This is a genomic window from Paenibacillus sp. FSL W7-1279 (genome assembly GCF_037969845.1).
Taxonomy (GTDB): Bacteria; Bacillota; Bacilli; order Paenibacillales; family Paenibacillaceae; genus Paenibacillus_AQ.
In genome coordinates, this window is record NZ_CP150215.1 from 1,097,501 (window position 1) to 1,328,186 (window position 230,686).

Genomic DNA, 230,686 nt, shown 5'->3' on the forward strand with positions numbered 1-230,686 from the left:
CGATCTATGGGTGATGGCGTGCCTTTTGTAGAATGAACCGGCGAGTTACGTTCCCATGCAAGGTTAAGGCGAGAAGCCGTAGCCGCAGCGAAAGCGAGTCTGAATAGGGCGACTGAGTATGTGGGCGTAGACCCGAAACCGTGTGATCTACCCCTGTCCAGGGTGAAGGTGCGGTAACACGCACTGGAGGCCCGAACCCACGTATGTTGAAAAATGCGGGGATGAGGTGGGGGTAGCGGAGAAATTCCAATCGAACTCGGAGATAGCTGGTTCTCCCCGAAATAGCTTTAGGGCTAGCCTCGGAACTTTAGAGTCGTGGAGGTAGAGCACTGATTGGGTGCGGGGCCCGCAAGGGTTACCAAGCTCAGTCAAACTCCGAATGCCATAGACTTATATCCGGGAGTCAGACAGTGAGTGCTAAGATCCATTGTCAAAAGGGAAACAGCCCAGACCATCAGCTAAGGTCCCCAAGTGTGTGTTAAGTGGGAAAGGATGTGGAGTTGCACAGACAACCAGGATGTTGGCTTAGAAGCAGCCACCATTTAAAGAGTGCGTAATAGCTCACTGGTCGAGTGACTCTGCGCCGAAAATGTAACGGGGCTAAACACACCACCGAAGCTATGGCTTGATGCGTATGCATCAGGGGTAGGGGAGCGTTGTGTATGCGTTGAAGGTGTACCGTAAGGAGCGCTGGAGAGTACACAAGTGAGAATGCCGGTATGAGTAACGAAAAGATCAGTGAGAATCTGATCCGCCGAAAGCCCAAGGTTTCCTGAGGAAGGCTCGTCCGCTCAGGGTAAGTCGGGACCTAAGGTGAGGCCGAAAGGCGTAATCGAAGGACAACAGGTTGAAATTCCTGTACCACCGTAAACCGTTATGAACGATGGGGTGACGCAGGAGGGTAGTGACGCGGACTGATGGATGTCCGTCCAAGCAGTGAGGCTGATGTGTAGGCAAATCCGCACATCGATAAGGCTGGGCTGTGATGGGGAGTGAAAATTATAGTAGCGAAGGTCATGATCTCACACTGCCAAGAAAAGCCTCTAGTCAGGTGAAGGTGCCCGTACCGCAAACCGACACAGGTAGGCGAGAAGAGAATTCTAAGGCGCGCGGAAGAACTCTCGTTAAGGAACTCGGCAAAATGACCCCGTAACTTCGGGAGAAGGGGTGCCTCGGTAGGGTGAATAGCCCGAGGGGGCCGCAGTGAAAAGGCCCAAGCGACTGTTTAGCAAAAACACAGGTCTGTGCGAAGCCGTAAGGCGAAGTATACGGGCTGACGCCTGCCCGGTGCTGGAAGGTTAAGGGGAGCGGTTAGGAGCAATCCGAAGCTGTGAACCGAAGCCCCAGTAAACGGCGGCCGTAACTATAACGGTCCTAAGGTAGCGAAATTCCTTGTCAGGTAAATTCTGACCCGCACGAATGGCGTAACGACTTGGGCGCTGTCTCAACGAGAGATCCGGTGAAATTTTAATACCTGTGAAGATGCAGGTTACCCGCGACAAGACGGAAAGACCCCATGGAGCTTTACTGCAGCTTGATATTGGATTTGGGTACGATCTGTACAGGATAGGTGGGAGCCTTTGAAGCATGAGCGCCAGCTTGTGTGGAGGCGACGTTGGGATACCACCCTGATCGTATCTAGGTTCTAACCTGGTACCGTGATCCGGTACGGGGACAGTGTCAGGCGGGCAGTTTGACTGGGGCGGTCGCCTCCTAAAGAGTAACGGAGGCGCCCCAAGGTTCCCTCAGAATGGTTGGAAATCATTCGAAGAGTGCAAAGGCATAAGGGAGCTTGACTGCGAGACCTACAAGTCGAGCAGGGACGAAAGTCGGGCTTAGTGATCCGGTGGTACCGCATGGAAGGGCCATCGCTCAACGGATAAAAGCTACCCTGGGGATAACAGGCTTATCTCCCCCAAGAGTCCACATCGACGGGGAGGTTTGGCACCTCGATGTCGGCTCATCGCATCCTGGGGCTGAAGTAGGTCCCAAGGGTTGGGCTGTTCGCCCATTAAAGCGGTACGCGAGCTGGGTTCAGAACGTCGTGAGACAGTTCGGTCCCTATCTGTCGTGGGCGTAGGAAATTTGAGAGGAGCTGTCCTTAGTACGAGAGGACCGGGATGGACGTACCGCTGGTGCACCAGTTGTTCCGCCAGGAGCATGGCTGGGTAGCTACGTACGGACGGGATAAGCGCTGAAAGCATCTAAGCGTGAAGCCCCCCTCAAGATGAGATTTCCCAACTAGTAAGACCCCTTGAAGACGACGAGGTAGATAGGTTGGAGGTGGAAGTGCAGCAATGCATGGAGCTGACCAATACTAATCGGTCGAGGGCTTATCCTAAAAGCTTTCTGAAAGAAAGCTCGCTACGTAAGCATATAAAACACCCCAAAAAGTGAAGCGAAGCTTTGGAGCAACGCCGAATACTTTCCGGGGATCCCGATACCATATCGGGTAATGCTACGGATTCTAATCAACGCAAATTTCGTTTCGTATCTAGTTTTCAGGTGATCAAGCATCTGAACCGTTTGGTGGCGATGGCGGAAGGGTTCCACGCGTTCCCATACCGAACACGACCGTTAAGCCTTCCAGCGCCGATGGTACTTGGACCGAAGGGTCCCGGGAGAGTAGGACGTCGCCAAGCGAACAACCATAAAGGCCGTTATCGAGTCATCGATAGCGGCCTTTTTTGTTATACCCTTACGAGCATCTGAACAGAATCAAGTCGCATCAGCAAGAAGGACGCCCTCATAGGGGGCGTCCTTCTTTTCTTTACCTATAGCTTCCTTATCTAACATGTTTCCTTAGCTTAATATCTTTCCAATATCAGCTGTGTTTTCAAGCCGTCCACAGGAAGCAGCCAACCGTTAGACTCGAGGGTGTCCATAAGCTCTGATCGGAGCTGGGAAGCAACCGAGACATCGGACGTTTTAAAAGAGATTTCGATCAAATTCTCGGTTCCTGTGCCGTCTGCATTACGAATAGGCCAAACTTCGAGGCTCATTTTCTGGCCATTCCATGCTCCTTCATAGCGGTAGAACGTCAGCGGTCCATGGATTCGGGACTGTGAGAGCTCTTGTTCACCCCAATTCGGGGAGGACCATTTTTTGAGCTTTCCTGGCAGTTTGTCCAGCAGTAAAGCCAAGGCATCTTGTTCGGATGGGAGCGTAGTGCCGGTTGTATTCGTGCTTATTTTCTTGGTGTTGGAGAAGCTAAGCGTTTGTTTGCCGTAGCCCCAATCAATCTCGGCCTCGTAATTGTCATCCGAAGCATCAAAGCCTTCCTGGTTTGCCAAGCTAAGTGCGGCGTTAATATCTCCATTCACGATAGGATACCGTTTCTTATAGGTAAGCTCGTAGTTATCTTTATCCTCTTTTTTCCGAAAACGGACGTCCCAGCCTTCGGCGTTCAGCCCCAAATTGTCCGTGTCAAAGTAAGCTACACCGATCGCTTGGGGAACAGAGGCTATTCCGAATGCTTGAATGACTTCGCTCCGCAGGCTTCCACCGGATTCCAGCACGGTTTCGGGTTTGGCAAGGAGCTTCACTTCATACGAAGGCACGGCATTGGCGGCGGCCGAAACCTCCGCTGTCTGGAGTCCGGTTAATCCACTTCCTAGAGCCGCGAAACCTACCATGAAAGACAACGTCAGCTGTTTCCACTTTCTCAATACAATCACTCCCATAAGCTGGATTTAGGTACACAGCTTACTTTAAACGCTGAATAATTGTGAGCTGTTAACGGGGGAGGGCGACTGTATCAAATATGTATAGAATTATTGAATAGTGACATACATTTTTTGTTAATCCATCCACATGGCTTACAGATAATCTCCCCTATATTACAGAACTTGCTCCAATTGTTTGCCCATTTCGCGCAAAACCTCTTGAAAACGCTGAATTTGGACGGAAGGTAGACGGTCCTTATTATGGACGCTGAATATGTGTCGGGATGCCCGATGGCCAGGGATCGGCAAAACGTGCAGTAAGCCTTCTTGCTGCTCCCGCTGTACCGCCATCCGCGACATAAAGGAAATATGGTCCCCCAACAACACTAGTTGCTTGATCGCTTCCAGCGAGTCCAGCTCTACCGGACTCCTCATATGCAAACCATGCTGCGCAAGCCACAGGTCCGTCAGCTGTCTCGTGCTGGATTCGGTTCCATGCAAGGCAAAGGGAGTTCGAATGATCTGCTCGGGCTGCAGCGAATCCGTTTTGGCCAGCGGATGGTCGGGCGAACATATTAGCGTCAGATCATCCCTGCACAAGGACTCGGCTTGGAGACTGGGACCCGTAAAGGGCTCAGAAGAAATAATGCCCAGATCAATCTGGTGCCGGGCCAGCATGTCGCGGATAACCGGTGAAGGCTTGACGGATAAGGAGATCCGTATACCGGGAAACTCACGGGCAAAGGTATTCAATATCGCGGGCAGCAGATAGGTGGCAGGGACATAACTGGCTCCAATGTGCAGCGTTCCCCGATATAAGCTGTCGTATTCGCGGACGACTCGTTCCGACTCCTTGGCAAGCGCGTTTATTTTTACCGCATAATGCAGCAGAGCTTGTCCAGCCTCGGTGAGAAATGTTTTTCCGCTTCGGGACTCGAATAGCCGGACTTGTAGTTCCTCTTCTAGTGACTTCATATGAAAAGTAACCGTGGGCTGCTTAATGCCAAGTATTTCTGCCACGCTGGTCATATGATGATGGCGGTCGATCAGCTCCACAATTTGCAGCTTCATCAGATTCATTCGTATATCTCTCCCTTGATTATTCCTTATTTATGCTCTCTATATAGATTTAATCTATGAGTATCAACAGAATTCAAACAAAAAGTTAATTCCAAGTTTACATTAGTCTAATACAACGCTTAAACGTAGCCCTTACACTGGAAATAGCTTAAGAAGACAGGTTGGGATCGAAAGTGGATATCGAAATCAGGGGCATTCAAAAATCATTTCAGGGCACACCCGCGTTACTTCCTACCGATTTAAACCTGCGTCACGGTCAATTCACCACATTGCTCGGGCCGTCAGGCTGCGGCAAAACGACACTGCTCAGGATGATCGCAGGGCTGGAACAGCCGGACGGAGGAGAAATCTATGCGGAAGACCGGTGTATCTACTCCATGAACAAAAGGATTGACGTGCCGGCGCACAAACGCAACTTCGGGATGGTATTTCAGGATTTTGCCCTCTGGCCGCATATGACGGTATACGAGAATGTTGCCTTCGGATTAAAAGCGGCCAAGCTTAAGGCGGATCTCAGACAAAAAGTAACCGAAGCGCTGGCCATGGTCCGCTTAGAGGGGATGGAGGAACGTTATCCGCATCAGCTGTCCGGTGGACAACAGCAGCGGGTTGCATTTGCCAGAGCAGTAGCCATTCGTCCGGCACTGGTATTGTTCGATGAACCTCTAAGTGCGCTGGATGCGGTGCTTAGGGAGGAAATGCGGATCGAAATGATGTCGCTTGTGAAGGATATGGGGCTGACTGCCCTTTATGTCACACACGATCAGGTGGAAGCCATGTCGATGTCGGATGAAATTGTGGTCATGCGGAAGGGAGAAGTCCTGCAACGTGGAACCCCGGAGATGATATATGAAACACCTAGCCATCCCTTTGTGGCTTCGTTTATCGGCAAGTCCAATTGGCTGACGGTGGATCATTCCATGGTGAGACCGGAGCATGTGACCTGGAGCAGGACAAGCACGGAGGATGTATGCTATCAGGCAACCGTGCTAAGCGTGAGCTATGTAGGCGAGCGATACGAAATTCGCTTGCAGGTGGAGGGCTTGGACAAGTGGACCGCTTACCTGGACAAGAGGGTGTCTGTCGGAGAACGCGTAGATCTGTATGTGTCTCCACATAAGGTCTGTCGGATGGGTGAAGGAACAAGTCCTGATAAGAATACAGACATGCATCAAAATACAGCAAAACGCACGCCTGCTGCTGCAGGCTAAGATGAAGAGGAGTTGGGGAGAAATGAGTCAATTGAAGTTACGGAGAAAAAGCGCGATGCTGTTGCTGGCATCTGTCATGAGCCTAAGTCTGTTTGGATGCGGCAGTGCCCCAAATGGGGATTCCGTTACTATGCCGGCACAGGATACAGGCAAATCATCTGCATCGGAGAGTACGCAAGTCGGAGGCAAGCTCGTTCTATACAGCGCTGGTCCTCAAAAGCTTGCCGACAATATTGTGAGCGGTTTTGAAGCCAAGACCGGCGTGAAGGTAGAGATGTTCCAAGGCACAACGGGCAAAATTTTGGCACGGATGGAAGCGGAAAAATCGAATCCGGTTGCGGATGTTGTCATTCTTGCATCTCTCCCCTCCGCACAGGCGCTGAAGGCGGATGGTCTGACATTGCCTTATCCTGAAGCCTCGAATGCGGACAAGCTGAATAAGGATTGGTCCGACGCCGAAGGAAACTATTTCAGCACTAGCGCATCGGCACTGGGGATTGTATACAACACCAATCTGGTCACTGCGCCGCCTCAAAGCTGGGCTGACTTGGGCTTGCCGGAGTGGAAGGATGCGGTCAATATTCCGGATCCGACGCTGTCGGGATCGGCGCTGGATTTTATCACGGGCTATTTGAGTGTGAAGGGCGACGCAGGCTGGAAACTGTTCGAGGACTATAAAGCCAATGGCACGGCTATGGCAGGAGCGAATCAGGAAGCGCTGGACCCGGTGATCACCGGTGCCAAAAGCTTGGTTGCCGCAGGCGTGGATTATATGGCATATTCGGCCAAAGCCAAAGGCGAGCCGCTTGATATTGTATACCCGGAGGAAGGAACCGTCGTAAGCCCGAGACCGGCTGCGATTTTGAAATCCAGTCCGAACGTGGATAATGCCAAGGCTTTCATCGACTACTTGCTGTCGGACGAAGCACAGAAACTGGTGGCGGACGCCTATCTGATTCCGGGCCGTGAGGATGTGGAGGCTGAAGGCCGGACCAATCTGAAGGATATTCCGGTGTTTAAAGTGGATTGGGCTTGGATGAACGAACATGGGGATGAGACGGCGGCACGTTTTTCCGAAGTATTTAAGTAAGTGTATTAGAGTGAAGCACAGGAAGGCAATGTGAGGTGAACCGAAAAGTGAGACCTGTCATCATGGACAGTCAGCGTTATTTACGAAAAATGGGCGTTATTCTCGCCCTTTTTCTTCTTCTTATAGGCATCGGTGTGCCATTGCTGCTTATTTTCTGGCAAAGTGTATACCCGGATCAACACTTCGAGTGGCTGGCGCCGATACGAACGATAGCCGGTCATGAGCTGTCCGGTATTTTGCTGCAATCCATCTGGCTGGGGGTATGCGTGGTGGCAGGATCGACACTGCTCGCGCTGCCGCTCGCCTGGATGATGGCCAAAACACGGCTAGGACAGCATCGGTGGGTGGACGTGATATTGATGATTCCGTTCATGACCCCGCCGTATATCGGTTCGATGGGCTGGATTCTGTTTATGCAAAAGGGCGGATATTTGCAGCAGTGGCTGCCGGGAACCGCGAGATGGAGTGATTCCTTCTTCAGCTTCGGAGGTATGGTGCTGATCATGAGTCTGCATTTGTTCCCGTTTCTCTATCTGCTGCTGCGGGACGCTCTGATTCGGATCGGCGGTAATCTGGAGGAGGCCGGAGCGGTTCACGGCGCAAGCGCTGGATACCGGTTTAGAAGAATCATACTGCCGCTGCTGTTATCCTCTTACGGCATGGGCGCGATGCTGGTGTTCGTCAAAACCATTGCGGAATTCGGCACCCCGGCAACGTTCGGTCGTCGCATCGGCTATTATGTAATGACCTCAGAAATCCACAAATATATTTCAAGCTGGCCCATCGATTTCGGTAAAGCGACCTCGCTGGCATCGGTTCTGCTGTCGGTTTGTCTGGTGATGTGGTACATGCAGTCTACGATCAGCCGGAGATTTACCTACCGTCTAGTCGGCGGCAAAGGTCAGCGCTCCAAGAGATATTCGCTGCGCGGAAGCAAAGGTGCCATCTGCGCTCTTTACATCGGTTTGCTGCTCGTATTGTCTGTTGGCATTCCTTATTTTTCCGTCATTGCGGCATCTCTGATGAAACTCCGGGGAGCGGGATTGTCCTTAGATAATCTGACGCTTGCTCATTACAAGGAACTGCTGTCCTGGGGATCGGTCAGCCAGAAAGCGCTCGGTAACAGTCTGGGTCTGTCGCTTGCAGCATCTACCGTTGCCGTTCTGCTCGGTACCGGTTTTGCCCTGACGATCGGCAAGTCCCAGGCACGGATGCAGCGGGTCATCGATCTGTTAAGTCTCTTGCCGAATACGGTTCCCGGCATTGTGATGGTGGTCGGTTTGATCCTGCTCTGGAATGCGCCATGGATGCCGGTTACGCTCTACAATACCTATGGGATGGTGGTGCTGACGTACGTCGTGCTGTTCCTCCCCTATACGGTGCAATATGTAAAGGCCAGTTTTACGCAGATTGACGGTACTCTGTTTCAGGCGGGTCAAGTATTTGGAGGTGGTCCGCTGCTTGTACTGCGGCGCATTCTGCTGCCGCTGATTATGCCCGGCATGCTGGCGGGATGGATCATGACCTTCACGATTGCTTCACGTGAGCTGGTCGGATCACTGCTCATTCTGCCGCCATCGATGCAGACATCGGCTACGTATATTTTTGCCCAGTTTGAGCAGGGACAGGTATCTCTCGGGATGGCGATGGCCGTTGTCTCCGTCGGTATGACGGTGCTGCTGTTACTGCTGGTCGAAGCTATGAATTCTAAAAGAAAGTGGAATGCATCATGATGAAACTGACGGTATGGGGCGGTGCAGGCGAGCATGGCCGCTCCGCGTATTTACTAAGCGGCAGGCAGGTCCATTTGCTCCTGGATTGCGGCGTCAAGAAGGAAGGATCAGGGGACTATCCCATGATCCAGCAAGAACATGTGCCGAAGCTGGATGCCGTGTTTCTGTCACATGCCCACGAGGACCACTCGGTGGCGATTCCGCTCCTGTACCGGCTTGGCTATCAAGGGGAGGTATGGACCACCAGGGAGACGGCAGCACAGTTAACGGCCTACTTTGCCTCCTGGAAAGAGTACACGGCAAGGGCAGGCGTAGAGCTTCCTTATATGGAGGAGGATCAGCTGGCGATCCGCTACCGGTATCTGGAGGAAGAGGCTGAGAAGTTGACATGGTTTGAGGCGCTTCCGGGCGTTGAGATCATGTGGGGACGAAGCGGCCATATGGTAGGGGCTGTCTGGTTCTTGTTACAGGCTGAAGGAAAACGGATCTTCTATTCTGGCGACTACACATCGGAATCGCTGCTGCTTGAGGATGACAGCCCAGCGCTGGTAGACAAGTCCTCTTCCATGCTGCTGGATCTGGCTATAGTGGATGCGGCTTACGGGACGGACGCTACTTCACAGGCCGATAAGCTAAAGCAGTTGGAATATAAGATTGAGAGCACACTGCAAACTGGCGGGAAGGTATTGATACCGGTGCCGGCCGCCGGCCGAGGGCAGGAAATGATCCTATGGGCATACAGGAATTGGGGAAATGTGCCGATCATGATCGAAGCGCCGCTGATCGAAGGAATGAAGCGACTGCTTGCTCGTTCGGAGTGGCTTCGCAGCCAGAAATCCGATCAGGGAATGAGGGATCAGCTGGAGTTATTGCTGAACCGGAACGATTGGATCGTACCCGCTAGCGAAGCGGAACGTGTGTCCTTGCTCCATAAGCACGGGGCATCGCTATGGTTCGTAACGGATGGGATGATGCAGTCGAAGCTTGCGCAGTGGTACTACCGCCAGATGTCCGGCGATACCCGGAATCTGGTTCTCCTCACAGGCCATGTTTCCCAGGGGACCTTTGGACATCGCCTCCTTCAACATCCGGCTTCGTACGGTGCCTGCTCTGTCACGAAAATCAGGTATAAGGTACACCAGGGCCTGGCGGATGTGCGTCAGATGATAACCGGCGTTCCGGCACTGCATACCGTTCTCGTCCATGCAGACAAAGGAGAAACGGACCGGTTACGAGCCCGTCTGACAGAGGAAGCACCGAACCCCAATCTTCACATTTATTCCATGTCGGTTGGTGAGGAAGTCTATTTCTAGTCGTGCTTAGAGAACCTTTATTGCTTTCGCGATAAAGGTTTTTTTGTGGAATGGCTGTTATGTGTTTAGATGCAGGTGAAGTTGGTGAAGGCTGTAATGAACATATATAAAAATAAATTAGTACCAAGTACTAGTACTTGGTGATATAATAGTTATAAACTTGGAGGTGTGAACGATGAGCCAATCAAAGTCAAGAATTACGGCAATCGGGACCTATGTTCCTGAACGGATATTAACCAATGCGGATTTAGAGAAGATGGTTGAAACGAGTGATGAGTGGATTGTGCAGCGAACAGGCATGAGGGAGCGCCGGATTGCTGCCCCGGATGAGTACGTGTCGGATCTCGCCATCAAGGCTGTAGAGGATATGGTTGATCGATACGGCGTTACCGTGCGGGATGCTGATATGATTCTTGTGGCCACAAGCACGCCGGAATATTCTTTTCCCAGTACAGCTTCACGGGTCCAATCGAAGCTGGGCATTGCAAGCACAGGTGCCCTGGATCTGAATGCTGCTTGTGCGGGATTTGTATATGCACTCCAGATGGCTGACGGATTAATATCCGGGGGAGCCTACCGTAAGATTCTGGTTATCGGCGCAGAAACCTTATCGAAGATTACGGATTACACCGACCGAACGACATGCGTATTGTTTGGGGACGGCGCCGGTGCCGTATTGTTGGAGAAAGATGAGGATTCGCCAAGTGTCATAGCATCTGTATCGGGAACTTTTGGGGAGGGCGGCATACATCTGTATAAAACAGCGCTCTCTGAGCAAATGGACGGCACGGAATTAAAGAGCGGCTGTCTTGTTCAAAATGGTCGTGAAATTTATAAGTGGGCCATTCGGAACATTCCGGACGGCGTCCGATCTCTTCTGTCCAAAGGAGGCATGACCGCGGAGGAAGTGGATTGGTTTGTCCCGCATAGCGCCAATCTTCGCATGATCGAGGCGATTAACGAGCGTGGGCCATTTACAATGGATCGCACTTTAACCAGCGTCGAGTACCGCGGGAATACGTCGGCAGCCTCCATTCCGCTTGCACTTCAGCTGGCGGTGGATGAAGGACGGCTCAAAGCGGGAGACCATGTCTTACTCTACGGGTTTGGCGGGGGAATGACCTATGCCGGCTCCATCGTCAAATGGACGATATGATTCCCTTAATATCTATAAGACCGCTATCGACATACGATATGCGGTTTTTTTGTGCTGCGATTTTTGGATGACCGAGCCTGAATCGTAATAAATTCAACTCAAATTCGAAAGTTTACCACCTCAAAATTTGGCGCCGCTTTCATTAGACTAAAGAAGAAAAATACGTTTCATGGAAGAGGGGTAGAACGATGAAAAGGTTTAAGTCATGGAGCTTGCTGCTCCTGAGTGTCATCATGGTGTTTACGCTGGCCGCATGTGGAGGCGGGGGCGGTAACGGAAGCAGTACGGCTGAATCTCCGGGGGGAGGAAGCAGCGAAGAGACAGGCAATACGAAAGAAGGAACCGAGTCCACAGAGAAAATCGAGCTCTCCTTCTGGTCGCTGGGAACAACCAACTATGAGGATCTGGCAAAGGAATATACGAAGGAGCATCCGAACATCACGTTCAAATTCCAGAATACGTCGGACCAAACCGCACATCACAACAACCTGACGACAGCATTGTCCGCTGGCTCGGGCGCGCCTGACATTTTCCAATTAGAAATCGCGTTTATGGAGCGTTTTATCAACAACCAGGATAAATTCTACAATCTGTACGATCTTGGCGCTAAAGACTTAGAAGGCAACTACCTGGAGTGGAAATGGAAGCAGGCTACTTCGGTTGACGGCACCTTCCAACTCGGTCTGCCAACAGACATCGGTCCTACGGTCGTATATTACCGTACGGATCTGGCAGAGCAAGCCGGACTGCCGACGGATCCGGACGGGTTTAGCGCAGCGATTGATTCATGGGACAAATTCGCCAGCGTAGCCAAGGACTTCACAAGTAAAACAGGAAAGCCGTTCGCCGACTTGACGGACCTGGTATATAACGGGGTGCGCGACCAGTCCCCGGATCAAATCTACTTCAACAAAGAGGATGGCTCCTTTATCGGAGATACGAACCCGCAAGTGAGAAAAGCTTACGACTTTACGGTAAAAGGAATTCAGGAAGGCTGGATCGGCAACTGGATTCTGTGGTCTCCTGAATGGCAAAAAGCGATCAATGATGGAGACTTTGGCGTCATGCTCGGCCCGGCTTGGATTGCCGGTACGATCCGCAATGCGAAGGATACCGCGGGCAAATGGCAGATTGCCCAGCTTCCTGAAGGAGCAGGCAACTGGGGCGGTTCGTTCCTGACCCTGCCGAAGGAAGGCAAACATTCGAAGGAAGCTTACGAATTCATCTCGTGGGTGCTTAACAAAGAGAATCAGCTGAAATCGTTCAAGGACAGCGGCTTGTTCCCATCCATCCCGGCGGTTTATAGCGAGCCTTCATTCACGGAGGAGAAGGATGAATTCTTCGGCGGTCAAGTCATTTCCGAAGCGTATGCCAAGTCGGCGGAACGCATCAAGCCGGTTTACTACGGACCTCTTCACGACCAGACCGACACGATTATCAAGAACGCACTCAAAAACGTGCTGGAGAAAAAAGCCGACCCGCAAAAAGAATGGGAAAGCGCAATGAAACAAATCAAGACGCTGGTTGATCGCAGCTAGGAAAAGGAGCATTCCTCGCCAGCTCATTCAGCCCGTCATCCGTCCGAATCCGAGTAGGGAGGAAGCTCTCTTTGCTCGGATTCGGATTTATCCTTATCTACCTGGAGGTGCATTCATGGCAGACACAGTTACAGCAGAGTCACCGCAACCGGTGCCCCCGAGGCGGCGCTTGTTGACGGAGACCGTGCGCAGCCGGTTTACGGCTTATACGTTCATATCGCCATTCTTCATCTTGTTCGCAATTTTTGGACTGTATCCGATTCTTTTTACCATCTATTTGTCCTTCTTCAAATGGGATGCACTCGGACCGATGAAGTACGTCGGCTTCAAGAACTACGAGCTGATTACAAGCGACCCGACCTTCTGGATCGCTTTCAGCAACACACTCATTATGGCTTTGATGGGAACCGTGCCGCAGCTGATTGTGGCATTATTTGTTGCGGTTATGCTCAACTCGGCCTTGAACAGATTCAAGAATACGTTCCGTATTCTGTATTTTATGCCGAACATCACCTCCATCGTTGCCGTAACGCTGGTATTCAGTACGATGTTTGGCAACAACGGGATGGTCAACTGGCTCCTGAACACCTTCGGCGCGGAAAGCGTACCGTTCAACTCCGGCTGGTGGGGAGTCAAAATCGCAATATCGTCCATGGTCATGTGGCGGTGGATGGGCTATAACGCCATTATTTTTCTGTCGGGTCTGCAGAGCATTCCGACCGATATTTATGAGGCAGCCAAAATCGACGGTGCCACCCGAGGCCAGCAGCTGCTCTATATCACGCTGCCGCTTCTTCGGCCATTCATTCTGTTCGTTACCTTGGTATCGACGATCGGGGCGCTCCAATTGTTTACGGAGCCTTATGTATTCCTAGGTCAGTCCGGCACGGGCTCTACGCGGCAGGAAGGGGTCACGATGGTCACGTATCTGTATAATGAAGCATTTAAGAACGGATTTTTCGGTACAGCTGCGGCAACGGCGGTACTCTTGTTTATCGCCACCATTCTATTCTCGGTATTAAACATGATGGTGGGCCGCGAAGGTAAAGATACGGGAGGTAAAAAAGCATGAGCACAGTCGCCATAAGCCGGAAAAAACCGGATGAACCCGGTTTTATCACCAAATTCTTCTTCTACCTCTTTATGATCCTTGGCGCACTGGTCTCGATCTTCCCGTTCTACTGGATGTTTGTCGTGGCTACGAATGACAAGGATGCGGCATTTCATATTCCGCCGCTCCTTACGCCCGGAACGGAATTCCTGGATAACTTCTCGCGCGTGCTGGAGCGGACGGATTTTTTCCGGGCGTTGATGAACTCGGTCGTTGTGTCTTCAGCCGTTACGTTGTCCGTTGTGTTCCTCTGTACGCTGGCGGGTTATGCTTTTGCCAAGTATGAATTTCCTTTGAAGAAGACGCTGTTTGTTTTTGTCATTGCCACGATGCTTGTACCTGCCCAGCTGGGCGTGCTTCCACAGTACGTCATCATGGCCAAGCTGCACTGGATCGACAGCTACAAAGCGCTGATCGTACCCGCCATGGTCAATGCCTTCGGCATCTTCTGGATGCGGCAGTACATCGCTTCCGCCGTTCATACCGAGCTGATCGAAGCGGGGCGGATTGATGGCGGCGGACACTTCCGGATTTTCTGGAACATCGCCATTCCTGTCGTAACACCGGCGATGGCTACACTGGGGATTCTGAATTTCATGAATGTGTGGAATGATTTCTTCTGGCCGCTCGTCGTATTGAAAAACAGAGAAAATTACACCATTCAAATTGCGCTGCAGCAATTGTTCACCAATAAGGACGGCCTTGATTTCGGAATGATCATGTCGGCCACCTTCACGGCGACGCTGCCGCTTCTCATTGTGTTTCTATTGTTCAGCCGCTACGTCATCGCGGGACTGACATCAGGCGCCATAAAAAGTTAACAAGCAAGGTGAAGTCGACAAGGAATGCGGCCTGTCATGAAGAATAATAGACATAGTAGAGTGGAGGGAGGAAGGATCCATGAAACTCCGCCGAAAGATATTGCTGGCTATTATTCTTCTGGTCTTCATTCCGGTCATCGCGCTGGGCGGGGTATCCTATTACAGCTTTTCGGAAGCGATGGAGAAGAAGTCGAATGATTTCTACTGGATTTCGCTTCTGGAAACGGATCGCAAACTGAAGTTCGCCTTGAATGAAATCACGACGATTTCGAACTCGGCGATTACCCAGCAATCGGTTCAGCAGATGCTGAAACAGCCGGAATACGCGGTTACCTATGAACGGCGGCAGGAGATCAACAATCTGATCAATCATCCGATGATTGCGTCGTTTGCTTTTTATTCGAATGACCGGTTGATGTATAACACGAATGGCGGAATGGAGCTTCAGGAACTGAGGCAGCAGGCATGGTATGAAGCGGTAGAGAAGGCGGAGGGGCGTCCTGTATGGGTCGGACCCGGCGAGAACGGCTCTGCGGCTGACGGCGCTCCCGTTTTGATTCAATCCAGGGTCATCAAGGACTATTACTCGCTGGAGGATATCGGAACCGTGGTGATCTACGTGAAGCCGGATCTCCTCGATCAGGTGTTCTGGGAGGCGGCAACGCTGAAGCAGGGAGACATTTTGCTGGTCAATCAGCAGGGGCACATCGTGTTTAGCAAGTCAGGCGGGCATATCGGGGAGCGGACGGAGTTCCCGTTTCTCTCGGATAGTTACAAGACGAATGGAAAAGGCTACTATATCGATCAATATGCAGGCGAAAAATCGCTGATCACATATTCACCTTCTCATAATAAAGATTGGTTTCTGGTCGCCATCACGCCAAGTAAACTGATTTCGGCCGAATCGGTCCCGATTCGCAACCTAGCCTTGATCCTGGGGTTGATCTCGCTCGTGTCGGCGTTCCTGTTCGACCGTTTTTTTGTGCGCAGAATGGTGCGCAGCATCATCAGCGCGGTGAACGGGATGAAGCGCGTCAAGCAGGGCATCTTCGTCCCGATCCCGTCGCATAACGTGGCGGAAGACGAGACGGATCTGTTAATCGACGGCTTTAACCGGATGAGCACCCAGATCCAGGAGCTGATTGGACAGGTCGAGACGGAACAAGCACGAAAAAAGGAGGCGGAGCTGCAGGCGCTGGTCGCTCAGATCAATCCGCATTTTATCTACAATTCATTGGAATCGATCAATTCGATGGCCGTGCTTCAGGGTAACAAGGATATCAGCAAGATGGTGGTTTCCCTTGGAAAGCTGCTGCGTATCAGCATCAGCGAGCATCATGAACTCATACCGCTCAGCATGGAGCTGGAGCATGTCCAGCATTACATGCGGATACAGAAATTCAGGTTTGAGGAAAAATTCGATTACGGCATTGAGCTTCCGAATGAACTGAGGCACTACGTTACGCAAAAGCTGATTATTCAGCCGATTGTTGAGAACGCTTTATATCACGGGATCGAGCCGATGGAGGAAAGCGGACTGATCTCCATCCGGGTGTCCGAGGATGGCGAGGATATCGTGATTGACGTGGAGGACAACGGTCCGGGCTTCGATCCGGAAACGCTGATGAAGCTGTGGAATTCGGATCCGGGACAGCTCAAGAAGTATCGCGAGAACGGCGTCGGATTGAAGAATGTCCATGAAAGGCTGCGGATCCGGTTTGGCAGCCGTTACGGCCTGATGATCTGTTCCTCCCCAGGTTACGGCTCCTTGATCCGAATCCGAATACCGAAAATACTGACATGACAGGGGGGCTGCAGGGTGAGATGGTTTTGGAATTGGGGCTGGATCGTCGGATATGCCGCTCTGTTGGCGCTGTCTGTCGTGTGGGTGACGGTACAAAATCAGGGACCGGCCCAGGAGGAACAGCCGGAGAAAATTACGCTGACGTTCCGGCATTTCTGGAACAAGGAGCATGACAGGCCGGTGCTGGCCGTATTCGAGAGCATCGTCCGCACGTATGAGAAAGCGCATCCAAATGTTAAGGTGAACTTCGAGAGCATCGATCAGACGATTCACCGGGAACAAAAGCTGAAGAGCGAGATGGTGACCGGCACGCCGCCGGATATGTTTGTTTTGTTCGGAGGAGCCGAGATCGTGCCTTATGCCAGATCGAACCGGTTGATGGATTTAACGGATTTTTTGCAGGATACCGGATTGAAGGAGCAGTTCAAGGATCTGCACCATTGGACCTTCGAGGACCGGATCTATGGCCTGCCTTTCGAGGGACACGCAGAGCCGATCTATTATAACCGGGCTTTATTCCGGCAGCTGAAGCTGGAGCCTCCGAAGACGCTGGGACAGATGGACGAAGCGATTCGTGTTCTGCGGGAGAACGATATCATCCCTTTTGCGGTCGGCAACGAAGACAGGTGGCCGGCGGGAATTTTTGCCCACTATTTCATGGATCGTTACGCCGGGCCGGAACTGATTGACCGGCTGGTTGAAGGCGATGATCAGGTCAGCTTTGTGCAAGAGTCCTACTTGGAGGCGTTTGAGCACTTGGAGCTGTGGATCAAAGAAGGGGCGTTCAGCCCGAACGCGAACGATCTTTCCACGGAAGAAGCGATTGCCCAGTTCACGGAAGGAAAAGCTGCGATGTATATGAACGGCAGCTGGGATATTACGCTGCTGCAGAATGAGGATTACCCGGATTTTCAGAACGAGATCGGCGTCATTCCCTTTCCGTCGCTTTTTCCTGGCGAAGAACGGTCCTTGGCAGGGGGATATACGATCGGTATCGGGCTGTCATCGGACTTGGATGAAACGAAAAAGCAATCGGCTCTGGAGCTGCTGGGCATGTTCTATACTCCAGAGGTGCAGACTCGGCTGGTGTATGAAGGACTGCGCGTCCCTTCGATGAAGATTGACTATGATTCGAAGAAAACCGGGCCGGTGTTTGCCCAAGTCACGGAATTGATGGAGGAGTCCACGAGCACCTTTCTGCCTTACGACAACACGTTATCACCCGAGGTAAACAGTTCGTTCCTTAAGGTGATCGAGGATATGATTGGAGGACGGATCGATGCTGCCGGCGCATTGGAGCAAATTCAGAAGTCCTCGGTGCGGTATTGGAAGCTTAGGCGGAATACGACAGCAGAGTAAACAGAAGACAGGGGGAACGTCATGGGCGGATCGGAAGGCAAATTCAGAGTTATGCTGGTCGATGATGAGCCGATCATTCTGCGCAGTCTAAGGGCAGCCATCCCCTGGGATGAGCTGGATCTCGAAGTCGTTGGGGAGGCCAAGACAGGGGACAGCGCTCTCAAGCTGGCGCGTGAAGTATCGCCGCATATGATCATCAGTGATATACGGATGCCGGGAATGGATGGCATTACGCTCATGAAGGAGCTGAAGGCGGATCAGGCACGGCGGATCATTATTTTCATTAGCGGGTATGGCGAATTCGAATACGCAAGGGAAGCGCTGCGCGAAGGGGCTTTCGATTACTTGCTCAAGCCGATCGATCACGATGAGCTGACGGAAACGATAGCCAAGGCGGCCAGAACCCTGGAGAAGCAAATTGCGGATGATCAAATGCTGCATTCGATCAAGGTTTTATCTCTGCTGGCCCGGGAGAGGATGCTTACGGAATTTATCGAGGGGAACCGAAGCCCACTGCAGCATATGCAGTGGCTGGAAGACAGCGAGCTGGAGCATGGATACACGATGGCCGTCATTCAGTTGGATCATTACTTGCGGCTTAACGAGTTATGGAGCATGGACGAGAAGCGCTTGTGGCTGTTTGCCGTACGGAACGTCCTGGAGGAATGGTCCTTGCAGCATGGCGGACTGACGGTATTTCCTTTCCGCAGCGGCGAATGGGTGCTGCTGTTTCCAAACCTGACGAGGGAGCGGCAGGAGGAGAACGGCCGGGATTTGGTGCAATTGATCAAGCGGAATACGAAGCTGTCCTGCTCGGTCGGCTTCAGTCCCAGCATGGCCGGGATTGACCGCTTGGGAACGGCTTACGAGACCGCCGTCCGCGCCTTATACCAGCGGTTTTATTCCGGGGAAGAGGGGGTGTTTCTCGGAACGTCCGATTCCATGATGGAAACGGCCAGCGAAGCGAAGTATCCGAAGCATCTCGAGTCGCTCATGGTGGAAAGCATCCGCACGCTTCACAAGGAGCGGCTGCTGGAGCTTTTTGACGAGACCAAGGCTTATATCGAGGAGCATGCCTTCAGCCGGGAGATGACCGAGCGGGTGCTGCTGGAGATGAGTGTCGTGCTGTATCGGCAGTTTGAGCATATGAAGGTGCTGTTTGAGTGGTCGCTGGAGGAATTGCTGCAGGAGCTTCATGCATCCGGCACCCTTCAGCAGCTGATGGACGTCGTGAAAAGCCATTTCAGCAAGTGGATTGCCGAGAGCCGGTCCGGGCAGGCCAAGGACAATGTTCAGGCCGTTATGGGCAAAGCCAAGGAGTACATCGCGGAAAATTACCAGAAGGATCTCAGCATTGAAGAGGTATCGGAGCTGGCGGATTTGAGCATCAGCCATTTCTGTACCCTGTTTAAGGGAACAACGGGATATACGTTTCTGGAGTACTTAACGGAATGCCGGATCGAGAAGGCCAAGAGCATACTGCTGAATGCGGATGTGAAGGTATATCAGGTAGCGCCAATGGTAGGGTATCAGGACCCGCGCTATTTTACGCAGGTGTTCAAAAAAATAACAGGGAAAACGCCCTCCGAGTATCGGGAAGAGGCGATATCCAAGACTTAAAGAGGCGAAGCCCCGTTCGTGGTGTTAACGGGCCAATCATGCGAGGATAGGTTTATAGCATAGCAGGGAATGAATAACAGATCCATTTTTCCGGAGTTGATCAGGGAAAAAGAGTTCTGTTATTTTTATTTTAAATATCTTAATATTAAGACTTGACGATTCCTGAGTTAAATACTAAACTGAGATTAAGCACCAGATGCACAAGATAAGTTGAAGAAGTAAGGGTGAAGCAGCTTTTTGAATAAGGCGTTTATTTATAACAGGACAGGTGCCTTGGATGGTTCACATGGTTTCGTTAATGAAGAATAAATAAAAAAATAGATGGAGGTTGAAGTCATGAAGTTTAAAGGAATTCATCACGTATCCGCGTTAACGGCTGCGGCTTCGCGGAACTTCGAATTTTATACAAAGGTTCTTGGCATGCGCTTGGTTAAGAAGACGGTGAATCAGGACGATGTCTCGGTATACCATCTGTTTTACGGCGACGAAAAAGGAAACCCTGGGACGGAGCTTACCTTCTTCGAAATTCCGATGGCCGGCCGGACCCGTGAGGGAAACAACAGCATCTCGGCAACATCCCTTCGCGTGCCCAGTGACCGCGCTTTGGAATACTGGACCCGGCGGTTGGATGAGCACGGTGTAGAACGCGAGGAGATCAAGGAACGTGCCGGCCGATTGACACTTCTCTTCAGGGATTTCGAGGGCCAGCGCATCATTCTGGTTTCTGATGAACATAATGAGGGCGTTCCTGGGGGCATCCCGTGGGAAAAGGGACCGGTTCCGACGGAATACGCCATTATCGGATTAGGTCCGGTGCAGCTTACCGTGCCTAATCCGGTGCAAACCGTGAAGGTATTGACGGAGCTGATGGGCTTCCGCTACAAAGGTCAGTATGCCTCGCCTGTAGACGGGCAGCCGGATATCCTTGTTTTTGAGACAGGGGAAGGCGGAACGGGAGCGGAAGTGCACGTCGAGGAACGAACGGACCTTCCGCAGGAGCGGCTTGGTCGGGGCGGCGTTCATCACGTTGCATTCCGCGTAGAGGACGAGGAGGAGCTCCGGGCATGGATCGACCGGATTGGCGATGTAGGTTTTTCGAATTCGGGGTTTGTCGATCGCTTCTACTTCCGTTCCTTGTATTTCAGAGAGCCTAACGGTATTTTGTTCGAGGTGGCTACCGACGGCCCGGGCTTTGACACGGATGAGCATATCGATCATCTCGGCGAATCGCTAGCGCTGCCGCCGTTCCTTGAGCCGAAGCGGGAACAGATTGAAGCGCACCTGAAGCCTCTTCATACCAATCAATCATAATGGCGCATATATGCGCAGCAACAAGCACCGGGCAAGCCTCCATTTTGAGGCATCTGCCGGGTGCTTTTTTTATCTATTCATACAGCTGTGAAATGGCTTTTGCGGCCGTGCCGACATGCTCGCGCAGCTCCTGCGGAGCAATCACCTCGATTTCCGCTCCGCAGCTTAGAAGGAATGCGGAAGCCGACTCCAAGGTGTTGAATTCCAAATCGGCCGCTATCCACCCGTCGTTCTGGCTTTCCATGTCGCATCGGATTATTTTTACGTATCGCTCCCGCTCAAAGCGTTTGATCAGAGAGACGGTCATTCGAACCTGTGCCGGATACTTCGGGAGATTCTGCATGAACCGTGTCAGCGACTCCTCCCAATACTCGGCTAGATTAAAATCGGTCGGGCGCTCAAAGGTATCCTCGGACATGACGGCATCCACGATTCTTGATACACGGTAGGTTCGCCGTTCGCCTTCGGATTCCGCGACCACATACCAGGTGCTGCGTTTGGCAACCAGCCCGAGCGGATAAATGTTTCTTTCGACCCGCTCCTCCCCCTTCATATATTGGATTCGGGTGATGCGATCCAGCCACAGCGCCTCCTGAAGCACTGTAAGATACGGATGCGATTCGCGATAGGAGTGCCAGCCTGCGCCATCAATATGGATTTTTTCCCGAATGATTTCGGCGTCCTGCCTAACGGAGCTGGGGGAAGAGGCCAATAATTTCTGATAGGCCGCATCAAATTGCTTGCGGATTCCTAGATCTCCGATCAGCGGGCTGTGACTGGAGACCAGCAGGGAGATGAGCTCATCAGGCGTCATCCCGGTCAGGTTCGTTCGATAGCTCTCTTCCAGCACCCAACCGCCAAGGGAGCCTCTTTCCGCATAGACGGGAATACCAGCCGAGCTTAGACTTTCCATATCGCGTATGATCGTTCGTTCCGATACCTCGAGCTGCTCCGCTAAATAGCGGGTGTTTTTCTTACCCCCGTTCTGTAGCATCAGCATAATGGACAATAGACGATCCGCCCTCAAGTCATGTCACCTCTTTACTATCTGTAGAAGATAATTGTATTGTAGCACGGATATAAGACAAGGGATGTCATATATGACTGATAGGATAAGGATGTTGAGATTATTCAGTATACAGGTTGGAGGTTACGCTATGAATAAGAATGAGTATAAGCCATTACAAGGTAAAGTAGCCGTCGTTGCCGGAGCGACCCGGGGGGCTGGCCGCGCCATTGCGGTGATGCTGGGTGTTGCAGGGGCAACGGTGTATTGCACGGGACGGAGCGTACGTGGTCAGGTGTCGGATATCAAACGGTCTGAGACGATTGATGACACGGCGGATATGGTGACGGCGCGGGGCGGGATCGGCATCGCCGTGCAATGTGACCATACCGATGAGGAGCAAGTAAAGGCATTGTTTGAACGGATTCGCGAGGAGCAGCAAGGACGGCTGGACATCCTCGTTAATGATATATGGGGAGGGGAGAACCTCACGCACTGGAATATCCCGTTCTGGGAGCAGTTTCTGTCCGATGGATTGTTAATGCAGGAGCGGGCGGTTACCACGCACATGATCACAAGTTATTACGGTGTTCCGCTGATGGTGGACAGCGGCGGGGGATTGGTCATTGAAGTTACGGATGGATCTACGTATCGGTATCGCGGGAACTTGTACTACAGCCTGGCAAAAATTTCGGCGATCCACCTGGCTGCTGCCATGGCGGAAGAGTTGCGTCCCTATCAGGTAACTGCGCTGTCCGTTACGCCAGGATTTCTGCGTTCCGAACAAATGCTGGATCACTTTGGCGTGACGGAAGACAATTGGCAGGATGCCGCAGCGCAAGAGCCTCATTTCATCGAGTCGGAGACCCCCTATTTCTTGGGGCAGGGCATTGCTGCGCTCGCAGCCGATCCGAATGTAGCCGACAAGAGCGGCAAGGCGCTCTCCAGCTGGGATTTGTCGGATGAATACGGATTTAGCGACATTGATGGACGCAGGCCGCATTGGGGGAATTATGCGAAGAAGCAAGGCCTTCCTCTTTTATAAAAGAAAGGGCATGTAAAACAGGGTGACCTACCGCCATGATGGCGAATAGGTCACCCTGTTTGGTTGTGGATTTATCCGCTGCGTAATCTGAATCGTGGCAGTTGCCGGTAAATCGCACCATGAAAGTCTTCATCCTATTCAATCAAGTTAGGAACGGCCGCGTCTCATCGAACCCATGATCAGGCTGACGATAAAGACAAGCACCACGGCACCGATCAGAGCAGGCAGGATGAAGAATCCTCCCATTTCCGGTCCCCAAGATCCAAGCAGAAGTCCACCAAGCCAAGCACCGACAAAACCAGCAATGATGTTACCGATGATTCCGCCGGGAATGTCTCTGCCCATAATCAAGCCCGCAATCCAACCAATGATACCACCAACGATTAATGACCAAAGAAAACTCATTGTTTATCACCTCGTATAAGTTATAGTTGTTTGTGCCTTACTATTAACCAAAGACGTGACTTTTAAACCGGATGATGACAAAATCACTTTTTTCCAGCAGACGAAATATCGTGTCATTCTTTGATAAATGCTGGGCTTTTGATTATGCTTGAATTATCGTTAGGTTGAGAATAATAAAGGAGCTGGCATGGGACTCATGGTTGAGAAATGGACTGAAGAATATACGATTCAATCCGTTGATGCGGATTTTAGAGGGGATTGCCGTTGGTCTTCGCTGCTCAGTATTTTGCAAAGAGCGGCTGACCGGCATATTGAGGCGCTCGGGATCAGTCGCGAGGAGATGATCGAGCGGGGAATGGGCTGGATGCTGATAACGCTTGAGCTTGATATGCGGCAGATGCCAAGGGATATGGACACAGTATATGTTGACACCTGGAGCCGCGGGTCCAAAGGAGCGCTGTGGCACCGGGATTATCGGATAAAGAACGACTCTGGAGAAATGCTGGGCGAAGCCCGCTCGGTATGGGCCCTGGTAGATATCCATAAACGGAAAATTTTGCGTCCGTCCATGTTTCCATATGAGGTGCCGATCGGTGAGGAAACGGTTGGAGAACTGCCAAACAAAGCCGTATTACCGGAAGGAGTACAGCTGGATGAGGCTTATACGTACATGGTCCGGTACAGCGGAATCGATACGAATGGTCATTTGAATAATGCCCGTTATGCAGATCTGTGCTTTGACGTGCTGAGTGAGCAGGAGCTTCGGGAAGGGCAAGTGACCGGCTTCAAGATTACATATCATAACGAGGCCAGGCTGAAGGATACGATGCTGATCCGACGTTCGGTAGAAGAGAACAACAGGGTGTACGTACAAGGCACGTCGCCGGACGGAACCAACTTTTTTGAAGCGGCTATCGTTAGGGAATCATAAACCATCAGGCGAATTCTTTCGAAGGGAAAGAGCGGCCTGACGCTTCATGGAGGGTGAACGGATGTACAAAATCATGATTGTTGAGGATGACCCCAAGCTGGCGGGGCTGCTGCAATCGCATATCGAACGGTACGGAAATGATGGAACCATCATCGAGGATTTCGATCATGTGCTGGAGCGATTCCATGAGATAAAGCCGCATATTGTTCTGCTCGACGTGAATCTGCCAAGCTTTGACGGCTATTATTGGTGCCGCCAGATCAGGTCGGTCTCAACCTGTCCGATTATTTTCATATCCGCTCGGAACGGGACACCCGATCAGTTACGGGCGCTGGAGAACGGCGCGGATGATTATATCACCAAGCCGTTTGCTTATGATATCGTCATCGCCAAGATCCACAGCCAGCTTCGACGCGTATACGGTGATTATGCAGCAGCATCCGCCGAGCGTACGGTTGAGAAGGACGGGCTGGTCCTGTATCCCGAACGGATGGAGCTGATCCTTGAGGACCGGACATCCATACTCACCAAAAAAGAAACCATCCTCCTGGAAACGCTGCTAAGCCGGAGCCCGCGGCTGGTCACGCGCGAGACGATTCTGGAGAAGCTGTGGGATGATACGTTCGTTGACGATAATACGCTCAGCGTGAATATTAACCGGGTGCGCAAACGGCTTGCGGAATTAGGGATTGAGAATGCGCTGGAAACGATCCGCGGCTCCGGATACCGACTGCACACGGTTTGGAAGAGGTAAGGGCAGGCTATGAAAAAGCTGTTTTGGCGTGAGCAACTGCCCTTGATACTATTTACGGTCGCCGAGTTGTTTGTGGTGCTGCTCGTATTCTGGTATGACGGTTATGATCATCCGGTGACAGCGGCCTATGCCGTTTTCCTCGGTCTGACCATTCTGGGCGGATACTTGGCATTCCGGTACTTCACGCACCGGGATTTCTATGAGCGGCTGTCACAGCCAATCAGGTCGCTGGAGGAATCGATCAAGCATAATGAATCCGCCCCGCTGCCCACGGCTCTTAGCGAGCTTATGGAAGAGCAATACCGTCAATACCGAACGGTCATGGAAGAGTGGGAGCGCCGGCGGAAAGAGCATATGATCTTCATGAATCAATGGGTACATCAGATGAAAACGCCGCTGTCTGTCATTGAGGTGATCACGCAAGAAGATGATAACGATTCCTTCAAGAGTATATCCGAAGAGTCCGACCGGATTCGGCGCGGGCTTGAGATGGTGCTTTACATGTCCAGGCTTGAAACATTTGAACAGGATTTCAGCGTGGAGCCTGTGAAGCTCTACCAGATTGCAGTCGATGCAGTTCACGAGAACAAGCGCTACTTTATTCACAGCCATGTGTATCCGGAAGTCCGGATCAACCCGGACCTCACCGTCCAGACGGATGCCAAGTGGCTTCGTTTCATCATGCTGCAGCTGCTGTCCAACGCCGTCAAATATTCCGCCGGTACCGGCCTTAAAGTGACGATCCAAGCCCACCGGAGCGAGGATCACCGTCATGTTGTGCTGGAGATCACGGATCGCGGGATAGGCATACCCAAATCCGACATGAAGCGGGTGTTCGACCCGTTCTATACCGGTGAAAACGGACGCAAGCTGAAGGAATCCACCGGCATGGGCTTATATCTCGTCAAGGAGGTCGTTCATAAAATGAACCACCAAATCGAGCTGGAATCCGAGCAGGGGAAAGGAACGACCGTGAGGTTGATTTTTTCGGGGTGAAACTGGCAATAGAGAGTCCTGTTGGCGTCTGACTGGCGCAGGCTAAGATGTCGAGTACGTTGTTGGTTGTTTAAGATCGAGATGACGGTATGGATTAAGCCGAGTAGGGTCAGTCAGACCATATCTAAGTTATTCATAGATTATGAAGCGTACAGTAAATCACCTAAATACTTTATGAGAGCACCTTATCTGGGGTAAAAGATGGTTGTTGAAACATCATGAAGCCCTGAGATAAGGTTCTTTCTTTTGTTTTAAATAATGAGTAGGCATCGTTACACACCAGCGAAAGAGGACGAAACGATTCCGAAGAAGCGAAGCGGTCGCCTTTGCACCCGAATTTTCACCACAGTGTAATCGTTCAGAAAATTTGGGGGCAACAGCGATCGTAGGAACGTTACGTACTCGAAGCGGCCTTAGAATCACAACCGTGACGTACTCTGAGTGGGTCTGCGCATGAATCTTACACCGATGTAAGATTGGTGAAAGAGTGATCGATAGGAGAAGCTCCGCCGGATGCTATACACTAACCTTACAAGATATGAATAACGAAGGTGAGGTTTACAAGATGGAAATACTAAACGTGCGCAATTTGGGCAAAGTCTACAAGGCCGCGGTGTCCCACGAGGCGCTTTCCAATATCAATCTGAGCATCAACGAAGGAGAATTCGTTGGCATCATGGGACCATCCGGGAGCGGTAAAACAACGCTGCTTAACATGATATCCACCATCGACCGCCCCACGTCCGGGGAGATCCACATTGGCGGGGAAGATCCGTTCCGTTTATCCCAGGACAAACTCGCGATGTTTCGCCGCCGTGAGCTCGGGTTTGTCTTTCAATCCTTCAACCTGCTGAATACGCTGACGGTGAAGGAGAACATCCTGCTGCCCTTGGCGCTGGACGGGGTGGATCTGGATGAGATGAATCGCCGGGTAGGGATATTGGCCGAGAAGCTGGGCATTACATCGATCCTGGATAAGCGGACTTACGAAATATCGGGGGGACAGGCGCAGCGGACGGCCGTAGCACGGGCGATGATCCATGTACCGAAGCTGGTCCTTGCCGATGAACCGACGGGGAACCTGGACTCCAAATCGGCGCGCGACGTCATGGAGATTATGGACCGGAGAAACAAAGAGGACAAAGTGACGATGCTGCTGGTCACTCATGACCCGGTTGCCGCAAGCTACTGCAATCGGGTGGTGTTTATCAAGGACGGTCAGTTGTACAACGAAATCACGTATGGTGAGAGCCAATCGGCCTTTTACCAAAAAATCATCAATGTGCTGTCGCTGCTGGGAGGTTCGGGACATGAATTTTCGCCAGTTCGCCATTAACAATGTCCTGCGCAGCAAGCGCACGTATATCGCCCATTTCCTGAGCAGCGCCTTCTCGGTCATGATTTTCTTTACCTACGGGCTGCTGTCGTTTCACCCGCAGCTGAAGGATGGTCTGGTCTCCTCGAGCGATACCATGTCCATGTTGGGCACGATGGGCATGACGGTATCCCAGTACATTGTGTTTGTCTTTTCGTTCTTTTTCCTGCTCTATTCCGTGGGGGCTTTTATCAAAGTCCGGAAGAAGGAATTCGGCATTCTGCTGATCCTTGGCATGTCCCGCAAGCAATTGAACCGGATGCTGTTCATCGAAAATATACTGATTGGCGTTGCGGCGATCATAGCCGGGATCGGGACGGGCGTTCTGTTCTCGAAACTGATTCTGTTAATCAGCGCGAAGCTGCTGGCCGTGGATAATGGACTTCCGTTTTATTTTCCGCTCAAAGCGCTTCTTATCACAGCAGCGGCTTATGCCGCCTTGTTCCTGCTGATTGCACTGTGTTCTTCGTTCATGCTGAGGAAGGGCACGCTGCTTGCGCTCGTGAAAGCGGAGGAAAGTCCCAAACCGCAGCCCAAAGCCTCTCCTTGGCTGGCCGTGCTGGCTGTCCTGTTGATTGGTGCCGGATACGGTATGGTTATGGCTTTTGCGATTCTCCAAATCTTTAATTTTATTCTGCTGTTTGGAGGCGTTGTTCTCGTTATCTTCGGCACGTATTTTCTCTTCACCCAGTTCAGCGTATATTTTATGCGGTATTTGCAGAAGAAGGAGCGATTTTTCTTCCGTCGAACCAATCTGCTGACAATCTCGGAGCTCCTGTACAGAATCAAGGACAATGCGGTGATGTTTTTCCTCGTTTCGGTTATCTCGGCATCTGCCTTTACCGGCATCGGGACCACGCTTGCAATCGGGGATCCCGGCCTATCAGCTATGGAAAATCCTTATGCCTATACGTACACCATGTATGAGGAGAACGCTGATAAAGGGAATCGTCATCTTGATATGATCAGGGAGGAGCTCAAGAAAGGCGGATTTCAGTACAAGGAGGCGGAGGTTACTCCGATTTTCTCAGATAACGGGGTGCAGCTGGTTAAGCTTAGCCAATATAACCGTCTCATTCAGTCACTGGGTTACCCGGCAGAAACATTGGGCGATCTGGAAGGAATCTTGACTCCGGGAACAGTCTCGGAGAAGAACAGCTACCGAATCAACGGTCCTTTAAATCATCAGTTCGAGGTATTAAACGGCAAGAAATCGGAAATCGTCAAGGTGCTCAAAGCCGAAACGTTTATCGCCGTACCGGCAACCTATGGCGAGACGCTGGTCGTATCCGACCGCTTGTACGACGATGCGTTCAAGGCACAGCAGGATCAGGATGAGGAGTACGGTTATGCGGCATACCATACGTTTTACGTACAGGATTGGAAGAATACTGGGGATGTATCCAGAGCGATTCTGGATCGTCTCAACGAGAATGAGGACTACAGTTATTATGTAAAATCATTGTATATGGATTGGAAAAGTGCTCAGCAGCAGAACGGCATTCTGCTTATGGTAAGCGGCCTGGTCGGCATCGTGTTCTTCACCTTCGCGGCAAGCTTTGTTTATTTCCGGCTGTACGCGGATCTTGCCCGGGACGAACAGCAGTATCGCATGATTGCGAAGGTCGGACTCAGCAAAAAAGAGCTTGGCACTATCATTACCAAGCAGCTTGTCATTATGTTCTTTTTACCAATGCTGATCGCACTCATTCATAGCGGCGTTGCCTTCGTAGCCCTGCAGCAACTGGTAGACTTCTCGATTGTTGGGCACAGTTTGAAGATCTTTATCTTCTTCCTGAGCATCCAGGTCATATATTTCTTTATTACTCGCTGGCGTTATCTGGACCGTCTCAACAAAATCATTCAGTAAAAATCGCCATTTCTTCGTTGAAAATTGCCAAAACGGGTATGTTATTACAAGAAGCATTTACAACGAGAAGTGGGGGCGATTCCATAATGAATGATCACAGCATGTTAAAGACGGGTGCAGTCGAGACGGAAGAGATTACGCCGGATATTCTATCCTTGCGTACGGTTATGGTGAACGTCCAGATGATCGGTACGCCGGGGACGGGCGACTGGGTACTGATTGATACGGGACTCGGAAATTTTGAAGGGTCCATTGTAGAAGAAGCTGAGAAAAGATTCGGAAAGCCGCCGGTTTGCATTGTGCTCACCCATGGCCATTTCGACCATGTCGGGAATGTGAAGGAATTGGCGGATCGCTGGAGTGTACCTGTCTACGCTCATCGGGATGAACTCCCATTCCTTACGGGAAAAGAAGACTATCCACCAGGTGATCCAAGCGTGGGCGGCGGATTGATGGCCCGCGTTGCCCCGATGTATCCGAACAAAGCCATCGATCTGGGCTCCAGGATACAACCGCTGCCGGAGGACGGCAGCGTGCCGGGTCTTTCTGAATTTAAATGGCTGCCGACACCGGGCCATAGCCCCGGCCATATCTCCCTGTTCCGCGAACGGGATCGAGTCCTCGTTGCGGGAGACGCGGTGATTACGGTGAAGCAAGAGTCGGCGCTAGCCGTCATCGGGCAGGAGAAGGAGCTGCATGGTCCGCCGATGTATTTTACCCCGGATTGGGATCTTGCGCGGGAGTCGGTTCGCCGCCTGTCAAGCTTGAATCCCGGAGTTCTGATCACGGGACACGGAGTTTCGATGCGGGGTGAGGAGCTTAACGCTTCACTCGAACGGCTAGCTCGGGATTTTGATCGTTTGGCCGTTCCCGAGCAAGGTCGATATGTGGATAAGGAACCGAATTGAATGAGAACGGATTAATCATCTGTTTCATGACATGAACGATTTATAGGCTGAACGAGACACCGTAAGGGCGATGACCTTGCGGTGTTTTTTCATAGGCTGAATATTCAATATGGAAATGATTAACGGAATTGTGCGAAAATGAAGGTGATGGCAACACCGGATTTTAAAAAAAGATGAACTGGCGTGAACCTGATCGCGCTCTCAGGCATCTAACTTATGTAAGGCCAAGGAAGTGTTGCAGAGGAGGTCTCCCAATGTGAACAAGAAATCCAATATAGAACGCGATGTCCAGCTTGCCAAGCATGGGGATCGGGAAGCCTTTAGCAGGCTGGTCCACGCTTGTGAGCGTAATTTGTATGGCTTGGCCCGCTTGTATTTGAGGCGGGAAGAGGATTGCGCGGATGCCGTACAGGAAGCGATTTATAAATCCTTCGCAGCGATGTCGACCTTAAAGCAGCCTGCTTATTTTAGAACATGGCTGTCCCGCATTCTTATTCATGAATGCCTGCAACTGCTGCGCTCCCAGCAGCGGCTGCGGACGGTTGAACTTGCCAATGGGGGTGCCGATGCACTGCCGTATGAAGCGATCGAACTCAACGAAGCCGTGACCCATCTGGAAGATGATTTACGCAGAGTTATTCAGCTTCACTATTATCGGGATATACCGATCAACCATATCGCCAAGATGGTAGGTATACCGGAAGGAACGGTGAAATCCCGGCTGTACCGGGCGCGTGCCATATTGGCGGAAAGATTGGATCCTTCCACGGAAAGGAACGTGAGCCATGACCCGATAGTATGTAAGGAGCCGAGTCTGAAGAACTTTGCTCCTATACTCATGATGATCCGGACGGTTAGGCTTATCGGCGATTACGATATCATTCACAGATCATGGGGTGTAACGGCTTGATGGAAACGAAACAGAATGTCAGATTGATGGACAAACCCGACCTTGGAGCATGTTCCGAGCTGATGCTCAAGGTCTTTAGCGGCGAACCCTGGTTCGATCAGTGGGACTCCGTGCAGCATGTACAGCAATACCTCGGAGAATTTATGGACAATCCGGTATTCCTGGGATTTGTTATAGAACAGGATGGTAAGATACTGGGAGCTTGTTTTGGTCATACGAAGAGCTGGTATAGCGGTAAGGAATACTATATCCAGGAGTATTATATCGATACCGATCTGCAGGGCGGCGGACTAGGTTCGGCATTAATGCATGGCATAAAGGAGTATTTGAAATCGATTAACATTCATTGCATGGTGCTGCTTACGGAAAAGGATCTTCCGGCGGAAGATTTTTATCGGAAACACGGTTTTGAAGTGAAGAAGGATATCATTTTTATGGCCAACAGATTTTAGTCGGCGGGATTTATATTGAAAATAGGGGAGCTGTCTTGATGTCGGTGCGTGTTCTTAACTAACCAAATTGTATAGGACTCTCTGCTTGTCTTATGGCAAAAACCCACTTTACGTGAGGTTTATTTGTCATGGCGCGAAGGCTCTGAGTCCACCTGGTTAAGAACACAACAGCCATCCCTTATATATTGACTGTACAGCCGTGCCCTGGGCACGGCTTCCCGCTGGGGGACAGAAGGTGGACGATGGTTCATGGACTTCTGTCCTTTTTTTATTACTGCACGTATGGGGTTACGTGTGTTCTTTTCCAGGGGCAATAACCACCCCATATTCAGGAAAAGAGCGTGATTCACATGATGAATTATATAGAAGAAGTGAAAACCAAGGTTCGTTTGCAGGAAGGCGTTCAGGTGATTGAACAGCTGCTGGTAGCGAGTTATATGCGGCCCGGTATTTCAACCAAAGAGCTGGCACGACATACGTATCTACCCGTTCCAATCACTGCCGCAATCAAGAAGGAGCTCATCAAGGCAGGTGCTCTCATTCAAGAGCGGGGAGTTCGCTGCACCTCTGCCGGGAAGGTGTATGTTGAACATGAACTGGGATACGGCGGGATCGATCAGGATCTGTATCAGAAGCTTATGGCCGAGGAACACGATTGGCAGCCGGAGCTTTCTGATGTACTAGCGAGGCTCACGGAGATCCTGGAGCAGCGCCCCCAAGTCGATGTTCAGATCGACCAATCCCAATGCACGGTGGAGACGAGTCTTCGGAGAGCGGTTCTGTGTCTGAGGGAGCACAGCCTGATCGGCAAGAACATCCTGTGCGTTGGCGATGACGACCTTGTGAGCATTTCGCTGGGTCTGCTGCTTAAACGGCTGTTCCCGAACGCAAAGGACCAGAGAGCCGCCATTACCGTAATGGATATCGATGAGCGATTCCTGCGGTTTATCCAGCGTGCAGCTGCAAAAGAAGGCTTTTCGGTTACATGCAGACATATCGATCTCAGGCAGCCGTTGCCTGAGGGCTGGAACGGGCAATATGATTGCTTTTTTACGGATCCGCCGTACACGCTTCAAGGGCTGACCCTGTTCTTATCCAGAGGGATTAGCGCGTTGAAACACGAGAAGGGATGCCCCATCTTTCTCTCCTTCGCCCACAAATCTCCCGATTTCACATGGTCCATGCAGCGTGAATTCGTCCGTATGGGTTTGTCGGTAAAGCAGGTGCTGCTTCATTTCAATCAATATATCGGAGCGCAGATGATCGGCAATAGCGGTCAGATGATCGTGCTAACAACGACGGAATTTACGGAGCCGCATATTACGGATTCTTTCGAGGAGGAGCTCTACACAGGCGAGGTTAGGCGAACGGTCCGAACCTACAGATGCATTCAATGTCAGGGCGAGCTGCAGGTGGGCGTGCAGGGTGATTATTCCACGATCGAGGATTTGAAGAAGCAGGGCTGTCCCGTATGTGCCAATCTTACGTTCACATGGCTGGCTAAGAAAACGATCTGACTTATCTTTGTGGAAACAATCGAGGGGAGGTTATAATAGGAGGACAGAGGAAGGGGAGGGCTATGAAAGTATTAGTATTGGCTGAGAAGCCGTCCGTTGCCAAGGAAATTGCGAGAGTAATGGGCAGCCGCGAGAAGCAGAAGAATTATTTTGAAGGACCGAAATATATTGTGACCTGGGCGCTTGGACATTTGGTAGGACTTGCCGAACCCGAGGACTATGATAAGAAGTACCAGACCTGGGTGCTGGAGGATTTGCCGATCCTCCCGGATAACACGAGGCTTAAGGTGCTGAAGGAAACAAGCCACCAGTTCAAGACGGTTCAGCATCTGATGAAGCGCCCGGATGTCGGCGAGATGATTATTGCCACGGATGCGGCCCGTGAAGGGGAGCTGCTTGCACGCTGGATCCTCAAAATGGCGAAGTGGAACAAGCCGTTCAAGCGGCTGTGGATTTCTTCCCAGACGGATAAGGCGATCAAGGAAGGTTTTGCATCACTCAAGCCGGGGCAGCAGTTCGACCGGCTGTATGAGTCCGCACGCTGCCGGGCGGAAGCGGATTGGATGGTTGGACTGAATGTGACGCGTGCGCTGACGACCAAATTTAATGCACAGTTGTCGGCAGGCCGGGTTCAGACGCCAACGCTCGGGATGATCATGGACCGGGAGAAGGAAATCGTGAATTTCCGCTCTCAGGAATATGAGACGCTGCAGGCGGATCTTGGGAATTTTGAGGTTTCGTGGCGTCCGGCCGGCGGAGACGGTCGTCTATTCGAGAAGGATAAGGCGGCCAAACTGAAGCAGAAGCTGGAGGGCAGCACCGGTAAAATCGTCAGCGTGAAAAAGAGCGAGAAAACCGAGCCGCATCCGCTGGCCTATGATTTGACCGAATTACAGCGGGATGCCAACCGCCGATTCGGGTTCTCTGCCAAGCAGACCTCGAACGTGCTGCAGCGCCTGTATGAGCAGCATAAGCTGGTCACCTATCCGCGTACGGACAGCCGTTACCTGACATCGGATATGGTCGGAACGTTGAAGGAGAGACTGTCGAGCATCGCGATCGGGCCCTATGCCTCCATTGCACGTCCGCTGCTGCGTAAAAATTTATCGCCGGGCAAACGGGTCGTGGATGACAGCAAGGTTACGGATCACCATGCCATCATTCCAACCGAACAGACCGTGCTGCTGAATCAGCTGTCAGTGGATGAACGCAAGCTGTACGATCTTATCGTACGCCGGTTCATCAGCTTGTTCTATCCTCCTGCCCGCTACGATAACGTATCGGTTACCGTTCAGATTGAGGGAGAACAGCTCTACGCAAAAGGGACTACGATCAAGGACAGCGGCTGGCGCGAGGTATACGGCGGCGATTATGACGATGACGCTGAAGACGAGCAGGACGATGTTCAGGGCCAGTCTTCAGGCAAGCTCCTGCCGGAGCTGCGAGAAGGAGAGTCGGTGAAGGTGGTCCGCTGCGTACTGAAACCGGGACGCACCCAGCCGCCGAAGCGTTATAACGAAGCGGCGCTGCTCTCCCAGATGGAGAAGCACGGCCTGGGAACCCCAGCGACTCGGGCTGATATCATCGAGAAGCTGGTTAGCTCGGATACGATCGAACGGCAGGGGCAAACCCTCCATCCGACAGGCAAAGGCAAGCAGCTGATCGAGCTTGTCGCTCCAGAGCTGAGAACACCGGAGCTCACGGCACGCTGGGAGGCCGAGCTCGAACGGATCGCGAAGGGGCAAGGCAAGCCGGAACCGTTCTTGCGTGGAATTCGGGACATGACCAAGAAGCTGGTCACGGATGTAAAGGGAAGCGAAGCGGAGTACAAACCGCATAATGTCTCGAACAGCCACTGTCCGGATTGTGGGACAAGACTGCTGGAGAAGAAGACTAAGCGCGGCAAGCTGCTTGTCTGCCCGAGTGACGATTGCGGATACAAGCGTTCAGGCGAGAAGCGTCTGTCCAATCGCCGATGTCCGCAGTGCCACAAGAAGATGGAGATGAAAGAAGGCAAGGCGGGGCTGTTCGTGCAGTGCCTGGGCTGCGGCATTACGGAAACGCTGAAGAAGGATGTCAAGCATGTGAACAAACGCGAGGAGCGGAAGCTCGTTCAGCAATATAGTAAGCAGGAGTCGATCGGTTCGAACCTGGGCGACCTGTTGAAGGCGGCTCTTGAGCAGAAGGGGAAGGAATAATCTGCATAAGGCTTCTCCCAATTGCTTGAAAAGCGATTTTCTTGCCATCGCTAGCATAACCTCGGGTAGAATGGCTCATTCTACGGACAGGGGGTGATTTGCATGCCGAATCATAAAGCAAGAAAAAGCGAAAACCAGCAGAACAAATCAAGCATTCTTGAGGAGAGCAAGACCCTCAAACCGAAAAAGGCTGCAGACTATGTTCCGAGCCTGAATGAAATATCCAAGAATGAATCATAAGTTTTGAGTAGTGGTTGAGCATGGCCTGGTTGTCATTATGCCGGACACGGGTTCGTTGGAATTATGACGTCGGCCGTGTCCTAATAATGGCATTCATAGATGGGCATGATCCAAGATTATTTAGCCGGCATTGTCTTCATTAGCCTGCAGTTTTATAATAGCCATAGAATGTATAGCAAATGGCTGATTGGGGAAGATCGATCAGTTGGAATGGGGGTGCGTGAACCAACGTGAGACCTGCACTGATCGTTTGGTTTATTTTTATCAATGCGGTAGCCTACCTGGTCATGTCGGAGGATAAACGGCGTGCCCGAATGGGACGGGATCGGGTTCCGGAGAGAACGCTGTTTCTGCTGGCTGCCATAGGCGGGGCCTTGGGTGTATGGATTGCCATGTACCGCAAGCGTCATAAAACGAGGCATTTATCATTTAAAATGGGCGTGCCGCTGTTGTTAGTCGTGAATGTCGCGCTCTACACGTACTTCTGGGGATAATCTGTTTAATCTGAACTACATAGGAATATCTCAGCGAGTGAGCAAGCTCGTTTCATAACGGTATGAAGTTGTTTAATAATAAGTAGTAGGTCTTTTAACTGTAGTAGGTCTCTTAACTATAGAAAGAGGTGGCCTGTATGCTTTTTACTAAAATTCTTCTAGCTTACGACGGCTCCAAAGCAGCGAATAAAGCGCTCGGACGTGCGGTTGAACTTGCCAAGGTAACACCGGGAGCTACGCTGGATGTCATTCATGCTTACGATTTTCCGCGATTCTTCGTTGGGGAAGGGCTTGCTCCAATTCCAGCTTCACTTAATAAAGATGTCTACGATCTTGCTGTGCAGACGACAGAGGAAATCCGCGAGCGGATTGAGAAGTCAGGCGTCACCGGCCAAGTGGAGATGATTCAGGGTCCTCCGGCTGAAGTCATTCTGGAGTATGCGAATCAGAACGGCAGTGACCTGATTGTCATCGGCAGCCGCGGTCTTGGCGGTATCCGCGAGTTCGTCCTGGGCAGTGTCAGCCATAATGTAGTGCAGCATGCAAAGATTCCGGTACTGGTAGTAAAATAATGTTGTTGGGACGCTTAGGCGTCCCTTTTTTATAGAGATTGGTTCTTCCGATTTTGCATCCGCAGGTGCGGCTTCATATTTATCGTACACGATTTGGGCGTATCTTTCGAAGCGTCCGTTAAGAGGATAGGTGCTTTTTGTCAGAGGAGGTTCATATGGAAATTATTCTGCTCATGGTCTTGGTTGTTCTGGTCGGCCTTATGGTCTCCAGTCGAATGACGGCAATGGAGAAACGAATGAGGCAGCAGCAGAACACGTTAAATCAAATGGCTAAACAATTAGGAATACCTGAACCGCCGGTTCATGAGGAAGTCAAACAGTTACTGGCGGATGGGCAGGACATTAAAGCGATTAAAATCGTAAGGGAAGAGTTAGGGTTGTCTTTGGTAGAAGCCAAGCAATATGTAGATGCCATCAAACATGGGGAGCGGTAGAACCGGTTGGTTGCGGGAAGAAATGCGGTTTCCCGATTACAAATGAGGTGCTGCATTCTCCAGGGTAAACTCCCAGCGCCCGCCCCGGAACTCCACCCTGTGCAGCCCGGTGTTCGCCGCCGGGAAGAACGGATTCTTATTGCTCCATGCCATATCCTTGATTAGATGATAAATGATGTTAATCACTCCCCCGTGAGTGACCACCAATACGTTCTCGTGATCATTTGTTTCAAGCTGATCCTGGCATAATCTCGTGAAGGTTTCCTTAATCCGCTGGAAATTTTCTTGCGGACTTTCACCGCCCGGGTATCTTTCGTCCATCCGTAAGCTGGAAAAATACAATCCAGGGAACTTCTCTTCCGCTAAAGAGTTAGGTATTCCAGCGAGCAGACCGTTATTCATCTCCCTCCAATCCTCGGAACCATGAAACGGAAGGCCAAGCTTATCGGCCAATATGGAGGCAGTCTGATAGGCTCTCGTTAAATCGCTGCACACGATCCGGTGGATATTAAAATCATGCTTGTGTTCGTTTAAGTATTGCCCCAGCTTCTCCGCTTGCCTGATCCCTTCGTCTATGAGCCCGCGCTGGCTCCACCCACCGCGGTACCCTTCTTCATCTTGACCATGCCTTACCAGATAGATAGCCATTGGTTCCTCCTTAGTAATAGATTCTGCTTAGTAATATTCAAATATAGATATCGGATTAAAGTTCTGTCGTATTTCATACTCATGTCGGATGATAAGATTTCGACACTCGACCCCATCTTCCTTGTAAGTAGCTACAATTAAAGAGCAGAATACGGTCTTATTTTATTCTGCGATAATACTTTTCCCTTACCCTCTATGCAGCAGCAAAAAAGGTTCTCGCTCCAGCGGAGCGGACGAATCGTGGATGGAGAAGCGAAGCGTTCGCCTTTAAACACGGGAAACATCCATTATAGTTCAATCCAGTTTCCCGTGTTTAACAGCCGATCGGAATCACGATGCGTCAGCGCAGCGCTGCCATCACTGCCCACACCTTTTTTATGTGCGGCCGTTGCCTGTGCCTTCAATAAAGCCCACAATCTCCAAGAAGTTTTTGCTGCAGCATTGCTCACTCCCTAGATACGAACATTATTTTTTATGTAAATCCGATTGTTCGTGTTTAGGTTGACATTTGGTGTCAGAAATTGATAAACTGAGGATGTTGAGGTTCAAAATAACTTATAAAGCGTGATTGATGAAATTTAATATTTCTCGTATAAAGCCGGGGATATGGCCCGGAAGTCTCTACCCGGAAACCGTAAATTTTCGGACTACGAGGGAATACAAACGGTGCGGCTACGACGGGGCTTGGTTTCATGTTTGCCTCTTTGGCGGCGGATGCGCAAGACTCTTCTGCTTGACGCAGGCAGCAGCGTTCGTAATCCTTGTATGTCCGAGACCTGCACAGATTTTGTGTTTACGGGATCGGACTTTTTTTTCAGCAGCAGCCATTATATTGTCGAATTTCGAAGAAAGCGGGGGTAACTCATGACAGCACAAGTAGGAGTCATTATGGGAAGCCAATCAGATTGGGATACGATGTCCCATGCATGCCAGGTGCTAGACGAGCTTGAAATTCCTTATGAGAAAAAAGTCGTATCCGCTCACCGGACGCCGGACTTGATGTTCCGGTATGCCGAGGAAGCGGAGGGCCGGGGGCTTCGCGTCATTATCGCCGGAGCCGGCGGGGCCGCTCACCTGCCAGGAATGGTCGCTTCGAAGACGGTATTGCCGGTTATCGGCGTTCCGGTTAAATCGAAAGCGCTGAAGGGGCTGGATTCATTGTTGTCGATCGTGCAGATGCCGGGCGGCATTCCGGTAGCAACCGTAGCGATCGGTAAAGCGGGAGCAACCAACGCCGGATTGCTCGCAGCCCAGATTTTAGGCACTTCGGATGCAGGGATTCGGGAAAAAGTGCAAGCGCGCCGGGACCGTATCCGTGACGAAGTGCTGGAAAGCAGCGATAACCTATGATGGAGAACGGAGCACAGCAGACGAAGGTCTCTAGCAAAAAGCTACTGCCAGGTTCCGTCATTGGTGTACTTGGCGGGGGACAACTCGGACGGATGATTGCGCTGGACGGGATCCGGATGGGATATTCGTTCGTCACCCTTGATCCGACGCCGAACTCCCCGCTTGGCCAGATGGCTGAGCAGGTGACGGCCCGGTATGATGACGTCGAGGCTGCCCGGCAGCTTGCCGTCAAAGCGGACGTCATTACGTACGAATTCGAAAATGTCGATGCGGGCGTGGCCCAGCTTCTGGAGGAGCAGTCTTATGTTCCCCAAGGAAGCAAGCTGCTGTACACCACGCAGCACCGCTTGCGCGAGAAGGCCGCAATTGAAGCGGCCGGCGTACCGGTTGCGCCGTATCGTGAAATAACAAGCTTGGAAGATTTACGGTCCGCCGCCTCTGAACTTGGACTTCCGTGCGTGCTAAAGACCGTCATGGGAGGTTATGATGGTAAAGGGCAAGCGGTTCTCCGCAGCGAAGATGAGCTGGAATCAGCCTATAAAGAGCTGGCTGCCAGCGGGACGGAGCTGGTGTTGGAGAAGTTCGTGAAGTTCGCGTGCGAGATCTCCGTGATTGCGGCGCGTACGCCCAGCGGCATCGTGAAGAGCTTTCCCCCGGCAGAGAACGTGCACGTCAACAATATTTTGCACTTGTCGATTGTGCCTGCGCGCGTGCCGAGCGAAGTAAAGCGCAAAGCATGTCAGCTCGCGGAACGCGTGGTTGAAGGTTTGGGAGCTGTCGGTCTGCTGGCTGTAGAGATGTTTGTGACCGAGGATGGGGAGCTGTACGTGAATGAGCTTGCACCTCGTCCGCATAACTCGGGTCACTACACGATGGAGGCATGCTCAACCTCTCAATTCGAGCAGCATGTAAGAGCGATCTGCGATCTGCCGCTCGGGGACACAACGCTGCTGAGCCCGGTCGTCATGGTGAACCTCTTGGGACAGCATCTGGAGGAAGCGGTACGACGTTTTGGAGAGCACGACGCGCTTGCAGAGTCTCTCGGCGTTGTGCCTAAGCTTCATCTATACGGCAAGAGCGAATCGAAGCTTAACCGCAAGATGGGACATATAAACCTCTTGTGCGGGGATGTCGATGACGCGCTCGAATGGGTAGAGAAAACTAATATTTGGAGGCAGGATTAAACGATGATTGAACGTTACAGCAGACCGGAAATGCGGGCGATTTGGACCGAGGAGAACAAATTCAGAGCATGGCTGGAAGTGGAATTGTGCGCATGCGAGGCATGGGCGGATCTCGGCGTCATTCCGATGGAAGATACCGTTAAGCTTCGCCAGAATGCAACCTTTAATATGGATCGGATTTATGAAATCGAACAGGAAACCCGCCATGATGTCATCGCCTTTACACGCGCGGTTTCGGAAAGCCTTGGCGAGGAGCGCAAATGGGTTCACTACGGTTTGACTTCGACGGATGTGGTGGATACCGCGATGGGATATCTGCTCAAGCAAGCCAACGATATTTTGGAGCAGGACATCCTGCGCTTTATCGGTATTTTGAAAGAGAAGGCACTGGCTTACAAGCATACCCCGATGATGGGCAGAACGCATGGGGTGCATGCAGAACCGACAACCTTCGGTTTGAAAATGGCGCTGTGGCATGAAGAAATGATCCGTAACCTGGAGCGCTTCCGCCATGCGGCCGACGGCGTGCAGTACGGCAAAATTTCCGGAGCCGTTGGAACGTATGCCAACATCGATCCTTCGGTTGAAGAATTCGTCTGCCGCAAGCTTGGCACGAAGCCGGCGCCGATCTCGACCCAGACGCTGCAGCGTGACCGTCATGCGGAATACATGGCAACACTTGCGCTCATCGCGACTTCGCTCGAGAAGTTCGCTACCGAAGTCCGCGCACTCCAGAAGAGTGAGGTTCGCGAGGTCGAAGAGGCATTCGCCAAAGGACAAAAAGGGTCCTCCGCGATGCCGCATAAACGGAATCCGATCGGTTCGGAGAACATCTCGGGTCTTGCGCGCGTCATTCGCGGCCACATGGTTTCGGCTTACGAGAACGTGTCGCTCTGGCATGAGCGGGATATTTCCCACTCCTCGGTAGAACGTATCATCCTGCCGGACGCTACGATGCTGCTGAACTACATGCTGAACCGCTTCGGCAACATCGTGAAGAACCTGACCGTCTTCCCGGAGAACATGAAGCGCAACATGGCTCGCACGTTCGGCGTTCCTTTCTCGGGCCGGATCATGACGAAGCTGATCGACAAGGGCTTCAGCCGCGAGCAAGCGTACGATACCGTTCAGCCTCGGGCCATGCAGGCATGGGAAGAGCAGCGTCAATTCCGCGAGATCGTGGAATCCACGCCTGAGATCACCGAGGTGCTCAGCGCTGAGGAGATCGAAGATGCATTTAATCCAAGCTGGCACCTGAAGCATGTGGATACGATTTTTGCCAAGCTGGGATTGGAATAGTTAAGAAATTTGTATTAATCGCCTGAAGGCTCTGTGAAGTTGAGAATCACTACAACGGAGAAGGCGGGCAACAGGGATCGGAAAAACAATCCGCATTCGTAGTGATGAATAAGCTGAAGACTTTTAACATGATACTGAGCATTCTATTTTTCATCCGATAGAAATACAGGGAGCGACAGGTCTCAAGCCGAGCCATACGTCGTCCCAAGGGGAGGAACACATGACATTACCGGCATTATCGACCGCCACGCATCTGGTCAACGTACCGCTGCTGTACAAGGGCAAGGTTCGTGAACTATACGACCTGGGCGAGCATGTACTCATTGTAGTAACCGACCGCATTTCCGCTTTTGACTATGTGCTGGAGCCGCCTGTACCAGCCAAAGGAACCGTTCTGAACAAGCTGAGCGCCTTCTGGTTTGAACAAACGGAACAGCTTATCAGCAATCATGTCGTGCATACGGACGTGAACCTCCTGGGCGATGCCGTCAAGGACAAGGAGCTGCTGGATGGACGAATCATGGTGTGCCGCAAGGCCGAGCGCATCGATATCGAATGCGTGGTTCGCGGATACATTACCGGTGGGGGCTGGAGGCAGTATCAGTCCTCGGGCGAGGTCAACGGCATTAAGCTGCCGGAGGGTCTGCGCAAGAATGAGGCTTTTCCCGAGCCGATCTTCACGCCGGCGGCGAAGAACGATGTCGGTCATGACGAGGACATCCCGCTATCGCGCATGAAGGAGCTTGTCGGCGAGGAGCTGGCGCTGCAGCTGCAGAACAAAAGCCTGATGCTGTACAAGTTCGCCCGCGATTATTGCAGCAAGCACGGCATTATTTTGGCCGATTGCAAGTTTGAGTTCGGTTTAATCGATGGAGAGATCATTCTGATCGATGAGATTTTCACGCCGGATTCCTCCCGTTTCTGGGATGAGAAGAATTACGCGCTAGACATTGAGATTGACAGTATGGATAAGGAGCCCGTCCGCACGTATCTCGCTTCGTCCGATTGGGATAAGAACAGTGAGCCGGATCCCCTGCCACAGGCCGTGGTAGAGGAGACGACGCGCCGCTATACCGATATTTACAGTCGAATCACGGGTGCAAGCCTGTAAAGCTTTTATAAACCATTTCATTCATATATACCGAGGAGGAACAGGATACAATGTTGAAAGCAAAGGTTTACGTCACGATTAAGCAGAGCGTATTGGACCCTCAAGGGGTAGCGGTGCAAGGTGCACTTCATTCGATAGGGTACAAGGAAGTGGAAAGCCTGCGGATCGGTAAATATATGGAACTTGAGCTGGGTACGGACAACCGTGAGGAAGCCGAGCTACGAGTGAAAGAAATGTGCGAGAAGCTTTTGGCCAATACGGTGGTTGAGAACTACCGTTATGAATTGGAGGGCTAAACCAATGAGATTTGCAGTGCTGGTCTTTCCTGGTTCCAATTGTGATATTGACTGTTATAAGGCGGTAGAAGAGACGATTGGTCAGCCGGTGGATTATGTGTGGCATACGGCTACGGACCTTTCTCCATATGATTGCATTTTGGTACCCGGCGGATTCTCTTATGGAGATTATCTCCGATGTGGTGCGATTTCCCGATTCGCCCCGGTTATGAGCGAAGTGGCGAAGGCGGCGGAAGAGGGCAAGTATATTCTTGGCATCTGCAACGGATTTCAGATTTTGACGGAAGCCGGACTCCTTCCCGGAGCTCTGCGCCGCAACGATTCGATGAAATTCCGCTGTCATGACACGGTGCTCAAAGTGAACAATAATACAACGCCGTTTACGCGCGATTACGCGGAGGGGCAAGAGATTGTCATTCCGATCGCGCATGGCGAGGGCAACTATTACTGTGATGAAGAAACACTTCAAAAGCTCCGGGACAACCGGCAAATCGTATTTACGTATCAAAACAATCCGAACGGCTCGATCGAGGATATCGCAGGCATCTGCAATGAACGGGGCAACGTAATCGGCATGATGCCGCATCCGGAGCGCGCGGTCAGCAGCCTGCTCGGCTCGGATGACGGTAAAGCAATGTTTACATCCATATTACAGGCATGGAGGGATACTCATGGCGCAGCAAACGTCCGTTAAGGAACCGACAGCAGAACAGATCGCAGAGCATCAGATTTACAAGCAAATGGGAGTTTCGGACAGCGAGTATGAGCTGATCTGTTCCTTCATGGGACGCAAGCCGAATTACACAGAAATCGGCGTATTCAGTGTCATGTGGTCCGAGCATTGCGCCTACAAAAATTCCAAGCCGCTGCTTCGTCGTTTCCCGACAAGCGGCCCGCGCGTCCTAATGGGACCGGGCGAGGGCGCCGGGATCGTTGATATCGGCGACAACCAAGCGGTTGTATTCAAAATCGAAAGCCATAACCATCCGTCCGCTGTAGAGCCTTATCAAGGCGCAGCCACGGGCGTTGGCGGCATTATCCGCGATATTTTCTCCATGGGGGCAAGACCGGTAGCGATTCTTAACTCGCTTCGTTTCGGCAAGCTGGAGAGCGATCGCGTTAAATATTTGTTTGAGCACGTGGTATCCGGCATTGCCGGTTACGGCAACTGCATCGGGATCCCGACGGTAGGCGGCGAGGTTGTATTCGACGAAAGTTATGAAGGCAATCCGCTGGTCAATGCGATGTGCGTCGGCGTTATCGACCATGATAAGATTCAGCGCGGCGTTGCAAAAGGGGTAGGCAATCCGGTCTTTTATGTCGGGCCTCCAACTGGCCGCGATGGCATCCACGGCGCAACCTTCGCTTCCGTTGAGCTGACGGAGGAATCCGAAGCGAACCGCACGGCCGTTCAGGTCGGCGATCCGTTCATGGAGAAACTCGTGATGGAGTCCTGCCTCGAGCTGATTGATTCCGGCATCGTGCTGGGCATTCAGGATATGGGCGCGGCTGGATTGACTTGCTCCAGTGCGGAAATGGCAAGTAAAGCAGGCAACGGTCTTGAGCTGTACCTGGACCAAGTGCCTCAGCGCGAAGAAGGCATGACGCCTTATGAAATGATGCTGTCGGAGTCCCAGGAACGGATGCTGTTCGTGGTTGAGCCGAAGCATGAGGAGCAAGCCCGAGAAATCTTCGAACGCTGGGGCGTTATCTGCGCCAAAGTCGGCAAAGTGACGGACGATGGCCGCCTGAAGCTGATCCACCACGGTGAGGTGGTAGGCGACATGCCGGTTAAAGCGCTCGTAGACGAATGCCCGATCTATAACAAACCATCCCAAGAACCGGCTTACTACCAAGAGCAGGCTGCGGTGGATACGCTTCGTTATGAAGAAGTGAAGGATTTGGGCGGTGCCCTCAAGAAGGTGCTCGGTTCGCCAAGCCTTGCAAGCAAAGCATGGGTATACAACCAATACGATTATATGGTTCGTACCAGCACGGCCGTTCGTCCGGGTTCGGATGCTGCTGTCGTAACGGTGCCGGGAACGCGCAAAGCCCTGGCGATGACAACGGACTGTAACGGACGTTACGTCTACCTCGACCCTGAGCTTGGCGGCAGAATCGCGGTCAGCGAAGCAGCGCGCAATATCGTGTGCTCCGGCGCCGAGCCGCTGGCGATTACGGATAACCTGAACTTCGGAAGCCCGGAGAAGCCGGAAATTTTCTGGCAGATGGAAAAAGCCGTGGACGGTATGGCGGAAGCTTGTCGTGTGCTTGAAACGCCGGTCATCGGCGGAAATGTGAGTCTCTACAACGAGAATGCCAAAGGTGCGATTTATCCGACGCCGGTTGTTGGCATGGTCGGCCTGATCCATGATACGGATCATATTACGACACAAGGCTTCAAGGGGGAAGGCGATGCCATCTACGTTCTGGGTGATACCCGTGCGGAACTGGGCGGCAGCGAGTTCCAAGCGATCATGCATGGAGTATCGGAAGGCAGACCGCCGGAACTGAACCTGGATACCGAGAAGAAATTGCTCGGCGGCGTACTGAAGGCCATCCAATCCGGTCTGGTACAATCCGCGCATGATGTGTCGGAGGGGGGACTTGCAGCCGCGCTGGCGGAGAGCTGCATCAGCGGCAACGTTGGGGCGAGCGTGCAATGGTCAACCGATCTGCGTAACGACGTAGCGCTCTTTAGCGAGAGCCAATCCCGGATCGTGCTGTCGGTGTCTCCTGATCATAAGAACGCGCTGGAGAAGCTCCTGCAAGAAGCGGACGTTCCATTTACCGCGCTTGGCGTAGTCGGCGGGAATAAGCTTAGCATTAACATTAACGGTGCTTCTGCGCTGGAAGAATCCGTGGAGGCTTTGAAATCCGTCTGGGAGGATGCCATTCCATGTCTCATGAACTGATACCCGAAGGACTGTGGACAGGGGATTACTACAATGAGGGAACAGGTCAGAGCGATATTTTTGATACATTAAAAGAAGAGTGCGGCGTATTCGGGGTGTTTGGACATCCCGATGCCGCCTCCCTTTCCTATTACGGGCTTCACGCCCTCCAGCACCGCGGCGAAGAAAGCGCAGGAATCTGCGTAGCCGACGGCGAGAATTTCAATTATCACCGCGGGATGGGACTTGTAAAAGAAGTGTTTGATAAAGACAAGCTGGAATCGCTGCAGGGCAGCATGTCGATCGGGCATGTCCGTTACTCGACCAGCGGGGACAGCAGACTGACGAATGCGCAGCCGCTCGTCTTTAAATATCGCGAGGGCAATCTGGCGATTGCTACGAACGGCAACATCGTCAACGAGCCGAAGCTTCGGCGCGAGCTGGAGATGGAGGGCTCCATATTCCAGACGACCAGCGATACGGAAGTCATTGCGCATCTGATCGCGCGTTCGCCGAAGGATTTTGTCGAGGCTGCCAAGGATGCCTTGCAGCGCTTGGTGGGCGGGTTCGCCTTTCTGCTCATGACCAATGACAAGCTGCTCGTCGCCTCGGACCCGAACGGACTCCGTCCGCTCACGATGGGTCGTCTGGGCGATGCGTATATCTTCACTTCGGAGACCTGCGCGCTTGAAGTCATCGGGGCGGAAGCGATCCGCGATGTTGCTCCCGGAGAGCTGCTGATTCTCGATCGGAACGGGCTTCGGGAAGAACGGTATACGGAAGCGGGACGCAAAGCGTTGTGCGCGATGGAATATATTTATTTCTCCCGTCCGGACAGCGATCTGAACGGCTCCAATCTGCATTCGGCCCGTAAACGGATGGGCAGCAAGATGGCCCTGGAATCGTTCGTGGATGCCGATGTGGTTACAGGCGTACCGGATTCCAGCATCTCGGCCGCTATCGGTTATGCCGAGCAAACGGGCATTCCTTACGAGCTGGGATTGATCAAGAATAAATATACGGGCCGGACGTTCATTCAGCCGAGCCAGGAGCTGCGCGAACAGGGCGTGAAGATGAAGCTGAGCGCGGTACGGCGCGTGGTCGAAGGCAAACGGGTGGTCATGATCGATGACTCCATCGTACGGGGAACCACGTCCCGCCGGATCGTTAATTTGCTTCGTGAAGCGGGCGCGACCGAAGTGCATGTGCGGATTACGTCGCCGCCATTCAAGAACCCTTGCTTCTACGGCATCGATACGCCGGACCGCAGAGAGCTGATCGCTTCCGAGAAAAGCGTCGAGGAAATCTGCCGGGAGATCAACGCGGATTCCTTATCGTTCCTGAGCCCGGAGGGACTTATATCCGCCATTGGCGGTTATGATGAGCACAGCCCTAAAGGCGGCTTGTGCATGGCATGCTTTGATAATGATTACCCGACGCAGATTGATTTTAACGGGGAAGAGAAGATGGGCTGCAGCTGCTGATTCTGCAGTGGACAGCCATTTTTTCTCGGATACACCCATTAAATGCGTGTTCAAAAAGGTCGGTTTTCAGCACCGAGAAGGTTGGTTTGAACAACCTCTTTAAGCTGGTTATTGATTAAGCCCATAAATGATGTGTGAACAGATACTTTCGTCATAACGAAAAAGGAGTGTTGAGCGCGTGTCGGATACTTACAAACAAGCAGGCGTGGATATCGCTGCAGGCAATGAAGCGGTAGAGCGTATGAAAAAGCATGTCAAAACGACTTTCAGACCGGAAGTCATGACCGACCTCGGGGGTTTTGGCGCACTGTTCAAGCTGAATAAAGACCAATATGAAGAGCCGGTACTCGTCTCAGGCACGGATGGCGTCGGCACAAAGCTGAAGCTCGCATTCGCGATGGACCAACATGATACCATCGGCATTGATGCGGTAGCGATGTGCGTGAACGATATTGTGGTGCAAGGCGCAGAACCGCTCTTTTTTCTCGACTATTTAGCTTGTGATAAGGTCATTCCGTCCAAAATCGAATCCATTGTCAAAGGGATCGCCGACGGATGCAACCAAGCGGGATGTTCCCTGATCGGCGGGGAAACGGCAGAGATGCCGGGCATGTACAGTGAAGGCGAGTATGACATCGCGGGCTTCACCGTAGGCATTGTCGACAAAAGCAAAATGATCAACGGGTCGAATATCGCGGCAGGCGACGCGGTGATTGGTCTAGCATCCAGCGGTGTGCACAGTAACGGCTTCTCGCTTGTTCGCAAGCTGCTTCTGGAGGACGCAGGCTACTCTCTGCAGCAAGAGCTTCCGGAACTGGGCGGACGTCTTGGCGACGTACTGCTCGCTCCGACCAAGATTTATGTGAAGCCGCTGCTCGGACTGTTGAAAGAGATCGAAGTAAAGGGTATGGCGCATATCACGGGCGGCGGATTCATCGAGAATATTCCGCGTATGCTGCCGGATGGCGTCAATGTCGACATCGAATACGGCTCTTGGCCGATTCTGCCGATCTTTAAGCTAATGCAGGAAAAAGGCAGCATTTCGAACAAGGATATGTTTACGACATTTAATATGGGAATCGGCATGGTGCTTGTCGTCAAAGAACAGGATGCAGACGGAGTGCTTCAATACCTCCGCTCCGCAGGCGAAGAGGCTTATGTGATCGGCCGGGTCACCGAAGGCGAGCGCATCGTAACCTTTACGGGAGCTGAGGTGTAATGAGGCCGTTTCGGATTGCGGTTTTCGCTTCCGGCAGGGGCAGTAACTTTCAGGCTTTGGTAGATACGCAGCACAGGGGGGCCCTGGGCGGCGTGATCAGCATCCTGGTATGCGATAAGCCACAGGCTCCCGTCGTGGAGCTGGCTCAAGCGGCGAATGTGGATGTATTCGCCTTTCAGCCGAAGGATTATGCCTCGAAGGAAGATTACGAACGTGAAATTGCGGTAGAGCTTCAGCAGCGCGGTGTCGAATTGATTGTTCTTGCAGGATATATGCGGTTATTGAGTCCGTCCTTTGTCGAGTTCTATAGCGGCCGGATCATCAACATTCATCCATCGCTGCTGCCTGCTTTTCCAGGAAAAGACGCGATTGGCCAAGCGCTGGACTATGGTGTGAAGATGACTGGTGTCACGGTTCATTTTGTGGATGGCGGCATGGATACCGGACCTGTTATTGCTCAAAAAGCCGTAGAGATCAAGGAAGGCGAAACGGCAGAAGTGCTGGCAGAACGCATTCATGCCGTGGAGCAGAAGTTATACTCTGAAGTCGTTTCCTGGTTCGCCCAGGGGCGAATTTCGCTGAACGGGCGGAATGTGACGATTACCGAATAGGCTTTTGTAATAAAAGCGGACAAGGTCTTTCGGTGAATCGACATGTTCGATATTTCTCGGGAAATAATTTGCAATTATGGATCTTCGACAGCATCTACGGAATCAAGACAGGCTTACTTAGTTAATTTTATTCATAATAGGGGGTATGAACGTGGGTATCAAAAGAGCTTTGGTCAGCGTTTCGGATAAAACCGGCATCGTGGAGTTTTGCCGCGAGTTGTCTTCATTGGGTGTAGAGATCATTTCGACAGGGGGAACGAAGAACCTCCTCGCCAAGGAAGGAGTTCCTGTCATCGGCATCTCCGATGTGACCGGATTCCCTGAGATTCTGGACGGACGCGTCAAAACCCTTCATCCAGCCGTGCACAGCGGTCTGCTTGCCATTCGCGACAGCGAGGAGCATCAGCGTCAGATGCAGGAGCTGGGCCTCGATTACATCGATCTGGTCGTGGTGAACCTGTACCCATTCCAGGAAACGATCGCGAAGCCGGGTGTCGAGTATGAGGATGCAATCGAAAATATCGACATTGGCGGGCCGACGATGCTGCGTTCGGCTGCGAAAAACCATGCTTTTGTGAGCGTGGTTGTCGATGCGGCGGATTATGGCAGCGTGATCGAGGAAATCCGTGACGGCGGCGACACGACGCTGGAAACCCGCAAACGTCTTGCAGCCAAGGTTTTCCGTCATACGGCGGCCTACGATACGTTGATTTCTGACTATTTGTCGAATGTAACGGGCGATCCGCTTCCTGAGCGCTTTAGCGTCACCTACGAGAAAATTCAGGACCTTCGTTACGGCGAGAATCCGCATCAAAAAGCGGCATTTTACCGTAAACCGCTGGCACCAGCGGGTACTTTGACGACCGCGGAGCAGCTGCACGGCAAAGAGCTCTCCTATAACAATATCAATGACGCGAACGCAGCCCTGCAGATCGTGAAGGAATTCGACGAGCCAACCGTGGTGGCCGTGAAGCATATGAACCCTTGCGGCGTGGGCATCGGGACAAATGTGCTGGAAGCTTACCAAAAAGCTTACAACGCTGATCCGACATCCATCTTCGGCGGCATCGTGGCGGCGAACCGGACAATTGACGCTCCGACGGCGGATCTGCTGAAGGATATTTTCCTTGAAATTATCCTGGCACCGGATTTCACACCGGAGGCGCTGGAGATTATCACGAAAAAGAAAAATATCCGTCTACTGAAGATGGGCGAGTTCGGTTCGGCCAAGGAGCGCCAAAGCACACTTGCGGTGACAACCATCGAAGGCGGCATGATCGTACAGGAAAGCGATGTGCATTCCCTGGACGCCGCTGATCTGAAAGTTGCGACGGACCGGAAACCAACGGAAGAAGAGCTGAAGCAGCTGCTCTTCGGCTGGAAAGTGGTCAAGCACGTGAAATCTAATGCGATCGTATTGGCTGCAGACAACATGACCGTTGGCGTTGGCGCAGGCCAAATGAACCGTGTCGGCTCGGCGCGTATTGCGGTGGAACAGGCAGGAGAGAAAGCCAAGGGAGCCGTACTCGCTTCCGATGCGTTCTTCCCGATGGGAGATACCGTTGAGCTTGCAGCGAAAGCCGGCATTACCGCCATCATTCAGCCGGGCGGCTCCATTAAGGATGAGGAATCCATCAAGGCAGCCAACGAATACGGGATCGCCATGGTCTTTACTGGCGTGCGGCATTTTAAACACTAATTCATGAGCATAAAAAGGGGCTTCGCTGCAACCATGAGGCTGCAGCTGAAGATCACCTTTCAATCAGCAACATATAGAGGCGACGCCGCTCTTTCGAGCGCGCCGCCTTTAAGTTTAAGGGGACCAGAAGGTGAAGATGATCTCACGCTTCGCCCTGTAAATCATTCATGTTATGAAATGTTGACGGTAAAGTTGAAATGAATCGGGAGGGGTAAACCATGGATATTTTGGTTATCGGAGGCGGCGGAAGAGAGCATGCCATCGTATGGGCACTGGCAAAGAGCCCGAAAGCGGATAAGATTTACTGCGCACCCGGCAACGCCGGTATCGGACAGCTGGCCGAGTGCGTGCCGATCGCGGTATCGGAGTTTGAGAAGCTGGCGGCATTCGCCGTAGAGAAGCAGGTGGGACTCATTGTTGTCGGTCCGGATGATCCGCTGGCTGACGGCATCGTAGATGCATTCGACGCTACAGGCATCCCGGTATTCGGTCCGCGCAAAAATGCAGCCGAAATTGAGGGCAGCAAAACTTTTATGAAGGACTTGCTCCATAAATACGGCATTCCGACGGCAGCCTACGCGAAGTTCGACGATTACGAGAAGGCGCTAGCTTACTTGCGCCAGCAAGGCGCACCGATCGTCGTGAAAGCGGACGGGCTCGCAGCCGGCAAGGGTGTTACCGTTGCGCGGACGATCGAGGAAGCCGAGCAGGCGCTCAGCGACATTATGCAATCGAAGGTGTTTGGCGATGCGGGAAGCCGGGTGGTCATCGAGGAGTTCCTGGAAGGCCAGGAAATGTCGATCCTCGCCTTTGTGGATGGTGAAACCGTGAAGCCGATGTCGGCGGCACAGGATCATAAACCGGCTTATGATGGAGATTTGGGACCGAATACAGGTGGGATGGGAACGTATTCTCCATTGCCTCATATTCAGTCATCTGTCATTGAAGAGGCCATTGAGACGATTATCAAGCCCACAGCGAAAGCGATGGTAGCGGAAGGTCGTCCGTTCCGGGGCGTTCTGTTCGCCGGATTGATGATTACGCCGGACGGAAAACCGAAGACCATTGAGTTCAACGCCAGATTTGGCGATCCGGAAACGCAGGTCGTATTGCCGCGCTTGAAGACGGATCTGCTTGAGGTATTCCTTGCTGCCGTTAACGGAAACCTGGCTGATTTAGAACTGGAGTGGAGTGACGAGGCAGCGGTATGCGTCATCCTGGCTTCCGGCGGGTATCCTGCATCGTATCCGAAAGGGATAGCGATCAGTGGGCTGGATAACGAGCAGGACGGAACGATTGTATTTCATGCGGGCACCTCTCGCGATGCTGACGGAACGTGGAGAACGAATGGAGGACGCGTTCTCGGCGTTGTTGGATTAGGGGCAGATATCGCATCCGCACGGGCGAAAGCGTATGAGCGTGCAGAAGCGATTTTGTTTGAAGGCAAGCAGAACCGGACGGATATTGCGCTGAAGGCGCTTGTGTAGAGTCATTTTTTTGACTGATAAAATATAATTGAAACAAAAGGAGTCTTCTTGAAGAAGACTCCTTTTGTTTGTACTCATAAATGGATTCACGGGCCTAACGTCTATTCAGACCTCTTTGGTCAGTTGATTATTTTGCATAAACTTAACTCTAACATAAATGTGTCTGTCTGAAATGGGACCATAGGCGCTGTCCGTAATAGGAGCAGATAGCCGTACGCTGCACGATGATGCCTTGTATTAATTTATGCTTTGTTCAGTTTCTGTTTACCTAATGTTAACTTTGCATAGATAGGATGAATAAGAAAGGATAGAGTTGATCCATTCCCAGCACCTTTCAACAGATATTCTGAGTCTTTGGGAGTTGACTCTGTTATATAATAAAAGCAACTGTTTGTTGAAATATGAAAAGATGGAGAAAAATGCTATGGATAACATTTCGGTTTTGCTTGTAGATGATGAACAAGGCTTATGCGATATGTTTACTACCGTGTTGAAGAAGGAAGGCTTTCGGCATATTCGAAGTGTGGGCACAGGGCAGGAAGCGGTGCGAACATTAACGGAGTTTAATCCGGACGTCATCATACTGGATGTCATGCTTCCGGATGAGGACGGCTTCGAGGTGTGCCGAAAAATTCGCAAAATGACCGAAACGCCGATCCTTTTTCTTACCGCCCGGGATGCTGACTTGGACAAGCTGATGGGGTTTGGCATTGGCGGGGACGATTATATTACGAAACCATTTAATCCGTTGGAGGTTGTTGCCCGCACCAAAGCTCGTCTGAAATATAAAACACAGCGGGAACAAGAGGCTCAGCCGCGATTAACTCAATTGGATTTTGGTTATTTTAGGCTGGATCTTGCAGCCGGGGAACTGATCGTAAATGGCAAGCAAGTGGAGTGCCCGGCACGTGAATGGGAGCTGCTTGTATTTCTGTGCCGACATCCTAACCGTATTTTTAGTACGCGTCAATTATACGAATCGGTCTGGAAGGAGCCCTACCTTGGAGATGAGAAGACGGTTGTAATCCATATTTTCAGACTGCGAAAAAGGGTGGAGCCTGATTCCAGAAACCCAAGGTTTATTGTTAACGTTCGTGGACTTGGCTACAAAATGCTGGCCCCAAGAAAGGAAAAAGAATGAATCCAATGGTCACAATGGCTTTTCGCTTTATCAAGATAACCATTATTTTGATGATGATGTTTGTCCTGAGTTTTATTTTATGCACGGTGATATTTATATATCTTCAGGATTGGATGAGTCCCCGGGGCACGATATCCATGAAGACTTTTTTAGCTGTTACGGGCATCGTGTTAATGGCTATTTTTTTCATGGCTTTCGGTTGGTGCGTGGGCAAACCGCTTACTTATTTAATACGCTGGATCAACCAATTATCCGAAAGAAATTACAGCCAGCCGCAGGAACATTTCCATCAGCCAAGCGAAGGCTCATTACCTCATAACAACTATCGTTATCCGTATATCTTATATAAAGAATTATTTGATCGAATGACGCAATTATCGAATCAACTCCTGCAAAGTGAGACCGAGCGATTAAATATGGAAGTCAAGAAGCAGGAATGGATTGCGTCGATCAGCCATGATCTCAAGACGCCTTTGTCGTACATCGAAGGCTATGCTCATATGCTCTCGGCCGCCGATTATGATTGGACCGATGAGGAGAAACAGAATTTTAGCAGGCAGATCAGCGGCAAGACCATGGAAATGAAGCAGCTAATTCATGATTTAAACCAAACAGGCCGGTGGTCAGTCGAACAGTTCCCGATGAATAGAAAATCTGATGATATAGTGAATTTTCTGCGCGATATGATGATAGATATCGCAAACCACCCGTTAGCTGAGAATGCTTCATTTATGTTTACTACCGAAAAGGATGTTTGTTTGATGGATTTTGACAGAAATCTGTTAGGACGAGCCTTTCAAAATGTATTAATGAATGCGGTTATCCATAATCCGTCCGGCACCCAGGTTAAATGCAATATCTCTATTAAAGAAAACAAATGTTTTATTGTGATCGAGGATGATGGAAACGGGATCGAGGATACGGTATTAAGACAGGGTTTAGATCAATCGGGTAAAGGAATAGCTATAGCCAATGCCTTTGTTGAAGCTCATTCTGGCCGGATGAGCATTCTATTGGCGGATAGTAAGGGTACCCGGGTTGAATTTGTATTGCCGATCAGCCCCTAAATTATCCTGTCGTTCATTAGATGTTTACCTCCTGTTTATTTCCCATTGCTAAACTTTAAATGTTAGTTAAGCCAAGCAGGAGGAATAAGAGATGAAGGAATATGCTATCGATACACATCAACTGACCCGCAAATTCGGGCAGCGGGAAACAGTAAAGCAGATTAATTTGCAGGTTCCCAAGCGGGAGGTCTATGGATTTTTGGGGCCAAATGGAGCTGGTAAGACAACAACGATTCGGATGCTCCTTGGACTCATCCGCTCGTCATCCGGGGAGATTCGTATACTTGGCAAAGATCTGAAAAAGAACCGAATGGATATTCTGAAAGATGTGGGTTCTCTCGTGGAATCTCCTTCATACTATGCTCATCTTTCAGGATACAATAATTTGAAAATCATGGCGCTAATCCATGGTATACAGGAATCCAGGATCCAGGAGGTTCTTGAATGGGTGAGACTAAATCATGCAGCTCATCAGTCGGTCAGGAGCTATTCACTTGGCATGAAACAGCGGCTCGGGATAGCAATGGCGCTCATTACGAATCCAAAGTTATTGATTCTGGATGAGCCGACGAACGGACTTGATCCATCGGGAATTCAGGAAATTCGAGAGCTGATTACTAGACTTCCTCGTGATTTTGATATAACGGTTTTGCTCTCAAGCCATCTATTGAGTGAAATAGAGCAGGTTGCAACCTGGGTGGGAATTATTAACCAAGGGGAAATGATTTTTCAAGGACCGCTTCAGGAATTAACCGACCGAAGCAAGCCTTATGTATGGATTGAGATGGATCGGCCAGTGGAAGCAGCCGCTGCTCTGAACGATCATGGATGGGATGCAGAACCTGAAATAACAACAGACCAGATCAGAACTTCCATGATCACCAGGCCTCAATCGGCGGAAATGATTCGCTTTCTAGTAAATCGGCAATATGATGTATACCGAGTAACGGAGAAGAAGAAGACCCTTGAGGAAATCTTTCTGGAATTGACCGGTCAGGAGAACAGCTTATGATACTGGAACTGATGCGTGCAGAGGGATTAAAGCTGAAGCGATTATGCCGGTGGATGCCTCTCATTCAAGGCATCATTTTAATCAGCATGACGGCTCTTGAGTGGTATCTCTATTTTCGTCAAGGTCCTGGGGGGATCTACGCTGGCTTCGCCGTAATGTATATGTTTTTATCTTTCATTTTTTTATTGGGAATTACGCTCCTAGCCAGTATTATGGCTGGTACCGAGCACGAAACCAAGGCATGGAAACAGCTTCTCGCGATGCCAGTTCCTAAAGGCTCTGTATTCCTGGCCAAATTGGCGTGGATATTTATTTTGCAGTTATGTGCTGTAATCATTACTATTACTGGCATGTGCATAATCTGGGTTCTATACTCGGATGAACCGATCCCATGGGGAATTATGATATTGCAGCCTCTATTCGCATGTTTGGCTACACTGCCGATGATGGCCATTCAGCTTTGGTTGTCTACTGTATTTTTCAACCAGGCATTACCGCTGGCTATAGGGATATTTGGATCTATCTCCAGCCTGTTTTTAGCTCGAAGCCATTCTTTTGTGATTCAGGTCCTTCCCTGGTCGTATCCGTCATTATCCAGTCCGCTTATCCCTGGTCATATGCAGTGGATTGGCATCTCGCTTGGGATAGGGGGAATGCTGTCAGTTCTGGGAGCTCTCCTGTTTGCCAGGCGAGAATTTGAATAGGGGGTTGCCGGATCATGAGAATACTGTTACGTGCTGAAGGAATGAAACTTCAATGGAGAATTATATTTTTACTTATTGTTTTGGATACGCTGATCAACTCAGCGATGGGGGCGATGCAGCTTCAGAGTTTAAGGGACTTTTTTCCGCCTAGCTGGTCTACGCTTTATATACACAGCGTCAATCTTCATTCTATGTTTTTCTATCCTCTGTATAGCGGGATTGTAGCATCTTTATTGTGTTTATATGAGCATAAAGATGGGGGCTGGAAGATCACGATGAGTTTGCCGGTCCCCCGGTATAAGGTCTTTTACTCGAAATATATTTGGTTGGTCGGGATTCTGGCGTTGGTGCAGATCGTATTTTTGCTCGGTTATCTTGGGACAGGTTATCTTGTCAAGGCTCCTGACAGGATTCCGTGGGAGACATTACTGTATTCAGTCATTGGGGGATGGATAGGAGTTTTACCACTTGCAGCTTTACAACTTATGGTTTCGATAAGAGTGCGTAATTTCGGAGCCTCGCTGGCCATGTCCGTAGGTTATGTGGTACCGAATATCGTTCTAACAGGTTTTCATTCTGCTATTGGGGCCTGGCTTCCGATTACCATTCCCTACTATGTTATGATGCCACAGGCAGCGCTTTACGCGCCGAGAGTAGAATCTTATAGTTTGTGGTCAATTGTGTTATTTACAGGACTGGTGTATTTGTTGATAGGGCAGAGATTTGTCGAAAAAAGAGATTGGTTGTAGCCCATTCGCTAAACAATAGGTGATAAATAGGTTAACTTTACCCTGGTGTACGAACACCAGGGTTATACCATGAGAGATTGGTTACTGAGTTCCCCTCCTGTCTCATTTCTGACAAAGTTAAGGAACGGATTAGGCTAATTTCTGAAAAGGAAATGTCCATCCTATGGAGCTTCAATGGTACGTCTATCGGTGGGAGAAGAAGTATAAGCTGTTGTGCAAACGTTTGTTCAACAAGCAACCATTTATGTTGGACTCTTGTCTCAAATAACGTGCGAAATGACTGAATTGCACTGCATATGCACAACTATTTTTATGATAACTTACGAAATACAGCGAATAGTGAAGGTAACAAGAGATTATATGCTTAAAACGGGTAAAAATGATCTGTGCAAACGTTTTTACATTCGATAATAAATGTTGTATGATGTTTTCAGTGAATGAAGCGCTTTCTCAACGGGATTTTTCCTGAGTATCTCGCCAGATGCTACATAGAAAAAGAGACGCTGAAAATTTCTGAAATCGTTTGCGCAGATTTCCAACATTTTCTGATCATTTATTGAGAGGGGTAATCATGGAATGAAGATGAAGAAACTACTTACGCTAGCTGCAACCTTCACGTTGGCGTTCTCCATTACAGCGTGCGGAGGAAATTCACCTACTCCTGCTGCTGAGGCACCTGCTGAGAATCCACCAGCCCAGGAGACGCCGGCCGAAAATACAGAAGCACCGGAACTTAAGCCGGAGGAAGGTGCTAAATTGATCGTATGGGAAAGTAGAGACGAAAGAGCCTACACCGATGCGGTTGCTAAAGAATTTACCGAGAAATACGGCGTTGAAGTAACCATCGAAGAATTGTCCCCAACCGACCAAGTTACCAAGCTTCAACAAGACGGGCCATCCGGATTGGGCGCTGACGTAGTATTGTTCCCTCATGATAACCTGGGTAAGGCCGTAGCTACCAACCTGGTTCTGCCAAATGATTACTTCGAAGAAAAAACGAAGAGCAGCAACTCGGAAGCCGCTATCCAAGGCGTAAGCTATGACGGCGTTCTGTACGGATACCCGCGCGCTGCTGAAACATACCTGATGTATTACAACAAGGACCTGGTAAAAGAAGTTCCAACAACGATGGAAGAAGTTATTGAGTTCAGCAAAACCTTCACAGACAAATCCAAAAACAAATATGGAATCATGTTCGAAACAGGCAACCTGTACTTCGCATATCCATTCCTTGCTTCCAATGGCGGCTACATCTTCGGTAACGGCGGCGCAGATGTCAACGATATCGGCCTCAACAACGAAGGCGCAGTCAAGAGTATGGAAGTGTATGCAAGCCTGAAAGAAATTCTTCCGGTTAAATCCGGCGACATTACGCCTGATATCAAACGCGGATTGTTCACGGCCGGCGACCTGGCTATGGACATTAACGGACCATGGGAGCTCGGCGGATACAAAGAAGCGCTTGGCGACAAGCTTGGCGTTGCTCCAATCCCAACCATCGGCGGTCAGCCTGCTGTATCGTTCTCCGGTATCAAAGCTTGGTACGTAAGCTCGTTCACGAAATATCCGCAAGCCGCTCGTTTGTTTGCTGACTTTGCGACAAGCAAGGAAGCTCAATTGAAACTGAGCGCACTGGTTGGATCGGTTCCAACTAACAACGAAGCTCAACAAGATGATCAAATCAAGAATGACGAGTATGTATCGGCATTCACAGAGCAGTTCAAATCTTCCCAACCGATGCCATCCGTTCCTGAAATGGCTAACGTATGGTCTCCTGTAGGCGCTGCACTGGCTGAGATCTGGGATAACAACAAAGACGTGAAAGAAACGCTTGATAAAGCTGTAAGTCAAGTGAAAGATCTCAACAGTGGTGGAGCTGGCGAGTAATTACGTTCTTATATAATGCGAGATAGATGAAGAAGTTCACCCGCCGAACAACCGGCGGGTGATTCCTCGATTATATGGAGAGGAGAATGGAGGGAGCATGCGTCAACATCGTACGACAGCAGCCGTATTATCAGCCATCTGTATGGGTCTGGGTCAGCTTTACAATCGGCAATGGATCAAAGGCGTTCTTTTACTTATCGTAGGTATATTCAGTCTGTATTACTTCATCAACAACCTGGGTGATGCCATCTGGGGAATGACAACTTTGGGGGAACAGGGAAGCCATTTAGAGAAAGTCAACGGATTAACCCAAATGGTAGCAGGTGACCATTCCATCAATCTACTGATTGAAGGGCTTATCACCATGATTATGTTTGCGCTTTTTCTTATTGGGTATTATGCCAATATCAAAAACGCATATAACGCTGGAAAACTAAGGGAACAGGGTGGAAAACCCAACAACTTCAGACAGACCCTTTACTATATTTTTGAATGGAAATTCGCGCAATCTTTCCTGACGCTGCCGGCCATCGGTATTTTGTTTTTTACGGTCATGCCGATTATCTTCATGGTCATGCTGGCGTTTACGAACTATTCCGCTCCAAACAATCTGCCGCCGGCAAATTTGGTTGACTGGGTCGGTTTCAAAACCTTCACCAATCTCGTTGCATTGAAATCATGGAGCCATACTTTTTTCGGCGTCCTGACTTGGACGATCATCTGGGCAGTGCTGGCAACGGTAACGACGTATTTTGGCGGTGTGCTCGTTGCACTCCTTATTCAACAAAAAGGAATTCGTTTCAAAGGCGTATGGCGTGTCATTCTGATCATTCCATATGCGATTCCGCAGCTGATTTCCTTGCTCGTCATGCGTAATATGTTTAACGGACAATTCGGACCGATCAACCAGTATTTAAGATATTTCGGTTTGGAAGGCCTGCCATGGCTGACCGATCCGGTCTGGGCCAAAGTGACCGTTATTATCGTTAATATGTGGGTAGGTATCCCGGTATCCATGCTTCTCGTTATGAGTGTCCTGACTACGATTCCGAAGGATCTTTATGAAGCGGCCGATGTGGACGGGGCGACTGGATTCCAGAAATTCAAGATCATCACCCTGCCGATGATTTTGTTCTCGACGGCACCGGTGCTGATTACGCAATTTGCCGGTAACATTAACAACTTTAACTTGATTTTCCTCCTGACAAACGGTAATCCGGTTGTGGGTGATTATCAGTACGCGGGTGCGACGGACCTGCTGGTAACCTGGCTCTATAAACTGACGCTGGATCAGCAGCGGTACAGCATGGCATCGGCCATCGGTATTATCATCTTCATGATTATTGCGACCTTCTCGATTTACAATTATCGCAGAACCAGATCCTTTAAAGAGGAGGATATGATCCAATAATGGGAATTAAAATGAGAAATGCGATTCGCCTGACGGCAAGTTACATCACGCTTGTCATCATTGCGATCGGTTGTATTTACCCGGCGCTCTGGATTGTTCTGGCCTCTTTCCGTCCCGGAAAGTCGTTGTACAGCAAGTCCTTGATTCCAGAATCTTTTACGCTCAGTCATTATAAAGAATTGTTTACGTCCCAGAGCTTTCTGTTTGGCACATGGTACATGAACACGTTGAAAATTGCGATATTCTCCATGATTATCGGGACCATTCTTGTCCTGCTCACAAGTTATGCGGTCTCCCGATTCCGGTTTAAAGGTCGGCAAAATGCGCTATCGGTCATTCTCGTGCTGGGGATGTTCCCGGGCTTCATGAGTATGATCGCGCTGTATATCCTGCTGAACTCCCTGGATCTGCTGAACACGCATGCGGCGATGATTATCGTGTATGCGGCAGGGGCGCCGCTAGGCGGAACCCTGATCATGAAAGGCTTCCTGGATACGATACCGCGAAGTCTGGATGAAGCGGCGAAGATCGACGGAGCTACCAACTTCCAGATATTCCGCAAAATCATTCTGCCGTTGTCGAAGCCAATGATCACGTATATGGGCTTGACGCTGTTCGTTGGCCCATGGGTAGACTTTATCTTTGCGAGACTCGTGCTCCGGACAAAAGAAAACTGGACGCTCGCCGTCGGCCTATGGGATCTCGTCAACTCCACCCAGGACAGTAACTTTACGTTGTTCGCGGCGGCATCCGTGCTGATCGCACTGCCGATCACCTTGCTGTTTGTCTTCCTGCAGCGTTTGCTGGTCGATGGCATGACGGCTGGTGCAAGCAAAGGGTAAGGTACGGATAGCTAATCGTATGAATTCATCATAAGACAGATAGATAGAGAGAACAGCGAAGAGACACAGCCGGTAACCGCTAGCTGTGTCTTTTTGCATTCAAACATGCGATGCAGGGGGACATATACATATGAACATGATGAGACGTTTTCAATTCAAAGCGGTTGGGATGAAGCTGTTTGTTATCTTTTTTACCACGATCGTGCTGTTATCTTCGGCGCTCGGGTTATTATCGTATTCCATCTCCAAAGACACGGTGATGGATCAGGTGTCGGAAGCGACTTCGGGGCAGATGATGCAGGCGGCGGACAAGCTGGATTTTCTGCTGGCGCAATATGAAGCCGCTTCCCGCCAATGGGCGCTGGATACGGTTCTTCGCGAGGACCTCGTTACGGTAAGTACGGCGGGTATCGGCATTCGGGACAAAACGCAGGCCGAGAACCGAATCCGGGAGAAATTGAACGGGATGGCTTCTTCGGATAAACGTCTGCAGGGCATGCGCCTGGTTGCGCCCAATCTTCAAGCTCAAAGCTCCTATAACTCAACGGGCTTAACGGGAATGTCTTCCGCAGATGGCGTGAAGGCGAAAATGGACCGGATTATACAGGCCGATGGCGAACCGGTATGGTTTCCGACCGAGGTTCAAGGCTTTATGGAGAACGAGAAAACCGCTACCTTGTCAATGGGGAGATTGCTGAAAAATCTGAAGAATCCGGATGCGCAGTATATCCTGCTGATCGATATCAAGGAAGAGGCGGTCGGAGGTGTGCTGGCCAATTTAAAAATAGGGAACAACGGCCGGATGCGAATCGTTGCCGAGGATAACCGGATCGTACACGACATGGACTCGGCTCAGCTGACGCAGCCGTCCGCGATCACGGTTCCTCAAGATGCCGAAGAAGGAGGGATTTATTACACCGCCGACGAGCAGATGGTGGTGTATACCCCGCTGAAGACGGCTCCTTGGCATATGGTCGGCTTTGCTCCCGTAAGCGATTTTGTGCAAGCCACGGACAAGCTATTGGTTGTAACGCTCGGGGTTATTGTGGCCGCGGTTCTGGTTGCGATACTGCTAGGTTATTATATGATGCGTTCCATCGGCCGCCCCCTGAATCAGATGTGCCGTCTGATGGAAGAGGGAGAGCAGGGAAATCTGAGGGTTCGGACCGAGTTCCGGCGTGCGGATGAAATTGGCCGTCTCGGCCACAGCTTTAACCGGATGATGGGGCAAATTTCGGCTTTGGTCGATCAGACGAATGCTTCCGCGAAGCAAGTGCTGGCCACGGCGGAGGAACTGGCGGGAGTATCGAAGGGAACCTCGTTGACGGCTGGTGAAATTGCATCGGCCATGGAGCAGATTGCACAGGGAAGCACAAGCTTGGCGATGGAGGCCGAACGGGAGAATCAGCTGGCTGAGAACATCGGCGTTCAGATGAGTAAGGTATCGGATTCGAATCAAGTGATGGAGGCCGCGGCTGATCGCGTGCTTCAGGTGACGGGAGAGGGCGCACGGCATATGGACAATCTGGTGGAGAAATCCACGCGGATTAATCAGGTGAACCGGGCCATTGTCCAGAATGCGGAGAAGCTGAAGGAGAACACCGCGTCGATTCACAAAATATTGGAGCTGATGTCGGAGATCACGCATCAAACCAACGTGCTGTCCATTAACGCGACGATTGAAGCGGCACGTGCCGGGGCGGCAGGCAGCGGCTTCATGGTCGTAGCCAATGAAGTGCGCAGCTTGGCGGATCGTTCCAAGGAATCGATCCAGACCGTAGGCGCGATGATCAAGGATATCCGCTCTGAAGTACAAGGCTCCGTTGATGCATTGACGTCGGCATCACCGCTCTTTGACGAGCAGCTGCATTCGGTTCAGGAAGCCCAGGGCGTATTCGATCATGTACGCTACGAGATGGATGCCCTTTTGGCCGAGATCCGCGAATCGACCCGGTCGGTAGAGGTACTGATCGGTTCCCAGCTTACCCTGACCGACTCGATCTCGGAGGCCAGCTCGATCGTTCAAGAGACCAGCGCCGCCACGGAGGAGGTCGCTTCGATGTCATCCGAGCAGTTCAAGGTGAGCGAGAAGCTGGTTGCCCTGTCTTCACGCTTGGAGGAGCTGTCGGAGGGCTTGCGCAAATCTTTGGTGATGTTTAGGACGTAAATGGTTTTCGATTGCTGCGTGAAAATGATGTGGCTTATGCAGCACTCCGCATGCTCCGTTGAAGTGAGACGCTGCGAGTACGTATCGTTCCTCCAATCGCTGTTGCCCTCAATTTTCTTGGAATTATAATTCTGCGGTAGAAAATCGGGGGCAAAGGCGACCACTATCGTTTTTCCGGAATCGATTCGTCCTCTTCGCTGCTGCGTGCTAAACACCAAACCATTTACGCTAGTAGGGGGAAGAAAAAAGCCGATGAAGGGAAACCAACTTCATCGGCTTTTTGTTGGAGGCGTGTTACTCGGGAGTGCTGGGATTTAGCGAGGGAGCGTGAGTTTCCTCGTGCGTTTGTTGAGTTATTGCTGCTGGAACTATTAACCTGCATGAATAAAAACCAGCTCCGGGAACTGTCCCGGAGCTGGTTTTGTTTAGGTGCTGCTCTTCGGTAAAGACTTATGGTCGGCGGCTATACCCATTCACGGTGGTTGTGCTGTTAGCCGGAGCAACAGAGGAAGGGTAAGTTTTTATGGGCCTTACGGCTGCCAGTTCACGTTAATGGTGGCTGTGCCGCTCGTTGGAGCCGTGAAGGTATGGTTTGAGCCGCCCTCCCACGTTACCGTCGAGCCTTGTTTTTTCAGGAATTTGAATTCGATGGTTTTACCGGCCGGTACGCTGACGTCATAGTACCAGGTTGGGTATTGGTAGATGACCTGGTTGTACAACGGTCCGATGGCTTTGGCAGGATCCCAATTGCCGAGCTCGCTTACGCTGCCAGCCAGGTACACGTTTTGTCCGAGCGCAGTGGTGGCATTGTTCACCACAAACCGGACGCTGACTTGATCCCCGGTCAGCACTTCGAAGTTGTCGTGTACATTGCTTGAAGTGCCAGCGCTATTGGCGACTTTGATGTTATATACGCCACCGGCTACCGCAGGGATCTTCACTTTGATCTGCGTGTCCTCCCATGCCGTAATGTTAGTGCCTGTTACGGCCGTTGAGCCGAAGTATACCGTGCCTTTGGTTGCGCCGAAGCCGCGGCCGTCAATGGTGATGGTTGCGCCTGGTTTGGCCATCATCGGTCCTACGTGCCCGATCGTTGGCGAAGTCACGGCTGTGGTATATTGCCATACGGCCGTACCGCCCGCAGCGAGCGTAAAGTTGGAAGCTGCTCCGCCTGTGCCAACAGTCAAGCTGTTGCCGTTCAGAAGTCCGCCCAGCACGTCGGCATAGCTGCCGGCAGGCAATGAAGTCGCCAATCCCGTAATGGAGGCCGGCGTATTCACGTTGCGGTTTACAGCGATAAGCGCCACGTTGCTGCCGAATTTGCGTTCATAGATCAGCACATCATTGTTGATCCAGCGCTCCTGCGTCGTTCCATAGGCGATGGCCGGATTGGATTTGCGTAGTGGCGCCAGCTTTTTAATTACTTGGTAAGCGGTCGTCGTCGTGGAGAAAGAAGGAATTCGTGCCCGGTTGTCAGGGTCGTTGCCGCCGGACATGTATTGCTCGGTTCCGTAATAGATGGCCGGCACGCCGCGGGAAGTGAGCGTGAAGGCCAGCGCTTGCTCCAGCTTACGGCGGTTCGCGCTGTTATTGTGGAAGCGTTCCATGTCATGGTTATCGATGAACGTGACCTGATCCTCCACCTGCGCGTAATCGGTTGCCGAGCCCTCCAACATGGACTTCAGACCATACATATTGTCGGTGTTATCCCTGAATACCTGGCGTACCTTCTGCGCGAAACGGAAGTCCAGCAGGCTCATGCCGGATTCGTTGGCGAACTTATGGTTCTCGGCACTTACTTCGTTCACGCCGAGGAACCATTCGCCGAAGGTGAAGACCGGCTTGTAGTTGTTGACGGTAGCCATGAAACTCTTCTGCCAGCCAAATGGCATATGCTTCACCGCGTCCATTCGAATGCCGTCAATGCCCAGATCGAGCCACATTTTGATGGCGTCCTTCAGGTAGGTATCCACGGTGCTGTTATTGTGATTCAGGTCGGCAAGGTCGTACAGGTTTTTGTAAATCCCGTTCTCTGTTGTTGAGAAATCGGTGCCTCCGTTATGATGAAACAAATTCTGTGTATCGCCCGTGTATCCGCCGAGCAGGGTGCCGTTGTTGTACAGCTTGCCGTTCTCCGCGAATGAAGGCTGGTCCGAGGAAGCGGGAGAGGTGTGGTTCGGTGCGAAGTCGATGATGACTTTGATGTTCTTGGCATGAGCGGCTGCGATGAGATTCTGGAAATCGGCGATCGTGCCGTAAGCCGGGTTCGTTTTCTTGAAATCTCTGGCCCAATAGCCGTGATAAGCGGTATTGTTCACGCCGGAATAGTTGATGACGCTGTAGATGTTCTCAACAGGCTGGGAGATCCAAATGGCGGTAACGCCCATGCCGGTCAGGTAGCCGTCGTTGATTTTGTTAATGATCCCTTGCCAGTCACCGCCGCAGTATAGCCTCAGATTGGTACAGGTACCGTCAAAGGCAGGTCCGGTTGGGTTGTTGGCCGCATTGCCGTCGGAGAAACGGTCCGTAAAGATTTGATAAATGACATCCGTGCTGAAATTTTGTTTATTGGATACCGAAGTATCCGGGGCCGCATGAGCAGGGCCGAGAAGGCTCAAGGCCAGGGACAAGCTAAGGGCAAGAGAAGTTGTCAGTTTGTAAAACTTTTTCATCGTAATTCCTCCTATGTAGCTGATATAGAGAAGGCTGGTTTTACTAGCTTATCGGCTGCTTGAGTTTCACCTCCCATACTAAATCGGGCAACAAAAAACCCCGGAATCTCCTGTAGAGAAACCGGGGTTGTTCCATACCGGGTGTGCGGTGACGGAATGCATGGCCCTTAAATTATGCGAGTGTTTGATTTCAACATTATTGTAAATGGAAGCGTATTCAAGTGTCAATATATTATATCCAAATAAAAGGAAAATTTAAGTGGGATGCGATGAAATTAAATTTTATAATACTTAATTTATATTGAAACAAAATTTTACAGACCATATAATAGGTTTAGGAAACGTTTACATTTTCAAAGGTACTGTGGAGTTAAATGATGTGTCTGTTATTTAGTATTCCAAACTTAAGGACTTGCAGCAAAGGAGGGAAGATGGGATGGCGAGCAGCGCGGAAGCCGGTGCAGAGCAGCTGGGCTTGGGAATCAAGGGAGTGAAGGCGGCGTGCACCGCCATTGAACGCGAAATAGACGCGGGTACGACGCCGGGTGCCGTGTTGGGTGTCATGCATGAAGGCAAGCAGTGGTTTTATAGTGCCGGTTATGCCAACCCCAGACCAAAGCAGGGTCAGCCTGTGCCGGTCAGCAAGGATACGTTATACGATTGTGCGTCCTTAACGAAGGTGGTGGTTACACTCCCGTTGATTCTGCAATTGATCGATGAGGGAGTCTTGACCTTAAGCACAAAAGTGAGTAACATTCTGCCTCCATTCGGAACGGCCACTAAAGAAGAGCTTACGGTAGGACAGCTGCTCACGCATACCTCCGGGCTCCAGGCGGACATGAACCTGCATTCGCAGGGCTGGGGTAGGGAGCAGATGTGGGATGCCGTTCTTTCCGCACCGCTCGTGACCAAGCCGGATACCGAAGTGATTTACAGTGATCTGGGATATTTGGCGCTTGGCTGTATGATTGAGAAGGTCCTGGGAATGTCTTTAGAGCAGGCAGTAAAGGAACGGGTGTTGGATCCGCTCGGCATGCGTCATGCGACGCTGACTCCTGCGCCGGAACAGGCCGGCCGCTATGCAGCAACGGAGTATGAGGATACCATCCAGGATCATCTTTGCGGAATTGTGCATGACGAGAAGGCACGGGCCTTGGGTGGTGTATGCGGTCATGCTGGCCTGTTTGCGACCGCAGGCGATCTGCTGCAATACGCCCGAATGTGGCTGGCACAAGGGGCGATCCCGGCAACGGTGAGGCCAGAGACAGGAGGCGGCGAATTCCGCGTCTTATCTAGGGCGGCGGCGATTACGGCTACTCGTACCCATACGGGGCATATTCATGGCTCCAACCGTGGCCTGGGGTGGGTACTGAAAGGGGATAAAATGGACGCTTCGGGTGATTGGATGGGTCCGGGCTGTTACGGACATACCGGATTTACCGGAACCAGCATGTGGATTGATCCCGAGCTGGATCTCGCGGTCGTACTGCTGACAAACCGCGTATACGGGGGACGGAGCAGCAGCGTGGCCCAGCTGCGGGCCCAAGTCCACAACGCATTGACGGGAGCCGTGGCATGGTGAGATGGGAATGAGTCGTCGTTCGATTCGGCATCGTTTCGCGGCAATGGAAGCGAATCCAAGAAAATCTGAAGCATTACGACAATAAGGAGGGAATATGCAATGATGAGTTTGGCCTACAGGGCTTACCGGCCTGGAGACGAAGACGCTATCACTACCCTGTGGAATGCCTGTCTACCGGGAGATCCCATGACTCGGCTTCGCTTTCGGAACTTGGTGCTGCTTGATCCGAACTTTGATCGGCAAGGACTGCGGATTGCGGAGCAGGAGGGCCGCTTGGTAGGCGTACTGTATGCGGTACGCCGGAGGCTGCCGATGATCGGAACCGAACTGGAGCCGGATCGCGGGTGGATCACCTTCTTCTATACCGATCCATCGGTTCGGAGACAGGGGGTGGCATCGCGGCTGCTGCAGGACGGCGAAGACTATCTTCGCGATCATGGACGCAGCAAAGTCTTTTTCTCCTCGTATGCCCCGAATTATATCGTTCCTGGAATCGATGGCGAGCGCTATCCGGAGGGCTTGGCGTGGCTTGCGGCAAGCGGCTTTACCCGCAATTATACGGCGGTTGCGATGGATCGCTCCCTGGTCGATTTTCGTATGCCGCCGGAGGTTGCGGAATTAAAGCGGCAGCGTGAGCAAGAAGGCTTCACCTTCATGCTGGCTCAGGACAGCGATTTGGTGGAGCTGATCGATTTTGCGACGGACGTTTTTAACCCGGATTGGGGCCGGGCGATTCGCGAGGGATTGCTGCAGCGATTAACAACGGATCAGATCCTGATCGCGCGCGATCAAGGAAAGCTGGTGGGATTCTGCCTGCATAACGGATATGAAGGCGTGGCTGAACGATTTGGTCCGTTTGGCGTGGACCCGTCGATGCAAGGGAAGGGGTTGGGGAAAATTCTGTTATATGATTGCCTCGCCCTCATGCGGGCGCAGGGGCTGCATGGAGCCTGGTTCCTCTGGACGGGCGAACAAAGCCCGGCAGGGCATCTGTACCGCAAGGCCGGATTTAATGTGACGCGCCGGTTCGATATTATGAGCAAAACGCTTCAATAGATTCTACTATTTTCCATACAAAGGGGAGATCCGATTTGACGGAAGCAAAGCAGCATCATATTTTGGCGATTGGCGGACATGCGGGCGATATGGATCTTACGGCGGGCGCCGTGATCGCCAAATACACACAAGCTGGCCACAAAGCAACGTTTCTTCACTTAACGCCAGGGGAGAAGGGACACCCTCGTCTGACGCCGGAGGATTACGCGAAGCAGAAGATTGACGAAGCTCACCAATTTGCCGATATCGTTGGCGCGGATGTCCGTTTCCTTGCTTACAAGGATGCCGAGCTGCCGCTCGATGAGGAAGTGAAATATCAGGTAGCGGACGTCATACGGGAAGTGAAGCCCGATATCATCATCACGCATTGGAAGGAGAGCATCCACAAGGACCACTCCAATACCCATTACATTGTGGAGGACGCCCGCTTCTATGCAGGGCTTAAGACGATTGAACGAGAGCTTCCGGCCCATTATGCCCAGCATTTATACTATGCGGACAATTGGGAGGACCCGTACGATTTTCACCCTGAGGTGTTTATCGATATTCCGGACGACGCCTATGAAACTTGGGTGAGAGCCATGAACGTGTATGCTTATGCGCGTGGGGAGACGTATGGCTTCCCGTTTATCGAATATTACAAAGCGCTCACGATTGTGAGGGGGGCTCCGGTGAACTTCAAGCGGGCACAAGCCTTTGCCGTGCCGAGAGGCGCGTTGACTAAACGATTACAGTTTTTCTAATTATATGCTTTTACATCCAGACAACTGGAATAATACCTAATGAAATCACAAAAAAATTGTGAGAAATGCCAAAACATCCACTGACATTATACCTATCTTTTGATATAATGAGTGATGTTACGGGGGAACACGTACGGAATCATATAGAGAATACAAACAGGAGAGGAAGTCTTCCATATGGAGGCTTCCTCTCTTTTCATTTGTCAAAGGCTGAGAATAATGCCGACAAAGCATCTCCGAGTGCAACTCTGACCGGGATGCGGAAGGAATGCTGTTGCATTTTTATAATTCCGTGGTATTATGTATTTAAAGAATCTTAAATTTAAGATATTAGTAAGAGATTCCAGCGCAGTCTCTAGAGGGATTGCAGCCTAGTTTATAATGTGATTTTTAGGGTAGCCTATGGTCCTATTGGGCTATTCAAGGGAAATCTAACATTCGTTGATACGGAATCTAACCATATAACCAATCGAAAGGAGACAATACACATGGAACATACGCATATTTACCGCCAAGGAACTTCTCCGGAGGCACCAACCTTACTATTGCTGCACGGTACCGGAGGGAATGAGGAGGATTTGCTGCCGCTGGCCGAGATGATCTCGCCCGCATCGAATGTGCTCGGCGTCCGCGGAAATGTTCTGGAGAACGGCATGCCAAGATTTTTCCGTCGTCTCGCTGAAGGCGTATTCGACGTAGAAGATCTCGTGAAACGCACGCAGGACCTGAATGAATTCCTGAATTGGGCAGCCGCCGAATACAGTTTTGACCGCAGCCGTATCGTAGCGTTTGGTTATTCGAACGGCGCCAACATTGCCGCAAGCCTGCTGTTCCACGAGGGAGATGCGCTGCAAGGGGCTATCCTCCACCATCCGATGGTTCCGCTGCGGGATAAGGCCTTACCGGATTTGACTGGCATTCCCGTCTTCATCGCGGCCGGTCGTCACGATCCGATGTGCACCCCGCAGGAGAGCGAGGACCTGAATGAAATGCTAAGTGCAGCAGGGGCGGACGTGAAGCTGCATTGGGAGAACGGGGGGCATCAGCTGAGCCGTGCAGAGGTTGGGATGGCCGCTGCCTGGTTTAAGGAGAAGTTCCTCTAATACCAAGGATGCCATGATATACAAGCACCATGCATTCCTTACCTAATAAGTAAAAATGAAAGCGAATATGATCAAAAAACCGTCAAAACGCTGGCGGTATTTTTTTTATACTTAACCCATCGAATAAGAATCGAGGGGGGTCCGACATGGCACAGACAATGGAGACGATGAAGAAGCATGGCACCCAGCCTGCGCGGGGACACAGATCCCGGGGATCCTTGCAGCGGGGTGAGAACCTATGGGGGATCGCATTCGTAAGCCCGATGCTGATCGGCGTCATCATATTGGTGCTGTTTCCGATATTGGCTACGCTCGTGCTGGGTTTTGCCGATTGGAATTTCGTGCAAGGCTGGGATGGCATCCAGTGGGTCGGGTTTCAGAACTTCCGCCAGCTGCTGGAGGATGACATGTTTATCAAGTCGGTGCGCAACAACATCTTGTTTCTCTTGACGGTTCCGGTCTACATGATAATCTCGATGGTGCTGGCCATCCTGATCGACCGGTTTGTCTATATGAAGGGCTATTTTAAAGTGGCCTACTTCATGCCCTACATATCCAACATCGTGGCGGTGGCCGTCGTATGGCAGGTGCTCTTCCAGCCGTCCTACGGGCCGATCAACGAAATCCTCCGGACGCTCGGGATATCCGATCCGCCCAAGTGGATCGCAGATCCGAATTTCGCGCTGATTTCCATCATGCTGATATCGATCTGGATTTCCATCGGCTTCAATCTGATTATCTATATCGCCGGGCTGCAGTCCATTCCGAAGGATCTGTACGAGGCGGCGGATATCGATGGAGCGAACGGGTGGACCAAGTTCAGACGCATTACGCTGCCCCTGCTGTCGCCAACGTCATTTTTCCTGCTGGTGACGGGCGTCATCTCCACGTTTAAGGTCTTTGATATTATTGCTGTTATGACCCAAGGCGGACCGATCGGATCGACAACCATGATGGTCTGGTATTTATACGATACGGCATTCGTCAACCTGAAGGTTGGTTACGCATCGTCCATTGCCGCGGTTCTGTTCGGTTTTGTCATGCTGATTACGCTGGGTCAGTGGGCTGCTCAGAAGAAGTGGGTCAACTACTAGGAAGGAGGGCGCTATATGGGGACAAGAGTCGGCGTCGACTGGCGCAAGCTCATCGTTACGATCGCGATGTTCGCGGTGAGCATTCTGTTTCTCCTTCCTTTTATATGGATGCTGGTTACATCCTTTAAGGTGGAGAAAGACGTATTCGTATATCCGATCCAGTGGATTCCGCGGGAGTGGAACGCCATCGAGAATTATAAGGAGGTATGGTTCGGCGATTATCCTTTCTATCTCTATTACTGGAACTCGATCAAGGTCAGCATACTGACCACAATCATCTCGGCCATGGTATCCGCCCTGGCGGCCTACGGCTTCTCCAAAATCCGGTTTGCCGCCGGCAATTGGCTGTTCATCATCGTGCTGGTGACCTACATGATTCCCGGCCAGGCCATCCTGATCCCGCAGTTTATTCTGTACCGCAACATCGGGCTGTTCGATAACCATTTCGGCCTCATTATGCTGGGAAGCTTCAGCGTGCTCGGAACGTTTATGCTCAGGCAATTCTTCATGGGCGTGCATCAGGAATTCATCGAATCCGCCAAAATCGACGGCGCGAACCATCCGCGAATCTTCTGGTCGATTGCACTGCCGCTGGTGAAGCCCGCTGTTGCCACGTATGCGATCCTGCGTTTCATCTGGACGTGGAACGATTATCAGAATCCGCTCATCTTCCTGCGGACGGACCGGCTGTTCACGATTCCGCTGGCGATGCAGAAATTCACGTCCTTGAGCGGAGAATTCTATTCCCTGATTATGGCTGCTGCCGTGTCGGCGATCTTCCCGCTGCTGATCGTTTTTATCATCGGCCAGAAGAGTGTCATCGAGGGCATCGCGCTGGGCGGGGTCAAGGGTTAAGAGCCCGGGAATGAATGGGGTAAAAATAGTTCCAACATCAGTAAAGATTGTTTTATGGTTAAGATGTAAGCGCTCTATATAATGGGGATAGTTACAGCTAGAATCGTCACGACCTTACATACCGATATTGATATCAATGGGGAGGGTTATAGACAATGATGAACAAGAAATGGTGGTCAGGCGTTCTTACGGCTGCAATGGTGATCGGCCTGCTGTCCGGCTGCGGCGGAGCGAAGGAGAATGCGGCGCAAGAGGGTTCCGAACAAGGCGGGGGCAAGACCAATCTGAGGCTGTACACCTATGGCACGGAGGAAGCTTACAATTGGAAGAAAACGATCCAGGCCTATGAAGAGGCAACGCCGGGCGTGACCATTGAGCTGGTCCAGCTCAGCGAGAAGGGGGATACGCAGGAGGCGTTCAAGAAGCTCGACCTGGAGGCGGCATCTTCGGCCCAGATGGACATTCTGATGTTCAGCGATCCGGCGGGTTACGCGCAGAGGGTGGCGCTCGGCATGGCCGAGCCGCTGGATGACTTCATTGCGAAGGACGGCTACAGCGTGGAAACGGATTATAAAGTAGATACACGCCTCGACGGCAAAGTCTACGCGCTGCCCGGCAAGTTCAACCCGTGGTATGTGCTGCTGAACAAGGATCATCTGGAGGAAGCGGGACTGCCGGTTCCGACGGACTGGACCTGGGACGAATATGCGGATTATGCCAAAAAATTGACCCAAGGCGAAGGAGCGTCAAAGCGCTACGGAACATACTTCCATGGTCCGCAAGGGGGAGGATGGCTGGAGTTTCTGAAGCTGATGATGGCGAATCAGCCCCAAGATACCGATTATTTGAAGGCCGACGGCTCTTCCAATCTGGATAACCCGACCTTCAGGAAGACGCTGGAGCTGCGCGTGCGGATGGAGAAGGAGGACCAATCCTCGGTGCCGTACACGGATATGATCTCCCAGAAGCTGAATTACCGGACGCAATTCTTCAATCAATCCGCGAGCATGATCACGATTGGCAGCTGGATGAACACGGAGATCGGCGGAACGGATAAAGTGCCGCTGGACTTCAATGTCGCCGTTGCCCCATTCCCGAAAAACGAGAAAGGCGATCCAACGGGGCTTACGCCGGTAACCACGGATTACGTGGCGGTGGCGGCCAAGACCAAGCATAAGGAAGAAGCTTATAAATTCGTCCGCTGGTACACAACGGAAGGGCAAATCGTGCAGGGCAAGAACATTCCGGCCTGGCAGCAGGTGAAAACCGAACAGGTGGAAGAGATCATCGACACCATTCTGTCGGCCACGAAGAGTCCAGAGAAGGTAGACAAGAAATCGCTTGTGGACACCTTGGTCGCTTCGAAGGCCTCTGCCATCGTGCCTCCGGCACCTTATCAGGCGGAAGTGTACGAGGCGGTGAACGAGGAGTATGAGAAGCTGATCCTGGGCAATCAGGATATCGACCAGACCGTTGCGAATTCGCAGGAGCGAGTGAACAAAATTATAGAATCCAACAAAAAATGATCTGGTATAATAGACAAAAAAATCGGGACGGAATTCTTCGTCCCTTTTTTTGAATTCGCGTACATCATTCCCGTCACGCCATACCCGAGGTGGATCCTATGCCCGCACGACTCAAGAGCCTGATCCCGAGCTCCATCAGGCATAAGCTGATATTAGCTGCCATCACCTGCATCGTCGTTCCCGCCATCGTCAGCTTGATTTTGTATAATTCGTTAACGAAGGAAGCCTTGAGGCAGCAGGCGGTATCCAACGCAAGCGATGCCCTCCAGCTGGTCCGCGGATCGGTGACGAATCTGCTTTTAAGCAAAATCAATATCGCCAACTATATACAGATGAATTCCGGGTTGAATTCTTACTTCAAGCAGGTGGTCTCCGGCAACGAAGACCCGGATCCTTACCGCAGATTTATGGACTCCAACCGGGTTTTGGAGCATCTTTTCAGCTTGACGGTCGTCGGAGAGAAAAGTTATGTGACCGTCATCCTAGAGAACGGCTCCTATTACATGAATTATTCCGTAAGCGATTACAATCCGCTCGATTACAGGCAGCGCCCTTGGTTCAGCCGGATTTCGGAGCTGCAAGGCTTGGAGTCTCTATGGACGGAGCCGGAGGCCACGATGTTCCTCCCCGACCAAATCGATCATCCGACGCAGCTATCGGTGGTGCGCACGCTCAGGCTGCCGGATTCCGAGATATACGGCTACGTGATCGTAACGTTCATGGAGGATCAGATCAGCGGGATCTTCAACTCCCTTTCGGAAGGCAACGATATGGTGCTGCTGGATGCCAAGGGAACGATCGTTTCCGGCAGTTATCAGAACCAGATCGGAACGACCTTTGCTTATCTTGATGAGTTGGATCAAGATAAGCCGTATTCGATCGTACCGATGAAGGGGGAGAAACAGCTGATGGTACACCAGGACATTCCGTTTGCCGGATGGCGCCTGGTGCTGATGCAGCCGTACAAGGATGCGATCGTCAATATCAACTCGATTTTTAACCGGGTGTTCTGGTTTCAGATGTGTTTCTTTCTGATCTTTCTGCTGCTGCTCATTGCCCTTGTCCGCGCGTTTACGAAGCCGTTGGTCAAGCTTGGCAAAGTGGCAACCGCCGTGCAGCGCGGAAATCTGGAAGTAAGGTCGAATGTTCATGGCAATGATGAGGTTGGTCGGCTCGGTCATTTATTCGACGACATGCTGGACCGGTTCAAAGCCATGATTTCGGAAATATCCGAGAACCAGGCGAGAAAACGAAAAGCGGAGCTCCGAATGCTACAAGCCCAGATCCATCCCCACTTTCTGTTCAATGTCCTGAATTCGATCCGGATGAAGGTCATGAAACGGGGCGATCCCGAAAGCGCCAAGATGATCGGCTCCCTGTCCGTGCTGCTCCGCATGACGATCAGCCGCGAGGAGGACGAGATTGCGCTTCACGAAGAAATCGACCTGATCTCGCATTATGTGGCCCTGATGAACCTCCGGCAGAAGGAGGAGGTCAGGCTGGAGCTGGATATCGCGCCGGAGGCTTTCCTCTTTAAGGTGCCGCGCTTTTTCCTGCAGCCGATCGTGGAGAATGCATTAATCCATGGGCTCAACCAGCAGGCAGGGATGATCCGGATTGCAGCCGTCATGAAGGGCAGGCACCTCGTGCTGGCGGTGAAGGACGACGGCATCGGCATGGATGAAGCCATCAGGGAGTCGATTGCCCGCAGAATCCAAGGCGGCTCCGCCGGTTCCTCGACGCAGGAAGAGGCAAGCGGAGGCAGCTTCTCCCATATCGGTCTTCAAAATGTGATGGAACGGATGAGTATGGTGTTCGGCGAGGCTTTTCAATGTCACGTTTACAGCGAGCCTGGCCAGGGAACGGTGATCGAGATGTTTATACCGGAAAGAGGGAATGCGGATGTATAACGTGATGCTGGTGGACGATGATTATCCCGTCATCGAGCTGTTGTCGGAGGCCATATCGTGGAATGAGCTGGGTTTGAATCTGATGGGAAGTTATGAGAACGGCATGAGTGCCTGGGAGGATGCGAAGTCTTCGCCTCCGGACATCCTGATTACGGATATCGGCATGCCCAAAATGAACGGGCTCGAGCTGTCCGCACGCATCAAAGAAGTGAAAGCCGATGTGCGGATCGCCATTCTGTCCTGCCATAACGAATTCCAATATGCCCAGCAGGCTATGCGCCTGAACGTGCAGGATTATCTGCTGAAGGATACGCTCGACCCCGAGGAGCTGGCACAGCTGCTGAGGCGCTTCAAGCAGGCAATGGACGAGGAAGCACAGAAGGGCTGGGAACGGTCGCGGATGATCCATCTGGTGGACGAATCCAAGGAGCTGCGGAAGGAGCAGAGCCTCAAAAATTTCATACACCAGCCCCTGCTGTCACCCGAAAAATGGCGGCATGAGCTGTCGGAGTACGGGATATTGAAGCCGGGTTCCCACTGCCTTCCCGTCGTCGGGCACCTGGAGGATGTCCGGGATATCAAGCACCGCTTCGCCTCCAACCAGACGCTGCATTTTGCCCTGGGCAACGTGCTGCGGGAGGTGCTGGAGCAGCTGAATCCGAGTGCGGTCCATGTCATATACGATGCAAAGTCTTCGCTGCTCCTGTTCTCGTATCGCCCCGGCTTGGGCAGCAACATTTACGATGATGCCGCCGCCTGCCTGAAGGAGGTGCAGCGGATGCTCGAGCGCGTGCTGCGAATCCGCATGTCGTTCCTGATCGGCCGGGGGTGCGCTGATCCAGAAAGTTTAAAGGCAGGGCTCAATGAACTGTTGGCCAGCCGGCAGCAACGATTCTATCTGGAGCCGCAGGAGATAACGAAACTGAACGGAACGCTTGAACAGAACAGTCTGCATGGGGATCCCGATCTCTTCGTTTATTATGACCGGGCCAGCTCGGAGCTGCGGGAATCGCTGCTCGGCAAAGGCTCCGGCGCGGTGCGCGATACGGTCGATCGGTGGATCGCATGGATTCAAGGCAAGCGGTACGCACCGGAATCGGTCAAGGACTGGGTGTTGAAGCTTCTGCTGGATCTGAAGCTGAGGCTTCATCTTCTGCATTCGTTGTCACCCGCTTATACGGCCGATGCGCTGCACAAAGAGATCATGGACATGGATTCCTTGAACGAGCTGAAATCCTGGCTTCACGATTATTTGGAATCCACCATGCAGGCCATGGATCGGGGATTCGGGGGCAGCAGAAGATCGGAAGTGGCGGAGGCCTGCAAATACGTGTCCCTTCGGCTTGATCAGAGGATCACGCTGGATGAAGTTGCGGGCTGTCTGCACCTGAATCCGAGCTATTTCAGCCGCATGTTCAAGAAAGAAACGGGGGTCACCTTCATCGAATACGTCACCCGGATGAAGATGGAGCGAGCCAAGGAGCTGCTGCGGCAGACGGACCGCACGGTCGGGGAAATCTGCGAAAGTCTGGCTTACGACAATGTGAGTTATTTCAGCAAGACATTCAAGGCTTATGCGGGGGTGACCCCTGTAGAGTTCCGGAACGGTTGAACGGGAGATGAAACGGGCGTCTGAACGGGCGCCGAAATGGGGAGGAGGCCTTAGTCCGATGAACAGAATGCAGGAGCTGACAACGATTGTGAACGGGATGGCTCCCGCCGATCGGCGGATGTATTACCAAGGCAGGGACCAGAGATCCTTCTGGGAAGGCATTCAGCGAAGCGGGGATTACGAGCAGGACATATCCGAGATTCGCGAGGAAGGGGAACGGCTGCTGTCTGTCCCGAATCCGCCGCTGACCTATGACTTATTCACCCGGTTTGCCCGGCATGGAACGAGGCTGGACTATGAGAAGGTTTATTTCGAGCGAAGGCTCCGCTTGAATACGTATGCCCTGTTGACCCTTCTCGAGCCTGATAAGGAAGCGTACCGGACGGCTCTCCAGGAGATGGTCTGGTCCATCTGCGATGAGTATACCTGGTGTCTACCGGCGCATCTGAACGCGGAATCGCCGGGCGGCATCAAAGGGACGATTGATCTGTTCAGCGCCGAGACCGGGTTTACCCTCAGCGAAATCCGCATGCTGCTGCGGGACCATCTGCCTTCGCTGCTGATCTCAAGAATCGAGGAGGAGGTTGAAGCGCGGTTGTTCACCCCTTTCCTAAGCCATGAGCACGGCTGGGAGACCGCGACGCATAATTGGTCAGCCGTCTGTGCCGGTTCCATCGGCTCTGCCGCGCTGCTGCTTATGGAAAGCGGGGAATCTCTTGCAAAGATTCTGCTGAAGACGGAGCGGTGCATGGACTATTATCTGCAGGGCTTTGGCCCCGATGGAGCTTGTCTGGAAGGGCTGGGATACTGGAATTACGGGTTCGGGTATTTCGTGTATTATGCCGATTTGCTGCGCAAGCGCACCCGAGGCGAGCTGGACTGGTTCCGTGCCGAGAAGGTAGGCCGCATCGCCTTGTTTCAGCAAAAGGGCTTTTTGGCAGGCAAGGCCGTCGTCAACTTCTCCGATTCGCAACCGGAAAGCAAGGTGCACATCGGCTTGTCTCATTATCTGACCGGATTGTACGGAGACTTCGAGTCTCCGCCGCAGTCTCTCCGGTCGGCTTACCGCGACGACCATTGCAGCCGCTGGGCTCCGGCCTTGCGCAACCTGATCTGGCGGAACCCCTTGCTGGCGGGAAGCGATTGGGGAGAGGCGAGTTATTATTTGCCTGATGCCCAGTGGCTGATCTCCCGCAGCTCCCATGGAGACGAAGTGTACGCGTTTGCCGCCAAGGGCGGCAGCAACGGCGAGCCGCACAACCATAATGATCTCGGGCATTTTATCCTTTACGGCGCCGGGGAAGTATGGTGCTCGGACCTCGGCTGCGGCGAGTACACGGCGGAGTATTTCGGCGAAGGACGGTATGGCTATGATTGCAACGGCTCCCAAGGACACTCCGTGCCGATCATCGACGGCCATTACCAGCAAGAGGGCCCGGATAGCGCCGCGGTTGTAAGGGAAGCCGTGACGGGCGAAGCCGTGGATCGGCTTGCGCTTGAGCTGGCCTCGGCCTACCGGGTTCCGGCGCTTCAGTCATTCACGAGGACGCTGGAGTGGAACAAGAAGGGGGATCGGCCAGGGCTGACGCTGAGCGACCGGTTTACGTTCGATTCACCCCCGGAGAGTCTGGTGGAGCGGATCGTCACCAGGAAACAGCCCGAGCTGGTGCTGATGGATGGCCGGCAGGTTGTTAGGTTGCGGGCACCGGGTACTTATGAGCAAGCAGAGGCAGGAGGATCAGAAGTTGTTCAGGCCTTAGATGACAGGCCAGGCCTGCTGATCCAATATGACAGCAAGCTGGTGGAGCCTGAGCTGACAAGCCATGTCTTCCGTGACCACTTCGGCAAGGAATCATCTTGGTATGCCGTTGATTTTAAAGTGAAGACCCCCGGTTTGCATGCGAATATCGACTTTAGGTTTCAATTCATATGAACAGGAGTGGAGAGGAATGAAAACGGAGATCGCTTTGGATTGGTTGACGGAGGCCTGGGAGAAGTCGCTTGCGAAGACGCGTCGAAACGTAACGCGGATTGGGGCGGGGTTTCCGCATGCCAGCCAGAATGGAGTCTACCAGCTGGAGCCGCCGCATTGGTGGACGGCCGGCTTTTGGCCTGGGATGCTGTGGCTTCTGTACAATGACAGCGGCCGGGCGGAGTTTAGAACGACCGCCGAGCAGTGCGAGCTCATTTTGGATGACGTGCTGAACCAATATGTACGACTGGATCACGATCTCGGTTTCATGTGGACGTTAACGAGTATGGCTTCCTACAAGCTGACCGGCAGCGAAGAGTCCAAGGTACGCGCGCTCAAGGCGGCTAACTACCTGGCTGCACGATTAAACCTGAAGGGCCAATATATTCGAGCCTGGAATCCATGGTCGGAAGGGGAGGATAACGCCGGGCTTGCCATCATCGATTGCGCCATGAATACGCCCTTGTTGTTTTTGGCCTCCGAGCTCAGCGGCGATCCCCGCTACCGGCATATTGCCGAAGCCCATATGGACACGGTGGTCCGGGACTTCGTCCGGCCGGACGGTTCCGTATATCATATCGTTCGATACGATCCGGCTACCGGTGAACGTGTGGAAGGGATCGGCGGGCAGGGCTTTGCGCCCGAATCCGCCTGGTCTAGGGGGACGGCGTGGGCGATCTACGGCTTAACGCTTGCCTACCATCATACGGGCAAGTCGATATACCTCGATACCGCCAAAACGGTGGCGCATTTCTTCCTGGCGAACCTTCCGGAAGACCATGTGCCATACTGGGACTTCCGCGCGCCGGATGAAGCCCGCATCTACCGGGATTCGTCCGCCGGAGCCTGCGCCGCCAGCGGGCTGCTGCTTCTGGCCGACCAGGTGGATCAGGGACAGGCAGCCGTATACCGGGAATCCGCGGTCCGGATTTTGGAATCGCTGTACCGGAATTACGGTACATGGGACAACGATGGGGAGGAAGGCTTGATTCTTCATGGGACCAGTCATTATCCGGAAGGACGGAATATCGACGTGCCCTTAATTTATGGCGACTTTTTCTTTGTGGAAGGCGTGGCGCGGCTGAGAGGGAAGGGGCCGTTTTACTGGGAATGACGTAAAAAAAGTACATGCGTGTAAGAGGATAAGAGATGTAGAAGTACAGGTAATGAATAACAGAAGCATTCCGGAAATGGAGTGAGAATGGAAGATGAGCATACAGGCAACGGGGAATCCCGATGGCGGCTTGACCCATCCGGTTGCCCGGAATCCGCTGCGAACAAGAGACGATGTGCAGGAAGCACTAACCCAACTGCTCGAGCCTCTGAATAAAAGGTACAGCGAGGGGCGAGCACGATTAATCCTTGAACGATCGGGAGCCGACGCCTATGCCGATATTGCGGAGATGGAGGGTTTCTCGCGAGTCCTGTGGGGACTCGTACCCGCCGTTGCCGGCGGATCCCATGGGGATCTGTGGGAGCTGTCTCTCCAAGGGATACGTTCAGGGACGGATCCGACGCATGCGGAGTATTGGGGAAAGGTGAATGATTATGACCAACGGCTGGTGGAGATGGCGGTATTCGGATTGGCTTTCGCCCTCATTCCGGAGCGAATCTGGCAGCGGCTGAACGAGAAGGAGAGGAGCAACCTCTATCAGTGGCTTGATCAGATCAACCATCACCCTTGTCATGATTGCAATTGGCTATTTTTCCATGTGTTTGTCAACGTTGGCTTCCTCAAAGCAGGCTTGCCGTACGATGCTGAGCAGCTGGAGAACAATCTCCAGCGCATTGAGGAATTCTATCTGGATGCAGGCTGGTACAGCGACGGAATCGGGGGGCACAGCGATTATTACGTGCCGTATGCCTTTCACTTCTACGGTCTGATCTATGCGCAGCTGATGGGAGAGGAGGACCCGGAACGCGCCGGGCGCTACAGGGAGCGGGCAGCTTTGTTTGCCCGCGATTTCGTCCACTGGTTCGCCCCCGACGGGGCGGCCGTTCCTTATGGGCGCAGCTTGACGTACCGCTTTGCCCAGTCGGCGTTCTGGTCGGCTGCGGCCTATGCCGGGCTGGAAGGGTTTCGTCCGGGTGAGCTAAAAGGGCTGATCCTGAGAAATCTCAGATGGTGGTTTCAGCAGCCCATATTCGACCGGGACGGCGTGTTGACGATCGGCTACGCGTACCCAAACCGGATCATGTCGGAGAATTATAACGCGGCCGGCTCCGTGTACTGGTCGCTGAAGACGTTCCTGATCCTGGCTTTGCCGGACGAGCATCCGTTCTGGACGGCCGAGGAGCAGGAACTGCCGGAGACGGGAGATATTTCGGTGCAGGATCAAGCGCATCTGGTGTTTTGCCGGGATCAGCAGACCGGCCATGTGGCCGCGTTCAATACGGGCCATCCGTCTACGAACGAGCATACGCATACTTCCGCCAAGTACGAGAAGTTTGTTTACTCAACCGCCTTTGCATTCAGCGTTCCGAGGGCGGAATGGGGACTGGCCCAGGGGGCTTACGATTCCATGCTGGCGCTTAGCGAAGGTGATCGGCTGTTCCGGGTCAAGCGCTTATGCGAAGAAACATGGATTCAGGAGCACGTGCTGTATGCACGATGGAAGCCGTGGAGAGACGTGGAGGTACGGACCTGGATAGCGGCGGGGCTCCCTTGGCATATTCGCATCCATCGGATCAGCACGGGAAGAATGCTTGATGCTGCAGAAGGCGGGTTTGCTTTAGGCTTGGGATCTTTAAACAGCTCCATGGCGGGAGAAGGGGCAGCATCGGCTTCCGGCACCTTCGGCACGAGCGCCATCTATGGCATGCTCGGTTACGATACGGCAGAGCTCATCTATCCCCATGCCAATACCAATCTCCTGCGTCCCCGCACCGTCATTCCTACGTTGATGGCGGCGCTCGAACCCGGAACCCATTGGCTCATATCGGCTGTGCACGGCGATCCAGGTCCTCACGTCGTCGAGGAGCCTTCCATGGTTGCCGTAACAAAGGGTCTGGGTGTAGAAATCGGCCAGCGTGAGATTAAAATAACGACACAGACGGGGAAAGTCATCGTGATTCCGATGGACTAACGGGCATGCCGTCATTCGCCTTCATATAAATCTAAACTACAAAAGCCGGGGGATTGATAACCCCGGCTTTCGTGTGCTTCATAGAAGCACCTCATCCTCCCTGATCGTGGCGATGGGCTGCAGAAATTGGTGATTAAAGGGCCGCAACTCTGTCCCTGCCCGAGCTTTATTCACCCAATCCGGGTTGACTAAGGCGCTGGTGCCGATCGCAACGAAATGTGCATGGCCAGAAGCCAAGATTCGTTCTGCGACCGCCGGCTCGCCGAGTTTGCCGTTCGCGATGACGGGAAGACCGCCGTATGTTGCGGCAAGCTCGGCTAAGGTGGTCTCGCCATCAGCGAAAGCGGGGGCGTAAGCTTTGTACTCCGTCGTGTGAATGTAAGATGGTGAGGCCCCGCTCAATTGTTCGAATATTGTCTTAGCATCCTCAACTCCCTGAGCCCACTTATGATGGAAATCGTTCACCTTGCCCTGGGAAATCCGCACGCCAACGGTATAATCCGGGCCAACGGCTGCCCGAATGGCTTCCAACACCTCAACGACAATTCGAATCCGATTCTCCGTGGACCCGCCGTATTCATCCGTTCTGCGGTTGGTGTAATCGGTTAGGAATTGATCGAGCAAATAGCCGTTTGCCGCATGGATTTCAACCCCGTCGAATCCAGCAGCCTTGGCGCGGAGTGCCACTTGCGCAAAATCCTGGATCGTTTGTTTAATCTGAGGCTGCGTTAACTCCCGAGGGGTGGCGAATTCTCCGCTTCCTCCATGGTCCTCAAGCATGGCGCCCACCGGCTTCACCGCTGAAGGCGCGACCGGGATGAATCGCTCATGCTGAACCAGGGCCCCGGCGTGCATCAACTGCGCAATGATTTTACTTCCCTCCCGATGAACAGCTTCGATGACAGGCTTCCAGGACGCGGCCTGCTGGTCATTCGCCATGCCGGGTTGGTTGAGATAGCTTTGGCTCTGAACGTCATCCGGATAAAGGCCTTCCGTAATGATCAGACCGAACCCGCCCTTTGCGAATCTCTGATAGTATCGGACCATTCGGTCGTTTGCCAAGCCATTTGGCTCCGCGCTCGTTCTAGTCATGGGCGAGAGTACGGCCCGATTGGACAGTTTCAAAGATCCTAATGAAGCTTCGGTTAGCAGGTTGGGATATGAATGCATGGTTTTGTCCTCCTTAATGGTTGATCACTCTTATGGCGACCGACGCTTGTTAGTGGGTATGTTCTGATTGTATTTCGCATGGTCTATACTGTAAAATGATAGAAAATAATACATGTATCAAAAAAAATGATACCAAGAAGGTGTGCTGGATGGACTTAACGGATCTGAGGACGATCGCCGTCATCGTGGAGGAAGGCAGCGTATCAGGTGCTGCCGAGAAGATGGGGTATGTGCAATCCAACGTGACGGCGCGCATTCGCAAGCTGGAGTCCGAGCTGGGTGTTCCTTTGTTCGATAGGCATCCCAAAGGAGTCACTCCCACGGAAAGGGGGCTCGTTCTCTATCGATATGCCAAGGAGATTCTAGACATGGCTGAGGAAGCCGTTGCCGCCGTGAAGGAGCCGCCCTATCCATGCGGTCCGCTTGTGATCGGCGTCGTGGAGACGATGGCGACATCGCCATCCTTTATTCAGGCCTTGTCCCACTTTCAACGAACCTACCCGGAGGTCGCGCTATCTCTCGTTAGCGGAACATCTCCACAGCATTATGAAGGCATGCTCAGCCGTAGATTGGACGGTGCGTTCATTACCGGTGATTATGATATGTCGCTGCTTGTGAGCGAGCTGGAAATCCGGGAGGAGGTGTCGCTGCTTGCTTCGTCGGAGGAATCCGAAGAAGAGGGGACATTCAAGGCATTCGAACTAACGGGTGCTTCTTGGATCGTATTTCCCAAGGGATGTCCGTTCCGGAAGTCTAACGAAGAATGGCTTAGCAGCGAAGGGATCGCCGCAGCGAACATGATCGAAATCAGCACATTGGAGACGATGCTCAGCTGCGTACGGGCCAAACTGGGCTGCGCGCTTCTGCCGGCATCGGCGATTCCTTGGTCCGATCCAGGATTAACGGCCTACCCCGTACCGGAAGAGTATCGCAGTGCCACGACTCGGCTACTCCGTCGCAATGAATCATTCCGCAGCAAGGCGTTTGCCGCTTTCGCGGAATGCGTCAGAGAAGCGGGCGGTCTGAATTCGACTGGAATTCAGGCCTCCTGATCTTGAAAACATCTCCAGTTTCCGAAAGCTTGCCAGAAAAGGGCGGGATATTTTCATGAAAAGTGATACAATGATAGAAATACGTAAATGAGGGTAGCGGAAGGATCAACGTTTACCTGGCAGCGAAGTGGGAGTGTGATCGAGAGAATGGAAGAGACGTATACGGCAAAACGGGCAGTCAGCATGGAGGATATCGTACGCGCACACCACGTGCTTCGTGAAGTGATCGTGCGGACGCCACTGCAGCGCGACGCTGTGCTGTCAGCCAAGTATGACTGCGAAGTGTATTTGAAGCGCGAGGACTTGCAGGTGGTTCGCTCCTTCAAGATCCGCGGCGCTTACAATATGATTCGCAGCTTGTCAGACGAGGAACGTGGTAACGGGATCGTGTGCGCGAGTGCGGGAAACCATGCGCAAGGGGTGGCTTTCTCCTGTAATGCGCTGAATATTAGAGGCAAGATTTATATGCCGAGTACAACCCCGAATCAGAAGGTGAAGCAGGTGAAGCGTTTTGGCGGGGGCAGTGTCGAGGTCATTTTGACAGGCGATACCTTCGACGATGCTTATGCTGAGGCGATCAAGGCTTGTGATGAGTATGGCATGACCTTTATTCACCCGTTCGATGAAGCGAAGATCATCGCGGGCAACGGCACGATCGGGATGGAAGTTATGGAGGAGCTGGACGCTCCGGCTGATTATATGTTTGTCACCATTGGCGGCGGCGGTCTTGCCGCAGGCGTGGCAACATATGTCAAAACCGTCAGCCCAACGACGCAAGTGATTGGCGTTGAACCGCTCGGCGCAGCGTCCATGATCGAGGCCAAGAAGCAGGGTGAGGTGGTCACCATGCACGAGATCGACAAATTCGTGGATGGCGCAGCCGTTAAGCGTGTCGGGCAGCTGACCTACGATATCTGCTGCGAGCTTGTCGATGACATCGTGACGGTACCGGAAGGAAAAGCCTGCACCACCATCCTGGAGCTGTATAACGAAAATGCAATCGTTGTAGAGCCTGCCGGGTCGCTGGCCGTGGCGGCGCTGGATATGAACCGGGACCGGATTCGCGGAAAAACGGTCGTATGCATCATCAGCGGCGGCAATAACGATATCGACCGGATGCAGGAAATCAAGGAGCGTTCCTTGATTTATGAAGGGCTGAAGCATTACTTCATGATCAACTTCCCGCAGCGTGCGGGAGCACTCCGCGAGTTTCTGGAAGAAGTGCTGGGTCCCGACGACGATATCGCACGCTTCGAATACACGAAGAAGCATAACAAGGAAGACGGGCCTGCCCTGGTGGGCATCGAGCTGTTAAGGCCCGAGGATTACGGTCCGCTGGTAGAGCGGATGCAGCGCAAGGGTCTGGATTATACAGAGCTGAACAAGAACATGAACCTGTTCAATCTGCTGATTTAAGAGGTACACAGACCGCGATAAATAGGCACAGACCACGTATAAAAGCCGGATTCTCCTACAAACGGGAATCCGGCTTTTTTTGATAGCTATTCACTAGGTTATCAGTCTTGTTTAACGTTGGTGAATTTGTGGCTCGTTCCTCTAGTCAAGCGGAACCGCCTTCGCACGATACTGCTCCACTTCCTGGGTCAACTTGTCCTTGTTGCTCTCAAGCACTTCAGACCAGGACTTCAGCTTTTTCAGGAGAGGGCTTTTGGAGACGGCGTCGCTGTCCTTGAGCACGCTATCGAAGGCTTGCCGCACTTCCGGATCAAGTAGATTGTCCTCGTACTTGAATAGCGGCGTATTGTTATAACCGTAGAATAAGCTCAGCTCCGTAAACCGAAGCTTCAGCTTCACGTCAGCGGTCCGGTTTGATTTAGGATATGTCGTGATAAAAGCCTCCTGCGCGAGTCCACGTTCAATGACCTCGGACCAAGGGATGACCAAGGCGGCATCACTGACCGCAGGCTTCTCGGACTCCACAATCATGATGTCGATGTAGGCTTGAAGATCCTTATTGATGTAAGGCTTGTATGGTTTCAGTGTCGTATAGTCGATAATCGGGAAGATGACGCCTTCGGTCGTATACAGTCTGTAGCCGCTGTCCCGCAGGTTGATGAGCACCTTCCGAAGCGTGTCGTCCTTGGCTTTGTTTATGGTCGTGTTAATCGGCTCCCCGAATTTGTACAGGTTCATCAGCTTATCCTGAATGCCGATTTCATACACCTTATCGGTTTTTGCCGGGAGTGCATCGTTCATCGCATTCTCCAGTTTGAGGACCAGCATGGTCGCCTGATACGGGGTAACGCTGCGGATATGCTTGGTGATGTAGGCCTTGGCATAAGCCACGTCAGTTTCCTTCAGAAGTTTACTCGCTTTGTTGTACACTGCATTGCCGAAGGCGGTAGCTTTGCTTGAAACTGCGGTTGAACCAGCTTGGGATACGGATGCAGGTGCTGCGTTAGCGATGACGCCGGTCTGGATCGTTAGAATAAGTGCAAGGATGGCAGCAATCGCGGATTTTTTGGATTTTGACATATATATTCCTCCCTTACCACACATTACCCTTATCCTATCATCTTCTATAGAACATTAGTTTACAATGTACGAAAAAATATTAAAGATTTTGTTATGCGCAAGCCGAGAATTCATGACGAGATTGTATTATTTGCTCGAAAAAAGAAGCTTCGTCCCGGCGATTCCGACCAGGAATATGACGAGACTGATCCATGGCGCAATCGTCAGAACCGGCAGCAGCCGCCCCAGCCACACGCCGGCAACCAGAATCAATACGGTGATGGCGACATAAATCCCCATATTGCGGACATTAATCTTGCGCTTGTCCTCCTCCGGCTTGAAGGTGTCGCTCTTCATCGATCTTAACAATGCGTGGATCAGCACATAGGAACCGCCTGCTATCAGAATCAGGGTAGAAATACGGACCTGCGTCATGCGTTCAACCGGTCCCCCGGCCCACATCGTGATGAACCCGACCAGCGCTTGGACGAAGAAAAACCAGGTTAAGGCAATCCACGGGATCATGAGATGATATTGGAGACTACTGAGGCCCTTCATTTTTGGCAGCTGTTCTACCAGCTCTTTGCAGTAGGATTCGGGATCGCTTCCGAATACGTCCTCGGCGCTTTTGCCTTTGGCTTGGGCGTCCAGCAGGTGCTGGGCGATTTCGAGCAGCAGCTCCTCGCCTTTTTGCTCCTGCACCGAGCTGCTGCGGATATAGACCACCATGTCCTGGTAATAGCTCAGGTTGTTTGGTTTCATGGCATCCTGGAGTCGATTGTTCTCTTTAATCATCTGTTTGGTATTCATGTTCACTGTCCTCCGCGGGTTAGAATGTGGTCCACACTATCTTTAAGCGTTCCCCAATGCTCCTTGAATTGTTGAAGAACCTGTCGGCCTTTATCGGTCAAATTGTAGTATTTGCGGGGGGGCCCCCCGGCACCGGGCGCAGGCCGAAGTGTCCCTTCGACTAACTGCTCTTTCTGCATGCGAAGCAGCAGGGGATAAATGCTGCCTTCGCTCACAAACGTTAGCCCGCTGTCTTCCAACAGCGTGCTAAGCTCATAACCGTATACCTCCCGATGCTCCATGAGCGAGAGAATGCAGCCTTCGAGAATGCCTTTTAGCATCTGACTTTGGGTGGTCATGAATAGGATTATCCTCCTTCAAGTATATTGCTATGCAAGGTAGTCGGGCAAATGGAGGCTGGGCTGCCAATTGAAAATGATAAATGACGAGTGACAAACTGTCGACTACCTTGTTATGCAATATATCATACCAACAACATACTTGCAATGCAAGGTAGTCCGAAAATTCCATGTCGTATTCGTGAACTAGGTATAATTCCGCCGTTCCTATTTCACAATAATAAGCATTCTGAATCTATAGACGACACCCTAATCACTTTAGGGATAAGAAGGAGGAGTTCTCAGGTGAGTGCTAACTTTTTTGACGATGAATTGCATGGGGGAGACGCTGTGCCGGCCAATGGGCAAGAGGTTGTTGCAGGCAGCAGTACAGCGGATGGGATATTTGGCCAGCCTGAAGGGGGATACGCCTCCGAGGGTGATGAAACAGATCTGTCCGCATCAAGCTTATGGGAGAACGACCCCGTCGGGAAGACCTGGATGAACGATTGGAGCGGGCGCGAAGAGACCCATGCCATGTTCCGCCAGAGCTACGAGTAAGGCTGAGAGTGCGGTGCGAAAGCTGGAAGGAACAATTAATTCAGGCGTGAAGAAATATGCCGTGTTTGTCGATCTGCCATGCGTTGACAATCCATAATCACGATGCTAAGATAAGTTTAATTAATTCACATTAAACTTATCGGAATTATTTATATTATGATTACGGCGTGTTATCGCAAGGAGGAATCGGCATGGAGCGGCAAATTACAATCCGGCATAATCAAGAGGAACTTACGGCAACCATCCATTACCCGTTGAAGGAAGCGGCTCAAGGAGGCCGGTGCAATCGGATCCCGCTGGTCATTATCTGCCACGGCTTCGTTGGAAGCCGGATCGGCGTGGACCGGCTGTTTGTCAAAACGGCACGTGCGTTTGCCGAAGACGGGTACATGGTGATTCGGTTCGACTATATCGGATGCGGGGAGAGCTCGGGCAATTATGGCAGCGAGGGTCTCGATTCGATGATTGCCCAGACGCGTTCCGTCCTCGATTATGGACTCAGCTGCACCGATGTCGATCCGACGCGCATCACACTCATCGGGCATAGCTTGGGCGGCGCTGTCGCCCTGCAAACCGCCGTTCGGGATCGGCGGGTGAAGAATCTGATCCTGTGGTCTGCGGTAGGATATCCGTTCAACGATATCGTCAAAATCACCGGTCGCGATGTATACGACACCTCTGTCAAGTCGGGATCCGCCGATTATTTGGGATACTCGTTTACCCCGGTCTTTTTCGAATCGCTGGCACAGGGTCAGCCTTTCCAGGAAGCAATCAAGTTTACGGGCAATGTGCTGGTGATACATGGTACCTCGGATGAGGTCATTCCGGTGGATTACGCATTTTTGTACCAAAAAGTGTTCTGGATGCGCCAGGAAGGCCGCTGCGATAAGGAGATTATCTTCCAGGCCGATCACACGTACTCTGCCGGACCCCAGCGCGAGCTGCTGCTTCAGCGGACACGGGATTGGTTGAACGAGCAGGAGAACATTCAGCAGGAGTGGCAGCACTGGATGATTTAAGGGAGTTATTTGGCATAATGGGCGATTTAACGGTACAATAGAGTTGTCCCTTGATTTTGAAGCTGGAGGTGGCATCGATGACGTTACCTGCTTTATTTATTGCCCATGGTTCGCCGATGATGGCCCTGGAGGACAACGAGTACACCCGCTTCCTTGAGCAGTTGGGGCGGGAGCTGCCTACGCCTAGGGGCATAGCTGTATTTTCTGCCCATTGGGACGATCCGGATCAGCGGCTTACTGAAGACGCCGAGCATGGCACGATGCATGATTTTTATGGATTTCCCGAGGAAATGTACCGAATCACGTATCCTGCCCCAGGCAGCGCAGAGCTGGCAGCTCAGATTCGTAAGCGTTTTGAGTCTAACAATCTGCATGCCAAAGCCGAGACCGGCCGTGGTCTGGACCATGGGGTATGGGTCATTCTGCGCAAAATGTACCCCGATGCGAATATTCCCGTGGTGGCCTTGTCCGTGGACTCCAAGCGCTCGCCGCACGAACAATATTCCATCGGTACGATGCTGTCCGATTTGCGTGAAGAAGGCATCCTGATTATCGGGAGCGGCGGTTTGGTGCACAATCTGCGGATGGTGCACGAGAGCGATGAGCCTGATGAATGGGCGGCTGCATTCGATGAATGGATCGCGGAGCAGCTGACGGAATGGAATCTGAATCATCTGTTTGCGTTTGACAAAAAAGCGCCTCATGCCAGCGATGCTGTCCCTTCTTATGGACGGGAGCATTTTGTCCCTTTGTTCTATGCAATGGGTGCTGCCGACAACGGCCGCAAGGCAAAGCGATTGTTTCAATCTTACCAATATGGCAGTTTGAGTCTGAACTGCTGGTCATTCGAATAATGAGATGCCGGGCTTGGTTTACAAGCTCGGCTTTTGTTGTGGGCCGATAAAAATGAGATGTTCAGGCGGGGTGGTGGGATACACCTTAGCTCGATTGATTTTGCCGGAGAACAAGAACGTAGCGCCATAGGTTTTATACACAAGCCCATGCAGTCTGAAATAAGATTGCATGGGCTCTTTTTTCTGTATTCAACCAAACCCCAAAAATTTTTCTGCACAAACTGTGTTGACATAATTGAACTACAGTTGTAGTATTGATTTGCAACTACATCTGTAGTTTGTGGATAAAAATTAATAGGAGAGGAGTATTACCAAATGAAAGCAGCAACGAAAGTAGCAATCGCGACACTAAGCAGCATTTTATTAATGGGTTCTTCCGTAAACCTCGCGGCGAAGGCGCAATCCTACGAAAAAGCCCCAAAAGCTACTGTCAAGAAAGCAGCCGAAACAGCCAAGTCTATCTCTGCAGAGGAAAAAAGGCTTATCGAGGATGAGATCCAGAGAGTGAAGGAGTTGACCCAAGAGTCGGGTGATATGTACGTTCTGTATCATAAGTACCCAAAATTAAATAGCGGATTTGATATTAGCTTTTGGGGAGGGATACATGAATTCACTTCATACGAGGACTACTTGAAAAAAGCCTCAACTCTGAAGGGGTCCATCTTGAAGCAGCCTGCCAACCTGCCAAAGGGATACAAGTTTTTATCAGCGGTCATTGAAGGTCCGACCGAAGGAAAGTTCGTTGATGAGGTAAGGGCCGAAGGCAAGAAGAGCGGAAAGCCCATCTATGCGAAAAAGATCGATTGGAAAGAGGTGGCAAGCATCCGTCTTAAATATGCGAGCGGAAAAGACACGCTGGGCTTTTCCAAGTATGCGGCAGACTCGGAGGGAAGCAAGAAGAAAGGTTTCTTTAATGATAAGCTGCCGGCGCATGTCTTTCCAAAATACGTTTTTTGGAATGATGGCGGCAAATTCGAATACAGCATTTCAACCTCCTCTTTGGATATGTCCAGAAAACAGAAGGTCGAGATTTTGAAAGCAGCGGTGAAAAAATAACATTTGCGTCAGCTTCAGGACTTGCGGACAGGCCCATACAGCTCTGGAAAACAGGATGGCATGAGTTCTTTTGCAGATCAACATTCCCACAAGCGGTACAAGTATACTGCATGTAACTAAACCGAGAAAATTTTCTTCACCAAACATGTTGACATTATCAAACTACAATCGTAGCATTAACATAACTACATATGTAGTTTTATTGAATTGACATTGGAGGTTTCATGCATGAATCAAATACCACCGATTACGGATGCAGAGCTGGAAATTATGCGCGTATTGTGGGCTAATCCGGACTGTCCTTCCAGCGAGGTCGTAAAGAAAATGACGGATCTGATGGGGTGGAGCCCCAATACAACTCGGACGCTCCTCAGTCGTCTGGTGCAGAAGGAAGCAGCGGGTGCGAAACTGGAAAAGGGAAAGCGCACCCAACTATTTTATCCGATCATCAGCGAGCAGGAGTATCTGCAGTCTGAAACCAAATCCTTCATGAAAAAACTTTATGGGGGAGCTTTAAAGCCGATGCTGGCCAACTTTTTGCAGGATAAAAAACTGAATGCGCAAGAAATCGAGGATCTGAAGGCTTTGTTTGATGAGAACAGCAGCGACGGGGAAACAGAAAAGAGAGAGCCCTGATGAGTCATACATTGCATGAAAATTTATTGTTGTTTTTCGGCTGGGTCATTCGCGGATCGTTCATGGCCGGCATCATGATCGTCCTTGTCCTGATGCTGCAATTTCTACTAAAAAACAAGATTGAAGCCAGATGGAGATACTGGCTTTGGTTTCCTGTGGCCATTCGCTTGCTGCTCCCTTGGGCACCGGAATCCTCGCTTAGCCTATACAATGTTTTGTCTCTGGAGGCCATAGTGCCCGGCATTCATCAACAAACTCAAGTTTCACCGCTTTGGAAGGAAACGGGGAGAATAAGCGCGGCGATTCATGTTGAGCGCTCTATACACCCGGAAGCAAGCGGAACTTCGGAAGTACCTGCTCCATCCCTTGAATCGGGACCCGTGCAGGACAGCGGTTATTGGTGGAATGGGTTCAAGCAGATAGGCTTCACCAATATACTGATGTCGGTTTGGCTTGCGGGTGTGCTGCTTCTTGCCGCGAAAACGGTATACGACCAGCTTCGATTGAAACAAGCCCTGCGCACGGGCCGAAAAATAGATACGCCTTTTCTATCGGCCGTGTTTCACGAGACGAAACAGCAATTAGGCGTGAAGCAAACCGTGCAGTTTGTAGCCAGCGAGCGAATTCCTGGACCTGCCGTGGTCGGTTTTAACAAACCGGCGATCGTCATTTCGCCCAGTCTGCTCATCACGCTGCAAAAGGATCAACTTCGATACATTCTGGCGCATGAGTTCGCACATATTCAGCGGCGGGACGTCGCAGTGAACTGGTTAATGCATATCATCCTGATCATCCATTGGTTTAATCCGTTATTATGGCTAGCCGTACATAAAGCGAGACAAGACCAGGAGATGGCCTGCGATGCATTCGCCTTGAATCGGATGAGCCCGCAGCAAAACAATGCATACGGACAAACGATCATCCATGTGTTGGACCATTTTTCAGGAAACCAACGTCAGCCGGGACTTGCCGGCCTGTCCGCCACGCATAAACAAATGAAAAGGAGACTTACGATGATTAAACATTTTCACAAAAAATCTTATCGCCTGTCCATTCTGGGGATGGGGATGATTCTCGCGCTAGGCAGCGTGACATTGGTTAATGCTAAGGAAAGCGATGCAGGGAACGTAACGTCAAAGGCTTCCGTGCAGTCGGAACAGGATGGAGCTGTTGTCAATAACGTGCCGGATATTATCGATCCCAAGGGGGATATTGACCGCGAGCTTTACAAAAAAGAACTGGAAAAGGCCGAAAAGAAAGCAGAAGCAGCAGCCAAGGCTCTAACTCCAGAGGATAAGAAGTATATCGAAGCTGAGACCAATAGAGTGAAGAAGCTAAGCGAAGAGACAGGTGATATGTATGTTCTGTATCATAAATATAAGGATCTTAACAGCGGATTCGACCTAAGTTATTGGGGAGGTATAGAAAAATTCACTGCTTACGAGGACTACTTGAATAGAGCTTCCACGCTGGAGGGTTCTATTCTGAAGCGGCCTGCCAACTTGCCGGAGGGATTTAAGTTTTCCAAAGCGAGAATTGAAGGTCCAACCGAAGGAAAGTTCCTTGATGAAGTAAGGGCCGAAGGCAAGGAGAGCGGAAAACCCATTTACGCGAAAAAGATAGACTGGAAAGAGGCGGCAACCATTCGTCTTGAATATACGAACGGGAAAGACACGCTGGTCATTTCAAAATTTATGTTGGACTCAGAGGGAAGCAAGAAGAAAGGGTTCTTTGAGGATGATTTCCCGGCGCATGTCTATCCAAAATACGTGTTTTGGGATGAAGGCGGCTTTGAATACAGCATTTCAACCACATGGGATATGACCAGGGAACAGAAGATCGATATGCTGAAAGCAGCGGTGCAGAAATAATATTTTGAGCAAGCTTTGGTCTTGGGTAAGCCCATGCAGTCCTGGAAGTAGGATTGCATGGGCTCTTTTATTGATCAGGATTTTTCTGCAGTCCGAAACCAAATCCTTCAACTATACAACTGCTAAGGAAATGGTATGTCAAACGAGTTACGGCCTGGCCGTAACGGACCTCAGATCCGCTATTATCGCAATATGCTCGCTTTTGAGGGGTTTATCGGACACACGATCCGTTAATTAGCGGATAATCGGCAAAATAAGGACTTTATTCGGTGAATAACGGATCTGTGGTCCGTTCGTGTTAAAAAAAGGGTGCTTTTGGACAAAATAAGGTCCGCTGAGTCCGCTAATATCGTAAGTGACTAGGCAGCAGCGCCCGTATGAACTACGCTCGAACTTATGGAGCTCTCCGGACCTCAGATCCACTACTTCCGCTATCGGCACGGTATTGCAGGAGTTACCGGACACAGAGCCCGATAAGTTGCCGATCAGTGACTTGGTCAGTCCTTAGGCCCAGCAGTATAGGACCTCAGATCCGCTATTTGGCTATTGGCACAGTATTGCAAGATTTATCGGACACAGGTTCCGTTAAGTAGCGGATAATCCGTAAAATGATGACCTTATTTGGTGAATAACGGATCTGTAGTCCGTTTGTGTTAAAAAAAGGGTGCTTTTGGTCAAAATAAGGTCCACTGAGTCCGCTAAAATTGTAAGTGACTAGGCAGTGCCAGTATGAACTACGCTCGAACGTAAGTACGACACTCGAAGTAAGTATGACGCTCTTGGACCTCAGATCCGCTATTTTCGCAATATGCTCGCTTTTGAGGGGTTTATCGGACATAGAATCCGTTAAATTGCCGATAATTCGTAAAATGATGGCCTTATTTGGTAAATAACGGATCTGTGGTCCGTTCGTGTTAAAAAAAGGGTGCTTTTGGACAAAATAAGGTCCGCTGAGTCCGCTAAAATTGCAAGTGACTAGGCAGTGCCAGTATGAACTACGCTCGAACTTATGTACGACGCTAGAAGGTAAATACAACACTCAGATGTATGGCACTCAAATGTATCACAAAGCTCAATGCATGACAGTGCTCAATGTAAGACAAAGCTCAATGTATGACAGTGCTCAATGTAAGATAAAGCTCAAATGTATGACAAAGCTGAAATGTATGACAGTGCTCGACCCATATGCCAAATCTCCAATGTATACCACAACAAAAACAGCCCGGCTTGATTGCTCAAGACGGGCTGTGTAATCAATAGGTTAGTTTTAGTTTTTTTGGTGGCAGATGCTTACCATGTTTATGCCGTTTGTTTTTTGAAAGGTGTGTGCGTGGTGCCATCGCCTTTAGTTGTTCTGTGCGTCATTTTGTTCCACAGGCCGCGGAGGTAAGGGAGAACCCAATAATCGAGGCCGATTTTACCGGCGTTGGCAGCAGCGACGATGATCAGCACTTCAAGCAGTAACATCTGGGCGTTGGTGCTCACCGTACCCGAGAAGAGGAATGCGGCGTTCATCACAAGTCCCATCAGAGCGGCGAAGGTAGTGAAGGTACCGAGGATCAGCCCGACCCCTACGAGGAACTCACCGAGCGGGATGATAAAGTTGAAGAGCTTCACTCCCGGCAGTGCCGCATGCTCCAGAAACGCCGCCCACCAGCCTTGGACTGCGGGGTGATCGCCGGCTGCTTTGGCGATCGCGCCTTGCAGGAAGCCGCCTGCTTCAAATCCGCCCGTCAATTTACCCCAACCTGCTGTCATCCACTCATAACCGATGTAGACCCGGATGAAGGTCAGCAGCCACATTGCCAATTTGTTTGTTCTCAGCCAGTTGTTAAACATATAAACCACTCCTTAAAAGTATGATTTCTTTTTTATGAAAGCTTCCTTGCCAATTGTCGGATGATGTGCTGAAGTTCTATGATGTTGTTCTTTAGGAAGATGATCATCTCTTTCATGTCTTTATTATAAGTGAAATAAATCACAATATATGTGATTAATATCACATTCGTGATAAAAATCATAAAAAACTTTTAATTTGTGAGTTGGCAGGGGGAAGTGACAGATGATAAGCGAGAGGGCGAACAGGTGCAATATATAGAGTAGGAGAAACACGGGACAGTGAGGGGAAGATGCGCACTAGGATATGTGGTGGTAAAGCATGGTGTGTGGAGGATTGCTGGAGTAGGCAAATAGGCAGTAAGCAGGTAGTTAGTAAGTAATGTGGTGCTAAAGCATGGTGTGTGGAGGATTGTGGGAGTAAGCAAATGGGTAGTAAGCAGGTAGTTAGTAAGTAATGTGGTGCTAAAGCATGGTGTGTGGAGGATTGTGGGAGTAAGCAAATGGGTAGTAAGCAGGTAATTAGTAAGTAATGTGGTGTAAGCATGGTGTGTGGAGGATTGTGGGAGTATGCAAATGGGTAGTAAGCAGGTAATTAGTAAGTAATGTGTTGATAAGCATGGTGTCTGGAGTTTTGCGGGAGTAGGCAAATGGGCAGTAAGCAGGTAATTAGTTAGTAATGTGTTGGTAAGCATGGTGTCTGGAGTTTTGCGGAAGTAGGCAAATGGGCAGTAAGCGAGTAATTAGTAAGTAATGTGTTGGTAAGCATGGTGTCAGAAGTATTGTGGGAGTAGGTTAAATGGGCAGTAAGCAGGTAATTAGTAAGTAATGTGGTGGTAAAGCATGGTGTCTGGAGTATTGCAGTAGTAGGCAAATGGGTAGTAAGCAAGTAATTAGTTAGTAAGTAATGTGGTGGTAAAGCATGGGGTCTGGAGTATTGCAGTAGTAGGCAAATGGGCAGTAAGCAGGTAGTTAGTAAGTAATGTGGTGGTAAGCATGTTGTCTGGAGTATTGCGGGAGTAAGCAAATGGGCAGTAAGCGAGTAATTAGTAAGTAATGTGGTGGTAAGCATGGTGCCTGGAGGATTGTGGGAGTAAGCAAATGGGTAGTAAGCAGGTAATTAGTAAGTAATGTGGTGCTAAGCATGGTGTGTGGAGGATTGCAGGAGTAGGCAAATGGGCAGTAAGCGCGTAATTAGTAAGTAATGTGGTGGTAAAGCATGGTGTCTGGAGTATTACTGGTGTAGGCAAATAGGTAGTAAACAGGTAATTAGTAAGTAATGTGGTGCTAAGCATGGTGTGTGGAGAATTGTGGGAGTAAGCAAATGGGCAGTAAGCAGGTAATTAGTAAGTAATATGCTGTAAGAATATTCTGTGCAGACGTGCAGAGTGAGTAAGCAAGAATGGCCAGCAAGGAATAAATAAAGCCAGTAAGTACAAAGCCAGCAAAGAAAATCCAGCAAGCTGTACGCAGTATGCGGGTAAAGCTACACCTAGTACCTGGTGCGTGTAGATAAAGATGCAACGCATTGGGAGATAGCATAGCGCTAGCACCGCTGGGATCGGTGTGAAATCGTTACTTGGGGCAAAATGGTGATAAGATACGGATGACCGGTACCGGTCACCCGTTGGTTTATAAAGGTAAGCCAAGCTGTAAGAGGTCGATGAGAGGAGAAGCATCAATCATTCCTGTTTAGACTGACGTAAGAGTTGGTCTCAACTTAGAATCTGAGGAGTCAGCAGCCCCCATTCATATTACTAGGGAAGCAAGCGCCATCCGCTTGATTTTTATTTTTTTGATTACACCGCCCCTAAACTCCCACATCCCTTGTAAAATCAGACCGCCTGATTCTGCAGAGAGGAGGGGTCACTGCTGATCTTTGCTTTGCGCGTAAATTTATCTTGGAGGTAGGGCATGAGCCAGCGGTCGATCCCGATCTTTCCGCTGTTGGCGGCCGAGAGGATGATCAGGAATTCGAGCAGCAGGAGCTGACCGTTGATGCTGATGGCACCAGAAAAAAGATACGCAGCGTTCATCACGAGCCCCATCAGCGCAGCGAACACAGTGAATGTGCCTAGAATGAGGCCAAGTCCGACGAGGAATTCGCCCAGTGGAACGATGACGTTGAACCATTTGACGCCGGGCAGCGCGGCATGCTTCAGGAATACGGCCCACCAATCCTGAACCGCAGGGTGCTCACCCGTGGATTTGGCGATGGCCCCTTGCATAAATCCGGTCGCATCGAAGCCTCCCGTTAGCTTGCCCCAGCCTGCCGTCAGCCACTTATACCCAACGTACACCCGAATGACCGTCAGCAGCCACATTGCGATTTTGCTTGATTGCAACCATTGAATAAACATCAGCACCACTCCTCCAATGAATAATCATTCTCTTTTTTGTTTTCAGATTTTTGCGAATTTGAAAATCGTAATCACGACGGAAGCCGAAAAAACAGCAACGATCTATATAATGTCGCACCATAACAAATTATTCATATTTGCAAAAATCTGTATTTAAATACAGTATTCGCATAGGCTGCGATTTGGCATAGGTTCTTGGCACGAAAAAAAAGACGATGGAGAACCGGAATTCTCCATCGTCTTTTTATGGTTGTTATAAGGTTAAGCTGTGCGCTTTTTCAGATGAGTTGTCGGTGCTTTGGGTTCATGATCACGGTGGGTCATTTTATTCCACAGGCCGCGAAGGTAAGGGAGAACCCAAAGGTCAAGACCGATTTTACCGGCGTTGGCCGCAGCGACGATGATCAGCACTTCAAGCAGTAACATTTGGGCGTTGGTGCTCACGGTACCCGAGAAGAGGAACGCGGCATTCATGACCAGTCCCATCAGGGCGGCGAAGGTGGTGAAGGTACCGAGAATGAGTCCGAGACCTACCAGAAACTCACCGAGCGGGATGATGAAGTTGAAGAGCTTCACGCCCGGCAGTGCCGCATGCTCCAGGAACGCTGCCCACCAGCCTTGGACGGCAGGGTGATCGCCGGTTGCATTGGCAATCGCGCCTTGGAGGAACCCACCAGCGTCAAATCCGCCGCCTGTCAATTTGCCCCAACCTGCTGTCAGCCATTCATAACCGATATAGACCCGGATGAAGGTCAGCAGCCACATTGCAACTTTGTTCGTTCTCAGCCAATGGTTAAACATATAAACCACTCCTTAAATGAGTTTTGATTTTTGGGATTAACGGGATATAACGTTGTTTCTGATGCGATGTTGTCGATTCTTGTTGCCTTGGGAAGTGATCACCTTCTCTATGTCTTTATTATAAGTGAAAATATTCACATTACACGTGATAAATATCACAAAGTTGTGAACGTTCAATCGAATCCTCCCACTGACTAGATTAGTCAATCGTTTTCGTTTTCAGGAGAGCAGGGATTCTCACGCTGTGGTCATTCGATCCGATGTGCCCGCTTTGAGGGTCAAACTTCAATCATTTTTGATTCTCCGGCTCCAGAAAAGCTCGAAGGGCGCTGCTCAGCGGCACGTCGCGGTGATAGATAAAATACACCACGACCTCGCGGTAGGACTCCGGCAGTGTCATGGCTGCAATGTTTTTCTCGTTGGAAAGCGAAACGGCATTGGACCTCGGGAGAAGCGCTACGCCGAGACCCGAAGCAACTCCGCCTAACACGGCTTCGAGCGAACCGAACTCTATGATTTGCGGATGTTGAACGCCAGCTTCGGCCAGCAGGCGCTCCACTCTGGATCGGTGAGTGCAGCCTGTCGACAAAATAAGCATCGGCTTCTGCAGCTGCTCCTGCTGGCTTGCCGCTCCGGCTTCGGAGATGAGCACCAGTTCCTCATTATACGAGGGGATCTGTTTCAGTAGAGGATGCGTCAAAGGTCCGTACACGAAAGCGCCGTCCAGTTCGCGGTCCAGCACTTGCTGTATCAGCACGCTGGAGTTGCCCGTGGTGAGGGACAGGCTGACCTCGGGGTGACGGGCATAATAGTCGGCCAGGCGTCCTGGCAGATATGCAGCGGCGGTGGATTCAATCGCACCGATTCGTAGCGGTCCCCGCGGCGTATCCTCTGCCTGTACGGATTTCTCCGCTTCATCTAGCAAATTTAAAATTTGACGCGTGTATCCAAGCAGGCGCTCGCCGGCCGGGGTCAGTTCCATCCCTCGATTGCTTCGGATAAACAGGGCCGTCTGGAGCCTGTCCTCCAGCTGGCGGATCCGCCCCGTGACGTTGGAGGGAACATACTGCAGGCGTTGGGCCGCCCGCGTAATGCTGCCTTCCTCCGCTACTGCGCGGAATATCCGTAAATCTCCGCTTTCCATTAGTCTCACCTTCCTGACTTCATTCTGACTGAATGCCATATTCATTACTACTCATTTTACATGCTCCGAGGCGAACTATACAATTGAACCTAACATGGCCTACACAAGCCGGAAGAAGGGGAGAGATTCATGTGAAAGCAGCCATTCATCACGGCCGGAGCGGTCTGGACGGACTTCGGGTCGGCAATATGGAATCGAAACAACCGGGTCCCGGTGAGATCCGGGTCCGTTTAAAGACGGCCGGACTCAATCACCGCGATCTGTTTCTGATGAAGGGACGTCATGCGGCGGATGAACCGCTCATTCTTGGCTCAGACGGAGCAGGCATCATTGATGCCGTGGGTGAAGGAGTGGGGGGGCTGACAGTCGGCACGGAAGTCATCATCCATCCGACGATCGGTTGGGATAACACCGAAGAGGTCCCGGTGGTCCCGCAGATCCTGGGCGGACCCACGGACGGTACGTTTGCTGAAACGGTCGTCATCCCAGCGGACAATGCCTTCAGAAAGCCGACATACCTGACATGGGAGGAAGCGGGAGTACTGCCTTTATCCGCGCTGACGGCCTACCGTGCGCTGTTTACGAGGGCGCATATCAAGCCTGGCGAGCATGTGCTTATACCAGGTATAGGAGGCGGGGTTGCAACCTACGCCATGCTCATGGCCCAGACTGCGGGGGCTGTCGTCAGCGTCACTTCCCGAAGCCAAGCCAAGCTCGAAGAAGCACGGCGCTATTCAGTGCATAGAGCTTTTTCGAGCGGCGGAGATTGGAGCGAAGAGCTGCAAGGGGAGAAGGTGGACGTGATTCTGGATAGTATCGGTCCGGCTACCTTTCCCCAATACTTGGAAGTGATCAAGCCGAATGGGCGGATCGTCAGCTTTGGGGCCAGCTCCGGCGACGCGGTCGAGGTTCCGCTGAGAGCTTTATTCTTTCCGCAGCTGTCCTGGATCGGTACGTCGATGGGGAGCCGCGAGGAGTTTGGAGAGATGCTTCGGTTCATGGAGGAGCACACCATTGCGCCCCTGATCGACCGGATGTACCCGCTGGATGAGATTCTGGATGCGTTCCGGCGGATGACGGCGGGCGAGCAGTTTGGCAATATTGGTTTGCGGATCGGATGACCATCGGCATCTCGTTTCCCTTCGGAAACTTCTGCGGCTAAATAAATGCATGGAAGCAGGAAGTCTCTTAAAGGCATACACACTATACGTATGCCTTCTAAGAGACTTTTTTATGTCACAAACCGGGTCGTTAAGAACCTCATCATGGTTTGAGTTGGAACTGCTGCCAAGGTTATTCATGAAAGGATTGGATCCCTTCTATATACAGACAAAGCACGGATTTTGTGATTAAATGTAAACTAAAGTTGATTGTCGGTTGGAAATTTTGGGGAAATAGGTTGGAAATTTAGGGTAATAAGTAATGGGAGCGTTCATAGGGGGAAACCATATGTTTAGCAAAGGGTCTTTGTCTTTTCAAAAATTCGCGTGGAGGACAAGCTTAATGTCGATGGCGACAGTTCTTATGCTGTCGGGCTGCGGCGGTGATAAACAGCAGGCGGAGCCTGCTCCGGCACCGGTGGTGGAGGCTCCGATCGAGCAGCCGGTAGAAGTGCCTCAAGAGGAAACGTCCTCTCCATATAAAGCACCGCTGACAGGAATGCCGTTAGAAGCGTCACTGACGCAGCGGCCGCTGGCCGTTATGATCAATAACGCACCGGCGGCAAGGCCGCAGTCGGGTCTGGGACAAGCGGATATGGTGTATGAAGTGCTGGCGGAGGGAGGGATCACGCGACTGATCGGCATTTTCCAAAGCCAGAGCGGCATTGAGAAGATCGGGCCGATTCGCAGCATTCGTCCTTATCTCATCAATCTTGGCGAGAGCTACGGCGGCGTTCTGGTCCATGCGGGCGGCAGCCCTGAAGCTTATAGCATCATCCAAAAGCAAGGCAAGCAGGATATGGATGAGATCGGAAATGCAGGTACTTATTTTTGGAGAGACAAGGAACGCAAAGCGCCGCATAATCTGTATTCCAGCGACGAGAAGCTCCGTGAAGGAGCGGCCAAGCTTAATTATGGCAACGACGTGAAGGTGCCGCAATATTCGTTCTATTCGGAGCCGACGGCTGCAAGCGGCGAAGGTGCAGAGGGAACGGCGCCTGTGGAGGTTATTTCCGGTGAACCCGGGGAGAAGGTAGAAATCAAATTTTTACTAGACAGTTATGTGGTGGCTTATCAGTATGATGGTTCGTCCAATACGTACAAACGGTGGGTCAATGGATCGCCGCATGTGGATCTTAACGATAATGTCCAGCTTGAAGCCGCGAATGTCATCGTGCTCGGGGCGGATCATAAAGTGCTGGATGATGTGGGCCGACTTTCCGTGAATGTGGAAGCGGGCGGGAAAGCGATGCTGTTCCAGCGCGGAGAGGTCATCGAGGGGCAGTGGGTACGCGCAGCGGGCGATGCGATCCGTTTTGTGAAGGACGGCAAGGAAGTGCCGTTGGTGCCGGGAACGACGTATTTCAATATTGTGCCGAATTCGCCTTCTTTTGAAAGCCATGTGACCATTACGAATCCTTGATGTATAAGAGGTGGATGTTGGATGCATATCGGGATAATTTGCACGCAGACGGAGATGTTAATAGGCAAGGGAAATGAAGCGATATCCATGCATCTTCTATTTTGTTAGTTCCTTACATTTTTGAGTGTTACTTTTCTATACACACCCTGCCATGGATGTGATAAGATAGTCAAGGTTGTCTATCTTATAAGGGCGTTCGCGGCAATTTATCGAAAAAAGGGGTTAAGAGTATGAAATTGAAGAAGAAGGATATATTCTTCCAAACGTTGGAGAATATGGCCGATACGGTGGTACAAGCCGCAGATTATTTTTCGCAGCACGTTTCCAATCTTCAAGATGTGCTTGAATTTGCCAATGAAATGAAAAAATACGAGTCCCAGTGTGATACCTATACACATACCATCATCACTGAGCTCAACAAAACGTTTATCACGCCAATCGAACGCGACGATATTATGGACCTGACAACCAGCATGGACGATGTGATGGACGGATTGGAAGCAACGGCATCCCGTTTCTATATGTACAATTTGGGGAAACCTGACGAGTACATGGTACAGTTTGCCGAAATTTTGCGTCAATCGGCTTACGAAATTCAGAAGGCCATTCATTTGCTCTCTCAGAAAAAACTTCTGGCTATTCGTGAGTACACGATCCGCTTGAACGATCTGGAGAACCAAGGTGACGAGCTGCTGCGCATCTGTATCAAGGATCTGTTCGCCACCGTCTCTGACCCGATTCTGCTGATCAAGAAAAAAGAGATTTACGAACGTCTTGAAACGACCACGGACACCTGCGAAGACGTGGCAAATATGCTGGAATCCATCATTATGCGCAACTCGTAAGGGAGTCTTTGAACAATGGATACAACGATGTTAGTATTAGTAATTGTTGTTTTTTTGGCGCTTGCATTTGACTTCATCAACGGGTTCCACGATACGGCGAATGCCATTGCAACGTCGGTTTCGACCCGGGCCCTGAAGCCGCGGGTAGCCATACTGCTTGCAGCGAGCATGAACTTCGTCGGTGCGATGATGTTCACAGGGGTTGCCAAAACCATCGGCGGAAGCGTCGCCGATCCGACCAAGCTGGATAACGGGATCGAGGTAGTTATTGCAACATTGCTTGCAGCCATCATCTGGAACCTGGTTACCTGGTGGTTCGGATTGCCTTCATCCTCTTCCCATGCTCTGATCGGGGCATTGGCCGGTGCGGTATTTGTCGGCGCGGGAAGCGACATGCTGAATTATGGCGGATTTAAGGATATCGTATTAGCGCTGATCCTGTCGCCTATCCTTGCGTTTGTGATCGGTTATGTGGTCATGCAGCTGCTGAAGTTCATCTTTGCCAAGCGCAGTCCGCACACGGTGAATAAAGGCTTCCGTACGATGCAGATCTTTACGGCAGCACTGCAATCCTTCACGCACGGTACCAACGATGCACAGAAGGCGATGGGGATTATCACCTTTGCCCTGGTTACCTCCGGTCAATTGACAGAGATGGAAGTTCCGCTCTGGGTTAAAATTTCGGCAGCGACAGCGATGGCGCTCGGAACCTCGGTGGGCGGCTGGAAGATCATCAAAACCATGGGTACGAAAATATTCAAAATCGAGCCGATCAACGGCTTCGCAGCGGACTTCTCGGCTGCATCCGTCATCTTCTCGGCGACGCTGCTTCACTTGCCAATCAGTACGACGCATGCCATAACGTCGGCGATTCTCGGCGTAGGCTCAGCGAAACGCTTCTCCGCCGTGAAATGGTCCCTGGCAGGCCGCATCGTAGTGACCTGGTTTATTACGATTCCGATTACGGCCGTACTGGCAGGAGTCATCTTTAAAATTCTTTTCTAAAAACGTAATTACACATAGATCATGGATAGTTGTGGGGCCAATCAGGAATCGATTGGCTTTTTTTATTTTAACGAAACCGAAGGTGCTGGAAGGAGAGCTTATCATGATTCGCACGTTAGCCATTACCCCAAGCTATGAAGCGGTAATCGGGCTTCCACTTGAAGAGATTCGAATGGAGGACTATACCTGGATCTGGGTCGATTTCAGTGAGCCGACGCCGGAGGAGGCGCGGATGCTGGATAGCTATTTTCATTTTCACCCGCTGGCGGTGGAGGACTGCATGCACATCCTGCAGCGGCCGAAGCTGGATTATTACGAACAGATGCAGTTCTTAGTTTTACATGCCCTACAGCCGGATACGCTGGGTGTCGTCGAGGTGGATCTGTTTCTGGCACCTTCGTATATTGTCTCATTTCACGAGAAAGCCATGCGCGAAATGGATGAAGCTTGGGACCGCGTGCTCTCGGTCGCCGGCAAGGGACCGCTGGGTCAAGATGGCCCGAGCTTCACGGCCTATACGATCATGGATAAGCTGGTGGATCAGTACTTTCCAAGCCTGTTTGCCATCGAGGATGAGCTGGCCGAGCTGGAAAGCCATGGGGAAAAGGATTCGGTCGAGGATCTTATGAATCAGGTGTTTGCGCTTCGTTCCAGACTGCTTCGCCTGCGGCGGACGGTCGTGCCGATGCGGGATCTGCTGTACCGGATCGTGAATTCGCAGCATTTGCAGCACCACGCGCACCATGCTTATTTTTCCGACATTTATGACCATCTGCTGAAGCTGGCGGACATGATCGAAGCCGACCGCGAGATGACGGCGGACCTTCGGGACAGCTACATATCGGTGAATTCGAACCGGATGAACACCATCATGAAGACACTGACGGTCATCACGACCATCTTCATGCCGCTTACCCTGATTGCCGGGATTTACGGGATGAATTTCGAGAACATGCCGGAGCTGGAGTGGCATTATGGATACTTCTTCGTGCTCCTTCTCATGTTCGTGCTTGGCGGGGGCATGGTGTTGTGGTTTATGCGCAGAGGCTGGTTTAAATAGAGAGGTTCATTGTTGAGTATAGGTTAACGTGAAAAATGGTGATGCGATTCGTAAGGTAGAGGATGCCAGCCGGGAGTATCTGTCGGCCCAAGTCCCTGCCATGCGGTTACCTAAAATGTGGTAAGGTTGTCCTGCATCATAAGGCGAATGCTAAATCGCTATCGTTTCTTGTTCCTTCGTAAGGGGTAAAGGCTTGCAGAGGAGGGACTGCATATGAAACTCAGGCTCAGACCACATCCCAAGAAGCGTTCATCGCATCAACCAGATGAGCCTTTGCGTTCTCGGCTGCTGCGCCGGATGCTTCGCTTGGCTTGGAAACGAAAACGAAAGCTCGCCGTGACGAACCGCTATGAGGTGGGCATGGTCATCAGCGAGATTGCGACCGGCCTGTTGTTCATCGCAGGCAGCATTCTCATGTTCTATCCCCATATGAAACGGATCCCGACCGTGCTGTATCTGATGGGCAGCATTATGATGCTGCTGCGTTCCGGTCTGCGCGGATCCTATTGGTTTCGGTTAAAATCACTCGAAAGAGCCGAGAATAAAGAAGCCGGTCCCGAAGGGGACTGGACGCGCTGATGAGGATATCATAGGTTGATAAAAGGATATGGCTCCAGTCTTGGGTAACCGACTGGAGCCAACTGCATGATGTATGATGGTTCGGATGATTCCGCCTATGGTGAGTTTTAGGGACTTATCTGCTAAACCCATCGAGGCACATATCCTTTGATGATCAGAGGCTGCCGTGTTTTGTGAAACGCACGGTAGGTTTAAAGTTTACCCATTTACATAGGTCAACGACGACGTTTTTTGCCAGAGCCGGATGTTCTGCGCGAGCCGGAGCGGCGCCGGTTTCCCGAGGAACGGCGTCTTCGCGGTTTATATTCGTAGCCGTCTTCATTCTGGTCCGTAAATGCGCTTGGAGAGGATCCGCTGCCGCCTCCGCCTTTCTTCTTGCCGAGAGCGCCTGCAAGCAGAGAAACCATAGGCGCAAGCTGCTGGAAGCCCTGCATGACCTTTTGTATCTTGCCGATGTTGTTGACGATGCCGTCGATGCCCCCCATCCGATCGATGAGGCCCTTGATGTCGCTCATATTGTTGACCCCGAGCCCGCCGAGGAGCTTGCCTAATCCGCCTCCACCGCCGCTGCCGCCTCCACCGCCAAGGAGACCTGCCAGACCGCCTCCGCCGGAGTTCGTGGATGGAGCCAGAGCCGAAGCTGAAGTTTCCATGTCGGTTACGCCGTCGGTATATGGATATAACGCGGTTTCACCCACTTCCGGATAATCGGTGTATGGAGTAATGCCAGGGTATGGCGATGGCGTCTGCGGCAGTGATTCATATTCATTGAGGGAGCGCTGGTTATTCGTGGGTCGGCGGTGATAATAGTGAGAATGACGCGTCATGATATCACTTTCCTTTTTGAGTTAAGATACTATACTGTATGATACGGGCGGGCGATGGGTTTAGGCGGATGACCCGATTTTCGGGATAGGAGCGGAATCGGGCGATAGCCCAGGAAGATTTTGGCGGGCGCTGGAGCGGTGAAATATGAGCGTGTATAAGGGATGCTGCCTCTGGGTGATGGTTGTCCTGTAGTGCGTGAAATCGTTAATGCTTGAAAATACTAGTTCCGCTCGGGTACAATGGGAGTGCGAGTGTTATACACAGTAACAATAGGGGATGATCATCCAGTGCAATTAAAGAAGCTAAATGATAAAAGCATCGATCAATTATTCGAAGCGATATTAACCCTGGGCAGTGTGGAAGAGTGCTATGTATTCTTCGATGATCTCTGCACCGTTAACGAAATTCAGTCCTTGTCGCAGCGGCTGGAAGTGGCGCGCATGCTGGGCAAGGGATGCACATACAACCAGATTGAAGCAGAAACGGGAGCCAGCACCGCAACGATTTCGCGCGTGAAGCGTTGCCTGAACTACGGCAATGACGGTTATAAAATGACGCTGGAGCGTTTAGGACGTTAAACTTATGACGAAGCCGGGTGTGCTGGTTATTAGTCATGGTTCGCGTGAACAGAAATGGGTGTCGCTTGTGGACGAAGCCGTCCACAGATTGGCGTCCCGTATGGATATACCGGTCGTATCTTCGTACCTGGAACTGGTAGAGGGCCGTCTGATTCAGGACGGCATCACGGCCTTGGAAGACCAGGGTGTCACCGACATTGTGGTCATTCCTCTATTTGTCTCGTCCGGCAGCACACATGTCGACGAAATAGCTTATGCTATAGGAGCGAAGGCCGTTCCGGACATGGAGACGGACCTGGCGCCGTTTCGGGTCCGGTCCCGGGTTCATTTTGGCACGCCGATGGACGACGCCCCCGAGATTGCGGCCATGGTATGGGATAAGGTAAAAGAGCTGTCCGTGAACCCTGCGAAGGAGGTTATTCTTCTTGTCGGACACGGCAGCCGGCATGATCTGTTTCGCAGCCGCTGGGAAAAGGGTATTAACTCTTTGGCACAGCGAGTTAGCGAGATAAGCGGAACAAGCGCGGATTATGCTTTACTCAGTCCCGGCAATGTTCGGGACAAGGTGACAGCATGGATGGAGCGCGGCTGCGATGTGATCGTAGCTCCGCTTTTTTTGAGTGAGGGGTATTTTACGGAGAAGGTGATACCTGATCGGCTCGAGGGGCTGGAATGCCGATATTCCGGCAGAACCTTGCTTCCGCACCCGCTGCTGCCGCAGTGGATGGAGTCGCAGGCCAAACTTCTTCTTCTATCCTTGAAATCATAAGTAGGTGGCGTATCGTTAATGAGAAATGCAAGGTTAATCTATAACCCAACCTCCGGCCGGGAGGAAATGAAGCGTCGGCTTGCTGATATATTGCACCGTCTGGACAGTGCTGGCATCGAAACCTCCTGTCATGCAACGACCGGAGAGGGGGATGCGACTCGCGAAGCGGCGGATGCCGTGGAGCGCGGGTACGATCTTGTGATCGCAGCCGGTGGAGACGGTACGCTTAATGAGGTCATCAACGGGATGGCCGGCAGGGATAATCTCCCTCCGCTGGGTATTTTCCCGCTGGGGACCACGAACGATTTTGCGCGGGCGCTCGGCATCTCGAAGAACTGGGAGGAGTACTGCGATCTGGTCATTCGGGGCGAGACGCGTCCGATTGATGTGGGCAAAGCGAATGATCGCTACTTCATCAATATCGCGGGCGGCGGTACGCTGACCGAGCTTACGTATGAGGTGCCAAGCAAGCTGAAGACGATGATCGGGCAGCTGGCGTATTATTTGAAGGGGATCGAGAAAATGGTCAGCCTCGCGCCGCAGGAGCTCATCATCAATGCTAGCGGCCATCCGGCGATCCATGACGAATTCATGGTGTTCCTCATTGCCAACAGCAACTCGGTCGGCGGCTTCGACAAAATCGCGCCGGGCGCGAGCATCGACGACGGCCTGTTCGACGTCATTGCGCTGCGCAAGTGCAATCTGGCGGAGTTCGTACGCGTGGCTACGCTCGCCCTGCGCGGCGAGCATATCAACGACAAGCGGGTCGTGCATTTCCGCACCGACTATATGGAGGTCGTCTCTCCGGGACCGGTTCAGCTGAACCTGGACGGCGAGTTTGGCGGCGTTCTGCCGGGCACGTTCCGTGTCCTGCCGCAGCATTTAAGGATTTTTGGCTGAGATGGTGGATGGTAGAGATGCGGGCATGATGGGGCGCGTAAGGCGTGAAGGCTGCTGCAGATGGCTCAGCGTGGACTGATAGCATTAGCGATGGATAGGCGAGTGGGGCGATGGATCTTTTTTAAAGAGATGGAACGTGCCGAGATCGCCGCTTAGACTCCAGGCTCTTGTAAGTAAATGATTGGATTTGCAGGCTGAATGGATTGAATAACATACGAGGCTCCCGTATAATGATGGACGTGAGCTTGTGCGCTAAGCTCCCTTGGGGGAGCTTTTTGTTGTTTAAGCGAATGAAGGTTAACGGAAGGATCATCCGCTTCGATTATGGATGGTGTTCCGATTGGGAATATAGAGTAGTAAGGGACAAGTTGAACGGAAAGAAGTGAACAGCACATCATGAAGAAGAACCGCAAGGGAAGCGACACGCGCCGCAGCGGCAAGCCGGCAGCTTCGGCGGCCCTCCTGGACCTGCCGGTGGCCAAGAACGACGAGGTCGTGATCGATATTATAGGAATGAACCATGACGGGGAAGGGGTCGGCCGTGCGGACGGCTACACCCTGTTCGTTCATGGTGCCCTGCCGGGCGAGAAGGCCCGGGTGAAGGTGCTCAAGACCAAGAAGCAGTATGGCTACGCCAAGCTGCTGGAGCTGGTCGAGCAGAGCCCGAACCGCATCGCGGCCCCGTGCCCGATCTACGACCAATGCGGCGGCTGCCAACTGCAGCATATGAGTTATGCCGGACAGCTGGAGTGGAAGCGCCAGCTGGTGGTGGACAACCTGGAGCGGATCGGGAAGCTGCAGGTGGTGCGAGAGGCGGAAGGTGCTGGAGAGACGCGTGTGGGCGATGAGCGGAGTGGCACAGATGGTGGAGGGGACATTGAGAATTCTGAAACCAATGGGGCGAATCCCGCCTTGTCCGGCGTTGAATCAGATCAAGAGGGGATCCTCGTTCGGCCGACACTCGGTATGAGCGAGCCTTGGCGCTACCGCAACAAGTCCCAGGTGCCGATCGGTGTAACGGAAGGTGGCCTGGTCGGTGGCTTCTACGCCCGGGGCAGCCACCGGATCGTGGACATGGAGACGTGCCTCATCCAACACGAACAGAACGACGAGGTCGTCAGCCGTGTCAAAGCCATCGGACGGAAGCTAGGCATCACCGCGTACAATGAAGAGACAGGTCAGGGCCTGCTTCGCCATGTCGTGGTGAAGATCGGTTTTGCTACCCGGGAGATGATGATTGTACTCGTTACGAATGGTGAGCACATTCCGCGTGTGGATGAGTGGATCTCTGCCATCCGTGAGGAGCTCCCAGCAGTGGTGAGCGTTTGTCAGAACGTGAACACGCGCAAGACCAACGTTATTTTTGGGGATGTGACCCGCGTCCTGTGGGGACGTGAGGTCATCCATGACTATATCGGAGATGTGAAGTTCGCGATTTCGGCGCGTTCCTTCTATCAGGTGAACCCTGCCCAGACAGAAGTGCTTTACGGCAAGACGGTAGAGTATGCAGGATTAACCGGAGCGGAGACCGTGATTGACGCCTATTGCGGCATCGGAACGATATCCCTGTTCTTGGCCCAACATGCCAAGAAGGTGTATGGGGTCGAGATCGTGAAGGAAGCGATCGAGGATGCGCGTGCGAATGCGGAGCTCAATGGTATGAAGCATGTGGAGTTCGAGGTTGGTGCATCTGAGGATGTAATTCCTCGCTGGAAAGAGCAGGGCGTCGAGGCTGATGTCATCGTGGTCGATCCTCCGCGTAAGGGATGCGATCCACGCTTGCTGGAGACGATTCTTGAGATGAAGCCGGAGCGGGTGGTTTATGTGAGCTGTAATCCTTCCACGCTGGCAAGGGATTTGTGGGTGCTGGAGGATGGCGGGTATCGGACGGTGGAGGTAACACCGGTGGATATGTTTCCGCATACGGTGCATGTGGAGAGTGTGGCGTTGTTGGTGAGGGATGAGACAAAGGGCTGATATCGTAGTGGTGGAGCGGGATTGGAGAGTGCAGACGAGATAAATATGTGAAACAGAAGCTAGAAAACTGTAGAGTTGACTAATTGTTGACGAAAGTAAATATGGATGACACCTAAAATGAGCGCAACGGGAGGCCTCTGGGGTCAAATGTTCCATAGCGAGTACTCAAAATGAAGATAAGGTGCCATGTGTTTGCACTTATTCATTAAGAGATTGAGAAGATGGAGAAACTCATTTTAATACTTCCCACCTTCCTTGGAAAGGACTTATACTACTAATATAGAAATATTAAAGTGGAGATAATAATACTGTGAAATAAGTGAAACACTAAATCAAGTTTACGACTTTAGCATGCAGAACGATACAACATATTCCCCTACGTAGACTGTACGATTTAGGTTTGGCCAGGCAGGTAAAGGTAAAAGGTAAAAGCGGAATTTGCTATTGCTTAACAGAACTTGGTCCGCGCGTGCAAAGTATATTAGCGACAGATGAGAATATATTCATTTCATTATTTATATATGACGGGGTACAAGGGATTGCTAAGTGACAGAAAGTTATTTTGGAGTTAAATAATAGGTAGACTTCGTCCGATTTCCATTCTAACTCCGAAAGATTTTCCGCCCTCTTCGTTGAGATGAATAACAGATACCAAAAGTTTAAGGAAATTAAAACAAACAACTTAATGCCAAGGTATCAGACAATGAAAAGCTAATACACGACCAATTTGCTGAATGGATGCTTGTAGATGAATATAAAACCGCTGTTTCCTTCATTGTCTAACGTCTTGGGGAGAAGCTCGGGCGGCAGGAATTCACTTGATCATCGCTACACAGCGCGCAGACGCAAACGTTTTGACGGTTCAATTAAGGGATAATCTAGGTAACCGATTGATATTACGTGTTGAAAATGTGGGACCTCTGAGATTTCTCTTGTGGAAAAAGGAGCAAAGAAGTTGCTTGGAAAGGGGCATTTGTTCAGCAAAGCTCCAAGGTGAAGCTGGATTGATCTTTGGGCAGGTTCCTATTCTTCTCCTACTGAACAGATAGCTGGTTAATGCAGAAGCGCTTTAGTATTTTTATTTTTTTATACTTTAAATGCTAATACGAAGAAAAGTAGCAGATTAGTTGTCGCTACTTTTCTTTTTTTGCTAACTATTTGTATTTGATTGGCTTAATTGATTAAGGATGTTCTGAGCCTCTTCAACATTGCCGAGTTTCCCTATGTATTTTGCAACAAGACTATTCTTTTCATTTTCCTTTATAATATCTGGGTCATACATGTACATCAATAGTAATTTTACTAATTGGTTGTCGCCTGAGATTACTTTCTTTTCATGATCATTCCATAGAAATCTAATCCACGGTTTTTGATTAAGTCGTAGGTTCATCGTGTTAAATTTGTTGAATACTGAATTGATTTTTGAGTTGTTATCTCTACGACATATCTCTAGGGTAGCTATGACAAAGGGAAGTAGCCCGATAGGTCTAAATAAAAGGTGGCCACCGTTATCTCTGTTTCTAAAAGGTTCGGCAGGCGAACTACCTTCCATCGCAACGAATTCTTGAATAACAGTTAAATGCGCTACAAACTCATCCCAATACTCAAAGACATATTGCTTAAACAATTCAATTTCTTCATCCGATGGCCGCAATCTTAAGTAATCTGCAAGAGCTATTTTATTATTATTAATGGTCTTGAAACTTTTTAATAATTCCTTATTGCAATCATATAATGTAATTACTGATGTAAGAGCAAGCTTATTTGTATCAGGAATGGGCTTTCCTTTGGAATCCAAAACGCGATCGTTTTCGAAAAGTGGATGGTCGACCAAAAGTTCCCTTGTTGCTATCGCTACTACGTCGTCTTCATCTAAGGCAATTATGTCCCTCATACTAACTGGTTTGGCGTAGCGATTTAGTGTGCTGAATAATCGCCGTGTTCTTTGCATTCCTTCTTCATCTGTACTGTGTCCTATAAAGATAACTGGTACAGTTTGTGTCGATAAGCTCTCGTCTTCCTCTATTGCACGTTTTATTCCCTCAGCACGATGTTGTCCATCGACAGGAAAGATCTTCTCCTCACCATTAAGTCTCAAAAAGCCCATATTGAAGAACTCTTCACCATCGTCATAGTTGATCTCTACCTCAACCCATTGGGGGTGGCCATCATAAACTGCTAGTACAAGTGAATTAAAAAACCGTTCATCCTGATTAAGAATATAACTTTTAATTTTTTTATAGTTATCTGTTATGCTTCGTTGAATCATTTTACTCAGAGTAGTAGATTTATGCAGCTCATCGTTTATTTCTTTTACGTAAAGAGCAACATCCCTAAAACTCATAGTGGAAACGTAGTAATTCCATACTCCAATTTTTCCACGGATAGCGGGTAATTTCATTATTCCACTTCCTTATTAAAAAGCGTCAACTGCTCTTTTTATGGTTTTATTCGGAATTTCATCATTAAATGGTGGGACAAGTGCATTAATTAGTTTTTTTTCAAGTGACATTATAGTGTCATTGTCGGTCATCTCAATATATTTTATGTATAGATAAGGTCCCCATTCCCTAATCATGGTGTTTATTTTTGGACGTTCTTTCGGGTATTTCTGAAAATAACTTCTGCAACGTTTCTTAAGGTTTTGGCTGTTAGTAAATTGGGCCCTCCCAATGTAAACTAAATATTCTGTATTAGGAAGTATACCCGGTCTAATGTAAAAAAAGTATATGCCACCTGCAGTTATGGGGAGCTCATTCATATGGTCGTGCATTGCTGAGCCATCGGTATTAAGAAATTTTTTTTCATGAAAGACCACTTGGGACCAATCAAAGTCTTCTGAATGCCATAAATCCGGGCATAAGCGAAAACTAACCGAAGTATTTCGAATTTTATGTACAAGATCTACTTCATCCACGTTTTATCACCTAACCAACTGTTTATCGTAACTAGAATAAAGTGCATGCGTAATTTCTCAAGCCATGTGTTATATTCAATACTTTACAACAAAAACATTGAATGAGATAGTGAGAAATGTTGAACATACGAGAATTATGTAGTTATAGCAGGGAGGAATAAATAGTCTTTTTCTGCAGTAACATGAATCATAATAAGGCGCGCACGAAATGGTTAACAATGCTTGTTGACGAATCGTTGACTAACATCGTCAACAAGCAATCAAACTCAAACCAATAGAACAATATGCCATGGTTAAAACCCTTATAAATCAAGGGTTTAACCAACGTACACTGAGTCCAAACAAAGAATACATGTACCCGCATACGTTGCATGTGGAGAGTGTGGCGGTGTGTTGCTTAGTAAGTTTAAATCCATTATGCAATGGAATCTTCGGTATATAGAATAGGGAATATATTGGATATAATCTATTATATGATGATTGATATGAAAAAAGTTATTTAGCAAGGCGATAATTCGACATAAAAAGACACTTTCGGCATTTAGCCAAGTGTCTTTTTATGTATTCTCTAACAAAAGGATCGAATTTATCAGCTGAACGGAGAGCATGGCCGTAAAGATTTATTATTGCTGTGTTCACTGTTTTAGGGTTATCAATTGGTTAAGAAAACTATGAAGGGCGTGGAAGGCAATGATTTACCGTACAGAATATATGTCCAAAGATACCGGCCAATCTGCGCTTCGTCGCCATGGGACTGGAGCAAAAAGATTTATCCCTTTGAGGCTCGACGAAGGCAAGTGGATGGGGGAAACCTAGGTTTCTTTCCGGACAGTCGGTGAATGGACTTGGAGTAAAATTGGATGGGATAAAAGAAGACGGCTTGGGTGTGGTTACTACGAGGTTATAGAATGCAGATAGTAAAAAGCCCTTGATGTTTATGGGGCTTTTTACTTCGTTAATAACTTGGATGAAAAAAATGAATGAAGAAAGTGATAAAGAGAGTTGTTGTTTATAGATAAACTTCTTTACTCTACATCTATAATATCAATGATCTCTCGAATATCTTTTATATTTAGAGCATTAGCGATTTTTTCAATATGTGAAAAACTAATACTCTCTCGTTTTTGATTACTGAGCTCACTTAATGCAGCGTGTCGAATATCAGTAAGACGTGACAATTCACGTAATGTAATATTTCTTTCTTTAAGTAACCTTTTTATTTCTACTACTACCTTTTTTTTCATAGAAAATCACCTCCACAATTGACTCACTTATAAAGATATCGTATGATAAAGAATAACATGGTACGCATATGCGTAATTTTTATAATTCGTTCGGAACATATGTTCGAATATAGAGTGTTTTTTTTTAGAAGAATGTAGTATAATCATTGCTGGAGACTGCTACCCAGGAATGATTATACTAACGACTAGTGTTAAGGAAGTGAATTGGATGGCTTATGCAAGACATCAGAGTTTTTATATAAGGGATAAGTGGTTTAGTAAAGGGTTAAGGGCTGTAGATCAGGATTGTAGATTTTTCTTCAATGATAATGCTTTTGAGACTATCGGGTTAGGTAAGAATATGGTCGAATCGTTGAAGTACTGGCTTTTTGCCTTTAATGTTCTTGAAGAAAGAACAGAAGAAGGATTAAAGGGCCATTATTTAACAGAATTGGGGCGAATTTTGTATGATAAAGACAAACTTTTGCAAATGAATGAAACGATTTCCATTCTGCATTACAATTTGGTTAGAAATATAAATGATCAATCTACGATTTTTGATTGGTATTTTAACAAATATAAAGAGACATCTGTAAGTAAACCTGAATTGTTAAATTCATTTGTCACTTGGGTAAGTCAAAACGAAATAAAAGAGATTTCGGAAAAATCATTAAAGAGGGACATTGATTGTTTGATTCAATTTTATACTAAGACTCCCGACGAGAATGATCCGGAAAATGTTATTTTCTGTCCGTTTTCTAGATTATCGCTACTTAAGTGTGAACATTCGGGTGAAGGATATGACATTATTAAAAAACTAGGTCCTGATATTGATAATATAGGCATTATCCCCATGTATTATGTTTTACTTACTCACCAAGCTTTAACGGAGGTAGACCTTATTAGTGTAGATGAAATACTTAATAGTGAGTATCTTTTAGGGAGAATTTTTAATCTTTCTCGCAATAAAGTGATTGAGGTTCTCAATATTCTAACTAATCATGAGCGCTATCCTATTCAATATGTTAGGACCAATAACTTAGATTATGTAAAATTAGCCAAGGTCTCACCGAATGAATATTTGAAGAGCGAGCTTCTGAAAGGATGATTTTCTAGAGATGGTTTTCAAGTCAAGTGTAAATATAAAATTTGATATCGGAAATGTCGAGTTTATAAAAAATTACATCCCCACTCCATCTCATGCAGAGGCAATGAGGGGGATCATTGAAGGGTTTGTTGAGAAAGATGCCAATCGTTCACATATCATTGTTGGTCCATATGGTACCGGCAAATCACTTTTGGCAAATCTAATAGGAAGTCTAGTAGCGAAATTAATAAACACCAACGACATTTCTATGTTAGTTAATAAATTTGATCGAGTAGACGACCACATTGCTACAAGAATAAAAGAAGTTAGTAATTTACCTGTCACATATTTACCAATATTACTTAGTGGTAATGAGGGTAGATTTAGGCAGACTATTTTGTCTAATGTGTTGAAACAGCTAAAAGATCAAGGTATAGAAGTGGTATTGCCTGGGTTAGCTACAAAGATTCTTGACTCTATAAATATATGGGAAAATACTTATCCCGAAACATACAAAAAATTTAATATGCAGTTGGAGCAAGATGGGAAGCAGTTAGTTAGATGGATTGAGGAAATTAAAAAACAAGATGAGAAGGAGATCAAGTATTTTTCGGGTATATACCCGCTTCTTACAGCTGGTGCTTCGTTTGACATTGATTATGACTATAGCTTTTTATCTCAAATGGAATACTTAACTCTGGTAATGCAAGAAAACAATGTGGGCATTTTTATTGTCTACGATGAATTTGCAAGGTTTTTGCAAGGTCTTAGCTCCTCTAAATTTAATGAAGCAATGCAAGATATTCAAGACCTTTCGGAACTTGCAAATAGATCAAATTTCATCCATTTTCTATTGATTGCCCATAAGAGTTTACGTCATTATTTCAACGATTTAAATAATGACTCGGCTAGGGAGTTCCAGCGTATTGAAAAGCGCTTTAACAATTATCTAGTGAAGAGCGATCAAGCGACGTTTCTTAGGATTGCTGAAATCATAATGACTAAAAATATTGAAAAAAAGCCTAGGATATCAGCAAGTGAATTTACTCAGACACAGAGTTCGATGAGGAAATATCCCTTATTTCCAAGTATTAATCAAACAGAGCGAGATGAGTTGGTAATACGAGGTATGTTTCCTCTCCATCCAGTTTCCATATTTCTTTTGCCTAATCTAACTCGGGTATTCGGACAAAATGAAAGAACACTATTCACCTTTTTAGAGAGTCATGAAACAGGCGGTTTGGTAAATCACATCGATAAAACTAATGAGTATTATTTGGCACATCAATTGTTTGATTTCTTTTTTCCTGATTCAAATGACTTCGGTAATGATGAAATTTCTGAACATATTCTTTTATTTAAAAAAGCAATGGCACGGCTACCTCAAGATATCTCTAATAAGCAGATAGCTATGAATTTAGTTAAAATAATAACGCTTTGGAATTTGTGTGCCGTGCAAAGCGATCAAAAGTTAACAACAGATTTTTTGCAATTCGCGACACAGATTGATGAAGAACAGCTTTCGAAAATTTTATCTTCATTATCTGATAACAAAGTTATTAGGTTTAACAGAGTGAATGATTATTGGGAACTTTTTGCGGGAAACTCAATTGATTTACATGAAAAATTAGAAAATGAAAAACAATTACTTAAAATTAATCAATCTAGAGAGATTGAGGTTTTACAAAATAATCTGCATAAGAAGTTTTATTTCCCTGAACGATACAACGATGAGAAGGGGATGACAAGGTTCGCAGCTATTAAGCTAGTGTACGCAGAAGACATTTTGCAAAATAGGTTAGAGCATACTGAACAATTCTCTGATCTTACTATTTATTATGTTATACCGGAAGATTTCGCAGCTAGGGACACTCTGGAGAAGGTATTAGGTGACTTGAGTAAGCAATCTGAATCTGGTTTGTATTTTTTACACCCTGAACCAGTTGATAAAATAAAAAGCGAAATCCACAATTACATTGGTTTGGAACTGCTTAAAAGAAATAAGTTGTTACTCTCGGAAGATAAGGGTATTAAGGAAGAATTAGAGATACTTATGAATGAGTCCAAGTACAGAATTACAAAATATTTATCTGAAATAACTTCCTTCAACATAGCTCATTTATGGTATCTTCAAGGCCAAAGAGTATCAATCCAATCAGAATTTGAGTTGACAGAAATTCTAACCGCAAGGTGCTATCGTTTATATAAGAATACACCAGTGGTGTTAAATGATTCCTTTAATAGAAACTCAATTTCAGGAGCACAACGAAATGCAGCCATATTATTAATTGATAAAATTTTAACAGAACCCCAAAACAGTCAATTTGGGATAATTGGAAATGGACCGGAATATGCATTATATGCATCCATCTTTAAAAATAATGATCAGTTTGATCAAAATGTAAACAAATTGGACTACTCAAATATAAAGAACGAATCTTTTTCTATACTAAGGTCGAAGTTAATTGAGAAGTTGGAAAAAAAACCTACCGGTAATCTAAAAGATTTAATAAATATATTTACTGCACCGCCATTTGGTATTCGAAAACCGTTAATCCCAATACTTCTTGTGGCTCTGCTCAGGGACCGATGGAATGAGTTCATGTTGTATCGAAATGACATGTTTGTACCAGGGGTTAATGGAGTTAAAGTATTCGATATTATTGTAGAAGCAGGTCCTGAAAATTATAAGTATGTTTATGAGAATATTAATCTAGATTATATTGAATTTTTCAACAAGATTGAGATGTATTTTCAAGAGTACTTAGAGACACGTCTTACTAATCAACCAAGGCTTATTTATATATGTGGAACACTGTTGAAATGGTTACGGTCTCTACCAAGAATAGTTCAAACATCGGAACAAGTTAAGGATGAGTTTGAGCAATTTAGAAATTACATCAAAAGATCAGAAATTGATCCCCAGCAAACGGTTGCTCAAATATATACTCTTTACCATAATAATTTCGATGGAATATTATCTCTTAAGCATTATGGTGAGAACTTTGTGTCACTCCTTAAAAAGGACTTAAGTGATAATATAATTAAAACATTTGGAATAACAGGTTTTGAAGAGTTGAAATATTGGGTTGAAGAACAAAAGTTAAATAATAATAAATTTAATAATAAATTGATTGATAAGATGTATACATCACTGGTGGATGAGGTAACATGGATAGACCGATTTGCTGAGGATTATATAGGTGTTGGGATAACGGAATGGTCAGACACAACCTACGATTTGTTCGTAAAGCAATTGGAGCATGATTTTAAACTACTTTCATCTTCTAAAGAGGATGCTATGCTAGATAATGAGAAAATAGTTACTATTGAATTAAACAATAGTAGAAAAATGATAAATAAAGTCGATCTATCTGTGAAATCCACCACAATTTATACCAATTTAGAAAGAATGATTAAAACAGCAGGAAGAAATGTACCACGTCAAGAACTCGAATATCTCATTTATAAGATATTCGAAAATTACGTGGTTAATGAGGAGGGGTAGTATGGAGGTCGAAGAAAAAAAAGTCGTACACGTGGCGATGTTTAGTGGTGGTGCTGGAAGTGCTTATGTCGCTTATCATATGGTTCAAACTTACGGAAAAGAAAATTGTATTTTATTCTTTACCAACACATTATGGGAAGATGAAGATAATTATAGATTTATGGACGAGGTGTCCAAACATATCGGTTTAGAAATAACAGAAAGGCTCGATGGAAGAACACCGGAGGAGGTTTTTTATGATGAACGCTTCTTAGGCAACGCTAGACTGGCAAAGTGCTCTGAGGAACTTAAGGTAAGACAGACAATAGTTTTCTTAGAAGATGAGTTAAGGAACCAAAAGAATTTAGAGCCCATTCTATACTTTGGGATTGGACCACATGAGATGCACCGGGCCGAGAATTTGAAAGAATTTTATGCGCATTTCCCACTTGAGCCTATTGAGACACGGTTTCCATTAATTGATTTATTCAGGGAAGATCTTGATGCCAAAGGAATTATTCGTGATGAATGGGGCATTCAGCTGCCACGAATGTACAATATCGCAGAACAATTAGCGATTAATGAAAATAATGAAAATGCTAAAATAGCATTAAAATATGGTATTAAGGGTTTCTCCCATGCTAATTGCGCCGGTAGATGTGTCCGAGGCGGTTATCAGCATTATGCACTTTTATATGCAATTTGGCCGGAAAGGTATCAGGAACAAGAAGAAATGGAAGAACGGTTTAGAGCAACCCTACAAAAGGATGTATCTATCCTTAAGAAGAATGGTGGGTCTTATACCATGAGAGAGTTCCGTGAAGTTATGGAAAATGAGGGATTTGAGAAGTTTTTATTTAAAGCAGATGCGGATATACCGTGTGTTTGTTCATTTTCTTAAATGATAGATAACTATAATAAGGCGCTGGTACTGAGTTGGCTACCAGACGCCTTATTTGTTTTTTATTTGGTGAATTAAGGAAGGGAACCGATATATATTGTAGAATTAATACTATAGACCTGATTTCATGTCGAATCTATTCTCAATGACAATATTTTTCTAGTTCTTTTGATATATTATAGAGAAAGTTCAGTACATAAACTGAGACATTCAACATTTAATAGATTGATTTTATGTCAGAATATAAAAAGTATTCAAGAGAGAGATGTAGAAATAGAGGTGAAGCAATGAGCTTACAGGACATAGAAATTAAAAGAGAATATCGGTCCCTAATTGACAATGTTACCAAGGATTTCTTTATTCCTTTATTAGATCAAGCAGTATCATATAAAAGAGCAGTTGGATTCTTCTCATCCTCTGCACTTGTCGAAATATCTAAGGGTATATCCGCACTAGCCCAAAGAGGTGGGAGTATTCTTTTAGTGGCTTCGCCATATTTGACAGAGGAAGATGTGGAAGCAATACGAAAAGGGTATGAATTGAGAGATAATATAATTAAAGAGGCTGTAGTGCGTGAACTTAAAGAAGCGACAGATATGTATGAGCAAGGCAGGCTGAATTTATTGGCTAATCTTATTTCAGATAAGATACTGGATATTAAAATAGCCTTTACTGAAGATAAGAGAAGTTTGGGAATGTATCATGAAAAAATGGGTATTATCAGTGATGATTTTGGTAACAGAGTTGCATTTTCTGGCTCGATGAATGAGTCTGCTACAGCTATGACATTAAACTATGAAGCTATTGATGTCTTTTGCTCTTGGAAAGGTGACGAGGACAGGGTCTCTGCTAAAGAAAAAGCGTTTAACTCCATTTGGAATGACAATGAACCTAATATACGGATCATTGATTTCCCGAATTTAAAAGATGAGATTATCAATAAATATAAAAAAGCGATACCTAATTACAACTTAGATAATCATGAATTTGATGATAAGCAATTATTAATTTTAGAGAAAGTAACAAAATATCGAGTAGGACCAAGTATACCTAAAAATGTTGCGTTGCATGATTATCAAATAGAAGCTATTGATGAATGGGAAAAGCGTAACTACCGGGGTATCTTTGATATGGCAACAGGAACAGGCAAGACCTTTACTGGATTAGGAGCCCTAACAAGATTATCTGACAAGCTGTCAAACAAACTTGCTGTAATAATTGTTTGTCCATATCAACATTTGGTGGAACAATGGGTTGAAGATATAATTGAATTTAATATAAAACCAATTATCGGTTATAGTGCTTCTTCTCAAAAAGATTGGAAACGACGTTTGGAAGATGCCGTAAGAGATCAAAAAATAAAGGTTAGAAATAAAGAATTTTTTTGCTTTATTTGCACGAATGCAACATTTTCATCGAACTATGTACAAGAACAAGTTCATAAAATAAGAGGTAATGCTCTGTTATTGATAGATGAGGCTCACAATTTTGGCGCAGAATATTTAAGTGAATTACTAAGTGAAAAGTTTGCATTTAGACTCGCATTATCAGCAACACTCGATAGACATAACGATGAAGAAGGAACTGCAAGATTATTTTCTTATTTCGGAGATAAGTGTATAGAGTATTCACTGGATAGAGCAATTGAAGAAAAGAAACTAACGAGGTATAAATATCACCCTATCATCGTTACTCTTAATGAGAATGAACTTCAAAAATATTCAGAGCTTACATTTGAAATGGGTAAGTGTTTAATAAAAGGAAAAAATGGAAAAATAAAGTTGAGCGAAAAGGGTAAAATTCTTGCGTTAGCCAGGGCAAGGTTAGTTGCAGGCGCAGAAGATAAAATTTCAAAACTAGAGAAATATATTGAGCCATATCAACTTGACAGGCATCTTCTAGTTTATTGTGGTGCAACAAAGCTACTTCGTGATAATCAAGATAATACTAGTGTAGATGACGAAGAGTTAAGACAAATTGATGTTGTCACAGATTTACTTGGAAATAAACTCAATATGAGAGTATCTCAGTTTACCTCAAAGGAAAATGTTGAGGAACGGGAGATTTTAAAGAAAGAGTTTGCTGATGGTGATAACCTGCAAGTCTTAATCGCCATAAAGTGTCTTGATGAAGGCGTGAATATTCCGAAAATAAAAGTTGCTTTTATCTTAGCAAGTACCACTAATCCTAAGGAGTATATTCAGCGGCGAGGTCGTGTATTAAGATTAGCCGAGGGTAAGGAGTATGCGGAAATATATGATTTCATTACACTGCCCCGCCCTCTTAACGAAGTCCCTTCACTGACAGAGGAACAGATGAAAAAGGAAATTGCTTTGGTGAAAAATGAACTGTGCAGAGCTGGGGAATTTACGCGTATCGCTATGAATATGTTTGAGGCTGAATCTGTTTTAGACGAAATAAAAGAGGCTTATTCTATTAACGAGAACCTGTTTACGTTTGAGGAGGATTTTGATTATGGAGAGTAATAATCCAACCATTTTGAATGGTATTGAAGTTGATACAGAAAAGGCACAAAAAATGCTGACAAAATTGATAATGAGGGAGAAGAAGAACATCAAAACAAAGCAGTATAATGACAGTGAAATGGTAAAGATGATTAAGAAAATGATTGAGGAGGAAGTGCAATGCTACTAAGAACATTAAAGCTGAAAGACTTCCGACAATTTAAAGACGAACAGACTATATCATTTGCAACTGACCCTATAAAAAACGTTACAGTAATCATGGGGGAGAATGGTGCAGGTAAAACTACACTTGCACAGGCTTTTACCTGGTGTCTATACGGGGATACTGATTTTGACGATAAATCGATGCTTTGTAAAGCCACTGCTCAAACAATGCTTCCAAATTCAGAAGAAACCGTTAGAGTTGAGTTGGGCTTAGTACATAATGGAATAGATTATACTGTCATTCGTGAACAACGTTATACAAAGGACGGAACCGGAACTTTAAAGCGACCTAATAATACTATATTTAAGATAGCCTATAAAAATAGTGATGGTCAGCGTGAATTTGTAAGAGATTTAGAGACAGATTTACGAATGAAAGAAATCTTACCTAAAGAACTTTCCAAATACTTCTTCTTCGATGGCGAACGTATTGGGAATATGAGTAAGGAGATTCGAAAAGGCAAGAGTCAAGAATTTGCTCAGGCAGTCAGGGGATTATTGGGGCTAAGTGCGTTTACTGCCGCGCTAGATCATCTGAAAGGCCGTGCTCCTAAGTTGTCTGTTATTCGAAGCTATGATGAAAGCTATGACTCAAAGAGCGATAGTAAAATCGCTCAGTATACGAAAGAAATAGAAGAATACGACAACAAGATTACAGGCATCGAAAAGAGACTGGAAGAAATTGAAAGTGAAGAGAGTGTTGCTCAAGAAAAGTGTAGTGAATTAAGCGAAAAAATTAAGGCCAATGCCGATAGTGAACGCTTGGCTAAAGAGAAAGAACGACTTCGTCAAAAACTACAAGCTTTGGTGCAGTCTAAGCTTTCAAACACTTCTTCCCTTTTGAAGACTTTTAATAAAGATGCTCCCGCTTTTTTTGCAAGAAAATTAATTAAGGATTCTCTGAATCAACTGTCGCAAGCGGATAAATTGGATAAGGGCATCCCTGATATTCATGCAAGAACTATAGAATATTTAATAAAGCGTGGAACATGCCTCTGTGGCTGTGGAATTCGGGTGGGTAATGAAGCCTATATGGAATTACATAAGGTATTGGAATTTATACCACCACAATCAATCGGTACTTTAATCGGACAATTTGTAAGAGACTGTGAGTTGAAGTGTAAAAGTTCAGAGAGTTTGTTTGGAGATATTACAGAAAAATATTCTGCAATCCGTGATTTTGAGAGCAGCTATGCAGAGGCAAAAGAAGAAATAAAGCTTATTGAAGAGAAGCTGCAAGGGATGGAAAAGATAGGGGAACTTCAAAAAAACTTGATGAGATATGAAGGTTCGTTAAGAAAACTTCGTGATGAAAGGGATAGTTTAAATCAGCAAAAGGGAAGTTTAGAAACATCGAGAGATCGACGTAACACAGAAAGAAACGAGCTAACTCTTAAAGATGAAAATAATAGAAAGATAGAAATATACAAAGCGTATGCGCAATATATGTACAATGTATTAGATTCACTCTATAGAGATAAAGAAGCTGAAACAAGAGCGGAGCTTGAAAAAAATGTGAATGAAATCTTTAGGAACATTTATAACGGTGGATTCTCACTTTCAATTGATGAAAAATACAACATTCAGGTAGTAGTTAACGATTTTGAAGGCTTTAACGAAGATGTGGAGACATCGACTGCACAAAGTATCTCAGTTATTTTCGCTTTCATTTCTGGAGTTATTAAAATGGCTCGTCAAAGTAGAAATCCTGAAAATGAGATGTTGGTGTCTGAACCATATCCGCTAGTTATGGATGCTCCATTGTCTGCATTTGATAAGACAAGAATTCAAACTGTATGTGATGCATTACCTAAAGTCGCTGAACAGGTTATTATCTTTATTAAAGATACAGACGGCGAAATTGCTGAGACAAATATGGGTGAAAAAGTTGGTATGCGATATCTATTTGATAAAAAGAATGAATTTGAAACTCAATTATTGCCGAGGTGATGAGATTGTTTGAGAAAGAATATTCTTTTAAAGGTAAACATGCTGAAAAAGTGATTAAACTTACTGCTAAATTTGATAGAGATATTCAACTATTTGCGAGAAATTTTGATGTTTACATTGTTGCACCAATTATAGGGTTTTTATATGGCCGCAAGGCGGATTTAGATAAAGGTACTGAAACCACAAAAATTTTTCCGGATATTTTAATGCGTGAACAATCAGATCTCAAGTTTAATTATATGTTAATAATGCTTTTAGATAAGGAAAATGAACAAAACTTTGACGAACGTATAAATAAGGCATTTCGACATTATGGTAGTGAAAAGGCTCAATCTGATGAACAATTATACGAGCAGTATGTTCGGGGCGGTGTTGATATATTGTATGAGAAACTCATTGAAACTGCTAGTAATAATGATGACTATCTAAAAAATCTCTACGATTTTTTAGAAGAATTCGATGAGCGTTACAACCAAGCTATAAGCACTGATAGTATCTTAGATTTATGTCGCTTAGCTAGAAGTTGATACAATGACAGTCAACTCAGTATATCAAGAGATAATTGAAAAATTGCAAATTGCCTATAAAATTAAAGGATATGTTTCTGAGGAGAGTGTTCTTGATCAGATTATTGGGCATGGCTTATCTTTGGATGAAGTAGATTATGTATGTGAGCATCTTCTTTCTATAGGTGTGATAATTAATGATGAATCTGATGAGAACTCGGATGATGACGAAGATGATTATGATCGTAGTCAAATAGATTACGACAAGCTATTTCTAGAAGTTGTAGCGATTGATGAAAGTTTAGCTCCATTAATTGATTCGATCCGTCAATTAAAGCCACCACAACATAGGGAGTGGGAGAATTTGATGCTACAAGCTAAGAATAATAATGTATTCGCAAAGCAACGCATTATCGAAATGTATTTGCGAACAGTTGTTAGAATTGCTTTGTGGCATTATCAGAGGTATAAGTTCCCACTAGCAGAAACAATACAAGATGGCTGCGTGGGTTTAGTAATTGCTTTAGATAAATATGAGATTGGCAGGTTTGACAAATTTTCTACATACGCCCCATGGTGGATTAGACAAAATATTTTGCGAAATGCACCCGCATTAAATCCTTCTGTATACATTCCTGTGCATGTAAAAGATAAATTGTTCAGGATATATGATCTTCTAAATCAGAATTGCTTCATTGAATTTAACTCGGGTGATATTAACAGAAAGACGTTAACAGCAGTGTCCGCAAAACTGAATTGTAGTGAAAAAGAAGCAAAAGAATATCTTAAATATCTTAATACGTTCGCAAGTATCGAGGAAATAATGGAAAAAGAGGAGCATACCTTTTATGATGATTGCATAACAGAGGAAAAAATGCTTTTCGATATTAACAAAAAAGAAATGAAATGCAGAATTCGAAAAACCTTACAAACACTTGATCCCCGACAAGAAAGAGTTATCTTATTGCGATATGGATTTATTGATAACGAAGAATGGACATTAGAGGAAGTTGGTAATGAATTCGGAGTAACGAGAGAACGTATAAGGCAAATTGAAAGTAAGGCTCTTGTGAAATTACGACAATTAAGCAGAAGTGAAATACTACGACCATTTTTAGAATAGAATTATTCATAATGATTGTAATATTAACTAAAGTAGCGAGGAATATAGTTGTTCCCTTTACTTAACCCCATCCTAAAATATTATCATCATAAGCATTAAATGGAGGTAAACTTCATTAAGTGAATCCCGGACAATTAGTTGTCGGGATCCTTGTTATAAGTTGAATGTTGAATATGAATTTTATCATCTTGGGTCTTCAAGAATTTATTTTGAATGGACGTGGTAGGGGAAGTGAAGAATTTGAAGAATGTGGATGTACCGACTAGGGCCAAGCCAACGCTAAGCTAATTGCGTACCATCACTTAGTTGCTCATCAGGAGCATTTTTGGGACTGCATCAGGTGTCCTTTTGTGACTGGGTGACGGTGCTTAAGGCGTGTATATAAGCTGTGAATGAGCAGGATCAGGTGATTGGCGGTAAATTTGTGTTTATATTAAGAACTAGTTGAGTGGCAAGAATTGAATAAGATCAAGCATATTCGGCCATAGAAGGCAACCCTTTTATGGTTGTTTTTATTAGACAAACACCATAATGCAAACCGACCTATCACTATAATAGAGGCACAGAGCTTATATGGATTTTCTGAACCATCTTAGAAAATGAAAGCTTAGCTTCTTCCAGGTTGTATATTAACAAATGGAATTTGATTCTGTTTATTGACCAACTATCTATAGACTAATATTTTTCTTTCAGCTAGCGAGCATGGAAAAGGCAACCGAGTTACTTTATTTCGAAGGATTCTGTCGGCAAAGTAATGGAGAGGGACAGGTAGAAAGCGGACGTATGGAACATACTGGGGATTCACCAGCTTGAGAGGATGTTCTCCAACTCCCTCTCATACCCCTCAATCAAAACCGAAGCCTTAACATGAAGCCCCCTTGCTAATGCCGTAATCGTTAACAAAGTAGGCGCTTTTTTCTCCGTTCTCTAATTTACTAATATAAGACCGGTCGACACGGGAATAAAGGCTTAGCTCAATCGATTTTATAATCTTTGGTGATAACTCTAAAAAAAGCTGATCGGAATCCGATCAGCTTTTTTAACTATTTCCATCAATCCGCCGAAAAATTTCAAATAGTATATTTCGGACCATCTCAATATCTTTCGGGTCTCGTTCTCTTAGTAAAGAGATAATGTCTTTCATACCCGATTCCTCTGGCAGTTCTTCTTGTTCTTTCAAATATGTAAAAAGCTCATACACTCCGACATCTAATGCACTAGCAATCTTCGCCAGATTCTTCATGGAAACATTACGCTCGGCTCGTTCAATAAATCCTATATAACTTATATTAAAGCCAGCCTTTTCTGCTAATGCTTCTTGAGATAATCCTCTTAATTTACGAAGATCCTTTATACGTGCTCCGACTAATTTTAAGACATCAGGCATCGTTACACCTCTCTTTAATAGAAGTGTAGGGAATGTTTTGATTCATAATAATACATAGATAATAAGTTATTTGAATAATTTACTACTATACGGTAATATTGTATGTAGTTTGTATTTATTTATACATCCTAAGTGAGTATTGACTTCTTTATGTTTACTCTTTTTGATCAACTGAGCTAGAAATACTTTTTATGCATCTGCAATTTTGGAAAGACCATTAAAGGAATTCAGTCGCAGCTGGGGTATTGCCAATAACGGATTAGGAGCTGGCGTATGTGAATCATTTAACCTCCATCGATGAATGCAGAGATAGCAAAGATAGGCTGTTAAAAATTCAAGAATCCTCTATTGATTCCAAATTAATGATTAAGATGCAGCATTACGTACAGATCTATATGAACTCAGCAGCACGGTTGATGCATCCGATCTCTGCTCATGTATGTATCTTGTTTAGTGATCGAGCTTTAGGATGTATGCTCAAGGCATTGTATATGAAGGAGAATAATTGCATGTTTTCTCCATCTTACTTTTCGCTTCAGGATGTCATCCAGCTTACGGGACAGAATTCCATCCCGGATTTGGATAAGGTGATGTTCATTCATACTCTTAATTTTGTGGTCGGCTGTAATGATGCTTCAATTTTTCAACACATGGATGCCTCGCGGCTTCAGAAGCTTCTGAACCGCGTAGACGATGTGTTGATTCACCTATCGGGTAGGGTAGCATCCAATCCTTCCGAGTTGTATCGCTCGATTTTTTAATGGTATGCATTAAATATTGAAAGCATGTTGAAACAAGATATCATTATACGTAGATACTGGAGGTATCTTCATGTTCATTCAACTTGGCAATCTGAAGTGAATTTCCGGACATTTGGTTACGAGTAATTGATCATAAGAGGGGTCAATGCGATGGATGTCAGTGAGTCCAATAATTGCGTTCAAGAAAGATATCCTGATGTAGATAGATTTGAGCTTGAAAATCATCAAGTTCTTCCGGATCTCCCAGATAAAATACACATTAGATACAGATGAGCTCATTGATTCAATCATCTTATTTCCTTCACTATGTTTGATGCTATTGAGAACTCTAATAATCACTGGGTTTTCCTATGTGAGGAAGGAATCTCTAATAACGAGTACAATGAAGAGCCCAGGCTAATGCAGCGATCAGCCTGGGCTCTTTTCTCCGTTCTCTAATTCACTGATATCCGATCACTCCACTAGCGAATAGATGTTAAGCCCATATTGAGAGCCTGCTGCTGCAGTTAAGTTTCCTTAACACAAGGGCCCTGCGAATCTAAGGATGGATAAGAGTACCGCTAACTTTTAGCTTTTCTCGTATTTTAGCATACCTTTGTAGATCGTCATGATCCAGCTTAGATTGTATATGCTCCATGGTTGTGCAGCATCTTACAATGTTGATTGCATTATTGTTGGTATAAGAGAATTCTAAACTATCCAGTATATATTTTGAGCCTTTTTGAATGTTATCCTTCCGTAAATAATACATACCGACATCGGTAAGGAAATTAGCAAAACGTTCATCCATTATATGTTCGGTATAACTGCCAACTGGTTCTCGTCGCTTGAGATGATCCCTGATCAGATTCTCAAATTTATCGAGATATTCGTCAATTTCAAAACGATACATGTTAGCTGCTTGAATGATTTTAAATAAAGCTCTTAGTATTTCGTTCTCCCTGGAAGAGATATACTCGATGTATGGTTCAAGTACTTCTATGTTACCTTTCATTAGTTCATATAGATAACGGTTGCCTCTAGCCCATTCCCTGAATTGTTCCTTGGTACGTTCGGCAGCTTCATCTGATTCTTTAATCCAGCTTTGATCCTCATAACAGGATAAATAATAAAGGGCTTGATCATAATCATCATTATCTGCAGCTATGGAGCCTAACAGCAGATCGGAGTATAAAATATACCCAAACAACGGTTTGGCTGGCTCTATAGGTTTCCTATGAGGTCTGTTTCTATTATGTTTTTGTGCGTACAGCATTCTGGAGATGCGTCCCATTTCCTGAGCATAGTACTTTGCTTTATTCCTTTTATTTAAGGACAACAACGTGTTAGTTAAATCTTTTAAAGCATCTAATTGTACTCCTTCAGGAAGTCGCTTGACATAAGCTTCAAATTGTATGGCACAGTTCAGATTATGTTCCTGATCCGAGTTTAGGGAGCAAGTAAATATTCTGTAATGACACAAACCCAATCGTTCAGCATGCTGGTGTTTTTCACTTTCGGCGACTTTTTTGTATATGATCAGAGCAGCTTCCCGATTTCCCTTGTGAAATAGGGCTTCAGCGCTATCAAAGAGTAGGGATGAATAAGCTGGGTTATCGATGATCAAATCAACAGCCTGATCGATGCAGTAGAGTTTCCCTAGCTCGGCACATCGCATGATAAAAGGGCCAAGTCGCCTCCAGTTCGGAGTTGACTCATTTACATATAGAGAGTAAAAATAGCCTTCTTCCAGATTCATGGCTTTCGTAATTAAATCAAGACTTGAAACAGAGAGCGGCTGGTTCCCATTGATAAAGCGGCTGAGGGTTCCCGAATTGATTCCCGATTTAATTGCAAAAGAGGAAATACTGAGTTTTTCCTTCTCCAAGTAACGTAATAGCTCCATACTGATCGTTCTGTCTGTAGGTACCAAAGATACTCGCCTCCAGATCCACATTCCATATTTAGGGAAATGACTTATATAAGTAAGTTAATGTATAAATATACGATGGGTCAATAACTTTGTAGTATGATTAGGGAGGCACTCTAAAATAAAGGGGAGAACGCAGCTAGTAATTAACTCTACTGAATGAGAGTATGCAGAGGAGTACATCGCCTCTTAAGAGATGGATCGGATGAATCACCATTACATGTAGAACGGAGCTTTCTTATGTTTGAAAAATTAAAGTCCTTGTTCAAATCTTCTGATAAGCCCAAGAAAAAGTCGCCTCAACAAAGGAATAAAGCTAAAACATCAGGAAACAACGCCAAACCAAAGGTTCAACCTACTCGTATTGGTGAACTGGGTGAGCATAAGATTAATATTCAACTTGATCAACTCCCCAAGGGAAGTAAGTATGTAAGTGATTTAATGGTGACGAATTCGAAGTCCCGTACGGGTTACTCGCAGATCGACCATGTGGTAATTACGTCGCAAGGATTGTTTGTCATCGAGACGAAGAACTATACGGGAGAGATTAAGGGAACAAGAGAGAATAAGTCATGGACGGTAAGTAACCGGTTTAAAATGTATAATCCCTTTATGCAAAATTACGGCCATATTCAAGCGATTAAAGGTTTGCTCCCTGACTACCAAAAGAGTCGGTTCATCTCACTGGTTTCCTTTACGATGCGCTGTAGATTCAGCGTAGATCCGGAGCTGAGAAAAATCCAATCGGACGAACTGATTGTGTACGATGTTGAGCTTTCCGAATATATTCAGCGCAAGATGAATCGGATTCAAGCGGAGAAGGTGGATACCGTTTTATCGGAATCTGATATTCAGAAAATCTATCAATCCTTGATTGAGGCGAACATCACTGATCCGAAGATTCGGGCTGAGCATGTGGAAAAGGCGGGGAGTGCTGGGAAGGGGAAATAACTGTTCAGGATGTAAAGCCATTGCTCAATTTTCGTAACCAACCTATCGCAAGGATAGTTTTATATTATTTATAGCTATGATATCGCACTTGAAAGAGGTAATAGAGGAATGATAATAGATGAGATAAACCAAAGGATTAAGAACAGTGTTGCAAATCAAGTATATGTTAAAGGAAAAGAGACTCGCTATTACATCTTGACCTTTAAATATAGCGAGAACCATTATGGAGTTAAGCTTTTAGATCATCACAAGGAGGTTGAATCGGCTGATATTAACGGCAGGTTGGATGCCGCTAAGAAAGCTGGCATGAGAATGCTTCACCGTCACTTTTCCAGTGCTAGAATTTCGGATATAACCATGGTTCACTATAAAGATGATCGTCCAAACGGAGTGGCTTGGCAAAAAGATAGTGATGAAGTATTACTTGATCTTTTAACAAAGGTAAAGTCAACGGATATAAATAATGAATTTAATTGGATTGGAGGTAAGTCTGACGATATGAATAAAACTGTTGCAAAAAACCGGATCCTTTATGGCCCTCCCGGTACTGGAAAGACCTACAGTGTTATTACTCAAGCATTAAAAATTCTTAATCCAGATGTAGATTCTGATTTAATTACTGATCCAGCAAGACGTGATGAGGCTGTTCAATTGTATAACCGGTACATTGAAAGCAATCAAGTCGTGTTTTGTACATTTCATCAGTCATACAGCTACGAGGACTTCGTAGAAGGTATTCGTTTTGTGAAGGAATCCGAAGGATATGAGGTCCGGGATGGCGTGTTCAAGCGAATTTGTAATGCAGCTAGAGCTGTAGTAACCAATAGAAGGCATACATATGATTTTGATCTAAGCACTACGAATTTTCATAAAATATCGTTGGGTAACACGAAGGATGCCAATGATGATATTTATGATTATTGCATACAGAACAATCAGATTGCTATGGGTTGGGGGAATCAAGTTGATTATAGTCTGTGCAGCAATAAGGACGAAATTCGTGAAAAATATTTTGAGTTTGCTAATGATGAAAGGAAATTTGGCATAGATGCGGTTGACCGGTTCAAACATGGAATTGATATTGACGATATCGTTATCGTTTCCAACGGTAACATTAAAGCTCGAGCGATCGGGAAGGTCACTGGCGAATATGAATATGACGAGGCAGGAGTCATTGAATATCATCACTTTCGGAGCGTAGAGTGGCTATGGGTCAGTAAAGATGATGCTGACATCGTTCCAGTAGATCGGATTCTGATTGATAAGATATTTTCACAGCAGGCGATTTATATGCTGGCAAAGGAAAATTTGAATATTGGGAGCCTTCGAGAGTTAATTACCGGCAGAAATGAACAGGGAACTGGTGAATCCCAGTTTGTTATCGTGATTGATGAGATAAACCGTGGTAATATTTCTAAAATATTTGGTGAACTAATTACGCTTATTGAACCGGATAAGCGCCTAGGACAAAAAAATGAAATATCCGTTACATTGCCTTATTCAGGCTCCAAATTCACCGTTCCTTCTAATGTTCATATTCTTGGTACAATGAATACGGCCGATCGTTCCATCGCATTGCTTGATACTGCACTTCGAAGACGGTTTGAATTTATCGAGATGATACCCGCTTATGATTTGCTGCCATCAGATGTTGAAGGCTTGGATGTACGACATCTGCTTCAAACGTTGAACGACCGAATCGAATATTTATATGATCGAGATCATGTTATTGGACATGCTTACTTTATTACTGAGGAACCAACACTAGACTTCTATATTAGCGTAATGCAACAAAGAATCATTCCATTGTTGCAGGAGTATTTTTATGATAACTGGGAATCTATTGAGCTTGTGTTAGGTGGAGCCGGAAAGAACGAAAAGGATACGGATTTTTTGCTTATAAAGAAAACAGTCTCTGCTAAGCAATTATTTGTCCACACATCTAAACTGCCAGAGTATGAGAAAACTCGTTATGTCGTACAAACGAATCCAACACTGAAGGCATTGACTCGCATTTATAAACAGAATGGAAATGCTGATAAGCAGGAAGCAGTCGAATGAAGCATTTTGCTGTAACGGAATACTACGGTTCAATTCCCATATCCGATTATGATAGCGATGCCTTATCTACATTACAGGCGGATGAACTATCCAGTTATATATCAATGAATCGTTTGGATCAGGATCTGATCCGAATATCAAGGAAGAGTGTTACTTTCATTAATTATGTTGGCTTCATTCAATTATCATCTTGCTCTATTGAAATCCTTCCGAAAGTATCTAGCAATGAACCCTCACAATCACGACGGGTACTATTGCATATGCTGGAACGAACAGGTCACCTAGATATTCACGAGAGCCAGATTGGGCAAATTGAATATGAAAAAATGAACTTGTTTGAAATTCTTGCCTCGCTTTTTACAGAAAAGGTTCTTAGAGAGCTAACACGAGGGGTTCTTCGAACGTACATTACTCAGCAAGATGAACTGAACACTGTGCGAGGTAGAATTGATACAACCTCACAAATGAAGCGTGCTCATCTTAAATCGACAGCAGTTAGTTGTATTTTTGATGAATTCCATCCTGATCACATACTGAATCGAATTCTGAAAGCTGCACTAAGAAAGATTATGATGCAGTCGAATCAATTGAATACTCGTAAACGGGCTGGTCACGCCATGATGTATCTAGATGAAGTGACTGATTCCATTGACCAGAGAATTTTCCGTTCGGTTATTTATTTTGATCGTAACAATCGTAGATACGAAGCGTGCTATCGACTTGCCATGCTCTTATTGTCACAGTCTGCTCCAACACCACAAAAAGGAAATAAAGCCGCAAGTTCAATTTTATTTAAGATGAATGACCTGTTTGAAAGTTACATAGCGCATCTGGTCCGAAAGTTAACATCTCATGTTGTTATAAAAGATCGTTCGTATAAACTGTTAATCAAGGAGAGTACTGATCGAGGTGTTTTTCAATTAGAACCTGACTTATTGATCTCTGGAACCCATGGCCCGTCTATGATTATAGATACAAAGTGGAAAGTGATTGATAGCTCGTATAGTCGCCATGGTGTGAAAAGGGAAGACTTTTATCAGATGTATGCCTATCTGACTCGCTATGAGCATGTTGAGACTGTTATTTTGCTCTATCCTAATCACGATGGAATCAATCGGACAGATGACTCACCGTTGGAGTCATGGTATGTAGAGGGGCGATCAGATAAAAGATTGCTTGTTTACGCTATTAACTATGAGGATGAAAGTATTGCACTGCTAGAGTTAAAGTCAATAATGAAAGGTTATTTAGCTTAGGGTCTATTTATGATATGTTAGCACAGGAAATGAGGGCTTATTTATGAAAGGCAAATTCTCTACAATGGCATTATTGCTCAGCTTCGCAGTTTTCTTTGCGTTTACGGGTGATGTCTCTGCTGCAGTAAAGAAACCGAAGGACAGCCTTGCTGCAAAGTATCCTAATGAAGTAGTTAAGATCGTCAAAACCGATGACATTAACAATGACAAGAAAAAAGAATCGTTTATACTCACTGAGTCAGGTAATTTTTATCTGATTAACGCAAAGGGACATGTTGTTTTGATTAATACTGGCATTGTAAGTGATGAAAGCTTTGAACCACCGACGATCCAAGTGTTTGCCGTATCGAAGAATGAGAAACATGTGGCTGTTACGTACTCTTATTTCCCCTCAAATACACAACTCTATGTATATCGACTTCAGCATGGGACCTTGAGTAAAGCTCTTCAATTAATGGGGGATCAGGGAGTTTACATTGATTCAAAAGGTAAAGTACATCAGTACTGGAAGAACCACAGAATCGAAGGCGGCTGGGATCTGGCAGAGGGAATATTCACCTGGAATACAAAGACCAATAAATACAAAGGTTCAGGAAAATACGTGCGACAGAGTTAATCCTATGGAAATATAGGGCATATGGAATGTTGCGCACTGTTAATCAGGAAAGCCTAAGGCGAAGCCCTTGGGCTCTTTCTGTTTTATTACTAAAGCATATCAAAAAATTCCCGTGCAACTACTTCTCCATCTATTTGTCGAATTATCTCTTCACGATACCCTGTCTGCTATCGTGGTCGCTCCGATTGTAAAGAGGATATTGGAAAGTTTTGTCGAATAGTTCTAAATAACTACATACACATATCAGAAGGGGGTCAAAAGAAGTGAAACAGGACACTAGAACTACTGCATTCAATCAGCCCAATAGGACAACGCCCGCCCAAGCTAACAGGACCGTTAGCAGTAAATCTAGGGCGGCTAGTCCTCAAGTAAACAGGACAGCAATCAATAAAGTGGGGGGAGCGGATGGTCCTTCTGGTAACACGAGTAAAACAACAAAAGCCGCCATGAAGAATCAGCCAAAGGATAGACTAGGGCAAGCTGTAGTATCATTAATATTCGGTATATTCGGAATATTATTTTTCATAGTAGGAATGTTAAAGTTGGGCTTTGATTCCGAGTACAGCTACATGCCTTCGACAGGTACTATGGCCACAATTCTCTTTGCTTTTATACTTAGTGTTGTAGGTTTTTTCTTAGGTATTATTGCAAGAAAATCTTCTAAAGGAAGAGGTATGGCGATAGCGGGAATTACCCTAACAACATTACCCGTTGTCGTCATGATAATAATTATTGGCGCGGGACTGGTACTAGTCTATAGGCAGTGGTAAGGTGGGTTAAATTTTGATACACCCCGTCAATTATTGAACGGACTATCTATCTACATATGACTAAAGGGTTGATAGAACGGAGAATTTTGATATGCAGGGGCGAATAGGCTCCTGTAATTTGTTATCACTGTCAACTCGTCCCATGTGGAGTGCTGCGCATTGTTAGTGCATTAGGTGTAGAACGCAATTAAAGTCATCTCAAAGCCTATGGTCGTGTTAAAGCCTAAAGTTGTGTTACAAGCCGGGCGAAATTCAGGTAGCCACTCCTGTGTTTCCTCGGTTTTTTTATTGAATCCTTCCCCCTTCATTTTTCCATAGTCTTTCTTCTGTTTTTGTGGAATTAATTTAGAAAATGGAAATAAAGTAAGATAATAGTACAACAAAAACCTGTGGCATGTCTCATGGGAGCGCTACAGATAAATAAAGAGACAAGGAGGTTTGAAAATGACTAATAAAAGGTTTCCTTTTAAGCCCTTATCACTTTTGGTAGTTTTAGCAGTATTTCTATCCACATTTTGCGCAGCCTTACCGTCAGTAAACGCAGCCGCTAGAGGAGCATGGGCTCCAAATACCGCATATGCAGTAAATGACACAGTAACCTATAGTGGAAGCACTTATACCTGTCTTCAGGCACATACTTCTCTCGTAGGTTGGGAACCGTCCAATGTTCCTGCTTTATGGCAGAAAGGCGGAAGCGGTGGAACTACGCCACCAACCACTCCACCGACAACGAACGGAGTAACATTCTATGCAGATATAAACTATGGAGGAAAAGCAGTGACACTCGGGATAGGCAATTATACACTGTCTCAGTTGAACGCAAACGGAATTCCGAATGACTGGATGTCGTCTCTTAAGGTTCCAAGCGGTTGGACGGTTGAAGTATATGAGAATGATAATTTTGGAGGAACCAAGTGGACCTTTACTTCAGATTCTTCCTGGGTTGGCAGCACGATCAATGACAAAATGTCATCGGTCAAGATTTATACGGGTTCACCACCTCCTACAGTAACTAAGCCTGCCGAGGTTCCAAGCCATATATGGACATATGTCATGAATGCGGACAATGCCTATGGGAAAGGCGGAGATTTTGCTTTATTGTTAAGTGCTGTTATCAAAAAGGAAAGCAGCTTTGGAGCAGGTTTACCAGGTAGTCCATCGGCCGGCGACGGATTGATGCAGGTAGAACCAAACACACGCAATGCGTATTTATCTCAATTCAGCTCAAAATTTGGCCGTGCGTATAATCATAGCAGTGAACAAGATCAGGTATATCTGGGTGCGTTAATTTTAAATGAGAAGATTACGAAGTTTGGAAATATCTACAACGGATTATTGCATTACAACGGTGGAGATAACTGGTATCCGGGAGCTACGGATTCTTATGGCCGTCCTATTCTGGCAGATCAATATGCAGATGCAGTTTATGCTACTTACAAGGGCTATGGTGGTAAGAATTAAGGTGTTTCATTGATAGGTGAATTGAAAAATAGCGACGTGGAAGGATTTCCTTGTTGAGTGGAAGCGACTTATTTAATTGAAAGGGCATGAGCTACCAAGCAGATCATTGCTTGCATAACCCATGCCCTTTTTTCTTTATCAGGTTTTCTTCGACTACTAATTAGGCGCCAAGGAACATGTTCATATCATCTTCCACATTGGTAATGCCGCCGATCCCGAAGTTTTCGACGAGGACTTTGGCAACGTTAGGCGACAGGAATGCAGGGAGCGTAGGGCCCAGATGAATATTTTTGACGCCAAGATATAGCAGGGCAAGCAGCACGATCACCGCTTTTTGCTCATACCAGGCAATGTTATAGGAAATCGGCAGATCATTAATATCCTCAAGGCCGAATATTTCCTTCAGCTTCAATGCAATCACGACCAGGGAGTAAGAATCATTGCATTGACCAGCGTCCAGGACCCGCGGAATACCGCCGATTTCACCTAGATCTAGTTTATTGTATTTGTATTTGGCACAGCCTGCCGTTAGAATGACCGTGTCTGTTGGAAGCTCAGCTGCAAAATCGGTGTAATAGTTGCGGGATTTCATCCGTCCGTCGCAGCCGGCCATGACGAAGAAACGGCGGATCGCCCCGGATTTCACGGCATCGACGACTTGATCGGCCACGTTCATCACTGCGGCATGAGCGAAACCGCCGATGATCTCACCAGTCTCAAGTTCGGTTGGAGCTGGGTATCCTTTCGCTTGCTCGATCAGTGCGGAGAAGTCTTTGGGAGCACCGTCTGTTCCTTCTGGAATATGGCGGACACCCGGAAACCCCGTGTTGCCTGTTGTATAGATACGGTCCTTATAACTGTCTTTCGGTGGAACGATACAGTTGGTCGTCATTAATATCGGGCCGTTAAAGGCTGCGAATTCGCTATTCTGCTTCCACCACGCATTCCCGTAATTGCCTACAAAATGCTCATATTTCTTGAAGGCCGGATAATAGTGGGCAGGCAGCATTTCACTGTGCGTGTACACGTCCACGCCGGTTCCTTCCGTCTGCTTCAGCAGCTCCTCCAAATCCTTCAGATCATGGCCGCTGATGAGAATGCCGGGCCGGTTTCTTACCCCGATATTGACCTTCGTAATTTCCGGATTTCCATAAACCGAGGTGTTCGCTTCATCCAGCATCGCCATGGCGTTTACGCCGTATTTACCGGTTTCCATCGTCAGAGTTACCAGATCCTGCACTTCAAGGCTGTCGTCAAGGGTGGCGGCAAGTGCGCGGCGCATAAAACGGTTTAATTCGTTATCATCCTTCTCCAGATGAAGCGCGTGGTACGTATAAGCAGCCATCCCCTTCAAGCCGTAAGTAATCAATTCGCGCAGCGAGCGGATGTCTTCATTGCGGGTCGAGAGGACACCCACCGTACGTGCTTTTTCATCAAAAGCAGCTTCGTTATCCGCCTGCCAGACGGCAGCATCAGGGAGATTGGCGGTTCCTTCCGGATATTGTTCGTTATAATAGGTGCGCACCTCGCCGCGGAGCTCGATCGCTTCCCGGATTCTTCCCACAAAAACCTCGCGGTCAAAGTTGGCGTTCGTAATCGTTGCAAACAAGGAGTCCATCATAAACAGTGATACGCGCTGTTCAAGCTCCTCCGGCAGCCGGACATCCAGACTGAGAAAAGAGATACCTTTTAACAGATAAATCAGCAAATCCTGCAGGTTTGCCACATCATGCGGTTTGCCGCATACTCCGACAATGGTGCAGCCTGTTCCCTTGGATGCTTCCTGACATTGAAAGCAGAACATGGACGGCTGATGCTCTAAGGTCTCTTGGGCGTTGTTATTCATTATTTTCTCCTCCAATTTCGTGATTTTTTGCCTAAAGGTCAGTATAAAATTGCCTCGCAATTGGACTGTTGAAGACAGTATACTTCGCTCCCACAACCGACATAGTGATTGGAATCACAATTTTTTTGAGTTGTGAGTATAATCACAAACCCGGTCCTCTTCTTCTTTTAAACTGGAATTAATGACCTAAGAAGAAATGAGGAGAGAACATGTCGATTTTACCTCAAAAGAATGAACTGGGATTTTTCGAGATTCGTCTCGAATCCATCGGCGGGCTTGGCGCCAATCTGGCGGGAAAAATGCTGGCCGAAGCCGGGGTGACCGGCTCCGGACTTAACGGTTCGAATTTTTCCAGCTATGGTTCGGAGAAAAAAGGGTCGCCCGTGAAGAGTTTCGTAAGGTTCTGTGATCCCGAGGTGGAAATCCGCGATCACAGTCCCATTGAGCAGCCGCATGTCGTCGGTGTATTTCATGAAGCATTGTATAAGACGATCGATGTCATAAGCGGATTACAGCCCGATGGAACGGTGCTTGTGAATACGGCGCGAGCCCTATCCGAAGTGGCCGTTGATCTGAACATGACGCAGGGAACGCTGGCCGTAGTTGATGCGCTGAAGATTTCCGTTGAGGAAAAAACCAAAGTGAATACGGCCATGCTGGGGGCTTTGTTCCGGATTTGTAGCTTCCTAAACCCGGACGATATGCGGCAGGTGATCCGCACAACATTTGAGAAAAAGCTGCCCCACCTCGTGGAACCGAATGTGCGGACTTTTGACAGAGGATATAACGAAGTTCAGTTCCTTTCCTTGGGAAATGGCTCAGAGCTTATAGACAAAATTTCCTTCGCAAGACCGCAGCCGATGCTTGGATATGAAACGCAGGAGCTGGGCGGGATTCTGAACGTTACGGCGAACAGTGTCCTGAAGGATCTTAGCGGCTCCCGGCAGGGATATTTGCCAGAGTACAAGATCGAGGACTGCATTCACTGTGCCGCCTGCGATACGGTATGTCCGGATTTCTGCATCGTGTGGGAGAAGAAACCGGATAAGCGCGGGAATATGCAGATGTTTATGAGAGGTATCGATTATCAGTATTGCAAAGGCTGCTTGAAGTGTATCGAAGCTTGTCCGACCACCGCTTTAGCTGCCATGTTAGAAGAGCCGCATTATGCGGAGCAGCACCGTGTGCCGCAATCATTTCCCTATATAACCGCGGAGGGAGTCCGATCATGAATATGCAAATTCAAGAAACAACAACGGAGAACAAGCCGGCGGCTGCTCAAACGGCAGTCTTCGAATCGGGCAACGAAATGGCTGCCATGGCGGCTGCCCAGATTAACTATCACATTATGGGTTATTTTCCGATTACACCTTCTACGGAAATCGCCCAATATCTTGACATGATGCGTACACGCGGCGAACATGACATCAAGCTGATTCCAGCTGACGGTGAACATGGATCGGCGGGGATTTGCTACGGTGCGGCCGCAGCCGGAGCACGGGTGTTCAATGCTACCAGCGCGAACGGTTTCCTGTATATGATCGAACAGCTTCCTGTGCAGGCGGGCACACGTTTCCCGATGGTCATGAATCTGGTGACGCGTGCGGTTAGCGGACCGCTGGATATTCGCGGTGACCATTCGGATCTTTACTACGGCCTGAATACCGGCTGGGTGATTTTGACCGCCCGTTCACCGCAGGCCGTGTATGACATGAATATCATGGCGCTGCGTATCGCCGAACATGAAGACGTACGCCTGCCGGTCATTGTAGCTTATGACGGATTCTTCACATCGCACCAGAAACGCCGGGTACACATATTTACGAACCGGGAAATCGTTCAGGCGTTTGTAGGGGAAATGGCACCTGAATATCCACATGTACTGGACGAGAACAACCCGATCGTTGTTGGGGCTTATATGAACGGCGACGATTTGATGAACAACCACTACCAACAGTCAAACGCCATGTACCGTGCGGGCAAGGTATTCAAGGAAGTGGCAGAGGAATACGCAGCTTTATCCGGAAGATCCTATTCGCCGCTTGATCTGTATCGCATGGAAGACGCAGAGGTGGCTTTATTCCTGCTCAATTCGGCGGCTGAATCCTCCAAAGACGTCGTGGATCGGCTGCGGGCGAAAGGAATTAAAGCGGGCATAATCAGCCCGAATATTCTCCGTCCGTTCCCGGCAAGAGAAATCCGCGAGGCGCTGACAGGTGTCAAAGCGCTGCTGGTTGGCGAACGTGCCGATTCTTATGGTGCACACGGGGCCAATCTGACCCATGAGGTCAAAGCGGCCCTGCAGGAAATCCGTGGTCCGCAGCCTATTGTGCTGTCCCGCATATTTGGACTTGGCGGGAAAGACTATTACGCGGATGACGCGGAAGCTTTTTTTGCCTTGACGATTGAGGCTATGGAGCTCGGTTATGCCAAAGTGCCGTTTGATTATTACGGCCAAACACCGGGAGCTGAGGAGCAGAGACTGCAGCCGGTCATTGCCCCGATGAATGGAGACAGCTTTAAATCTGGCCTGATCACCGTAAGGGTAGATGAAGAGACAAGTAAACTATCCGTTAAAGTGCCGCCGATGCGGGCGCTTGCGGCGAAACCGAAACGGTTTGCTTCCGGCCACGGAGCCTGCCCGGGCTGCGGTATTTTCCCGGCGCTGGAGCTCTTTTTCAAAGGGATTGAAGGCCATGTCGTTACTTTATTCCATACCGGCTGCGCATATATCACAACAACGGGGTATCCGTATAACTCGCATAAGCAGAGCTTCATTCATAACTTGTTCCAGAACGGACCGGCTACTTTATCCGGCACGGTAGAGGCGTTCCTTGAGAAGAAACGCCGCGGGGAAATCGAAGTTCCTGAGGATTTCACTTTTGTGATGGTGACCGGCGACGGCGGCATGGACATCGGGATGGGTTCGGCCATCGGGACGGCGCTGCGGGGCCATAACCTGATCATTCTGGAATATGATAATGAAGGCTATATGAACACCGGTGCGCAGCTTTCGTATTCTACGCCATTAGGGCATATGACCAGTACGTCCGGTGTCGGCAAACAGCAGCAGGGCAAAGCGTTCCATCACAAGGATACGGTGCAAATGATGGCTGCGGCGCATATTCCGTACGTATTCACAGGGACGGAAGCATTCCCGCAGGACCTTGTGAAAAAGGCGGCAAAAGCGCAGTGGTACGCCCAGAATGTAGGTACCGTCTACGGCAAGCTGTTGATCACATGCCCGCTGAACTGGAAATCGAGCGACAAGGATGGGGAGAACATCGTCCGCGCGGCCGTGAATTCAAACTTCTTCCCATTGTATGAAGTCGAGCAGGGAGAAACGAATATTACGTACGATCCTGAAGCGAAGAAAAAACAGGTGCCGCTCAGCGACTGGCTGAAATACATGGGCAAATCAAGACATCTGCTCAAGGAAGAAAACAAAGACATGCTCGGCGAATTTGAAAAAGAAGTGGAGCGGCGCTGGTCGATTCTAAAAGCGAAACATGAGAACCCGCTGCTATAAAATATTCAATTCAGCATACTAGGATTTAGCCCTATCAGCTAAATATATGCATCCCGAATCTTGGACACAGATATAACGGTCTAAAAAAGTACCTGCTCCTCCTTTGAGCAGGTACTTTTTGTGGTTGCGATCGACTCGATATTTTCTTTTCTATAAAGAGGAGAAGCAGATATTCCATTCAATATGTGGGACATGTTACGGGTTGTTTTTTGGCAGGGGTTTATTCATACTGAATAAGATGTGCAGATGGATACCGCGCCCCTCAGGGTTCGAAGACATAGGAGGAACCATGTCCTGGAGTAAATTGAAGCAACAGCTGGAGAGTTTTCTCAGTCCTGCATTAGCTGGAAGAGTTGAATATCGCGCAACCGGTTATCGTTATTTACCTGATAAAGCAGGGCTTTGTTATATTTCGTTAGATAAAAAGAACGTACTTCATATGAGTGATAAAACCAGCTCAATAAGATGGTATCAGACGGAGCTGGAAATTAAGAATGATCCTAATATCCAAATTCCGATCAGCGATGATGAATTGGAAGCCGTCAGAAAGGAAACGAAAGGGACTGTTCCAGAGGATCGTCTCAACGTCATTGCAAGAAATAGAAAAGTATCCGTACTCGCAAAGGAGCTTTTGTCAGCACAGGCTGCATTAAGTAAATCCAATTTTGTCGCTACAGCGAATAAGTTCTTATCTACTTCTATTGAAGAAAGCATGGAGAGCGATGATATCTTATTGAATATTCTAGCCTTGGTAGACAGACGAGTTGGCAAAAAGCGGATTGTAAACATGGCAGATAGGATGAAGCTAAAGCATCCGATTGTGCAATATTTTTATGAACTGCGGCGCCGTGCGTGATGAGCATAAATCATTTTCGTTGAAAGAATATTATAACACTTGTGGAAGAGAGGGAATGGCATGTCTGAACAAACAAAGTCGGAAAGAGTTCATCAGGTATTTGAAAAGATATCGGATCAATACGACTCGATGAACTCGGTCATCACTTTTAGGAGACATATCGCATGGCGCCATGATGTTATGAAACGGATGAATGTGAAAGAAGGTAGTAAAGCTCTAGATGTGTGCACGGGAACCGGGGATTGGGCGATTGCTTTAGCAAATGCTGTTGGAACGCATGGAGAAGTCATTGGATTAGATTTTAGCCAAAATATGCTCAAAATAGCACAAGATAAGCAGGAGCAACAAGCTTTAAAGCAGCTTACCCTTATCCAGGGAAATGCCATGGAGCTTCCTTTTGAAGATGATTCATTTGATTATGTAACCATTGGTTTTGGTTTAAGAAATGTACCCGACTATTCAACCGTGCTGCGGGAGATGTATCGAGTAACGAAGCCAGGCGGACAAGTCGTTTGTTTAGAAACATCCCAACCCACATTAATCGGCTATAGACAAGCTTCCCTCTTTTATGTACGCCATATCATGCCCTTGCTTGGAAAGTTTATTGCCAAAAGTTATGATGAATACTCATGGTTACAAGAATCGGCCCGTCATTTCCCCAATAAAAACGTACTGAAACAAATGTTTGTGGAAGCGGGATTTTCCAAGGTAGATGTAAAAAGCTATAGCGGCGGTGTCTCGGCCATGCATAAGGCGATAAAATAAGGGTCTGCGATTAACATATACTGCCGTTTGATATACGCTGCTTAAATATGCTATAAGTGAAGAAAAAGCAAGGACATGAACAGGTTGTATTTCCTATTTCGGGATCAAGATTTGTCCTGGTATGTATTATAGAGGAGTATTGGATATGACAGATCATTTTTGGCGTGATTTACCGCGGCCTTTCTTTATACTGGCGCCCATGGAAGATGTGACGGATGTTGTGTTTCGCCATGTCGTAAGTGAAGCCGCCAGACCGGATGTGTTTTTTACGGAGTTTGCGAATACCGAGAGTTATTGTCACCCGGATGGGAACCATAGTGTGCGCGGACGTTTGACTTTTACAGAGGATGAACAGCCGATGGTAGCCCATATCTGGGGAGATAAGCCGGAATTCTTTCGTCAGATGAGTATCGGCATGGCGAAAGAAGGGTTTAAAGGCATTGATATTAATATGGGTTGTCCTGTAGCGAATGTAGCGGAGAATGGGAAGGGAAGCGGCTTGATCTGCCGTCCCGACATTGCAGCGGATATTATCCAGGCGGCCAAAGCCGGGGGACTGCCCGTCAGTGTAAAAACAAGGCTCGGTTTCACGGCTGTAGACGAATGGCGCGACTGGTTGACCCATATTTTGAAGCAAGACATTGTGAACCTGTCCATTCATCTGCGGACAAGAGAGGAAATGAGCAAAGTCGACGCGCATTGGGAACTGATACCAGAGATTAAGAAGCTTCGTGATGAGGTGGCGCCCGATACGCTGCTAACCATTAACGGGGATATTCCTGACCGTCAGACCGGCCTCAAGCTCGCTGAACAATACGGTGTGGATGGCATTATGATTGGGCGTGGGATTTTCCATAATCCATTCGCTTTTGAGAAGGAGCCGAGGGATCATAGCAGTGAGGAATTGCTTGATCTGCTGCGGCTGCATCTCGATCTCTATGATCAATATTCGGCACAGATGCGGCGCTCCTTCAGCGCACTTGTCCGCTTCTTCAAAATCTATGTCCGTGGATTCCGAGGGGCAAGTGAACTTAGAAATAACTTAATGAACGCAAAATCAACAAGTGAAGTACGTGCGCTGCTTGATGAATTTGGAAGCAAGAATTCTGATGAGGCAGATGAACGAGGAAATTAAATGGACAGGCTTGAGAAACAACGGCGCTCCATGAGAACAAATAACTTTTTGGAAAACACGGCCGACTTGGCTGTGTTTTTTCTTTTGGACAATCTCAGCCGTTATTCTTGCTATAGCTTTTAGCTATAACTAGTTATGAGATTTTGGTATGCCTTATAACTCCTCTCGTCGTGATATGATATCGCTATACAACGAGGGGGTTATGTACATGACTGATAAGTTTCAGATCGTAGGAAGTTTGTTGCGGCCCGAAGAGCTGCTGAAATATAAAACGCAAATAGAACATCGTGATGATATCCAGTATCCGTTCTATGAAAACTTTGAAGGGTATGCCGAGTGCGAGACCGAGGCGATCAAACAGGTCGTGAAAAAGGAAATCGAGCATAACCTGTCGGTTATTACGGACGGCGAATTTTCCAAATCGATGTGGCATCTGGATTTTGTATGGGGCTTTGGCGGAGCCCAGCGTTATATTGCTGATCATGGCTACTTTTTCCGGGATGTGGACGGAACCTCGAAATATGAAACACGCAAAGATATTGGCCTTCGGATTACTAGCAAACTGAGCGGAAAGAATCATCACTTCATTAAGCTGTTCAAACAGCTGCAAGAAACGGCTGGCGACCAGCAAACGAAACTTTGCGTACCATCGCCTTCCCATATCTACGGTGAACTTTCCTGGTCGGATAACATTGGCGGTACGGATGCGGTTTATCAGAACAAACAGGAGCTCAAAGCGGGCCTTGTGAGCGCCTATAAAGAATTCGTGGCGGAATTCGCTGCGGCAGGCGGCAAAATCCTGCAATTCGACGACTGCTTGTGGGAGCTGTTTGCAGACGACAACCCGAACTCTCCGTTTACAGGGGAGCATATTAATCAAGCGGAAGTGCAGGGTCTCGCCACCGAATTTATTGAGATTAACAATACCGTGATTGACTTCGGTCATAGCCTCGGCTTGAAAATGTGGACACACAACTGCCGGGGCAACTACGATTCTCGCAACATGGGCGGTGGATCTTATGCGAAAATCGCCAACCTGTTCCTGAAGCAGTTGAAATATGATCGCTTCTTCCTGGAGTGGGATGATGATCGTGCGGGTTCGATTGAAGCACTGGAGGTTTTCAAGGACAGACCGGAAACGGAGATTGTTCTGGGCCTGCTGTCTTCCAAAACCAATACGCTGGATGATGAAGCACGCGTCATCCGTCTGCTGGACGAAGCATCCAAAATCATTGATAAGGATCGTCTGCTGCTCTCGCATCAATGCGGCTTTGCGTCCTGCGATGGCGGTAACGAGCTAAGCGAAGCCGAGCAATGGGCAAAAATCGATCAAGGTCAACAGATTGCCAAGCAATACTGGAATAACTAAATCGGATAAACATCTTGAGCTAATAGGGATGACTCAAAGGGCCGCTAATGGACCCGGAAGAGGCATCTCTTTTTGTATGCAGCGTTTTCCGCCGTTCAAAGGAGTAGCCTTCGCTTATGAAGAAGTTATATACTTCCAGGAGAGAGTCTGTGCAAATCGATTACGGAGAAATTTTGATCGGTTATAAGAACATGAGGGGAGAGGAAATATTGACATATAACCATGATCTGATGAACAAAGAGCAATTGCTCATGGAGCTGGATTCGCTGGGTTACTCGGACAGGATGAAGAGGATGGCGCTTCTGGGGCGCCAGCATAAAGGAGATGCGGATTATTCTGCGCTGCTCGTATCCTTGCTCGGCAGCGGTACCGCCTATGAGGCGCATTTGGCATTGACCGGGGCAGGTGTAGTGAAGGATGCCCGTGCGGTTTTGTTTGCCCTGAAGCATCCGAAGGCAGGGGTCAGAGGACGGGCGGCTAGATTACTGCCGGAAGTGGTGACAGATCCGGACTTTTCGATTGAATCCGAAATTGCTCTGATGTCGTATCATTGCCGTCACCAATTGCTGCGGAGCATCGTGAATACATATCGTCAGGATTGGGCGGAACGGCTGCTGCCGCTCGTGCTTGGCCAGTGGGGCGCACAAGAAGCTTCTTTATTATTGGCCGTGTGCAGTGAAGAGACAGTAAGCAGTAGGCTCCCGGAGCTAGGGTATGCTTTACGCAATTGGCGGCTCTTAACGAAGCACTACCCCGATTTGGTTGCAGCGTATTTCAAGAATGCTTTGCAGAACGCAACGCATCGGGAAAAGGCCAGTGTATGGTGGACGCTCTCTTCCGCGATTGAGGTACTGAGTGTTTCAAGACCGGCAATCGTGTTGGAATGTGCCCTGAAGCTTGGGCCGACGGATATGATTCATCCCGTACTCAAGCAGCAATTGGGCATTCTGATTCAGGCCAGCCCTGAGGACGTATTCGAGCTGCTGACACGTGAGGACACACGGGAATATCTTCTGAATCACGGTGTTCCGGCAGGCGTGTTGAAGAAGAGAAAATGGTTTACCACAGCGCAGTGGACCACGCTGGCTGCATTACTCGCAGATCAGCCTGAGCATCTAGCCAAGGTGCTGGATACCCTTGCGCCGTCTTATCGCGAAGCAATGTTTGATGCCGCTTATAAGGAAGACGAGCGGAAGACACGCATTTTCCCTATGCCGCTGCTGGATGTACTGCCGCACCGACTGCGCGACAAGGAAGCTGCCCGGATGCTGGAGCTGCGCGACATTCGTGATCATCGGGATGACATGCTCAAAACGACGGCGCGCCGTTTCATTGGTAACGCCAGGGAGAAGCTGGAGCAAGCCGTCCAGGTGTCTAATAGCGATGAACGTGCTGCGGCCTATGCCCACCTCGTTCGGAGTACAGCTCTATCCCGAAGCGGAATGGATGAGACGCTGCGCTTCCTGACTCGAATCAAGAACGACCAGGATCCGGTGCGCTGGGCTGTTATGGCCGAGCTCTCAAACTGTCCTGCTCCCATGTTTAAGGAAGAGCATGTGAACGATCTGACTGTGCTGGTGGATAGCGTGGTGGAAGCCAGGGACACTTCGTACGGGACAAGGTCCGCCACGGAGGAGCTGGCTTTTGCCATCCTGCGTGAACATGCATTGGAGCCGAAGGGCGAGCTGTTCAAATTCGCTTTGAGAACGTTTGGAAGATTGACGATGCGGGACGGTCAGTTTGCGCTCTTCTCGATGGATTGGGATAGCATACCAAATACTGCACTGGAAGCATTGTTCGATGAAGTTTATGCCTTTGGTGTAGAAGCGAACAAGCGAGAAAACACAAATGTGGTCCTGCGTATGGCTGATTTGTTCGGAAAGGCCGTGGATCGGTTGCCGAAGCTTCAGCTTCTGCTGGAGGAGTTGCTGGAGGCCAAAACGGTATCGCCGCAGGCTGTCCATTATTGGCTGGCACCGTATAAAACCCGGGATGCAAGGGTTAGAGAACTGCTGGACAGGGACCCATCCTTCATCTCTTTCCATGACGTATTTATGCATCTGCATCTGAAGCGCCAAGAGTGGTTAGACCCGTTCATCTCGGGGAAAATCATCGATGGCAAGCATTTATCGGGAAAAACGATTTATGTTGTGCCTGCCCATAATGGGTTTCACCGGTGGCTGCCGCGTCAGCAAAAGGCACTAGCTTCCCTCTTGGAACGGGTGGCCTTGGATGCCAAACGAAGTTTCCATGAACGTGCGGCTGCGATGCGGAGCTTGGCCGTCATGCCGGATTATCTCTCCGATCAACTGGAGATTCTGCTGCAGGTTCAGGCAGTGCATGTCGTCGAGGCTGCGCTCTACGCCTATTCGTTATGGGAAGAGCCGGAGAAGGCACTGCCTGTATTATTGGACAACCTGGATGGGGACCGTGCTCGGGTGGCCATGTACTCGATCCCCAGATGCATGCGCAGGGTGAGCCCGGTGATGTTGACATCCATGCTGTCGGACCTACTGAACCGCGAGAAATTGAAAATCACGGTCAGAAAAGAGGCTATCCGATTGCTTGGGGCTTATAAAAGCAGTGAGGGCATGGCGCTGCTCATCCGTGAATACGAGAAACCGAATGTACACAAAGACGTGATGATCGCCATAGGACACGCTGCCAGACAATGGCTTGATGATGAACGCAGCTGGACTCTGATGCGTGCCATGGCTGCTTCACCGCAGCGTGATATCGCAAGAAGCCTGCTTAACCAGTATGCTGGCGGACTTCCGGCGGAGGCTCGGCCAAGGTATTTGCAATTGATTATCGAGATTGCAGGGCACGCCGATCCCGTTGTGGCCAAAGAGGCTTTCCAAGCCATGAGCCGTTGGGTGAATGGAAGTGAGGAGAAGGTAGCGTCTTCCGCCTGCCGAGCGATTCTTGATTTGGAGGATAACACCAGATGGAAGGCGGCGATGGATACCCTCATTGTGGCTTGCCGTGACGGGAAGGTGAATGAGCAGGTCATAAAGGTTTGCACACAATTGGTGTACACGGAGACGAAAGCCGAATGGAATGCTGCACCGGAGAGGGACCTTCCAGAGCGGCAGCGTCTGGTGGCATTGATTGACAAGCTGACCTCGTTACCTCTCAATGCAAGGCGGATGCTAGTTCCTTTATATACGGGCATGATCGATGCTCTTAAGTCCAAAGAAACCATGAAACCAGCCGTGATCAAGTTATATTTGGCGCTTGTCGAATGGAACCAGGCGGATCAGGCTGCCCTGCAGTTGGACCCTGTGATTCAAATGGCGGACACGTATCCGCATCTGTTGGATTACGCCTACAGACAGATCGCTCGGGCAGCCAATGCCAACCAGGCGTATTGGAGACCGGAGACGATTCTGGAACTGGTGGATCATTTGAGAGATCGGCAGTCGTTTGCGGCCCAATATACCGGGCTTTCTTTGCTGAAGGTTGCGGGAACATCGTTATTGTGGAACCAGGCTTGTACCGACCGTTTAAGAACGTACCGGAATCATGAGTTTGAGGCAATTCGTCTGGCGGCCCTAGATATTTGGACCGTGCTGGAATGAGGTGAGCAAGGGCGATGCTATATTTAAGTAACTTTAAACTCTCTCCATACATTTCCAACAACCCGAATATATATCCCGATCATGTATTCAGACACATGGCAGGGGAAGTTCTGCTGTTTGATCGAATCACGGTATTATACGGCAGTAATGGCTCCGGCAAATCCACCTTGCTGAATCTAATCGCCAACAAATTGGGAATTGCGGGCGCTGAGCGAATGACAAGTTATGGTCACAACGTGTACGCGCAGCGGTTTATCGAGGAGAGCAGCTATCAACTCGGGCATGATGAACAGGAGCGTCCCATATATAAGCTTCCCGACGGGAGCCGGTACATCAAGTCAGAGGATCTGTTGTATGAAATCAAGAAGATACAGCAGGAAAAGGTGCTTCGCGAGGGGCTGCTGCATGAGCAGCTCGTTCAGGGAAAGAGCAAGGCCGAGGTAGAAGAGCTGGAGCAGTCGTATGAATTCAAGAAGAAGATGGATATCATTCAATTCGCTCAGGAGAAGTATTCGAACGGGGAAAGCTCGATGCAGTTTTTTGAGGAACATTTGCTTCCCGGGAAACTGTATTTATTGGATGAACCGGAAACGTCGCTTTCTCCGGCGAATCAAATTAAGCTGGCCGAGCAAATGAACGATTTGGCGCGTTATTTTGACAGTCAGTTTATTATTGCTACGCACTCCCCCTTTGTTCTGGGCACGCTTCATGCGAAGATCTACAATCTCGATGCCAAGATTTTGCAAACTGCAGAATGGTTTGAACTGGACAATGTCCAATTCTTTTACCGATTTTTTCATAAACATCAAAGATTGTTTGAATGAATGGTTCATGTTTTCAGAAGAGGTATCCTTCGAGTAAGGATATCTCTTTTTGTGGTATGAGGATTTTATCCACCTTAGTACATGGTCCCGCTTGAATGCTAAACGTATAAAGATTGGAAGATCATTTGGCAGAGTAATCAAATGGATTGATTTTTATGCAGAAAGTTGTATAATCTACTTAATTAACGTTAATTAAATAATGAAAAGGGGATGAACATGACCAGAACGAAGCTGAAAGAAGCTGCGCTGAGGTTATTCGGACAGAAGGGCTACGACGGAACGGCATTATCGGAAATCGCGAAGGAGGTCGGCGTCAAGACACCGGCAATCTATGCCTTTTTCGAGAGCAAGGAAGATCTGTTCATGACGGTCTTCGAAGAATCGATGAGCGCTTACAACGAATATATCCAAGCGATGGCAGAAACCAGCAAAGGAATGAGTACGGAGAAAAAACTGCATGCACTGCTGCTTCGCCAATACGATTTCCACCGGGACAAGCGGGAGCTTGCCGCATTTGCCTTCCGGTACTTAATTTTCCCGCCGGATTTCCTAATGGATCGGATGCAGGAGGCGTTTGGGCGCTTCGATACGCTGCTGAGCAGCATAATTGTCGAGATCATGCAGGAAGGTCTGGATCGCGGCGAATTGGCCATCGTCCCGATGGAGACGCTGGTGGATTCGTACCTCACCTTGATGGACGGGCTGGGCATGCAATATTACTACTATAAATCGCCGGAGCTGTTCGAACGGAAACTGAAACATGCCTTTGAGATGTTCTGGAGATCCGTCGAAGCTTAGGCAATCAACAAGATGGTACAGAAAGCAGAGGGTGGAACATGAGCAATGATACGAAAATAGAAGATTACGAACGGGAGCCCGTACCCCAGCATTTGCGGAAATCGTGGCTCTCGATGGCATTTGTCTGGATTGCGATTGGCATTGACCTGTCCGCCATGTTTCTGGGTGCGCAGCTCGGCGCGGGCATGAGCATCGGCGACTCGTTTACGGCGGTCATCGTTGGTTCAGCCATATTGGGGATTATCGGGGCTGTCTGCGCATATGTGGGAGCCAAAACGGGCCTGTCGACGGCCATGATCAGCCGATTTCTGTTTGGGAATCAAGGGGCGCTGATCGTCTCGGTCATTCTCGGCATTTCATCGCTGGGCTGGTTCGGCGTTCAGGTCGGCTTCTTCGCTTCCAACTTCCAGACGGCGTTAAGCGAGCTATGGGGTTGGCATTGGTCGCTCTGGGTACTGTCGATCATTGGTGGACTTCTCATGATGTCCACGGCGATCTGGGGCTACAGGGCGATTGAAAAATTAAGCGTCTGGTCGGTACCGCTTCTCGTCGTGTTTATTATTATCGCGCTGGTCATGGCGCTTAACGGGGAAGGCGGAAGCACCGTCTGGTCACCGTTCGAGGGTGAGGCCCTGCCGATGGGGACGGCGATATCGCTGGTCATCGGTATCTTTATTCTTGGAACGGCGCTGTCCCCTGACATCGCGCGCTGGGCCAAAACGCCAAAGCATGCGGTTACCGCCGCGTTTATCGGTTTCTTTGTCGGCAACAGCTTCATGACCATCATTGCGATCTTCCTGTCGCGTGCGATGGATTCCGACGATCTGACGGGCATTCTTCTGACGCTCGGACTGGGTATTCCGGCGATTATCGTGCTGACACTGGCACAATGGACGACCAATACGAACAATTTATATTCCGCGGGGCTGGGCTTCTCCGTCGTCTTCAAACGGGTGCCTAAATCCGTGATCACGATTATTGCAGGGTTGATTGCGACGGCACTTGCTTGCTTTGGCATTTATGACCGTTTCATGACGTTCCTGACGTACATTACGATGCTTGTTGCACCGCTGGGCGGCATATATACGGCTGAGTATTTGTTGGTGAACAAAAATAAATTCTCGTTTGACGGGCTGGACAGCAATCGGAGCTGGATTCCCCGCTCCATCGTCGTATGGGTCATCGCCACGTTCTTCGGGTTCATGACAACGATGGCCCCGGATGGGCTCGGATGGTTCCAGGTGACGCAGGTTCCGGCGCTGGACAGCTTCTTGATGGCATTTATCGTACAAGCAATCATAGGCAAATGGGTCGTAAAGAAGGGATGAAAGCATGAACAAGGCAACCAGATTAACCACATTGGATGAACAGGCCATTGAATATATCGCGATAGGAGCTGCGGTGCTTGGCACGGGCGGCGGCGGAGATCCACATGTCGGAAAATTGATGGCCATGGAGGCGATCCGCAAGTATGGCCCGGTTCGAATCGCCCAGCTCGATGAGCTGGACGATGAAGGACTTATCGTGCCGGTATCGATGATCGGAGCACCGACGGTGATGCTGGAGAAAATCCCTTCGGCTGAACAGCTGACCAAACCGCTTGATCTGATGGAGAGAGAGCTCGGGCGCAAGGTGGATGCTGTCATGCCGATCGAGGTCGGCGGCGGCAACTCGCTCGTTCCGGTCATTGCGGCGGCGCAGCGCGGAATTCCGCTCGTCGATGCCGATGCGATGGGGCGTGCGTTTCCCGAATCGCAGATGGTGACGTTCCATCTGGAAGGCATCCCGTGCAGCCCGGTGGCGATGGCGGACGAGCGCGGCAACAGCGCGCTGATGCATACGATTGACGGCGTGTGGGAAGAACGGATGGCGCGTGCGCTGACGGTGGAGATGGGGGGATCTGCCTCCATCTGCGATTATCCGGTATCCGGCGCGCAGGCGAAGCAGAGCGCGATCGGCGGGACGCTGACGCTAGCCTATGAGATCGGGTGGACGCTGTTCGAAGCGAAGCAGCAGAAGCTGAATCCTGTGCGCGAGCTGCTTACGAAGCTGAACGGCCATGCCCTGTTCCATGGCAAGGCCGTGGATATCCGTCGCCGCATGGACGGTGGTTTTACGCGCGGTGAAGCCGTATTCGAAGGTACCGGTGAGAACAAGGGAAAAACGATGCGGCTGTTTTTCCAGAATGAGTTCCTGCTCGCCACCGTTGACGATCAACCGCTCGCCATTACGCCTGACCTGATTACGCTGTTGGATCAGGATACGGGGATGCCGGTGACGACGGAGAACTTGAAGTATGGTGCCCGGGTAACGGCAGCAGGTTTGCCGTGCGATGACAAATGGCGCACGCCGAAAGGCATCGAGACGGCCGGGCCGAGATACTTCGGTTATGACTTTGATTATGTGCCGATCGAGACGTTGGCTTCGAAAGGAGGTGCGGCGAAATGACCCAGGTAACTACGACTGACACAAACCAGGTCTACCGTATTGGGATTGACGTGGGTGGAACGAATACGGACGCTGCCCTGCTGGATTCCGACTTGCGCTGCGTGCACAAAGTGAAGGTCCACACGACGGCCGACGTGAACGAAGGCATTGTGGAGGCCGTGCGTCGGCTGCTGCAGGAGAGCGGCGTGAATGGAGCAGACATTCGCTATGCGATGCTCGGCACCACGCACTGCACCAATGCCATCGTGGAGCGCAAGCATCTTGGCCGGGTCGGCCTGATTCGCATCGGCGCTCCGGCAACAACAGCCGTTCCGCCGCTGGCCGGCTGGGACGAATCGCTGCGCGCGGCAGTTGGGCCGCATAGCTATGTCGCCTCTGGCGGCTATGAGTATGACGGCCGCAAGATCGCGAATCTGGATGAAGAGGAGATCGCCGAACTGTGCCGCCGGATGAGCGGCGAAGTCGACGCTGTGGCGATATGCGGCGTATTTGCTCCTGTGAATCGTGAGCAGGAGAAGCGCGTTGGAGAGATCGTGCGCGAAGTGTTGGGTTCGGAAATGCCGGTTACCTACTCCAGCGAGATCGGCAGCATCGGACTGCTGGAGCGGGAGAATGCCTCCGTGCTGAACGCGGCGCTGCTGCAAGTCATTGCGGGCGTGGTGCGCGGATTTGAGGAAGCGCTGAACGGCTTCGGCATCCATGCCCAGCTGTACATTTGCCAGAATGACGGCACGTTGATGAAGAGCGAATATGCGCTCCGCTACCCGATTCTGACGATTGCGTGCGGACCAACGAATTCGATTCGGGGCGCGGCGCATTTGTCCGGGCTTAGCGACGCGCTGGTCGTGGATATTGGCGGCACGACGACGGATATCGGTGTGCTCGTGCAAGGCTTTCCGCGCCAGTCGTCGGCAGCGGTGGATATCGGCGGCATTCGCACGAATTTCCGGATGCCGGACATTTTGTCCATTGGCCTCGGCGGCGGGACAATCGTCCGGCTGGACGACGCAGGAGACGTGACGGTTGGCCCGGACAGCGTGGGCTACAAGCTGATGACACGGGCCCGCATCTTTGGCGGAGATACGCTGACGACGACGGACGTAGCCGTAAAGCTGGGCCGTGCAGCATGGCCGGGCACCAACGCGGATGCCGTGGACGAAGCGGTATGCGGTAAGGTGGATGCCGTCATGCAGCAGATTCTGGAGGATGCCATAGACCGGATGAAAACGAGTGCCGACCCGGTCGATGTCATTCTGGTCGGCGGCGGCAGTTTGTTGGTACCGGATACGCTGGCAGGGGCAAGCCGAATCATCAGGCCGGACAACTATGATGCGGCGAACGCGATCGGTGCAGCGCTGGGAGAGGTTAGCGGCGAGTCGGAGCGGATCTATTCGCTGGACGACTGGAGTTATGACGACGTTATCCGCGATGCGAAGGAAAGCGCCATGAATGAGGCAGCTGCAGCTGGCGCGAATCCGGAGACCGTACAAATTGTGTCCGTCGAGGACATTCCGATTGCGTATTTGCCGGGCAATGCGCTGCTTGTGAAGGTGAAAGCTGCAGGTAAGCTGTAACCAGCAAGGCATGCGCCTCGCTCGGGAACATTGGCACCACATGAGAGCATGTGATAGCCATCGGGGGTCCATTTAATGGTGTGCTCGGCGGCGAATGGCGTTATACAGAGTAACATGAAATGGTGATACGGAACGAACCCGTATCGCCATTTTTTTATTCCGAGAGCATGACTCCCCTGATGAACTTGGTGCAAGAAAAGCAAGGAACCACCCTTAGAGCGATAATCAACCGGCGTGTCTTCCTTTTTTGATATTTTCCATAATTCTGCGTGTCCGGAAAAAGGAAAATACACACAATGAAGTCAGATCTTATTTCAAGGAAATCTACTCGACTCGGGTATTCAAATATGCCACAATAGAGGATCAGGGCCGCAGGAGAATGGACCCAAGGCGCAGCAAGGCAATCCGCAAGATCGCTTACCAATTTACGATCAATAATTTATACTAGATAAGCCAGATTATATTGAAGGAGCTGCCGAATCGGATATGAACAAAAAAGAAGTCGCCAATATACGCAAGCAATTTAAGCTGGATCACGATTTAATGAATATTTACGATATTCTCAATGTCTATATTACAAAGGAAACGAATGAAATCTACCACTGGGAGCGCCTGCCGTTCGAGCTGGTGGATCGGGAGAAGCAAGAGTTATACATGGGTAATTTCAAAAAACTGCTGACCGGCGAACTGGATCAAAAATTGTTCGAATTGAGGTTTCAGGAAGCAGCGGAGGAACCGGCGCAGGTCATGCTTCACCAAGCGCTCGTGTCGGGTGATCCGGAAGAATGGCAGGACTTGATGCTGATGCTGGTGGATCGAATGCTGAAGGATGCCCAATATGAGCGGGATATGGTAGTCACGTTCGTTCGGGGACAGTATTATTTGCCGACCAAGGCGAGAAACGATGAAGCGGAAGAGAGCGAGAAGAACGAGGTGTTCGCCCATCCGTTCATTTTATGCAGCGTGAATTCTACGGAGAAACAACGGAAGACGCTCTTGTTCGATTATGTGGAGCGGGAGTTCAAGTACAATGTCATTGTAGATCCGATTATTAAGTTAAGTACGCCGGAGCAAGGGTTCCTGTACCCTAGCGTGACGGACAATTATTCCGATGTGAATCGTATTTTGTATTGTACGGGAAAATCGAATTTCCCGGATCCGCATTTTGTCGAACAGGTCTTGAACGGAGAAAGATCCGTGACGGCACTTGAAGAGCGAGCGATCTTCGAAGATATCGTCAAGGAAGTGGCCGGCGAACAGCTCGATTCAGCCACCATTGCCCAGGTGTACGAGGAAATCAACCGGGTGATCGAAATGAACGAAGAAACGAAGGAGGAAGAACCTCCGAAGCTGGATTATAAAGATCTGGAGCGCGTGCTGAACGCAAGCGGCGTAGAGGACGTGACGACCGAGAAGGTGGAGCGGGCATTCGAAACCATCGTGGACAATAAGAACTATGAGATGAAAGCAACCAGCGTCATGCCGAAGTATACTTCCAAATCCATTAAGATCGAAACCAAGGTAGCTACGATTTCCATTAGCCCGCAGGATTTAAGGTATGTCAAACAGGTGAATTTCCAAGGTAAACGCTGCATCATGATTGAAGTCGACGAAGATGTTGCGATTGAAGGGTTTACGCTGGCTTCAGAGACGCTTTTATAGACTCGTTCATCGTATAAGCTTCGGCGCGGTACGGAAACCGGAGAATATATAGATATACCATGAGTAAAAGAGGCTTGTGTTGCACTTTCGGATGGGAAGCATAAGAGTCATGTAGGCGTTGTAAACCTATATGGCTCTTTTTGTGTTAAGTATGCTGTGGGAGAAGCGGCGATAAAGACCATAATTCCTGAACCCGCTTTTGTGGTTATTCAAAAGCATGTTTTGGCAAGAAAAAAGACCCTAGAAGCTCTTAGGGTCTTGTAGGAACTTTGGCTTTAATCCATCGATACACTAAAACGTGTAGGATTCCCCGTCTTTTGGAATCAAAACATTAGAGGAGATTCCTTTTTCGTCAGTAAAGATATTTAATTCTTCCCTTGATAATGTCCAATGATTAACTGCTTCCATATGGACGGATATAATTTTTGCCTCAGGGGCGGCTTTATAAACCTGGTAGATATCCTCTTTCCCCATTACTAGAGATCCGCCTTGAAGGAATTGATTATCTCCTCCATTTACAACAATGATTTCCGGTTTGTGTGTTTCGATGGCTTCCCCAACAGCTTCATACCAAACCGTATCTCCAGCAATATACAATGTTTTCTCGCTTGGGTGCTTCAAGACAACACCGCACACATGTCCGGCAAGTTGTAATATTTCTCCTCTGCCGTGTTCGCCTTTCGTTTTAACTAATCGAATATCTCCAAAGGCTGAACTTTCTTGCAGCACTTCTACCTTTTGAAAACCAGCGTTTCTGACTCCTGCTGCGTCTTCTTCGTTTTGTACAAACATTTTAATATCTTTTGGCAGCGCCTCTTTAGCCGTATCGTCCCAATGGTCTAAATGTAGATGAGTGACTATTACAGCATCTAAGTTGCTGATAATATTATCAACCGAGGTTGGCAAGCCAACCAAAGGATTGTTTTGATCTTGGCGTAACGAATTAGGGAAAGGCGGATACGCATCTTTTTCTCCCAAAAAAGGGTCGATTAAAAACTTCTTCCCTGCATATTGGACAACAAGTGTCGCATTTCGAATGAGTTGTATTTTCATGGCAATAGACTCCTTTTTTGATTTGGATATAGTTTACTCAGCGGCCAAGTAACCAATACAGGTTCCCTTTGTCAACTTTGGGATAAGGGTTACTGTATAGTAAAATGATAAAGGACATCTTGAATTTATTCGATGCTTCGATGAAACGCTTTTACATTAAATCATTTCACGGTGAAAGGATTATGGTATGCAACTTGATCAAACGGATTATCAGATCCTTCGGTTTCTAACCGAAAATTCAAGGATTCAATGGAAAGACTTAGGGAAACAAATTCATATGACTGGACAAGCAGTAGGCAATCGTATCAAAAAACTTGAGGAGAGCGGTGTAATTACAGCCTATTCCCTAATCATCGATGAAATGAAATTAGGGCTTGCTTATACAGCATTTGTTATTATTCATATGAAAACAGCCAATCACGATTCGTTTATTCGTTTTATTATGGATCAACATGAGATAGTGGAAGCACATCGAATTTCGGGAGAAGGCTGTTACCATTTAACGGTAAAAGTTTCATCCCAAGATCAGCTGAACCTTTTTCTTAATAAACTTCTCGATTATGGGAATTACAGCTTGAATCTGTCCATACAAAAAATCAAACAACGCAGTACGTTGACCGCCGCACCAAATGAATAGCAAAAGCTTCATTCGAGGATGCCGTCATCGAACGCTTTACGCTTACTACAGAGAATAAAAGGTTTGTGTTGCAATTTCAGATAGGAAGTATAAGAGTCATGTAGGTGTTGTTCACCTATATGACTCTTTTTGTGTTCATGATGCGAAGCGGGAGAAGCGGCGACAAAGACCCTTCTGAAGACCGATACGTAAATACATCGGCTGCAGGAAGAAATATCCATGAGTCTAGATATGATGGATATAGAATGAAACTAGCGGTTAGTGAGAAACGGTAGTTTCTTCACAAGTGACTGGGGATGGCGGGCAGCCCAATTCCGGAAATTTTCTGTGTGGGGAGATGTACGAAGTGACAACGTTAATCGAATTCAAAAACGTAACCAAGGCCTATCCAATCGGCGAAGTAACGATTCAAGCCCTTGCGGGGGTTGATTTTTCGATCCGGGAGGGGGAATTCGTAGTGATTCTAGGAGCAAGCGGGGCGGGGAAAAGCACGATTTTGAACATTCTCGGCGGGATGGATACCGCTACCTCGGGGCAGGTGTTGGTTGGGGATCAAGAAATTACGGGATGGAACGAGAAGAAGTTAACCGAATACCGCGGCGAGCGGGTGGGCTTCGTCTTTCAATTCTATAACCTGATTCCGAATTTGAATGCGCTGGAGAACGTGGAATTTGCGACAGAGGTATGTAAGGACCATCTGGACGCCCGTGATATTTTACATAAGGTTGGACTAACGGATCGTTTGAAGAACTTCCCTTCCCAGCTCTCTGGTGGCGAACAGCAACGAGTTGCGATTGCCAGAGCGGTTGCCAAGAATCCCGCGCTGCTCCTCTGCGACGAGCCCACCGGTGCTTTGGATTATGTGACAGGAAAGTCGGTCTTAAAGCTTCTTCAAGATTTAAATAAGGAAACGAAGACATGCGTCGTGCTGGTCACCCATAATTCGGCCATCGCGCCGATGGCGGATAAAGTGATCCGCGTCAAGAGCGGGAAGATCGAGAGTATCACGATTAACGATCACAAACAAAGCGTTGAAGGGATCGAGTGGTGATGAAGATTTTAGCGTTGAAATTATTAAGGGACATGAAACAGTCGGTAGGACAATTCATAGCCATAGTATTGGTTATTGCGGTGGGGGCCTTTTTCTACACGGGGCTGGTTACCTTGAGCGACAATCTTAGCGGCTATACGAAGGGGTATTTTCAAGAACATAATCTAAGCGACTTAAACGTCTATTACAGTCAAATTTCCGCAGAGGATGTGGCCGGTTTACGAGACATCGAAGGCATTCATCATATCGAAGGGCGCTATACCGTCCAGGCCGAACAGTCTTTTGAAGATGATAAAGCTGTTTTAACGGTGCACTCGATCCCCGTACCGAATGCAATCAACACATCCAGGATGATGGAGGGCAGGATGCCAGCAGGGCCGAATGAGATCCTGTTGGACTCCCACTATGCCGAGGCACATCATTACCGTGTAGGTGATACCATCAGCCTCCGTGTGAATGACAAGGACATGACGTTCACGATTAGCGGCTTGAATGAGAACGTGGAGCATGCCAAGAAGAACGAAACCCAGGACCATCAAGCTTATGGAATCGCTTATATCCCCGAAGAGACCATACCTGAAATCGCAGGCAGCATGTTCTACAATGAGATCCTGATTGATGCCAAGGACGGTTACGATATGGACCAGTTAGGCCAAGCCATTGAAGCACATTCCCAGTCCCTCCCTTATATAAGCCAGGTCAGTAAAGAACGGACCTTCAACTATTCCCAGACCCAGCAGACGATTCATAATAATAAGCTGATGAGCAGGGTGATCCCGATCGTTCTCTTTTTGATTGAAGCGGTGATTCTGTTTCTGATCATGTCGAGGATTATCGATTCCCAGCGAAATCAAGTGGGCATTATGAAGGCATTAGGGGTGAAAAAAAGAAGCATCATGCTGCATTACATGGGCTACCCTGTGCTGGCAGGCGTCATCGGCTCCATCTTGGGCTATGCCATCGCCGCCGCTCTATTCATTCCACTCATTACAACGTCGATTGGAAGAAGCTACTCCCTGCCTGACCTGACATTCACCCTCTCGTTCTTTACGCTCCTACCTCCGATGATCTGCTCCAGTGCGTTTGGCATGCTGTCCTGCTATTTCAGCGGCAGAGCGATCCTACAAGAACGTGCTGCCCAGGCGATGCGTCCGAAACCGCCCAAGAAGATGAAGAAGCTGCTCATCGAGCAAGTTCCGGGCATGTGGAGCCGGCTTCCCTACAGCTACAAGATCATTCTACGAAATATATTCCTAAATAAACAAAAAGCATTCGCAAGCTCCGTTGGCGTTGTGGTCAGTACGGTTTTGTTGATCACGGCTTTTGGCACGCAGACGGCCCTGCTCAAGGTAGCCGGCCAGATTGAAGAGGTGAATACGTATGATTTACGAGTCGATTATGCGATGGGATCGTTCTCCGATATGGCAGCACTGCCGTCCGGCATAGCAGACCATTATGGGTTGTCCACCTATCCTGTGGAACTCATCCAAGGGGAAAACAAAGAAAGCGCTGCGCTTGTGGTTACGGAGCAGGATAATGAGCTGATTCGTTTTTATGATGAACAAGGCAACCGGCTATCGTTAGAAGATCATGGCGTGCTGGTACCGAAATCTTATGCGGATCAGTATCATATAGCTGAAGGGGATACGATCCAGCTACAATTCACCGCACCGGAGCTTAACCAAACCCTCGTCGATATGAAGGTTCTGGATATCTCCACACAGTTTTCGAATCCGTCGTTCTACAGCACACCGAATTATATGAAGAGTTTGGGTGTCGACTACGAGCCTTCCTCTCTGTTAGTGAGCGTCCAAAGTGCTGCAGATCTGGTAGGCGTTCGCAGCTTTTTCGAACAGGACCCGCAGGTGGAGGCCATTGTGGACAAGGATGATCTCAAGAAATCTGCGCAGTATATGCTGAAGCAAAACAGCTTTATTTTCATCATGTTTATCATCTGTGCCGTCATTCTGTCCTTCGGCGCCATCTATACGATCTCTTCCATCAATATTTATGAAAGGAATCGTGAGCTTGCCACCCTGAAGGTATTAGGCTATCCCAAACGTAAAATCAACCGGCTGATCTTCTCTGAGAACATGCTGTTAACCGCTTTTGCGGTCATTGTTGCCCTGCCGATCAGCGGTTATGTTTATTCCATCATTATCAAGGCGCTTTCGAGTACGCATCAGCAAATTCCCGATCAATTAAACCTTGTGATTATGCTGGCGTCGGTTGCGCTGGCATTCTTCCTGACCCTTCTCTCCAACCTTATGCTGCGGAAGAAAGTGACGCGGATTCATATGATCGAGTCGTTGAAGGGGGTGGAGTGAATGGAATGCCTGCAAGAAGTACTGAGTACCCCAGACCCAAAAAATATCGGTAGTAAGGTATAAAATTAAGGGATTGGTAGAGCGTCAGCATTTATTGATGACTAGAGAAAGCGCCATGCCTGTTTTCATGAGGCGTGGCGCTTTAATAATCTTTTAGCAGCGATAAGTTTAAGAATGACATCCCCAATAATCATCGCTTTAGTAGAAATAACTACTTTGGGTGAAGCATCATCTCTACCAGCAATGAGATCTTATGGGGGATTAACCATCAACTACACTCATTTGCGCATATCCGGTTGTGCTGTAGGTACTCGCACGAGCTCCATAAGCAGTGTTACGTTTAGGGTTCGTAAGATATATTTTTCCGCCTTGCTTAACGTTATTTACATAACCGAGGTCTGCACCAGTGTCAATATTCGTGAATCCGCCATTATAGCTTGTCCCTGGCAAAGAGTCAGCTGTCATTGTAACTCTGCTGGCGCTGGTGAAAAAGGTGTAAAACGGCAGTGTCGCTGAAGAATCGGATGGTTCAAATAGATAGACAAACCCTACATAATTGGCGGCTAGGATCTGAAAATCATAAGCTGTAAGCTTAGCTAACTGTTGTTTGCGCACGTCCTCTTTCAATCTAGGAACGTCCCAGTCCGGAAACAGGTCGGAAAATTCAGGAAGTTCTTCAATGGTTCCATCTGGCAGCTCATACGCAACCTGGCCATCAACGGTCCAAGAAGTGCTGTAAATGATAGAATTCCTTGCGTCCAAGATTTCATCCTTCCATTCCTCGGGCGCTACGTCAATATCCTGATACGCAAGTTCCTGTTGTGACAGGGAGTTGTAGTCCTGTTGATCATTCGCAAAAGCAAGGCTAGGTGTGAGTAGAAGGAGAAGAGTCAGTACCGATAAAAGCATTATCATGACGATCCAGATTTTATCTTGATTGTTTAGGTTTGACATGTATATAAGACAAATGTAGAATCTTAGGTAGACAATTGTCTTAAAGGAGTTGATCCATAGAACGATGAAAAAGCTGCCTGATGCGGAGTTTGACATTATGAAAGTGGTTTGGGCCAATGATCCACCTGTAACGACCCATATTATTATGCAACAGCTTGGAAACGAAAGGGGATGGAAAGCGCAGACGGTCATTTCCCTAATGTTACGGCTGATGGAACGAGGTTTCATTCGAACTGAGAAAAAGGGAAGAGAGCGTATTTATTTTCCGCTCATTAGCAAGGAGGACTACCTGAAATTTGAAACAGGTGACTTTATGGAGCGTTTTCATGCGAACTCCTTCTTCAGCCTGGTTGCTACGCTGTATGCCGGTAATAAGGTAAAGGACAGCGACCTAGACCAACTGGAAAAGTGGCTGAAAGAAAAGAGGGAGTGATATGCAGGGATTTTTAGTAACCCTGATTCAATGCTCTGTTTCGATGTCGTTGATAACGCTTGTGTATACGGCAGTACGGCCCGTTTTATCAAAACGATATGCCGTAAAGTGGATGTATAGGGTTTGGCTGCTGATTGCGGCAGGCTGGATAATTCCCTTTCGTCCACAGATCGACCCGTTAATTTTCCATGTGCCCATACCGGATATTCCTGTAGCTTTTGCCCAATCAATGTCGTTCATGGCTGTAAGGGATATAGAGAACAATTGGGCAACAATCCCTTTGTGGTGGTTGCTTGCAGCAATTTGGGGATGTGGCGTTGTAAGCATTGTATTGTATCATGCTCTCCGGCATGGTCGTTTCATAAAGACGATACGCCGATGGAGTGAGCCTGTTCTCGATGTGAAGGTTTTGGGAATTTTGGACCGTGTGAGATCGGAACTGGGGATAAACAAACCTGTAGGATTAAGCGTGTGTGAGAGTATTACAAATCCAATGCTCGTTGGCTTTTTCAGGCCTGTCATTTTACTTCCGCCTATGGAACTGTCAGATGATGCATTGTCACTGATTCTAAAGCATGAGTTGATTCATTACAAACGGCACGACCTCTGGTATAAGGCCATGATTCTGATGGCAACCGCGTTTCATTGGTTTAATCCGGTTGTCTATATTATGGCAAAAGCGGCTGCGAAACAATGTGAAATTTCCTGTGATGCATTGGTTTTACAGAATGCAGATCATCAACGGCGAATGCAATACGGGGAAACCATTATTGCTGTCGTCAGGAATGGAGCGAAGGTCCAAACAGGATTATCAAGTAATTTTTATGGAGGGAAAAAAGACTTGAAAAATCGGATATCTTTAATTATGGACCCGAAAGGGAAGAAGGCGGGCATTTTACTCTTTTGTTTGGCGCTGGCGGGGATTCTATGGACCGGCTCCGCGCTGACCGATGAAGCTAATGCAGATGACCCGCAAACATCTATTGCTACTGAGACTGTTACTTGGTCTTATGATAGCGATAGTCATATTGATAACGAAGTAACCCGCCTCAAGGAGTTGCTGCGCCGCTACGCAAATAATTTAGACTCAAGTCATAAATAAAGAGAAGGCAACTTTTTTGAACTGACTACCGTAAAGTAAACCGTCATTTAAAACCATCTTCAGCAACCTGAGTCCAGTTTCGTTCGGACTTAGGTTGCTTTCATTTTTTCCTTTCGCCACCGCTTCATTCCCCATCCTGCCTTTCGATGTCCCCAGCCTTTTTTCAAATTTTGAAGAAATTGTTAAATTGCCCCTTTTAACCCGCTTATCGAGTAAACCATAAATACCAAATATTATGAAATTATATAAAATAATCCCTTAATTGGAGAATTGGTATGCGGGGAAGGTGGTGAGAGGATGGTTCTAAATGATGACCAACGACGTGTTATTAAAGCATTATATTTAGAAATGTATTTTTTATTGTTTTCATATGCACAAAACATGTTGAGCGACCGTTCACTGGCTGAAGAAGCCGTTCAGGACACATTTAGAATTGCGTGTGCTAAAGCCGACAATCTTTTATATAGCCCCAATCCGAAAGGTTGGCTATTAAATACGCTAAAGTATGTTATTAAAAACAAAGCTCGCAGTCGGGCGTACCTCATTAATTCCTTAAAGTTAGATGAAAACATGATCCCTGGGGATCTTGATGTACTCGATATTGATTTTATGTACTCTGACTTAACCAATAGTGAGGACTATAAATTACTTAAAAAGATTGCTCTGGATAAGTACTCGATGTTGGAGGCGGCTAAAGAGATGAGGATTTCTGTGAAGGCTTGTAAAAAACGAGTTCAACGAGCGAAGAAGAAAATGAAAAAGGTTTTAAAAAAATGATTTAAACAACTACCAACATACAAAAAAAGTGTTGTGTGCTTTAAGCTAAAGAAATAACGGAACAGTAACGTTCTGTATATCTCAGTGTACGGGCTGCAGCACCTTGATCTATAATAGGGGACGTGTATGCAATGGCAAAATTCAATCGCGAATGGAATAGGAGAACAGGATGATGAAACAAAAAATAGCCGTCATCGGCTTAGGGCATATGGGCCGGCATATGATTCACCGCTTACTGCCCCAATATACGGAGAAGATCGAATTGGTCGCCATTTGCGACAGTGATGAATCCAGTCTGCACCGGGAAGTCGCAGAAGCTGGGATTCGTCCAAGGCTGTACACCGACTATCGCCAGCTGCTGGATGAGGTGACGCTTGACCTGGTGTATATCGCGGTTCCGCCGTCCCTTCACTATGACGTGGCCCGCATCGCATTTGAGAAAGGCGTCCATATCTTCTGCGAGAAGCCGCTGGCCAATAGCTTGACCGAAGCCCGGAGTCTGGTAGAGCTGGCCGAGAAGGCCGATGTGCTCCATGCGGTTCATTTCTCGCTTCCGCTCGACCCGGCCGTTCTGAAGCTGCAGGGATTGCTTGAGGAGCAAGCGATCGGCCGGATCCAAAGCATGGATTTGTACCTGGAGTTTCCGCAGTGGCCGAGGGCCTGGCAGCAGAATCCTTGGATCACGTCAAGGCAGCAGGGCGGATATCTGCTGGAGGTCGGCATTCACTGGATCCAGATGATCCAGCAGGTGTTCGGGCCGATTACGCATGTGAAGAGCGAGATCGAGTTTCCGTCGGATACGAATCAGTCCGAAAGCCGTGTCCAGGCTGTTCTCAGATTACATAATGATATCGAGATTCACCTGTCGGGAACCGACCAACGGGAAGGGGAGGAGCGTGTCTCCCTGGTGGTTCACGGTAAGGAAGGCACCTTGGCATTGGAGAACTGGTGCAATCTGTACCGAAGCGGCAAGGATGCCGATCCACAGCCCGTACCTGTGGATGATGTCGTCAGCCCGCTGCCGATCCTGAAACAATTCATTCAGATTTTGAACGGAGAGTCCGGCCAGATCTATGATTTTTATGACGGGTATAACGCGCAGGTTGTTTTGGAAGCTCTGCGTAATCCGGGTGAGGGCTTTGCGGATGTAAGGCCGCAATTGATGGGGGACAAAACGGAAGGGTTTATTGTAACGACCTGATGGGTGAATGTTCTGTACGGTGCATGTGGAAATTATGGCGAGTTGGTAAGAAAGTAATACAGGTTGAAATCACTACGCGTTGAGGTGATCCATGGTGTTCGTGCAACTTAGCAGTTTCATCACGCTCGGTCTGTAGAGGATGACATAACCCTCTTGGCTCCTTTGCAGGCTGGGCCTTTTCCCAAGGGGCGTGATGGAATGAAAAGCAAAGGCAACAATCGTACTCGTTCGTATTACCGTCATCATCGACGGAGAGTGATCCGGCGTAAGAGCAGGCTTGCTAAACAGCATGGTTGGCATGCCAAGTTTACAGGTGAGTTTGCTAAGGGGAAGATTCATTGCTCTTGTTATTATTGCAGAATGAAATCGAGAGAAATCGGATGGCCGAAGTCTGATCTTGTAAAACTTGCACGTATGAATGAGTTTAGTAGTTTGGAGTAGAGTGTTAGGTTGAATTTGGGAAAGGCCGTAGATGGTAACGTCTACGGTTTTTTGTTTTGCTCAACTATGTTTTTATGGCGAATCTGCTTATTATTAATTTCAAAGGTCGAAGAGAAAAATTGCTTTCTTTCTAGCTAACATATCCTTGAAAAGCTAATAATGACCTAGGTAATAGTTTTATGGTTAAATAGGAGTAACTACATATATTGGAAATAAGTGATTAGTAAAAATTAATTAAACGATTGATGAGGGGAACTATGACCACAATTAAAGTTACTCCAGACCATCTTCAAGAGGTATCCAAGCGATTTTTTAATGCCAAATTAGTAATTGAAAACATGAATGCTCACTTGATATCGCAAATGTCATTTATGGTAGCGAATTGGGAAGGAACTACAAAACATCGCTTTTATCATGATTTTCAAACAGCTAAAAGGAACATGGAAAATTTCGTGTTGTTAACTGGTTCTATTTCACAGCGATTAAATGAGCATGCTGAAAAGTTTAGATTAGCAGATGAGTCTCAAAGCGGCTCCATGGATTCAAGGTGTTTGCCACCTCCTCCAAACTCTTGTGCAGCTCCCGCTCCAGACACGCGGAATGCCCTTGAGAAGTCCGGAGACAGCTTAAAACAACTAGGCAGCGATATCAAGTCCGGCTTTGATGAGCGTTACGAGAAGAAGTTTGATTCATTTTGGACATTTCTAGACTTTGCCTCTGCAGGTATCCCAAAAGGGGCATACCAAGCTTATGTAGAGAGAGCAAATAATATGTTTGACTCTCCGAACGATTTTTTAAATGGTATGACTTTTGGTGTACATGGTACCATCAGAGAAGCCATATTTCCCACGAATGCTTGGTCGACTGAACATATGGCCAACATTATTGGAACAGCTGGTCTAATAAGTGGGGGAATAACTACTAAGGCAATCATAAAACCTAAGACTGTAATGGAAGGCTCAATTAAATTCGAAGGAGCCAGTGAATTAAGACAAATCTCTTCGGATGGGTTGAGAAATGAAATCCCATTAACAGAGATTCAACAGAAAGAACTCATGAATTACACCAAATCCCTAGGCTTTCCGGAAGAAAATATTTTTATAAGTAAGCCTGGATTTTATGATGAATGGAACACAGGAATGATGTATGATCGGTTTATCATAAATACAGATGTACTACCTGCGGAGCATACGGGAATAGGTACCCTCAGTGCGAATTCCCGAGTAACAGGCAGAGCTACAGTGGCCCATGAGATCGTCGGTCACTATGAGGCTTACCAAGCGGGAAGAGCATTTGAACTATACGGACTGGATGCAGACACATTTAAAGTGAATTTCGCTCTTGACGAAGCTCAGGCTAGTATTAGAGCGGCTAGGTTTGCACCTGAATTGACATCGACGGAAAGAATAACTCTGCTAAGGGACGCAATTACTAGATTGCATCATGGAGGTTTGAAGTGGCGAGACGTAAAAGATAAATTATACATTGATGAAAGATAAGGAGTGAATATAGATGGATAAAATTATGACGGTTAGTCTCGCATTTGATCATAAAGAAGAGGGAACAATCTTAGTAGGTATTAATCCTGAACTTGATTCCTTATCATATCCCGAGATTGAATCGATGATAGGGGATCGGATTATCTTAAAACATGATGATCATGAAACTATACATGAAGTTCGATCGATACAGATTTCAAATTCGATGGCAAATAAAAAAAACATAGGTATTTCTGTCGGTAAGAATATAACAGCAAAGGATATTCAAGTAGGTTCTGTTGTATATTCACATAAGTGAGTGATCTATGGTCCAACAACCGATGATAAGAAAATAAGAATGGGACTTCATGAGTGGGAGCTGCGGCGCAAAACGGCCGCAGCCTTTTTGTATAGAGAAAAGGATATTCACAGGCTCCCACAGAATAACATGAAGCTGCACACATTTTTTGAGATTTGAAGGAGATTTGAAATGAAGACGAAATTAATCATGGTTGAGGGCCTGCCGGGATTCGGCAAGTCGACGACGTCCCGCATGATTCATGCCATTCTTTCCGAGCACAACATTGAGTCCCGGCTGGTGATGGAGGGGGATACCGACCATCCGGCAGATTATGAGGGAACCGCGTGTCTGACGGAAGAGGAATTCGGGCAGTTGCTGGAAGTCGCAAGCCCTTTTAAAGAAATATGGATCGAACGGGCTGTCAAAAAAGGCAGCTGGAACCTCCTGCCCTACCAGAAGCTGAAGAACGAATATGGCGCTTCTTTTCCGGACGACCTTTATCATTCGTTGGCTAAGAAGGATATTTACGAGCTCCCGCTGGACCTCAACCGGTGGCTCATCACCGATCGGTGGGAGGCATTTGCCGAGCAGGCGCTGCATGAGCCCACCGTCGCGATTTTTGAGTGCTGTTTCATTCAGAATCCGGTAACCGTCGGCATGGTGAAGCATGATGCGCCGGAAGATCAAGTGACGGACTACGTGCTGGGGCTGGAAAAAGCGGTCCTTCCGCTAAATCCCCTCCTGTTCTACATTGAGCAGAACGACCTGGAATACGCATTCTGCAAGGCCATCCGGGAACGCCCGGAGGCATGGTCCACAGGGTTCGCCCATTACTACACTGGACAGGGGTACGGTAAACATCACGGCCTGGAAGGCGTCGAAGGGACTCTGCAAGTATTGGAAGCCCGGCGCGAGTTGGAGCACAGGATCTTGGACAAGCTCGGACTGAACAAGGAGTTAATCAATAACTCCCTTTATGACCAAGAGACGTACAGAACCATGCTAATAGACAAGCTGAAGCGGCATGGGATCATCCCATAATATTTTTCATAGATAAGGAAGGACAGTTTAATGAAGCGCTTATTCATGATCATGATGCTTTACATGATGGCTCTATTGGTAGGCTGCGATAAGGACTCTGGTTGGGAGACGATGCAGCTTCTAGACGAACAGGTTGCCGAAATACGGATTTCGGATTTCGAGACATGGGACGAGATGAATGGGGATACACTGTTGTCCTTTAAGGAAGCGAAAGATGTAAGAGCGTTTGAGGAAGCGATCCGTACCGCTCGCAAGCAGCCGGAAGATGCCAAACGAACGGACCCGGATTACGACGTGATGGTCGTCTATGCCCAGCCATCTCCGATTCATGCCATCAAGCTGTGGTTGGGAGAAGAGGGTCAGGAAAGTGTCTGCGAATCCAGAAGGCACCTTAGATACGATTCAACACACGATGACTAAAATAAGCCACTTCGTTAACGGCAAGGACAATGCCACCGCTGACGGTCCAATTGCGGAACAAGAGACGGAGACCGCGGATCCTAAGATGCCTACCGACAGTATCGATGCGCCAGCTCGCATGGTTTCGGATCCGGTTAACCAACCAGTGTACTGGGGCGAGGCTTCCAGGAAAGAATCCCTGGGGCAGCCTGTAGTCAAGCTGTACAATGCGGCGGGCGAGCCAGTTGGTTCCGCTACTTTAGAGCAGATCCATGACGGGGTGAAGGTGAAGATTACCGCATCCGGCCTCACTCCAGGCAAGCATGGGTTCCATGTGCATGAGAATGCGATTCAGGGAACGGATTTTAAATCTGCCGGAGGGCATTTTAATCCGACCCACAAGCATCATGGCCTGGAGAATCCGCAAGGAAGCCATGTCGGCGACATGCCGAACCTGGTCGTGGGCGCAGACGGCACCGTGGAAGCGGAGACGATCATTCAGCATGGCACGCTGGAAAAGAACCAGCCGAACTCGGTGCTGGGGCGCTCGCTGATCATTCATGCCGGCGAGGATGACAATGTTACCGACCCGGCGGGCAATTCCGGCGACCGTGTGGTGGGCGGGAATATACCGGAGTAATCTGGCAAGTTGATAGTGCATCCGTTTGCAGCATATGAGATTCAGTGAAAAACGCATCTCCACAGGGAGGTGCGTTTTTTTGTTGAATTATGCCAGTTCAAGTGCACCCGGAGAATTAACCCCGCAGGATAAAATTGAATTACTCGCTTCGACACGGTGGGGTTCTTGGTCGTATTCGTTTCTGACGACACATTCTGAAAATATTGAATGATTTTGAGCAATTGTCTCATGTAGTTCCCGGCGGCTCTCCTTCTATACTTAAGGTACTGAAAAGGAGAGTGAATTCATGGAACGAGCAACATCTTTAGCATCCGAAATACCTGTTCGCAAAAAGCCATTTCGCAAGCGCTGGGACTCTCCCCTTGCAGGTTATCTGTTTATTTCCCCTTGGCTGATTGGATTTCTGGCGTTGACAGCCTATCCGATGCTGTTGTCCTTGTACTATTCCTTCACAAATTACACCCTCATGAGGCCGATCGAGTGGGTCGGCTTGGACAATTACGAGCGCATCATTACGGCGGACGACAAATTTGCTCAATCACTCAAGCTCACGTTTTATTATGTACTCGCCTCGGTGCCGCTGAAGCTAATTGCGGCGCTGATGGTTGCGCTCCTGCTAAAAAAGGCCGTGCGCGGGATATCCGTCTATCGAACGGCCATTTATTTCCCTTCCTTGATCGGGGCGAGCATCGCGGTTTCCCTGCTATGGAAAAATATTTTCGGCGTGGACGGCTTCTTCAACCAAGTGCTTGGATTCTTCGGAATTCCCGGAACGGGCTGGGTCACGAACCCGGATACCGCATTATGGTCTCTGATTGGTTTGTCGGTATGGCAATTCGGCTCATCGATGGTTATTTTCCTTGCCGGCTTGAAGCAGATCCCGAATGATCTGTATGAAGCCTCCGCGGTGGATGGCGCGGGCAAGCTAAAGCAATTTTTCAAAATCACACTTCCTATGCTGTCGCCCACGTTATTCTTCAATCTCATTATGGGGGTCATTAACTCCTTCCAGATGTTTACGCCTGCTTACGTCATCACCGGCGGCGGGCCGATGAACTCTACCTATGTATATGCGTTATACCTATATGAACGGGCATTCAGCCGCTATCAGCTGGGTTATTCCTCTTCCTTGGCCTGGATCATGCTGATATTGATTGTGGCTGCCGCCGTGATCATTAACCTGACGTCGAAATACTGGGTATTCTACGAATCCGAGAGCCAAGGAGGGAAAGGAAAATGACCAGACACAAATGGAACCCCGTGATCCGCCATTCGGTCCTCATTATGTTCAGCTTGATTATGGTTTATCCGGTCGTTTGGTGGATTGGCGCTTCTCTGAAAACGAACCAGGAGCTCAGTTCTCCGTCCATCTTCCCGTCCGTGCCTCAGTGGTCCAATTACACCAACGGATGGAACTCTGTTCCGGGATTCACCTTTACCGATTTCTATTTGAATACCTTTTATTTAATTACGGCGGTGATCATTGTAACGGTGATTTCCTGTACGCTTGTTGCCTTCGGATTTGCAAGACTGGACTTTCCGCTTCGAGGCTTCTGGTTTTCCCTGCTCATGCTCACCCTGATGCTGCCGGGCCAAGTGCTCATCATTCCGCAGTATGCGATGTTCCACCAATTTGGTTGGGTCAACACCTACCTGCCGTTTATCGTGCCCCATGCATTAGCGGGAGGGGCGGGAGGAACCTTCTTCGTCTTCCTGCTCGTTCAATTCATACGCGGGATCCCGCGGGAGCTGGATGAATCGGCCAAGATCGACGGATGCAGCTGGTTCGGGATTTACTGGAGGATTGTAATGCCCTTGATGAAGCCTTCTATCGTGACGGTCATTATCTTCTGCTTCCTATGGAACTGGGATGATTTCCTTGGTCATCTCCTGTACATTAATTCCGTCGACAAATATACGGTAGGCTTGGCTTTACGGATGATTAACGATTCGCAAGGCGGCGCGGAATGGGGACAATTGCTCGCAATGTCGCTCGTATCCATTCTACCGGCTACATTGCTGTTTATCTTTGCCCAGAAATACTTTGTGGAGGGTGTGGCTACCACAGGACTAAAAGGGTAGTAGCTAGCCCTACCGATATATTATAAAATGAGGAAACATTGAGGCAGCGGTACGCCGCACAGCTTCAATGTTTTTTTCTGATAGGAATGTAAAGCATGGAGGATGAGAATTATGATCAATCCCTTCAAAAAATACCGGATCGATTCCCTGTTTATTATTTGCTTTGCAGGACTGATCACGATTGTGCTGGCGATCACGGTATGGACCAGTTATGTCATGACTTCGCGGGAATTGGCTGAAAACACGTCGTATTATCAAAAAAGACTGCTCGAGGAGCTGAACAACGAAATTACGGGTCGCCTGACTTCGATCGAGCAGATATCGCTGACAACGTCCAGGGACAACGATTTACTTACGTTTCTGTCGGGAAAAGAAGATGAGTTCAACCACTACCGGAGGTCCAAGGGCATACAGGAAGCGCTGGCTCATCTCACCTATTCGATTCCGCAAATTCAAGCCATCGATTTATACATGGAACAGCCGGAGTGGGGGGATCGGCAGAGCTATATTCAGTTCCATGGATTAACGGAGGCTGCGACAAAGCCATGGTATCCTTTGCTGCAGAACAATGACTTTTCTTGGTCAGAGGAGCATGATTTAACGACCTATAATGGGAACGTGCCTGTGCTGAGCTTTTCCCGCAAGGTGTACAACAACTCCCGGTACTTGGGTATTCTTGTCGTGCATGTGAAAGCGGATTGGATCCGCGGGATTCTCGAGGGATATTCCAAAGATTCCAACCGGATGCTGCTGGATCTGAACGGCAGGGAGCTGCTGAGCGTCGGGAAATCAATGAGGGATGCCGGATTACAGGAGCAGGATTTGCGGTTCACGGACCAATCCGGTGTGTCACGGCTGCATACACAGCATGGCGTCGAGTCTCTGGTCGTCTATTCCAAAGTCGCCGACTCCAACTGGATGCTGGTGGAGATTACCCCATGGGAGAGAATTACGTCAGGCAGCATCAAGCTGGCTGGAGCCATTATTACCATCGGCATCGGAGCCCTATTGCTGGCTTTCTTGTTAACGCTATGGTTAAGCAGGCAATTGTTGAAGCCGATCGCCCAGTTAGTGAGAGCGATGAAGAATTACGATGTCGGTGGGAGACAAGCTGAGCTGGCCGGTGATTACACGAATGAATTCGGCATTCTGTTTGCAGGGTTTCGCAGACTGAATGAGAGAATCCAGGCTTTGTACACATCCCTTGCGCAGCGTTACGAGCAGCAGCGGAAGGCGGAAATCGAAGCGCTCCAAGCCAATATTAATCCGCATTTTCTATATAACACCTTGGACCAGCTGAACTGGATGGCGATTGCGGAGGGACAGGAGAAGATGAGTCGCATTCTGGAGCTGATGGGCCGCATGTTCCGCATCGGATTATCGCATGGAGAAAGCTTTATTACGATTGAAGAAGAGTTGACTCACGTCGCATGCTATTTGGAAATCCAGCAGATCCGGTGGGAAGACGGTCTGGAATACGAGGTGCATGCCTCCCAGGAAATCCGCAACTTATTCATTCCCAAAATGACGCTCCAGCCTTTCGTCGAAAATTCAATCATACACGGATTTAATGCAAGGCAAAACGGCCGAATTCATATTAAGGCTGAGGAAGAGGGCGGCCGGATCCGAATGACGATTATCGACGACGGAAGCGGGCTTGCTCCTCAGAGCAAAGAGAACCATCGCCGCAGAGGAGGATACGGGATTCGGAATGTAAGAGAGCGGTTCTCGGCGTTCTTTAACAATAATTATGAGATCCTCGTTAAAGATGGAGAGAATGGAGGAGTGGTTGTATCGATCGCCTTTCCAAGGCTTGAGGAAGCACAGCGTTAAAACATAATCAGACGATTTTATAATAAATTGTGCATCTCTCTTATACTCCTGTCATCCTGGAATTGATAGGATACATATTGACCACAATATATTGTTTTTAGGGGGAAGTCGGCATGAACAAATGGAAGCGATTGCATATTGTCGCGTTATGGATGGTGTTCTCCTTGCTGGTGGCGGCATGCGGCGGTAACGGAAGCACCAACTCAAGCACGGAAAGCACAACCTCAACCAAGAACAATACACAGGCCGAGAGCGGTTCGGCGGAAGAAAATGTCAAGCTGCGGATTATGTGGTGGGGTTCACAGCCGCGTCACGAAGCTACACTGAAGGCATTGAAGGTATATACGGAGAAAAATCCGCATGTTACCTTCGAGCCCGAATATTCCGGGATGGACGGTTACCTGGATAAACTCTCCACTCAGGCAGCAGCGCATAACGAGCCGGATGTTTTCCAAATGGACCCGGGCTGGGTTTCGGACTGGACATCCCGCAACCAGCTCGAAGAGCTCGACACCAAGGTTAGACTGGATGAATTGACGCCGAGCCTGCTGCCAATCGGGCAGAGAGACGGCAAACAATACGGCGTGCCGCTGGGATCGGTTGCTTTTGGGATGATCTACGACAAGGCGGCTCTTGAGAAGCTTGGCGCAACGATGCCGACAGACGGCTGGACATGGGATGATTTCTTCGCATTGGCGGAAGAGGTAAAGCCTAAACTGGCGGATGGCCAATATTTCACGCTGGATTATGCCGGCAACTACTTTATGTTCAGCGCTTATCACTATGCCAAGGGTAAAGGCACCTTGATTACGGAAGACGGCAAATTCAATATTGATGAAGCGACTTTCCTGGAATGGACCAAGAAGTTTGAACAGTTGCGCAAGGACGGACTTATACCTCCAGCCGATTTGAACGCATCCGACAAGGAAATGGATCCGACGGCAGACCTGCTGGTCAACGGCAAGATCTTATTCCGCTACTCCTTCTCCAATAACTACACCACATGGGACAGCATGAAGGAAGGGGCGTACGATCTGGTTACGATGCCGCGGGCCGAGGAAGCGGGAGGCTGGCTGAAGCCGTCCATGTACTTCAGTCTTTCGCCTAATTCCAAGCACAAGGAAGAAGCGGCAAAGTTCATCGACTGGTTCATCAATGATCCGGAGGCAGGGGCTATCCTTGGAACTGCTCGAGGCGTGCCTGCCAATGCCAAGATCGCCGAGTCGCTGATTCCGAATCTTCCGGAGGGCGAAAAGGTTGGGATGAAACTGATTGACGCAACGACGCCGGACGGACAGATATTTACGACAGGGCCGGAAGGCTGGGTGAACTTCATCGACAAAGACTTCCCGCTCGTCCGGGATGAGCTGAGCTTCGGCAGAACAACACCGGAGAAGGCCTATGAATCGTTGAAGAAGGCCTCGCAGGAATATGAATAGATCATATAAAATGAGATGAGAACTAGATGGATGCTAGCAAGGGAGTAAAATGATTCCGAAGAAACGGAAGTGGTCGCCTTTGTGACCGGATTTTTACCACTTAATATAAAATCCAAAAATCCGGGAGCAACAGCGATCGTAGGAACATTTTCGTACTTGCCCCCCGCATCCAAATTAATAATTCAGCTTATATGTTCCGGTCTACTCCCGGTTTACGTCATGCCTGAGCGGTTTCATAGCCTATCGGGCATGGCGTATTACCTTTAATGTGAGGCATTGCCTTTTTGCAAATAAGAAGGAGGATCTTCAGATGTGGAAGATAGGAATCGTTGATGACGACCGCGCCGTGCTGCAGGGAATCCGAAAAGCCATCCCTTGGGATGAACTGAATGCAGAGTGGGCGGGAGAAGCTTTGAACGGGGAAGAAGGGCTTGAAATGATTGAATCGGCCAGCCCCGACATCGTGATTACCGATCTATATATGCCTGTCATGAATGGTCTGGATATGATCGAGCAGCTGCGGAAGAATACCGGCTATTCAGGAAAAGTGATCATTCTGAGCGGTTACTCGGACTTCGAGTATGCCCGTCAAGCCTTGCGTCTGAACGTAAGCGATTACTTATCCAAGCCGATCAGCCTTCCGACGCTGAAGTCTGTTTTAAATGAAGCCATATCCGATTTGGAGGAGCAGGAAGAGCTGCGCATGAAGCAGGATGAACTGCTCCAGAAGCTGCAGCTTTACGAGCCCTTCGTGGAGAAGGAGTGGGTCAAATCGGCCGCAGCAGGTGCACTGCAACATTCAGGTCTCCAAACGGAAATCCCCGAGCCTTATCGGTATTGGACCGATTTCGATCATACGGTCATTGGCATCGAGCTGATCTCCGATCAACGGGCAGCTAATCTAAGCTTGCCGGACTGGAGCCTCCTTCGATTTGCAATCAGCAATATGGTGTGCGAAATTACCCAGGCGGCATTCCCCCGCTTCGACCATACGGATCTCCACACCAACCGCTCCGTGGTCATTATTCATCATGGTCGAATGGAGTCTGCCGAGCGAGTGCGGCAGCAGCTGGAGCAGCTGGGTGTCCGATTAATCGACTGTGTGCAGAACTACTTGAAGCTGAAGCTCCGAATCGGCATCGGTGATCGCAAGAGCAGTATAAGGGAAATCGGTATCTCGACAGAAGAAGCCTTTCGTGCGATCGATGTGAATACGCAGCCGGCGGTTCCGGAGTATGAGCTGTATTTCTACTGTGCACAGGAGCCGGGCAATGCGGAGGCCAAGCCTCCCGTGCGTCCTGTTAAGCTTTACCTGGAGCTGGCCGGTTCGATTCGAACCTCGCAAGAACATCAAGCACAGACGATCATCAGGGACTATATGAAGCGATTGGAACAGCAAGGGGGCATCACCAAACCATACGTCAGTATGCTGGCAGGGGAGCTATGGGGAATTATCGCCTTCGCTTTCTATGAGACGGGGACCGTCGTTGACGATTTCTTCCCGAATGACAGCATTACGCGCGAAATGGCGAAACTGCAGCGTCCATCCGAGCTTGCGGAATGGCTGATCACCAAGATCGGGCTCGTGTTCGGCAGTCGCGAATGGGGCGGGAACGGAAAGCATCGCCAGGCAGTCGACTTTATGATCGAGTACATTCACGAGCACTATGCCGAGGATCTCACGCTTGGGGGACTGGCGGATAAGGTATATATTTCGAGAAACTACTTGTCGATGATTTTTAAGAATTTGACGGGAGAAACGTTCAACAATTATTTGACCAGAGTACGGGTCGAGAAGGCCCGGGAGCTGCTGATGGGGAAAAATGCATTGGTGTACCAAGTGGCAGAACAGGTCGGATATAAAAACATTCCGTATTTCAGCACGGTATTTAAAAAATTCACGGGCATGAACCCGACGGAGCTCGTGAAATGATCATGAGGAGGCATTATGAACAGCAGTTATGACCCGGCATGGTTGCAGGTTGATGGGAGCTCGCTGAAGCATGCTGCGGCAATTAAGCCGCTGGAAAGCTATTTGGGCAAGATAGTGACCGCGCAGGCGGTTTCTTCGCAAGTATTTCGTACAGCGATTCAGGAGTTGACCACAGGCATTGCTCTACTGACAGGTGTGCAGCCCTTACTTCGTGAAAAGATGGATGCCGGCCGCGGCTTGGTCGCAGGGACGCTGGGGAGCATCGATAGGACTTTGCTTGACGGCTCGCCGGAAGCCGAGGAAGCCGGACGTGTGGGAGATGAAGGCTACATCATACGCCGCGTCGTAAGAGGAGACCAGGATTACATATTCATTGCAGGAGGATCGGACAGGGGACTTCTGTACGGTGTCTTTCATTTTATGCGTCTGCTGCAGACGGGCCAAGCGAACGAAGCGCTTGATCTGATCGAACATCCGAAGTACCGGCTTCGCATGGTGAATCAGTGGGATAATATGGACGGAACCATTGAACGCGGATATGCGGGCCGATCGATATTTTATAAGGACCATACCATCGTCTCCGATCTGACTCGTGTCCGGGCGTACGCCAGAATGCTCGCCTCTGTTGGGATTAACGGAATCACAATCAATAATGTGAATGTGCATAAGACCGAGACGAAGCTGATCACGCCGCAATTGCTACCGGATCTGGCACGCGTAGCGGATGTGTTCCGCGATTACGGCATCAGCCTCTACCTCAGCGTGAACTTTGCTGCACCGATCGAGCTTGGGGATACATCCACAGCGGATCCGTTAGAACCGGCCGTTCAGAATTGGTGGAAACAGAAAGCGGCCGATATTTACCGAACCATTCCTGACTTTGGCGGATTTCTGGTCAAGGCAGACTCGGAGAACCGTCCCGGCCCGTTTACCTATGGACGCCATCATGCGGATGGAGCCAATATGCTGGCAGAAGCGCTGGAGCCTTACGGCGGACTCGTCTTATGGAGATGCTTCGTGTACGATTGCCATCAGGATTGGCGGGATCGCCAGACGGACCGCGCCCGCGCCGCATATGATCATTTCAAACCGCTGGACGGCAAATTCAAGGACAACGTGATCCTGCAGATCAAGAACGGTCCGATGGATTTTCAGGTCAGAGAGCCGGTATCGCCATTGTTTGGAGCGATGGAACGAACGAATCAGTTGCTAGAATTCCAGATTACGCAGGAGTATACGGGACAGCAAAGGCATGTATGTTATTTAATTCCGCAATGGAAAGAGGTGCTGGAATTCGATACGCTGTGCCAAGGAAAGGGCAGCAAGGTGAAAGATATTGTAGCCGGACGGGTGTATCCGTATCAGCACAGCGGCATAACAGCCGTGTCCAATATTGGTGATGACTTCAACTGGACCGGTCACTACCTTGCCCAGTCCAACCTTTACGGCTATGGCCGCTTGCTGTGGAATCCGGAGCTGACGGCGGAGGAAATCGCCGAAGAGTGGAGCCGGATGACCTTTGGACCCGATCCGGATGTGACGAGGACCGTGATGGACATTCTGATGGAATCGTGGCCGGTCTACGAGAATTATACCTCTCCGCTTGGCGTGGGCTGGATGGTCGTGCCGCATGTTCACTACGGCCCAGACGTGGACGGATATGAATACTCCAAATGGGGAACGTATCATTTCGCGGACCGCGACGGGATCGGCGTTGACAGGACGCAGGCCACGGGAACGGGGTACGCCGGCCAATATGTTGGCGCCCATGCGTCGATGTATGAGCGATTAGAGACTTGCCCGGATGAATTGCTGCTATTTTTCCACCATGTTTCTTATACCCATGTGTTAAAGTCCGGCAAGACGGTCATTCAGCATATTTATGACACTCATTTTGCAGGAGTCGAGCAGGTGGAGCAGTGGCTCGCACGCTGGGATGCCTTGGAGCATAAGCTTGATCAGCAACGCTTCCTGCATGTTAAACAGCGCTTGCTGGAACAACTAGAGAGTGCAAAGGAGTGGTGCGATGTCATCAATACGTATTTTTATCGAAAATCGGGTATCGCAGATCAGCATAATCGCGTGATCTATTCGTAGGGGGAAGGGCCTTGAATTTCAACCTAAGGTTGGAATTCGGGGTCTTTTTTTGTTGGGGGTGTAGGAGAGGGTGGGGAGCAGATTTTTAAACAAAATTGTATTCGTCGTATTTCTGTTTTCAGGAAAATAGTAGTCTTTGTTCGAGCGATTCTTTGATATGATACAAATATGAATACATAATTAGCGATGTAAAGGATGAGAATCTATGCCGGTTTACAATAAGCTAGTTCGGGATCTGATTCCCCAAGTCATTGAATCTACAGGCAAAGAATTTCGCACACGGGTCTTAGATAAGGAAGAGTATAAGAAAGAATTGATCATAAAGCTCAAAGAAGAGTCGGAGGAGTATTTTACCGCTCCAAATTCAAAGGAGTCGTTGGAAGAACTTGCAGATATGCTGGAGGTTATCCGGGCATTGGCGATTTTGTACATGGAGCGACATGGGAAGAGCTTTCTCAGACGATATCCTTACTTAAGACACCTTTAAAAGCCTTGTCCACTATCCTAGAAGTAGATGATTCCAGGCATTTAATCACTTTCCACCCAGATATAGCCGATCAACTAGATGATCCGGTTATTCAAGAGTTAAAACAATATGCTCTAATCGAATTGCAGAAGTATAACGATAGATTAAGCGCTCCCGTGTTCTCTCTTCATCATGCATTAAATGAAATTATGGAAAACTGCACTTCTGCAAGAAACTAAGCCTTTGCAGTGAATCTGATCAAGAGAACGGATGAGCTCCTTCTCCAAATATCCAGCCTGCTAGAATCGCCTTACCAATCATACCACTCCGTTTTAAAATATAGGACCTAAGGACAAGTACAAATTTTTTTTTCTAAACAGATATTCATTGCAAGCAAGCAGGCTGAGAATAATTAAAGATAAATTAATCCATCTATTCCCACCCCTTTTTTTTCGGTATGTTATGTTCCGTGACTCCCTTCATCCTACAACTTCTATAATAATGGTCATGTTATTCGAATCCTGCTCGTAATAAAGTCCCGCATCTAACTGAGGAAAAGATCCTAGTTTTAAAGTAAAATAGCAAGGTCTCGAGAACCTTTTCCATATAATTCAAGTGGAGTAAAATATTTAAGTTAACTATGATCGGAGATCGGGTTCAATCCCGGAAGCAAGATGGAGAGGTTGTTATGAGTAGAATTTTGGTCACACCGGAGATGCTGCTGCGGGTCGCAGAGCAATGCTCCAGGGCGCATGAACAGCTGGAAGCGATGATATACATGCTGAACCAGAACATCCATATGCTGGAGTCTGCCTGGGAAGGTACGACGAGAACCCGTTTTTATGCGGATTTTCAGCAGGCGCATCGGGAGATGACGCAGACCACGGAGCATATCCATCGGACAAGCCTGGAGCTTAGAGGGATTGCCCAACGATTTAAGTCAGCAGATGAGCGGGGACAACCGATCCAAGTTGCTGGGCATGTGCTGGGAGCATTCCCTATGATGAGGGGACCCGCAGGCCATAGTGCCGTAGAGGATGCCGGGAGAAAAGCGGAGGAAGCCTGGAATTCGGTGCAGCAGGAAGCCGGGAACGTATGGGACACCGTGAAGCAAGAAGCAGGGGAACTATGGGAGGGCGTACAGATCGGGGCCGCCCAGTTCGGGAACTCGTTAAAGGATACGGCGATATCCTTGTACGAAGATCCGCTTGGAACCGGGCAAGAGATGCTCTATAATGCAACCGTCGGGACGGTCGAGGAGATTTGGGACACAGCGGTATGGGCCGGCCGAATGGTTTTTAGTAACGAATATCGTGAGAAAATCGTGGCAGACACAATGAAAGAAGTCGATTCAGCAGGCGGCTGGTCCAATTACTTGGGTCAACAGTCGGCTATGATCCTTGGAGGCGCTATTCTCAACCGCGCTGGAATTAGGGGTAGAGGCCCGCTGAATAATAAGCATGATGATCTTGGTGGCGGTAATAGTGGCGGTAGTGGTAGTGGTAATGGTAGCAGTAGTGGTGCCGGTAATGGAAGCGGTAGCGGTGGCGGTGATGATGACGGTAAGAAGTCGGGGGATGAGGGTACGGGTAAAGCCATGGGCAGCATGATCAACGACATACGAACAAAGACACCAGATCAATTGCTCAACGAAGGCTGGCAGGATGTAACTGATCCAAGGAAAGCCGAGAATACCATGTCTCGGGAATATTATAATCCTGAAACAGGTGTGAAAATTAGTTATGATCCAGGAAAGAAAGGTGCAACAGGATTTGAAGCGGTAGACCATTACCATATCCACAATCCGAATTATACCGATAAAAAAGTCGATTATTATTTTGATATTGACGGAAATCCTGTGGGGAAAGGTTCGAAAGCTTCTCATATTGTAATAAAGGACGGTGAGTAAGTATGAAAATAGCTACTTTTATTGAAGAATACGATCTACATGACAGCCTATTAGAAAATATTAGTATTAACGGCGAGAAACTGGTTCTCGATATCGATCTCTGTAATTGGAGACAAAAAAATTACAGCCCCGAGGAAGATGAAATGAAATTAATTAAGGTTACTTTTGAAAATGTACAAAGGTATCATTTAGATTCAACAAATGATACGGTAGATTCCGATTCAATCTTGGAGATCAGTTGTACGGATGTGGATTCTTCTTCAACGTCGAAAGACATAAAAATCGTCTTTGAAGGTGAAGAAGATATAAAAATAATGACATTTAGAAGTGATAATGTAACCGTAGAGTAATTAGTATAACCTTGATCGAGTGCTCGTCACTCAGTCAAGGTTTTTCTTTTGCCCTATATTACCCTCTTCAAGCTAGATATGTGAGGGAAGTTACTTTAGACTTTAACATAGGAATTGACAAGTTTAGTGGTTCTCCAACAAATATTATGACTGTATTAACCGATAAGCATGGAAATCTAGTTACTGCTACACCGGGAGTGATAAAATGAAACTCAAAGGAAGTAAACAAGAACAAGAATTCAGAAAGGAACTAGAGGGTTCGAATTTGGTTTTGGCTAAAGACGGAAAAGTCGAATTAATAATGAATGTGTTAAAAGATACTTTTGGAGAATTAAAAAGTGCGTATATTTTGAATTGGACACCTGAACAAGGCGAGGATATATACACTATTTTGGTTGACACTGATAAAATCGCTAAAGTTGAAATTAGTAGAGTCAATCAATCGGAAGTTCCTTTAATTGACACTTACAACCTGAAGGATTTCCAAAAACAGTTGAGTAAAGTATTTCAAATTAAACTAGCCGTGGCGATTGATTTAGCGAAAACGGAACATCAGGAAGGTTAGAAAAAAATATTAAAGGTATAGAAGAAGCTCATATTAAAGAGAAAAATGTGAAGTAAGTGGCTAAGAGGACTGGCTACCAGTGCCGAGTGAGATGGGTAGTAATGTTCAATCAGATTTTACAACCTAAATATCACTATTCCGTTACATCAAACAGGTTATTATAGTCAGATGCTACCATGATTGACCTGTTTTTTTTGTAATTCCTAGACTATACTTTTACTGCTGAATTTGGAAAAGGAGGGAGTTAATTCTGGCCGTTTCAGCAATAATTCTAGCACCACAAAACGAATTTGAACAACATTTCAGTATTCCAATAGCTACACAAAATTTCTTTGAAACATACTGGATACCTGCAATTGAGTCAATAAATATGGAGTGGATTGTGGGTATTAGGTATGGAATAGATGTCACAAAAGAAGATGCTGTTTGTTTGATACATGAACTTAGTTTACTTAAAGACTGGGCACGAAAAAACTTACAGGATGATGTGCAAAAACAGATGCTATCTAGAATTGAACTTCTTGAAACTAAGCTTCCTACGGCTTTTCAACGAGGAGATGCATTGGTTTTTATTGGGTAAATAAATGAATCCATAGTTTCCCCTGGCCTGTCGAGTTCCGTGGTATGTTTCTACGAAAGATTTATGGTTTCTGGATAGGAAAATGCTAGCAGAGTTACTTAAATTAAAATCTTCTCACTGAATCAAATACATTTATAGTCCTTATCTCATTATATGTAAATGTCGATAAAAGAGAACTTTGAATTTTTGAGAATAATGGAGGGAAGATATGAGTGATAATAAAATAACCATACTGTCTGAAAAGTTCGAGAACGAAAAAACTGGTGAACACGTCGAAGGAATAACGATTATGATAGATGGCAAATTAAAAAATATGTTAGACATAATCATTGAAAAAGAGGGCGGATACAGTAACTATACAGAAGTAATTAAAGATATAGTATTTGCTGGCATAAATCAATTTGTTGAAAAGCACAAGAGATAGAACCCCGCTTAGGCCTTGCGACCTCTTATTGTGAAACCTTGATAGGCTTCGTACCTTTCAAGGTTTTTTCATTGGTGGGAATCCGTCTAAAAAAGCTCATTATAAAGCTAATCTTACGGCTTCAAATCCGATTGATCCATTCCCAGGGTATGATTCGGGATCTGATTTTATTAAACATATGGATGATGAAATCGAATATTAAAGTTTGAAGTGAGTGGTGCAGTAAAAAATAGTGCGCGGCAACTCATATCCATTAAGGTGGCGAATGACTTTGAAGAGACCTTGGAAGATCATAGCATTCGGTATTATTGGCATCGTTTTTCTTATCGTTATATTCGCAGGTGGCTATATCAATAATATTGGATTCCATAACTTTAAGCTCATGTACACGTTGAATACAAAGGATAAATTATTGAAAAGGGAAATGAAGAAACGATTGTTACCGTGCAGCAATGGAATCATAAATATATCATCTATCAGGTTAGAGATAACGTCATCAATATAGGGGACTAGTGAGCAATTATGTTGTACACTTTAATAAACAGACCCTCATCATTGTTATTTGAAATGGTGGGAATTAGTTTAATTAACACTATATCAATTTTAAACGATTAGCAGATTGGCCGATTAATGGACTTGAAGAATTAATAGCAATTGATTTACCATAATAGGGGTGCTCAAGTGGCTATTGAATATTCTCTCAAAACAGAACGAAAAATATCTGAATCCTGTTTATTACAAGAACTAGCTTCAATGGGATATAAAAATATTGATGTAATAGAAATTCCAAAAGGAATTAAAATTAGTCAATTTGAAAAATCACTGGGTCTGTCTGTCTACTTAACGGAGTTTGGCGAATATCCGTATAACGCTTATGACACTCAGTTTTTGAGCAGTGAGTTTGTATTTGAAAGTACATTGAGTATTCGCTTTATAAACAATTTATACAATAATGAATCCTTTAAGTTTACGTTATCTCTGGTGTTCAATTTGATGAAAAGCAATAATTCGAATGCTTTATTTTTATCAAATGGTGATAATGAGTTATCTTTCTTTACTAAAGGACATGTATATTTGGATAATTCATCACATGTCTGGGATAATGGTCATTTTACTGAAATCCTTAAGGGGTATAGATATAATTATTATGATAGAGAAGGCACTGCCTGGTGCCGATTGATCCCATCATTTAACAAATTACCTAGTTACCTATGTAATGCCCGTAAAAGATTTTGTCTTTTCCTTCGTACGCACATCCATGCCTGAATTTTTCACCCAAACAACCGTACATCAAACAGGTTGATTATGGTCAGATACCACCATGATTGACCATTTTTGTTATCTTCATTTTTTTACGGGGAAGCTAGCAATTTTTATCATGATCTTGGAAACCTTCAAGAGTTGGATGGTAAAAGCATTCAGGAAATCAATAATCGGCTTTATCGTGTAGAGGGCTATTCTAAAGTTATAGATTCGGGAGTATCGACAGAGTTATTAGTTCCTATTGCCAATAAAATGAATACAAAAATTAGCGCAATATCTTCTAACTATAATGAAACAGGGGAAATAAATGAAGCTGATCAGGAAATATTCAATCAAATGGTCCAAGATTCAAGAAAGTTCTCTGAGCTGATTACAGAAATTTATTATCAAAATAACATTCATTAAGAAGGAAAAATCATACTTAACATTACGAACTATGAAGAGTTAACGAAATTTAAATAATTTAAAATCACAACTAGGATGGAACAACGTGGCGTGTAGAAATAGGCCGTTATCCCGTCCACGGGCAACCTATTTCTTTTATTGTTCAATGCTAGGTCAACCGTTAAAGCAGAAAAAAAGGACATCAAGTCCTAAGCAGACCTCGTGCCCTCGGCAACGAATTCATATTTTTCGGTGGTTATTTCACGAATGTGTCCGGCAGCTTCAGGGAAACGATCGCCTTGTCAGTTTCCTGCAACCCCGAATCACTTAGAAATTGCTCTCGAAGCTCTTTTTTACTCTTACCTAATGCATACTTCACGCTAATATCAACGACATTGCCGTGCGAATGAAATGCGGGGAATTGGTCCAACGAAAAAACAATCGCATTCGCTTTATAAGTCTTCGAATCCTCAGCCCCGCAAGGAGATTTGGAATCATCTTGGCATAGGTTTACGGTAATGGGAAGATGCCGCGGGTTGTTCTTAACTATTTCCCCATTGATGGAGCCGTCGATGTACTGGACGCTGATTTCCCGATCCTTCCTCGTATTCTCGACCGCAGAAACAACATACAGCCGATCCGGAACGGCTTGATTATTCTGATTGACGGCATCTTTCACCAAGAAAACGTATTGGTAGCGGATGCTGATATTTTCTTCGATCTCCGAGATTTCTGTCAAAGGTTCCGTGTTCACGGACCCAGCGGATTTGATCCCTTCTAAATCATAGATTACGCTTAACATCGATTCAGGGTCCGTGTTCAGCGGGACGGTTTGTTTGACGGACGTGCTGCAGCCGGTAAAAAGGGCAGCGAAGGCCATGAAGATGGCTATGATATATCGGTTCCTTTTGCGATTCAAGCCTTTCCCAATCCTCCTTCAACTGCATGTATGATCATGTTTAATAAATGAAGCTATCAAAAATAAGTTAATGGAATTCATGGCATAATGCAAGCTAGGACGATACTTAGGGACGGGTGAAGGTGAGGACGGATCAAAGATACTTTAATGGCCTGCGTGATAAGCTACCTTTAAACGAAGGGTGGTAGGCTGTACAAGGTTCAGAAATAAGTCGTCACCCTTGCCTAGGGCGGCCTATTTCTTTTTGTTTTGGTTCAATGCTAAGACAATTGTTACGACCAATCCGACCAATCCGACCAGCGTGACAAGCAGCGATAGGTAGAACGAAAGTTTTTGAGATTCTATTCGACTTTACTACAATTACAAGGTATCAATATTTCCTGTGGTCTTCCGGTTATAGGATCGATGTTGAATTTATCAATGTACATCCTGCGGAGAGTGGCTAGTTGTGTAGACAATTCTAAACCAAACCGTTGGAACACTTCTTGCTCTTGCTTATCAGTATCATTTGTTTCATCGCTAGATATACATTTAGAATATGCTCTGACTGCTACATGTACAGCTTGGATGCTTTTGATCAAATGATCTCGACAAACCACTTTTATCGCCCCCATATACCATATAGATTGATTAATTCCATTCGTTACTATTTTTTAAATATAAAATGACATATTATCAACTTTTTGGTTTGTGAATCATGTATACTGATCTATATTAAATTCAACAATGAATCGAAAGAAGGGAAATAAAATTATTAAGAAGCCTATCTTGATGTTAAATGCCGTTATTTTGTGTGGTACCTTGCTGACTGCTTGTGGAAATGAGCAGCCCTCAGTATCTCGAGACACTCCGACTCCGAATACTCAGAGCCAGGGGACTAATAATAAAGAATTAACCTCTCAATTTCCCGATAATGGATACAGTATTAAACTGGATTCCATTGCGGAGAACCAAGCTGTCCGAGCTCGAGTGAGTACTGAGCATGGAGAACTCCAGGTTGTATCCAACGGCAAGGAGGAAATTGGACACATTGAGGTGCCTAGCGTTTTTGGAGCAGAAGGCGACTTCACTTTTAGAGGAAATTATAATGTAATATTTAAACATGATGGTTCCGAAAAAGTGATTAAGGAATTAAATGATTTCATATTTGTACAGAAAACCGATAAAACCGTTTCTTTTGAGAAGATCAGTTTTGATAAAGTTGATATTTATCTTCTTACTCCGGAATATACCGCTTCTAGAGGATATAACTCATATGCATTTGGTATAGATAAAGAGAATGGAGACGTTTTTCCATTAACATTCAAAACAGGAAATAACGACCGAGAAACTGTTAATTATGCAATTGATACCTTCCCACATAATGAAGATGGCAAGTTGGTTGTGTCTACTAGAAATACTGAAGGAGAAAACGATGAACAAGCTATTGAAAAAATAGTCTACTCATTGGATATTTCCAAGAAGCAGTTCGTATCAGAATAGATTGATTGGAAATGCACTATCAACCTTGATAGTGCATTTTCAATAAGATAATTAATACAAATTCGGAAGTCCGTATACATTAGGATCTGTTTTTTGGATGTACATTAGACTATTCAGACATGTATTATTGCTGTTAGTAATCGTTGTGTCCATGCCAGGGTAAGGATGTTCTGCCCAAATTCGTCTTGTTGCATAGCTGTTTAGAGCAAATACTTGAGTATGACAGAAACCAGAGGCTGGTCCAGTGTAATTCGGATCATAACCATCTTGTAGAGCTTTTACAGCAGCACGAATGCCAGGTGCGTTACCTCCAGCTCTAGAGTAAGCATAGCGAACGTGGATATAACCTTCTATCATCAGTTTGGCGTAAGCAGAAATTCCATCTCGAAGAGTAGAAAAAATCAAATTACGTCCAGATGGTCTGGAATTATCATAAGTTCCACTGTATCCGCAAGCTGAACGTTGGAAGGCGAAATTAAGTGTCGCTTGAATATCTGCGAGTCCAGCTGTTCCCCATCCATGCTCGAATCCCCATTGTGTTATGATCATTGCAACGGGCATTCCGTTAAGTCCACCGCTTTTCCTCCAACTTTGATAAGATACCCATTTAGCTAATGCAAGAATATCGTAACGTGTTCCATTGTAAGTGATCGATCCATTGACAGTATTACTAATGTTTGCTGCACAAGCCATTTTAAATGACCTCCTTGAGTTTTTTATTGAACGCTTTTATTGTTGGCGTTCTACTATATAAAGAGAAATGAACATCTGATTTTACAACCGTTCTCGAATTTTATTTCAATTCACTAATATCAAGAGTTTGCATAACCTCGATCATTTTTACATAGAGTTCTTGTTTTAGATTTTCTCGATGATTGGATGGGACCTGTGACAGGGAGGCTTTTATCTTTGAAGTGAAAGATTCTAGAATTTGTAATGATGCATTCTGATCGTCATGTTGCTGAGTTTTACTAAAATCACTTCTTCACGTTTTTTTGTATTTCATTCTTCAATCCATTAATAGCCTCGCTTAAATCAGATATTTTTTTTTCAAAACGAATAAGTAGATACGAAGTAATTGCAATGGGAAACCCTAAATTAGCTATAAAAGTAGCAAAATCAACCTCCGACATCATTCCTCACCCTTTCGTTATTAACCGACTTAAATTAGCTAGTACTTTTAAGTGGTGTTTCGAGAGATTCTGTTGGGATACTCCGAAATTTATTTAGTTTTTGCATTTAAGCGTAAGATAGAATCAGTTGTTGTTGGTTGGGAAGGATTCATAAGCTTAATAAAGTAAATGATCGGTAATATGATCTGAAGAGATCACGCCTGCCTAATAAAGAGAGATGAAGCCCCATTTTCACAACCATTTCTCAAAATAGAATATGAATTCGCCCTTGCCTTGGAATGATCTGTTAAAATGGCCGTATTACTTGAAGTGATGATAGAGGTTTGTTAACATAAATTTAACTTTATTATTAAATATTGTTATTATTATGTAATTCCTCTTCTTATTTGCTTTGATATAATTTCTGCTAGGTACGATGAAAGGGGCACAAGGAGATTGAAAAAAGAAATTGGTGAATTTATGTTGGTGAGTGCTGTTTTGCTTTCGGGGTGTGGTTCAGATGATAGTGGTAGTGCTAATCAAGGGTTGACGGGTGAGTCTCCCAGTAAACAGGTAACAACGCAGCCGGTACAAAACACTAATGAAAAAGAAAAACTGATTACAGCTTCGGAAAATAAGAACGTAAAACTTTATGCTGTCAACGAAACAGACGGTGAAGTTCAAGGGGTTAGGGTTGATATTAACGGGAAACAGAAAGAATTCGATTGGAACATCGTAGATACAGGAACTAAACCACAGCTACTCTATACTGATCTAACGGGTGACGGTAAGGAAGAAGCTGTAATCCTGATCCAGACCGGTCGAGGGACAGAGTTTAATACTTATGACATTCATGTACTTCATGCGGAAGACTTGTCCGAAATTAAAGTACCTAATGCGTTGGATGTTGCTAAAGAAGAAGTGGATTCTAAAGTAATTCAAAAAGCGGATGCGCTGGACATAACAGTTAACACTCAAGGTAAAGAATATAAAACAACTTATCCTACACAAGATGATAACTATTCCGATAAGCTTATTTTTGGGGCTATAAATATTTATTCAATAGAGAATCAAAAAATTGTTGCCACTGTTGCTGGGAATGTTAAACAAATAGAATTTGTCGGTTCCGTTATAATCACTTATAGCTACGATAGTACAAGCAACGAATTTAAAGCTGAGAAAATAGAATTTGATTCTGAAAAGTAAAAAAAGAAGCTGGCAACCACCAGCTCCTTTTTTTACTTAAGGCTCGACGATGTTGAAGAACATGTGGTCACCAACTTGTATTTTCGAAGTAACCTCTACCACATCTACTCTGGCACCAGGCATTTTATACCAGAGTTTCCCTCCAGAAGTATAAGAGAGTGAATTAAAGAGCTTGGCTACTGTGTAATAACGTTTATCGTTAATAGGGTTCCTAAAGCTGCTTAGGTTTTGAGCAACGTTAACACAGTTTCTCCATATGGCACTGCTTGTGTCTGGCGCAAGACATTTAGCTAAGTTATGATCCCAAAAACAACTAAAAGCACCTTGTTGGAGCACAACTGCTTCGATCGTATTTAGGTTACCAAAAGGCTTCCCCGTATAATTTTTACGGTTCATAATGACGTAAGCAACACCTACACGTGAATCTGAGTCATTTTCCGTTTCACCATACAGTGTTCTTGCCAACAAATCGACACTGTCACGTCCGTAAAGCTGGTCTCTCGAAGTTAGTTTGTCACCAATCGCCATAAATTGTTACCTCCATAAAGTTTTTGTAGATCACCGGCGTCTCACTATATAAAGTGAAATGAGCATCTGATTTTACAACCACTCTCGAATTTTATATCAATTCACTAATATCAAAAGTTTGTATAACCTCGATCATTTTTACATAGAGTTCTTGTTTTAAATCTTCTCGATGATCGGGAGGAACTTGTAACAAGGAGGCTTTAATCTTTGGTGTGAAAGATTCCAGAATATGTAGTGTTGCATCTTGGTCATGAAGTTGCTGAGCCTGTACTAACAATTCGGCCATCATAAAATCACTTCTTTACGTTTTTTTAATTTCATTCTTCAATATCAAATCAGTAACGAAATCAACCTCCGACATCGTTCCTCACCCTTGCGTAATTAACCGGCGCAATTTAGCTAGCGCTTTTAATCGGTGTTTCGAGATATTCTGTTGGGATACTCCCAATCTCCGGGCTATTTCCTTGTCAGTTAGTTTTTGTACGTAAGCGTAAGATAGAATCATTTGTTGTTGTGCTGGGAGGGATTCATATGCTTGATGAAGTAGATGATCTGTAATGTGATCTTTTAAATTTGGTGGTACAGATTCTGAATCGTAAACTGTAAATAATGCTGAATCTTGATTTTCGTTGTTGTCTAGCATCAGAGGAAATCGGTTTTCCTTCATTCGTCTCTTTTTGTCGTAATTAATAGAGTTGTAGTAAATAAGATTGGCCATATACGTGATAAACCGACGATTTATTTCCTCTTTCTTTTTCAAAATAAGACCCCCTTCCTTTTTTGAAGAGAACATTCCTACTTAATAAAGAGAGATGAAATCCCATATTTACAACCATTTCCCAAAAGAAGAACAAAAGTTGCTATATTTTATCATTAAATACAATATGATCAATGAAATAAAACACATATCTTATTTGCAAATACAAAAATCTTCTATTAAATTACAATATTTTTCTCTTCTCGATTAATGAAGGTCTCTTAATTTTGGAAAGTAAACTGAGCTACTGCAGGGGGGGAATATGGATTACTTAACTGAGGAAATACGTACTTGAAAAATCGAATACTGTTTATGACTACCGCCTAATATCAGCTAATCCAAAATACACATATATAAAAGACTGCCCCCAAAGTCTACGATGAACGTAGTCTATTTGAAGGCAGCCCTGTTAAACTTACATAAGGCTTCAATTACATCGCTCTACAAATACTACTTTGCACTTGGCAGCAATTTATTCAACAGAATCGCTGCAAGTGAAGCTGCTAGAATCGGTGAACCGAAACTGCATTCCCCAACTCATTTTAGAGTGGTATCGTCATGGATAGAACAAATGATTTATTAGAGTTGGATAAGCGCCTTATTTCTTTTTGTTTTGGTTCATTGCTAGGCCAATCGTAAAAACAAAAAAAAGGACACCAAGTCCTAAACAGACCTAGTGTCCTCAAATGGTTGGATACTGGAATTTTTACCGAACAATGTCTGACGCTCACCGCTCCTCACAGCTTGCCTCAAGCGGCCTCACTTCAACGTCCTCACATCCACCGTATTGGATAGGACATCCACTTCATTCGGAATAATCCCTTTTTCAAACATATAATCGGCCACCTCTTGCCAACGTTGGCGGACGGTGTCATCAATCGGGTCAAACGGGTATAAAGAGCCTTCCAGCTGCTGACGCGCGACGGGTTCGGAGACGCCTTGGATGTCCTGAATTAATTGGACGGTGTGATCGACGTCGTCGGATAGAAGCGCGGACTCTTCATTCAAGCCTTCGAACACTTCATGGACGAGCTCAGGATGCTCCTTCAGGAAGCCGTTTCGCACAATATACACCGTATCGTTCTCGGATTCGATGTCGCCTGCGGAAATGACCAGCTCTGCCCCGAAGTCGACGAGCGCCACGGCCGTAAACGAACCCCATGTCGCCCAAGCATCGACTTGCCCGCTTTCAAAGGCAGGTCCCGCTTCCGTTGGCGGAAGATAGACGATCTCGACTTCGCTTGCATCGAGTCCGCCTTTCTCCAGCGCTTTATATAGTAGGTATTCGCCCGTGCCTCCGCGGTTTACAGCGATTCTTTTACCCCGAAGGTCGGAAGGACCCTTAATGCCCGCTTCCGGCTTGGCCACAATGCCTTGATTATGAAGATCGCCTTGCTGCTTCGTAAAAATGGTGAATTCCGAGGAGCCTCCGACAAGGGCGCTAATGGCCGCCGTAATCGAGCCGATCGTAATATCGATCGAACCGGCGTTTAACGCCTCGATCGCCGGAGACATGGCGGCAAAACCGCCCGTTTTTTCAACTTTCGCTCCGGCTGCTTCCAGCCTTTTATAGAGGGGACCACCTTCATCGGATAAACTTAATGGCTGGGCACTCCGCAGTATGCCAAGACGAACGGGGACGGCCTCATCCTCAGCATTGGCTTGGTGCGCTTGGCCGGCTTTACCGCAAGCTGATAACATCACTAACAGAATTATGAATAGTACATGTAAGCTTATTTTTCGCATAGGACACTTCCCTTTTTGCCGGATCATTTAGTGGATTTGATGAGCCCAAGTGAAAACCTTCTCCTGTTCTTCTTGCTTCTGTATGGTTGCGGCCTGACGGTTCACGCGTAGATGGGGCAGGATGTATTCTCCTACACGGTAAGCTTCTTCAAGCAATGGAACACCGGAGAAAATAAACGTTGAAATGCCCGCATCCTGATACTCTTTTATGCGTGCCAGAACGGTTGCCGGACTGCCTACGATCGTTGTGCCCGGACCTGGTCGTACCAGACTCATCCCGGCCCACAAATCCGGATAAATCTCGAGCTCCCGCGCGTCTTTCGGGATTTGACCGTTGTGATTGCGAAGCATGCGCTGCTGCCCCACCGAATCGCTATTTCGAAGAATCGTCTGCATATTTTCCACGGTTTGCGGATCCATCGTCTTGAGCAGCCGATCCGCTTCTTGCCAAGCTTCTTCGTCCGTATCGCGAACGATCAGATACAGCCGGATGCCATACCGCATCGTACGCCCTTGCTCTGCAGCTAAAGCTTGAAGATCTTGAATCTTCTCGGCGACTTGCGGAGGCGTTTCGCCCCAGCTCAGATACGTATCGATATGCTTGGCTGCCGTGACATGAGCCGCTTGCGACGATCCGCCGAACCACAGGGGCGGCGTTGGTTTCTGCGTGGAGGAGAGCTGTAAGGCTTTGCCTTCGGCGGTAATATACTTGCCATGGAAATCCAGGTTTTCCCCGGCCACCGCTTGTTTCCACACCTGAATCCATTCATCCGTGTAGGCATAACGCTCATCATGCCCAAGCGTTGAACCATAGGCGCGCATTTGCGCCGTGTTTCCGTTCACGATGTTTAATAATACGCGTCCTCCGGAAAAATCATCGAAGGTTTGCGCCATTTTCGCGGCCAGCACGGGCGAAATCAACGGCGGATGAACAGCGATCAGAAAGCGCATGTTGTCCGTGCTGGAAATGAGGGATGATCCAAGCACCCACGTATCATGCGGGCCCGTTGCCAGCAATGCGCCGGTAAAACCCAATTGGTCGACAGCCGAGGCAATCTGCCTTAGGTAAGGCAAATCGATTTTGCGCGCCCCCTCCGTTGACCAAGGACTGCGGCCATCCGGCGCGGTTAAATACCAATACACTTCAACGTTCTCTTTGTGTACAGCCATGCTATTCTCCTCCAATTTCTACGGGGACAGGTAAAACCGCCTCTGAAACGACTATTTCTTTGGGCAAAATATGCTGTCGTGCTAACAGGTCGGCAACCCGCTGCTGTTCAGTTATGAATTCTTCGGTAATCGGCTGCAGCCCCCAAGGTCTCCGCTGAAGCGCTGCTTCCCATGAATCCACGGAAGGCCAATGGGGCAGGTCCCGGGCAAACAGCTCTGCGGCTTCGCGCGTATTTTCCTGAATCCAACCATCGGCCTGCTGCAGCGCTTCGACAACGGCCTTGAGCAATTGCGGCCGATTCGTCGCAAAATCTCGGCTGGCAAACCATACGGAACGATGGGAGATATGGGATTCAAGCGGCACCAGCGTACGAATGAGTCCTTTGTTATGCAGCTCCGTAAGCTGCGGATCGTTGCCGACCCAAGCCTCCACTTTCCCGGCCAGCAATGCATTCGCCCCATCATTGCCTATATCAACTCGAGCGACATCATCATAAAGAAGGCCTTCTTTATCTAGCGCGGTTGCCAGAAAACTCGTATGCCATGAACCTTCGGAAAGCGCAATGCGCAAACCCTTCAAATCTGCAACGGATTGCACCGGCGTTGCTTTGCGAACGACCAAAGCTCCGCTAGCTGTACGAGGATTAGAGACCGCAACGTACACAATATCGATATCCGAAGCCTGCGCGGTTAACGGCGGCGTAGAGCCTGTACCTCCAAAGTCGATTTCTCCGGAGGCGATACGTAGAGGCGTCTTCGCTCCATCGGTGTAATCGACCCAGGCAACGGATGCGTCATGGTCTTTAAGAATCTCTTCTAAAAAGCCTAAGCGGCGCAATACGAATAACGAATGATTATTGGGATGAACGCCGATGGTTACGTCTGCTTTACTTTGAGTCATGTGAGGGACACTCCTTTGGCAATGTTTTGTTCAGCCGCGGCTAACGGTTCTGGAAGGCTCCAGTCCCATACGTTCACGGGATTCGGGAGAAAACCATGCTCGAACAGGAACCTGCTCTGGGCATCAAGCGCTGTTAAATAGTCTTCGCGCAGTGCCGGTCGAAGCGAAATATTACGATATGCGGAGGCTACATATTCGGATGAAGCGCCGGTTTCTTTCGTAACGACCCGAATGAAATCATCGGGATGATCTTTGGACCAATCGGCGGCGCGAAGCAGAGAAGTGAGAATTTGTTCCACGATATGCTCCTGCTCCGTCAAGGCCGTATCGACCGTCACGGTTCGGGGCACGCCATTGTTGACTCGCACCAGCGGATCCGGATGGAACCCGAGCTCGATCACTTCCTTTAGGGCGGCCGTACGAGCGGCCTCAAGCCCGGTAGCTCCTTTGACAAAAACGGCATCGATTTCACGCCGCTGCAGCGCCTCGATTTCGGTATTCCATGAATCCCTTCTTCCTTCAGGAACCGCCTCAAGATGAACGATGTTGACATCATCCAGCGTAAGATTCGCCAGCGAGAGCGCATTATGAAAACCGCGAAGCGCTTGGGCCGCTCGAAAATCAATCTCTAAATAACGATGACGAGGAATCCCGATTCGTTTTCCACGCAAATCGCCAGGCTCCTGAATATCCGAGTCAGGGAGGGTAAGGATGGCTTGATATTCATCGACCCAGCTTAGTCCGATCAGCCGCGTATCGCTCCCGGTGGAGCGCGCCCATAAAGCCGGAATGTTCCCTCCTTCTCGCACCAGGAAAGGCAAGGTGTGATTAAAATGCGCATGAGGCAAAGCGTGATTGGCGTTTCTCGTTAGTTCCGCCGCCGTACATCCGGACTTTTCAAGCTCCTGTTGAAGAAGTCCGAGGTCAAGGGCCAAACTGGCTGCTGTCGGAACCGGGCAGCGTGTAATCCTGATTTCCTTAACGATTTCTTGCGGGTTATCGATGGTAGGCATGCTTCAGGGCTCCTTTCTTTTTTCGGTTTCACATCCGGTCATACGCTCGCTTGTGATCCACCTCCTTCAAGAAATGGTGTTTTGGCAATCCCCTCCCAAGCGGGATGGTGTTAGAAACCTATGACCCTTTCTTTAAGGGATAGGGGAGGTCTTCTGCTTCATGTCGGCTTGCCATTTCGGTTAGGCCCATGACCCGTTTCAGGATGTGATCGATGAATGCTGCCACTTCGGCATTTCCCCGTTGACGGGGGCGCGGGAAAGGGACGGCTCGATCCATCGCGATCCGGCCCTCCTCAATGAGGACCACGCGGTCGGCCAAAACGACAGCCTCTTCGACATCGTGCGTAATCAAGACGGTCGTGAATTGCTGCTGCTGCCACAGCGATTCGATTAATTGCTGCATTTCAATGCGGGTCAATGCATCGAGCGCTCCTAAAGGTTCATCGAGCAGCAATAATTTTGGCTGGCTGGCGAGCGCTCTTGCTAAGGCGACTCGTTGTTTCTGGCCGCCGGACAGCACGGACGGCCATTCATTGGCCCGCGCACTCAGCCCAACCTGCTCTAAAGCGGCTTCGGCTTTATGACGGTCTTCTTTTCGAAGTCCGATCGCTACATTATCGATGACCTTATTCCAAGGCAGCAGCCTCGCATCTTGAAACATCATCCGAGTTTCGGGATGTACTTGCTGAACCGGATGGTCATTGATCCATATGTCTCCCGACGTGGATGTTTCCAATCCGGCGATCACGCGCAATAACGTGCTTTTCCCGCAGCCGCTTCGCCCGATGATGGCAATGAACTCTCCTGGCTTCACGTCCAGCTCAATGCCTTGAAGTACAGGTTGTTCGCCGAAGCTTTTCTGTAATCTTGTTGTACGAAGATGTACACCATGGGTAGAGGAATTCAAGGTCGACACATCCTTTCAGAGCTTACTTTTGATAGTTCGGGTTCCATTGTAAAAACCGCTTCTCTAAGAGCTTAGCGATGGAATCGGCCAGCTTTCCAAATAAGGCATAAAGCAAAATGGTAAGCAGAATGATATCGGTTTGCATGTATTCTCTTGCATTCATCGCCAGAAAGCCGATGCCCGAATTCGTAGCGATCGTTTCGGATACGATTAGGGTCAACCACATGATGCCTAAGGCGTAGCGTAGTCCGACTAGAATGGAAGGCAGTGCACCAGGCAGAACGACTCTCCAAAATAGTGAAGCTGAGCGCAGCCCGTATACGTTCCCCATTTCGATCAAACCGTTGTCCACGGAGCGGATGCCGTGCAGGGTATTGATGTAGACCGGGAATAACACGCCGATCGCGACCAAAAATATTTTTGACTCCTCGCCAATGCCAAACCATAGAACGACTAGCGGAATCATCGCCAGATGAGGAACATTGCGTACCATTTGAATCGTGGTATCTAACAATTTTTCAGCGATGGAGGATAAGCCGTTCATAAAGCCAAGTACAAGACCGATCCCCCCGCCGATTAAGAAACCAATGAACGCTCTTTGAAAGCTGATCGAGATATGTTCGATTAATTCTCCTGACAACAGCAACTCCCTGAAAGAAAATAAAACGTCTTGAGGCAGGGGGAGGATTTTCCTCGATATCACATCAAGATTGGATAAGATGGACCACAGAACGATTAGTAAGATGGGGAGAACCCAAGGCAAACATTTTCCGATCAATGGGTTGGAAAGAAACTTTCTCATCACTTCAACTTCACCTAGCTTTCAAAAAGAGGATGATCAAAAATAAAAAGGCCACAACGCCAGCAGAATATCCTGCTGAGGCTGTGACCTCCATTTGAATGGTCGGTATCTTTTTAATGTTTAATAATTCCTATAAGTTTAATATGGATTTGATTATACTTCTCGATTTTGGTTTCGTCAACCAGGAATTATGCGAGTCCATTGAAGGGGTTATGTTAAAATATGGTGTAATGCAAAATCTCTCATACGGAAAATACGTACGTGATAAAGCTTGTTATGTAGGAGTGTTTCATATTAACAAAAAAATAGTCCTGTTGTATGTTGTTCTTGTTGCGTCCCTCATAACTTCCTGTTCGCCAAGAAACCACGATCGAATAGAAGAAGAATCCGGCGCGTTGGAGATAGTAAATATATATTTGTACCGTAATGACTCCGGTCGCGTACAACCCGAACTGATCAATGTACAAAGTGATCCTGATTTGCTAAAGACTGCTGCACAATGGCAAAGAGTGGGGAGCCTGAAGAGTTGCATAATGCCCAAGAAATAAAACAAATGTATGTCTTTCAGTTTCAATTTCGGAACGGAGATACCATCCAAGATGTGAATTATATATACGTTACGGACACGAGTAATAAGCAGTACATGAAGGAATTTGAAGGGAGTCTTAAAAAAGATACGGATAAATTTGATGCTTCAGAAAAAGAACGAATACTAAATTTAATTGGACTTGAGGGCTGGAATAGGGTTTCAGCCTCAACCTTATTAAATTCGTGATTGTTAGATTGAATAAATTAGATTGTATTCGATGCGAAACGTATCAATGTTCTCTAGAAGAACTTGCAGAAGCTTGTTGAACGATATACTTCGAAGGAGGTTGCACCTACTAATGGAAGCAAATATAGAAACACTTCTCCGTATATTGGGAGAGTATCATAAAGAGACCCACGGCATTTCGGAAGCGGATATTCAGGCTAAAGAACAAAGCCTAGGTTTTCCGTTGCCGACGAGGCTGCGGGAATATTATAAAAATTTTGGACGATCCCCATACATCACCCAAGGGTGCAATAACCAATATGAACCGCTCCAGCTGCAGGAGTTGTTCATTCCGGATGATACTTTTTTTACGACAGACAAGGCGTTTTTGGTCTTCTATCAAGTGGAGGAATCCGTGATCTATTGCGGGATCCGCATTCAGGATTTGGAGAAGGAGGATCCGCCGGTTTACCTGTGCGCGTGGAATTCCCCTGATTGGCAGCTGGAAAATCGATCGCTTCAACGTTTTCTCGCTGGCAAGGCACTGGTTCAGTTAGGAGTTGAGGATCGGCTGCCCTATTGGGCCATTTTTGATGAGAGCATGTGGGGCTTGTCCGATTACTGCAGCAGTATGCATTTGGAGCGAGAGCATGAGCTAGAAGAAGGGTCGGAGCTGAACGCATGGAAAATCTACGTAAAGGACGATGTGCTGATCGTATGTGAACTCGACGTATCCGAAGAAGAGACGGATGAACTGTTGGCCGTATATCTGGCGTCCTTTCAGCGAGCAAGTATGGAGAAGCTGCTGAGCGAGATGGGGAAAGTAACCAACTTGCCTGCATTTCGAACGAATTTGTCAGCACAGTGACAGGTTGAGGGAGCGAGTACCACAAATTAACTGCGGAATGGTTGATATGGTTATGGTCCAATAGATTGAATGGAGGAAATATATTGTAGATTCGTTTGCATCTCGAGAGAGGTGCTTTTTTTCGTTATAAGGTTCCTTACGATTTCTTCACTAATTACAGCAAGATCTGAAAAGTAAGGGGAGGCTAAATTTGTTAAGTTATATTCGACAAACAGATTAAGGAAGGGGCTGTAGCAAAGAAATTTCAAAATATCCTCGTTGGATGGTTAGAGTAGAAAACCTGTCATGTCGAGAAAGATGTGGCGATCATGTGATTAATATCTAGAAGTGGAGGAATCATCGTGAATATAGAGCTCAATACAGAGGTAAGTAAATCAATAATAACGGCACATGTTCTCAACCGGTGGTCAGGATTCATGGCAATAATAGCGGGGATTCTATATATCGTCATTCAGTTTATCCACCCGACAGATGATATCTCTTCTGTGCACACAAACTCATGGGTAGTGGTGGCATGCCTGACTATGGCTATGTCGTTCTTTAACCTGATCGGAATTACGGGATTCTATGTACGCCAAGCGAAAGAAGCGGGGTGGCTTGGCCTGATCGGTTTCCTTTTATTCAATCTGTTCTGGTTAATCTCATTAATCTTTAGTTTCATCGAAGCATTCGTTTTGCCGTTGTTGACAAGTGATGCTGATAAGTTTGTGGCAGGAATGGTTGGGCTCTTTGGAGGAACAGTCAGCGAGGTTCATCTGGGGATCTTCCCAATATTAGCACCGCTCGCGGGTGTATTGTATATGCTAGGAGGTCTCCTGCTAGGCATCGCCGCATTACGTGCCAGAGTCTTCCCTCGCCCAGCAGCAATTCTGCTGGCTTTCGCTGCTGTAGTGACCTTTGCCGCTGCAATTATCCCCCATCCGTTTGATCGGGCATTGGCGATACCGATGGGAGCTGCTCTGATATGGATCGGATATATTATTTGGTCGGAACGTAAGTAAGCATCGAATTAGAGATGTGCAACATTAAATGTCCAGATCGTCAGGAAGTTTCTTGATGGGTGCATAGATATGGTAGGCTGAATCCAGATTGTGGACGTCATTAAAAACTTGGATAAGCTCAATATCCGATTGATCGGACTCTTGCTTGGAAATCTTTAAGAATCTTGCATAGTCTGTTTTAAGCACTTCTCCAATATCAAGCAGGTCACCAAAATAGTTGAACCTCGCACAAAAAATAGTCGGTACATCAACCGTGAAATAAAAGGGTTTATGAATTTGAATGTCACTTGGGATTCCAAACAGCACTTTGAACCGGGTTGAATTGGGTTGACAGTTTGAATAAATGACAAAACAAGAACCATTTATGTTTTCATCAATATGATTCAGCAGCATTGTTGAATGGGAGTGAATCTTCTGCTTGTAATCATCGGTGGCTAGGTCTACTTCAAAGGCAATCCCGCTGATTCGGGTCTCTTTGAACTCTGTCAGTGTGAAGTCCGTGACGATATCACCATGAATATTTTTAAATGGTCTTTTAACTACAGTAGGTATTGGAGTCGGAGTGATTGGTTTGAACCCTGCTCTTAGCGAGCTTGGAGCTACGCCGTAATGTTGTTTGAATGCCCGGGTGAATGAGGCCTGCGTACCAAAGGCTAACTGGTAAGCAATATCGGTTAATGACAAGTTGTTGTTATAAATGAGTGATAAAGCGGCATTCAATCTTCTAGATAGGATGTACTGATTTAAGGAACAGCCCATCATGGCAGAAAAAAGCCTATGAAAATAATATTTAGACATATTGAAAGTAAGCGCAACGGATGACACGGATAAAGGTGTTTCTAAATTTTCCTCAATATGAATCAATGCTTGTTCTATTATCCTATGATGGTTCATACGAACTCCCTTGTCACGCTCTAATTTTTTGTGCTAAGTATACCACACGCGTTATACCGCATAGAAGGCAATTCGCAATCTACTAACCAAGTATGTCATAAGCTAACTGGAAACGAAGTTTAATAAAAATAGCGGCCGACCAAGATTTATTTCTGACATCTTAGTAGCCGCTTTTTCATTAATTTGTCTTCAAATGCTCCTCAAGATATAACGATGAATCATCTATCTAAGCAAGTACTCTCTCCCAAAATGAATAAGCAGCCCAGACCCTACCGCCCACAAGATAATACTAATGGTCTGCCAAGTGATGATATTTTTCTTATCCGCATTGGCCATCGTGCAAATTAATGCGCCTATATGGTTAGCCCCAATGATTGGCCCTAATAGGGAAATGCCAGGAACGCCATATCGATTGAAATACACTTTACCTTTTTGAAAACGTCGATAAACAAAACTATCGCTTCTATCATTGAAAAATCTGGATTTGATCCATGAAGAGGAAATGATTACGGTCAAGACCGAAAGCCAGTTGCCCAAGATGGCCAGAACAGCAATTGGAATGAACGGGAGCTTCAGCAGCACTCCCACAGGCACCGCTACATGAGCCTCGAGGAAAGGGATAAACGAGATTGCGAACACAGCTATAAATTGATAAAGAACTGGAATATGCTCTACTTTTTGCAAAATATCTTGTATCAATGTATTCCCACCTTAATGATGATATGGATGTTTTACTCCGACTCCGACATCATGCGCATGGCATCCTTGATGAAGACTTTTTCCTCATCGGTAAATGGATCCAATATATTGAATGTTTCAGCCTCGGGAGCATCTTCTTGAAGTTTTGCCATCTTGATTAGTGTTTGTTTATGGAGAAACATCAATCTCCTCATACATTCTAGCGCTTCTTCAGATTCAGGGCTTGTCTTGGACATGACTAAGTGTCTAATTCTTGAGAATAAGCTATAGTATTCTTGGTCGAGCTTGAATCGCTCTGGATCTCGAAAGTTATAGATTTTATACAGGTTCCGTTTGTTTTCATCCAGATTCTCTTCTTCCCAAAGGATGGAGTGCATAATAAAGCAAAAGGATCTGATATCCACTGAGTTTTCATTCGAAATGATCATATCCATATGATTTAATTGGTCGATCATATCCTGTATTCTTTCTAGCTCCGCAGTGAGCTGTTTTCTTTTGAATTGTATCGTGCTTTTGATCTGCTCTTGTTCGATATGGGCATACTGCAATATGTTCGCAATATCCTTCAGCGAAAAACCTATGAATTTCAATGCCTGAATCTGTTGGAGACGTACCAAGTCATCCCTACTGTACAGCCGGTGTCCGCCATCCTTGTAATCGCTGGGTGTTAACAAGCCGATTTTGTCGTAGTATCTTAACGTTCTGACCGATTCGCCAGTGTGGTTCGATAATTGTCCGATAGTCATCATTTGATCTAACATTTTAGCGCCTCATTTCGATGGATCTCTTTATTTTTGATGTAAGGTATTGCCGGATAATGATAAGGTTTCTGAAGAGCGATGCAGATCATAGCATACAATATGATGAAGGTTTCAATCATTAAAAACGTATACTTAAACCACTGGGGCAACCCTAGAACCAGAGAAGTCCCAAGCATGATTTGTACCGTCATTTTTTCTTTTCTTGTGGTTAATTTCATTCTCGTCACCTTTCGTATAAGAAGTCTGAATCATATCTTAAAAGGTGACGCGGGTAGAGGTTCAAGCATTTTTTTAATGGGGGGAATAAGAAAAGACGGCGATAATGACTGACCGATTCTGTCAGGGATAGAGGGTTATAATTAGTTTTAAATAAGTCGATGTGTTATGAGCGGTGCTATATATATTGGTTTAGGAGGAACGATAATGGATTGGAATTACTATGACACGTTTATTACCGTTGCCGCAGATTGCCCCGTTGAGACTGGAACGCAGCCGCCAGACAAGAAAGACGGAAAAACCAAGCCGGGCATCGAGTTTGAGTTAATCACGAATAATCCGTACGCCTATACCCAGGAGGAGCTCTTGTACGAAGTGCATATCCGGCACAAAAACATTCCGGAGACGGAGTTAGCCGAGAGAGGGAACCAGATTCGAGACGAGTTTTTTAGGAAGCCGCAACCATGCTTGAGAGCATCGATGCTCCCGAAGAAATACGGGTGGGGGATTCATTTCAATGCGAAGGGGCAAATCGCGATCGTTCCGGTGGAATCCCCCGACTATCGGCGCTTTGTGGAAGGAGCCAACGGGAAGGTGAAGCTGCTCGCCGCTATGAGAAACAAGAAGAAGTGAGTGCAATCATAGGTTCAGTAGACACAATTACGCTAATGTGAACAATCGTTGCATCAAAAAAAGCAGGCAAAACTGGAATCCAGTTTTGGACTGCTTTTTTTGGACTTTTATGATTTTGATCCGTGTAAATGAATTATTCGAAATGTTCGATAACAACTTTCCCAACCATTTTCCCGGATTCAACCATTCCATGGGCTTTTTTTAGATTTTCAGCATTAATCGGTCTAAGTACGTCGGTTAGGGTCGTTACTATTCTTTTTTGATCGATAAATTCTGATAAGGCAGAAAGTAATTGATGTTGTTCTTGCATGTCTTCTGTTTGAAACATGGCTCTCGTAAACATAAACTCCCAAACAAAGGTAGCACTTTTACTCTTGAGTACATTTAAATCTTGTTTCTCAGCTGTTTCAACAATCGAACAAATTTTGCCTTGTGGAAGTATAGAAGCAGCAATTTGATCCCAGTGTTGATCCGTATTATTTAAACAAAAGATATAATCAACACCTTTCAAGTTGATTTCTTCCAACTGTTCAACAAAAGGTTTATAGTGATTAATCACATAGTCCGAACCAAGTTTTTTGCACCAATTTATTGATTCTTGTCGGGAAGCTGTTGAGATAACCGTTAATCCTGCTAACTTTGCCAGTTGAATAGCTATAGAACCTACTCCACCTGCGCCACCTATAATTAAAATAGAACGTTCTTTATTTTTTTGTGTATTGTTCAAGTCGATACCTAATCGTTCAAATAATCCTTCCCAAGCGGTTATGGCGGTTAAAGGTAATGCAGCTGCTTGTGCATCATTAAGTGTTTCAGGTTTCTTACCAACGATTCTTTCATCTACTAAATGATATTCGCTATATGTTCCTGGTCTAGTTATACTTCCTGCATAATAAACCTGGTCACCTGGTTTGAATAATTTACAATCTTCCCCAACTTCTTCTACAATACCTGAGGCGTCCCATCCAAGAATCTTTGGTGTTTCCTCTTGTTTATCTTTAGGCGCCCTTACTTTCACATCAACCGGATTAATCGAGATGGCATTGACTTTAACTAAAATATCGCGTCCTTCCGCTTTTGGCTTCGGTATTGTAATATCGATCAGACTTTCTGAATGATGAATGGGAAGGTATTTATACAATCCTACGGCTTTCATTTCCACCATATGATATCTCTCCTTTATTTTAAGATCATTTCAAAATGATAAGTACAGTTATAATATAGGTGATAATAATATAAAAAATAAGTACGCACATTAATGTTGTATAGTAACATTATGTATACTGTAAAAAGAGGTGTGTCATGATGCGCAATCGAAAAAGTGGTTACGGAAAGTGTACGGATGGTCTTCAGCATGCTTGCCCCGTAGAGGTTACGTTAGATGTAATTGGGGGTAAATGGAAGGGTGTCATTATTTATCATTTACTTAACGATACGCGTAGATTTAATGAGTTTAGACGATTGGTTCCAGGGATTTCTCAGCGGATGTTGACTTTACAATTGAGAGAGCTTGAAAATGATGGGATTATTCATAGAGAAGTGTATAATGTCATTCCTCCAAAAGTAGAATATTCCTTAACACAATTTGGCCAGACATTGTCCAACATCATTATCCAGATGAGAGAATGGGGTGAAATATACGCTGAGCAAGTACAAACGCAAAAAACGAAAACATCAATATAGTTACAGTCGAGGTATCTAGCAAAGTTAAAATCATACTCTCAAAATAGAAAAAACGCTGTGCTTATCGTAAGAAGCTTACGAGAAGCATAGCGTTTTTCATGAATTCTATTATTTCAAATGTAGGGCTCAGTCAAAAAGTGCCCTGCCTCGCTCTACAACTTACTTCGCACTAGGCAGCAATTTATTCAACAAGATCGCTGCAAGCGAAGCAGCCAGAATCGGTGATCCGAGTAAATACTGCACGAACGTAGGCAGTGTGTACAAGAAATCTTTAGGAATGAGCACTAACGCTAACGTCAAAATCATCGGAATAGCAATAATGTACATTTCTTTTTCCCCGATTTTCACGTTCTTCATGACCTGGATCCCGTTAATCGAGATGATGCCGCAGACGATGGCGAATACGCCGCCGATGACCGCGGTTGGGATCGAGGAGATCAGCGCGGCCAATTTGCCGGAACAGCCGAAGAGGACAAACCATCCGCCTACCGCCAGGAAGACCCGGCGACTGGCCACACCCGTGATGGAGATAATGCCTGCATTCGTGGAATAGCCGGTAACCGGCGTGGAGCCGAGTCCTGAAGCAATCAGGCAGCTGATCCCTTCGCCAATCACCCCTCGGTTAATGTTCTTATCCGTTAACGGTTTATCGATGACGTTACTGATGGCAAACCATGTACCCGTTGTTTCCGCCAGCAGTACGAGGTAAATGATGACCATGGTGATGATCGCCGAGAAGTCGAACGAAAAGCCAAAATCCTTAAACGGAATCTGCGGCATGCTGAACCACTTGGCGTTTGCAACAGCGCTGAAATCCAGCACACCCATAAAGTTGGCGGAGATACATCCGATAATTAATGCGACCATCACGGACGTAACGCGGAATATCGCGCCTCTTGTTCGGAACAGAGAACCCAGGATGACGAACAGGATGAGTGCAGCCGCTGAGATCAGGGCCAGCAGCACATTCTGATTGATGGTGGCGTCCGTGGCGCCGTAGATATTGTCTCGAATCGCAACAGGCAATAACGACAGACCGACAATGAAGATGATCGTGCCCCCGACAATGGGCGGGATGAAGGATTTAACGATTTTATTGAAAACTCCCGTATATCCCAAAATAATGACGAGGATCGCGCCAATTAAGCTCGCGCCCAGCACGGAACTCCAACCCATCTCCCCGCCGCCGCTGGCGGCATATATGGCGACAATCGCGCCGAGTGGAACATAGGATGGGCCCTGCGCCATCGGCAGCTTCATACAGAAATACGTTTGCACGATCGTGGCAAGCCCTGCCGCAATAAACGTGGATTGAATCAATGCGCTGGACTGATTGGGCGCTAAGCCGATTAACATGGCAATCAGGAAAGGAACGACATAGACGTCCATCGCGACGACATGCTGTAAACCGAGAATGGCGGATTTCCCGAATGATATTTTGCCGTCGGGAGGTACCGTTAAATGCTGTGACTTCGTTTGCTCGTCATTTTGCTTGTCTGCTTGTGTATTCACTCCGCTGGACACCTCGAATGTTAGGATGAATTGCTTTTTGAACAACCTCTATCTTTCTTAACGCGTATGAACCTTTTCCCCTTGTACCCACACCTCGCGGATATGCTCAGGACGTGCCAGATACATGATCTTCTGAAAAATATCTTGTGTGTCTTCATTCTCATCGAAAATCGGCAGCTTGGCGGATGGAAGTCTCGTATCGATCACCTGCACATCCCATGAGTAGTTTTCTTGTATGCGGCCAATCGGCAGGCTCAGACTTTCACCGCCTCCGGCCGTGGCCAGATAGAATGCCTCATGGACCGTAATCCGCGACTCGGGCACGCCGCGAGCTTCCGCAGGAAGGGAGGTGTTCACGCCATCTTCCAGCATCCTCGAGGACATTACGGCCTGTCTTATATTATCGAAGAGACTCGGTGAGAAGCCGCCGGATAGATCCGAGCCTAAACCGATCTCCACATTGTTGGCGTGGAAGCGGGCGACCGGGATGACGCTGTTGGCGAAATACGCGTTGGATATCGGGCAGTGCGCGATCGCGGTGCCGGTGTCAGCGAACAATTCGGCATCCTGGTCATCGAGAAAATTACAATGAGCCATGACCGATTTATCGCGCAGCAGGCCAAAATCATGCAGGGCAAACGCATCGTTTTTCTGGAACCGATCTTTCACATACCCGTGCGCCCAATCGCTTTCGCTGCAGTGGGACTGCACATACGTGTCGTATTTGGCTGCCAGCTCGCCTAGCCCCTTCAACCCCTCATCGGTGCAGCTTGGAATAAAGCGTGGGGTCACGACGGGATACACGCCTTGTTTGGTGGTCTTGGCGAGTTCCTGTACAGCGATAATAAATTCCTCCGTATCCGCCAGTGCCGTGGATGTGTCCGCATCGCGGTAGTAATCCGGATTCTGCTCAGGATCGTCCATGACAACCTTTCCGACAAGTCCGCGCTGGCCTTTGCTCGCACAGATTTGGGCTAACAACAAGCTGGCTTCTTTATGCACCGTGGCAAAATAAAGGGCCGTCGTTGTTCCGTTGGCCAGCAGGGTACTTACCACATCGTCGTAAACCTTTTGCGCAAACTCCAGATCGGAGAATTTGGATTCCAGCGGGAACGTATACGTATTCAGCCAATCGTAGAGTGGAATGTCCAATGCGGTTCCGGATTGAGCCCATTGCGGGGCATGAACGTGCAAATCGACAAAGCCAGGCAGGAAATACTGTCCTTCCTCTAGTCGGTGAAAGCTGTCAGTGCCTTGATGCATATCCAGCAAGGATTGATAGTCGGCGTCTTCCGGTGCCACGACTCGCTCAATCATGCCGTCCGTGTTGATGCAGTAAAGATAGTCTCTCAATACTTGAATTTCTTTGGGAGATTTGCTTGAAAAAGAAGTCCCTTGAAATAATAACATATATTTACTCATGTTTACCGCCTTAATGTTCGTTTTTTGGAGCGCTTTTGTCATTATAGTCCGTTAAAAAAGAGATGTCCATAGTTTAAAAGCGAATAGATATGGGGTTGAGTTATTAACGAAGACTCCATAGTAATGACAGGTCAGAAACTCGGTTGAGATCATTCGGAGTTACCCGGGGGATACAGGGAGGCTTCTTCATGAGAGATAACGTCCGCTGCCTTTTTTGTAAAGAGAAAAGGATATCAGTCGGCCCCCACAGAATAACTTGAAGCTGCAATCATTTTTGAGACTTGAAGGGGATTTGAAATGAAGACTAAATTGATCATGGTCGAAGGTCTGCCGGGTTTCGTAGCGATTACTGCAAGACGCAGGCTCAAGTATTGAAGGCCCGGCGTAGGCTGGAGTACCGGATCTTGGACAGTCTTGGACTGAACAAGGAACGAATGAACAACTCCCATTATGATCAAGAGACGTGCAGAACCATGCTGATGGATAAGCTGAAGCTGCATAAGGTCATCCAATAATACTATTTTGTGAATAAGGAAGGACGATTTGATGAAGCACTTTTTAACGATCATGCTGCTCTATATGACGGCTCTATTAACAGGCTGCGAGAACGAACCCGGCTGGGAAACGATGCAGCTGCTGGACGAGAAGGTTGTCGAAATTCGGATTTCGGCATTTGAGTCATGGGACGAGATGAACGGGGATACACTGGTTTCTTTCAAGGAGGCGAAGGCTGTAAGCGCATTTGAGGAAGCGATCCGTACGGCTCGCAAGCAACCAGATGCTGCCAAACGAACAGACCCGGATTACGACGTGATGGTTATCTATGATCAGCAATCCCCGATTCACGCCATTAAGCTGTGGTTGGGGGAAGAGGGTCAGGAAAGTGTGTTTAGCTACGGTTTCAAAGATTGGGGAGAAGATGTATATGTGGTTTCCGCCAAACATACGGATCGGATGAGAGAACTCATTTTGCAAGAGGGGCATTAACGCCGTAGCGGAGGGAATCTCTTTTTTATGTTCAGTAGCTGGAGATGATATAAAAGCCAGTTTAGTAGGTTATTCAATCCGTATATCTGTCTTGGGGAACAATAAATAACGCCGAACGCCTCATATCCCATAAAATAACGACTTAGACGTATAAAATCAGGGGATTGGGAGATGAATGAATATCATCATTCAGGAGGCGATGAAGTGAAGAAGAAGACCAACAAATTAAAATATATGGCTGGAGCATTTCTTGCCGGAGCCCTGCTGTTCACAGGAATTTTGTTCGCTGCTGCGAATCCCGAAGGAACTTTAGCTGCGATTAAATACACGATGTCTAAAATAAGCTACTACGTGAACGGCAAGGATAACTCCACCACTGATGGACCATTTGCGCAGCAAGGGACGGCGGCCTCGGATTCCGAGACTCCTACCGGCAGCAGCGATGCACCTGCTCGCATGGTTTCCGATCCGGTTAATCAACCCGTGTTCTGGGACCAGGCTTTAAGAAAGGAATCTCTGGGGCATCTTGAAGTCCAGCTGTACAATGCGGCGGGGGAGTCTGCCGGTTCCGCTATCTTGGAGCAGATCAATGACGGGGTGAAGGTGAAGATCATCGCATCCGGCCTTACACCAGGCAAGCATGGGTTCCATGTACATGAGAACACGATCAAAGATAGGGATTTCAAGTCTGCCGGTGGGCATTTTAATCCGACCGACAAGCATCATGGACTCAAGCATCCACAAGGAAGCCATGTTGGCGATATGCCGAATCTGGTCGTAGGCGCAGACGGCACCGTGGAAGCGGAGACGATCATTCAGCATGGCACCCTTAAAAAGAACCAGCCAAACTCGGTGCTCGGACGCTCGCTGATCATTCATGCCGGCGAAGATGACGGCGTAACCGATCCATCGGGCAATTCCGGCGACCGGGTGGCCGGGGGGAATATTCCGGAGTAATCCTGCAAGCTACAGGTAACATGTGGTTTGTAGCATATGAATGTCAGTGAAAGACGCATCTCTTTAGGAGGTGCGTTTTTTTGTGATGGTTGTGTGGCGGGACATGGAAGAAGAACCTGGTTGGGAATATCTTATAAAAGGTATGGTGTGGCCAATTTTATTTATCAGCTTTTGAAGCAAAATATACAACCATAGATATGAGTGCTATAGATATAAGAACTTTTACTATATTGAATATTGAACCAACACTAAAACTAAATATGGAAAGGAATGTTGTATCATTACCCAAGCCAGCGAACACAGCCAAATTAACAAGTAATATGCTTAAACTAATAGAAACTATGACCACAAATAATGAAAAACCGGTTATGAATTTTTCGTTATCATTTCGCATTATCAAAAGTATAGAGAAAAGACAAATAACTAAAAGAAATATAAGAAACATAATTAACCCCCTATGAATTAAAATAAAGAGGATATAATCCTCTCCAGATTGTCGAGAAACCCTGCACTTTTTTCAAAGTACAGGGTTTCTCCCTTTTTAAGTGGTCAATTCAAGAGGGGAAATGGGGGATTACCCCCTGTTTTCCAGGCGATCCAAGTGGATCGCCATCTTCTTCATATTCTGCACGGTTGCTGTCATCAGAGCTTGTTCCCTGACGTTTTGCAACCCGCGCAACCGGCAATAGCGAAACCCATGGAGCTCTTTGGCATCCGCGAAGCTTCGCTCAATCGTTTCTTTTCGTTTTCGGTATAAATACTTGCCGGATCGACTGAGCCGGTTGTTTCGCACCCATTCCTTGCTGTCTTCCCAGACATGGCGCGTGACGACCTTGCGGTGATTCCGTGAACGGGTACATTGCTCCAGCATCGGGCAAGTCTTGCAGTGCTTCGGATCGGAGGCATATTGCCGGTATCCTTCTCGATTCGTGGTGCGATACAACAATTCATGCTGGAGCGGACAAATATAACGGTTACGCTCGGCATCATAGGTAAACTTCCACTTCGGAAATAAGCCTTGGGTCGGATGAAATCTCCGGTGAGCAATCACTCCAAAGATCCCCCGTTCCTGCAATCCTTTGCAGATGGGGGTTGTTAAATAGCCTGAATCCAGGGCAACGGCTTCAACTTCAAAACCAAATCGCTCTCGTTGGCGATCCAAACGCGACAAATACGGTACAGAATCATGGACGTTTCCCGGCGTGACGTGGACATCGGTAATCAGATTGTACTTCAAATCAACGGTCCGGTGATCTAAATAAAAGAATCCTTCCGGTTTCCCGTCGCGAATCATATAACCGCTATCCGGGTCGGTTTTGCTCACCTTGATTTCTTTCTTCTCGACCACATCCTCTCTGGGTTTTAAAGCTTTTTTCCATGCGCCTTCCGGTCGGCTTCTACTGCGCCATTGAGTTCGTCCATGTAATCTCGTGTGTTTTGTAGAACCTGCTGCTTGGTGTACTGGTGTTTGTTCGCATTGGCCTTCACATGCGTGGAATCCGAAACCAGGACTCGTCCGCCGACCATGCGATGCTCGATTGCCTGCAGCACAATCTCATCGAAGATATCTTGAAAGATATTAGTGTCTTTGAAACGAGTCCGTCGGTTCCAGCTAATGGTGGTATGGTCCGGAACTTTGTCTGTCAATCCCAAACCAAGAAACCAACGGTATGCCAGATTCGTCTGAATCTCGCGTTCCAGTTGACGCTCTGAACGGATGCCGTAAAAATAACCGAGGAAAATCATCTTAAATAACACGACAGGATCGATGGCTGGTCGCCCATTATCAGCACAGTAAAGCGGACGGACCTTTTCGTCGATGAAAGAGAAATCGATATACTTGTCCACTTTACGGAGCAGATGATCTTGAGGAACCAATTCTTCAATCGAAACAAACTCGTAAGCCTGCTGTTTTTCTCGGTTAGAACGCAACATATTTAACACCCTTCCGAACGGTTTATTTACTAATATTATATAGTATTAACGCGGTGTCGTGTTGAACTAAATACACAAAAAATAGCTGTCGAGACTTTCTCGACAGCCTGAAGAGGATATAATCCTCTCTATTTTAATTGTAAATTACTTAGATGCGTACGAGAAGTACATGCTTTTAGTCTGTGGACCAAACGCATATAAATCCTGAGAATTAAATAGATTGTAAGACCAACGAACATTAAGCTTTTTTTGTGCTGGAGTATTATAATGCCCTACAGCAAATATTACATCAAATGATTGGCCTGTTTTTTCAAGTTTCTTCCCTTTTGCGAATTCAGCACTAGCCTTTCTAACTTTAGTAGAACCAGAATTATCATATGTTTTCATCGAGTGGTTATTTACAGTTTGTGAACTATTATAAGCGGTGGAAAAAGAAATAGGAGTCAATGGAAGTTGAAACGAGGCAGAAATATCCACCTTTATAGAGCCACCATAAGGCGCTTTTTTGCGTACGCTCAGAAAACCATTAGTGAAAATAATAACAACAAAACGATGGAATTGGATGAATATTAATTTTTAGGGTTATATATCCATTTAGTTGATGAGTGTAATACTCAAAGGAAGTACATGTTGAAAGTTTGATTTTTATAAGGGGAGAGATATTGGTGTGAGGAGAGTTTTCGGTTTTTTTATATTAAATTATTACTATTCGAAAAAGTGGCGTTTGTTTGGTCTGTGGTTTTTCCTCTTTTTACTACATTGGTTATGCAGAAGAATATCTTGGATTCTACTAGCCACAATCTGGATATGATTAAATACATTTTTTGGTTTTGGGCCTTTATTATCAGTACGTTTTTAAATGGAATAGGACTACAAACAGCAAGGCTTAAAGGAAGTGTTTCATTAAAGACTATACTTTAATTAGTTTAGTGCTTTTCACAATGATTGTGACGCTTATTTACAGTGTGTTTTCATTGAAAATATTAATATTAATGTTAATGGTCATCATTGTTATCATTTCAATACCATTAGCTTTTGCAACTTTTAGCGTAGCACTTTTACCTGTTCAGTTTTCCAGCATATCCACCATATTGAATATTTTGATGTATCCCTTTTTTAAGTTGCCATTAATGTTGATATGAAAAATGTGTGGTTATTGGAAATATGGGCTCTGGATTGTTCGATCACGAATTTCTATATGTTCAATTTATAATTCCGTTATTATTTTTTGGTTTCGTAGGATGCATAGCCATGAGAAAAATAGACTTATTATCGATGCTGCAAAGATAGAATTACAATAATATCATGTGATTAAAATTAGGCTATTCGTACTTTAGTATGAATACATAAGTGAGGAATTTTGCTAAGAATATCAAAAATCTTAAATTTAAATATCCAAGAGGAAAAGATTTTGTGTTACAGGATGTAAAATTCTCATTACATACAAAAAAGTTAAATGCAATTGTTGGTGTAAATGGTTCTGGTAGAACAACAATGTTTGATTGCGTAACTAATGTTCTAAAACCGGAGTCTGGAGAGATCAATTTACCTTCTGTACAGGATATGTGACCCAGAATCTGAATCTCTTCTTCACCTGTTAAACCTGAAGTTGAAGGAACGGATTTTTACACTGAAAAAATGTCGCAACTTGAAAAAGAATTGTTTGAACATTTGTGGGATTTACGAATCGGGAATATGTCTATCGGTGAAAGAAGATGGTTTTTTATCAACTTATTAATTAGAATTGACCGTTCTTTATATATCTTTGATGAGCCAACAAGTGGAGTAGACCCCGTATCTAGAAAAAGAATACACGAGTTAATTGGGAAGCTTATAGAAGAGGGGAAAACTTGTATTATATCTACACATCAACTTCAAGACTTAATGTACTTAGATTCCCACCTAATCATACTAAATAGAGGAAAGATTACATATAAAGGGGATTTCAAAGAATGGTTACATCTAAATAAATCAAATAATCCAGATGAAGCTTTTGAAAATATGCTAATCTCGAATATGTAAAGGTTGCTGAATCAGGGGTTCGCTCTTAAACTCCCCCATCATAAGTGCTAAATAGAACCATCATACGCTGTTATTGGAGGTATCTTCTTTGATCATTCAACTGGGCAATTTTGAAGTGAATTCCGGACAATTAGTTGTTGCGGATCCTTGTTATGAATTGAATACGAACATTATCATCATGGGCGTGTTGGAAGCTGTATTAAATGGAACGTGGGTTGGGGAAGTGCAGAAGGTAGAGATCCCGGATTGGGGCGAAGCCAACGCAAAGCTAACGGCTTACCATCACTCGGCAGCTGAACAGGGGGCATTCCTGGAATGGATCAAGTGTCCTTTTGTAGCTGGGGTGGATAGCGGGCAGGCCGGGATTTTTGATATTCAGAAGTACCGAATTCCAGACGCTGATGCGACATCGGATAGCTCGGATACGGATACGAAATGGTATTATGCCTGCTGCGATATCACCGAGAGTGGAGAAGAAGCGGGTGTCCTGGATGGAGGCGTCGTATCCCGGACCGGCATTGGCGATGGTGCATATGGCGTGTATAAGGCCGTGAATGAGCAGGATCAGGTGGTTGGCGTAAAAATTGTGTTTATTAAGAGCTAGTTGAGTGTCAGTGTAACGAAATACGAGCAAGCGCGAACAGCCATGGAAGGCATCCTTTTATGCTATATGAATTTTGAATACTATAAAGTATGGTTAGCTATGAATCAAGACTTTTAATAAGTAAATCTCTTTGGTAGCAAAAACAGAAGAGTGGCCCTCTGTTCATGCTGTAAGACTATTAAGGCGCCTCTAGTAAAGCTAACTGGAAAACAGGAGGTTTACTGTGAAAATAAAGATTGAACATGTGTTGTTTTTGGCTGTTAGTATTGTTTTGGTTGTTATCTTAGGCGGGTGTAGCAACGACAATGAGTTAACTATTGATCAAGTGGACGTTGTGGCCAAGGTAATGGCGGACGGGGACTTATATGTGGAAGAGCTATTCACTTACACAGTACAAGGAGAGTATGAAAGAATTCCTAGATATATGGACAATTTCGGGGGAGCGAATATTGAATTTTTTGAAGCTTATGTACCACCGAATGACCGAGAGCTCGGTAATCTTGGTTATGTTAATTTGGAGCGTTATCCGGTCTATTTAAGAACTAAATCAGGTTCTTATTACATCGAATTACAAGCTAAAGATGAAACGAGGCAGATCTATTATCGCTATAGGCTTGATCGAGAAGCTGTGAAATATGACGATCGTGGAGAGCTGGATTGGACTGTACTCAAAGATAACAGGTTTGATCATCACAACGTAACCGTTAGGGTTTATACAGAACAGCCTGCAAAAGAGAATTTATCCGGATATGCCTACGATCGCTCAAGAGGCAGCTTGACGGAAATAAACAATCGTTGGATTAGATACGAAAATGCCCTATTACCCGAAGGGGATAGTGCGAGGCTGAAGTTGTATTTCCCCCCAGAGGTGCTGACGGAGAGGGAAACAGAAGAGCCCTCAGCCTCACTCTCGGAACGACTGTTAGATGAACAGAAGCTTCAGCAGAGATTCGAAAAGCGTGAACATTTACTGAAAGCGGGTCAACATATCAGCCACTGGCTGACCTATGTAGCCATAGCGGGTATCGTCTATTATTCCCTTTCGCTGCGTAGGATCTCATCCTGGTGGAGTGGTAGGCGGATCAGCTTCGAAGATCTCGCAGCGATGGATCCAATCGATCTGATTTACCTTTTCCGGAAGGGAAAGCTCCGACTTGCAGATGGGCTGGCCGGTGTATTTTCGCTGCGCCGTAAAGGCATGGTGAGTGTTTCATTAGTGCCATCAGATATGCGATTCCAGGAAGATTCGAGAGCGCCGAAGAGGCTTCCAGAGTTTACATTCAAGGGTAATCGTACAGCCCTGAAAAAACCAGACCGTTATTTGCTTGGTTGGCTGTCTCACGGTACGACTATCCTGAACTTGGAGAGAATTTCTGGCCCTACGAAAACAGAGCGCAGAAATAAAGCGACTATGGGTAAATACATAAAGCGGATGAGAAGTCTTAAAAAGGGACTCAGCCGCTGGCAGGAGCTTGTGGAGACTGAGAATAGCAAAGGGATCATGTTCAAGGAATACGCGGCGAGAAAAGTCATCATACCTGCTCTAGCTCTCATACATCTGGTTTTGCTCATCTATCTGTACATTGCAGACGTAACGCCTTGGGGATGGGTAGGAGTATTGGCCATTATTTTGGGCGGCGGACTCATATTGGCTTCTTTTCGCTGGCGCCTCAAAAGATACATCATCATCTTTTTGGTCGTTTGCTTTTTCGTTGCAGCTCCAATTTTGTATGATCCACTGGTCGACGAATACTTGAACTTCGTAATTCTTTCATTTTTATTTGTTGGTTTTTTACCCCGAGGAGCATTAGATCAGCGTTCGGCAGCTTACCTAAGCGCTATAAAGCGGTATCGACGGAAGCTGGCAAGAGGCGGACATGGCGAAGGCAGGGGTGAATATGACCGTAATCGGCTTGAAAAGATGAGAGAGGATGCGCTATTGCTTGGTGTAGGAGAACGTTTTATGAGAAAGGTAAGCAAAGAAAATCCGAATTTTATTTTCTCAGAGGCTTCTTCTCTGTTCGATAAAGATGTGGATACCGCTATCGATTATGTCTTTATTCATTCTTGGAAAGGAATATCTGATGGAACATCTTCCGGAAGAAATAGCAGTAATGGTGACGGTGGAGCAGACGGAGGGAGCTCATACGACTACAGTAGTGACGGTGGCTATGATGGAGGTTCTGGAGATGGTGGTGGGGGAGGAGATTGACTAAGAAGTTATGGACTAGTTCCCTTCCCACATCACGAAAAGGGAGGAAGACTGCAATCCGGATGGGACTGCAGTCAATACGGTAAATAACATCATAGGCCAATCTTAGCCGAGCGAAAACTCAGGGCCGCTCCCTGCATTCGCTCGGTTTTTTCGTTATGACTGCTTTCCTATGAACTTGAAACAAAATTGAGACAGTCTTTATTCCATTGTTATATTACACTTAATTGAAGATGTTGAATTTTATCAGATCACGACGTGTTTCTATGACTCATCGATGACTGTACTGATGCAAAGGAGAAACCTGTTTATGAAAAAAATGTCCATCGTGCTGGCAGTAACGCTCATTTTTTCGATGGTGCTTGCTCCCTTGGCTTCCGCTCAGCCCGTGCTCTGGGCTGGAAACGACTCGGTTCCGGCCGAAACGGACGGTTGGGTGTGGGTCGGGACCGCAGAAGAACTGGCTTATATCAATCGGAATCAAGCGTCTTACCTGGATCGGAATATCCGATTGACCGGCGACATCGATATGACCGGATACGATTGGGTACCCATAGCCGATGAAGCGACCGTCTTTAGCGGTATTTTCGACGGAAGGGGACACCGGATCGAAGGTCTCACCATCGATGGAGGAGCTCTACAGTATGTCGGCTTCTTCGGCCGCGTATCGGGGGCCATCCGTAATCTAAGCATTTCCGCACAAGTCAACGGCGGCAGTTATGCCGGCGGATTGGTGGGACACCTGATAGGCGGCAGCATTCTCAACTCGCATTCGCAGGGCACCGTTACGAGTGGCAATACGGTTTCCGTGAGCGTAGCAGGCGGGTTGGCCGGGGCAGCCAATGGCGATTCGACCATTCTTCGCTCATCTTCATCCGCTGCCGTCAAAAGCGGCGATGCCCCCAATCAGTATGCCGGCGGGCTGGTCGGTTCACAGGGATTGGGCAGCATCAATGATTCGTATGCCACCGGAAGGGTCACGAATACGGAGAGAGGTCAATATTTCCATGGGGGCGGATTGGCCGGACAAATGATATACGGAACAATAGCCAATAGTTATTCTACAACTGCAATCATGAAATCCGGAAGCGTCACCTATTACACGGTGGGCGGTTTTATCGGAATCGTGACGCATTCATCCATCGACGCCTCATATTACGATAACACGACATCGGCCCAAACCGCTGGCGTGGGCGTTGGGGATATCATAGGCTCACCTCAACTCACAGGCCTAACCACCAACGAGATGAAGACGGCCTCCAATTATGGCGGCTGGGATTTTGCGAATATGTGGGCCGTCCACACTGGCGTCAATGGGGGCTATCCGTTTCTGCGCCCGGATATTTTAACAATCGATCTGCCGCGGGCGGCCAAGGACGCTCCTTATTCGATGGTGATAGATGCTTTCGACGGCGCAAGTGGGGGCTTGTCATGGAGCGCCTCCGGACTTCCCAGTGGCCTATCGATGACTGCCTCTGGCAGAATCGAAGGCAGCGCTACGGTGAGCGGCGCGTTCCCGGTAACGGTCTCGGCGACCGATGCGGGCCGGAACACCGTCAGCGCGGTATTGACTCTGTACGTGGATGAACCGGCACAGGACATCGACAGGCTTACTATTAGTCCAGGCAGAGCGAACGGTTCGACGAGCGCGACGGCAGTTCCAGGCGATCCTGGGCATACATTCGCTTATCTGCTCGAGAAGGATGCGGGGATGCGTCCTCTGGTGGGTGATGCGCTGCCTGGCGAAGCGGTCTTGTACTCGCTCGGAGCGGACATTGTGGATCCAATCCCGGGTCAATATCTCCAGGTGTTTGAACTGGATGTACAGAAGCGCATTCAGGCATGGAGCAGCGTACAGGTGGAAGCCGCACATATTCGAGACCAAGTCCGCGTGACGGGAGTGACGCTGGATCAGACGGCATTGACCCTTGCGGCAGGAGGTGCTTCACAGAAGCTGACAGCCGTCCTTATGCCCGTGAATGCGTCGAATCAGACGGTAACCTGGAACTCCAGCGATCCGGCCGTCGCTCAGGTGGATCAGAACGGTGAGGTGACGCCGATTGCAGAAGGTACGGCGGTCGTTACGGTGACGACCGTCGACGGAGGGTTCACGGCCACCGCAGCAGTGACGGTCCAGTCGGTTCCAGTGGACACGGGGACGGTGATCGGCGCAGTCTACGGTACAGGGAATACGCCTCTGGTCGGTGCGGCGGTATCGGTGGGCGGAATCAAGGATATGACCGACGCCGAGGGGAGATTTACAGTGAATAACGTAGCGGCAGGCAGCCATGCACTCACGGTGACAGCAGCGGCGTATAACGATTATACGACAACCGTAAATGTCTTAGCTGGGGGGACAGTTGACGTAGGGCGCATCGATTTGAGAGCTGCCTATACCCCAGAACCGGTACCCCCATCCTATAGCTGGGTTCCGGTTTCTGCCCCATCCCCTGTACCGGACCCAAGAATGGTCGTAACGATCAACGGCAAACAAGTTCGGGTAACCGCCAAAAAAGAGCAGGAGCATGACGGGCGCACCGTTCTGAGACTGATAGCGGACTCCGATCTGGTTCGGTCATGGGTCGTTGGCGGGGAAGATATCGTCATTGACATTGACAATGAGGATCCGGTGGTGAAGGTCGATCTCCCGGCTGAAGCGCTGCAGGTTCTCCTTTCGGCGAAGCCGAGTGCAGCCATTCGGATTGGGGTGAACGGGGCAAGCTACAGCGTTCCGCTGTACGTGCTAAGTGACCTCAAGAACCGAGCGACCGTAACGGTCGTTATTGCGAAAATGGCGGATTCCGCAAGGCGCAAGCTGGATGTGGTATTGACTCGTCAAGGCTATGACATGCTGGCGGAGCCGATGAGCTTTGAGCTATACAGCAACGGCGATGTAAGAATCGAAGGGGAAGACACTTACCTCAAGCGGACATTCTTGATTAATGATGCGGCAGGATCCGATCGTTCCACCGTCGTGTGGGTGGATGACGCAGGAAAGCCGCGCTTCGTCCCTTCCATTTTGGAAGGGGAGACAGCGACTTTTTATAGCCCATATAACGGTGTGTACACTGCGGTTCGCTCCAACCGAACTTTCGAGGATATCCAGGGACATTGGGCGCAAAGTAACATCGAGCGGATGGCGAACAAGCTGATCGTGAACGGATCGGCTGACGGCATGTTTGATCCTAACCGTACGGTGACCCGCGCCGAGTTCGTTGCGATGCTCGTACGTGCGCTCGGACTCACCGAGAAACCGCAGCTTTCTTCCTATTCGGACGTTGGGCCGAACGGAATTTGGTATACCGGTGCGATAGGAGCCGCATCCGCGGCTGGCTTGATTGAAGGCTACGCTGACGGTTCGTTCCGACCGGACGCTAGGATCACGAGAGAGCAGGTGGCGGTTATGCTGGCCAGAGCAGCACGATATGCCGGCGAGCTTCCGCCAAAGGACGCTTCGACTTTGGAAAGCTTCTCGGACTATGCCCAGGTATCCGATTGGGCCAAGGGAGCGACTGCCGACCTGTTGGCCGCCGGCATGATCGAAGGCGTCGGGAAGGCTGCGTTCGCACCGCAGGCGTTTGCCACGCGCGCACAAAGCACGGTTCTCTTAAACCGAATGCTGCTCTACTTGAATTTCATGAACTGATTGCAGCTGAATAGATGGCGCGCACATTCCAACCGAGAATGTGCGCGTTTTTTTGCGTTTATTCCGTAATGGAGCCTATTCGTAGACTCGAAACATAGTATAGTATAAAAAAATAGCAGGTTTATTAGTTGAAAGATTCAACGGGCGAGAAGCGGATGGAGTGAGGATGTAACGAATGGAGAAGATTGCAAAACATCGCATTATCGGCTTGGATCGGGAAATGATGAGTTTCACGGATTGGCTGACGGATTCCCGGGCGCAGACATCCATTTTTTCAATATCAGGAATTGGCGGCATTGGCAAAACAACGCTGCTGCTGCAAATGGCCCGCACGGCAAGGCAGTCCTCGGTGCGTTCTCTTTGGCTGGACGGGCAAGGAGGTTTAACGACGTCGGGCGCTTTTCTGGCGAGTCTGGAGATGAGTCTTGCAACTGAATACGGCAGAACCAGGGCTCCGGAATCCGCGCTGCTGCCATACATCGTTAACGAGCTTCAACTGCAGCGAACCGTTTTGTTCATAGACAATGGTGAGGAGATCGAAAAGCTGGAAGGGTGGCTGTTCTCCAGATTTCTTCCTGAGTTGAAGTCCGCCCACGTGCTGATCGTATGTGCCTCGCGCAATGGACTGCCGCTCAAATGGCAGACGAATCCGGAATGGAAGTCCCGAATGAAAAGGTTCTCTTTGCGGTTGTTTACTCGAGAAGAGGTCTACGATTATTTAGGCGACAGCGGCTTGTCTGCGGAATGGCAAAGGGCTATTGCCGAGAAGACGGAAGGCCATCCGTTGTCGCTTGCCTTGACCGTGGATATGCTGCTTTCCGAGTCTGTAGAGCAGTGGGATGTATGGCGAGAGGTTCCGGCTGTATTGAGCGCCGAATTTTTGCGGGAAGCGGCGTCTCCTGGCGTGTACCGTGCGCTGACGGTTTTGTCGCTTCTGCCTGTTGCCGACGAGAACATGCTGAACCGGTTGTTGGATACACCTTTGGAAGGGGCGGACTATTACCATCTGAGGGCGCTTTCGTTCGTACGGGATACGGTGGATGGGATAACGCTGCACCAGGTCGTTGCTCGAATGTTACGGGATGACTTTACGCGCAGAAACCCCGAACAATTTGAATCGGTTCGCCATCAGGTGTTCGTCCTGCTGGCGGAACGATTCCATTCGGTCGACCAACGCATGCAGATGCACCTGAGCGCCCACATCTTGGAGCTGTACCGTGAGTTTCTGCCCTCGGCGCATGCGTATGCCAATTTCTCGTCAAGCCTGAAACCCGGCGAGCATAAGCCGTTCGAGCAGGAAGATCTCCCGTATTTGCAGCGCTTTTTGAAGGCGTCTATTCGGGGTTCCGACTGGCAGTCCGAACTGGTCGAATCTGCCGATTACCCGGTTTTGCTGGAGGAGATTGCAGCTCATTTTCCTGAAGGAATCTTTATCGTGCGGGACGAAAAAGGGATACCGCTGGCGTTCTGCGCAGGCGTATGGCTGCATGCCTTGAGCTTGCCCTTGTTGGAACGATATGCGCCTGGGTGCAGGGGGATGCTGGGGGAGGAAGTATCTTCGCTGCATCGGCTGCCACCGGAGGCAGCCGATACGATATTTGTGCTGTTATCCGCGGTAAACTCCGAACAATCCTTGTATCGTCCCGAGGAGCTGGGGGCCATGCTGATGCAGCAATGGCTGGTCCACATGACCGGCGGTTTGCGGGGGATTTTGGCGGCGGGGGATCCACAGTTGAATTCCTTATTGTCGATTCTGGGATTCAAAGCGTGCGGGAAAGCGACGGGATATGCGGGCATCGAATTGACGACATGGGAGCTGGATTTTAGGCAAACGAGCTTCGATCAGTGGATTCAGTGGATCATCCGGCAAACGGAGACAGCAGCAGGACAACCGGCACATCAGCGGGAGGATGAGTATCCTCCGGCCATTGATCGAAGCGTAATGAAGCAAATGCTGGAACGGCTGTTCGATCCCGACAAGCTGGAGGAACTCCCTGTCGTTCGGCAATTGGGTTGGGACGGGATGCAGGTGAGGAACATCATTCAAGGGATTCTGGCCGACGGACGTCCGATGGAACCTTTGACGCTGTTGGAGAAGGAAATTCTCATCGCAAGTTATTTGCGCAAGGACCGGAACAAAAGCCAGCTCGCAGCATCCTTCCATATGAGCAGAGCCACCTTTTACCGCCATATGCGATTGTCCGAAAAACATCTGGCTTTTGTGCTAAGCGATTTGATGAGGTCCGGATTCTGAGCACGCATAGTAAAGGCGTAATTGTTATAGGATCCCATAGCACCTTTACGCAGGTTGTAGCATAGGACTGCAAGTGAAATACGCATCTCTCTAGGAGGTGCGTTTTTTGAGTTCTATATTTCTTGAGATACACACGATACTGCTGAAACGGAGGTTAGCACGATACAAGAAGCATAGCGCTGTGGGGCTTCTGAACCAAAAGGCACGATTCTTCCAGATTGCATACTCTCATGCCATTGATATGAAGGACTCTGGAGAATAAAACGATTGAGCATCTCAGGATCATCGGCCAGGAATTGAAAGCCATTGCCTTTCGGTTTATTTCAGCCGATATGCATGAAGATCGGCAGCTGCAGCGAGTGGCGCTAATGAGCCCAAAACGTTCTGGGACCATGCGGGGGACTTCTGGCAGGGACTGCAGACCGGTGCGAAGTCCGTGGCAAATTCGGTGAAGGATACGGCGACATCCTTGGTAGAAGACCCGCTTGACACCGCTAAGGATATGGCCTATAACATGACCATTGGAACGATCGAGGAGGCTGCCGAAACGGTGGTCTGGGGAGGCAAAATGATCTTTGATGCCGATACCCAGGTAAATTCGCCGCAGACGTCGAGGCGTCGGGCGGTGCGTTCAATTTTGCCGGACAGCAAGCAGCCATGGCCATCGCAGGCTTGACCACGCGCCGGTTAGGCGTGAAGACTCACCCGAACCTGAAGAATGATTCGGGTGGGGATGGTGGGAAGGTTGAGGGGCCGCCGAGATTTGCAACATCAAGTGGTGATTTAAGTCAAAATTTAGTTGATCATATTCTTAATAGACATTCTGTGAATAGCACAAAGAATCAGCTCCCATTTTTACAAAAGAAAATGTCGGATGATCAAATTAACGAAATGTTAAGTAAAAAATCTTTCTTTAATAAAGAATGGTCGGATAATAAAATTGCTGAAGCTTCTACGTTGGCTATTAACCAATTAAAACAGCAGGGAGTTACCGATGGATTGCATACTGTTACTGTTTTTGGTGAGCCAATTAAAGTATTTATTAGAAATGGAAATGTGGATTTTGTTTATGGAACAAATATGTATAAACTAAGCGATTTATTAGATTAGGGGTGACCGGACATGTTTACTATTTCCTTTAAAGCATATGATAATTTTGATGATATTAAACAAATGTCTGCTCAACAATTTGACCAGACAAAACAAGATATAGAAGGGATCATTGAACTGAATTTTAACGGCAATAAATACGGATTGTTCTTTGATGATTGTCCTTTTGGCGAGGAAAGGCTTATTCGATGGTTTGTTGACTTATTAACGATTGCAAAAAAATAAAGGAGCATAATTATGTTGCGTATCGAATTCCAGATAGTGCAAACCTATGGCTTGAATTTATTTTGCAGGGAAAAGAGCTAAGTGTAAGCCTAGTAGAGGATGTTGATCGAAAATCAATAATAGATCTATTTATTTATAAACCATACAAGGAATTTACGTATTCACAATGGAAGGGAAGTATAATCAGCACAGTTTCTTTTGTGGAGGAAGTAATAATAAGTTCAAGCAAGCTGCTAAATTTTATAGCTGTATTGAATCCTCAACTATTAAATAGCGAGAATATTCAACTATTAGAAAATAAAGTGCGTGAGCTAAGCTTATAATGAGTGTTTTTCTAGCTAATCACCTCAGTACAAGGAAGTGGACAATGGACTCGAAAGGGAACTTTCATAAAGAGAATGTCCTAAGAGAAAACAGTCCTCATTATGATGAGTCAATTGCTAATGATACGCATATTCCTTTTACACCATAATATTGAATGAGGTGAAAAAATTGAATATAGAAGAACTAAAGGCAACACTCTCTGGATCGAATACCGAGGAAAAAACGGAGATATTAAGCCACCTTTGTGATATTTTCGAATCCTATAACCATTCGATTGATAATTTCATTGATATTGTTACAGTATTACTCCATTTCGGTATTAAAGAAGAGAATTTAGATATGAAGGAAGAAATATTTAATACAGTACTATCCGCAGCAACTTATAAAAACATTGAGGGGATAAATTTCGATATTTTAGCTGACAATCTTGAACGTTTGCCTGAAGAATGTCTCCATTCCGCATTGACGATACTAAGCTTCACTTATAAAAAGGAGTATTTACCTTATCTAACCAAGTATTTAGAACACAGAAACAGTAGCATCAGAGCAGACGCAATAAATGCGATAAATGAAATCGAAGGTTACTGGTCTAAAAGGCAAAATTAAAGGAACTTATATATTTGCTTCTTTGCAAGGAAATCTATTATGATCATTAACCCGACAGTAACAAATATTAGAGGCTTATTCCAACTCAAAGATGAGTTTGGAATAAGCCTTTTCCATGTTCAATGTATGGAATAAGTGAAACGAGTCGCTAACGGAAGTTATAGAAAGAATAGTAAGGTTCAACACTTCAGGAAAGCAAGGAATTTTATTTAAACTCATTAACCTTGGACTGGCTTGATCGTGTCACGTATGACCAAGCTTGTAGGCAGCATGACTTTCTTATTCCCGTAAGACGAGCCTTCGGTAATTTCGAACAGCAGCTTGGCGCTCTCATAGCCGAGGACGTCGAAATATTGCTTCACTGTGCTCAAAGCGATCTTGGCGAATTTGGAGCTTTCAAAATCGTCAAAGCCCATTAGGGATACTTGTTCGGGGATACGAATGTCAAGTGCGGTGAGCTGTTCGATTACCTCTAGGGCCCGCTTGTCGTTCGCGCAGAACAGCGCGGTCAGCTCTCCAATTTGGATAAGGCGCGCAAGCGCGGCGTAGTCCAATTCCTTGTCCAGGAACAAGAGCGATTCGGGTATCGGAAGGGACGCATTCGACATGGCGTTGCAATAGCCGTTATATCTGTCAACCTCCGGGCTCAGGTGGTAGTCGTAAGCAGCAAATCCGATTCGGCGATGACCTTGTTTTATCAAGTATTCTACAGCTTCATAAGCTCCGTCGTGGTTGTTACAGGTGACGACGTTGACCGGATAGCCGGAAGGGGAACGATCGAGCATCACGAACGGAATCGCTTTTTTGCGAATTTCCCCGAGATAGCCCTTCGCAGCTTCGGGATTAGAGGAATAGATGAGTATTCCTCTTAGTTCCGTTTGAATCAGTTCCAGAACAAGCTCTCGTTCCTGTTCGAAGTCGTTCTCCACGAATTCGATGATCAGCTTGCAACCATGCTTGCCCAGAAAGGACTGTATGCCCCTCATGATCTGCATATACGAACTATCGTAAAGGTCGACGCCGGAAATGACGAAGGCCACCAGATTTGAGGTCTTTTCCGAGACGGTTGATTGGTTGGCTACAAAGCTTCCCTTACCTCTGACGCGGTAGATCACGCCCTCGTTCACTAGCTCCGACAGCGCTTTACGGACAGTGATAGAGCTGACATCCAGCAGCTTGGAAAATTCCGACTCGCTAGGAATCCGGTCGTCCTTTGTAAATTCCTGATTCTCGATCTGGGATAAGACATAGTCTTTCACCATCTGGTACTTTGGCAGAGCCACGTCCTTCTTGCTCAAGTAGGTTCACCTCGTATTAACATTTCCTCCAATTATAGCGCACATCGGTTTAAAAAGTATACGTACTTGGGCTGCATTTTGGAAAAAGATTATGTCGAATAGGTGGGTGGTTTTCGGGAATAAAGCAGAAAAGGGAGGAAAATGATATAAAAGATTTGAATTTCGTGAAGGTCTGTATTACTATGGGGTCAAATAAAGTATGTGTTTTCATTCGCTTATCATAATAACTTCGAGATGGAACACTTTGCAAAATGAATGGCACTATATTACACCGTAAACAGACATAGAAAAGAGCCGCTGGGGAATCCAGCAGCTCGATGCTTGGAATTTCATCTAGTACAGGTTGTTCAAAAAGCCGTCTTCCAGGACGAAGCAGATCAGGAAGCGGACTCGACATCGAATCTTCAATCAGTCGGGCCTACCGTTGCTCACGTACCCACTACAGCAGATGCTTTCGAAGGCGTTTTCTGCGAAAACGTGTAGCTCCGCTACTCATTCCCTAGCTTCATCCAACCTTCTCGGTTCTGTAAACCGACTTTTTGAACACGCATCATAAGGTTACAATAGCGCCTTCCTTTTCGAACGGGTAGTCGATGACGATACGCGCTGCTCCGGTATCGCCGATGCCGCTGTACAGATTGACCTTGCCGTCGGGACGCATTTCAATGCCGGCGGTGAACGCGCAGTCGGTCAAATGTGCCTTCTTGGCGGGGCCATCCGGATAACAAGGACGGGTGCCGATGATGTTCAAATCCGAAAATTGATTCGTCTGCGGGTCCAGTACGAAAGCCATGTTCATGTAAGTCGATGTATCTCCCTGAGCATAGCAGATATGGCCGATGACGCCGATCTTCCCGCTTTCGAGTAAGTAGGCCTGGTTGCAGCCGCCCCACTCATCCTTGCGGAACAGTCCACTGATATATGGGGCGTTCTTGATGACTTCCGGTGACAGTGCGTCTAGGCTGTCGATGACAGTGAATCCCACTAAGGATTCGCTTCCGAATTGCTTGCGTACTTCTTCGCTGCGTGGTCTTGAGAAGACGCCGATCCTACCGTCTCGGAGCTCTACGAGCCGAATATCCTTCATATAATCCGGACCGGTCGTGAAGTAGTAAAGATCATGAAGATCGCGGCCTTTGTAGAAATAGCCGTAGAAAGTATCAAGCCGCCCCTGTTTGTTACGAACGTGCGTGCCGCCTAGTACGAGCTGTTTGTTGATCACGCTAATATAAGGATCTTCAAGCTGATAAATCATCGTATTCGGGACGGCTGTCCACTCGTCCGGTCCGCTCTCCTCGAACAGGCGAACCCAAGATCTCGCCCACTCATGGCGTTTCTCCACGCGTCCGTATATGTAGCGCCTGCCGTTCCATTCGAACGGAATCGAAGGATTGTAAACATCGAAGCCTTCGACTCCGCGAAAGACAAGCTTGGCGCTT

The 230,686-nt window shown here is 47.9% G+C and carries 194 protein-coding genes, 2 rRNA genes, 1 pseudogene and 1 riboswitch (2 of these 198 cut by a window edge); of the genes and pseudogenes, 152 read left to right on the top strand and 45 right to left on the bottom strand.

The window, feature by feature from the left end; translation table 11 throughout:
- Window positions 1–2,341, top strand: a 23S ribosomal RNA gene (locus tag MKY82_RS04670); it begins 588 nt to the left of the window's first position.
- Between the two features lie 184 nt (window positions 2,342–2,525).
- Window positions 2,526–2,642: ribosomal RNA gene (gene rrf, locus MKY82_RS04675) — 5S ribosomal RNA — on the top strand.
- A gap of 165 nt (window positions 2,643–2,807) precedes the next feature.
- On the opposite strand, the gene MKY82_RS04680 is transcribed toward rrf, so the two are convergent.
- Entirely contained in the window at window positions 2,808–3,683 is an 876-nt protein-coding gene (locus MKY82_RS04680) for a hypothetical protein (RefSeq protein ID WP_339295583.1), read from the bottom strand.
- A gap of 156 nt (window positions 3,684–3,839) precedes the next feature.
- The gene (locus MKY82_RS04685) at window positions 3,840–4,745 is read right to left on the bottom strand and encodes a LysR family transcriptional regulator (protein ID WP_339295584.1); all 906 of its coding nucleotides are present in this window, start codon (window positions 4,743–4,745) and stop codon (window positions 3,840–3,842) included.
- 173 nt (window positions 4,746–4,918) lie between these two features.
- Here MKY82_RS04685 and MKY82_RS04690 point away from each other — a divergent pair, with 173 nt between their 5' ends.
- From MKY82_RS04690 to MKY82_RS04745, 12 genes are all read left to right on the top strand, one after another.
- Window positions 4,919–5,956: an ABC transporter ATP-binding protein gene (locus MKY82_RS04690; protein ID WP_339295585.1), complete on the top strand. Its 1,038-nt coding sequence runs from the start codon at window positions 4,919–4,921 to the stop codon at window positions 5,954–5,956.
- A 22-nt stretch (window positions 5,957–5,978) separates the two neighbouring features.
- Entirely contained in the window at window positions 5,979–7,046 is a 1,068-nt protein-coding gene (locus tag MKY82_RS04695) for an ABC transporter substrate-binding protein (protein ID WP_339295586.1), read from the top strand.
- A gap of 62 nt (window positions 7,047–7,108) precedes the next feature.
- The gene (locus MKY82_RS04700; protein WP_339296635.1) at window positions 7,109–8,779 is read left to right on the top strand and encodes an iron ABC transporter permease; all 1,671 of its coding nucleotides are present in this window, start codon (window positions 7,109–7,111) and stop codon (window positions 8,777–8,779) included.
- Window positions 8,776–10,092: an MBL fold metallo-hydrolase gene (locus MKY82_RS04705; RefSeq protein ID WP_194540945.1), complete on the top strand. Its 1,317-nt coding sequence runs from the start codon at window positions 8,776–8,778 to the stop codon at window positions 10,090–10,092. The genes MKY82_RS04700 and MKY82_RS04705 overlap by 4 nt, the downstream gene beginning before the upstream one ends.
- A 175-nt stretch (window positions 10,093–10,267) precedes the next feature.
- Window positions 10,268–11,248 carry a ketoacyl-ACP synthase III gene (locus MKY82_RS04710; RefSeq protein ID WP_339295587.1) on the top strand — a complete coding sequence of 327 codons (981 nt, stop codon included), beginning with the start codon at window positions 10,268–10,270 and terminating at the stop codon, window positions 11,246–11,248.
- Window positions 11,249–11,436: 188 nt separating this feature from the next.
- Complete coding sequence (locus tag MKY82_RS04715) at window positions 11,437–12,786, top strand: extracellular solute-binding protein (protein WP_071221586.1); 1,350 nt, start codon at window positions 11,437–11,439, stop codon at window positions 12,784–12,786.
- A 115-nt stretch (window positions 12,787–12,901) separates the two neighbouring features.
- A complete protein-coding gene (locus MKY82_RS04720; RefSeq protein WP_071221585.1) occupies window positions 12,902–13,858 on the top strand; it encodes a sugar ABC transporter permease in 957 nt (318 codons plus the stop codon).
- Window positions 13,855–14,718: a carbohydrate ABC transporter permease gene (locus tag MKY82_RS04725; protein ID WP_339295588.1), complete on the top strand. Its 864-nt coding sequence runs from the start codon at window positions 13,855–13,857 to the stop codon at window positions 14,716–14,718. Before MKY82_RS04720 ends, MKY82_RS04725 begins: the two co-directional genes overlap by 4 nt.
- A gap of 79 nt (window positions 14,719–14,797) precedes the next feature.
- The gene (locus MKY82_RS04730; protein WP_194540948.1) at window positions 14,798–16,522 is read left to right on the top strand and encodes a sensor histidine kinase; all 1,725 of its coding nucleotides are present in this window, start codon (window positions 14,798–14,800) and stop codon (window positions 16,520–16,522) included.
- 15 nt (window positions 16,523–16,537) lie between these two features.
- Window positions 16,538–17,881: an extracellular solute-binding protein gene (locus MKY82_RS04735; protein ID WP_220686537.1), complete on the top strand. Its 1,344-nt coding sequence runs from the start codon at window positions 16,538–16,540 to the stop codon at window positions 17,879–17,881.
- Window positions 17,882–17,902: 21 nt separating this feature from the next.
- On the top strand, window positions 17,903–19,501 hold the full coding sequence (locus tag MKY82_RS04740; protein ID WP_339295589.1) for a response regulator: 1,599 nt from the start codon (window positions 17,903–17,905) through the stop codon (window positions 19,499–19,501).
- A 336-nt stretch (window positions 19,502–19,837) separates the two neighbouring features.
- Window positions 19,838–20,812, top strand: coding sequence for a ring-cleaving dioxygenase (locus MKY82_RS04745; RefSeq protein WP_194540951.1), 975 nt, complete (start codon window positions 19,838–19,840; stop codon window positions 20,810–20,812).
- Window positions 20,813–20,885: 73 nt separating this feature from the next.
- Here the strand turns inward: MKY82_RS04745 and MKY82_RS04750 are convergent, their stop codons facing one another.
- Entirely contained in the window at window positions 20,886–21,839 is a 954-nt protein-coding gene (locus tag MKY82_RS04750) for a WYL domain-containing protein (protein ID WP_194540952.1), read from the bottom strand.
- A 130-nt stretch (window positions 21,840–21,969) separates the two neighbouring features.
- On the opposite strand from MKY82_RS04750, the gene MKY82_RS04755 reads away from it, so the two are divergent.
- Entirely contained in the window at window positions 21,970–22,863 is an 894-nt protein-coding gene (locus tag MKY82_RS04755; protein ID WP_339295590.1) for an SDR family oxidoreductase, read from the top strand.
- A 147-nt stretch (window positions 22,864–23,010) separates the two neighbouring features.
- Here the strand turns inward: MKY82_RS04755 and MKY82_RS04760 are convergent, their stop codons facing one another.
- On the bottom strand, window positions 23,011–23,268 hold the full coding sequence (locus tag MKY82_RS04760) for a GlsB/YeaQ/YmgE family stress response membrane protein (protein ID WP_006208269.1): 258 nt from the start codon (window positions 23,266–23,268) through the stop codon (window positions 23,011–23,013).
- Between the two features lie 196 nt (window positions 23,269–23,464).
- Between MKY82_RS04760 and MKY82_RS04765 the strand changes: the two genes are divergently transcribed.
- The 14 genes from MKY82_RS04765 to MKY82_RS04830 all read left to right on the top strand — a co-directional run bounded on the left by MKY82_RS04765 (window position 23,465) and on the right by MKY82_RS04830 (window position 36,919).
- Window positions 23,465–24,199 carry an acyl-ACP thioesterase domain-containing protein gene (locus MKY82_RS04765; protein WP_339295591.1) on the top strand — a complete coding sequence of 245 codons (735 nt, stop codon included), beginning with the start codon at window positions 23,465–23,467 and terminating at the stop codon, window positions 24,197–24,199.
- A gap of 61 nt (window positions 24,200–24,260) precedes the next feature.
- Window positions 24,261–24,953, top strand: a complete 693-nt coding sequence (locus tag MKY82_RS04770; RefSeq protein WP_071221576.1) for a response regulator transcription factor — start codon at window positions 24,261–24,263, stop codon at window positions 24,951–24,953.
- 9 nt (window positions 24,954–24,962) lie between these two features.
- Window positions 24,963–25,949, top strand: coding sequence for a sensor histidine kinase (locus MKY82_RS04775; RefSeq protein ID WP_194540955.1), 987 nt, complete (start codon window positions 24,963–24,965; stop codon window positions 25,947–25,949).
- A gap of 565 nt (window positions 25,950–26,514) precedes the next feature.
- Complete coding sequence (locus MKY82_RS04780) at window positions 26,515–27,285, top strand: ABC transporter ATP-binding protein (protein WP_054400788.1); 771 nt, start codon at window positions 26,515–26,517, stop codon at window positions 27,283–27,285.
- Window positions 27,260–29,194, top strand: a complete 1,935-nt coding sequence (locus MKY82_RS04785; RefSeq protein WP_339295592.1) for an ABC transporter permease — start codon at window positions 27,260–27,262, stop codon at window positions 29,192–29,194. The genes MKY82_RS04780 and MKY82_RS04785 overlap by 26 nt, the downstream gene beginning before the upstream one ends.
- An 86-nt stretch (window positions 29,195–29,280) precedes the next feature.
- On the top strand, window positions 29,281–30,102 hold the full coding sequence (locus MKY82_RS04790; protein ID WP_339295593.1) for an MBL fold metallo-hydrolase: 822 nt from the start codon (window positions 29,281–29,283) through the stop codon (window positions 30,100–30,102).
- 256 nt (window positions 30,103–30,358) lie between these two features.
- On the top strand, window positions 30,359–31,012 hold the full coding sequence (locus tag MKY82_RS04795) for a sigma-70 family RNA polymerase sigma factor (protein WP_071221571.1): 654 nt from the start codon (window positions 30,359–30,361) through the stop codon (window positions 31,010–31,012).
- Window positions 31,012–31,464 carry a GNAT family N-acetyltransferase gene (locus MKY82_RS04800; RefSeq protein WP_339295594.1) on the top strand — a complete coding sequence of 151 codons (453 nt, stop codon included), beginning with the start codon at window positions 31,012–31,014 and terminating at the stop codon, window positions 31,462–31,464. The genes MKY82_RS04795 and MKY82_RS04800 overlap by 1 nt, the downstream gene beginning before the upstream one ends.
- 350 nt (window positions 31,465–31,814) lie before the next feature.
- A complete protein-coding gene (locus MKY82_RS04805; protein ID WP_339295595.1) occupies window positions 31,815–32,981 on the top strand; it encodes a bis-aminopropyl spermidine synthase family protein in 1,167 nt (388 codons plus the stop codon).
- A 62-nt stretch (window positions 32,982–33,043) separates the two neighbouring features.
- Window positions 33,044–35,179, top strand: coding sequence for a DNA topoisomerase III (locus MKY82_RS04810; RefSeq protein ID WP_339295596.1), 2,136 nt, complete (start codon window positions 33,044–33,046; stop codon window positions 35,177–35,179).
- A 102-nt stretch (window positions 35,180–35,281) separates the two neighbouring features.
- On the top strand, window positions 35,282–35,419 hold the full coding sequence (locus MKY82_RS04815; protein WP_181469949.1) for a hypothetical protein: 138 nt from the start codon (window positions 35,282–35,284) through the stop codon (window positions 35,417–35,419).
- Window positions 35,420–35,649: 230 nt separating this feature from the next.
- Window positions 35,650–35,913 carry a DUF1294 domain-containing protein gene (locus MKY82_RS04820; protein WP_071221567.1) on the top strand — a complete coding sequence of 88 codons (264 nt, stop codon included), beginning with the start codon at window positions 35,650–35,652 and terminating at the stop codon, window positions 35,911–35,913.
- Between the two features lie 137 nt (window positions 35,914–36,050).
- Window positions 36,051–36,485: a universal stress protein gene (locus MKY82_RS04825; RefSeq protein WP_326097959.1), complete on the top strand. Its 435-nt coding sequence runs from the start codon at window positions 36,051–36,053 to the stop codon at window positions 36,483–36,485.
- Between the two features lie 155 nt (window positions 36,486–36,640).
- The gene (locus MKY82_RS04830) at window positions 36,641–36,919 is read left to right on the top strand and encodes a hypothetical protein (protein ID WP_339295597.1); all 279 of its coding nucleotides are present in this window, start codon (window positions 36,641–36,643) and stop codon (window positions 36,917–36,919) included.
- A 36-nt stretch (window positions 36,920–36,955) separates the two neighbouring features.
- Here the strand turns inward: MKY82_RS04830 and MKY82_RS04835 are convergent, their stop codons facing one another.
- Complete coding sequence (locus MKY82_RS04835) at window positions 36,956–37,567, bottom strand: histidine phosphatase family protein (RefSeq protein WP_339295598.1); 612 nt, start codon at window positions 37,565–37,567, stop codon at window positions 36,956–36,958.
- Between the two features lie 568 nt (window positions 37,568–38,135).
- Window positions 38,136–38,237: riboswitch (purine riboswitch) on the top strand.
- Window positions 38,238–38,431: 194 nt separating this feature from the next.
- On the opposite strand from MKY82_RS04835, the gene purE reads away from it, so the two are divergent.
- The 21 genes from purE to MKY82_RS04940 all read left to right on the top strand — a co-directional run bounded on the left by purE (window position 38,432) and on the right by MKY82_RS04940 (window position 63,181).
- Entirely contained in the window at window positions 38,432–38,917 is a 486-nt protein-coding gene (gene purE / locus MKY82_RS04840) for a 5-(carboxyamino)imidazole ribonucleotide mutase (RefSeq protein ID WP_339295599.1), read from the top strand.
- Window positions 38,914–40,101, top strand: coding sequence for a 5-(carboxyamino)imidazole ribonucleotide synthase (gene purK / locus MKY82_RS04845; protein WP_339295600.1), 1,188 nt, complete (start codon window positions 38,914–38,916; stop codon window positions 40,099–40,101). Before purE ends, purK begins: the two co-directional genes overlap by 4 nt.
- A 3-nt stretch (window positions 40,102–40,104) precedes the next feature.
- Window positions 40,105–41,400, top strand: coding sequence for an adenylosuccinate lyase (gene purB, locus MKY82_RS04850; protein ID WP_339295601.1), 1,296 nt, complete (start codon window positions 40,105–40,107; stop codon window positions 41,398–41,400).
- 220 nt (window positions 41,401–41,620) lie between these two features.
- Complete coding sequence (locus MKY82_RS04855) at window positions 41,621–42,511, top strand: phosphoribosylaminoimidazolesuccinocarboxamide synthase (RefSeq protein ID WP_339295602.1); 891 nt, start codon at window positions 41,621–41,623, stop codon at window positions 42,509–42,511.
- A gap of 50 nt (window positions 42,512–42,561) precedes the next feature.
- Window positions 42,562–42,807, top strand: coding sequence for a phosphoribosylformylglycinamidine synthase subunit PurS (purS, locus tag MKY82_RS04860; RefSeq protein ID WP_012819094.1), 246 nt, complete (start codon window positions 42,562–42,564; stop codon window positions 42,805–42,807).
- Window positions 42,808–42,811: 4 nt separating this feature from the next.
- Entirely contained in the window at window positions 42,812–43,501 is a 690-nt protein-coding gene (gene purQ / locus MKY82_RS04865) for a phosphoribosylformylglycinamidine synthase subunit PurQ (RefSeq protein ID WP_100540297.1), read from the top strand.
- Window positions 43,479–45,722: a phosphoribosylformylglycinamidine synthase subunit PurL gene (gene purL / locus MKY82_RS04870; RefSeq protein WP_339295603.1), complete on the top strand. Its 2,244-nt coding sequence runs from the start codon at window positions 43,479–43,481 to the stop codon at window positions 45,720–45,722. Before purQ ends, purL begins: the two co-directional genes overlap by 23 nt.
- A complete protein-coding gene (gene purF / locus MKY82_RS04875; RefSeq protein ID WP_145039121.1) occupies window positions 45,707–47,185 on the top strand; it encodes an amidophosphoribosyltransferase in 1,479 nt (492 codons plus the stop codon). Before purL ends, purF begins: the two co-directional genes overlap by 16 nt.
- Before the next feature lie 178 nt (window positions 47,186–47,363).
- On the top strand, window positions 47,364–48,404 hold the full coding sequence (gene purM / locus MKY82_RS04880; RefSeq protein WP_194540968.1) for a phosphoribosylformylglycinamidine cyclo-ligase: 1,041 nt from the start codon (window positions 47,364–47,366) through the stop codon (window positions 48,402–48,404).
- A complete protein-coding gene (purN, locus tag MKY82_RS04885; protein ID WP_071221557.1) occupies window positions 48,404–49,015 on the top strand; it encodes a phosphoribosylglycinamide formyltransferase in 612 nt (203 codons plus the stop codon). Before purM ends, purN begins: the two co-directional genes overlap by 1 nt.
- Before the next feature lie 151 nt (window positions 49,016–49,166).
- Window positions 49,167–50,714 (top strand): bifunctional phosphoribosylaminoimidazolecarboxamide formyltransferase/IMP cyclohydrolase, encoded by a 1,548-nt coding sequence (gene purH / locus MKY82_RS04890; protein ID WP_220686523.1) that lies wholly within the window; start codon window positions 49,167–49,169, stop codon window positions 50,712–50,714.
- A 218-nt stretch (window positions 50,715–50,932) separates the two neighbouring features.
- On the top strand, window positions 50,933–52,201 hold the full coding sequence (gene purD / locus MKY82_RS04895; RefSeq protein WP_220686522.1) for a phosphoribosylamine--glycine ligase: 1,269 nt from the start codon (window positions 50,933–50,935) through the stop codon (window positions 52,199–52,201).
- A 424-nt stretch (window positions 52,202–52,625) separates the two neighbouring features.
- The gene (locus MKY82_RS04900; protein ID WP_339295604.1) at window positions 52,626–53,342 is read left to right on the top strand and encodes a response regulator transcription factor; all 717 of its coding nucleotides are present in this window, start codon (window positions 52,626–52,628) and stop codon (window positions 53,340–53,342) included.
- Between the two features lie 137 nt (window positions 53,343–53,479).
- Window positions 53,480–54,409, top strand: a complete 930-nt coding sequence (locus MKY82_RS04905; protein WP_339295605.1) for a HAMP domain-containing sensor histidine kinase — start codon at window positions 53,480–53,482, stop codon at window positions 54,407–54,409.
- A gap of 91 nt (window positions 54,410–54,500) precedes the next feature.
- A complete protein-coding gene (locus MKY82_RS04910; RefSeq protein WP_339295606.1) occupies window positions 54,501–55,421 on the top strand; it encodes an ABC transporter ATP-binding protein in 921 nt (306 codons plus the stop codon).
- Window positions 55,418–56,125 (top strand): ABC transporter permease, encoded by a 708-nt coding sequence (locus MKY82_RS04915; protein ID WP_339295607.1) that lies wholly within the window; start codon window positions 55,418–55,420, stop codon window positions 56,123–56,125. The genes MKY82_RS04910 and MKY82_RS04915 overlap by 4 nt, the downstream gene beginning before the upstream one ends.
- Window positions 56,126–56,139: 14 nt before the next feature.
- The gene (locus MKY82_RS04920) at window positions 56,140–56,874 is read left to right on the top strand and encodes an ABC transporter permease (protein ID WP_339295608.1); all 735 of its coding nucleotides are present in this window, start codon (window positions 56,140–56,142) and stop codon (window positions 56,872–56,874) included.
- 576 nt (window positions 56,875–57,450) lie between these two features.
- The gene (locus tag MKY82_RS04925; RefSeq protein ID WP_339295609.1) at window positions 57,451–58,761 is read left to right on the top strand and encodes a maltose ABC transporter substrate-binding protein; all 1,311 of its coding nucleotides are present in this window, start codon (window positions 57,451–57,453) and stop codon (window positions 58,759–58,761) included.
- A 97-nt stretch (window positions 58,762–58,858) separates the two neighbouring features.
- A complete protein-coding gene (locus MKY82_RS04930; RefSeq protein WP_113061542.1) occupies window positions 58,859–60,172 on the top strand; it encodes a sugar ABC transporter permease in 1,314 nt (437 codons plus the stop codon).
- Window positions 60,172–61,014 carry a sugar ABC transporter permease gene (locus MKY82_RS04935; protein WP_071221547.1) on the top strand — a complete coding sequence of 281 codons (843 nt, stop codon included), beginning with the start codon at window positions 60,172–60,174 and terminating at the stop codon, window positions 61,012–61,014. Before MKY82_RS04930 ends, MKY82_RS04935 begins: the two co-directional genes overlap by 1 nt.
- A 130-nt stretch (window positions 61,015–61,144) precedes the next feature.
- A complete protein-coding gene (locus tag MKY82_RS04940; RefSeq protein ID WP_339295610.1) occupies window positions 61,145–63,181 on the top strand; it encodes a methyl-accepting chemotaxis protein in 2,037 nt (678 codons plus the stop codon).
- A 530-nt stretch (window positions 63,182–63,711) separates the two neighbouring features.
- On the opposite strand, the gene MKY82_RS04945 is transcribed toward MKY82_RS04940, so the two are convergent.
- Entirely contained in the window at window positions 63,712–65,853 is a 2,142-nt protein-coding gene (locus MKY82_RS04945; RefSeq protein ID WP_339221767.1) for an alpha-amylase family glycosyl hydrolase, read from the bottom strand.
- A gap of 436 nt (window positions 65,854–66,289) precedes the next feature.
- Here MKY82_RS04945 and MKY82_RS04950 point away from each other — a divergent pair, with 436 nt between their 5' ends.
- The 12 genes from MKY82_RS04950 (at window position 66,290) to MKY82_RS05005 (ending at window position 82,392) form a co-directional block, all read left to right on the top strand.
- Window positions 66,290–67,435: a serine hydrolase domain-containing protein gene (locus MKY82_RS04950; RefSeq protein ID WP_339295611.1), complete on the top strand. Its 1,146-nt coding sequence runs from the start codon at window positions 66,290–66,292 to the stop codon at window positions 67,433–67,435.
- Between the two features lie 99 nt (window positions 67,436–67,534).
- Window positions 67,535–68,491: a GNAT family N-acetyltransferase gene (locus MKY82_RS04955; protein ID WP_220686513.1), complete on the top strand. Its 957-nt coding sequence runs from the start codon at window positions 67,535–67,537 to the stop codon at window positions 68,489–68,491.
- A gap of 35 nt (window positions 68,492–68,526) precedes the next feature.
- The gene (locus tag MKY82_RS04960) at window positions 68,527–69,234 is read left to right on the top strand and encodes a PIG-L family deacetylase (RefSeq protein WP_220686512.1); all 708 of its coding nucleotides are present in this window, start codon (window positions 68,527–68,529) and stop codon (window positions 69,232–69,234) included.
- A gap of 488 nt (window positions 69,235–69,722) precedes the next feature.
- The gene (locus MKY82_RS04965; protein ID WP_339295612.1) at window positions 69,723–70,337 is read left to right on the top strand and encodes an alpha/beta hydrolase; all 615 of its coding nucleotides are present in this window, start codon (window positions 69,723–69,725) and stop codon (window positions 70,335–70,337) included.
- Window positions 70,338–70,483: 146 nt separating this feature from the next.
- A complete protein-coding gene (locus tag MKY82_RS04970) occupies window positions 70,484–71,431 on the top strand; it encodes a sugar ABC transporter permease (RefSeq protein ID WP_071221538.1) in 948 nt (315 codons plus the stop codon).
- A 15-nt stretch (window positions 71,432–71,446) separates the two neighbouring features.
- A complete protein-coding gene (locus MKY82_RS04975; protein WP_113061534.1) occupies window positions 71,447–72,286 on the top strand; it encodes a carbohydrate ABC transporter permease in 840 nt (279 codons plus the stop codon).
- Between the two features lie 155 nt (window positions 72,287–72,441).
- The gene (locus tag MKY82_RS04980; RefSeq protein WP_339295613.1) at window positions 72,442–73,812 is read left to right on the top strand and encodes a sugar ABC transporter substrate-binding protein; all 1,371 of its coding nucleotides are present in this window, start codon (window positions 72,442–72,444) and stop codon (window positions 73,810–73,812) included.
- Between the two features lie 98 nt (window positions 73,813–73,910).
- Window positions 73,911–75,722 (top strand): histidine kinase, encoded by a 1,812-nt coding sequence (locus MKY82_RS04985; RefSeq protein ID WP_339295614.1) that lies wholly within the window; start codon window positions 73,911–73,913, stop codon window positions 75,720–75,722.
- Complete coding sequence (locus MKY82_RS04990; protein ID WP_339295615.1) at window positions 75,715–77,334, top strand: helix-turn-helix domain-containing protein; 1,620 nt, start codon at window positions 75,715–75,717, stop codon at window positions 77,332–77,334. The genes MKY82_RS04985 and MKY82_RS04990 overlap by 8 nt, the downstream gene beginning before the upstream one ends.
- A gap of 58 nt (window positions 77,335–77,392) precedes the next feature.
- The gene (locus MKY82_RS04995; protein WP_339295616.1) at window positions 77,393–79,267 is read left to right on the top strand and encodes a heparinase II/III family protein; all 1,875 of its coding nucleotides are present in this window, start codon (window positions 77,393–77,395) and stop codon (window positions 79,265–79,267) included.
- Between the two features lie 16 nt (window positions 79,268–79,283).
- Complete coding sequence (locus MKY82_RS05000) at window positions 79,284–80,420, top strand: glycoside hydrolase family 88 protein (protein ID WP_339295617.1); 1,137 nt, start codon at window positions 79,284–79,286, stop codon at window positions 80,418–80,420.
- A gap of 94 nt (window positions 80,421–80,514) precedes the next feature.
- Window positions 80,515–82,392, top strand: a complete 1,878-nt coding sequence (locus MKY82_RS05005) for a DUF2264 domain-containing protein (RefSeq protein ID WP_339295618.1) — start codon at window positions 80,515–80,517, stop codon at window positions 82,390–82,392.
- 78 nt (window positions 82,393–82,470) lie between these two features.
- On the opposite strand, the gene MKY82_RS05010 is transcribed toward MKY82_RS05005, so the two are convergent.
- Entirely contained in the window at window positions 82,471–83,562 is a 1,092-nt protein-coding gene (locus MKY82_RS05010) for an NADH:flavin oxidoreductase (protein WP_339295619.1), read from the bottom strand.
- A 149-nt stretch (window positions 83,563–83,711) separates the two neighbouring features.
- Here MKY82_RS05010 and MKY82_RS05015 point away from each other — a divergent pair, with 149 nt between their 5' ends.
- Together MKY82_RS05015 and ilvA are read left to right on the top strand one after the other, a co-directional pair.
- On the top strand, window positions 83,712–84,614 hold the full coding sequence (locus MKY82_RS05015) for a LysR family transcriptional regulator (RefSeq protein WP_339295620.1): 903 nt from the start codon (window positions 83,712–83,714) through the stop codon (window positions 84,612–84,614).
- A 147-nt stretch (window positions 84,615–84,761) separates the two neighbouring features.
- Window positions 84,762–86,030 carry a threonine ammonia-lyase IlvA gene (gene ilvA / locus MKY82_RS05020; RefSeq protein ID WP_071221525.1) on the top strand — a complete coding sequence of 423 codons (1,269 nt, stop codon included), beginning with the start codon at window positions 84,762–84,764 and terminating at the stop codon, window positions 86,028–86,030.
- Between the two features lie 141 nt (window positions 86,031–86,171).
- On the opposite strand, the gene MKY82_RS05025 is transcribed toward ilvA, so the two are convergent.
- The 3 genes from MKY82_RS05025 to MKY82_RS05035 form a co-directional block, all read right to left on the bottom strand.
- Complete coding sequence (locus MKY82_RS05025; RefSeq protein WP_339295621.1) at window positions 86,172–87,110, bottom strand: hypothetical protein; 939 nt, start codon at window positions 87,108–87,110, stop codon at window positions 86,172–86,174.
- A gap of 126 nt (window positions 87,111–87,236) precedes the next feature.
- The gene (locus tag MKY82_RS05030; protein ID WP_194541004.1) at window positions 87,237–87,899 is read right to left on the bottom strand and encodes a DUF1129 family protein; all 663 of its coding nucleotides are present in this window, start codon (window positions 87,897–87,899) and stop codon (window positions 87,237–87,239) included.
- Between the two features lie 2 nt (window positions 87,900–87,901).
- The gene (locus tag MKY82_RS05035) at window positions 87,902–88,237 is read right to left on the bottom strand and encodes a PadR family transcriptional regulator (RefSeq protein WP_339295622.1); all 336 of its coding nucleotides are present in this window, start codon (window positions 88,235–88,237) and stop codon (window positions 87,902–87,904) included.
- Between the two features lie 285 nt (window positions 88,238–88,522).
- Here MKY82_RS05035 and MKY82_RS05040 point away from each other — a divergent pair, with 285 nt between their 5' ends.
- The 6 genes from MKY82_RS05040 to MKY82_RS05065 all read left to right on the top strand — a co-directional run bounded on the left by MKY82_RS05040 (window position 88,523) and on the right by MKY82_RS05065 (window position 94,213).
- On the top strand, window positions 88,523–88,777 hold the full coding sequence (locus MKY82_RS05040) for a hypothetical protein (protein ID WP_220686502.1): 255 nt from the start codon (window positions 88,523–88,525) through the stop codon (window positions 88,775–88,777).
- Window positions 88,778–88,968: 191 nt separating this feature from the next.
- Complete coding sequence (locus MKY82_RS05045) at window positions 88,969–89,796, top strand: alpha/beta fold hydrolase (RefSeq protein WP_071221519.1); 828 nt, start codon at window positions 88,969–88,971, stop codon at window positions 89,794–89,796.
- A gap of 77 nt (window positions 89,797–89,873) precedes the next feature.
- A complete protein-coding gene (locus tag MKY82_RS05050; protein WP_339295623.1) occupies window positions 89,874–90,650 on the top strand; it encodes a class III extradiol ring-cleavage dioxygenase in 777 nt (258 codons plus the stop codon).
- A 315-nt stretch (window positions 90,651–90,965) separates the two neighbouring features.
- A complete protein-coding gene (locus tag MKY82_RS05055; RefSeq protein ID WP_339295624.1) occupies window positions 90,966–91,706 on the top strand; it encodes a hypothetical protein in 741 nt (246 codons plus the stop codon).
- A gap of 228 nt (window positions 91,707–91,934) precedes the next feature.
- Window positions 91,935–92,342, top strand: coding sequence for a BlaI/MecI/CopY family transcriptional regulator (locus tag MKY82_RS05060; protein WP_339295625.1), 408 nt, complete (start codon window positions 91,935–91,937; stop codon window positions 92,340–92,342).
- Window positions 92,342–94,213, top strand: coding sequence for a M56 family metallopeptidase (locus tag MKY82_RS05065; RefSeq protein ID WP_339295626.1), 1,872 nt, complete (start codon window positions 92,342–92,344; stop codon window positions 94,211–94,213). Before MKY82_RS05060 ends, MKY82_RS05065 begins: the two co-directional genes overlap by 1 nt.
- Window positions 94,214–95,512: 1,299 nt before the next feature.
- On the opposite strand, the gene MKY82_RS05070 is transcribed toward MKY82_RS05065, so the two are convergent.
- From MKY82_RS05070 to MKY82_RS05085, 4 genes are all read right to left on the bottom strand, one after another.
- Entirely contained in the window at window positions 95,513–96,052 is a 540-nt protein-coding gene (locus tag MKY82_RS05070) for a DoxX family protein (RefSeq protein ID WP_220686499.1), read from the bottom strand.
- A 1,832-nt stretch (window positions 96,053–97,884) separates the two neighbouring features.
- On the bottom strand, window positions 97,885–98,409 hold the full coding sequence (locus tag MKY82_RS05075) for a DoxX family protein (RefSeq protein ID WP_071221512.1): 525 nt from the start codon (window positions 98,407–98,409) through the stop codon (window positions 97,885–97,887).
- Window positions 98,410–98,670: 261 nt separating this feature from the next.
- Window positions 98,671–99,210 (bottom strand): DoxX family protein, encoded by a 540-nt coding sequence (locus tag MKY82_RS05080; RefSeq protein WP_339295627.1) that lies wholly within the window; start codon window positions 99,208–99,210, stop codon window positions 98,671–98,673.
- A 289-nt stretch (window positions 99,211–99,499) separates the two neighbouring features.
- Window positions 99,500–100,354, bottom strand: coding sequence for a LysR family transcriptional regulator (locus MKY82_RS05085; protein WP_339295628.1), 855 nt, complete (start codon window positions 100,352–100,354; stop codon window positions 99,500–99,502).
- A gap of 131 nt (window positions 100,355–100,485) precedes the next feature.
- Here MKY82_RS05085 and MKY82_RS05090 point away from each other — a divergent pair, with 131 nt between their 5' ends.
- The 6 genes from MKY82_RS05090 to MKY82_RS05115 all read left to right on the top strand — a co-directional run bounded on the left by MKY82_RS05090 (window position 100,486) and on the right by MKY82_RS05115 (window position 106,426).
- Window positions 100,486–101,475, top strand: a complete 990-nt coding sequence (locus MKY82_RS05090) for a zinc-binding dehydrogenase (protein ID WP_339295629.1) — start codon at window positions 100,486–100,488, stop codon at window positions 101,473–101,475.
- Window positions 101,476–101,857: 382 nt separating this feature from the next.
- Window positions 101,858–102,937: a DUF3048 domain-containing protein gene (locus MKY82_RS05095; RefSeq protein WP_339295630.1), complete on the top strand. Its 1,080-nt coding sequence runs from the start codon at window positions 101,858–101,860 to the stop codon at window positions 102,935–102,937.
- 230 nt (window positions 102,938–103,167) lie between these two features.
- Complete coding sequence (locus MKY82_RS05100; protein WP_053489885.1) at window positions 103,168–103,782, top strand: DUF47 family protein; 615 nt, start codon at window positions 103,168–103,170, stop codon at window positions 103,780–103,782.
- A 15-nt stretch (window positions 103,783–103,797) separates the two neighbouring features.
- Entirely contained in the window at window positions 103,798–104,787 is a 990-nt protein-coding gene (locus tag MKY82_RS05105) for an inorganic phosphate transporter (protein WP_071221507.1), read from the top strand.
- Window positions 104,788–104,890: 103 nt separating this feature from the next.
- Window positions 104,891–105,847, top strand: coding sequence for a magnesium/cobalt transporter CorA (corA, locus tag MKY82_RS05110; protein ID WP_194541014.1), 957 nt, complete (start codon window positions 104,891–104,893; stop codon window positions 105,845–105,847).
- 213 nt (window positions 105,848–106,060) lie between these two features.
- The gene (locus tag MKY82_RS05115) at window positions 106,061–106,426 is read left to right on the top strand and encodes a YrhK family protein (protein ID WP_339295631.1); all 366 of its coding nucleotides are present in this window, start codon (window positions 106,061–106,063) and stop codon (window positions 106,424–106,426) included.
- 215 nt (window positions 106,427–106,641) lie between these two features.
- Here the strand turns inward: MKY82_RS05115 and MKY82_RS05120 are convergent, their stop codons facing one another.
- Window positions 106,642–107,253, bottom strand: coding sequence for a hypothetical protein (locus tag MKY82_RS05120; protein WP_339295632.1), 612 nt, complete (start codon window positions 107,251–107,253; stop codon window positions 106,642–106,644).
- Window positions 107,254–107,541: 288 nt separating this feature from the next.
- Between MKY82_RS05120 and MKY82_RS05125 the strand changes: the two genes are divergently transcribed.
- The 4 genes from MKY82_RS05125 to rlmD all read left to right on the top strand — a co-directional run bounded on the left by MKY82_RS05125 (window position 107,542) and on the right by rlmD (window position 111,478).
- Window positions 107,542–107,832 (top strand): YerC/YecD family TrpR-related protein, encoded by a 291-nt coding sequence (locus tag MKY82_RS05125; RefSeq protein WP_053489879.1) that lies wholly within the window; start codon window positions 107,542–107,544, stop codon window positions 107,830–107,832.
- A 4-nt stretch (window positions 107,833–107,836) separates the two neighbouring features.
- A complete protein-coding gene (locus MKY82_RS05130) occupies window positions 107,837–108,601 on the top strand; it encodes a CbiX/SirB N-terminal domain-containing protein (RefSeq protein ID WP_339295633.1) in 765 nt (254 codons plus the stop codon).
- An 18-nt stretch (window positions 108,602–108,619) separates the two neighbouring features.
- Window positions 108,620–109,501: a diacylglycerol kinase gene (locus tag MKY82_RS05135; protein WP_009592325.1), complete on the top strand. Its 882-nt coding sequence runs from the start codon at window positions 108,620–108,622 to the stop codon at window positions 109,499–109,501.
- Between the two features lie 396 nt (window positions 109,502–109,897).
- On the top strand, window positions 109,898–111,478 hold the full coding sequence (rlmD, locus tag MKY82_RS05140) for a 23S rRNA (uracil(1939)-C(5))-methyltransferase RlmD (protein ID WP_339295634.1): 1,581 nt from the start codon (window positions 109,898–109,900) through the stop codon (window positions 111,476–111,478).
- 1,150 nt (window positions 111,479–112,628) lie between these two features.
- On the opposite strand, the gene MKY82_RS05145 is transcribed toward rlmD, so the two are convergent.
- The 3 genes from MKY82_RS05145 to MKY82_RS05155 all read right to left on the bottom strand — a co-directional run bounded on the left by MKY82_RS05145 (window position 112,629) and on the right by MKY82_RS05155 (window position 115,639).
- Entirely contained in the window at window positions 112,629–113,879 is a 1,251-nt protein-coding gene (locus tag MKY82_RS05145) for a DNA sulfur modification protein DndB (protein WP_339295635.1), read from the bottom strand.
- 15 nt (window positions 113,880–113,894) lie between these two features.
- Window positions 113,895–114,395 (bottom strand): hypothetical protein, encoded by a 501-nt coding sequence (locus tag MKY82_RS05150; protein ID WP_339295636.1) that lies wholly within the window; start codon window positions 114,393–114,395, stop codon window positions 113,895–113,897.
- A 1,025-nt stretch (window positions 114,396–115,420) separates the two neighbouring features.
- Window positions 115,421–115,639 (bottom strand): helix-turn-helix transcriptional regulator, encoded by a 219-nt coding sequence (locus tag MKY82_RS05155; RefSeq protein ID WP_339295637.1) that lies wholly within the window; start codon window positions 115,637–115,639, stop codon window positions 115,421–115,423.
- Between the two features lie 208 nt (window positions 115,640–115,847).
- On the opposite strand from MKY82_RS05155, the gene MKY82_RS05160 reads away from it, so the two are divergent.
- The 8 genes from MKY82_RS05160 to MKY82_RS05195 all read left to right on the top strand — a co-directional run bounded on the left by MKY82_RS05160 (window position 115,848) and on the right by MKY82_RS05195 (window position 127,362).
- A complete protein-coding gene (locus MKY82_RS05160) occupies window positions 115,848–116,726 on the top strand; it encodes a DUF4007 family protein (RefSeq protein WP_339295638.1) in 879 nt (292 codons plus the stop codon).
- Window positions 116,727–116,736: 10 nt separating this feature from the next.
- A complete protein-coding gene (locus tag MKY82_RS05165) occupies window positions 116,737–120,213 on the top strand; it encodes a hypothetical protein (RefSeq protein WP_339295639.1) in 3,477 nt (1,158 codons plus the stop codon).
- 1 nt (window position 120,214) lies between these two features.
- On the top strand, window positions 120,215–121,093 hold the full coding sequence (locus tag MKY82_RS05170) for a hypothetical protein (protein WP_339295640.1): 879 nt from the start codon (window positions 120,215–120,217) through the stop codon (window positions 121,091–121,093).
- Between the two features lie 287 nt (window positions 121,094–121,380).
- Window positions 121,381–123,579, top strand: coding sequence for a DEAD/DEAH box helicase family protein (locus MKY82_RS05175; protein ID WP_339295641.1), 2,199 nt, complete (start codon window positions 121,381–121,383; stop codon window positions 123,577–123,579).
- Window positions 123,569–123,748 (top strand): hypothetical protein, encoded by a 180-nt coding sequence (locus MKY82_RS05180; protein WP_339295642.1) that lies wholly within the window; start codon window positions 123,569–123,571, stop codon window positions 123,746–123,748. The genes MKY82_RS05175 and MKY82_RS05180 overlap by 11 nt, the downstream gene beginning before the upstream one ends.
- Window positions 123,739–125,733 (top strand): AAA family ATPase, encoded by a 1,995-nt coding sequence (locus MKY82_RS05185; protein WP_339295643.1) that lies wholly within the window; start codon window positions 123,739–123,741, stop codon window positions 125,731–125,733. Before MKY82_RS05180 ends, MKY82_RS05185 begins: the two co-directional genes overlap by 10 nt.
- Window positions 125,734–125,738: 5 nt before the next feature.
- A complete protein-coding gene (locus tag MKY82_RS05190) occupies window positions 125,739–126,260 on the top strand; it encodes a hypothetical protein (RefSeq protein WP_339295644.1) in 522 nt (173 codons plus the stop codon).
- A gap of 4 nt (window positions 126,261–126,264) precedes the next feature.
- Window positions 126,265–127,362: a sigma-70 family RNA polymerase sigma factor gene (locus MKY82_RS05195; protein ID WP_339295645.1), complete on the top strand. Its 1,098-nt coding sequence runs from the start codon at window positions 126,265–126,267 to the stop codon at window positions 127,360–127,362.
- A gap of 1,039 nt (window positions 127,363–128,401) precedes the next feature.
- Here the strand turns inward: MKY82_RS05195 and MKY82_RS05200 are convergent.
- Window positions 128,402–128,749 carry a helix-turn-helix transcriptional regulator gene (locus tag MKY82_RS05200; RefSeq protein WP_339295646.1) on the bottom strand — a complete coding sequence of 116 codons (348 nt, stop codon included), beginning with the start codon at window positions 128,747–128,749 and terminating at the stop codon, window positions 128,402–128,404.
- A gap of 509 nt (window positions 128,750–129,258) precedes the next feature.
- Here MKY82_RS05200 and MKY82_RS05205 point away from each other — a divergent pair.
- Complete coding sequence (locus MKY82_RS05205; RefSeq protein ID WP_339295647.1) at window positions 129,259–129,510, top strand: hypothetical protein; 252 nt, start codon at window positions 129,259–129,261, stop codon at window positions 129,508–129,510.
- Window positions 129,511–130,048: 538 nt separating this feature from the next.
- Here the strand turns inward: MKY82_RS05205 and MKY82_RS05210 are convergent.
- Window positions 130,049–131,377, bottom strand: coding sequence for a helix-turn-helix transcriptional regulator (locus MKY82_RS05210; RefSeq protein ID WP_339295648.1), 1,329 nt, complete (start codon window positions 131,375–131,377; stop codon window positions 130,049–130,051).
- A gap of 282 nt (window positions 131,378–131,659) precedes the next feature.
- Between MKY82_RS05210 and MKY82_RS05215 the strand changes: the two genes are divergently transcribed.
- From MKY82_RS05215 to MKY82_RS05240, 6 genes are all read left to right on the top strand, one after another.
- Window positions 131,660–132,370 carry a nuclease-related domain-containing protein gene (locus tag MKY82_RS05215; protein ID WP_339295649.1) on the top strand — a complete coding sequence of 237 codons (711 nt, stop codon included), beginning with the start codon at window positions 131,660–131,662 and terminating at the stop codon, window positions 132,368–132,370.
- A 108-nt stretch (window positions 132,371–132,478) separates the two neighbouring features.
- Entirely contained in the window at window positions 132,479–134,431 is a 1,953-nt protein-coding gene (locus MKY82_RS05220) for an AAA family ATPase (protein WP_339295650.1), read from the top strand.
- Window positions 134,428–135,687, top strand: coding sequence for an McrC family protein (locus MKY82_RS05225; RefSeq protein ID WP_339295651.1), 1,260 nt, complete (start codon window positions 134,428–134,430; stop codon window positions 135,685–135,687). Before MKY82_RS05220 ends, MKY82_RS05225 begins: the two co-directional genes overlap by 4 nt.
- 43 nt (window positions 135,688–135,730) lie before the next feature.
- Window positions 135,731–136,303, top strand: a complete 573-nt coding sequence (locus MKY82_RS05230; protein ID WP_339295652.1) for a hypothetical protein — start codon at window positions 135,731–135,733, stop codon at window positions 136,301–136,303.
- 263 nt (window positions 136,304–136,566) lie between these two features.
- Window positions 136,567–137,073 (top strand): DUF4190 domain-containing protein, encoded by a 507-nt coding sequence (locus tag MKY82_RS05235; protein WP_339295653.1) that lies wholly within the window; start codon window positions 136,567–136,569, stop codon window positions 137,071–137,073.
- 444 nt (window positions 137,074–137,517) lie between these two features.
- The gene (locus MKY82_RS05240; protein ID WP_339295654.1) at window positions 137,518–138,534 is read left to right on the top strand and encodes a carbohydrate-binding protein; all 1,017 of its coding nucleotides are present in this window, start codon (window positions 137,518–137,520) and stop codon (window positions 138,532–138,534) included.
- Window positions 138,535–138,694: 160 nt separating this feature from the next.
- Here the strand turns inward: MKY82_RS05240 and hcp are convergent, their stop codons facing one another.
- Complete coding sequence (hcp, locus tag MKY82_RS05245) at window positions 138,695–140,380, bottom strand: hydroxylamine reductase (protein WP_339295655.1); 1,686 nt, start codon at window positions 140,378–140,380, stop codon at window positions 138,695–138,697.
- Between the two features lie 209 nt (window positions 140,381–140,589).
- On the opposite strand from hcp, the gene MKY82_RS05250 reads away from it, so the two are divergent.
- From MKY82_RS05250 to MKY82_RS05310, 13 genes are all read left to right on the top strand, one after another.
- Window positions 140,590–141,612 carry a 2-oxoacid:acceptor oxidoreductase family protein gene (locus MKY82_RS05250; RefSeq protein ID WP_339295656.1) on the top strand — a complete coding sequence of 341 codons (1,023 nt, stop codon included), beginning with the start codon at window positions 140,590–140,592 and terminating at the stop codon, window positions 141,610–141,612.
- A gap of 2 nt (window positions 141,613–141,614) precedes the next feature.
- Window positions 141,615–143,909, top strand: coding sequence for a thiamine pyrophosphate-dependent enzyme (locus MKY82_RS05255; RefSeq protein ID WP_339296636.1), 2,295 nt, complete (start codon window positions 141,615–141,617; stop codon window positions 143,907–143,909).
- Between the two features lie 289 nt (window positions 143,910–144,198).
- Window positions 144,199–144,765: a hypothetical protein gene (locus MKY82_RS05260; RefSeq protein WP_194541044.1), complete on the top strand. Its 567-nt coding sequence runs from the start codon at window positions 144,199–144,201 to the stop codon at window positions 144,763–144,765.
- Between the two features lie 60 nt (window positions 144,766–144,825).
- Entirely contained in the window at window positions 144,826–145,530 is a 705-nt protein-coding gene (locus MKY82_RS05265; RefSeq protein WP_339295657.1) for a demethylmenaquinone methyltransferase, read from the top strand.
- A gap of 145 nt (window positions 145,531–145,675) precedes the next feature.
- Window positions 145,676–146,665: a tRNA-dihydrouridine synthase gene (locus tag MKY82_RS05270; protein WP_339295658.1), complete on the top strand. Its 990-nt coding sequence runs from the start codon at window positions 145,676–145,678 to the stop codon at window positions 146,663–146,665.
- A 208-nt stretch (window positions 146,666–146,873) separates the two neighbouring features.
- Window positions 146,874–148,034, top strand: coding sequence for a cobalamin-independent methionine synthase II family protein (locus MKY82_RS05275; RefSeq protein WP_339295659.1), 1,161 nt, complete (start codon window positions 146,874–146,876; stop codon window positions 148,032–148,034).
- 116 nt (window positions 148,035–148,150) lie between these two features.
- Window positions 148,151–151,615, top strand: a complete 3,465-nt coding sequence (locus MKY82_RS05280) for a HEAT repeat domain-containing protein (RefSeq protein WP_339295660.1) — start codon at window positions 148,151–148,153, stop codon at window positions 151,613–151,615.
- A 14-nt stretch (window positions 151,616–151,629) separates the two neighbouring features.
- Window positions 151,630–152,439, top strand: coding sequence for an AAA family ATPase (locus MKY82_RS05285; RefSeq protein WP_339295661.1), 810 nt, complete (start codon window positions 151,630–151,632; stop codon window positions 152,437–152,439).
- Between the two features lie 216 nt (window positions 152,440–152,655).
- Complete coding sequence (locus MKY82_RS05290) at window positions 152,656–153,237, top strand: TetR/AcrR family transcriptional regulator (RefSeq protein ID WP_220686456.1); 582 nt, start codon at window positions 152,656–152,658, stop codon at window positions 153,235–153,237.
- A 38-nt stretch (window positions 153,238–153,275) separates the two neighbouring features.
- Complete coding sequence (locus tag MKY82_RS05295; RefSeq protein WP_339295662.1) at window positions 153,276–154,565, top strand: cytosine permease; 1,290 nt, start codon at window positions 153,276–153,278, stop codon at window positions 154,563–154,565.
- A 4-nt stretch (window positions 154,566–154,569) separates the two neighbouring features.
- Entirely contained in the window at window positions 154,570–155,685 is a 1,116-nt protein-coding gene (locus MKY82_RS05300; RefSeq protein WP_339295663.1) for a DUF917 domain-containing protein, read from the top strand.
- On the top strand, window positions 155,682–157,259 hold the full coding sequence (locus MKY82_RS05305; RefSeq protein ID WP_339295664.1) for a hydantoinase/oxoprolinase family protein: 1,578 nt from the start codon (window positions 155,682–155,684) through the stop codon (window positions 157,257–157,259). The genes MKY82_RS05300 and MKY82_RS05305 overlap by 4 nt, the downstream gene beginning before the upstream one ends.
- A 486-nt stretch (window positions 157,260–157,745) precedes the next feature.
- Window positions 157,746–158,921, top strand: coding sequence for a DUF4317 domain-containing protein (locus MKY82_RS05310; protein WP_113059428.1), 1,176 nt, complete (start codon window positions 157,746–157,748; stop codon window positions 158,919–158,921).
- Window positions 158,922–159,212: 291 nt separating this feature from the next.
- Here the strand turns inward: MKY82_RS05310 and MKY82_RS05315 are convergent, their stop codons facing one another.
- Window positions 159,213–159,974, bottom strand: coding sequence for an MBL fold metallo-hydrolase (locus tag MKY82_RS05315; RefSeq protein ID WP_339295665.1), 762 nt, complete (start codon window positions 159,972–159,974; stop codon window positions 159,213–159,215).
- A gap of 187 nt (window positions 159,975–160,161) precedes the next feature.
- On the opposite strand from MKY82_RS05315, the gene MKY82_RS05320 reads away from it, so the two are divergent.
- From MKY82_RS05320 to MKY82_RS05330, 3 genes are all read left to right on the top strand, one after another.
- On the top strand, window positions 160,162–160,611 hold the full coding sequence (locus MKY82_RS05320) for an Lrp/AsnC family transcriptional regulator (protein ID WP_339295666.1): 450 nt from the start codon (window positions 160,162–160,164) through the stop codon (window positions 160,609–160,611).
- Window positions 160,612–160,957: 346 nt separating this feature from the next.
- Window positions 160,958–161,662, top strand: a complete 705-nt coding sequence (locus MKY82_RS05325; RefSeq protein ID WP_339295667.1) for an ABC transporter ATP-binding protein — start codon at window positions 160,958–160,960, stop codon at window positions 161,660–161,662.
- On the top strand, window positions 161,662–163,989 hold the full coding sequence (locus MKY82_RS05330) for an FtsX-like permease family protein (protein ID WP_339296637.1): 2,328 nt from the start codon (window positions 161,662–161,664) through the stop codon (window positions 163,987–163,989). The genes MKY82_RS05325 and MKY82_RS05330 overlap by 1 nt, the downstream gene beginning before the upstream one ends.
- Before the next feature lie 261 nt (window positions 163,990–164,250).
- Here the strand turns inward: MKY82_RS05330 and MKY82_RS05335 are convergent, their stop codons facing one another.
- Window positions 164,251–164,898 (bottom strand): hypothetical protein, encoded by a 648-nt coding sequence (locus tag MKY82_RS05335; RefSeq protein WP_339295668.1) that lies wholly within the window; start codon window positions 164,896–164,898, stop codon window positions 164,251–164,253.
- 109 nt (window positions 164,899–165,007) lie between these two features.
- Between MKY82_RS05335 and MKY82_RS05340 the strand changes: the two genes are divergently transcribed.
- From MKY82_RS05340 to MKY82_RS05450, 23 genes and pseudogenes are all read left to right on the top strand, one after another.
- Window positions 165,008–165,376, top strand: a complete 369-nt coding sequence (locus tag MKY82_RS05340) for a BlaI/MecI/CopY family transcriptional regulator (protein ID WP_194541060.1) — start codon at window positions 165,008–165,010, stop codon at window positions 165,374–165,376.
- A 1-nt stretch (window position 165,377) separates the two neighbouring features.
- A complete protein-coding gene (locus MKY82_RS05345) occupies window positions 165,378–166,478 on the top strand; it encodes a M56 family metallopeptidase (RefSeq protein ID WP_339295669.1) in 1,101 nt (366 codons plus the stop codon).
- A 297-nt stretch (window positions 166,479–166,775) separates the two neighbouring features.
- The gene (locus tag MKY82_RS05350) at window positions 166,776–167,255 is read left to right on the top strand and encodes a sigma-70 family RNA polymerase sigma factor (protein ID WP_339295670.1); all 480 of its coding nucleotides are present in this window, start codon (window positions 166,776–166,778) and stop codon (window positions 167,253–167,255) included.
- A 169-nt stretch (window positions 167,256–167,424) separates the two neighbouring features.
- Complete coding sequence (locus tag MKY82_RS05355) at window positions 167,425–168,456, top strand: Gfo/Idh/MocA family oxidoreductase (RefSeq protein ID WP_339295671.1); 1,032 nt, start codon at window positions 167,425–167,427, stop codon at window positions 168,454–168,456.
- Between the two features lie 698 nt (window positions 168,457–169,154).
- Entirely contained in the window at window positions 169,155–170,396 is a 1,242-nt protein-coding gene (locus MKY82_RS05360; RefSeq protein WP_194541064.1) for a WXG100 family type VII secretion target, read from the top strand.
- 13 nt (window positions 170,397–170,409) lie between these two features.
- A complete protein-coding gene (locus MKY82_RS05365; protein ID WP_194541065.1) occupies window positions 170,410–170,694 on the top strand; it encodes a hypothetical protein in 285 nt (94 codons plus the stop codon).
- A 171-nt stretch (window positions 170,695–170,865) separates the two neighbouring features.
- Window positions 170,866–171,717: a hypothetical protein gene (locus tag MKY82_RS05370; protein ID WP_339295672.1), complete on the top strand. Its 852-nt coding sequence runs from the start codon at window positions 170,866–170,868 to the stop codon at window positions 171,715–171,717.
- Window positions 171,718–171,747: 30 nt separating this feature from the next.
- Window positions 171,748–172,137 carry a hypothetical protein gene (locus MKY82_RS05375; RefSeq protein WP_194541067.1) on the top strand — a complete coding sequence of 130 codons (390 nt, stop codon included), beginning with the start codon at window positions 171,748–171,750 and terminating at the stop codon, window positions 172,135–172,137.
- Complete coding sequence (locus MKY82_RS05380; protein ID WP_339295673.1) at window positions 172,085–172,756, top strand: superoxide dismutase family protein; 672 nt, start codon at window positions 172,085–172,087, stop codon at window positions 172,754–172,756. The genes MKY82_RS05375 and MKY82_RS05380 overlap by 53 nt, the downstream gene beginning before the upstream one ends.
- Window positions 172,757–173,042: 286 nt before the next feature.
- Window positions 173,043–173,996, top strand: coding sequence for a sugar ABC transporter permease (locus tag MKY82_RS05385; RefSeq protein WP_194541068.1), 954 nt, complete (start codon window positions 173,043–173,045; stop codon window positions 173,994–173,996).
- Window positions 173,993–174,838 (top strand): carbohydrate ABC transporter permease, encoded by an 846-nt coding sequence (locus MKY82_RS05390; protein WP_194541069.1) that lies wholly within the window; start codon window positions 173,993–173,995, stop codon window positions 174,836–174,838. Before MKY82_RS05385 ends, MKY82_RS05390 begins: the two co-directional genes overlap by 4 nt.
- Window positions 174,839–174,949: 111 nt before the next feature.
- Window positions 174,950–176,671 (top strand): sensor histidine kinase, encoded by a 1,722-nt coding sequence (locus MKY82_RS05395; RefSeq protein ID WP_339295674.1) that lies wholly within the window; start codon window positions 174,950–174,952, stop codon window positions 176,669–176,671.
- 113 nt (window positions 176,672–176,784) lie between these two features.
- Window positions 176,785–178,110 carry an extracellular solute-binding protein gene (locus MKY82_RS05400; RefSeq protein ID WP_339295675.1) on the top strand — a complete coding sequence of 442 codons (1,326 nt, stop codon included), beginning with the start codon at window positions 176,785–176,787 and terminating at the stop codon, window positions 178,108–178,110.
- 310 nt (window positions 178,111–178,420) lie between these two features.
- The gene (locus MKY82_RS05405; RefSeq protein ID WP_339295676.1) at window positions 178,421–180,043 is read left to right on the top strand and encodes a response regulator transcription factor; all 1,623 of its coding nucleotides are present in this window, start codon (window positions 178,421–178,423) and stop codon (window positions 180,041–180,043) included.
- 15 nt (window positions 180,044–180,058) lie between these two features.
- The gene (locus MKY82_RS05410; protein ID WP_339295677.1) at window positions 180,059–182,140 is read left to right on the top strand and encodes an alpha-glucuronidase family glycosyl hydrolase; all 2,082 of its coding nucleotides are present in this window, start codon (window positions 180,059–180,061) and stop codon (window positions 182,138–182,140) included.
- Between the two features lie 205 nt (window positions 182,141–182,345).
- Window positions 182,346–182,593 (top strand): annotated as a pseudogene (locus MKY82_RS05415) (nucleoside triphosphate pyrophosphohydrolase); the annotation flags it as partial.
- A gap of 701 nt (window positions 182,594–183,294) precedes the next feature.
- On the top strand, window positions 183,295–184,515 hold the full coding sequence (locus MKY82_RS05420) for a WXG100 family type VII secretion target (RefSeq protein WP_339295678.1): 1,221 nt from the start codon (window positions 183,295–183,297) through the stop codon (window positions 184,513–184,515).
- 2 nt (window positions 184,516–184,517) lie between these two features.
- Window positions 184,518–184,865: a hypothetical protein gene (locus tag MKY82_RS05425; protein ID WP_194541075.1), complete on the top strand. Its 348-nt coding sequence runs from the start codon at window positions 184,518–184,520 to the stop codon at window positions 184,863–184,865.
- Window positions 184,866–185,070: 205 nt separating this feature from the next.
- Window positions 185,071–185,430: a hypothetical protein gene (locus tag MKY82_RS05430; protein ID WP_194541076.1), complete on the top strand. Its 360-nt coding sequence runs from the start codon at window positions 185,071–185,073 to the stop codon at window positions 185,428–185,430.
- A gap of 370 nt (window positions 185,431–185,800) precedes the next feature.
- Window positions 185,801–186,010, top strand: a complete 210-nt coding sequence (locus tag MKY82_RS05435) for a hypothetical protein (protein ID WP_233354758.1) — start codon at window positions 185,801–185,803, stop codon at window positions 186,008–186,010.
- 208 nt (window positions 186,011–186,218) lie between these two features.
- Window positions 186,219–186,434: a hypothetical protein gene (locus tag MKY82_RS05440; RefSeq protein WP_220686443.1), complete on the top strand. Its 216-nt coding sequence runs from the start codon at window positions 186,219–186,221 to the stop codon at window positions 186,432–186,434.
- Window positions 186,435–187,115: 681 nt separating this feature from the next.
- The gene (locus MKY82_RS05445) at window positions 187,116–187,700 is read left to right on the top strand and encodes a SitI3 family protein (protein WP_339295679.1); all 585 of its coding nucleotides are present in this window, start codon (window positions 187,116–187,118) and stop codon (window positions 187,698–187,700) included.
- A gap of 69 nt (window positions 187,701–187,769) precedes the next feature.
- Window positions 187,770–188,102: a hypothetical protein gene (locus MKY82_RS05450; RefSeq protein ID WP_339295680.1), complete on the top strand. Its 333-nt coding sequence runs from the start codon at window positions 187,770–187,772 to the stop codon at window positions 188,100–188,102.
- 235 nt (window positions 188,103–188,337) lie between these two features.
- Here the strand turns inward: MKY82_RS05450 and MKY82_RS05455 are convergent, their stop codons facing one another.
- The gene (locus MKY82_RS05455) at window positions 188,338–189,000 is read right to left on the bottom strand and encodes a hypothetical protein (protein WP_339295681.1); all 663 of its coding nucleotides are present in this window, start codon (window positions 188,998–189,000) and stop codon (window positions 188,338–188,340) included.
- 771 nt (window positions 189,001–189,771) lie between these two features.
- Between MKY82_RS05455 and MKY82_RS05460 the strand changes: the two genes are divergently transcribed.
- Window positions 189,772–190,482 carry a hypothetical protein gene (locus tag MKY82_RS05460; protein ID WP_339295682.1) on the top strand — a complete coding sequence of 237 codons (711 nt, stop codon included), beginning with the start codon at window positions 189,772–189,774 and terminating at the stop codon, window positions 190,480–190,482.
- A gap of 51 nt (window positions 190,483–190,533) precedes the next feature.
- On the opposite strand, the gene MKY82_RS05465 is transcribed toward MKY82_RS05460, so the two are convergent.
- Complete coding sequence (locus tag MKY82_RS05465) at window positions 190,534–191,175, bottom strand: hypothetical protein (RefSeq protein WP_339295683.1); 642 nt, start codon at window positions 191,173–191,175, stop codon at window positions 190,534–190,536.
- 284 nt (window positions 191,176–191,459) lie between these two features.
- Window positions 191,460–191,618 (bottom strand): YvrJ family protein, encoded by a 159-nt coding sequence (locus tag MKY82_RS05470; RefSeq protein WP_336245426.1) that lies wholly within the window; start codon window positions 191,616–191,618, stop codon window positions 191,460–191,462.
- Window positions 191,619–192,050: 432 nt separating this feature from the next.
- Between MKY82_RS05470 and MKY82_RS05475 the strand changes: the two genes are divergently transcribed.
- Window positions 192,051–192,800: a hypothetical protein gene (locus MKY82_RS05475; RefSeq protein WP_339295684.1), complete on the top strand. Its 750-nt coding sequence runs from the start codon at window positions 192,051–192,053 to the stop codon at window positions 192,798–192,800.
- Window positions 192,801–192,836: 36 nt separating this feature from the next.
- Here the strand turns inward: MKY82_RS05475 and MKY82_RS05480 are convergent, their stop codons facing one another.
- The 9 genes from MKY82_RS05480 to ssuC form a co-directional block, all read right to left on the bottom strand.
- Window positions 192,837–193,328: a cell wall hydrolase gene (locus tag MKY82_RS05480; RefSeq protein ID WP_194541083.1), complete on the bottom strand. Its 492-nt coding sequence runs from the start codon at window positions 193,326–193,328 to the stop codon at window positions 192,837–192,839.
- Window positions 193,329–193,419: 91 nt separating this feature from the next.
- Window positions 193,420–193,617: a helix-turn-helix domain-containing protein gene (locus MKY82_RS05485; RefSeq protein ID WP_194541084.1), complete on the bottom strand. Its 198-nt coding sequence runs from the start codon at window positions 193,615–193,617 to the stop codon at window positions 193,420–193,422.
- Between the two features lie 78 nt (window positions 193,618–193,695).
- Complete coding sequence (locus MKY82_RS05490) at window positions 193,696–194,088, bottom strand: sigma-70 family RNA polymerase sigma factor (RefSeq protein ID WP_194541085.1); 393 nt, start codon at window positions 194,086–194,088, stop codon at window positions 193,696–193,698.
- A gap of 756 nt (window positions 194,089–194,844) precedes the next feature.
- The gene (locus tag MKY82_RS05495; RefSeq protein WP_339295685.1) at window positions 194,845–195,831 is read right to left on the bottom strand and encodes an aliphatic sulfonate ABC transporter substrate-binding protein; all 987 of its coding nucleotides are present in this window, start codon (window positions 195,829–195,831) and stop codon (window positions 194,845–194,847) included.
- Between the two features lie 27 nt (window positions 195,832–195,858).
- Window positions 195,859–197,001 carry an LLM class flavin-dependent oxidoreductase gene (locus MKY82_RS05500; RefSeq protein ID WP_339295686.1) on the bottom strand — a complete coding sequence of 381 codons (1,143 nt, stop codon included), beginning with the start codon at window positions 196,999–197,001 and terminating at the stop codon, window positions 195,859–195,861.
- A gap of 1 nt (window position 197,002) precedes the next feature.
- Window positions 197,003–197,902, bottom strand: coding sequence for an aliphatic sulfonate ABC transporter substrate-binding protein (locus tag MKY82_RS05505; RefSeq protein ID WP_339295687.1), 900 nt, complete (start codon window positions 197,900–197,902; stop codon window positions 197,003–197,005).
- Window positions 197,899–198,915, bottom strand: coding sequence for an ABC transporter substrate-binding protein (locus MKY82_RS05510; RefSeq protein WP_339295688.1), 1,017 nt, complete (start codon window positions 198,913–198,915; stop codon window positions 197,899–197,901). Before MKY82_RS05510 ends, MKY82_RS05505 begins: the two co-directional genes overlap by 4 nt.
- Before the next feature lie 118 nt (window positions 198,916–199,033).
- Window positions 199,034–199,831 (bottom strand): ATP-binding cassette domain-containing protein, encoded by a 798-nt coding sequence (locus MKY82_RS05515; protein ID WP_339295689.1) that lies wholly within the window; start codon window positions 199,829–199,831, stop codon window positions 199,034–199,036.
- Window positions 199,832–199,844: 13 nt separating this feature from the next.
- A complete protein-coding gene (gene ssuC / locus MKY82_RS05520; RefSeq protein WP_220686437.1) occupies window positions 199,845–200,624 on the bottom strand; it encodes an aliphatic sulfonate ABC transporter permease SsuC in 780 nt (259 codons plus the stop codon).
- An 887-nt stretch (window positions 200,625–201,511) separates the two neighbouring features.
- Here ssuC and MKY82_RS05525 point away from each other — a divergent pair.
- Both MKY82_RS05525 and MKY82_RS05530 read left to right on the top strand, forming a co-directional pair.
- Window positions 201,512–202,246, top strand: coding sequence for an SMI1/KNR4 family protein (locus tag MKY82_RS05525; RefSeq protein ID WP_339295690.1), 735 nt, complete (start codon window positions 201,512–201,514; stop codon window positions 202,244–202,246).
- Between the two features lie 341 nt (window positions 202,247–202,587).
- A complete protein-coding gene (locus MKY82_RS05530; RefSeq protein WP_220686435.1) occupies window positions 202,588–203,247 on the top strand; it encodes a hypothetical protein in 660 nt (219 codons plus the stop codon).
- A gap of 24 nt (window positions 203,248–203,271) precedes the next feature.
- Here MKY82_RS05530 and MKY82_RS05535 read toward each other — a convergent pair whose 3' ends face one another.
- From MKY82_RS05535 to MKY82_RS05545, 3 genes are all read right to left on the bottom strand, one after another.
- Complete coding sequence (locus MKY82_RS05535) at window positions 203,272–204,141, bottom strand: AraC family transcriptional regulator (protein ID WP_339295691.1); 870 nt, start codon at window positions 204,139–204,141, stop codon at window positions 203,272–203,274.
- A gap of 222 nt (window positions 204,142–204,363) precedes the next feature.
- Window positions 204,364–204,840 (bottom strand): small multi-drug export protein, encoded by a 477-nt coding sequence (locus tag MKY82_RS05540; RefSeq protein ID WP_339221979.1) that lies wholly within the window; start codon window positions 204,838–204,840, stop codon window positions 204,364–204,366.
- 32 nt (window positions 204,841–204,872) lie between these two features.
- On the bottom strand, window positions 204,873–205,601 hold the full coding sequence (locus MKY82_RS05545) for a MerR family transcriptional regulator (RefSeq protein WP_194541096.1): 729 nt from the start codon (window positions 205,599–205,601) through the stop codon (window positions 204,873–204,875).
- A 423-nt stretch (window positions 205,602–206,024) separates the two neighbouring features.
- On the opposite strand from MKY82_RS05545, the gene MKY82_RS05550 reads away from it, so the two are divergent.
- Complete coding sequence (locus MKY82_RS05550; RefSeq protein ID WP_083397661.1) at window positions 206,025–206,450, top strand: DUF6157 family protein; 426 nt, start codon at window positions 206,025–206,027, stop codon at window positions 206,448–206,450.
- A 133-nt stretch (window positions 206,451–206,583) separates the two neighbouring features.
- Here the strand turns inward: MKY82_RS05550 and MKY82_RS05555 are convergent, their stop codons facing one another.
- Window positions 206,584–207,606, bottom strand: a complete 1,023-nt coding sequence (locus MKY82_RS05555; RefSeq protein WP_194545056.1) for a zinc-binding alcohol dehydrogenase family protein — start codon at window positions 207,604–207,606, stop codon at window positions 206,584–206,586.
- 149 nt (window positions 207,607–207,755) lie between these two features.
- Between MKY82_RS05555 and MKY82_RS05560 the strand changes: the two genes are divergently transcribed.
- On the top strand, window positions 207,756–208,133 hold the full coding sequence (locus tag MKY82_RS05560; protein ID WP_194545057.1) for a helix-turn-helix domain-containing protein: 378 nt from the start codon (window positions 207,756–207,758) through the stop codon (window positions 208,131–208,133).
- Window positions 208,134–208,292: 159 nt separating this feature from the next.
- On the opposite strand, the gene MKY82_RS05565 is transcribed toward MKY82_RS05560, so the two are convergent.
- Window positions 208,293–209,645, bottom strand: coding sequence for a solute carrier family 23 protein (locus MKY82_RS05565; protein WP_113060800.1), 1,353 nt, complete (start codon window positions 209,643–209,645; stop codon window positions 208,293–208,295).
- A gap of 57 nt (window positions 209,646–209,702) precedes the next feature.
- Entirely contained in the window at window positions 209,703–211,067 is a 1,365-nt protein-coding gene (gene guaD / locus MKY82_RS05570) for a guanine deaminase (RefSeq protein WP_339295692.1), read from the bottom strand.
- Window positions 211,068–211,613: 546 nt separating this feature from the next.
- On the opposite strand from guaD, the gene MKY82_RS05575 reads away from it, so the two are divergent.
- On the top strand, window positions 211,614–212,054 hold the full coding sequence (locus MKY82_RS05575; RefSeq protein ID WP_220686428.1) for a hypothetical protein: 441 nt from the start codon (window positions 211,614–211,616) through the stop codon (window positions 212,052–212,054).
- Window positions 212,055–212,225: 171 nt separating this feature from the next.
- Entirely contained in the window at window positions 212,226–213,011 is a 786-nt protein-coding gene (locus MKY82_RS05580; RefSeq protein ID WP_339295693.1) for a superoxide dismutase family protein, read from the top strand.
- 574 nt (window positions 213,012–213,585) lie between these two features.
- On the opposite strand, the gene MKY82_RS05585 is transcribed toward MKY82_RS05580, so the two are convergent.
- Together MKY82_RS05585 and MKY82_RS05590 are read right to left on the bottom strand one after the other, a co-directional pair.
- Window positions 213,586–214,946, bottom strand: a protein-coding gene (locus MKY82_RS05585) for an IS1182 family transposase (protein WP_339219424.1) whose coding sequence is annotated in 2 segments (ribosomal slippage) — window positions 213,586–214,379 and window positions 214,379–214,946 — 1,362 coding nt in all. Because the reading frame shifts where the segments join, the coding sequence is not laid out codon by codon here.
- A 144-nt stretch (window positions 214,947–215,090) separates the two neighbouring features.
- Window positions 215,091–215,423, bottom strand: coding sequence for a hypothetical protein (locus MKY82_RS05590; RefSeq protein WP_339221991.1), 333 nt, complete (start codon window positions 215,421–215,423; stop codon window positions 215,091–215,093).
- Window positions 215,424–216,584: 1,161 nt separating this feature from the next.
- Here MKY82_RS05590 and MKY82_RS05595 point away from each other — a divergent pair.
- The 10 genes from MKY82_RS05595 (at window position 216,585) to MKY82_RS05640 (ending at window position 227,949) form a co-directional block, all read left to right on the top strand.
- Window positions 216,585–216,968 carry an AAA family ATPase gene (locus MKY82_RS05595; RefSeq protein WP_339295694.1) on the top strand — a complete coding sequence of 128 codons (384 nt, stop codon included), beginning with the start codon at window positions 216,585–216,587 and terminating at the stop codon, window positions 216,966–216,968.
- Between the two features lie 88 nt (window positions 216,969–217,056).
- A complete protein-coding gene (locus MKY82_RS05600; RefSeq protein WP_339221996.1) occupies window positions 217,057–217,572 on the top strand; it encodes a DUF4241 domain-containing protein in 516 nt (171 codons plus the stop codon).
- A 223-nt stretch (window positions 217,573–217,795) separates the two neighbouring features.
- Window positions 217,796–219,784 carry a DUF2207 domain-containing protein gene (locus MKY82_RS05605; RefSeq protein WP_339295695.1) on the top strand — a complete coding sequence of 663 codons (1,989 nt, stop codon included), beginning with the start codon at window positions 217,796–217,798 and terminating at the stop codon, window positions 219,782–219,784.
- A gap of 310 nt (window positions 219,785–220,094) precedes the next feature.
- Window positions 220,095–223,430, top strand: a complete 3,336-nt coding sequence (locus MKY82_RS05610; RefSeq protein WP_220686424.1) for an S-layer homology domain-containing protein — start codon at window positions 220,095–220,097, stop codon at window positions 223,428–223,430.
- 175 nt (window positions 223,431–223,605) lie between these two features.
- Window positions 223,606–225,684 carry an ATP-binding protein gene (locus tag MKY82_RS05615; RefSeq protein ID WP_339295696.1) on the top strand — a complete coding sequence of 693 codons (2,079 nt, stop codon included), beginning with the start codon at window positions 223,606–223,608 and terminating at the stop codon, window positions 225,682–225,684.
- A gap of 106 nt (window positions 225,685–225,790) precedes the next feature.
- A complete protein-coding gene (locus MKY82_RS05620; protein ID WP_220686422.1) occupies window positions 225,791–225,946 on the top strand; it encodes a hypothetical protein in 156 nt (51 codons plus the stop codon).
- Between the two features lie 174 nt (window positions 225,947–226,120).
- A complete protein-coding gene (locus MKY82_RS05625) occupies window positions 226,121–226,360 on the top strand; it encodes a hypothetical protein (protein ID WP_339295697.1) in 240 nt (79 codons plus the stop codon).
- Window positions 226,342–226,794: a hypothetical protein gene (locus MKY82_RS05630; protein ID WP_233354760.1), complete on the top strand. Its 453-nt coding sequence runs from the start codon at window positions 226,342–226,344 to the stop codon at window positions 226,792–226,794. The genes MKY82_RS05625 and MKY82_RS05630 overlap by 19 nt, the downstream gene beginning before the upstream one ends.
- 12 nt (window positions 226,795–226,806) lie before the next feature.
- The gene (locus MKY82_RS05635; RefSeq protein ID WP_339295698.1) at window positions 226,807–227,019 is read left to right on the top strand and encodes a hypothetical protein; all 213 of its coding nucleotides are present in this window, start codon (window positions 226,807–226,809) and stop codon (window positions 227,017–227,019) included.
- A gap of 492 nt (window positions 227,020–227,511) precedes the next feature.
- Window positions 227,512–227,949: a hypothetical protein gene (locus MKY82_RS05640; RefSeq protein WP_339295699.1), complete on the top strand. Its 438-nt coding sequence runs from the start codon at window positions 227,512–227,514 to the stop codon at window positions 227,947–227,949.
- 218 nt (window positions 227,950–228,167) lie between these two features.
- Here the strand turns inward: MKY82_RS05640 and MKY82_RS05645 are convergent, their stop codons facing one another.
- Window positions 228,168–229,247: a GntR family transcriptional regulator gene (locus MKY82_RS05645; protein WP_339295700.1), complete on the bottom strand. Its 1,080-nt coding sequence runs from the start codon at window positions 229,245–229,247 to the stop codon at window positions 228,168–228,170.
- A gap of 550 nt (window positions 229,248–229,797) precedes the next feature.
- Window positions 229,798–230,686, bottom strand: partial view of a DUF1861 family protein gene (locus tag MKY82_RS05650; protein WP_194541109.1) — the 3' portion only. The gene runs 53 nt beyond the window's last position; only the last 889 of its 942 coding nucleotides appear in the window; its start codon lies beyond the right edge, outside the window; the stop codon is at window positions 229,798–229,800.

Excerpts from the sequence above, each read along its gene's own strand:
- MKY82_RS04680 (WP_339295583.1), bottom strand. The coding sequence starts at position 3,683 with ATGGGAGTGATTGTATTGAGAAAGTGGAAACAGCTGACGTTGTCTTTC.
- MKY82_RS04685 (WP_339295584.1), bottom strand. The coding sequence starts at position 4,745 with ATGAATCTGATGAAGCTGCAAATTGTGGAGCTGATCGACCGCCATCAT.
- MKY82_RS04695 (WP_339295586.1), top strand. The coding sequence starts at position 5,979 with ATGAGTCAATTGAAGTTACGGAGAAAAAGCGCGATGCTGTTGCTGGCA.
- MKY82_RS04700 (WP_339296635.1), top strand. The coding sequence starts at position 7,109 with ATGGACAGTCAGCGTTATTTACGAAAAATGGGCGTTATTCTCGCCCTT.
- MKY82_RS04705 (WP_194540945.1), top strand. The coding sequence starts at position 8,776 with ATGATGAAACTGACGGTATGGGGCGGTGCAGGCGAGCATGGCCGCTCC.
- MKY82_RS04710 (WP_339295587.1), top strand. The coding sequence starts at position 10,268 with ATGAGCCAATCAAAGTCAAGAATTACGGCAATCGGGACCTATGTTCCT.
- MKY82_RS04715 (WP_071221586.1), top strand. The coding sequence starts at position 11,437 with ATGAAAAGGTTTAAGTCATGGAGCTTGCTGCTCCTGAGTGTCATCATG.
- MKY82_RS04720 (WP_071221585.1), top strand. The coding sequence starts at position 12,902 with ATGGCAGACACAGTTACAGCAGAGTCACCGCAACCGGTGCCCCCGAGG.
- MKY82_RS04725 (WP_339295588.1), top strand. The coding sequence starts at position 13,855 with ATGAGCACAGTCGCCATAAGCCGGAAAAAACCGGATGAACCCGGTTTT.
- MKY82_RS04730 (WP_194540948.1), top strand. The coding sequence starts at position 14,798 with ATGAAACTCCGCCGAAAGATATTGCTGGCTATTATTCTTCTGGTCTTC.
- MKY82_RS04740 (WP_339295589.1), top strand. The coding sequence starts at position 17,903 with ATGGGCGGATCGGAAGGCAAATTCAGAGTTATGCTGGTCGATGATGAG.
- MKY82_RS04745 (WP_194540951.1), top strand. The coding sequence starts at position 19,838 with ATGAAGTTTAAAGGAATTCATCACGTATCCGCGTTAACGGCTGCGGCT.
- MKY82_RS04755 (WP_339295590.1), top strand. The coding sequence starts at position 21,970 with ATGAATAAGAATGAGTATAAGCCATTACAAGGTAAAGTAGCCGTCGTT.
- MKY82_RS04760 (WP_006208269.1), bottom strand. The coding sequence starts at position 23,268 with ATGAGTTTTCTTTGGTCATTAATCGTTGGTGGTATCATTGGTTGGATT.
- MKY82_RS04765 (WP_339295591.1), top strand. The coding sequence starts at position 23,465 with ATGGTTGAGAAATGGACTGAAGAATATACGATTCAATCCGTTGATGCG.
- MKY82_RS04770 (WP_071221576.1), top strand. The coding sequence starts at position 24,261 with ATGTACAAAATCATGATTGTTGAGGATGACCCCAAGCTGGCGGGGCTG.
- MKY82_RS04775 (WP_194540955.1), top strand. The coding sequence starts at position 24,963 with ATGAAAAAGCTGTTTTGGCGTGAGCAACTGCCCTTGATACTATTTACG.
- MKY82_RS04780 (WP_054400788.1), top strand. The coding sequence starts at position 26,515 with ATGGAAATACTAAACGTGCGCAATTTGGGCAAAGTCTACAAGGCCGCG.
- MKY82_RS04785 (WP_339295592.1), top strand. The coding sequence starts at position 27,260 with ATGAATTTTCGCCAGTTCGCCATTAACAATGTCCTGCGCAGCAAGCGC.
- MKY82_RS04790 (WP_339295593.1), top strand. The coding sequence starts at position 29,281 with ATGAATGATCACAGCATGTTAAAGACGGGTGCAGTCGAGACGGAAGAG.
- MKY82_RS04800 (WP_339295594.1), top strand. The coding sequence starts at position 31,012 with ATGGAAACGAAACAGAATGTCAGATTGATGGACAAACCCGACCTTGGA.
- MKY82_RS04805 (WP_339295595.1), top strand. The coding sequence starts at position 31,815 with ATGATGAATTATATAGAAGAAGTGAAAACCAAGGTTCGTTTGCAGGAA.
- MKY82_RS04810 (WP_339295596.1), top strand. The coding sequence starts at position 33,044 with ATGAAAGTATTAGTATTGGCTGAGAAGCCGTCCGTTGCCAAGGAAATT.
- MKY82_RS04815 (WP_181469949.1), top strand. The coding sequence starts at position 35,282 with ATGCCGAATCATAAAGCAAGAAAAAGCGAAAACCAGCAGAACAAATCA.
- MKY82_RS04825 (WP_326097959.1), top strand. The coding sequence starts at position 36,051 with ATGCTTTTTACTAAAATTCTTCTAGCTTACGACGGCTCCAAAGCAGCG.
- MKY82_RS04830 (WP_339295597.1), top strand. The coding sequence starts at position 36,641 with ATGGAAATTATTCTGCTCATGGTCTTGGTTGTTCTGGTCGGCCTTATG.
- MKY82_RS04835 (WP_339295598.1), bottom strand. The coding sequence starts at position 37,567 with ATGGCTATCTATCTGGTAAGGCATGGTCAAGATGAAGAAGGGTACCGC.
- purE (WP_339295599.1), top strand. The coding sequence starts at position 38,432 with ATGACAGCACAAGTAGGAGTCATTATGGGAAGCCAATCAGATTGGGAT.
- purK (WP_339295600.1), top strand. The coding sequence starts at position 38,914 with ATGATGGAGAACGGAGCACAGCAGACGAAGGTCTCTAGCAAAAAGCTA.
- purB (WP_339295601.1), top strand. The coding sequence starts at position 40,105 with ATGATTGAACGTTACAGCAGACCGGAAATGCGGGCGATTTGGACCGAG.
- MKY82_RS04855 (WP_339295602.1), top strand. The coding sequence starts at position 41,621 with ATGACATTACCGGCATTATCGACCGCCACGCATCTGGTCAACGTACCG.
- purS (WP_012819094.1), top strand. The coding sequence starts at position 42,562 with ATGTTGAAAGCAAAGGTTTACGTCACGATTAAGCAGAGCGTATTGGAC.
- purQ (WP_100540297.1), top strand. The coding sequence starts at position 42,812 with ATGAGATTTGCAGTGCTGGTCTTTCCTGGTTCCAATTGTGATATTGAC.
- purL (WP_339295603.1), top strand. The coding sequence starts at position 43,479 with ATGGCGCAGCAAACGTCCGTTAAGGAACCGACAGCAGAACAGATCGCA.
- purF (WP_145039121.1), top strand. The coding sequence starts at position 45,707 with ATGTCTCATGAACTGATACCCGAAGGACTGTGGACAGGGGATTACTAC.
- purN (WP_071221557.1), top strand. The coding sequence starts at position 48,404 with ATGAGGCCGTTTCGGATTGCGGTTTTCGCTTCCGGCAGGGGCAGTAAC.
- purD (WP_220686522.1), top strand. The coding sequence starts at position 50,933 with ATGGATATTTTGGTTATCGGAGGCGGCGGAAGAGAGCATGCCATCGTA.
- MKY82_RS04900 (WP_339295604.1), top strand. The coding sequence starts at position 52,626 with ATGGATAACATTTCGGTTTTGCTTGTAGATGATGAACAAGGCTTATGC.
- MKY82_RS04905 (WP_339295605.1), top strand. The coding sequence starts at position 53,480 with ATGAAGACTTTTTTAGCTGTTACGGGCATCGTGTTAATGGCTATTTTT.
- MKY82_RS04910 (WP_339295606.1), top strand. The coding sequence starts at position 54,501 with ATGAAGGAATATGCTATCGATACACATCAACTGACCCGCAAATTCGGG.
- MKY82_RS04915 (WP_339295607.1), top strand. The coding sequence starts at position 55,418 with ATGATACTGGAACTGATGCGTGCAGAGGGATTAAAGCTGAAGCGATTA.
- MKY82_RS04920 (WP_339295608.1), top strand. The coding sequence starts at position 56,140 with ATGAGAATACTGTTACGTGCTGAAGGAATGAAACTTCAATGGAGAATT.
- MKY82_RS04925 (WP_339295609.1), top strand. The coding sequence starts at position 57,451 with ATGAAGATGAAGAAACTACTTACGCTAGCTGCAACCTTCACGTTGGCG.
- MKY82_RS04930 (WP_113061542.1), top strand. The coding sequence starts at position 58,859 with ATGCGTCAACATCGTACGACAGCAGCCGTATTATCAGCCATCTGTATG.
- MKY82_RS04935 (WP_071221547.1), top strand. The coding sequence starts at position 60,172 with ATGGGAATTAAAATGAGAAATGCGATTCGCCTGACGGCAAGTTACATC.
- MKY82_RS04940 (WP_339295610.1), top strand. The coding sequence starts at position 61,145 with ATGAACATGATGAGACGTTTTCAATTCAAAGCGGTTGGGATGAAGCTG.
- MKY82_RS04945 (WP_339221767.1), bottom strand. The coding sequence starts at position 65,853 with ATGAAAAAGTTTTACAAACTGACAACTTCTCTTGCCCTTAGCTTGTCC.
- MKY82_RS04950 (WP_339295611.1), top strand. The coding sequence starts at position 66,290 with ATGGCGAGCAGCGCGGAAGCCGGTGCAGAGCAGCTGGGCTTGGGAATC.
- MKY82_RS04955 (WP_220686513.1), top strand. The coding sequence starts at position 67,535 with ATGATGAGTTTGGCCTACAGGGCTTACCGGCCTGGAGACGAAGACGCT.
- MKY82_RS04965 (WP_339295612.1), top strand. The coding sequence starts at position 69,723 with ATGGAACATACGCATATTTACCGCCAAGGAACTTCTCCGGAGGCACCA.
- MKY82_RS04970 (WP_071221538.1), top strand. The coding sequence starts at position 70,484 with ATGGCACAGACAATGGAGACGATGAAGAAGCATGGCACCCAGCCTGCG.
- MKY82_RS04975 (WP_113061534.1), top strand. The coding sequence starts at position 71,447 with ATGGGGACAAGAGTCGGCGTCGACTGGCGCAAGCTCATCGTTACGATC.
- MKY82_RS04980 (WP_339295613.1), top strand. The coding sequence starts at position 72,442 with ATGATGAACAAGAAATGGTGGTCAGGCGTTCTTACGGCTGCAATGGTG.
- MKY82_RS04985 (WP_339295614.1), top strand. The coding sequence starts at position 73,911 with ATGCCCGCACGACTCAAGAGCCTGATCCCGAGCTCCATCAGGCATAAG.
- MKY82_RS04990 (WP_339295615.1), top strand. The coding sequence starts at position 75,715 with ATGTATAACGTGATGCTGGTGGACGATGATTATCCCGTCATCGAGCTG.
- MKY82_RS04995 (WP_339295616.1), top strand. The coding sequence starts at position 77,393 with ATGAACAGAATGCAGGAGCTGACAACGATTGTGAACGGGATGGCTCCC.
- MKY82_RS05000 (WP_339295617.1), top strand. The coding sequence starts at position 79,284 with ATGAAAACGGAGATCGCTTTGGATTGGTTGACGGAGGCCTGGGAGAAG.
- MKY82_RS05005 (WP_339295618.1), top strand. The coding sequence starts at position 80,515 with ATGAGCATACAGGCAACGGGGAATCCCGATGGCGGCTTGACCCATCCG.
- MKY82_RS05010 (WP_339295619.1), bottom strand. The coding sequence starts at position 83,562 with ATGCATTCATATCCCAACCTGCTAACCGAAGCTTCATTAGGATCTTTG.
- MKY82_RS05015 (WP_339295620.1), top strand. The coding sequence starts at position 83,712 with ATGGACTTAACGGATCTGAGGACGATCGCCGTCATCGTGGAGGAAGGC.
- ilvA (WP_071221525.1), top strand. The coding sequence starts at position 84,762 with ATGGAAGAGACGTATACGGCAAAACGGGCAGTCAGCATGGAGGATATC.
- MKY82_RS05025 (WP_339295621.1), bottom strand. The coding sequence starts at position 87,110 with ATGTCAAAATCCAAAAAATCCGCGATTGCTGCCATCCTTGCACTTATT.
- MKY82_RS05030 (WP_194541004.1), bottom strand. The coding sequence starts at position 87,899 with ATGAATACCAAACAGATGATTAAAGAGAACAATCGACTCCAGGATGCC.
- MKY82_RS05035 (WP_339295622.1), bottom strand. The coding sequence starts at position 88,237 with ATGACCACCCAAAGTCAGATGCTAAAAGGCATTCTCGAAGGCTGCATT.
- MKY82_RS05045 (WP_071221519.1), top strand. The coding sequence starts at position 88,969 with ATGGAGCGGCAAATTACAATCCGGCATAATCAAGAGGAACTTACGGCA.
- MKY82_RS05050 (WP_339295623.1), top strand. The coding sequence starts at position 89,874 with ATGACGTTACCTGCTTTATTTATTGCCCATGGTTCGCCGATGATGGCC.
- MKY82_RS05055 (WP_339295624.1), top strand. The coding sequence starts at position 90,966 with ATGAAAGCAGCAACGAAAGTAGCAATCGCGACACTAAGCAGCATTTTA.
- MKY82_RS05060 (WP_339295625.1), top strand. The coding sequence starts at position 91,935 with ATGAATCAAATACCACCGATTACGGATGCAGAGCTGGAAATTATGCGC.
- MKY82_RS05065 (WP_339295626.1), top strand. The coding sequence starts at position 92,342 with ATGAGTCATACATTGCATGAAAATTTATTGTTGTTTTTCGGCTGGGTC.
- MKY82_RS05070 (WP_220686499.1), bottom strand. The coding sequence starts at position 96,052 with ATGTTTAACAACTGGCTGAGAACAAACAAATTGGCAATGTGGCTGCTG.
- MKY82_RS05075 (WP_071221512.1), bottom strand. The coding sequence starts at position 98,409 with ATGTTTATTCAATGGTTGCAATCAAGCAAAATCGCAATGTGGCTGCTG.
- MKY82_RS05080 (WP_339295627.1), bottom strand. The coding sequence starts at position 99,210 with ATGTTTAACCATTGGCTGAGAACGAACAAAGTTGCAATGTGGCTGCTG.
- MKY82_RS05085 (WP_339295628.1), bottom strand. The coding sequence starts at position 100,354 with ATGGAAAGCGGAGATTTACGGATATTCCGCGCAGTAGCGGAGGAAGGC.
- MKY82_RS05095 (WP_339295630.1), top strand. The coding sequence starts at position 101,858 with ATGTCGATGGCGACAGTTCTTATGCTGTCGGGCTGCGGCGGTGATAAA.
- MKY82_RS05100 (WP_053489885.1), top strand. The coding sequence starts at position 103,168 with ATGAAATTGAAGAAGAAGGATATATTCTTCCAAACGTTGGAGAATATG.
- MKY82_RS05105 (WP_071221507.1), top strand. The coding sequence starts at position 103,798 with ATGGATACAACGATGTTAGTATTAGTAATTGTTGTTTTTTTGGCGCTT.
- corA (WP_194541014.1), top strand. The coding sequence starts at position 104,891 with ATGATTCGCACGTTAGCCATTACCCCAAGCTATGAAGCGGTAATCGGG.
- MKY82_RS05115 (WP_339295631.1), top strand. The coding sequence starts at position 106,061 with ATGAAACTCAGGCTCAGACCACATCCCAAGAAGCGTTCATCGCATCAA.
- MKY82_RS05120 (WP_339295632.1), bottom strand. The coding sequence starts at position 107,253 with ATGACGCGTCATTCTCACTATTATCACCGCCGACCCACGAATAACCAG.
- MKY82_RS05130 (WP_339295633.1), top strand. The coding sequence starts at position 107,837 with ATGACGAAGCCGGGTGTGCTGGTTATTAGTCATGGTTCGCGTGAACAG.
- MKY82_RS05135 (WP_009592325.1), top strand. The coding sequence starts at position 108,620 with ATGAGAAATGCAAGGTTAATCTATAACCCAACCTCCGGCCGGGAGGAA.
- rlmD (WP_339295634.1), top strand. The coding sequence starts at position 109,898 with ATGAAGAAGAACCGCAAGGGAAGCGACACGCGCCGCAGCGGCAAGCCG.
- MKY82_RS05145 (WP_339295635.1), bottom strand. The coding sequence starts at position 113,879 with ATGAAATTACCCGCTATCCGTGGAAAAATTGGAGTATGGAATTACTAC.
- MKY82_RS05155 (WP_339295637.1), bottom strand. The coding sequence starts at position 115,639 with ATGAAAAAAAAGGTAGTAGTAGAAATAAAAAGGTTACTTAAAGAAAGA.
- MKY82_RS05160 (WP_339295638.1), top strand. The coding sequence starts at position 115,848 with ATGGCTTATGCAAGACATCAGAGTTTTTATATAAGGGATAAGTGGTTT.
- MKY82_RS05165 (WP_339295639.1), top strand. The coding sequence starts at position 116,737 with ATGGTTTTCAAGTCAAGTGTAAATATAAAATTTGATATCGGAAATGTC.
- MKY82_RS05170 (WP_339295640.1), top strand. The coding sequence starts at position 120,215 with ATGGAGGTCGAAGAAAAAAAAGTCGTACACGTGGCGATGTTTAGTGGT.
- MKY82_RS05175 (WP_339295641.1), top strand. The coding sequence starts at position 121,381 with ATGAGCTTACAGGACATAGAAATTAAAAGAGAATATCGGTCCCTAATT.
- MKY82_RS05180 (WP_339295642.1), top strand. The coding sequence starts at position 123,569 with ATGGAGAGTAATAATCCAACCATTTTGAATGGTATTGAAGTTGATACA.
- MKY82_RS05185 (WP_339295643.1), top strand. The coding sequence starts at position 123,739 with ATGCTACTAAGAACATTAAAGCTGAAAGACTTCCGACAATTTAAAGAC.
- MKY82_RS05195 (WP_339295645.1), top strand. The coding sequence starts at position 126,265 with ATGACAGTCAACTCAGTATATCAAGAGATAATTGAAAAATTGCAAATT.
- MKY82_RS05200 (WP_339295646.1), bottom strand. The coding sequence starts at position 128,749 with ATGCCTGATGTCTTAAAATTAGTCGGAGCACGTATAAAGGATCTTCGT.
- MKY82_RS05205 (WP_339295647.1), top strand. The coding sequence starts at position 129,259 with ATGTTTTCTCCATCTTACTTTTCGCTTCAGGATGTCATCCAGCTTACG.
- MKY82_RS05215 (WP_339295649.1), top strand. The coding sequence starts at position 131,660 with ATGTTTGAAAAATTAAAGTCCTTGTTCAAATCTTCTGATAAGCCCAAG.
- MKY82_RS05220 (WP_339295650.1), top strand. The coding sequence starts at position 132,479 with ATGATAATAGATGAGATAAACCAAAGGATTAAGAACAGTGTTGCAAAT.
- MKY82_RS05225 (WP_339295651.1), top strand. The coding sequence starts at position 134,428 with ATGAAGCATTTTGCTGTAACGGAATACTACGGTTCAATTCCCATATCC.
- MKY82_RS05230 (WP_339295652.1), top strand. The coding sequence starts at position 135,731 with ATGAAAGGCAAATTCTCTACAATGGCATTATTGCTCAGCTTCGCAGTT.
- MKY82_RS05240 (WP_339295654.1), top strand. The coding sequence starts at position 137,518 with ATGACTAATAAAAGGTTTCCTTTTAAGCCCTTATCACTTTTGGTAGTT.
- hcp (WP_339295655.1), bottom strand. The coding sequence starts at position 140,380 with ATGAATAACAACGCCCAAGAGACCTTAGAGCATCAGCCGTCCATGTTC.
- MKY82_RS05250 (WP_339295656.1), top strand. The coding sequence starts at position 140,590 with ATGTCGATTTTACCTCAAAAGAATGAACTGGGATTTTTCGAGATTCGT.
- MKY82_RS05255 (WP_339296636.1), top strand. The coding sequence starts at position 141,615 with ATGCAAATTCAAGAAACAACAACGGAGAACAAGCCGGCGGCTGCTCAA.
- MKY82_RS05260 (WP_194541044.1), top strand. The coding sequence starts at position 144,199 with ATGTCCTGGAGTAAATTGAAGCAACAGCTGGAGAGTTTTCTCAGTCCT.
- MKY82_RS05265 (WP_339295657.1), top strand. The coding sequence starts at position 144,826 with ATGTCTGAACAAACAAAGTCGGAAAGAGTTCATCAGGTATTTGAAAAG.
- MKY82_RS05270 (WP_339295658.1), top strand. The coding sequence starts at position 145,676 with ATGACAGATCATTTTTGGCGTGATTTACCGCGGCCTTTCTTTATACTG.
- MKY82_RS05275 (WP_339295659.1), top strand. The coding sequence starts at position 146,874 with ATGACTGATAAGTTTCAGATCGTAGGAAGTTTGTTGCGGCCCGAAGAG.
- MKY82_RS05280 (WP_339295660.1), top strand. The coding sequence starts at position 148,151 with ATGAAGAAGTTATATACTTCCAGGAGAGAGTCTGTGCAAATCGATTAC.
- MKY82_RS05285 (WP_339295661.1), top strand. The coding sequence starts at position 151,630 with ATGCTATATTTAAGTAACTTTAAACTCTCTCCATACATTTCCAACAAC.
- MKY82_RS05290 (WP_220686456.1), top strand. The coding sequence starts at position 152,656 with ATGACCAGAACGAAGCTGAAAGAAGCTGCGCTGAGGTTATTCGGACAG.
- MKY82_RS05295 (WP_339295662.1), top strand. The coding sequence starts at position 153,276 with ATGAGCAATGATACGAAAATAGAAGATTACGAACGGGAGCCCGTACCC.
- MKY82_RS05300 (WP_339295663.1), top strand. The coding sequence starts at position 154,570 with ATGAACAAGGCAACCAGATTAACCACATTGGATGAACAGGCCATTGAA.
- MKY82_RS05305 (WP_339295664.1), top strand. The coding sequence starts at position 155,682 with ATGACCCAGGTAACTACGACTGACACAAACCAGGTCTACCGTATTGGG.
- MKY82_RS05310 (WP_113059428.1), top strand. The coding sequence starts at position 157,746 with ATGAACAAAAAAGAAGTCGCCAATATACGCAAGCAATTTAAGCTGGAT.
- MKY82_RS05315 (WP_339295665.1), bottom strand. The coding sequence starts at position 159,974 with ATGAAAATACAACTCATTCGAAATGCGACACTTGTTGTCCAATATGCA.
- MKY82_RS05320 (WP_339295666.1), top strand. The coding sequence starts at position 160,162 with ATGCAACTTGATCAAACGGATTATCAGATCCTTCGGTTTCTAACCGAA.
- MKY82_RS05330 (WP_339296637.1), top strand. The coding sequence starts at position 161,662 with ATGAAGATTTTAGCGTTGAAATTATTAAGGGACATGAAACAGTCGGTA.
- MKY82_RS05335 (WP_339295668.1), bottom strand. The coding sequence starts at position 164,898 with ATGCTTTTATCGGTACTGACTCTTCTCCTTCTACTCACACCTAGCCTT.
- MKY82_RS05340 (WP_194541060.1), top strand. The coding sequence starts at position 165,008 with ATGAAAAAGCTGCCTGATGCGGAGTTTGACATTATGAAAGTGGTTTGG.
- MKY82_RS05345 (WP_339295669.1), top strand. The coding sequence starts at position 165,378 with ATGCAGGGATTTTTAGTAACCCTGATTCAATGCTCTGTTTCGATGTCG.
- MKY82_RS05350 (WP_339295670.1), top strand. The coding sequence starts at position 166,776 with ATGGTTCTAAATGATGACCAACGACGTGTTATTAAAGCATTATATTTA.
- MKY82_RS05355 (WP_339295671.1), top strand. The coding sequence starts at position 167,425 with ATGATGAAACAAAAAATAGCCGTCATCGGCTTAGGGCATATGGGCCGG.
- MKY82_RS05360 (WP_194541064.1), top strand. The coding sequence starts at position 169,155 with ATGACCACAATTAAAGTTACTCCAGACCATCTTCAAGAGGTATCCAAG.
- MKY82_RS05365 (WP_194541065.1), top strand. The coding sequence starts at position 170,410 with ATGGATAAAATTATGACGGTTAGTCTCGCATTTGATCATAAAGAAGAG.
- MKY82_RS05370 (WP_339295672.1), top strand. The coding sequence starts at position 170,866 with ATGAAGACGAAATTAATCATGGTTGAGGGCCTGCCGGGATTCGGCAAG.
- MKY82_RS05375 (WP_194541067.1), top strand. The coding sequence starts at position 171,748 with ATGAAGCGCTTATTCATGATCATGATGCTTTACATGATGGCTCTATTG.
- MKY82_RS05385 (WP_194541068.1), top strand. The coding sequence starts at position 173,043 with ATGGAACGAGCAACATCTTTAGCATCCGAAATACCTGTTCGCAAAAAG.
- MKY82_RS05390 (WP_194541069.1), top strand. The coding sequence starts at position 173,993 with ATGACCAGACACAAATGGAACCCCGTGATCCGCCATTCGGTCCTCATT.
- MKY82_RS05395 (WP_339295674.1), top strand. The coding sequence starts at position 174,950 with ATGATCAATCCCTTCAAAAAATACCGGATCGATTCCCTGTTTATTATT.
- MKY82_RS05400 (WP_339295675.1), top strand. The coding sequence starts at position 176,785 with ATGAACAAATGGAAGCGATTGCATATTGTCGCGTTATGGATGGTGTTC.
- MKY82_RS05405 (WP_339295676.1), top strand. The coding sequence starts at position 178,421 with ATGTGGAAGATAGGAATCGTTGATGACGACCGCGCCGTGCTGCAGGGA.
- MKY82_RS05410 (WP_339295677.1), top strand. The coding sequence starts at position 180,059 with ATGAACAGCAGTTATGACCCGGCATGGTTGCAGGTTGATGGGAGCTCG.
- MKY82_RS05420 (WP_339295678.1), top strand. The coding sequence starts at position 183,295 with ATGAGTAGAATTTTGGTCACACCGGAGATGCTGCTGCGGGTCGCAGAG.
- MKY82_RS05425 (WP_194541075.1), top strand. The coding sequence starts at position 184,518 with ATGAAAATAGCTACTTTTATTGAAGAATACGATCTACATGACAGCCTA.
- MKY82_RS05430 (WP_194541076.1), top strand. The coding sequence starts at position 185,071 with ATGAAACTCAAAGGAAGTAAACAAGAACAAGAATTCAGAAAGGAACTA.
- MKY82_RS05435 (WP_233354758.1), top strand. The coding sequence starts at position 185,801 with ATGGAGTGGATTGTGGGTATTAGGTATGGAATAGATGTCACAAAAGAA.
- MKY82_RS05440 (WP_220686443.1), top strand. The coding sequence starts at position 186,219 with ATGAGTGATAATAAAATAACCATACTGTCTGAAAAGTTCGAGAACGAA.
- MKY82_RS05460 (WP_339295682.1), top strand. The coding sequence starts at position 189,772 with ATGTTAAATGCCGTTATTTTGTGTGGTACCTTGCTGACTGCTTGTGGA.
- MKY82_RS05465 (WP_339295683.1), bottom strand. The coding sequence starts at position 191,175 with ATGGCTTGTGCAGCAAACATTAGTAATACTGTCAATGGATCGATCACT.
- MKY82_RS05470 (WP_336245426.1), bottom strand. The coding sequence starts at position 191,618 with ATGATGTCGGAGGTTGATTTTGCTACTTTTATAGCTAATTTAGGGTTT.
- MKY82_RS05480 (WP_194541083.1), bottom strand. The coding sequence starts at position 193,328 with ATGGCGATTGGTGACAAACTAACTTCGAGAGACCAGCTTTACGGACGT.
- MKY82_RS05485 (WP_194541084.1), bottom strand. The coding sequence starts at position 193,617 with ATGATGGCCGAATTGTTAGTACAGGCTCAGCAACTTCATGACCAAGAT.
- MKY82_RS05495 (WP_339295685.1), bottom strand. The coding sequence starts at position 195,831 with ATGCGAAAAATAAGCTTACATGTACTATTCATAATTCTGTTAGTGATG.
- MKY82_RS05500 (WP_339295686.1), bottom strand. The coding sequence starts at position 197,001 with ATGGCTGTACACAAAGAGAACGTTGAAGTGTATTGGTATTTAACCGCG.
- MKY82_RS05505 (WP_339295687.1), bottom strand. The coding sequence starts at position 197,902 with ATGACTCAAAGTAAAGCAGACGTAACCATCGGCGTTCATCCCAATAAT.
- MKY82_RS05510 (WP_339295688.1), bottom strand. The coding sequence starts at position 198,915 with ATGCCTACCATCGATAACCCGCAAGAAATCGTTAAGGAAATCAGGATT.
- ssuC (WP_220686437.1), bottom strand. The coding sequence starts at position 200,624 with ATGAGAAAGTTTCTTTCCAACCCATTGATCGGAAAATGTTTGCCTTGG.
- MKY82_RS05525 (WP_339295690.1), top strand. The coding sequence starts at position 201,512 with ATGGAAGCAAATATAGAAACACTTCTCCGTATATTGGGAGAGTATCAT.
- MKY82_RS05535 (WP_339295691.1), bottom strand. The coding sequence starts at position 204,141 with ATGAACCATCATAGGATAATAGAACAAGCATTGATTCATATTGAGGAA.
- MKY82_RS05545 (WP_194541096.1), bottom strand. The coding sequence starts at position 205,601 with ATGTTAGATCAAATGATGACTATCGGACAATTATCGAACCACACTGGC.
- MKY82_RS05550 (WP_083397661.1), top strand. The coding sequence starts at position 206,025 with ATGGATTGGAATTACTATGACACGTTTATTACCGTTGCCGCAGATTGC.
- MKY82_RS05555 (WP_194545056.1), bottom strand. The coding sequence starts at position 207,606 with ATGAAAGCCGTAGGATTGTATAAATACCTTCCCATTCATCATTCAGAA.
- MKY82_RS05560 (WP_194545057.1), top strand. The coding sequence starts at position 207,756 with ATGCGCAATCGAAAAAGTGGTTACGGAAAGTGTACGGATGGTCTTCAG.
- guaD (WP_339295692.1), bottom strand. The coding sequence starts at position 211,067 with ATGAGTAAATATATGTTATTATTTCAAGGGACTTCTTTTTCAAGCAAA.
- MKY82_RS05575 (WP_220686428.1), top strand. The coding sequence starts at position 211,614 with ATGAAGCACTTTTTAACGATCATGCTGCTCTATATGACGGCTCTATTA.
- MKY82_RS05580 (WP_339295693.1), top strand. The coding sequence starts at position 212,226 with ATGAATGAATATCATCATTCAGGAGGCGATGAAGTGAAGAAGAAGACC.
- MKY82_RS05595 (WP_339295694.1), top strand. The coding sequence starts at position 216,585 with ATGTCGCAACTTGAAAAAGAATTGTTTGAACATTTGTGGGATTTACGA.
- MKY82_RS05610 (WP_220686424.1), top strand. The coding sequence starts at position 220,095 with ATGAAAAAAATGTCCATCGTGCTGGCAGTAACGCTCATTTTTTCGATG.
- MKY82_RS05615 (WP_339295696.1), top strand. The coding sequence starts at position 223,606 with ATGGAGAAGATTGCAAAACATCGCATTATCGGCTTGGATCGGGAAATG.
- MKY82_RS05630 (WP_233354760.1), top strand. The coding sequence starts at position 226,342 with ATGGCCATCGCAGGCTTGACCACGCGCCGGTTAGGCGTGAAGACTCAC.
- MKY82_RS05635 (WP_339295698.1), top strand. The coding sequence starts at position 226,807 with ATGTTTACTATTTCCTTTAAAGCATATGATAATTTTGATGATATTAAA.